The following is a 230686-nucleotide window of genomic DNA, read 5'->3' as shown; positions in this document are numbered from 1 at the left end:
AGAATCAGAACTGATAATTAACGAGCGTGGCTCGGTATACCACTTAGATGTTCATCCGGATGAACTGGCCACTGATATTATTACCGTTGGCGACCCTGACCGTGTGCAACAGGTTAGCCAGCATTTTGACCGCATTGAGTATAAACGCCAGCACCGCGAATTTGTAACCCATACCGGTTATATAGGCAGCAAACGCCTATCGGTAGTATCAACCGGCATTGGTACCGATAATATTGATATTGTGCTTAACGAGCTTGATGCCCTTGTAAATATTGATTTTGATACCCGCACAGTAAAACCGCAGCTTAAACAATTAAACATAGTGCGTGTAGGTACATCGGGCTCGCTGCAACACCACATACCGGTTGATAGCTTTTTGGTATCAACCTATGGTTTGGGTATTGATAATTTACTCAACTTTTACCAAAATACGCCCACCGCAGCCGAGCTTGCTATACTTGCTGCCTTTATTAATCAAACCCAATTGGGGGGCAACGTGGCGGCTCCTTATATTAGCCCTTGCGGCCCGGCTATGCTGCCCTACTTTAGCGAGGGCTTCCATCAGGGCATTACGGTTACCTGCCCTGGCTTTTACGGCCCACAGGGCAGGGTGTTACGCCTGCCTTTAAGCAATCCGGGGTTTATTAACAGTTTAACCCATTTTAATTTTGATGGAAACATTATTAGTAATTTTGAAATGGAAACCGCCGGGCTTTATGGTTTGGGTAAATTACTTGGCCACCAGGTTTTAAGTTTAAATGCTATTATGGCTAACCGGGTAACCGGCCAGTTTTCTAACAACGGTAAAAAAACCATGGATAAACTTATTGCTAAAACCCTACATATATTAACAAGCATTTAACAAGATATTTTTTTAACTAGTTAGGATATACATTGAAGTTTGTGGGGAATTTACTGTTGGCGTAAAGTAAACATTACTCAATTTGGGTAAATAAATCCACAACAGAACGGGTAAAAAGTGACTTTTAAGGCTTATTTGCAAGCGGTACAACTTTTGCTTTTGCAATGTCGTAAATGTTAAAAAACTAATACCTGTTATCCAACATGAAAAAAACCTTATTAATAGCCACCGCCTTTAGCATATTTGCGTTGGCTTCGTGCAAAAAAAATGAAAACTCTTCCACTACTACAACGGTAACATCGCTTAACGATGTGAAAATCCCCTCAGGGTTTAACTGGGAAAGCTCAAGAAACTTAAATGTATCTGTTGCCGTAACCGATACCCGTTTTGGAACATCAGCATATACCATATCTTTATACGATGGCAACCCTTATGCAGGTGGTAACCTTATTTCTAAGGGTGCTGCTACAGCAACTAAAGCTTTCGAAACCAAAATTTATCTGGCTACCACTATCACTCAGTTGTATGTTGTAAAAACCGCTCCTGATAATTCAACAATAGTTGAGCAAGTTGCGGCAGGCAACACCGATATAAGCCTATCAATTGGCGCTACCGATCCGGCTTATGCTATCAACTCTGCGGCAAGCAGCAAACAAGTATTGGCAACTGCACCAACCAGCCCTGATTGCAGCGGCGGTACAGCAATTACAGCCAACACCAACAACCTTAACGTTAACAGCGGCGATACTTACAGTATTACAGGCAGCAACATTACTGTTGGCTTTAGCAATGTAAACGGTGGTACAATTAAAGTTTGCGGTAAAAACGTAACCCTGCAAAACTTAAGCTTTAACGGTGCGGCTACATTAATAGTAACTACATCGGGCTCTATCAACCTATCATCAATTAACTATAATAACAGCTCGGCTGCAATACAAAATTTTGGTGTTATCAATTACTCGGGCTCTTTTCCAGATAATGGTCTTTTCGCCAATTATGGTTCGTTCACTTGCGGGGGAGATTTTAACCTAAACAGTAATGCAGGCACCTTTGTTAACAACGGCACCATGACGGTTAGCGGAAGCTTCCAGGACGGAACAAGTGCTGTAGCTACCAACAATGGTACTATGGTTGTTAGCGGTAATTTCCAACCCAATAGCAACAGTGCTTTTGTTAACAACTGTTCGTTAACGGTTGGCGCTAACTACAACCAAAGCTCGGGCGTAAAAAACTACAGCTTTATTAATGTTGCAGGCCAGTCAATTATAAACGGCGGTGCAGAGTTAGGCTTATATAATGGCGCTATGCTTAAAACAAAAGATTTTATTGTTGATGGTAGTGCTAAAGGTTATGGTTCAACCTCGCTTATTAAAATAACCGGAACAACTAATATCCGTAACTCGGGTTCGGTTGTGGCCAATGTTGAAGTATGGCAAACAAGCGGCAGCATAGATGGAACATCTGCCGGCAAAGTTAACAGCGGTGCAAGCACAACAGACCATAGCGTTTATATTGCTACTTCGGGCTGTAACAGCGAAGGCAATGGTACTGCTGCTGTATCAGACTCGGACGGTGACGGTGTACCTGATAACCTGGACGCTTACCCAACCGACCCTAAAAGAGCTTACAATGTTGCAGGTGCAACAGGTACAATAGCCTACGAAGATCAATGGCCTGTAAAAGGCGACTTTGACCTTAACGACGTGGTAATGGGTTACAACTATACCTTAGTAACCAGCGCAACAAACGTTGTAGTATCTGTAAGCGGTACGTTTACCTTATACGCAACCGGTGGTACTTACAGCAATGCTTTTGCAGTTGAGTTTCCGGTTAGCAAATCGCTTGTAAGTGGTTTAGCAGTTACAAAAGCAGGTGTTGCCGTTAGCGGTGCTGCATTTGAGGCAGGCCAAACCAACGCCGTTGTAACTTTATTTAGCAACATGCGCGAAGAAATGGCTACCTGGAATACCAGAAAAACCGAAGCCTTCACCCCTTACAAAACATACACGCTTAGCTTTAACATAGCTAACGGCCCAACATTATCAACTTTTGGACAAGACGAATACAATCCGTTTATATACAACAGTGGCCGCGGACATGAGGTACACGTAATGGGCAAAACCCCAACTACCCTGGCAGACGCAAGCCTGTTTGGCACAAACGATGATAACACAAGCGTAGCTGCAAGCCGTTACTATGTAACTAAAGCAGGCTTACCGTTTGCAATAAACATTCCGGCTGTATTTGCTTACCCATCAGAATCTATCGATATCACAAACGCTTATCCGCATATTGCAGATTGGGCAAAATCTAACGGTTCGAGCTATACCGACTGGTACAGCAACCTTACCGCAGGTTACCGTAACACAAGTAATATTTACACTCACTAATACAAACAGGTACAATGCAAAAAGCGTCTGGCTCTTAATTGAGGCAGACGCTTTTGTTTTATAGCAGGGGCAACAAAAATTAGTATATGCCTTTTTGCTTTAGCAAGGTAACTTCGTTAGGTGTTATATCTTCGATGGCGTAACCGGTGGCACCGGCAATATGTAATTCGTCGAGCGTGGCCACCAGGTTTTGGTAAACCGAATGGTTACTTGCCTTTATAATAACAAACATAGCCTTGCCGGTTGTAGCGGCTACCTGTTTATTTAAATCGATAATGGCCTGGCGGATGCCGGTTTTACCATAGTTGGTAACTTTGGGTTGTGTAAGAGGTTTCTCCGTCATGCCGAGGTATGATACCGCCTGGTTATTACTGCCGAGACAAATGGTCATGGTGCTTTTTTCCGACACGTTGATCTTACTGATGGGTTCAGTGGTATCGGGCATGGTTACACCAAACATGCGCGATTTTTGCAGGGTTGTTGTGAGAATAAAAAAGGTAATAAGCAAAAAAGCAAGATCAACCATTGCGGTAAGATCTACCCTTGTTGACACTCTGTTACGACGGTACTTACCGTTCGCTTTTCCGGTTGAGGCGGTTAATTCGGCCATGATTTTTAAAGATTTGGTTGATAATTTGGTTAATTGGCATAATTAAATGGGGTTCAATTACTTAACTACAACGTGCGCCTATATTATTTTGTTGTGGCCAATTTAAATTATACTGCATATTATATTTAGTTGGTATATTCATGCTTTTAAATTTACCTATGGCTGCAAATATTTTTCAAAGCTTTACCGATATACCTGTTAAAGAAACCATTGCAGGCTTTTATTCGCAATTTATCCATACCGAAACCAACACTATTAATTTTATTGAGATATTGGCCGGCTGCCTAGTACCATTGCACCAGCATGTACACCAGCAGTGCTCGTTTGTGTTAGAAGGGCGGTTTGAAATGACGGTTGATAACCAAACCCGAATACTTGCACCTGGCCTGTTTGCCATTATACCACCCAACGCCATTCATGGCGGTACTGCCATTACCAATTGCAAATTGATAGACCTGTTTACGCCCGTTAGGGAAGATTATAAAAACTTTTAATTACATGCCGAATAAACTAATGCCCCTTTACTACGTTTAATATATTAAATAAAACAAAACAGAAATTTAAAATGAGTAGGATATTCAAAAAAGTTGCCCTGGTTGTATTCATGAGTATAACGGCAATATCATTTCAGGGAATGGCGCAACGCCACGGTGGTGGCGGGCATAGCAGCGGGGGCGGCCACAGCAGCGGCGGCTTTGGCGGGGGTGGGCATTCGGCACGCTCGTTTAGCCCAAGGTCTTCGGGTGGTAGTTTTAACAGGCCATCGGCGCACACCAATTCGTTTAACAGGCCATCGCCTACGGTACACACCAATAGCTATAACCGCACGGCAGTACGCAGCAACGGGTTTGGCGGGCGCAGTACTTACAGGCCTGCAGGCCGCAGCTACGGCAACCATACCACAATAGTTAACCGCACTACCGTTGTTAACAGGGGCTATGTACGCGGGGGTTATTATGGCCATGCAAGCCATATTAGTTACTACCACCCATCAAGGCCGGTGTATATTTTTGGGCACCCGCACTATGGCTATTATTACCACCCTTACAGGCCTTATTACTGGGGACCAAGCTGGCACCCAATTGGCTTTTTTACCGGCGCTTTGTTAGGTGCCGCTATCGAGTTATCGTGGCATAACCACCCTTACCGTTACTATAATGGCGTTTATTACGAACCATACAATAACGGTTACAGGGTTATAGCACCACCTGTAGGTATCAGGATAAATTCGTTGCCTCCGGGATTTTCGGAAATACCGGTTGAAGGCGTTAACTATTACTATTATGGTGGTACTTTTTACCAAAATAATGGTGGCGGTTATGATGTTGTTGCAGCTCCTTTTGGTGCTGTTGTATATAACCTGCCCGATGGAGCACAGGAAGTTACCGTTAATGGTAACCGCTATATGTTTTATAACAACACCTATTACCAACCGTTTAACGACAATGGGCAAGATGCCTACGAAGTTGTTGATGTTAGGGAACACTAAAAAATTAACAGATGAGAGAAACCCCGGTGGCCGATGGCTATCGGGGTTTTTTATGTGCAATTGTTACCGGCACCTTGCTTTCAACCCACTCCTGGCCGTTTTACCGCCGTTTGCAAAACAAAACGTTTAGGGATGCTCAATATACGTACAGGTTTGGGCTTGCTATCTCCAAACTCGCCGTTGGAAGCTATAACCGTGCATTTTAAGTTTATTATTTTTTTTGGTGTTATAATTGCCGCGCTAAAGTAGCATATTTATAATTTAACCAAAACCGATACAAAATGGGTAACACCGAAATACAAAAATGGACCGTTTTAAAAGAGGAAGACGTGTCGCCGAGCCCCTGGTTTCCGCTGTTGCGGCATACTGTAAAGCTACAAAACGGCAATATTATTGACGACTACTTTTTTGCTCCACTGGGCGATGTAGTAATTTTAGTTGCCCTTACCCCCCGGCACGAGGTAATACTTGTTAAACAATACAAACACGGCCTGGGCGATATTTTGCTTGAACTGCCTGGCGGCATGCAGCAAAAGGAGAAAAGCATCATTGAATCGGCCTTGAACGAGTTGGAGGAGGAAACCGGTGTTAAGGCCACTGCCAGTCAATTAATAGCGTTAGGCAAACTGGCTAATAACGCCACTAAAACCCGACAAATTACCTACGGCTTTATTGTTTTTGATGCTGAGGTTACTACTGTACAAAAGTTGGACAGCACCGAAATGATAGACGTTATTAATGTACCCGCACCACAAGTATTGCAAATGGTTAAAGATGGGGAGATTTGGACGGTAGACAGCGTGGCCTTTATTTTAAAAGCTGCACTGCTGTACCCGGATGTGTTTGGGGTGTAAACATAAAAAACGCGCCATTGCAAGTTATAAAGCAATGACGCGTGCTAATAGAAAATCGTTGTCAAGCGTCTTTTTTAAAAAAACTTAACTGCTAAACCAATTTGCCAAACCTGGTTGTTGTATTGCGAAATATCCGACACGCCGGTGATGGCGGTGCTTTGCAAGTCGATAGTGTATCTTGCGCGCAGTTCAACATTGGGGTTTAGCTCCAAACCTACACCAACCACACCACCAATTAAGGTTTTGTTATAACCATCGGTTGCGCTGTTATACAGGGTTTGGGTTTGCGAACTGTAGCCATTTTTAAACGTGTTTTGGGTTGACAGCAAAAACGAAATTTGCGGACCGAAAACAAAGTTAAAATTGGGTATAGGCTTTACTTTTAAAAGAAACGGCACATCTATCCAGTTGGTGCGCTGGTTAAATTGCCCGGTGTTGGTTGCCGCGCTATAACCCTTGCCGGAGTATAATACTTCGGGCTCAAAGGCAAAATTGGTGTTAAAAGGTACTTCGATACCCGCGCCTGCATGGAACCCTGCAAGTGTACCGGTAGAAAAATTATAATCGTTTACATTAACAACATTAGAAACGTTTAGGCCACCAATAATATCAAACTTAACTTTGTTTTGGCTTATAGGTTGCTGGCCCTGATGCGGACGATTACGAGGATAATAACGGCGATGTTGCGCACTTACCGAACCTGCCAGTACAAGCAGGCATAATGCCGAAAAAATGATCTTTTTCATGTCTGAATCTTTAATTTGTTTTTAGCTATAGATGACACGGCAGGCTAAAGGTTTATTTGATTATTGATTTTAACAATAATTAACAATTGTATGATAATTGGGTTTGGGATAAAATGGTTAGATGTAGTTTGGTTAAGCGATTCAAAAATGCGTTATCGGCGCAAAAGGATGGCAGTTAAAAAATATATGCATACGGTTACCAACGCCCTACGCTTCAACTATCGCTCATCATGAGAATAAATCCATAATTTATCGTCATTTCAGTTTCGTAGGCGGCAAAGTTCCCCCAACAAAAAACCCTCCGGCCCGAGAGTCGAAGGGTTTAAAAAAAATATTTAGGTTAAAATTATGCCGAGCAGGTTACACAACCTTCGTCCATTGAGCAAGTTGGTCCGTCGGGTATTTCGTCTACAACGGCAACGCCGTTTTCGGGTATTACGGGTTCCATTGCTTTGCCGCCCTGGCTCTCTATGGTAAATTTAACTGCTTGCGATGCTGCCTGTGTGCGCAGGTAATACATGCCGGTTTTTAAACCTTTTTTCCAGGCGTAAAAATGCATCGATGTTAGTTTTGATGCGTTTGGCGAACTCACAAACAGGTTAAGCGATTGCGACTGGCATACGTATGCGCCGCGGTCGGCAGCCATATCAATAATGGTGCGCATTTTAATTTCCCATACGGTTTTGTATAGTTCCTTAATATCGGCAGGTATTTCGGGAATATCCTGTACCGAACCATTGGCGCTGATGATTTGGTTCTTGATGTCGTTGTTCCATAAACCTAAGTTCACCAAATCGTGCAGCAGGTATTTGTTAACTACCACAAACTCGCCGCTTAATACACGGCGGGTGTATATGTTTGATGTGTATGGCTCAAAGCACTCGTTGTTACCCAATATTTGCGATGTTGAAGCTGTAGGCATTGGCGCAACCAATAAAGAGTTACGTACACCATGGTTCATTACATCCGAACGTAAATCGTCCCAGTTCCAACGGCCACTATCCGGGGTAACGTTCCATAAATCAAACTGGAACTGCCCTTTTGATAGCGGAGAGCCTTTAAAGGTTTCGTAAGGGCCATCTTTAATTGCCAGGTCTTTTGAGGCCGTCATGGCTGCAAAATAAATGGTTTCGAATATTTCTTTATTTAACTGTTTAGCCTCGTCGCTTTCAAAAGGTAAACGCAGGCGTATAAAGGTATCGGCTAAACCTTGCACACCTAAACCTACCGGGCGGTGGCGCAGGTTTGAGTTGGCGGCCTCAACTACAGGGTAGTAGTTATGGTCGATAATTTTGTTAAGGTTTAGCGTTACCTGATATGTAACATCATACAGTTTTTGATGATCGAATACATCGGCAGTAATGTACCTCGGCAATGCTAACGATGCCAGGTTACAAACGGCCACCTCATCGGCAGCGGTATATTCAATAATTTCGGTACACAGGTTTGAACTTTTAATGGTACCCAAATTTTGTTGGTTTGATTTGCTGTTGGCAGCATCCTTATACAACAAATAGGGGGTTCCGGTTTCAACCTGGGCATCTAATATAGCAAACCAAAGCTCTTGCGCCTTTATGGTTTTGCGGGCGCGGCCCTCGGCCTCGTAACGGGTGTACAGGGTTTCAAACTCTTTACCCCAGCACTCGTGCAGGCCGGGTGCTTCGTGCGGGCAAAACAAGCTCCAGTTACCGTCTTCCTCAACTCGCTGCATAAATAAATCGCAAACCCAAAGGGCAAAAAATAAATCGCGGGCACGCATTTCTTCTTTACCGTGGTTTTTACGCAGATCTAAAAATTCAAAAATATCTGCATGCCAAGGCTCAAGGTAAATGGCAAATGCACCTTTACGCTTGCCTCCACCCTGGTCAACATAACGGGCGGTATCGTTAAACACCTTTAGCATGGGTATAATGCCATTGCTGGTGCCGTTTGTACCGCTGATGTATGAACCTGTTGCGCGCACGTTGTGGATGCTTAAACCTATACCGCCTGCACTTTGCGATATTTTGGCGGTTTGCTTTAAGGTATCGTAAATACCATCAATGCTATCGTCTTGCATGGTTAGCAAAAAGCACGACGACATTTGCGGTTTTGGAGTACCGGCATTAAACAAAGTTGGTGTAGCGTGGGTAAACCAACGCTCGCTCATTAGGTTGTAGGTTTTGATGGCACTTTCTACATCCTCTTTATGGATACCTACCGATACGCGCATAAACAAATGCTGTGGGCGTTCGGCTATTTTACCATCGATTTTTAACAGGTACGATTTTTCTAAAGTTTTAAAACCAAAGTAATCAAAACCAAAATCACGGTCGTAGATAATTGTACTGTCTAACAGTTCGGCATTGTCTTCAATAACCTTCCACACATCCTCGGCTATGAGCGAAGCCGATTTGCCGGTTTTTTTATCTACGTAAGTATAAAGGTTACGCATTGTCCCGGAGAAGGATTTGATGGTATTTTTGTGCAGGTTTGATACCGCTATACGCGAGGCCAGTAAAGCATAATCGGGGTGTTTGGTAGTTAACGAGGCTGCTGTTTCGGCGGCCAGGTTATCCAGCTCGGATGTTGTTACGCCATCGTACAAACCTTCAACTACCTTTTTTGCCACATCTATCGGGTCAACCAATTCGGGGTTTAAACTATAACATAGTTTTTCAATCCTCGCGGTTATCTTATCAAATTTTACTGTCTCTTTTTTTCCGTCGCGTTTAATTACAAACATATGGTTAGTGTTTATTGGTGAATAATAGGTGTGTGGTTAATTAACAATTATATGTGTGTATTTAGGTTCGTCTTATTGAGGCTATTTAATGCTAACGATTGAAGAGCAATTAATGCAACTAAACCGCGGGGGAAAGCAATTAAAAATCCTCGTCCATTGAAAAAGCCTGGCCCTTAACATCGCTGCTCAGTACGCCGCTTTTTTGGTAATCTCCAACACGTTTTTCAAAAAAGTTTGTTTTACCCTGCAGGGATATCATCTCCATAAAATCAAACGGGTTGGTGGCATTATATAATTTAGGGTAACCGAGTTCTTGCAACCAGCGGTCGGCAACAAACTCAATATACTGGCCCATTAGTTTGGCATTCATGCCAATCAAATTTACGGGCAGGGCATCGGTTACAAATTCTTTTTCAATTTCAACGGCATCAGATATAATACCGGTTACGGCTTCTTTTGATAGCTTGTTGCTTAACATACTGTATAATAAGCAGGCAAACTCGCAGTGCATACCTTCGTCGCGAGATATTAATTCGTTGCTAAAGGTTAAACCTGGCATAAGGCCGCGTTTTTTTAACCAAAATATAGAGCAAAAGCTACCCGAAAAGAAAATACCCTCTACAGCGGCAAAGGCCACCAGGCGCTCGGCAAATGTGCCGTTTTCAATCCATTTTAAGGCCCACTCTCCTTTTCGCTTTACGCAAGGAACGGTTTCGATGGCGTGGAAGAGGCGGTCTTTTTCAACATTATCTTTAATATAAGTATCGATAAGCAAGGCGTATGTTTCGGAATGGATATTTTCCATCATAATCTGGAAACCATAAAAGCAGCGTGCTTCGGGCAATTGCACCTCGCTCATAAAGTTAACGGCCAGGTTTTCGTTAACTATACCATCGCTGGCCGCAAAAAATGCTAATACGTGCGATATGAAATGCCTTTCGCCATCGTTCATGTTGTTCCAGTCTTTCATGTCGTCGCTCAGGTCAATTTCCTCGGCGGTCCAAAAGCTGGCTTCATGCTTTTTATACATCTCCCAAATGCGGGGATAATTAATAGGCAAAATAACAAAGCGATCTTTATTTTCTCTCAGCAGTATTTCGTTTTCCTGGTTCATATTTCCTGTAATCTCTTGTTAACTTTCTTTTCATAATACCGATGCCAACCGAAGACACCAATCCTTAGCTTTTACGGAAAAGCCTTTTTAGGGTTGTGTACCTTTCGTCGAAATTTATTCGTGTTTACGTTTAACAACGTAAGGTAAATGTGCAAATTGGATTAAGGGGCATCCGTTTAGTTATGCTTACCGCGATAGCTATTAATTACAATAGCATTCATCTGTAAATCAACTAAATATATTTAATTTGCACATCTACCACTATTTGGCGCGGCATCATCTTTACTATTATAATAAACTTATACACTATGTTTTGTACTTGTTTATTGAAATAGAAACCAAAGTTACGGAGTAATGTTTAAAGGTCATTGTCATTTTTTATACACATTTAACTAAGTTTTAAACATGGTGTTGATATATAAAACAGTAAAAACCGGGGGTTTTTTGCTATTGTTTTTAAGCTACGCTACTCAACGGCCTCCTGGTGTATTTTGGGGCCAGTTTTAACGGCATCTTAAATAAATTGTCAAAAGAAATTGTTTTGTTAACATTAGCTTAACAACCCAAGAGGGTAGCCAACCGTAAACCTGCCGAACTTAAAAAAACAGCTTATGAACTTAAAAAAAATTCTGATTTACCCTCTTGCCATGGCCATGTTACTGGTATCGTGCCAAAAGGAGGCCACGGCTCCGGTTGCCGATGAGCAGCTAAATCCATCGTTTAACATCAACAACGGCTTTGGCAACAGTTTAGCTGTTACCCAAACTTTTGACGAGGGTTTTGAAGCAGGTACCAAAACGGCTTACGCCGCAGCCGATGTTACGTTTGGCAGCGGTAGCTGGAACTTAAACAACGCGCTGGTGGGCACCAGCACTTCCGACGCAAAGGTGGGCTCGCACTCGGTACGCATTACTGCTACCGGCGTTTTAAGCATGAACTTTGATGTAAGCACGGGTGCATCAACGGTAACGGTTAAGCATGCGGTTTATGGTAGTGATGCGTCGTCAACCTGGGGGCTGTGGATGAGCGCAGACGGTGGAAGTACCTATACGCAAGTGGGCTCCACGGTTACCAGTTCATCGGCAACGCTGGCAACAGCAACCTTTACCGTAAACACAGCCGGAACGGTTCGTTTCCAGATCCGTAAGGCCACCGGTACATCAATCCGTATCAATATTGATGAATTTACCATTAACAGCTATGATAGCGGCTCGGGAGCTGGCGGTAGCGGCGGTACTACCGGCGATAACACCAATATGTTGCTGGGCAACCCCAGCGGAGCAACTACCAGCATTACAACAAGCTATAACAATTACTTATACGACCATACTTATTACATACAAAGCTATAATAAAGACAAAGGCGAACCTAACTGGACATGCTGGTATGTTGGCCCAACAAGCTTAGGATCAACAGCGCGCCAGGATGATTTTAGGGCAGATACGGGCTTACCCTCGGGATGGTATGAGGTTGGCGCATCAAGTTATTCGGGTTCGGGTTTTGACAGGGGACATAACTGCCCTTCGGCAGACCGTACCTCAACCGTGGCTGCTAACCAGGCTACCTTTTTGATGGATAACATGATACCACAGGCACCCAACAATAACCAACAAACCTGGGGTAACTTAGAAGATTATGGCCGCTCGCTGGTCACAGCCGGGAACGAAATTTATGTAATAATGGGAACTTACGGCCAAGGTGGCACAGGATCGAGCGGGACGGCAACCACTGTTGACGGCGGCCATGTTGTGGTACCTGCCCATGTTTGGAAAATTATTGTTGTAATACCTAATGGCAACGGCGATTTAAGCCGCATTACCACATCAACCCGTGTTATTGCTGTTGATACGCCCAACATCAATACTATAAACAGCGATTGGACACAGTATATTACCACTGCCAAAAGCATAGAAACAGCTACGGGTTATTCGTTTTTTACTGCGCTGCCTACTGCGGTAAAAACAGCTTTAGAAAACAAGGTTGACTCGGGATCGTAAACAATTATTTTAATACAAAAGAGCGGCTCATGTTAAATGGGTCGCTCTTTTTTTGTGAGTTAATTTAAAAAGGTGCTAATCAAAGCGAAAAACCAAGTGTATGTTATAATAACCTATGCAATCTTAAACTATAGCGGCAACTTTAGGTTAATTCCCTAATACCGTATCCGATTTTGCTGTTCAAGGCTTACTGGAGCTTTAAGGCAAAACGATTACCCTTGATGACGATCTCATTTAATAAAAAAGCCACCCTGTTTCCAAGGTGGCTTTGTGAAATGTATCAAATCTTATCTTGAACCGCTATAGACAAGGACAAGATGTGCCTGTCTGCTTGAAGCTGGCGGCGCAGCAGTAAACCAGCCAATATTCACATAAAAAGTTTTGGTGCTTGGATTATAATAATTATCCTGCGTAGTTATATTTTGAACATAAGGATTACTTGATGATGTGGTAGTGACCTTGTTTGTTGTGGGATCAACAGAAAGTTGCAATACGTCCACACCACCTACCCCAGCTCCTGTGATCCATTTTAATCCGGAATAAGAACAGGTAGTAGCACTGGTCGTAGCCAAAGATATAGTTAAACCATCTGGAAGAACACCACCTAAGGTAGTCGGAGTTTCAGCACTTCCGTCTGCGTTGAACCTGTATATTGATCCTGTATATTTATAAACACCGTCATAAGAATTCTTAATAGCGACGCTTGCTACTATAGTATCTAAACCCGCTTTTCTTGTCAATCCGCCGGTATTGCTTATCGCATAAACCACAGCATATTGTTTAGAAAGGTCTATCTTACTGCCATCGATATTAAATATAACATTCTTTGCAAAATCACCTGGAGCAAATGTAAATGTTAAACCTGTAGCGGTTGCGGCCAAACCTGGTTGCGGAGTAAGTGTATAAAGCGATGACGGCATTGCAGAATACGGCGTACTGTGTTTTGATAAATAATCCGCTGTAACATCAGTAAGCACAACCGTATTGGTTGTTTGTAAAGCATCGTTACTTGCTGCATCTCTTTGCACACTAAACATGTTCACTGCCTTAATATTTGTAAACACAGCAAAGAATTGAGGATTTAATTTAGCCTCGGTGATTCTTATATATGAAGGACCCTGGCCAGCCGCCTGATTAGGGCTATATTTATCTTTAACGCAAGCGTTTAAGAAAACCATAGCTGAGCAACCCAGCATCAGGTATTTTAAAAAATTATTTTTCATTTTATCTAATTTAAATATTTAATACAAATATTATTGATCCCACCACACTCTTGAATCTTGCTTATCACCACCGGATATAAGTGCTATAGCCGCGTTAACGCTTGCGGTGTTAGTAGTATATTCGGAAGCCGAATAAGTAAACCTGCTAACAATTGGTTTGCCAGCACCACCAGTACCTGGTTTAAGATTTAAAGGGTTTTGAGTGAAAGCACTTCCTGAACCTGCAGTTCCATCGCGGGTAGTAGATGTTAAACGGTAAATATCCCAACCCATAAAACCATCAGGGTAACTTGCCAAATATCTTTGTTTGATAATATCGGCAAAAACAGGCGCGCTGCTTATATAAGATGTAGGCACAGTTAAACCCCATTGCGCGAAGGCTTGAGTAACACCGCTTGCATATAATGTAGCCGCACTCTCGGTAGTCCAACCAATTGCTGCTGCATGTGCACGGGCCAATAGTGATTCACCCGCAGTTAAAACAAATAATGGGCTTGTAGGTGTACGTTGATCTGCACGTAAAACCAATGCAAAGCTTGGGTTTGCCGTAGTGAAAGCAACGGTACTTGTGCGATCGCCACCTGGAGGGATGCCTACGTTTGATGATATTGTACCGCCTGTTACGTTATTGGGATCATTAAAAGCACCACCGTAAATAGTTGCCCGTGTGTCATTTAAAGAGCTTAACAAATCAGTCATGGTTTTACTTTCTGCGTAATCAGTCCTACCGTCATAAAGACTAAAGAATGGATCTTTATAAGTACCGCCAGGATAAACTACTTTCATATTATCAGCGTTTGTTACAATAGAACCGCCTACGTCATTCAATGCAGCATTAAATTGAGTAGCTGCGTAATCGGTAGAAGTTGGCATCTTTTTAGATAACTGCAGCGAAATAAGCATACGTAAAGTATTTGCCATTTTTTTCCAACTGGCAACATTACCATTATAAAAAATATCTCCGCTAATTGCAGAACCGTCAAAAGAGCTAACTGCACTTGTTAGCGCAGATAACATACCTTTGTAAATATTTTGTTGAGCATCATATGCCGGCTGGGGGTATGCCAATCCTTTTAAAGCCTGGCTGTAAGGTACATCTCCCCAGGAATCGGTAATATGCCAGAAAATGTACTGTTGTAATATCAAAGCAACGTTTGAGGTATTTTTGCTTGTACCGGCATTAATAATACTTTGTAAGTCATACAATTGGGTACTATACTCGCCGGTGAAATTATATTGCGGCAACGCGTATAATGATACCGCCGGATATTGCGTTTCGGCAAAATATTGAGAATATTGCCCCCCGTTGATTGCCTCAAGCTGACTACCTGCATAATTTGCAACCGATAGCTCGGCGTTGGTTAACAACGCACCTATAATAGGTGTTGAGATGGCAGCCTGGTTATAGTTGGTATTACCAAAATCACTTAGCTTTTGGCAACCCGCAACGCTCCAAACAAGTGCCGTGGTAAGTGTATATATAAATATCTTTTTCATGTTGTTCTTTTTTTAAAATGTATTCTCTCTCCTGATAAATTATCAAAAACCTACCTTTAAGTTAAAACCAATACCCCTTGTTCCAGGTAATTGTCCAGATTCGCCCGATACAGCACTAATTTGTGACGGATCAAAATCTTTAGTTTTTGCATATAACAGCCAAAGGTCAGTTCCGGTAAGTTGGAAAGTAGCATTCTTAACGTAGCTTGCTATACCCAATTTTTTAACCGGTATGCGGTAGCTTATGCCAAGCTCACGTAATTTAATAAAGGTAAGGTCGTAAACAAATTCGTCGCCCGTTTTGCTGTTGTAATTGTTTTGATAATAATCGTAAGCAGGAACATACATATCAATTGTTGCGCCAGATGCACTAACACCGATTTGGTGAATACCACCGCCGTTACCAACCGGATCACGAACAGGGATGCCTTTATCGTTAAGTGCGGCAGTACGAGCAGTTAAACCGCTATATGAACCCCACAAATCAGACAGAGAAGAGAATTTACCACCAAACTGATAATCAATGTTTACGTTAATTGCAAAATCTTTATAAACAATAAAACTGTTTTGGATACCGCCTGTGTGCTTAGGTAAAGCACTACCAAAAGATACCGCAGGATTGTTTTGATACATACCGGCTGATGTTAAGATAGGTACACCATTTGCGTTACGCAATATACCGTTGCCATATATTTGGCCCCAGCTTTGGCCTTGCACCTGGTACAAACCTGGCAATGCACTATAAGTATTAAACCCAACAGCAATGGTTTTAATACCGTATTTGTTGCTAATCTCGTCAACATAATCATGCAACAGGTTTGAGTATGTTGCGTTTATTCTCCATTCAAAGTTTTTAATTTTAACCGGAGTACCATATAATGTAAAGTCGAGACCGTTTTTGGTGATTTTACCAAAGTTGGTTGTTATACTGGTTAGACCTGAAGCACCGTTTAAACCAACACTACCTGCAAGGTTTTCGTTACTACCGTCCCAATAAGTAGCGGTTAAACCCAACCGCTCGTTAAAGAAAGCCAAGTCGATACCTAATTCTTTTTCCTTAACGGTGTTACCAATTAAATTAGGGTCAACAATACCGTCATTTGCGGTTTGTAATAAGTTACTTACGAATTTATTAGCAGATGTAGTGTACACGCTTCCCGGGTACCTTCCAAAACCAAATGATTCTGAAGACGAACCAAACACACTGCCGTTTTGGCCCAATGCTGATGGTATTTCACCATAGCTTGCACGTAATTTACCCATGCTTAACCAGGTAGACTGGCTTTTTAATAATTCGCTAAACACGAATGAACCACCGATAGATTTTGATGTTACAAGGTTCTTAGATGGGTTTAACGTTGAATACCAATCATCACGTAATGAACCATTCAAGTACAACATATCTTTCCAGCCAATATTTGCTGTAACGAAAAGAGCATTGTATCTTTCTTTAGCTCTTGTGTTACCATAAGAAGCCGGATCAACAGAGTTTGAAATAGTAAATACGTTAGGAACGCTCAAACCATTATTGGTGTTAGCCGAATCGTCGTTATAATTCGCATTATAGAAATCGCCACCTGCGTTTGCATCTATTTTAAAATCCTTAATTTTTTTCGTGTAGTTAGTTAAGAATTCGTAGTTTTCGCGGTTTAAATATGTGGTATAATTTGCATAGTATCCTTTGTTTCTGGCTTCGTTACCTGTTGTTTGAACACCAGAGGTAGCTAAGTCGGACGAGAATTGGGTATAACCAAAAGTAGTATTTTGCATTTTACGGTAAGTACCTTTAAAGCTCAAATCGTTATTAACCTTGTAGGTTAAGGAGATGTTACCGTATAACCTATCGCGTTGGTTTACGTTTTGAACCAAATCCTGGTAGGTATAAAAGTTATACCAGTAGTTACCAGCATAAAATGCGTTGGCGTTATTTGGATCGTAAGTGTTCGGATCGGCGTGGTTCCAGCTTGCATAAGCCCCGGTTGGAGATTTTAAACCGCGCAATTCTTTCATGATACCCATATCAATATCACGGTGGAACCATTGGTTAAACGAACCTGAAGTTTGGTTGCTGTAAGCATCATTTACTAAACCGTCTTGCTTTTGGTTAACGTAATTGATGTTTGCACCTAAAATAAAGTGTTTGTTTAAATTTAAGTTGTAAGTAAGGGTCATGGTGTTCTTTCTCAAATCTGAGTTTGGAACCAAACCTTGGATGTATTGATTACCATAGCTAAACCTGATGTTATAATCATCGGTGGCTTTGCCTATAGCAATATTATTATTTAAAGTAACACCTGTGTTAAAATAATCACGTGCGTTATTTGGTTGCGGATTTAAAGTAGCCGTTTTGAAAGAGTACTGTGTACCAGGGTACCAGGCATACCAAGGGATATATTCCTGGCCAACCATTTTAGGGCCCCAACTGCTATCATCACTATAATCAGGATAATATTTGCCGCTTAATGCCTGCCATGCAGTAGGATCGCCGGCTTTCCAATTGTATTGGGTTAAATCGGGGTTGTTACCACCAGCATAAGTATTTTGATAGTTAGGCAAAATGTAAGCCATGTCCCAACGTGAACCTAAGTTTAAATCAACGTTAAGTCCATCTTTTTTCTTAGCTTTTTTCAAAGTGATAACAATAACACCGGAAGCACCTTGCGAACCGTATAAAGCACCGGCCGCGGCACCTTCTAATATTGTAGAACTCTCAATATCGTCGGGGTTAATATCATCAGAATTTGTCATGATAGTACCGTCAACAACGTAGAGTGCTGGGCTACCAGTACCAAAACCTGATGCACCACGTAAACGCACCTCAGTACCTCTGCCCAAAGCAGCCGTAGACTGGCTACGAACCTGTATACCAGCAACCTTACCAGCTAAAGCATTGTTGATATTAGCCTGGCGAACTGTATTTAAGTCGTCGCCGCTAACAACTTGTGCAGCACTGGATGCTGAACGTGAAGTTTGTTTGATACCAAACGCACCAGTTACCAAAACCTCACCTAATACTTTTGAAGAGGACTCAAGCTCGATGTTTAGTACCGCGCCTGTGATGGACTTGGTTACCGTTCCATAACCAATAAAGCTAAATTGTAGTGCTTTAACCGTTGCTGGTAAGCTAATTGAGAATTTACCGTCGGCACCAGTTACAACGCCAACATCTGTACCTACTCCTTTGATGCTAACGCCAGGCATTGGTCCGCCGTCGTCTTTAGCTGTAACCGTACCTGTTACGGTGCGATTTTGTGCAAAAATCTGCATGGAGTAAAACAGAAAGCACAAACTTACTAGTAGAAGTTTTTTCATTTCGTTAATAAATAAGATCAGTTAATAGTTAATTAATTATAAATGTAGTGTTACGTTTTCAAATTGTCAATTAAAAATTAAAAAAAATTCAATAATCGTTAAAAATATAATGTCAAGGGGGCAAAAATGACTTATAAGTCATGAAAATATTTTTAGTACTATGTATTGCATAATACAATCTAAAACATATATCTTTGTATTATGATTATAGAGAACACACAAACACAAATGCGAAAGGGAATACTTGAGTATTGTATCCTTTCTATCATATCAAAAGGCGAAACTTATGCATCGGATATTATTTCGGATTTAAAAAAATCGCAGATGCTGGTTGTTGAGGGCACTTTATACCCCTTACTTACCCGTTTAAAAAACAATGGCTTGCTCACCTATAACTGGGTTGAATCAACCTCCGGGCCGCCACGTAAATACTATGTACTCTCGGCAGAAGGGCGCATGGTGCTTGAACAACTGGATAAAACCTGGCAAGAATTATCGTTAGCAGTACAAACCGCCCTCGAAAACCGCAAATAAAAATCAACCCAAAAACTATCAGCATAAAATATCATGAATAAAACTATCATAATCAACATAAACGGCACTATTTTCCATATTGAGGAAGATGCCTACGAAGTGCTAAGAAGCTACATGACTGACGTTAAGCGACATTTTGCTAACGAAGAGGACAGCATGGAAATAACTACCGATATTGAAAACCGCATTGCCGAAATGTTTACCGAAATATTGGTACGCGAAGCAAGGCAGGTTGTTATTACTGCCGATGTAACTACAGTAATAAGCCAAATGGGTACCATAGAGGATTTTGAAACAGGTACCGACCATGCCAATGCCTCGTATACCGACCATCAAACTTTTGCAAGCAACCGCAAACTGTTCCGCGACCCGGATGATCATTTACTTGGTGGCGTATGTGCCGGTATTGCAAACTATTTTGATGTTGACGCGGTTTGGATACGCCTGGCCTTTGCCATTGCCGTTATTTTTGGCGGCACAGGTTTAATGGCCTACATTATTTTATGGATAATAGTACCAAAAGCTAATACCCGTGCCGACAAAATGGCCATGAAGGGCGAAAAGCTTGACCTAAAAGGCTTTATGCGCAATTTTGAAGAAGAGGTAAAAACCGTTCATCACTCGTTAAGCAACGCAAGCAGCAGTGCCCGCCCCTTTGTTTATAAAGTACGCGATTTTGTTACCGATTTTTTTGACCATTTTAAATACTTCTTGGGAGGCGCAGGTAAGGTAATATTAAAACTGATTGGTGTTTTGATATTGCTAACCTGCTTAGGTTTTATCATAGCCGGCTCGGTAGTATTAACTATTATTGTTGCGCAGGGGAGAGATGTTTTACACCTTTTTCCGTTTAGTATAGTTAACGACAGGTACAGCATTATTTACTTTAGTGCCTTCGCAGTGGCGGTTATCCCTTTACTATCTATTATATTGCTTACCCTACGGGTAATATTTGGCAACAAGGTTTTAGGCAAATCAACAAGTTATACCTTACTTATATTTTGGATACTGGCATTGAGCCTGCTAGGTTATTACTCATCAAAAGTTGCTGCCGATTTTAAGGAAGGCGCTGCCTTTAGCCAAACTTTAGATTTGAAAGCCCCTTTTAACAATACCTACTACCTAAAGCTCAACGATGTGAAATATTTGAGCCGGGAAGACAGTGTTCAGCTTGATATTAATTCACGTTTTAATGGAACCGTAATTTTAAACGACGAAGATGATGACGAAGTTAGCAACAGGCACGAATCGAAACCGCAAAATGTGAAGATATATATTGAACGCAGTGATGTTGCTTTCCCAACACTAACAGAAAAATTTAGTGCGCGCGGCCATACAGAGCAGGAAGCCCTGCGCAATGCCCGCAATGCATCATACTATTTCAAGCAAAAGGATACCGTATTAACTTTTGACAGGATGTTGAAAGTGCCTTTTTCTAGCTTGTGGAGAAACCAGGCGGTGGAATTGCGGTTGCGGATTCCGCAAAACTCAACATTGGTGATAGATAAAAAGCTGGAGCGCTATATTGAAAATGTATCGCTTGGTGAATGTAATGACATGAACAAACGGGACTACAACGATGCTGCTACCTTTATTATGACTAACAACGGCCTGCAATGCAAAGTAGATACCGTAGTAGTTAAAACCATACAAACCAATACTGCCCCCGACACTACCAGCGTCAACTAAAGCAGCAATGAAACAAATTATTATGATTAGCCTAAGCCTGTCCGTATTAACGGGCAGGCCTGAGCTAAATAGGTTTGCAGCCAGCAAAACCGGCCTACCTGCCGGATTGAGCACTTATTGGTTAAAAAAGACTAAGAAAGAATTGTTACGAGCCCATGTAACCGTTTCGTTGCGCAGGGCTTTAGCTAATTCGGTACAGTTTATATCTGCCGGGTTGCCTGAGAAAGTTTTCCTGTTTTAAAAAAAACTGCTTTTTGCTGTAACCTTAGCGATGGTACGTGCATCTTAGTAATATACCCTAAAAGGTTTAATTGATTTTTAAAAATCCCAATCGGCGGTTGGGGCACAAGCTAAAAACTAACGAATAACATTTAAAGGAGGCGCAAAAATTCTCTTACCGGAATTTTATTGCCCAAAAAGCAGCAACATGAAAACTTTTTACAATAAATTATTGATACTATTAGCCTTGTTAACAGTGGTGCAAACGGCAAGTACCCTGGCACAACCAGCGGTAAAACCAACGGCAAAAATTACCGGCACCGTGCTTGATAACAAAGGCGCAGCTATGCCCTTCGCTACAGTGGGTTTGTTGAAGACAAAAGACTCATCACTGGTTAAAGGCGGCATTACCAACGAAAACGGCAAATACTTTTTGGACCGCGTGAGCAAAGGCACCTATATTATACGTGTTACTGTTATGGGTTATGCAACAACCAATAGCAAAATAATTAACGTTGCCGACAATGCTACCGATATTAATGTGCCTGCTATTACTTTGGGTAACAGCAGCAAAACCCTAAAAGAAGTTAACATTACCGCGGCCAAACCTTTGATTGAACGAAAGCTGGACCGCACGGTAATGAATATAGAGAATAGCGTGTTGGCAGCAGGCAATTCGGCAATGGAAATTTTGGAGAGGGCACCCGGCGTTTCGATAGATAAGGACGATAATATTAGCTTAAAGGGCAAACAAGGCGTTACCATTATGTTAGACGGTAAATTAACCTACCTATCATCGGCCCAACTGGCAACACTGTTACGCTCTACCGATGGCAACACCATACAATCAATAGAAATTATAACCAACCCATCGGCTAAGTACGATGCAGCGGGTAACTCGGGTATCATTAATATCAAATTAAAAAAGAATAAGCAATCGGGCACAAACGGGAGTGCTACGGTAACGGGCGGTTACGGCGCTTATCCTAAAAATAATGCTTCGGTAAACCTAAACCATAAAGACGGGCCGGTAAATGTATTTGGCTCATTTAGCCACGGCGACAGGCAACGTGCTAACGACATATATCTTAACCGTATAGTTGATGGCGGCACTGCCGGCCTAACCTATTTTAACCAGCATACCTTTATGCCGCAAAAAAGTTATAATAACACTTACAGGCTTGGTGCCGATTTTGATACCAGCCCTAAAAACACACTCGGCTTTTTAGTGAGCGGCTATTTTAACGGCGAACACGACGTTAATAACAATCGTACTGTAATAGGATCAACAGCGACAAAAATTGACTCGGTACAGAACACCAATTCGGGAATGGAGCAAACCTATAACGACTTTGCTGTTAACCTTAATGATAAGTTTACCATTGATACCGCCGGGCAAGAATTATCGGTTGCGGTTGATTACTCGAAGTTTAACAATACTAACGACGCCCATTACGATAATTATTTCTTTCTGGCCGATGGTTCCACAAAAAAGCCGACTGTGTTTTTACAAAACCAATCGCCATCAAGCATACGCATCATTACATCTAACGTAGATTATACTTACCCCATCAGCAAAAAGATAAAACTGGAAACAGGCATAAAAATAAGCGATGTTAAAACCGATAACAACCTACAGGCGCAAATTAAAAAGAACGATACGTTTATAAACGATACCTCGCGTACCAATCACTTTATTTACGACGAGCAACTTGCTGCAGGGTATGTTAATTTGAGTAAAACCTATAAAAACACGTCGGTACAAATTGGTGTAAGGGCCGAGAACACGCACTCAAACGGAAACTCAATTACTCAAAACAAGGTTGTTGACCGTAATTATATCGATTTTTTTCCGAGCTTATTTGTAAACCACACCTTATCCGAAAAAAATGAGGTAGGTTTTTCATACAGCCGCCGTATTGACCGCCCCAGCTACGACGATTTAAACCCATTTTTATATTACCTTGATCAATATACCTACCAACAAGGCAACCCTTACTTAAACCCACAATATACACACTCGCTGGAGTTTAACTATACCTATAATAAAACCCTTAACGTGAGTTTAAATTACAGCCATACCAGCGATGTAATAACCGAAGTGGTTTTAACTAACGCAACAACAAAAACCACCTACCAAACCAATATGAACCTGCAAAGCCAAAATGCTTACAGTATTAATATTAACACACCTTATAACTTTACCAAATGGTGGAGCGGTAACGTAAATGTTAATACCTTTTACCTTGCATTTAAATCAAACAACCTTGACGGTTCAAACCTTAACGACGGGCAGTTAGCAACCAAAATTAAAACCACAGAGACCTTTCAGTTGAGTAAAACCTTCAGGTTTGAATTTTCGTCAAACTACGAGTCGCCGTTGACCTATGGTTTGTTTAAGATAGGTTCGAGGTATTCTTTTGACGGGGGTATGAGCAAATCATTCGCGCAAAAGAAATTCAATGTTAAACTTTCGTTGAGCGATATATTCAACACATCCGACAATGATGTGAGCAGCAATTATGGCAACAACAACTTTAGCATTCACCAAAAAAACGAGAGCCGTGTTGCCCGCTTAACCCTAACCTATAACTTCGGTAATTCGAAAATTAAAACCCGCCAGCATTCAACAGATTCGGATGAAAAGAACAGAGTAAAATCGGGAAATTAAAATAAGCAACCACAGATTACATATTAAAGCCTGTTCCAAAAAAAGGAATGGGCTTTTGCTTTACTGCCCTACCATAGTGTAGCGTTATTAAATTGCAATCCGTTTCGTTAATGATAAAGACCTTGGAACATTCCCTGTGTTTTTTCGTAAATTTGTTATACAACACTCATTAATTTACAAAATGGAACGGATTGTATTAGAAGTAGATGATACCGTGGGTAAAATTTACCAAAGTTTTAGCAAGGAGAGTAAACAGCAATTGAGCCAAACCATTAGTATGATGGTTAAGAAAATGGTAAATGATGCCACCTTTGCTGATTATGCGAAATTGTTAGATAATATAGGTGATGAAGCACTGAAAAATGGCCTTACACCCGAAGTATTGGAAGAGCTATTGGCGAATAATGATTAACTCATTTGTTATTGATACCAATAGCTTAATAAGTGCTAACCTAACGCCCAATTCTGTTAATAGGATAGCGTACGATAAAATAAGACAAATTGGGATACCCGTTTATTCGGAAGCAACTCTTACAGAATTTGTAAACCTGAGTTCGATTAATCAGAAAGCAAGAATTTGATTAGATCGATTTTGTTGGTAGGATATTGAAGGTTTTTTAGGGAGAAATGAGTAAGCGATCAATCCAGATACGATATTAACGATAAAGCTGGTAAAAGATCGGTGTCTTGAATGTTCGACCTGGCAGATGTTTTTGAGTTCATCATTAACAGTCTCTATGACCGATCTCTTGCGGAGCATGATTTTGTCGTTCATGGTCATCAGACTGTTTTTCATATTGTTACGGATATTGGTTATCAGGTGTATATCACCAACAAACAATATTTTGGTCAGCTTTTCTGATATATAGCCTTTGTCGGCAAACAGTTTGCCAAAAACGGCTTTCAGGAAAGCTTCGTTTTTAAGTGGTTCCCGGTCATCTACGTTGGCCTGGGTAATAGCGAAGTTGAGTATTTCACCCTTGTCGCTAAGGACGATATGGAGCTTAAAGCCATAAAACCAGCCCATGGTTGATTTGCCTACTTCGGCAATACCTTTAAATACCTTATTTCTTTTAATCCGTTTGGTATGGCATACCCTTATCGGTGTAGAATCAACGAACGAAATGCCAGTACATAAGCCTAAACAACAGGTTTTGAGAAAGATAGACATCGGCATGAGGACACTTTGGCTAAGTTCTACAAAGCGGTTGTAGGATACGGTGTTAGGAAATTCACGCTGCATGTGCCTTTGCAGATAGAAGATATAGAAGTGTTTAAAACACCGGAAGCCGCTTAAATGAAAAAGCATACAAATGGATATGATCTCGCTTTTAGACATGGTTGGAGGACGTTTAGATGGCTTTCCTAACAGGAATGGTTGGGTAGTGGCATCAAAGTCTTTGCAAAACTCGTCAACAATACAAAAAATATCAGTAATTTTATCGTAGTCAATCATCTGGAAATGTATTTAAATATTTGAATGTCAGATACTTAAATATACTTACATTTCCTTTGATTGACAAATTTTATTTCATTTATTAATCGAACTCAGGTTTGTAAATACACTCATTCGGCCTAAGTTTGACAAATATATCTCAATCGAGAAAAGACTCGAAGCAATAAAAGCTTTCGAGAAAAAAGGTCAACTTATATCCGTGTCGGTTAATATTGATACCTGTCGCGACCCAAAAGACAACAAGTTTTTGGAGTTAGCTGTTGAAGCCGGAGCCTTGTGTATAGTAACCGGTGACAAAGATTTATTGGTTTTACACCCATTTCAAAACATTTCTATTTTAAGTACCGCCGATTTCTTAAAGGCATTTTAAATTTTACGTTCCGGAGAAGAAAACTGCAATATCATTTACTGCCCCACCATAAACACCGCATTACTAAACAGCAATTTGCCATTTTCCCAAAAGCTGCGAAAAAGAGGGTCGTCGGTTAAATAAATTACCGAACCACGGCCCAGTGGCTGTACGCCGAACAGCAAACCTTCGTTTAGTTTTTCTCGGGTTTTTTGGCCTACAAAGCCCGATACGTATGCGCCCTTTTTAAGAGTGCCTACATTCCAACCATCATCGCCAAAAAAATCGTAAAGCTGATCGCTTAATTTTAAGGTGTAATAATACCCGGGCAAACCGAATCCTAATGGGTGGCTGCTATCAACCGATACCTTATATACCGCGCCGGGGATGCTGCTTTTAATGGCATCCCTATCGCGGGCCTCGTAAATTTTGAGGCTGGTATTTTTTTTGTCCGAATCTGGCTTATCTTCTTTCTTGCTTTCTTTTTGTTTAATGCTAAAACCCTTTTTATCAACCAATGCATTTATGGCACTTTCTAAAGCTATCAACCTGCCGCCGTCGCGTATCCAGCTTTGTAATTTATCATAAGGCAAGTTGTCGTAATTGCCGTCGGGGAAAACCGCTACATCAAAATCGCTGAGTTTAATGCGGTTCAAATCCTGCGAACGTACTATGGTGATTGGGAAGCCAATTTGCTGCTCAAACAATTGCCAAACCTCGCCCATACCTCCAGACGATACGCCATCGCCGGCAACCAGCATAATATTGGGCTTAGTGATGTATTTAATGTACGACGAACCCAGATCGGCACCTTTATCTACAAAGCCGGATACCAGCGGGGTTATATCGCGGGCAAACGTAACGGCTGCTTTTTTAACCAGATCGTCAAAATTGTTTTGCTTGTTGCCATTACGGGCAATAATGAGCGAACCGGCAGCAAATTTTTTTCCGGCAGCTTCAAAAGCCGTTTCGGAGTAGCGCACCTTAATGTTCTGTTTTAACAAGGCGGCTAAAAACTTAACATCTTCCATCGATTTCCATTCGCATACATAAGCATAAGCATTCGCTTCGGGTGCGGTTAGTTCAACACCGGCAAGAGTAACTTTCTTTTCAGCCGCAATACTTTGTTTTAGTCCGTATGTTTTTAGTCCGTAGGCATAGGGTAAGGCCCAGGCAGTAATATCATAGGTATTAGAATCGGCAATAAAGGTTTTGGGCTCAAACAGCACATTAAGCAAAACAGCTTTGGGCTGGTGGGCATCAATAACCAGATCGCTATTGGTAATGCTAAAGTTTTCGGTAACGCCCGAAAAGTAGTTATAACCCGACACCGGCCCTGCCGGGATGCCGAAGCCATAGGTGATACCATTTTTATCTAAAAGGCTTTTTAGCGAGTTTATTTTGTCCCAGTTATCGTTTTTTACCACATAGCCCTTAAACTCGCCCGGTGGGGCGTTGCGGCTATCATCATAAAACTTTTTAAATTCGGTTATCAGTCTGCTTGCGTTTGCAGATGCCATTTCAACCGTACTCAACCCGGTGGTTAGGTGGTGGGCTATCCTATCGGCAAGGGTTAGGGTGTCGCCATCGGCAGTTACTACGGCAAGGCCGCCGCGTATGCCGCCCTGCTCATACGTCATGCCGATGGAGCCGTTATATAGCGGATAAGTATCACCGTAAGATGGATAAAGCAAATCAAACTCTTCCTTGGTAAAATAAAACCAGCCATTTTTATCAAAGTATTTAGCATTGTTGCGGCCAATTTGGGTTTGAAATGCCTTTTGCCACGGCGTTATAACGCGATGGAAGGGTTCGGCGGCGGGCGCAAAATAATAGGGGGCGTTGTAGCCCTGCTCGTGGTAGTCAACATGTATCTGCGGAAGCCACTGGTTAAACAATGCTACCCGTGCCTGCGATTCTTTTTGAGTTTGCCAGGCCCAGTCGCGGTTTAAATCAAAGTAATAATGGTTAACCCTGCCACCCGGCCAGGGTTCCTGGTGCTCGCGCGATTCGGGATTAGCGTCGGGCGTGGCGCTGCGCACCGGGTTGTAAAAGTTAACAAAGCGTTCGCGCCCATCAGGGTTAAGGCATGGGTCAATCACCACAACGGTATTTTTAAGCCAGCCCTTTGTTTTTGCGTTGGCCGGATCAACCATTTCGTACAGGGTTTGCATGGCCGCCTCGCTGGAGCTGGGCTCATTACCATGAACGTTGTAACTCAACCAAACTATGGCCGGGCCATCCAAGGCGGCGGCTCCGGTTTCTATCCCGGTTAATTTGAGATTATTGTGGCGGATTTCATCTAAACGATTCACGTTTTCTGCCGAGGCTATAAAAGCGGCAATAAGTGGCCTGCCCTCGTTAGTGGTGCCGTATTGCTGTAGCTTTACATTTTTTGAAACCTGGGCTATATATTTAAAATAGTCTACAATGCGGTAATGGTTGGTAAACTGGCTGCCCAGTTGATAGCCCAGAAAATCGGACGGCGATTGTATTTTTTGCGCAAAAGCATTAACAACAAAGCAGGTTATAAATATAAAGGCGTAAAATTTTTTCATGAAATAATTATGATAGGCTAAGCTAAAAAAGAATTACCAATTTAAACTATACCCGCCCAATAAATACCGAATACGGCAAGCCAGATACCTTACTACCGTGTTTAGTATTATTTGTATTTTTACCAACACAACATTTACCATGACTACCCACCAGGCACTACATAAATATTTTGGTTATAACGAGTTTAGGCACGAGCAGGAAGCCATTATTACGCATGTTTTAAACCAACAGGATGCTATGGTGCTGATGCCTACGGGCGGAGGAAAATCTATTTGTTACCAGTTGCCGGCAGTAATGTTTGATGGGTTAACGGTTGTAATTTCGCCGTTGATTGCCTTGATGAAAGACCAGGTTGATGCATTGAATATTAACGGTATTAATGCCGCCTTTTTAAACTCGTCGCAAAACGATAATGAGCAGCGGGAAATAGTAAAACAATTAAAAGCCAACCAAATTAAGCTGCTTTACCTTGCACCGGAGCGTTTGTTTAGTTCGGAAAGCCGGTTGATTGATTTTTTGAAGACACTCAAGGTATCGCTGATAGCTATTGACGAGGCGCACTGTATATCGCACTGGGGCCATGATTTCAGGCCCGAGTATTTGATGCTGGCGGGGTTAAAAATATCGTTCCCTAATATACCCGTAATTGCCTTAACTGCCACAGCCGATAAAATAACCCGGAAGGATATACTGGATAAACTCAAGCTGAATAATCCGCGGGAGTTTGTTTCGTCGTTCGACAGGAAGAACATTAACTACCGCATATCGCCCAAAAAAAACAGCTTTAACCAGTTGCTTACTTTTTTGGATGAGCATAAGGATGATTCGGGGATTATTTATTGCTTGTCTCGGCAATCAACCGAGAATTTAGCATCGGAATTGCGGAGTCAGGGTTATTCGGCAGAGGCTTACCATGCCGGGCTGGATAAGGCCACCAAAGATAAAAACCAGGAAGCCTTTTTACGCGACGAGGTTAAAATAATTGTAGCCACCATAGCCTTTGGGATGGGCATCAATAAATCGAACGTGCGGTTTGTGGTGCATATGGATATGCCCAAAAACATTGAGGGTTATTACCAGGAAACGGGGCGCGCGGGCAGGGACGGTTTGCCAAGCAAGGCATTGCTGTTTTTTTCGTATGGTGATTTTGAAAAACTTAAAGGCTTTGCCAAGGTTGAAGGTAACGAAGAGCAAAGCAAAATAATGCTTAAAAAGCTTGATGATATAGTTACCTTTTGCCAACTGCAAACCTGCCGCCGCCAATTTTTACTACGTTACTTTGATGAGCAGGCACCCGATAATTGCGGCCAGTGCGATGTTTGCCTAAGCGAATACGAAAAAATTGATGGCACCATCATCGCACAAAAGGCATTTTCGGCAATAGCGCGGCTGGGCGAAAGTTTTGGCATGGGTTACGTAATTGATTTGCTGCGCGGATCGAAAAACGAAAAGCTGCGCGACCAGCATAAACAACTTAAAACCTATGGCATAGGTGCAGATATAAGTAAGGCCGACTGGCAGCAGTACATACGCGAGTTAATAGCCAGGGGGTACATCCGCACGGAGGGCGACCCCTACCCTGTTTTGAAACTAAACCCGATAGCTACCGATGTACTGAAAGGCTTTCAAAGGGTGCAACTTACCCAATCGCAAACGTTGCAGCAAGAACAGGTTGCCGAAGTGATGCCTTACGAGGCCGGCCTATTGCTGCAATTGAAAGACATCAGGCTAAAAATTGCTACTCGCGAAAACGTGCCTGCTTACATTATATTATCCGACGCTACCTTGCTGGAGATAGCTACTTACCTGCCTGCCGGTTTAACGGAACTGCGGCAAATATCGGGCTTTGGCGATGTTAAAATGGAGCGTTATGGCAGCGAGGTTACTGAGGCCGTGCTTGCTTATTGCAAACAATACGGGTTAACATCGCTCATGGCAAAAAAAGCACCTAAGCGCGAACGGAAGGTTAAAACAAACCGCACCAACAGTACACAAGCCGAAAGTTTAAATTTATTTAAAGCAGGCCTGTCGGTAGCCGAAATTGCTGCCGAACGGAAACTATCGCCCATGACTATAGAAGCGCATTTATGCCAGTTTGTACAAACCGGCGAACTTGACGTTTTTGAATTGGTTGAGATGGGCAAGATTGATACCATTAAAGAAGCCATAGAAAGCTACGGCCACGAACGCCTTGCCCCACTTAAAGAAGTATTAGGCGAAAATTATACCTACACCGAGATTAAGGCCGTTTTGGCATGGATGCAGCGCGAAAACGCTTAACACTCCCAGGCTATGTTTTCGGTTATTTTGCCTATACCAAACGGAACAGAATACTCGTTTTTTTCGGTTGGCTTACTTTCGTGGTTAAAACCCAGCTGGTGGCACCACTCGTGGGCCAAATGGCTGGTATAACCCGCTAACGACAGGCTGTTAAACCAATTGCGGTAGGTGTAAATATGCTGTGTATCGGGGTTGGTATAGCCCAATTGTTCAACATCACCACCGGGTAACATCTCAAGCTTTAAATCAATAGCGTTAGCCTCTGCCCCATCCGGCTGAGTTAACATGCGGTAAACATCGCTGTTAGAGTATGGTTTATCTATCCAGTTACCTAAAAACGATTTTCGGTAATGAAACCGATATAGTCCATTGGTGCTAAAGTGCAAAACACGCTCTTTAAATTTATCGCTATTAAGTATATTGTTTAGTACTTGTTGTGCGGCCTCTACTTTTTGCAGTTCGTAAGCGCTGAAGCCGTTAGCTGTAGTTATATTAATTTTTACCATGGCTGTATGTGTTAAATTAATACTTAAACCTGTTTAATACGAATTTAAACAAGCTATCTTCAAGCCGCACCTACGTTTAAGTAAGTATTTAAAAGTATTTTATAACATACTTTAATTTGTTATCATAATTTTAAAAAAGTGCACAGCAAATTAAAATTATTTCATTTTTTTAGGGGCTTAAAACTGCTTTGGTGTTTTTTGCTTTTATTGAAGCTAAATTTTTAAACTTGCATTGCAACAATTCATCAACCCATGACTACGGATCAGTTATATCAGCTTTATCTGCAATACCCTGTTATTAGTACTGACACCCGGAAGATAATACCCGGAAGCCTGTTTTTTGCCTTAAAGGGAGATAAGTTTGATGCCAACACTTTTGCACAACAAGCCCTTGAAGCCGGCGCGGCTTATGCCGTGGTAGATAATGCCCAATACGCCCTTACCGATAAATGCATACTGGTTGATGATGTATTAACAGCGTTGCAAAACCTGGCCGCGCACCACCGCAGCCAACTACATATTCCGTTTATTGGCCTCACGGGATCAAACGGAAAAACAACTACTAAAGAATTAATTAAGGCGGTACTATCGCAACATTATAAAACCTATGCCACAACGGGTAATTTAAACAATCATATTGGTGTACCGTTAACCATTTTGGGCATTGACAATACTATTGAGATGGCTGTGATAGAAATGGGTGCTAATCATCAAAAAGAAATTGAACTGCTATGCAGCATTGCGCAGCCCAATTATGGCCTCATTACCAATGTAGGCAAAGCGCACCTTGAAGGCTTTGGCGGGGCCGAAGGCGTAAAAAAAGGAAAAGGCGAATTGTACGATTACCTTAAAGCAAACAACGGAATATTATTTATTAATACCGATAGTGATGATTTGATACAAATGCAGTTACAAAGGGGTTTGGATGGCTATAATTACGGCACCCGCCCTAACATTAATTTTATACGGGGCGAACTGGTTAACACGGCACCCTACATTTCGTTAAAATGGACCCGTAACGAAACGGATGTTTACGAGGCTGGCACGCAGCTTACCGGTGTATATAATTTGCATAACATATTGGCCGCTATTTGTATAGGCTGTTATTTTAAGCTTTCGCCGGAGGAAATTTATGCGGGGATAAGCGGCTATCGGCCGCAGAACAACCGGTCGCAAATAGCTAAAACGGCAACTAACACCTTAATTTGCGATTATTACAATGCCAACCCGAGTAGCATGTTTGTTGCCATTGAAAATATTGATAAACTACCTGCCGAACATAAGGTAGCCATACTGGGCGATATGTTTGAACTGGGCGAAGAATCGGCAGCGGAGCATTTGGGTGTTGTTGCCAAAGCAATGCAGGCCGGTATTGACGAACGCATTTTTATAGGCGACGAGTTTTATAAACAAAATGGCCTGGTTGATGCCACCTTTTACCGCACCGTTGCCGAGGCACAAGCGGGCTTAAAAAATAAACCGATTAAAAACTCTACCATTTTAATTAAAGGCTCGCGCGGGATGGCTTTGGAGCGGCTGGTGGAGCTGTTTTAAATTATTGATACCAAAAACCGATTAACTATTCAAAGCCAATTCAGCAACCTCCTCGCCTACCAGGCTGCCCATTGCCACGCCCATGCCGTTGCATTTAACGGCGCAAAACACGTTGGGTTGCACCTGTTTAATTATGGGTTTAACGCCTTCGCCAAAGCCCATTATGCCGCTCCACCAATAGTCAATTTCGAAGTGCTGGTGGGGCAATATAACTTCTGTAAGATAGCTGGTGAGTTGCTGTTTTACCTTTTCGGTATGGCCAAAGTGCCAGGTTTGTTCGGCCTCAAAATCGAGGTTGCGCCCACCGCCAAATAGTACGCGGCCATCAATATTGCGGAAATAGTAATAGCCCTGGTTAAAGTGATAGGTGCCTTTAAGCTTTAAACCTGCCACTGGTTTGGTAACCAAAACCTGCCCACGGCCCGGCACTACCGCCAGTTGCGGAAACAACTGTTGCGCAAAGGCATTGGTAGCAATAATTACCTTATTGCATTTAAAGCTGCCTTGGGCGGTAAGTACCTGCATAAAATTATCACCCTCCAATACTTGGTTTACGTGGCAACTGTTTAACACCAATACGCCCAGGCTTTGCACTTTTGCAAGCAAGGTGCGCATCATTTTGCCGGTATCTATCTGGCCTTCGCTGGTGTTGTATATCATCCGGCTAACGCCTTTAAAACCGAAGGCTGCAATTTTAGCATCCGTTACTGAATAATTGTCAGTTATTCCTAATACGGGTTGTAAAATTTTATTGAGGTAGTGTAATTTTTCAATAGCGTTATTTGCTTCGCTTTCTTCTCCGTTCAAAAAAAGTTCGTAACCGCCGTGTTGCTGGTAGTTGATGTGAGCATCGCCCAGGTTTTGCCTTAGGCGTTGCAAGCCGCGCCATTTATACTGGGCAAGAGTTAAAACCTCATCTTCGGAAGCCTGTTCAAGGTATTCCAGTTGCTCTGAAACTGTGCCGAAACATGCAAAACCGGCATTTTTTGTACTGGCACCGCTGGGTAAAAAGCCCCGTTCTAACACCATTACTTTTAATTGAGGCTGTAGGGCTTTTAAATGCAACGCTGCACTTAAACCTACTATGCCGCTGCCAATAATAATTACATCGGCGGCGTGTAAAAATGCAGTTTGCTCCCAGTACGAAAATGTATTTGATGCTAACACGGTAAGTTTTGCGTTAATATTAGGAATACTTTTTGAATGTACTATAAAAATTAAAGATATGAACCACTTACTTTTTTTAATGGGATATATGAGTTACAACTCGGGATGGCTGTTGATGATAGCCATTGCGATAGTTAGCTTTTTTGTGCAGATGCGTTTTAGGAACAAGTTTAAACAATACTCGGAAATTGGCTTACTATCGGGTCTTTCGGGAAGGGAGGTTGCCGAGAAAATGTTGATTGACAACAATATTTATGATGTACAGGTGATTTCGGTAGATGGCCAACTGACCGACCATTACAACCCGGAAACTAAAACCGTTAATTTGAGTCCCGATGTTTACCATAGCCGCAGCGTTGCCGCAGCAGCCATTGCCGCACACGAATGCGGGCATGCCGTGCAACATGCAAGGGCATATAGCTGGCTCAGTTTCCGCTCGTTTATGGTGCCGGTTGTGCAAACGGCATCAACCTTAACCACCTGGACGCTGATGATAGGCGTGCTGTTGCTGGTGTTTTCGGGCAGCCCCTATGTTTTGGCCATTGGCGTTATAGCCCTGGGGCTTGTTACCGCTTTTAGCTTTATTACGCTGCCTGTTGAGTTTGATGCCAGCAACCGCGCCCTTGCTTGGCTTAATAAAAATTACACCGTAATGCGCACCCACCAGGAGCATGAGCAAGCCAAAGACGCCCTATGGTGGGCCGCCATGACGTATGTGGTTGCCGCTTTAGGCTCGTTGGCTACGTTGCTTTACTATGCATCGTTTTTGTTTAACAGGCGTAGTTAAGGTGCAATGATATTAAACAATAAAACCCGCCAGTGTGCGGGTTTTATTGTTTAATATCATCGGCAAACAGATCTCGGAAAACAGATGCTTTTATGATGGGAATATTTTTAAAAGGGTGCAGAACCAGCAGATCATTGTCTCCGCTCACGATGCAATAAGCCGAAATGTCTATAGCCAAATTAAGTAGCTTATCATCGTCGGGATCACGGCAATAAGAACCATTAGACAAGGGCTTAATAAATATGGATACATGGGCCAATCGTTCAATAATTTGGATGCGTTCTTGCTCAGAAAAGTATTTATCAAATTTCTTTCTAAACAACACCTGTTCAAATTCAGCAAATGTTTCGGTTGAGAAAACCAAAGTGCCGTTTGCGATGGCTTTTTCTAAAGCAAAAAAAGCAACAGAACCCGAAATAAGAAATGCGCTAATTAAAGTATTTGTATCAAAAATGTACAGATCAGTCTTTGCCATTTAATATGTCGTTCAACAAATCTTCGGTAAGGCCGCGTTCAGCGGCTTTGTTTTGTACCTCTTTTACAAACAGTATAAAATCGGCGTCGTTTTTTTGTTCAAATGCTTTTTTTAGCAGGTTGTTTACTGTTGCAGTAACCTGCAATTTTTTCTGCTCAGATGCATAACGCCAATTGCGTGCTATATTATCATCTACTTCTAAAACAATTCTTTCCATCACAATTGAATTACTACCTACAAATTTAACAATAAACTTTATGCTTTTATGTAAAATACAGTAAGTCAATAAACTTGTGTTTTACATAAACAGCATAAGCCATCAAATATTAGTTAACCTTAATTTCCTGCGCGGGCTTTTGAGCCTCAACGGTTTTAGGGAGCGTGATAGTAAGCACGCCGTTGCTTTGGGTTGCGCTGATGTTTTGGGCATCAACCTGGCCGTTAAGGTTGAGTACACGCTCGAAGGATTTTACCGGGAACTCTTGCCGGCTAAAGTTTGGTTCCTGGTTTTCATCAAGTGTGCGGGTTCCGCTGATGTAGAGTACATCGTCGGTTACGGATAGTTTGATGTTTTCTTTTAAAAAGCCAACTGCATATACATGCACCTCAAAGTTGGTTTCGTTATCTGTAATGTTAAGGGGCACGTTGTACTTTGGCCTTTGGAAACCGTGGTGCGCATGTGCCTGCCAAAGTGGTGTAATTTACCGTGCCCGAAATTTGCTGATGCAGGGCCGCAACCTTGTGCGCCTCTTGCTGTATGGTGTTTACTAAACATGTTGTTTTTATTTACATGAGTAGACGGCAGGGGCCGGAAATTACTTTAAATGATAGCCAATACGCGGCAGCGGGTTAAAATATCGGAATGTAGTAACCGGAAATAATAATTGTAATTTTTTTGTTTGAGGGTGTAACCTGTTTAAAAACTGTGTAGTCATAGCTTACAAATACAACGGAATTAATTAACAAAAATTAAAAATTATTTTAAATAACAAATATTATGGACACCGCAAACTTAGGCATACTTGCCGGAATTATTATTTCACTATCCACTTTCGCATTGATATTCAGCGTTTTTTATCTATACAAACGCGAAAAAATGGCTATGATTGAGCGTGGCATGGACCCCCGCATTTACAAACAACAATCGGCACCTTACCAAACCTTAAAATGGGGATTGCTTTTGATGGGTTCGGGATTGGGGTTGTTTATTGCCTTTGTACTGGACCATAAAGTATTTACCGACGACGGCCATGTTGCCCCAATTTACTTTTCGATGATAGGCCTTTTTGGTGGCCTGGGTTTACTTGCCTCCTTTTTAGTAGAGAAAAAACAAACGCTGGATAAGGAATAAATAGGTTGATGGGTGAGTTGGGTGATGGTTCATAGATCATGGTTCATAGTAAGAATATCGACCGGGTGAATTGGTTGATGGTAAGAAATCTTGCCTGGTTATCAAGGAGATCCATGATCTATGAACCATCAACTATGAACCAACAATAACCTAAACCTTCGGTATCACCGCCACTGTTAGCCTGCTGATGCAGCTCATTTTACCTTTGTCGTTATAAATTTTAATATCCCAAACGTGGGTTTTGCCGCCAATGTGTATAGGAGTACAAACAGCGGTAACCAGGCCCGATTTTACAGGTCGCAAATGGTTGGCGTTCACCTCCTGCCCAACGGCCATATACTTATCCGGATCAATTACCAACGAGGATGCTATGCTGCCTATGCTTTCGGCAAGCACCACCGAAGCGCCGCCGTGCAAAATACCATAGGGCTGGTGGGTACGCTCGTCAACCGGCATGGTGGCCTTGATGTAGTCGTCGCCAATTTCGGTAAATTCAATACCCAGTAAGGCACCTATATGGTTTTTAGGGCGGTTGTTTATTGCGACGGCATCGGCCTGGCCAAACCAAAGCCTGCTCATAAATAACGCTCTTTAATAATTTGGATGTGGTGCAGTTCGTGCCCGGCTATAATATATAACAAGGCATTTACCGTTACCCGGTTGCCGCTTGCCAGGCCAAAGCGTTGCTTTTCTTCGGCGTTGAGGGTTTTACAAAAAAAGATGTTTGCCTGCCGGGTAAGCCTAAACTCCTCTATCATATCGTCCATTTCAAAATCGTTATGGCGCGAGTTAAGCACATACTCATCCTGATCGAAACCGGGTAAAGGGGTATCGTCGTTCCGGGCAAAGCGGAGGGCGCGGTAAGCCATTATACGCTCGGTATCTATCATGTGGCCCAGCGTTTGCTTAATTGTCCACTTACCTTCGGCGTAAGCATAAGCAGCCCGCTCTGTCGTGAGCGATTTAAAAAATTGGTAAGTTTGTTGTTGCTGGTTTTGCAATATGGTTAAAATACTGCCTTCGCCAACTTTGCTAATGTAGGTTTCGTGAAAGGGAACGTAATCGCCCGGTTGTGGTTTACCCATTGCTGCGGTTTTTTAATATGATACGGAATGTGGTGCCTTTGCCTAATTCGGAGTCTTTCACAAATATCTGTCCTTCGTGGTAATTTTCTATCATTCGCTTGGTGAGCGATAGCCCCAAACCCCAGCCGCGTTTGCGCGTAGTGTAGCCGGGTTGAAACACCGTTAAAAACTTTGATTTTGCAATGCCCTTGCCCGTATCGGTAACATCAATATAAATTTGTTTTTTGGCGTTGTGTAACGATATATCTACCGTGATACTCCCGGTATTATCAATAGCGTTGATGGCATTTTTCATCAGGTTCTCCAACACCCAATCAAACAGGGGTATGTTTATGCCGGCTTTGAGGTTGGCATCGCCTTTTACTATAAAGCTTATTTTGTTGCTTACGCGAAACTTAAAGTAATTAACATAATCGTTAACAACATCGTAAACGGAATGCACTTCGAGGATGGGTTTTGAGCCGATTTTGGAGAACCTGTCGGCCACAATTTCCAGGCGTTTTACATCGTTTTCCATTTCGGCAATCAGCGGGTCGTCTTCGGCATTAAACTTATCCTTCATGAGTTCAATCCAGGCCATCAACGATGATATTGGCGTACCCAACTGGTGGGCGGTTTCTTTAGCCAAGCCTACCCAAACTTGGTTTTGTTCGGATTTTCGCGAGGAGTTAAAGGCCGTATAGGCAACCAGTAAAAAAATGGCAATTACGGTTAACTGAATGTACGGGAACACCTTTAACTGCGTTAGCAAGGGCGAATCCTGATAATAAACCAACCAGTATTCGTTACTAAAAATGGATATTTTAATGGGTTCGTGCTGGCTCTTCATGTACTCGAGCTGGGCACGGAAGTAAAGCGGATCGAACTTGATCTTCCGTTTTTTATTGCCGGGATCCTGGAGGTAGGTTTTGGTAGAATCGAGCCCGCGGGTAAATTTAATGTCGCCAATTTCGTCAACCACAATGGCGGGTACGGCAAGGCTATCGCGCACATCGGTAACAAATTTAATAAAGTCGTTATCATCTGCCGAAAATTGCTGCCTGATGCTCATTGCCCATACTTCGGCCCGGGTACGCTCGTTGCGGGCAATGCCGCGCACTAAAAAGCTGGTGTACAGTAACGAACCGCTTGCTATAATAACAGCAAAAAACAGGAGCAGGTACTTCCAGCGGCGCTTATTTTCGTACGGGTTCATCTTCATGGATAATCCAAATTAAACGAAATTATTTCGGATGTGGGAGGTTGGATTTCGGATTTATTGATTTTCTAACGATCAAAATTATATTTTACGACTTCCAAATACAATCATCGGCAATAGCTTAACTTTTTGTAAATTTGATATTATGATACGGACGATATTAAAATCTGATAAGAATAGTCTTACGCTGGAATTGCCCGATGATTTGGTTGGAAAAATGATTGAGGTTATTGCCTTCTCTGTTGAAGATGCTAAAGTATTTGAAAAAGATACTGCGCCAAAAGAAACCAGGGTTGCCATTTTAAAAGATAAATTGAAGCATTTTACTTTTAACAGCGGAGGGTATAAATTCGATCGTGACGAAGCGAACGACTATGAGTAACATTGCTATTGATACCAATATATTGCTTTATGCCCTGGATGATTTTTATCCCGAAAAGCAAAATACCGCTATCCAGATCATAGCCGACAAGCCCTTATTTTGTTCACAGACTGTTAGTGAATTCGCCAATGTATGTCTTCGCAAATGGAAATTTCCCAAATCTAAAGTTGCTGAATTGATAAAAACCTACCTTCAACAAGGAATATACGTTCCCGTAAGCGAGCAAATGATAGTGAAGGCTGCAGACATTATGAATAAGTATGATTTTCAATTATTTGACTCCATAATTATTTCATTTGCGTTGGAGTCGGGATGTTCTTTATTATATTCTGAAGATATGAATAACGGACAAATCATAGAAAAACAACTCACCATTGTAAATCCGTTTACGATTTAAGCAATTAAAATTGCTTTGGTTCATGAGCCCTCACGCCCCACCCCGAAATCGAACATACCGAAATCCGACATTAAAACGACTTAAAACCGATACCAAAAAAACTATCTTTGCGGCATGTCAAATTCAAAAGTCCGCGTGCGTTTTGCGCCGAGCCCTACCGGTGGTTTACACCTCGGTGGCGTGCGTACCGTATTATTTAACTACCTTTTTGCCAAAAAACATGGCGGCGATTTTGTGTTACGTATTGAAGATACCGACCAAAACCGCTACGTTGACGGCGCCGAACAATATATTTTAGATTGCCTTGCCTGGTGCGGCCTTACGCCCGACGAAAGCCCCGTTGCCGGTGGCCACTATGCGCCCTACCGCCAAAGCGAACGCAAGCCTATTTACCGCGAATATGCCGAACGCCTGGTTGCCCAGGGCCATGCTTATTACGCCTTTGATACCCCAGAAGAGCTTGACCATGCCCGCAAGGAGATACCAAACTTTCAGTACGGGCAGGTGTACCGCGATACTTTGCGCAATTCGCTTTCGTTAAAAACTGCCGAGGTGGAGCATTTGCTTAATGCGGGTGTCCCACACGTTATCCGCATTAAAATGCCTACCGATGAGAGTGTGCATTTTAACGATATGATACGCGGCCATGTAAGCTTTGAAACTAACCTTGTTGATGATAAGGTTTTGCTTAAAGCCGATGGTATGCCTACCTACCACCTGGCTGTAGTGGTTGACGATTATTTGATGAAAATTACCCACGCCTTTCGTGGTGAAGAGTGGCTGCCCAGCGCACCCATACATATTTTGCTTTGGCGATATTTAGGCTGGGAAGCCGATATGCCGCAATGGGCCCATTTACCATTGATATTAAAGCCCGACGGGCATGGCAAACTAAGCAAGCGCGATGGCGCGCGCCTGGGTTTCCCGGTATATGCCATGAACTGGCTGGATGCTAAAACGGGCGAACTAACGCCGGGTTTCCGCGAGCTGGGCTTTTTGCCAGAGGCTTTTTTAAACCTGCTGGCCATGCTGGGCTGGAACACGGGCGGCGAACAGGAAATTTTTACTTTGGATGAGCTGATAGCTAATTTTTCGATAGAGCGGGTGAGCAAGGCGGGTGCTAAGTTTGACTTTGAAAAGGCCAAATGGTACAATGCCGAGTGGATAAAAAGGCTGCCAGCCGAAAGCCTGAAGCTGGAAGTTAAACACGAATTAGCTATACGTGGTATTGAAGCCAATGATGATGCTTACCTTATTAAAGTGATTGAAGCGGTTAAAGACCGCTGTATTTTACTGACTGATTTTTACCACCAGTCGGGTTACTTTTTTGAAACCCCGGCGGAATACGACCTGCCGTCAGTCAAACCAAAATGGACGGACGTTAAGACGGACTTTTTTAATGTACTAACGGGCAAATATGCCGATGTGCAAACCTGGGAACCTGCCGAACTGGAGTCTGTTTTTAAAGCTTTGGTTGAAGAAAAGGCTTTAAAAATTGGCGATGTGATGCTGCCTTTCCGTATAATGCTGGTGGGTGGCAAGTTTGGTCCGCATGTGTTTGATATTGCTGCGTTGTTGGGCAAAGAGGTTGTATTGGAGAGGATTGCGATGGCGTTGGGGGTGTTTACTACTTAGTGTTATTTGTCGCTTGTAGAGAATGTTACTTTCTTTTCCGCAAAGAAAGTAACCAAAATACTGAGCGATAGCGCCCTCATTTATACCATAAAAATCAAACACACATAAATAAACTCCCGGCTGCGCCAGCTTCTGTGAAAGTTAGGGTTGTGGGGGTTGGTTAACTAAATAGAATACTATGCATGGGTTTGGCGCTCGTATAGAATGTTACTTTCTTTTTCCGCAAAAGAAAGTAACCAAAGAAAACTCTCGGCTGCGCCAGCTTCTGTGAAAGTTAGTGATGGAAGTTGGGCTTGTGCTACCCGAACCTGACGATGCCGAATTTTTGAGTTAAAGTTTGGGCTGTGAGGGCAGTTGCTTTTATATCTAATCACAGCTATGATACCGAACGGTCAACACCACGGATAGCTGTGCTGGAATTTGGTTTTTGTATCTATCCAAAAACAATCATCCCCTATCCCGGTTAATAATTTGAATTAAAACGAATTATTATGCAGTGGTTTGGCGGCAGGCAAAGCGACAATGTGGAAGATGGCAACGGTAGTGGCGGCGGTGGCCGTGGGATGATATTTGGCGGCGGTGGTATTTTAGGTATCATAGGTTTGCTGTTTTACTTGTTTACGGGTAACAACCCCGCACAGCCAAGCCAATATGGCAATAGCCCCAATGGGCAGCCAGGCAACCAAACTTACAACGGCCAAAGCGTACAACGCCGTTTTGTTGGCGTGGTGCTGGCCGGTACCGAAGATGTTTGGGACAGCCTTTTTCGCGCCGAAGGGCATACTTATACCAAACCTAAGTTATATTTATACAGCGGCAGTGTTGAGGCCGGATGCGGTTTTGCAACATCGGCCAGCGGTCCGTTTTATTGCCCGGCGGATAGTAAGGTTTATTTGGATACCGCCTTTTTTAACGAATTGCAAGATCGTTTTCATGCGCCCGGCATGGCTGCCGAAGCTTACGTGATAGCGCACGAAATTGGCCACCATGTGCAAAACCTGTTAGGAGTTTCCGCAAAAATGGACCAGGCCCGCAATCAGCTTAGTAGCAGCGAATACAATAAGCTATCGGTTAAGCTGGAACTACAGGCCGATTTTTATGCCGGCATTTGGGCGCATTACGAACAAAGCGGTGGCAATGGCATTGTTATCAACCGATCGGACATTGACTCGGTATTGATTGCCGCCCATGCCATTGGCGACGACCGCCTGCAAAAGCAAGCCACCGGCCACGTATCGCCCGATAGCTTTACCCACGGCACATCCCAACAACGCGCTTACTGGTTTAAACGCGGTTTTGATACCGGAGATTTAAGTAAAGGGAATACTTTTGCAGAGGGGGAATTGTAAGTGTTGTAATTTTTATCACTTATTTTATAAGCTTTAATAGTGTAATGATTCAAAATCAATAAAAAAAATTCGAATTATTATTCAGATGGGTATTCAGGGATAATAACTAATATTGAATATTTTTTATTGGATGGTATCGTTAATGGTATTCAAGATTGCTTGATGCCAATCAATGTAATCTCCAATTTTATGAGAAATTTTTAAAACCTCTTCTTCAGTTAAATTTCTATTTAATTCTTCCTCTGCTACTGTATAAATATCTTCAATCGTCAGCGAATAAATAATGTTCTCTCTGTCCATATGTAATAAATAATTAATGATAAAATCTATTCTTACGATGCCACAATAAAGAATTTGGATGTGGGCTACTTTCCTCCTTTTCAGGAAGAAATATTTTATTACCAGCTAATGGTCGTAATAAATCACGATCAAAAAATTTGCCGTAGTTTGCAGACATCAAATTGGCTTTTTCTGATATTGTAATTTTAAAATCATCTTGCAATGTAAACCAACCAACATCGAAAGCCCAATGATGGAGATGACAAAAGGCTATTCCATTCCAAATATCATCTTTACCTTTAAAACAATGAGGCACAATATGCGCGGCTTCTACTTCCCACAATAATGAGTTAGGAGATTGTAATTTCAATCCACAAAAAGCGCACTTATAATCGTATGCCTTAATCACAGCTTGGCGAAATCCTCGTGCTCTTATTGAATATTCTTTTGTAGTGATAAGTGTCTTTTTAGATTTGTCGAATGGGTCATAATTCTGTGGTCGCAAATTTTCATTTAGCTTTTTAATTATTTTTTCTACTTCATAAGACTTGGTAGGCAAAAGAAGCTTTTGGGCAGTTGGAATATTCAACAGATCTAAAGCTTTATTATAACCATCTTCAGTAAGCATCCATTCTCTTCGGCTGGTAAGTGCAAATGTCGACGTAGGCCGCGACACCAATTTTTCTTTTGCTAATGAGTCCGCGGCTCTAAACAAAAGCCGATGCCACAATATTGATTTTTTTATTCTATTTTCTTTTCGATATATTGTTTCTAAAAATGCTACCCTTTGATCGTCATTAAGACTAAACTCATTTGCTATTTCATCAACTATCTCTTGACCTGAACTAAATTCTTTAATTACACCATTATGCTTAAAAAGAGTCTTAAGCAAAGCATGTTCAACCTCAATTTTTGTTGGCATAACCAACTTCTTAAGCATATCACTTTCATAACTCATTTTAAATATCTAAATACAAAGCGGCACTCAAATCTATTAATTTATGCTAATATTTTTAGGCTTACAACATGGTGTTAAAAACTATTTATTGTTAATAAAAGGTAAAAGTTATAGTCGCGGATAAATGGTTGCTGCCTGATATGCATTTTGAAGAGTGGGATTGCGAATTAGACCATCCATATCACCAATTTGATTGTGTAACCTACACCGAAGAACTTGCCGATTTTTCTGTATCTTTATGTAACTGGATGACGCACATCGGAAGCCTGAAAACCGGCATTTAAAATGTCCGCATTTACCTATTATGGTGCACGCCATTGCCGCGTAGCATAAAGTTTACAAAGCAGGTTTATTTTATTGAGGGGCTTATTGCGGTTATTTTGTATTTTCACGCTGGTAACATATTTGCACATTGAAAAAACACCTTATTTCCCCCCCGCGTATTAAATTTGAGGCTGCCAAGGCTTTGGGTATCGCCACAAATGGCTTTGCTAAAAATGCCCATATATACCCCTATTTTGTTATTGCGGTTATTGTTATGCTGGTTTCGGCGTGTTCGCCTAAGGGGCCGTATGCGGTAACCAACAAGGTTTATAAGCACCAGGCCGATTCGCTTACGCAAATATTACAGGTGCAGCAGCCGGTTGCGCTTACAGATAGCGCGGGACTGGCTGTCCCGGCAGATTGGGTGGGCACGGTTAACTTCGGCATCCGCAAGCCTAATTATGTAATTATCCATTTTACCGCTCAGGATTCGCTTGGCCAAACGCTGCGCACCTTCACCGTTAAGCATACCGGCACCAGCGCCCATTATGTGGTGGCTAAAAACGGCAAGGTGGTACACATGGTTAACGATTATTTGCGCGCCAACCATGCCGGTGTGGGCAAATGGGGCAGCGTTACGGATATGAACAGCATATCGATAGGTATTGAGATTGATAATAACGGAAACGAACCTTATACCGATGCGCAGATAAACAGCTTAATTGCCTTGTTAACCCGGCTTAAAACAACTTATTTTATACCTACGGCCAATTTTATTGGTCATGAAGATTTTGCCCCCAAACGCAAGCCCGACCCGGGACCATACTTCCCCTGGAAAAAAATGGCCGAACATGGCTTTGGCTACTGGAGCGATGATATACTTGAACTGGCGCCGGAAAACTTTGACTACGTAACCGCCCTGCGCCTGATAGGCTATGATACCAGCGACTTAAACAGTGCCATTATTGCCTTTAAACGCCACTTTGTACAAACGGATATTAAGCCCAAACTTACCCAGCTTGATATGAATATTTTATACAACGTGTACCAAAAGTATTAGCCGCTAAATGAGCAAGGCTTTAAAAAACTACAGCGGCATTTTATGGTTGCTTGCCGGCATTACAGCGGGCAGCATTACCGGTATGCTGTTTAGCAAACAGGCCGAACTGCTTAAACCCATTGGCGATATATTTTTAAACCTGCTGTTTGTTGCCGTAGTTCCGCTGGTGTTTTTTTCAATAGCATCGGCCATTGCCAACTTGCGGGGTTCGCAAAAACTGAGCCGTATAGTGGGCATTATGTGCGCCGTTTTTTTGGGTACTGTGCTTGTAGCTGCTATGGTTACTATGGTGGCTATGTGGCTGTTCCCGGTGCATCAGCAAATTGCAAGGGCAGCTACCGCCGTACAAGAGGCCGAAACAAATTTCTCGGGCGACTCCATAACCCAGCTATTTACCACCGGCGAGTTTTACCAGTTGCTATCGCGCAAAAACATGCTGGCCATGATAATTTTTGCCCTGCTGATAGGCTTCGGCACCTTAAAATCGGGCGAAAAGGGTTTGGCTTTCCGCGAATTTTTAGCTTCGGGAGCAGAGGTATTTAAAAACGTTTTCGTGATTATCATGAAGCCTGCCCCTATTGGTTTAGGTGCTTACTTTGCTTACCAGGTTGCAACTTTTGGCCCCTCGTTATTTGGCAGTTATGCGCATACGCTGGGCATTGGCTATGGGGTTAGCCTGTTTTACTACGCGGTATTTTTTAGTTTATATGCCTTTATTGCAGGTGGCGTGCGCGGTGTAAAGCGGTACTGGCAAAACAACATTATCCCCTCGGCAACGGCGGTGGGTACGTGCAGCAGCATTGCTACCATACCTGCCAATTTAGATGCCGCCAAAAAAATGGGCGTTAGCGATGTGATAGCCAATATTACCATTCCGCTTGGCGGAACGCTGCATAAGGATGGTTCGGCCATATCGTCGATATTGAAAATGGCAGTTGTGTTTGCCATGTTTGGGAAAGGCTTTGATAGTCCGCAAGTAATAGTGCTGGCCCTTGGGATGACGGTGTTGGTCAGCATTGTTGAAGGCGGCATACCCAACGGCGGCTTTGTTGGCGAATTGCTGTTTATATCGGCCTACGGCCTGCCGCCCGAAGCGTTGCCACCTGCCATTGTTATTGGTACCTTTATTGACCCTGTGGCTACCCTATTGAATGCTACGGGCGATACTGTGGCTGCGATGCTGGTGAACAGGTTTGTTGATGGAGAGGCAAGAAGCGAGGGGTGAGGAGAGTCAAGAAGCGAGAATCAGGAAGCAGGATAAGGTAAAAACCGATTCGTGTCGAGGTACGAAGCAATTTCAGTACTGTAGAAAGAGCGATTTATTTCCCTTCTTTAAACGAAGTTCATTCTGAGCGACAGTCGAAGAAGGGAGCGCAGAGGCCAAAGCTGTACAGAGCGGACATGACGATTAGCTTTGAGTTGAAGACACCCGATTCGTATTTTAACCGTCATTTCACCATTATAAGCCTCGGGATGTATCGCTCGCAATGAAATGCAATTTTATCTGCCCTATTGCTTTACAAACTTAACCTGGAACATTTTGTCCCATTTTTTACCGGTGATGAACATGCGGCGGCCTTTGGCATCCCAGGCTATACCGTTTAGTACGTCGGCATTGTGGTTGCGGGTGGCAAGGGGATATAGTTTGCTTAGGTCTATCCGCTGTAAAACGGCACCGTTGCGGGGGTTTATCACTATAATGGTATCGGTTTGCCAAATGTTGGCGTATATTTTACCGTCTATGTATTCCATCTCGTTTATACTGTCAATGGCTTTGGTATCGTCGTAAACATCAATAAAACTATAGGGGCGGTAGGTATCCTTATTCAGCATAAAAATGCGGTTGGTACCGTCGTCGTTATAAATAGTTTTACCGTCAAAACATACGCCCCAGCCCTCTTTACCCCAGTTGTAGTTAAAGGTGCCTATTTGTTTAAAGGTGTTTTTGTCGTAAACAAAGCCTATGGCGGTTTTGTAGGTTAATTGCATTATTTTATCGCCCACAACGGCAATGCCCTCGCCAAAATAGGCACTATCCAGCTTAACCGATTTTAGGGTTTTGCCCGTATTCAAATCGGTTTTTAACAGGTACGATTGTTTTTCTAAACCGGTGCTTTCGTACATTGCGCCGTCAACATATTGCAGGCCCTCGGTAAACGAAGCTGTGTCGTGCGGAAACACCTTTTCCACCTGGTAGGTATACACTTCGGGTGCTTTGGCGGCGAGTAAAAGTACATTTGTCGAAATTTCCGTTGGTTTACCGTCGGCAAATACTTTGGCGGTTATCAGCTTGTTGCCCAGTTTCAACGAGTCGGTTTTAAGTTTGGCTGTTAAGGTGTCCTTGCGGGAAGTTACCCTAACGGAATCAATCAAATACTGGATAGAATCGGCCTTGATAGATGGAGGAATCACTACTTTAACAGCTATTTCGTTACCCAGTTTATAGCTTGTGCCGTCATTGGGGCTAATGCTTAACGAAGCAGTTTCGTGGGTTTTACAGGCGGCAAGTGCAACGGCTAAAAATGCAACTAAGACTATTACTCTGTTTTTCATTATTTGATTTTAAATATCGGGCGACGGCCAAAAGGCATCCTCGATGTGCTTTAACGTATAAGCATTGTTATTGTTGAACAGGATAGCAATTATATCAAACCTTGCCTCGCCCTGATGATTCATGAGGTAAATATATTCATCTGCGGCTTTAGCTAATAATTTTTGTTTACGATTGTCTACAAAATCTTCGGGTTCGCCAAAGCCGTTGCTGCTGCGGGCCTTTACTTCAATAAAAATAATGGTTTTGTTATGGTAGGCAATTAAATCAATTTCGGCTTTGCCGTGGCACCAGTTCTGGTCCATAATTTCGTAGCCTGCGGCTTCCAGGTGTGCTTTGGCCAATTGTTCGCCCAGTTGGCCCAGTTGGTTGTGCAGGGCCATTATTTGGTAATTACGATGCCTAAATAATCGGTTATGCTTTTTTCAACCTTTTTCATGTGTACAAACTGGGCAAGCAATATATCCTCATCATCGGCACTTTTGGTATCTTTAAGCTGGCTGCGTATATCGGCCAGTATTTTGCCTACCTTTTGCTTTTTGAGGTGGAATATAGCACCTAATATGGTAGCCTTCATGTCCTTCTCCTCGTCGGTTGTTGATATTTTATGCATATCGTACCAATTTGGGCTTAATACATATTGCGACATTAAAAAGGTAATAGCCAAATCGGTTATTTGCTTATCGGCGTGGTTAATGTAAAAAAGCTCTTCGGGCAGGTTACCTTTTTCTATTTCGTTATGGTACACCTGTACAAAGTGTTTGTACAGCGGCGTTTCAAATTCCACGTCGTTCAACTCGGCAATAATAAAGGGGCCAATGTAGGTGTTGGCAATACCATCCCAATTAATAATGCGGCTGCCATAGGTTACCAGCAGGCGTATAATCTCTTTTTCCTGGGTTTCGCCGCTTTGGATTGTTGCCCGGGCAACAATCGGCTCGTCAAGAAACAAGTCTTCGGGTGGTTCATCTCCCGGTTGCTCCTGCTGCTTCCTTTGTTTGTATTGCTGCTGCCCTTCTTTTTTATACCTGGCCTGCCGCATTTTGTTGAGCTCGGTATTGAGCGACCGCTCCTCTATCTGCAAAAGCATGCTGCATTCGCGGATGAACACGGCGGCCTTAATGGTATCGGGTATTTTGGCAATGCTCTCCACTACCTCGCGTATCACATCGGCACGCTTTATAGGGTCGGTACCGGCCTCTTTGAGCAGGATATTGGTTTTGTAAAGTATAAAGTCTTTTTTGTTTTGCTCTACATAGTTTTTAAAGCCGGTGCTGCCTAACAGGCGGACATATGAATCCGGGTCGTGCCCGTCGGGGAAGGAAACAACCTTTACGTTAAGGCCTTCTTCAAGTATCATATCCAATCCGCGTAAGGATGCTTTGATACCGGCTGCATCGCCATCATATAAAATGGTAACGTTTTTGGTTAAGCGGCCAATTAGCTTAATTTGTTCAACCGTTAACGACGTGCCCGATGAAGCTACCACGTTTTCGATACCGGCCTGGTGTACCGATATTACATCGGCATAACCTTCAACCAGGAAACAGTTATCCTCGTCGCGTATTGCCTTTTTGGCGAAGTTGAGGCCATAAAGCACATTGGATTTATGGTATATTTCCGACTCGGGCGAGTTTACGTATTTGGGTACGGTTTTATCGTTGTTTTTTAAGGTACGGCCACCAAAGGCAATAACCCGGCCCGTAAAGTTAAATATCGGGAACATTACCCGGCCACGGTACCTATCGTACAAGGTTCCGTTTTCACGCTTAACGGATAGGCCCGTTTCTTCTAAATATTCCTGCTGATAACCTTCTTTTAACGCCTGTGAGCTAAATGCTTCCCATTGATCGGGCGAATAGCCGAGCTCGAACTTGCGGATGGTGGCATCGGTAAAGCCGCGTTCTTTGTAATAGCTTAACGCTATGCTTTGGCCGGCTTCAGTTTCCCATAAGCTATCCTGAAAAAACTTGGAAGCATATCCGGTAACTATGAGTAAGCTTTCGCGACGGTTCTCGGCTTCGCGGTCTTCGGGAGCGTCGTTTAGTTCTTCAACCTCGATGCTGTATTTTTTGGCGAGCCATTTTAAGGCTTCGGGGTAATTAAACTTTTCGTGCTCCATTAAAAAGGTAACCGCCGAACCGCCTATGCCGGAACTAAAATCTTTAAAGATACCCTTAGCCGGAGATACCGTAAACGATGGTGTACGCTCGTTAGCAAAAGGCGAAAGACCAATGTAGTTAGCACCACGCTTTTTTAGGGCCACAAACTCGCCTATCACCTCCACAATATCGGTGGCTTCCATTATACGGTCGATGGTAGCTTTGGTTATCATTCGTTACAAAGATAGGCTAACTTAATTAAGTTAGGCATAATTGACGTGCATTAGCGTAAACGCACAATAATATTTGTTTGTTGTAGCACAATGCTGCCGTTGTGCGTATTGGCTAAAAACCAAAATATGAAAAACAGATTAATATTGTGCCTTGCCGTAGCAGCTACCATGATAATGTATGCCTGCAAAAAGACTGATGATAAAGTAATTGATACCAACTTTTACATGACGGCCTTAAACAACAACAACAGTTGGACCGCTATTCCTTTCGCAGGATTTTTAGGCGATTCCCTTTATCTGCAAGGCAGTAACAGCGAAAAGGCTATTATGATGAAAATCAAGTTCGGCAGCTTAGGTAAGTACCCGTTAACAGGCAATCAGAGCTTATATGTTACAAATATTGGTGGCGATGTGCTTTCCGTCAAATATGTACTTAGGGCCGATACGGTAAGTTCGGTTACGTTAACATCTTACGACGCAGACAAACAGATATTTGAGGGCACGTTTGATCTGAGCTTTATTCAAACCTTCCCTGTTGTTACTAATCCGGCAAAGGTAAGTTTCAGCAATGGTAAATTTAGGATACGCCGGGGTGCTTTTGAGCTATAGCTTAACGGTTCGGGGTTTCACAAAAGTAACCCCAATGCCAACCAGCACTACCACACCGCCCAATAATTCAACAAGCCCAACCTTTTCGCTTAACAGCCACCAGGCCAGTAAAGCCGTTGCCACGGTTTGCCCAAGCAAAGCTATTGATACCTGTGTTGAATCGAGATGGCTGATGGCGTAGTTAATGGTTATCCAGCCCAAAAGCTGGCATATTAAGCCGAGGGCAACAAGCATTAACCAGGTTTGGGTGCTGAAACCCCACATTACATCATGGTCTGCCCAGCAAAAAACACCAAGTAAAATAGTGGCGGCAAGCATACTGTAAAACATAAAAGTTAAGGTGTTTATGCTTGCCAAAACATTTTTACTGATGAGGATATAAATGGCATATAAAACGCTCGAAAATATGGCGTAAACTACGCCTTGCGTTAATTGCAGGTGCCATATTTTTTGTATACCTACCAGTATAACCATGCCGCAAATAGCCGTAGCGGTGCCTAACCAAAAACTTAGGCCGGGTTGCTTTTTATAAATAACGAGGCTGAGTAAACCCACCCAAACCGGGGCCAGGTTGGCTACCAGGGTTGATATAGTTGCGGTTGATTTAAGGATAGAGATATTCCAAACGGCAATATCCAGCCCGAATACTAAACCGCCAATAACCGCGATGAACAAACTTTTGCTATTAATACGCAAACTGCCTTTAAAAAAGAAGTAGGGTGCTAAAAATACCAACGCAAATAACAGCCTGTAAAACGCTGCGGGCAGGGCCGATAAGGGCACAAGCTTAACAAAGATGGGCGAAAACGCGATACAGATAATACCTGTTACGAGGCTTAATTTAGGATTCATGCGGGTAAGTTGCGGCTGCAAACTTACAATTGCTTTGCCAATGCCCAAGCATAGCGCATTAAAAATGAGCAAAAGGCGTATGCCGATACCTAAATAATTGTAATTTTACGCCTTAATAATATATAGAATATAATGAGCCAGCGTATTAAAATTAAAGCACTATTAACCGGCGAACTAACCGGGAAAGAGGTAACTGTGAAGGGATGGGTAAGGGCATTCCGTCAAAATCGTTTCATCGCTTTAAATGATGGTTCTACAAATAATAACATCCAGATTGTAGTTGATTTTGAAAATACCGACCCTGCTTTGCTTAAACGCATCACTTTTGGCTCGGCCATTAGTGTTGTGGGCGAAATGGTGCCCTCGTTAGGTTCGGGGCAAAAGGTTGAGGTTAATGCCAAAACGATAGAAATTTTGGGCGATTGTAATCCGGAAGAATTTCCGTTACAGCCTAAAAAACAGTCGCTGGAGTTTTTGCGCGAAAACGCTCACCTGCGTTTCCGTACCAGTACCTTTGGGTCTATTTTCCGCCTGCGTAATACATTGGCCTTTGCAGTGCATAAGTTTTTTAACGACAGGGGCTTTGTTTATCTGCATACGCCTATTATCACGGCATCGGATGCTGAGGGTGCGGGTGAGATGTTTAGGGTAACAACCTTTGACCCAACCAAACCCCCGTTGACTGATACCGGGGAGGTTGATTTTAAGCAAGACTTTTTTGGCAAGGCAACTAACCTCACCGTATCGGGCCAGTTAGAGGGTGAGCTTGGCGCGATGGCTCTGAGCGATATTTATACTTTCGGGCCAACGTTCCGCGCCGAAAACTCGAATACCACACGACACCTGGCTGAGTTTTGGATGATTGAGCCGGAAATGGCTTTTTACGACCTGAACGATAACATGGACCTGGCCGAAGAAATGCTGAAATACCTGATAGGGTATGCCTTAGAACATAACCGTGAGGATATTGAGTTTTTAACCCAGCGTTTGTTGGAAGAGGAAAAACAAAAACCGCAAGCAGAACGATCGGAAATGACTTTGCTGGAAAAACTACAGTTTTGTTTAGATAACGATTTTCAACGTTTAACTTATACCGAGGCTATTGAGATTTTGAAAGACTCGAACCATAACAAGAAGAAGAAATTTCAATACCTGATTGAGGGTTGGGGTGCCGATTTGCAAAGTGAGCATGAGCGTTACCTGGTTGAGAAACACTTTAAGAAACCGGTAATTTTAACCGACTATCCGAAGGACATTAAATCGTTCTACATGCGGTTAAATGAGGATGGTAAAACCGTTAGGGCTATGGATATTTTATTCCCCGGCATTGGCGAGATTATAGGCGGCTCGCAGCGCGAGGAACGTTACGACAAGCTTACCCAACGCATGGACGAAATGGGCGTACCTAAAGACGAACTGTGGTGGTATTTAGATACCCGCCGCTTTGGCGCTTGCGAACATGCGGGTTTTGGCCTGGGCTTTGAACGTTTGGTGCTTTTTGTTACCGGCATGGGCAACATCAGAGATGTGATACCTTTCCCAAGGGCACCGAAGACGGCAGAATTTTGACCGCTGAATGGTAATAGTTAAAAAGTGATTTTTTTGATTTCGCTGATATTGATGAGCGCCTTTGGTGCTCATTTTTTTTGACCGGAATTTTGGAATTAAAGAATGAACAGAATAAATTATTACTTAGATTGCTGGTGCTTAGGGTTGCTTATTTTTTATAGTGCCCTTTTAGCGAATAGACTTTAATTATTTCACCGTCTACTGCGTAAATTAAACGATGTTCCGCACTTATGCGCCTGGACCACTTTCCTGATAAACTGTGTTTTAATGGCTCAGGTTTACCGATGCCTTCAAACGGGGTTGCTTTGATAGAGCTAAGAATATTGGAAATCTTTTTCTGGATAGTTTTGTTTCCCGATTTACTCCAGAATTTCATGTCTTCCAAAGCTTCCGGCAATAAAATTACTTCCACAAATCATCAATGTTTATTTTAACACCCTTTCCTTCTTTCATATCCTGATCGCCTTTTAATATTTTGGCTACAAAAGCCGGATCATAGGGATCTTTCTCCACATCAATATTCAATGTTTTTGCCAATTCTGCAATCAGTGTTAAATGCTTTTTTTGAACGTTTTTGAGTAATAATTCCATAATATAAAAATAAGACTTATTTATTTCAAAAGAAACAGGTGATTTAAAGTAACAGCCTTTTTAACATTACCTTTATTTTTCCTTCTTATAATCCTTATGCACTATTAAAAAGCTGGCGCGTTCTTCTTTGTGGAAGGGGATATCCCAGTTGCCCTGGTAGGATATTTTGATGGGGACGAGGTTGCCGTCAACGTTATTGCATTCTATGTTCATTTGCACGTTAAAATCAACTAAAAAGTTTTTAAACTTCATGTCGATATAGCGGCCCAGTATCTGGAAGGTGCGGGTATCAAATATGGTTGTAACTTCCTTTATCATCACGTCATCGTCCTGAATGCTGGTTTTAGGTATCACGCGGAAGCGGTAAACGGGTATGGTATCTAAATAAGTACCGCGCGCAAACTGGTAAGTATAAAACTGTTTTAAATCGGGACCAAAAATTTCGGTTTTACCGCTAATGAAAGGTATACCCGGCACCCGTCGGCCGGGTGTAAACACCAGTGTTTTAAGTTTGGCCTTGTACCCCTCGTTTTTGCCGCCACCTACCGGCGAGTCTGATTTTACAAAATCGGTGTTGTAGGCGTTCATAAAAATGTAGTCGAACATTTCTACGGTGTAAAGCTCATATTTGCCGTTCTTTTTATAAACCTCGCCACTATCGCGCCTGGCCATAAACTCCATTTTATGGGTGCCCATGTTATTGCTGTGGTGTATTTTGCGGTAAATTTTGCCATTTACCTTGTTCTTTTTGTCGTAAGTAAAAACACGGTTTTCGGCGGTAAAGCTGTAATTTTTCATGTTACGGAAAGCCTGGTAAAAGCCCGTATCGCGTAACATGGCATCAATAAAATCCTGCGCATTAAGCCTGTGCGATTTGATATTAACCAGGTTAGTATCAATCATGATGCTTTTAATGGTATCGGGGTTATAGCGGTTTATCTGCTGCGCAAAAGTGGCGGCGTTAAAGCAAATGAAGATGAGTATGAGCAGATATTTTTTCATGTGTATGCTTTTCAATGTGTCATTGCGAGCGATAGCGCGGCAACCGCACATAGGCCGGGCCGCTTGCAAAACAAATATGCCTCCGTGCGATTGCTTCGTTCCTCGCAAAGACACAGTTTATTAATTACCCAACTCTTTCAAGGCTAAGTAGGCCATTAAGCCTGTGCTTAATTCCAACGCCTTTTCGTCAACATCAAAGGTTGGGGTATGTACCGATGAAGTGATGCCCCGTGCCTCGTTACGGGTGCCCAAACGATAAAAACAAGCATCGGCAACCTGGGTATAATAGGCAAAGTCTTCGGCGGCCATCCATATATCTAAATCAAGCACATTCTCCTTACCTAAATAATCTTCGGCGTGGCTGCGGGTTGAGGCAGTCAATTTCTCTTCGTTGATGAGGAATGGGTAACCATGCATAATATTAAAATCGCAACTGCCGCCCATGCTTTCGGCAATGCCTTCGGCCAGTTTTTTCATTTTTATATGGGCCTCTTTGCGCCAAACCTCGTCCATTGTGCGGAAGGTACCTTCAAGGTAAACCTCATTGGGTATAACATTGGTTGCACCGTTGGCTATTACTTTGCCAAATGATAATACCGAGGGCAGTTTAGGATCGGCACTGCGGCTTACGATGGTTTGCAGGGCCACTAAAATATGGGCGGTTATAATTACCGGATCTATATTTTGCTGGGGCTGCGCGCCGTGGCCGCCTTTGCCTTTAACGGTAACGTATATTTCGTCGGTAGAGGCCATGTATTTGCCTGCGCGGAAACCAACCTTGCCCACATCAATTAAAGGCATTACATGCTGGCCAAATACTGCCTGTGGCTTAGGGTTTTCTAACACGCCTTCTTTAATCATGAGGCTTGCGCCGCCAGGGAGCTTTTCTTCGGCAGGCTGAAAAATAAACTTTACCGTGCCGGCAAATTCGCTTTTCAATTCGGTTAATATTTTGGCGGTGCCTAATAACGATGAGGTATGCACATCGTGCCCACAAGCGTGCATCACACCTACATTGGTTGATTTATAAGGCACATCATTAGCCTCGGTTATGGGCAGGGCGTCCATATCTGCACGCAGGGCAATTACCTTGTCGGACGGTTTTCCGCCTTTAATTAAAGCCACCAGGCCCGTGTTGGCCATATGCTGGTAAGGTATGCCCAAAGCATCTAATTGTTTGGCTACAAAAGCCTGTGTTTGATGCTCATTGAATGATAACTCCGGGTTGGCGTGTATGTGCCTGCGGTTACCCACAACATCGTTAAAAATCGTTTTGGATAATTGCTGTATCTTTTCTTTAATCATTGTTTCCAATTTTAGGCAGATTGATCTTTTCGGTAATGATGAACACACTGGTGAATTGCGGGCGCACCTGCTCCAGTAATTTTGAGGCCTCTAAGCGTGTTCTAAAATCGCCGGCGCGCACCTTAAAATTGGGTTCGCTGTAAATAATATAGGTTTTAAGCTCGGGATAAAGATTGTTAAACTTTGATTGGGCGTTATAAGCATCGGTACGGTTGGAGCCCGAAAATATTTGCACCCTAAAGCCCCTGCCCGATGTTGGCGCATATACACCCACATTTGAATTGGGCATTTTACTAAGTGCCAGGCGCAAAGCAATAAGCGAATCGATACGCGGATCTTTAACTACGGTTAGCTTGCCCCTGGTTTGGGCTAAAGAAGTTACCGAAAAGAGCATAAAAAAAGCAATACCACACCCAATAGCTTTGCGGCTTAATGAGGATGTGGTATTGCTCGTTTTCATGATATGAAAGCCCCCTCTAAATCTCCCCCGGTAGGGGAGACTTTTGAATTGCGCGTTTTTACAAATTTTTGTTTCTAAAAGCCCTCCCTACCGAGGAGGGTTGGGTGGGGCTTATTACGCCACACCTACACCATGGCAGTTTTTAAACTTTTTACCACTTCCGCAAGGGCATGGGTCGTTACGGCCAATTTTTTGCTCGGCTCGTACCGGCATTTGTTTTTGCGGTTCGCGGGTATCATCAAACATATCGGGCACACCGTTGGTTTCCTGGGCAAGCTCTGGTTTTGATGTACGCATGTTACGCATATCTGTTTTTGGCTGTGGTTTAGCTTCGCGCACATCCTCTTCCTGTTGCATCGGGATGCCGCCTCTGAATAAGAAACTCACAATCTCTTTATTCACATTGGCCAGCATAGCGCGGAACAATTCAAAAGCCTCAAACTTGTAAACCAATAAAGGGTCCTTTTGTTCGTAAACGGCATTTTGTACCGATTGCTTTAACTCGTCCATTTCGCGCAGATGCTCTTTCCAGGCATCATCGATATAGGTAAGTGTAACTATCTTTTCAAACGACTTAAATACTTCAAGCCCGTGGTTCTCAATCGCTTTTTTAAGCGGCACGGCAACCTGCAAACCATGTATGCCATCGGTAAACGGAACTATGATGTTTTCAATTTCCTGGCGGTTATCGTAAACATCTTTTAGTACCGGGTACGCCTGTGCAGCTATGGCTTCGGCTTTGCGTTTGTAAAAATCAGTCACCTGCCCAAAAACCTTATCGGTTAATTTTATGGCAGATAGCGATGCAAACTCGTCTTCGGTAACGTCAATATCAACCGAGAACAGGCGTATCACTTCCAGCTTAAAGCCTTCGTAATTATTTTCGGCTTTGTATTCGCCAACCACATCGTCAGTAACATCAAAAATGGTGTTGCTCAAATCCACATCCAAACGTTCGCCAAAAAGGGCATTTTTACGTTTGGTATAAATAACTGTACGCTGCGAATTCATCACATCATCATACTCTAACAAGCGTTTACGGATGCCGAAGTTATTTTCTTCCACCTTTTTTTGCGCGCGCTCAATAGAGTTGGTTATCATGGAGTGCTGTATCACTTCGCCCTCTTCGATACCCATTTTTACCATGAGGCCAGATATACGCTCTGAACCGAATAAACGCATCAGGTTATCCTCAAGCGAAACGAAAAATTGCGACGAACCCGGATCGCCCTGCCTACCGGCACGACCACGCAACTGCCTGTCTACCCGGCGCGACTCATGGCGCTCGGTGCCCACAATGGCCAAACCGCCAACTTCTTTAACGCCTGCACCAAGTTTAATATCGGTACCACGGCCAGCCATGTTGGTTGCTATGGTTACAGTACCGTTTTTACCTGCTTCGGCAACAATGTCGGCTTCTTTTTGGTGCATTTTGGCATTCAAAACGTTGTGCTTAATGCCACGCAGTTTTAACATGCGGCTCAACAATTCGGATATTTCTACCGAAGTTGTACCCACCAGTACCGGCCTGCCTACGCGCGGCTCCAACTCGCCTGTTAAAGGGTTTGGTGCCGGGATAAGGCTGCCCTTACCATCCAACTGCGGAACAACTTTACCTGCACTATCAAATTTAGGGATGGGCTTACCATCCTTCATTTTTAAATTGCCTTCTTTATCTTTTTCGTATTGCGGCTCGTAGTGCGAATACGGGAACACTAAGGTTTGTATTTCGGCAGCTACGGCATTGTACTTTTCGCGAACGGTACGGTAAACCAAATCCTGGTAATCGCTGCGGCTGGTTGGCGTGTTGGTTGGTATTTCAACCACATCCAGTTTGTATATTTCCCAAAACTCACCTGCTTCGGTAACGGCAGTACCCGTCATACCGCAAAGTTTGTGGTACATACGGAAGTAGTTTTGCAAGGTGATGGTTGCAAAGGTTTGAGATGCATCTTCAACCTTTACGTTTTCTTTAGCCTCGATAGCCTGGTGCAAACCGTCGGAATAACGGCGGCCATCCATAATACGGCCCGTTTGCTCGTCAACAATTTTTACTTTGCCTTCGTCTAAAATGTATTCAACATCTTTTTCAAACAGGGTATAAGCCTTTAACAATTGATTGATAGAATGGATACGCTCGGACTTGATAGAGAAATCGCGCATCAAGGCGTCTTTCTTAGCTACCTTTTCTTCAATGCTCAGGGTTGATTTTTCAATTTCGGCAATTTCGGTACCAACATCGGGCATCACAAAAAAGTGCGGGTCTTCGCCCGAAGTTGTGATTAACTCGATACCTTTTTCGCTCAACTCAACCTGATTGTTTTTTTCGTCGATGATGAAAAACAGTTCGGCATCAGCTTTCGGCATTTCTTTTGCCGAATCCTGCATGTAATAGTTCTCTGTTTTTTGCAGAATGGTTTTGTGGTTACCCTCACTCAAAAATTTAATGAGTGCTTTGTTTTTAGGTAAGCCGCGGTGTGCGCGCAATAATGCCAACCCACCTGTATCTACATCTGTTTTGCCTTCGGCTATTAATTTTTTGGCTTCGTTTAGTACGCCTTGTACATAGTTTTTCTGGGTATTTACCAAACGCTCAATACGCGGTTTTAATTCGTAAAACTCATGCTCGTCTCCGCGCGGAATAGGGCCCGATATGATGAGCGGTGTACGGGCATCATCAATTAATACCGAATCCACCTCATCAACCATTGCATAATGTAATTTACGCTGCACCAATTCTTCGGGTGTGCGTGTCATATTGTCACGCAGGTAGTCAAAACCAAATTCGTTGTTGGTACCAAAAGTTATATCGGCCAGGTATGCACTGCGGCGTTCTTCGCTGTTTGGCTCGTGCCTGTCAATACAATCAACCGATAAACCGTGAAACTCGTATAAAGGGCCCATCCATTCGCTATCGCGCTTGGCCAGGTAATCGTTCACAGTTACAATATGTACGCCCTGGCCCGCAATGGCATTTAAATAGGCCGGCAGGGTAGCTACCAGCGTTTTACCCTCGCCTGTAGCCATTTCGGATATTTTACCCTGGTGCAGTACTACACCGCCCAATAATTGTACATCGTAATGTACCATGTTCCAGGTAACCTCGTTACCGGCGGCTAACCATGTATTGTGGTGAATGGCCTTGCTGCCATTAATAAGCACATTTTTTTTACGGGCGGCCAGGTTACGGTCAAACTCGGTGGCGGTAACTTCAATGGTTTTATTTTCGGTAAAGCGTTTGGCGGTTTCTTTAACCACGGCAAAAGCTTCGGGCAATATCTCCAATAAAATAACTTCCAGTGCCTTGTTGCGGTCTTTTTCCATTTTATCAATGGCACTGTACAAATCAACCTTTTGGGCAACATCCATTTCCGGGTCTTCGGCCTGCTCTTTTATCGATTGCAGTTCGGCATTAATATCGGCCAGCCCGGCGGCTATCCTTTCTTTAAAATCGAGCGTTTTGGCCCTCAATTCGTCGTTGCTTAGTGAGCCTAATTTGGCAAACTCAGCTTTAATTTTTTCAACTATAGGTTGTATTGCTTTGACATCTCTGTCACTCTTGTTACCAAAAAGCTTACTGATAAATCCCAACATGGTTTATATTTTATAATAAATTATGACTTATTCAACAATTGCGCCATAGCAATTTAAAGGCCATAATGACAGGCGAAATTACGGTTTATTTGCCGAAAAGTTAAGCGGGGAAGATTATTAGTATATTAACAGGTGTTAATTATGTGGTTGATGTTTGATTTTTTTGAATGGGTTTATATAACAAGTGGCAATTTGATTTGTAAATCATTAAATTTGAATATGGCTGAATTGAAAATTTATTTGGATGAAAAACATAATCCAAAAGTGCTTAAAGCTTTGGTAGCAGTAATTGAAGCTTTTGATTTGGACTATAAGATAGAAGAAGACAATGTGCTTAATGATGAGCAGAAGCAAGAAATATTAAGGCGCGAAAAGAAATATAAGTATGGCAAGATGAAGTTAAACACAATTGAAGAGGTTAAAAAGCATTTAAAATAGCCATACCGTTAAATGGCTGGCTGGCAATTTAATCATCTTCACTTTCCGCTTCGTCTTCATCACCTCCAAGATGTTCGTCAAAATCATCCATAAACTTATCATCGTCAAACATCAGTTCTTCAAGTTTTTCCTGCTCTGGTGTGCTGGTATCAAAACGAATGGCCCAATTATCGGGGATATCATAGCTTTTATCAAATCCACGTATCCAGTCAACAAATACGATGCGAAATTCTTCAGTTTTTTCGCGCATTAGTTGCACATAATCTTTCTCGTTAATCTTTACCATTCCGGCAAAGGATACCGCATTCATCAAATCCATTACCGCCAACTTGATGAGTACTGCATTCTGCATACGGATGGTATATAAACCGCCACCCTCGGCTCCGGCTATTTTAACCTGAATCAAGGCAGAGTGTAAAAATATCTCGCTCTTTAGGTGTTCCCTCATTTCAGATTCCTTAAGAGCATCGGCAATAACTTCGGCAAGGTCAAATATTTCCTGAGATTTGAGAAAGACAGGCAGTTTTTGGTATTTATCCAGGCGCATGAATTTTTTATTACAAAGAAAAATAAAATAGTTAAATTTGTAAGTACCGTTTATTTAGCAATAATAATGACACAACGCACTTACCGCATTTTACTCACACCCGAAGACGAGGGTGGCTTTTCTGTATCGGTACCTGCATTACCCGGATGTTTTACACAGGGTGATACCATTGATGAGGCGATAGAAATGGCAAAGGAGGCAATAAGCCTTTATATAGAAACATTGGAAGAAGAAGGCAGCACCATTCCTGATGATAGTAAAAGCCTTGAATATTCGTTGACCTTAGTGGCATAATGCGCTCTTTTACACCGAAAGAAATTATTGCTGTTCTTTTAGCCAATGGCTTTGTATTGACCCGGTCGAAAGGCAGCCATCAAATATTTGCCAATGCCGAAAAAGGGTTAAAAACAGTTGTACCTATGCATCATAAGGATTTAAAAAAAGGAACTTTGCACAGTATTTTAAAACAGGCAGATATCGATCCGGATACATTATAAACATCAAATTTTTTCTCATTAATTCTACACATTAATTCACATCTTTGCCCGTATGAATATCCTTATCATCGGTTCGGGAGGCAGGGAAAGCGCCTTTGCCTGGAAACTTTCGCAAAGCCCTAAATGCAGCAACTTATTTATTGCACCCGGTAATGCAGGCACAGGCCAGTATGGCACCAACGTAAACTTAAAGGTTACTGATTTTGAAGGTATTGGCAATTTTGCTTTGGCTAACGCCGTAGACATGGTTTTGGTTGGCCCCGAAGAACCGCTGGTTAAAGGCATTCATGATTATTTTTTGGCTGATGAGCAGCTTAAAAGCATACCCGTTATTGGTCCGCAGGCCGAGGGTGCGCAGTTGGAAGGGAGTAAAGATTTTTCTAAACAGTTTATGTTCAGGCATAACATTCCTACGGCGGCATCTCAAACTTTTACTAATGATACCTTACAGGATGGTATTAAATATTTAGCTACTGCCGGCCTGCCGGTTGTACTAAAGGCTGATGGTTTGGCAGCAGGTAAAGGTGTTTTAATTTGCCTTACTTTAGAAGAAGCCGAACTTGAACTGATTAATATGTTACAGGGCGCCAAATTTGGCGAAGCCAGTTCTAAAGTAGTAATAGAGCAATTTTTGCAAGGCATCGAATTATCGGTTTTTGTATTAACGGATGGTAACAGCTATAAAATACTACCCGAAGCTAAAGACTATAAGCGCATTGGCGAAGGCGACACGGGTTTAAATACGGGTGGCATGGGTTCTATATCGCCGGTGCATTTTGCTGCCGGAGATTTTTTAAAGAAGGTTGAAGAGCGTATTGTTATACCTACCGTTGAAGGCTTGAAAAAGGAAGGCATACCCTACAAGGGCTTTATTTTTATTGGCCTGATGAATTGCAATGGCGAACCCTACACCATTGAATACAACGCACGCATGGGCGACCCGGAAACCGAAAGCGTAATGATGCGTATTGAAAGCGACTTTGTTGATTTGCTACTTGGTGTCGCCGAGGAAAACCTGCAAACTAAAACCTTAACCATATCACCAAAAACGGCTGCCACTATTATGTGCGTTGCGGGTGGCTACCCCGGCGATTATGTTAACGGCAAGGTTATAACCGGCATTGATAACGTTCGCGATTCGATAGTTTTTCAGGCCGGTACGGCGTTGGATAATGGCGATATTAAAACCGCCGGAGGCCGCGTACTTGCAGTTACCAGTTTACAGGAAAACCTGTTTGAAGCCCTGCAACACGCCACCGCCGATGCTGCGCGTATTTATTATGACGGTGTTTATTTTAGGCGCGATATTGGGTTTGATTTGTTGTAAGGAAAAGATATTAAAATTGAGTTGAAAATTCATTCATAACGCAATAGCTGCTCATACCGGGCTTGCTAAATTTAAACACCTGTTTTACTACATGGCCAATTTTGTGGTTCTGCCGAACAAGTGATTACTTTATGATCTGCAAGAAAAAGGTGCGTTAGCAAAAAAGCTTGAAAAAAAATCTTACTATATCCCCCCTGGGACGTACATTTTTATCATCATATCACAAATATAAGATGACATGGCGGGCGGGGTCGATTAGTAGATTTTGAATTTTGTTATTGAAATAAATCTTACTTTATCCCCCCCGGCTCTAATTATCGAGTGATTGATTTTTGAGTTATTGGGGTTTGTATTATTATTGAATGCGCATAAAAAAAGGGCGATGGAGTATAATTCCAGCGCCCTTTAAAGCTTTTGGGTAAATGCTTACATTTTAAATATTTCGGCCAGTTTTTTATCCAGGTCGTCGCCTTTAAGGTTTTTAGCTATAATTTTTCCGGTGGGGTCAATGAGGTAGTTTTGAGGTATAAAACTAACCTTGTACAGGTTAGATACCTCATTTTGCCAGTATTTTAAATCCGAAACTTGCGTCCATATCAGGCCATCGTCTTTAATTGCTTTAAGCCACTTGTCTTTTTCCTCCTGCTTATCTAACGATACGCCTAAGATGGTAAAATTTTGGCCCTTATAATGATCGTAAACGCGTGCAATATGAGGGTTTTCCTGGCGGCAAGGGCCGCACCATGATGCCCAAAAATCTATCAGCAGGTACTTGCCCTTAAATGATGCTAGTTTTACCGGCACGCCATTAACATCGTTTTGGGTAAAATCGGGAGCGGGCGAGCCTATAGCTGTAACCCTTAGTTCGGCAAAAGCGCCGGCAAAGCCTTTACCAAGTTCGGTGCTTTTTATAGCCGGGGCCAATGCATTGTAATAAGTTTCGATAGATGATATATCCATGCCCGATTTAATCAGCATCTGCATCGTAGTAAGGGCGATATAGCTTTGCGAGTTATCTAAAATAAACTTCTTCAGGGCCTCTGTTTCTTCGTTTTGTAAAACCCGGTACTTGGCAGCTATAGCATCCTGGTAGGTAGGGTTAATTTGCTGCGCATCGCTTAACGACCGGTACTCTTCGCCAATTACTTTGGCCCTTGCCACAAAGGGGGCCAGCAGTTGCTTAAACTTCTTATTATCGTCGTTAAGTTTAGAGCCCGTTATCACCGCCTTTGATACCGAATCGGCAGATGTTAGTACAATGTTTGCCTTTTCAATATAAATATCAGTAGCATCAATAAAATCTTTGCTCTGGCGCAGCTGGTTTAGGTTTACACCCGTGGGGTCCATCACCACAAATGCCGATATCGGACTGGCAACAGTGCCCGAAAATTTAAATTCGCCGTTAACGATATTGGTCGAGTCGGTTACGTTTTTACCGGCCAGCTCGTAAATAAGATAAGCACGCGCCGGGGCGTTGTATGTGCCAACTTTACCTTTTATGGTATAACCATCGGGCGTTTGGGCAAATAAAAGTGCGGGCATGGCCGCTAATAGAATTAAAAATGCTTTTTTCATTTAAAGTTTATAAACAATTAATTTAAATCAGCTTTTGGTAAGTGCGCCACCACAAATCGGGCATTTCGCCAGATACGGCTATGCCATAATCTTCGTACCGGCAGGGCACCCAATGCGAGCGTTCGTTTTTTGATCCGTTACCCGGATAAGGCACCTGCATCCACCACCTGTCTGTTTTTTTGCTCTTTACAAATACAAGTTCATGCTCGTCATGCTTTAAACTCGTTTTGTATATCAAATATTGTGAGCGTGGCTGTAAAGGGAAATCTTTTTTCCGGTTATAAAAGCCATCAATAAAATACCATATCATTTGGGCAAGCAAAGTGGCTGTTTGCCCGTTATTATCATAAGCGGGGTTAAATTCGTAAAAGCCTATTGAGGTAAGCTTATCGTTAAAACCGGCATAGCGGCATATCTGGCAGGCTTCGTGGCCAAAAAAGCCGTTAGGTGTGGCATTAGCATTCGCCATAGCATCTGCCGAGCGGATGGCACCAATATCAAAACTCAGCATGGTTGCGTTACGGATGATGGGCTCAACAACCTGTATCTGTCCGCTCAATTCGCCAAGGCGGTGTACATCAAAATACAGTTTATCCATTACCCGCAAACTATCCTGACTGGCAAAATAGGTTTGGTAACCCAGGTTACTAAAGTTAAACAAGTAATTGGGCTCGTGTAAAAATATCCGGTTTAGGTATGATTGGGATGTGGTTTCGATGTTATCGTAATGGCTATCATCATTCATATCAAACCGCGAATCAACCACTACAACATCTACCTTTTGCTCCAGTGGTTCGTATGCCAGGTATTGCGCAAAGGTTAAATCTTGTCCGCCGCCAATAATAATGGGTAAAATATCTTTCTTTATCAGTTCTTTAACAACTGTTTTAAGGGCCACATAGGTATCGGTAATGTTTGCGCCCTGGCGTATATTGCCCAGGTCAACAATTTTTGTGGTATAGGCACCCTCGTTTAGTCCGTATAACCTTTCTCTAATATAGTCGGGCCCCAAGGCGCAGCCGGCATTATTGTCGGCATTGCGGTCTTCCATCACACCTATAATGGCAATATCGGGCTTGTTCTCATCCAAATCCGGAAAAACACCGGCATAGCTGGTTATCTTCACACCAAGGTGACTGGTATAATAACCCTTTTTAGGGGCCATTTTCTCCACATCAATGGGACTTAAAAAATCAACTAACGACATATACCACCAATAAATCGCTCAAATATCAACTTATTTTGCATTAAATTGCACCGTTTTTAAAAATATTGAAGGCATGGTACTGGTAACAGGCGCAACAGGTTTCCTCGGTTCGGAGTTGGCAAAGCAATTGGCGGTGGCAGGCTATAAGCTGGTTTGCATTAAACGCGCCACATCGGTAATACCGGCCATTTTAGAGCCCTATGCACCACACATTACCTGGCTTAACGCCGATATATTGGATGTTTTTGCGCTGGATGAGGCCCTGCAAGGCATTACGCAGGTTTACCATTGCGCAGCCTGGGTTTCGTTTAACCCATCGCACAAAAAACTGATGATAAAAACCAATGTTGAGGGTACGGCAAACCTGGTTAACCTTTGCAACCAATACAACATCAGGCTGTTGCATGTTAGCTCAATTGCTGCCATAGGCGAGGCTAAACCCGGCGAACTGATTACCGAAAACAACCATTTAGAAGAAACACCGCACGAAAACGGTTACGCTATTTCGAAATACGAAAGCGAAATGGAAGTTTGGCGCGGCATTGCCGAAGGTTTAAATGCTGTTATTGTGAACCCATCGTTAATTATTGGAGCCCAGGCCGGCAAAACCGGAACCGGTAAAATATTTGAAACCGTACACCAGGGCTTAAAGTATTATACAACGGGTAGCTGCGGCTTGGTTGACGTGGAAGATGTGGCCGGCAGCATGATACAGTTGATGAATACCAACATTGAGAGCCAACGCTTTATTGTTAATGCCGAAAACTGGAGCTACAAGGCTATTGTTACCGAAGCGGCTCAAAACTTTAAAGTTGCCCCGCCCCAAAAAGAGGCTAAACCTTGGCTGCTTAATGCTGCCTGGCGCCTATCGGCCTTGTGGGGCTTTTTGAGTGGCAAGCAAAAAGGTATTGATAAAATATCGGCACAGGCATCATCAAAAACATTAAACTATAGCAACACCAAGCTAACAAAAGCCATAGGCATACATTTTAAGCCCATTAGCCTTAGTATAAAACAAATTTGCAGCCAATTGATTGCAACAACTTAAAAACAAGCACCTATATTAATATAAATACCTGCGTAGTGAATCAAAATTCGCACATTCGCATAACAAGTTATTACTTTAATGAGCCAGTATTATATAATTGACTTCGATAGTACATTTACCCAGGTAGAAGCCCTGGATGAATTAGCACGTATTTCGTTAAAAGACCGCCTTGACAAAGAAAAGATATTCAGACAGATTGAAAGTCTTACCAATGCTGCTATGGAAGGACGCATGTCTTTTGCAGAAAGTTTAGATGCCCGTGTACGATTGTTACATGCCGATCAAATGCACCTGCGCCAGTTGGTTAAATTTCTAAAAAAGAAGGTTTCGGCATCGTTTTTACGCAACAAAGATTTTTTTGCCGCCAATGCAGATAAGATACTCATCGTTTCGGGCGGTTTTAAAGATTTTATTATCCCCGTAGTTACCGAATACCATATTAAAAAAGAGAATATATACGCCAACACTTTTGATTTTGACGAAGAGGGCAATATTATAGGCTACGATGCCACCAACCCCCTATCGCAAGAGGGTGGCAAGGTTACCTTATTAAAAGAACTGAACCTTAAAGGCGAGATTTTTGGTATTGGCGACGGCCATTCGGATTTTCAGTTGAAAGAATCGGGTATGGTTGATACCTTTTTTGCCTTTACCGAAAACGTTGAACGCAAAGGCGTAGTTGCTAAGGCCGATTTTGTTACACCCAGTTTTGATGAGTTTTTATACCTCAACAAAATGCCCCGGGCAATATCATATCCTAAAAACCGCATTAAATGTTTGGTTGTGGGCGATATTGGCGACGAGGCTTTAACCTGGATGCGCAAAGAAGGCTATAACATTCGCATCAGGCGCACCATAGAAGAAAAATATTTAGAAGAAGCCGGTATATTATTTTGCGACGAGGCCGAACAGCCAACCGCACAACAATTAGAAACCGCAGGCAGGTTAAAAGTTATTGGTTGTTTTGGCAAAATAAATAACAGGCGCGTTGCCGATACCGCTTGTGCCAACGGCATTATTATTTTTGACGACCCTAAACATAACCCCCGCAACCTGGAGTTTATACCCAAACGCGTTATTGATTTTATGAACGAGGGCAAAACACACATGAGCTGCAATTTCCCTGAGTTGCAACCGCCGCGTGTTAATAATGCACACCGGTTAATTCACATCCACAAAAACGTACCTGGGGTATTGGTGCAAATCAACAATATTTTTGCACAGCACAACATTAATATTGTTGGCGAGTTTTTGGTTACCAACGAGCATATTGGTTACGTTATTACCGATGTTAACAAAGGTTACGACCAGCATATTTTAACCGAATTAAAAAAGATAGAGCATACCATCCGTTTCAGGTTGCTATATTAATCGACTTTTTCTGCAGGCAAGGGTATAACCAAAACGGCAACAGGCGAATGCCTGATAATGCTTTCGGCAACGCTGCCCATCAAAAACCTGTCGAAACCGGTACGGCTATGTGTGCCTATTACTATTAAATCGGCACCAAATTGTGCGGCGCATTCAATAATGGCATCCGCTTTCGAGCCAAACTCGTTAAAGTGCGAAACGGTTAGCCCCTCGCCATATTTATTGGCAATGTCGTCCAGTAGTTTTTTAGAGAAATTTTCCTGCATGTTTACCATTTCAACATCCTCAACAGATGTTGAAAACGATGGCACCAGGGTACCCAACATACTCGTATCGTTTAAGGGGGTGCTTACTACAGGCTCAACAATATGAACCAGCCCAACCTGGGCACTAAATTTATGGGCAAGCTCAAACCCATAACGGGCGGCATTTTCGGCATATTTGCTATCATCAATACCAATCAAAATTTTTTGAAATTCCATGATGTGTGTCTTTTTTTAAACGTATTGATATAACAGTTTAAAGCTAATATGTTTTTATTAGCGTCAAATAGTTTAGGCCACTTAGGGTTTGTATTTCAATAGTTTCTCGCTAAAGTACCCTTTTGCGCTGTTATCTTTCAGTTGCGCAGTGTAAATGCCTGCCCTGCCGCTAAACAGGTAAGCTATAAAACAGGCCACAGCAAAAAACACCAGGTGCTGCCCGCCAAATAGCTCCACTCCCATTACTGTACAGGCTAATGGCGTTTTGGTAGCTCCCGAAAATACCGCAATAAAACCCAGTGCCGCAAACAAACTTACCGGGGCGTTTAACCATGTGGCCAGGGTATTGCCAAGCGTTGCACCTATGTAAAATAAAGGCGTAACCTCGCCCCCTTTAAACCCGGTGCCCAGGGTTAGTGTGGTATAAAGCAATTTCCAAAACCAGCTAAAAGTATCGGCACCACCATTATTAAAGGCCGATACAATAGTTACCGCGTGTGGGTACTCGGGCTCAACACCCAGGCTAAGGTAATCGGGCTTGCCAAGTATGCAGGTTAGGGCAATAATAATTAGGCCGCCCGTTACGGGTATCATCCAGGTATGTTTAAACAATTTTAAAAACAAGGCTTTAATACGGTGTGCCATTTGGGCGAAAGCTAAACTGGCCAAACCAAAAAACACCGATGCCAATATCACCTTAAACAACATTAAACTGGCCAGCCATACCGAAGTCGAACCCACCGGAATATCGGCAAGTGTATAGCTAATATGGTAAGCCGTGTGTTTAATGTGCCATGCCGATACCGTAATATCGCCAACAAAACCGGCAACCAGGCAAGGCAAAAAGGCATTGTATTTAATGCGGCCATTGGTTAGTACCTCAACAGCAAATATGGCCCCGGTTAGCGGTGTGCCAAATACAGCCCCAAAACCAGCCGCTATGCCAACTGTAAGCAAGGTGCGCATTCCGGGTGCATCAAGTTTAAACCAATCGGCAAACATGCGGGCTATGCTGCCGCCAATTTGCACCGCGGTACCTTCGCGCCCTGCCGAACCGCCAAATAAATGGGTTATAACCGTAGTTACTAAAATAAGCGGCCCCATACGCTTGGGCACACCTGCGCCGGGCTGGTGTATCTCGTCGATGATGAGGTTATTACCCCTTTCGGACGATTTACCGTATAACCGGTAAGCAAAATGTATTGCAATACCCGCAAGCGGCAGTAAATATAAAAGCCATGTATGTGCAAACCTATAATGAATAGCCAGGCTTAACAGCCATAAAAACAAAGCTACAGCACTGCCAATTGCCACAGATACCGGTACGGTAATTAAACAATACCAAAACAGCGTTTTAATTTTTGAAGCGAAATGAGAGATTTTTAACCCAGCCATATAATAACCTGTAAAATAAATAAATTTATTTGGCAGGCGTCATCAGCTTTGCAGCGGTTCAAATAGGTGGTACACCATCACCTTTAGTTTAGCAACACAAGTATAAGCAATAATTTTAAAACAGCTTAAGCTTATCAATAACCGGCTTTAAATAATTTTGGATATTGGTTTGGTGTACCTGCACGGTTTTAGTAATTACAAACGATTTTGCTTTCAAAGTACCGTCGAGGCTCAGGTTTCTGTCGGTATTGTTATTCATCAAACTCATTAACGACATAATGGCACCTGCATTTGCCAGCTTAATTGATGCGCCTACTTTATAATCGCCTTTTGTTTTTGCCGCTACCGTAACCGGGTAACTTTGTAACACATGGGCTATAACCTTATCGTCGAGCATTAAATCGAGGTTTGCTTCTTGTACTGTTATGGCATAACTATTTGGGTTATCAACCGGAATGGTTGCCTCCACATCAACACCGCTTAAACTTAGGTTTTTTACCGAAACATCGGTAATGGCCCCATAAGTTAAATCTTTAGGTTTGCTGCATCCCGCTAAAATTACCAAAGCGGTTATCAATATAGTGCCTTTTAATGTGTTGCCGAGTGCCTTTGTCATGCTGTATTAACGCTAAACCTGGTTATATGATTGCAAAGAAAACTAATTTATACTTATCTTTCTTTTTTACCTTTGATTTTATATGCACATCACACCCGAAATTGACGACAGGATAAAGCGGCTGCAAGAAAAATACGAAGCCATGGGACAGGATATGGCTTCGTACCTGGACGGTTTGCTTTACGCCGATTTTTTAACTTATTGGGATTATATTCACCTTGATACCCTGCTATCACTGCAAAACCCCAAAACACCGTTTCCCGACGAGGAGATATTTATTATTTACCACCAGATAACCGAACTGTATTTTAAACTTGCCCTGCACGAGTGTAAGCAAATAGTTAAACACGCAGAATTGACTCTCGGTTTTTTTGTAGCCCGCCTCAAACGCATCAACAGTTATTTTGAAGCCTTAACGCATTCCTTCGGTATTATGGTTGATGGGATGGAGAAGGAGCAGTTTCTAAAATTCAGAATGTCGCTACTTCCGGCAAGCGGTTTTCAATCGGGCCAGTACCGCATGATTGAGATATACGCTACCGATTTTATTAACCTGGTTGCTAAAGACAAACGCGAAGAGCTACAAAACGCAAGCATAGAACAGCAGTTTGAATACATCTACTGGAAATTTGGCGCCACCGAACTATCAACAGGTAAAAAAACATTAACCCTGCGCCAGTTCGAAAAAAAGTATGCCGCAACCTTTATGGCCTTAGGCAACGCCTGTGTAAACCGCAATTTTAACAGCCTGCTAACGGGCTTTAAAAACAGCGGAGCCGACACCGCAGTGCTTGAAAATGAATTGCGCCGCTTTGATACCCTGGTTAACGTAAACTGGCCATTGGCACATTATAAATCGGCAGTGCGTTACCTTAACCGCGAACCCGAAGAAATTAAGGCCACCGGCGGCACAAACTGGCAAAAGTACCTGCCTCCGCGTTTCCAGAAACGTATATTTTACCCCGAAATATGGACTACCGAACAGGTGGAAGAATGGGGCAAAAGCTGGGTTGAGAGTGTTTTGAATGAATAATATACGCTTAGCCATTGCCACATGTTATTAGAAAACTCTAAACTTTTAGATCCCGCTTTATCCATCATCCTCGTATTGGTTTTAATAGGGTTGGGCGTTTTTCTCTTTTTCATTTTAAAGCAAGCGCCAAAGGTGGCGCAAATTATAGCGGTGATTTGCATTTTATTTGCATTTTTTGCCCTATCATACGGCATAAGGGCAAGTTTAACTTTACAAGTAAGCCCTAAGGGTGTAACATTTAGCTATCCGCCTTTTACCGATGGACAAACAAGCTATTTATGGGCCAACATAAAAGAGATAAAGGTTATAAAATTTGATGCAGAAAAAGAGTTTGGCGGCTGGGGCGAAAGGCATAGCAAAAAATTCGGCAACGGATACCTATCAAAAGGAGATTTGGGCTTGTTTATAACCGACAATAAAAACGCCAGAGTAACCATTACAATTTTAGATTCGTTGAAAGCGGAAAAGATGATTAGGTTGTATTTTACTGATAACAAAAAAGATCATCAGCGTGACTCGCAGGGCAATATCAGTCTAAATTAACACACAAACTGTAGGGGATGGCAATAATCATTCGCCACTAATTAACATATCTATATTATTGAGGTTTACCATTTCAAAACAAATTCCGTAAATTGCACCTTTCTATCCTTAATATCGAAAAGGCCATGACAGAAACACTCGACATCAGCATCACCAAAAACCAAAACTCGCGTTTAGCACAAACCGATTTTGAAAACCTACCATTCGGACGCACGTTTTCCGACCACATGTTTGTGGCCGATTACGCCGATGGCGAATGGAAAGCCTTCCAGATCGTCCCTTATGGTAATATTAGCATGAGTCCGGCAATTTCGTCGCTGCATTACGGCCAGTCGTTTTTCGAAGGGTTAAAAGCCTACAAACATGTCGATGGCAAAGTATCCGTTTTTCGCCCGTACATGAATGCCGCCCGTTTCAATAAATCGGCCGAGCGTTTGTGCATGCCGCAATTGCCCGAAGATATTTTTGTACAAAGCATAGCTGCCCTGGTTGATATTGATAGTAACTGGATACCTACAAAAGCGGGCCACTCGCTATACATCCGTCCGTTTATGTTTGCTACCGACCCATTTTTGGGAGTACAGCCATCGCAAACCTACAAATACATGGTATTAGCCGGCCCGGTTGGCCCTTATTTTACCAAACCGTTAAAGGTTAAAATAGAAACTCATTTTTCGCGCTCAACCGAAGGTGGTTTTGGTTATGCCAAAGCAGCCGGAAACTATGGTGGCGCCATGCTGCCATCGCGCAAAGCGGTTGAAGAAGGTTACGACCAATTAATTTGGACAGACAGCAAAGAACACGCCTACATGGAAGAGTTAGGCGCCGCCAACGTGATGTTTATTTTAGATGGTAAACTCATTACACCATCAACCCGCGATACCATTTTAAAGGGCGTTACCCGCGATACTGTTTTACAACTGGCCCGCGATTGGGGTTACCCGGTTGAAGAACGCCGCGTTAGCGTTGCCGAAATACTGGAGGGTGCCAAAAACGGCAAACTAACCGATGCCTTTGGTGCCGGAACCGCAGCTACCATAGCCCCCATAGGCGTAATTGAACACGAAGGTAATGTTTACACCCTGCCCGACCCAACTCAGCGCGAGTTCTCCAAAAAGGTATTAAAAACCCTGGACGAAATACGCTACGGCGTAACTGCCGACCCATATGGTTGGAACTATATGGTGTAAGGTTTAAAACATCAATATTTTGAAGAGCAATGAGGTAACTTGTTGCTCTTTTTTTGTATGGTAAAAAAGAGTGTCATGCTCGTCGTCAATACTTCATCTCCGTTCTGCACAGCTACTTGTAACCCGGGCACTCAAAAACAAAAAGAAACTTATTTTGATATGCCTTGTTAAACCAATATCAAAACACCCAACCCATGAAAACTTTAACAGTCCCCGGCGATCCACATTCGGTAAGAGCCATTATGGTACCCAAAACACAAGAATTTCACGACCACGAAACCATACACGTCACCTCTACAGATGGCACTCAAACAGTAGAAAAAACAATTTTCCGCATTGTAGACGGCGGCGAAGATAATTGGGAATTGCAGTTTGAGTAAAGTTCGTTAACAACGTAGTTTCGGTACACTGAAAACGACAGTCAAACCCGCCCAGCCAGACCTCTATGTTTGCGCCAACAATGTAATGCCAATTAAAAAATCCGGCATTTCAAAAGCGTAGATGCGCACAACTACAAGGCATGAGATCCTGAAGGCAATTGAGTTTAATACAACATATTAAGAGCGATGAGGAGACTTGTGGCTCTTTTTTGTTTACAGTTACTGCTTGAACAAGAGAATGCACTCAAGAGAAAAACAATTATAATAATATCTAATAACAAATGAATGATACTATGTATATTGGTTGAATTATAACAAATTTCTAAACCTAAACTTATGGCGTTCGATGCAAAAATCTTTAGAGTATTAGTGGCTTCTCCTGGTGATGTTGGCAACGAAAGAGACGTTATCCCAGATGTCATAAATGATTGGAATGCAATAAACGCTATGATTAGTAAGGTTGTTTTGATGCCCATAAAATGGGAAACGCATTCAGCCCCACTTATGGGTGATAGGCCACAAGCTATTATAAATAAACAACTTGTTGAAGACTGCGATGTTTTAGTTGGCGTTTTTTGGACTCGAATAGGTACAAATACTGGCATTGCAGTTAGCGGAACAGTTGAAGAAATTGAACAGTTTTTGAAATTAAAGAAGCCTGTAATGTTATATTTTTCTCAATCACCCATTGAGCCGGACAAAATTGATATTACTCAATTTACTGTATTAAAAAATTTCAAAGAAAAAATGAGACTGGAAGGATTAACAGAGTCCTACAATGGTATACCTGATTTTAGACAAAAATTTACAAGGCAGTTCAGCATTAACATAAGCAACCTTATAAATAACGCACTTGAAAATAAGATTGAAGAAGCAAAACCTCAATCTCTACCGGCTAAAAATAAAAATTCAGAGGAAACTATAATTATTCCCGCCACAATAAATAGAATCGAAATAAGTAAAGAAATTTTGACTAACGAAAAGGTTGACGAATATTTACTTAAAGCGGTCCAAAGCTCAGCCAACCCAAATGGTTGGGCTCGAATTGCAGCTGTTGGATCCTATCTGCATACATATACGCCTGTTGATTATAGAGACTTTCATTTTCCTAAACTTCAGGCATTTTTAAAATCAAGAAAGTTATTTGAATTTAAAGACGAAAAAGGACATCCAATTCTAAGAGTTGTACCCAAATAGATTTTAGCCTAATTCAATTAGCCCATCCATAAGACCGCAAGCCCACCTTTAATCCATCCCCACAAAAAAGGCGACATCTTTCGATATCGCCTTTTCAAATATTAATTAAGCTTAACTTTTAAAACAACAACCTAACAGGTTCTTCTAAAAGTGCTTTTAGGGTTTGTAAAAATGCGGCGGCTGTAGCACCGTCAACTGTGCGGTGGTCGGCACTTAGGGTAACTTTCATAATGTTGCCTGGTACTACGGCACCGTTTTTAACAACCGGCACTGCCTGTATACCGCTAACAGCTAATATACACGAGTTTGGTGTGTTAATAATGGCGGTAAACTCGTCAACACCAAACATACCTAAGTTTGATATGGTGAAGGTTGAGCCTTCCATTTCGTTAGGCTGTAGTTTTTTGGCTTTGGCTTTTCCGGCAAAGTCTTTAACCTCGGCGCTAATGTGGCTTAACGATTTGCCATCGGCAAATTTAATAACCGGCACAAGCAAACCTTCGTCAACAGCAACGGCAACACCAATGTTCACATGCTCGTTATAACGAATTTTATCGCCCAACCATGCTGAGTTGATATTAGGATGCTGTTTTAAAGCAATAGCGGTAGCCTTTAAAACCAGATCGTTAAACGACACCTTAGTTGGGGCGTAGGCATTAATTTTGTTACGGGCCTCAATAGCCTGGTCCATATCTATCGACATGGTTACATAAAAATGCGGTGCAGTAAACAGGCTCTCGCTTAAACGGCGGCCAATTGCTTTACGCATTTGTGTAACAGGTTTCTCGGTAAATTTCTCAACACCCACAAACTCGGGTATTTTAACCGGTGCAGGTGCTGCTTTTGCGGCGGCAGGTGCAGCAGCTTCGGCAGCTACAGGGGCGCTTGCTGCTACAGGTTGTGCCGATGGTGTATAACCTTCAACATCCTTTTTAACAATACGGCCACCTTCGGCACTGCCTTTTATTTGGGTAAGGCTAATGCCCTTATCCTTAGCAATTTTACGCGCCAGTGGCGATGCTTTAATGCGGCTTTCGTCGGCAGTTTCGGCATCGGCTGTTGGAGCAGCGGCAGCTTCGGTTGCAGGTGCAGCTTCTTCGGCACTTGCAGCAGGTGCAGGCGCAGCATTACCAGCAGCTAATAACGGCGTAATGTCGGTACCTTCTTTACCAACAATGGCAATAATTTCGTTAACCTTGGCAGCCTGGCCTTCGGCAACGCCAATGTATAGTAGTGTGCCGGCTTCGTAGCCAACAACATCCATGGTAGCTTTATCAGTTTCAACATCGGCTAACGAGTCGTCGCTTTTAACTTTATCACCTACCTTAAAGTTCCATTTTTGAATAACACCTTCGGTCATGGTATCACTCATCAAAGGCATGCGGATAACCACAGCCGGTATTTTTGATAAGTCAACCGCCGGAGCTGCTTCTTTTTTAGCCTCCACTGGGGCGGCAGGTGCCTTATCGGCAGCCGGGGCAGTTTCGGCTTTGGGCGCGCTTGCGCCATCGGCAGCTAAGGCGGCTTTATAATCTTCGCCTTCTTTACCTAATACGGCAATAATGGTATCAACAGGTACAGCTTTACCTTCTTCAACACCCAGGTATAATAAAGTACCATCCTGAAACGATTCAAAATCCATAGTGGCTTTATCCGTTTCTATCTCGGCCAGCACATCTCCCGATTTTATTTTATCGCCAACTTTTTTATGCCATTTAGCTAATACCCCTTCGGTCATGGTATCGCTCATTTTAGGCATTTTAACTACTTCAGCCATATATTTATTTGATGAATAGTTTTATATTTTTATAAATGAACCTATAATTAGTCTCTGATGTATGGATAATCCTTTTGTACATACACATCGGTATATAACTCGGATGCCTCCGGCCAAGGCGATTCCTCAGAAAACTTAACTGATTCGTCAACTATAGCTTTAATTTTTTCGTCAATTTCTTCAAACCATTTATCGTCGGCATATTTTTCTGTTAAAATAGCTTGTTTAACGGTTTCAATAGGGTCTTTAGCTTTGTAGCTTTCAACCTCGTCTTTAGTGCGGTACTTTTGCGGATCGGACATGGAGTGCCCTTTGTAACGGTAGGTACGCATTTCTAAAAACGTTGGGCCATCACCTTTGCGTGCGCGCTCAACGGCTTCGTCCATAGCGTTGTGTACCGCAACCGGGTCCATACCGTCAACCGGCGACGATGGTATGCCGTAAGGTAAGCCTAATTTATAAATATCGGTTTGTATGGTTGTGCGCGATACCGAAGTACCCATAGCATAGCCATTGTTTTCGCAAATAAATATTACAGGCAGTTTCCACAGCGCAGCCATGTTAAAGGTTTCGGTTAATGCACCCTGGCGCACTGCACCATCGCCCATGTAGCAAAGGTTAACATTATCGCGCCCGCTGTATTTGTTGGCAAATGCAACACCGGCACCCATTGGTATCTGGCCGCCCACAATACCGTGGCCGCCATAAAAATGGTTTTCCTTATCAAACATGTGCATTGAGCCGCCTTTACCTTTTGAGCAGCCGGTGGCTTTTCCGTAAAGTTCGGCCATTACGGCGTTAGGGTGTGTGCCTTTGGCCAAAGCATGAGCATGATCGCGATAAGCTGTTATCATACTATCTTCGTGCTTAATAACCGACATGGCACCGGCTAACACCGCTTCCTGACCAATATACAGGTGGCAAAAGCCCCTTATTTTTTGCTGACCGTATAATTGACCTGCCTTTTCTTCAAACTTGCGCATTAAAAGCATTGATTCGTACCAATGCAGATAAGTGTCTTTGGTGATTGCGACTGAACTCATGTGTTAAAAAAGATCTTTAAAATTTTAAGATGCGCAAATCTAATTATATCCGCGTAAAAAGCGAAACCGCAGCCACTTTGTTTATCTTTTATTAGATTTTTTTTGGAAAAGAGATTTTTAAGACTATCTTCGACAACTGTTAACAAAAAAATTACCAAACGATGTCCGTTTGATAAGCAAAAATGTTATCAATTTTAATAATTGTTGCACTCCCCTAATACAACAAAGAGAGATTAAATGAAGAAACTGTCTATCGCACTTGCATTATTCATCAGCCTTTCAGTTGCTAATGTACAAGCTCAAACAAAATCTATACCAAACTCCGCTCCGGAAACCACTGAAGAACAGGATAAAAGCTTAGTTAAAGATTACCTTTCGCAAATAATGGGCGTAGCGCTGTCTACAACCTCAAATGTTAAACTTTTTCAATTTGTTTATGATTGGATAGGTACTCCTTACCGTTTTGGCGGATCGTCTAAAAAAGGCATCGATTGTTCAGCTTTTACTAAAGAGTTGTATAGTAAAGTGTTCAACCTCAATATCGAACGTAACTCGCGTGATATTTTTAGCATGGTTAGCCCTGTTAAAAAAGACGAACTTAAAGAAGGCGATTTAGTATTCTTTAAAATACATAGCCGCAGCATTTCGCATGTGGGCATTTACTTAGGCAATAACAAATTTGCACACGCTTCTTTAAAGGGTGTGTCTATCAATAACCTGGACGACGATTATTACAGCCGCTACTTTTATCGCGGTGGCCGTTTGTTAGACTCGTTTAAAAAAGAATTGGAAAAAGAATCTGCAACGGATTCAAAATAACTAACCAATAGTGAACCTAAATTGAAAAACCTTTCGCCCATCGGAAGGTTTTTTTTTGCCTAAAAATGAAGCGCCGCAAAATTCATATTACGCTTTTAGCACCATTGCTGTTATTTGCCTGTACCAATGAGCCCCATACCGCTGCTGTACATACCAAACCAATTGTTGTTGTAAAACCCGTTGCCCCCCAACCTACCATTGATACTACTATAGCTATTGCTGCCGTTGGCGATATGATGCTGGGCACTGCATACCCAACTGCCTATACCCTTCCGCCCGATAGTGGCAAAAGCAGCTTTAAAGCCGCCGAGAAATATATTAAAGATGCTGATGTAGCATTTGGCAACCTTGAAGGTGCTTTAGCAGATAGCGGCACGCCAATCGGAAAAAAGAAACTGAAACCCTATTCTTTCCGGATGCCGGTTAAGTATTGCAGCATTTTTAAGGCTGCCGGTTTTGATGTTTTAAGCGTAGCCAATAACCATATTGATGATTTTGGGGATAGTGGTCGCCAAAGCACCACCAATACTTTAGATAGTAATGGCATTTACTATGCGGGCTTGCAAACCCACCCATCAACCATATTTACTATAAAGGGCGTTAAATATGGCTTTTGTGCTTTTTCGCCAAACAGCCAGGTGGTATCTCTGCACGATTTTAAAAACGCTGCCGCTATTATACAAGGCTTAAAACAACAGGTTGATATTGTTATCGTATCTTTTCATGGCGGCGGCGAGGGAGCCGCCTTTGAACACGTACCCTTTAAAAAAGAAAGCTACATTGGCGAAAACCGCGGCGATGTACACGCCTTTGCCCATAACGCCATTGATGCAGGAGCCGATGTTATTTTTGGCAACGGCCCCCATGTTAGCCGCGCTATGGAACTTTATAAAAACCGGCTGATAGCTTACAGCCTTGGTAATTTTTGCACTTATAAAAGCGTAAGTGTTTCGGGCGTGTGTGGTTTGGCACCTTTATTAAAAGTTAAACTCAATAAAAAAGGCGAGTTTTTAAATGGGCAGATTATTGCATTTAAACAAACGCATGCAAACGGCCTTGAGCGCGATAGCCTTAACCGTGCCGTTACCCGTATAAAATATCTTACAGAAACCGATTTTCCGCAATCGGGCCTAAGCATTAGTGCCGATGGGGTAATTAATCGGGTTGATTAGCAGAGAGAGATTTGTCAACTTTTAAAAAGTTGACAAATCTTAATAGAGATGTTTTATGCTACGCTTCGTCTTTGGTAACACGCACAAGGCTTATCCCCGAAAAGAAAAACAAAAGGCCTATAATGGCAAAAACACTAATGCTTGTTGCCGCCGCCGAGTGGTTAATAATGGTTACACCGGCGTAAATTAAGCCAACAATGCCCAGTATAGTTAATATCGCTCCAAAAGTGCGTTTCATGTTCATAATGTGTATTTTAATTAATACCTATCAAAAAGCCAACCATTTATAAACGTTTACCTATATTCGTTAAACAAATAACCAAAACCATGATAGCAGTACCGTTAATTATCGCATTTATAGTTTTAGTATTACTCTTTTCGTCGTTTGTATCTGTACAGCAGGGCACCATTGCCGTGGTAACGGTATTTGGCAAGTATAGCCGCATTTTATCACCGGGTTTAAATTTTAAGCTCCCGCTGATAGAAATGATATCGTCGCGCATATCCATCCAAAACCGTTCGGTTGAGCTGGAGTTTCAAGCCGTAACGGTGGATCAGGCCAATGTTTACTTTAAAGCCATGTTGCTGTATTCGGTTTTAAACCAGGAAGAGGAAACTATTAAAAACGTAGCCTTTAAATTTGTTGATGAGCGTAACCTGATGCAGGCACTTGTGCGCACAGTTGAAGGCTCCATCCGCGCATTTGTGGCTACAAAACGCCAGGCCGATGTACTAATTTTAAGGCGCGACATTGTTGACCACGTAAAGGACCAGATAGACCAGATATTAGAAAGCTGGGGCTACCACCTGCAAGATTTGCAGTTGAACGATATTACCTTCGACGATGTAATTATGAAATCGATGAGCCAGGTTGTTGCATCAAACAACTTAAAGGCCGCCGCCGAAAACGAGGGCCAGGCTTTGCTCATCACCAAAACCAAGGCTGCCGAGGCCGAAGGTAACGCCATCAAAATATCTGCCGAAGCAGAACGCTCTGCCGCTCAATTACGCGGACAAGGTATAGCCCTCTTCCGCGAGGAAGTGGCCAAGGGCATGAGCGTTGCCGCGAAAGAAATGAAGGAGGCTGATATGGATACGTCGGTAATTTTATTTACCATGTGGACCGAAGCTATTAAACACTTTTCGGAAAACTCTAAAGGCAACGTTATCTTCCTCGATGGCTCTGGCGAAAACATGCAGCGCACCATGAAAGAGATGATGGCCCTAAACGTATTAAGCCAAAACAACCCAATTGGCCCAAAAGGCAATTAAAAACATATAGTCATAAAAAAACCGGAACCAATTTGATTCCGGTTTTTTTTATGACTGGTTAGTGACAGCCCTTTGAATAAACCATCACATAATTAATTGGTCTATTTGTAGTTATCGGTAATAAAATGAAGAAAAGGCTTGTTGGATTAGTTGTTACGATAGTTTCTTTTTCACCTGGTTTGCTTTCGGCGCAAACCTACCACCGGCTTACCCAGGCAGATTTTGCCGCAATCCCGGTTGCCGACAACGCTTTTGCCGCCTATACCAATTGCTATGTAAGTTACTCTTATAATCCTGTAAGGCATAATGGCAATTATATTATTGATTTTAATGTACGGGTGCAGGTTAACGCAGCAAAATCGTGGATAAGGTTTGATTTGATGAAAAACCGCGAAATGCTATCAAGCGTTTTACGGCACGAGCAGGGCCATTACAACATTGCCTACCTTATGCGTAACGAGTTGTACGCGGCTTTTACCCGCAGGCATTATACATCAAACTATCAGGCCGAAATTGTAGCCGTTTTTAAGGATATTGAAAGTAAATATCACAAAATTAACGACGACTATGAATATCAAACCCAACACATGAGCAATGTTAACAACCAGCAACAGTGGGATGCCTGGTTTAGCAAACAGTTAGATAATGCCGAATTAGCAGGTAACGCCGTTAATAATGGCGGCAAAGCATATTACCGCTACTAGCTAAACGCCCACAGGGTTTGCGTAGTAAGGCATTTATGCAGGCGCACATCGTATTCATTACTATCTTCTATCGTATCCACAGGTTCAAAAAACGATAGGCCAATAAATTGGGTGCCGGGTTTGCACTGGGCCATAAACCTATCATAAAAACCCTTTCCGTAACCTACGCGGTAGCCTTGCTTATCAAAAGCTAAAAGGGGCACAATCACCATATCTATTTCGGTTACATCAATTATAGTCCCTGCAATTGGCTCGGGGATACCAAAATCATTACTATCTATTTCAAGGTGCTCATCATCCAAAAAATGCTGCATGCTGGTTGTAGCAAAGTCAGATTTAGAAAAGGCTAACCTAATGGCAGGGTAATTTTGCTTCAACCAACTTATTATCAAAAAAGTATCAGGTTCCCTCCGTTCAAGCATCGGCAAAAATAAGTGGATGCATTTAATACCCTCCAGATCAATCTTTTCGAAATGGCCAAGCAATTTATCATTCCCCGATTGATATTCTTCCGGCGAAAGTTCCATTCGCTTACTTAGGTACAGTTTACGTAGTTGTTGTTTGCTATTCAATTTTTTAGTTTTGGTTGGCAACAAAAAAGCCCCTTTCGGGGCTTTCCATATTTAAATTATATTAATTATCCTTTAACACGCTCAACGTAGCTGCCGGTTGCGGTATCAACCTTTACCTTATCGCCAATGTTTACAAACAGGGGTACCTTAATTTCGGCACCTGTTTCAACGGTAGCACTTTTTAAAGCTCCGCTTGATGTATCACCCTTAACGGCAGGTTCGGTATAAGTAATTTCCAGCTCGGCCGAGTTGGGCATTTGGCCCATAATAGGCTCTTCGCTTTCAAAGGCCACTATTACGTTGGTGCCCTCTTTTAAAAATTTCACTGCCGGGCCAAATAAGCCTTTTGGTACGTTAAATTGGTCGTAAGTGGTGTTGTCCATTACCACCAAAGCATCGCCGTCCATATATAAAAACTGGTAGTCGTTTGTTTCAACGCGGGCAATTTCAACATCTTCATCCGTGCGGAAACGGTATTCAACCAGTTTACCGCTCTTAATGTTACGCATACGCGCCTGGTAAAAGGCACGCAGGTTGCCAGGTGTGCGGTGTATAAACTCTTCCACCTGTATCAGTTCGCCATTAAAGCGAAGTATACTTCCATTTTTTATTTCCGAAGCTTTAGACATAAAAATCCTTAAAAATTAAACCGCAAACTTAGCCACTTGAGTTGAAAATTACAAGTAACTATTTATTGGCCAAAGGCTCCCCATCGGCATTTAATTCAACAATATCATATCCCAGTTTTTGCAGGCCAGGCAAAATCCTGTCTTTATCGCCAACTACCAATATAATCATCTTATTCAAATCCAAATACTTGGCCGCCAAAGCATCAACTTCTGCTTTGGTTATACCTTGTAATACTTTGTTTTGCTCGTCGGCAAAAGTTGGCTTCAAATTATATTCCTGTATCCGGCTTAAAAAGGCAGCTTTTTGCGCATTTGTTTCGTATTTACGGGCGTCGCTTTGACTAATAGAGGCTTTGGTAAAAACCAGCTCGGCAGGTGTGATGCCTTTTTGCTGATAATTTTTAATCTCCTTGATAAACTCCACAACCGAACTATCGGTAGCACCAGCTTTAACGCCAGCCGCAGCCACAAACGATCCATCGTATTTATCGCCTGTAAAGCGCGAACTTGCACCATACGTCCAACCCTTATCTTCGCGAAGGTTTAAATTAATACGGCTGTTAAAACCACCGCCAAGGGCAAAGTCCATAATTCCGGCACGGTAAAATTCGCCAAGGGCATCATACGTCAGGTTGGTTTGGTAACCAATCCTTATTTCCGACTGGGCAGCCTTTGGCACATTAACCAGATATAGTTTAGTTTGGCTAAAAGTATTACCGGCAGCCGGTGCCGGTATATCAACCGTTTTTGTTTTCCAGCCATTTAAAAAGGCAAGTTTAGCACGGGCCTCTGCCTCGGTAATATCGCCAACCACTACCACCTCGCTAACAGATGGCGAAAAGTTGTTATCATAAAATGCCTGCACATCGGCCAGGGTAATATTGGCTACAGTTTCGGGTGTGCCCGATACTGCGTAGGTGCTTATGTTTTTAGTACCTTTTAACAACTTGTCGTAAACACTGCTGGCCACAAAAGCCGGTTGGGTTTTAGCATTTTTTAAACCCTGTATGGCTTGTTTTTTAATACGGTCGAGCGCATCTTGTGTAAATTTAGGATGCAATAAGCGCTCTTCTAAAAGTGCCATTGTTGGTGCAAGGTTTTTCTTTAACGCGGCTACGCGGAAACCCATTTCGTAATCATCTGCTGTAGCAACAATCGAACTTCCTAATTTTTGCAGTTCGGAGCTTAGTGCCTCGGCGGTATATTTTTCGGTAGCATCATTAAGCATACTTGCTGTAATTGATGGTAAACCAGCCTTCGCCGCATCTTTAGCCATTAACAAACCGCCACCTTTAATTGATAACGAAACCGATACCGTTGGTATTTCGTTATTAAAGGTGCCAATCATATCAATGCCATTGGTGGTTTTAGCCGTCCAGAAAGCCGGAGCCTTAATAACAACTGCCGGACCAGCAGGCGGTGTTTTACTACGATCGAAATTATCAACAGCCTTATTGTATTTTAAGCTGGCGTAACCGTAATCCGGCGCTTTGTAGCCCGATTTATCAATGGTGTAATTATCAGCAGCAAGGCGCATATCTTCTTTCCCCTTGGGCAATACACTTAAAATAACTGCTGGCTTACCTTTTACATATTGGTTATAAACGCGCATCACATCTTCTTTGGTAACGGCGTCAATTTCTTTCAGTTCGTTTTGTATCTGGTTGGGGTTGCCGGTTAGGGTTTGAGCTAAGGCCAGCTCAGATGCCTTGCCCGATACACTTGCCAGCCCGTTAATATATTGAGCTTCGGAACTACCTTTAATGCGTTTTAAATCCTCGTCGGATACGCCGCGGGCCTCAAAATCTTTAAACGATTGCTCTACTCCTGCTTTCATCTCTGCAAGGGTTTGCCCCGGATAAGGCACAACAGTAAGGCTTATCTCGCCCGATAGCTCGGAGTTGCGCGAGTTCATAGTAGCCTGTACTGCCTTACGCGTTTTTACCAGGTTTTGATACAATATGGAGTTGTTACCCCTGCCAATAATGGCCGCCAGGGCATCCAATGCCGCTTCGTCTTTATTATAAGCCTCAACACCGGGGTAAGTAATGCTTAATAACGGTAATTGCGCATAGTTATCGGTGTACGATACATACCTATCGGCAGTTAATACAGGCGGAGGCAAATGCATTTTTGCTGCCACGGGGCCGCGCGGTATAGGGCCAAAATATTTTTCAACCCAGGCAATGGTTTGTTTGGCGTTAATATCGCCTGCAATGGTTAGCGTGGCGTTATTGGGGTTATACCAGCGTAAAAAAAAGTTTTTTAAATCGTTAACGCCCACTTTATTTAACTCTTCAATATAACCAATGGTTAACCACGAGTACGGGTGCCCGTATGGGTAAAGGTTTTTTGATACATATTCGCTCATTAAACCGTATGGGCGGTTATCGTAATTTTGACCGCGCTCGTTTTTAACGGTTGCTCTTTGTATCTCAAATTTTTCTTGCGTAACGGCGTTCAATAAAAACCCCATCCTGTCAGATTCCAGCCAAAGCATTTTTTCTAACTGGTTGCTTGGCACGGTTTCAAAATAATTGGTACGGTCAAGGTTGGTTGAGCCATTTAGGGTTCCGCCAGCCTCGGTTATCAGCTTAAAGTGCTGCTTATCCTTTACGTGATCGGATCCCTCAAACATCATATGCTCAAAAAAGTGAGCAAAGCCCGATTTACCTATCTCTTCGCGTGCCGAACCAACGTGGTAAGTTATATCCACATGCGCTACCGGGTCCGAGTGGTCTTCGTGCAATATCAGCGTTAAGCCGTTGGGCAAAACATATTTTTCGTATGGTATTACAATTTCGTTGCCCTTGCGCGTTACTTTTTCAACAAGCTTGGCTTGCCCCAAAGTGCCCAAAGCTATAGCCGATATGCAGGTGCTTAGTAAGAGTTTTTTTATCATTATAATGCTTTTTTTATTAGAAGCTTAAAACTAATAAAATAAAATGTAGGCACGAAAAAACGGAACTCAACTTTGCTTTTTATAATTGCTGATGTTGAGGGTTTGGCTGCAAAAGCCGTATTCGTGCGGTTGGTTGGAGCAAATAATGGTTAGGCGGTTAGTGGCAAACTTTTCGGCAAGTTGCAGGTACCACTCTACGCCCTGGGCATCAAGGTTTGACGTAGGCTCATCAAGCATTAACATTTCGGTATCGGCACAAAAGGCAAGGGCAAGTTTGGTACGCTGTTTCATGCCCGACGAAAAATAGCGGAGCAATTTGTTTTTACTGGTTTGTAAACCCAGCAAGTTAACAATAGCAGCCTTATTTAAACCGTCCCGGTATTTTTTGAATTGGAAATGAAAATCAATCATTTCGTCCAGCGTAAATTCTTCAATTAATTCCTGGTAGGGGGCAGCAAAACTCAGGTGCTTGTAAACCGCTTCTATCTCAACGGGTTTATCGCCAACTAAAAAATCTATTGTTCCTGCCGACGGGGTTAAGCTGCCGGTGAGTATTTGCAGCAAAGTAGATTTACCCGAACCGTTTGGCCCCAAAATGGCATAAGCCAGGTTGTTACCAAAACTATAATTTACATCCCTGAATATCCAATCGCGGTTAAAGCGGCGGCCTATGTTTTGGAGGGAAATGGATATTGAGTTCATGGTTGATGGTTCATAGATCATGGTGAACTTTTACAATGATTTATAGAATCAGGCTATGAACTATTATCTATGAACCATGAACTAATTTACTGATTACCAAAACCCTTCATGATACCGCGGTTTGAGTTGCGGATAAAATCCAAAATCTCGTCGCGTATTTCGGTAGGTTGGCTTTCGGCTTCTATGATATCAAGCGCTTTGGTAAAATTGTGTTTTTTGATGAAGATGGTACGGTAAATATCCTGTATCTCGTTTATTTGTTGTGATGAGTACCCTCTGCGGCGCAAACCTACCGAGTTAATACCCACATATGATAGTGGCTCGCGGGCGGCCTTTACATATGGCGGCACATCTTTACGCACTAACGAACCACCGGTTACAAACGCATGCGAACCTACGTGGCAAAACTGGTGTATGGCAACCATACCCGCCAGTACCACATAATCGTCAATAGTAACGTGGCCGGCCAGTGTGGTGTTGTTGCTAAAAATGCAATTATTACCAACAATACAATCGTGCCCAATGTGGCAATAAGCCATAATGAGGCAGTTGTTGCCAATTACGGTTTTCCAACGGTCTTTTGTTCCGCGGTTAATGGTTACGCATTCGCGGATGGTTGTATTATCGCCAATTTCAACGGTAGTTTCTTCACCTGCAAATTTCAAATCCTGCGGAATGCCCGATATTACTGCTCCCGGAAAAATACGGCAGTTTTTACCAATGCGTGCGCCGTTCATAATAGATACGTTGGGCCCTATCCAGGTGCCTTCGCCAATTACAACGTCTTTATCAATAGTTACAAAAGGTTCAATAACCACATTGCCGGCTATTTTTGCTTGTGGGTGTATATACGCCAGTGGTTGGATCATGCCTCTAAACCTTTAACTTTTACAATTTGCGCCATTAATTCGGCTTCAACAACAATACGCTCGCCTACCATTCCAATACCTTTCATCTGCGCAATACCACGCCGAATTGGTTGAAGTAAATTGCAATAAAATATCAGGGTATCGCCCGGTACTACTTTGCTTTTAAAACGAGCATTCTCTATCTTTAAGAACAAGGTAAGATAATTTTCCGGATCGGGCACCGTATTGAGTACTAAAATACCGCCGGTTTGCACCATAGCCTCAATTTGCAAAACACCCGGAAATATTGGCGAACCCGGAAAGTGCCCCATAAACAAATCTTCGTTCATGGTAACATTCTTTAAACCAACAACATGCGTTTTTGAAAGCTCCAGTATTTTATCAACCATTAAAAACGGCCAGCGGTGTGGCAGCATATTCATTATCTGCACGGTATCGTAAACCGGCTTGGCGTTGGGGTCGTAAACTTTAAAGTGTTTGCGGCTGCGTTCCTTTTTAATAATGGCTTTTATTTTTTTAGCAAAGGCAACATTGGCAGCGTGGCCAGGCCTTGCAGCCATAATATGGCCCTTAATTGGCACACCAACCAGTGCTAAATCGCCTATCATATCTAAAAGCTTATGGCGGGCAGGCTCGTTTTGGTGGCGTAGTTCAATATTATTTAATATACCTTGCGGGGCAACGTCAATATCTTCGCGGTTAAACAATTTAGCCAGGTGGTCTAATTCGCCGGGGCTAACATGCTTGTCAACCACAACTATGGCATTGTTAAGGTCGCCGCCTTTAATCAGGTCGTGCTTTAACAGCATTTCCAGTTCGTGCAAAAAGCAAAAAGTACGGCTCGATGCTATTTCTTTTTTAAACTCGGCAATGGTTGATATACTGGCATGCTGGCTGCCCAACACCGGCGAGTTATAATCAACCATGCAAGTGAAGCGGTAATCGTCAAGCGGCATGGCCACCATTTCCACCTTACGGTCTGGTTCCGAGTAATGTATGTTATCTGTAATATGGTAATACTCCCGGTCGGCGTCCTGCTCCATAAAGCCCGACTCCAGTATGGCATTAACAAACAAAATTGAACTGCCGTCCATTATCGGCGTTTCGGGCCCGTCAAGGTCAATCAAAACATTGTCTATCTCTAAACCAACAAGCGCAGCCAGCACATGTTCTATCGTGCTTACGCTGGCGCCATTTTGAGTAATTGTTGTTCCGCGCGATGTATCGGTAACATTATCAACATCGGCTTCAATTATCGGCGAACCTTCCAGATCAACCCTTCTAAATTTATAACCATGGTTTTCGGCGGCTGGCCTAAAAGTCATTGTAACTCTTTCGCCGGTGTGTAAGCCCGTGCCCGATACCGAAACCTCGGTCATTATAGTTCTTTGTTTCGCATTCATACTATCTGTAATTGCAAGCAGCTTAATTTATTTAGATTCAGTGCGTAATTCAGCAATTATTTTTTCTAATTCAATAATTCTTTTTTCTAAGTCGGGCAGACGCGTTAACACCACCTGCGACCGCATATGATCTGTATAAGCAGATGCCGGAGCACCGGCCCATTTTTTTCCTGCAATATCAATTGAGCGGCTTATGCCCGATTTTGCCTGTATTTGTGTACCCTTAGCTATGCTGATGTGCCCCACAATACCTACCTGGCCGCCAATAATGCAATTTTCGCCAATTTTTGAACTGCCCGAAATCCCGCTTTGCGCCGCAACCACGGTATCGGCACCTATTTCAACATTATGTGCTATTTGTATCAGGTTATCCAACTTTACACCTCTGCGAATGATGGTTGAGCCCAGCGTAGCCCTGTCGATAGTGGTGTTTGAGCCAACTTCTACGTCGTCTTCCAGTATTACGTTACCTATCTGGCTTATTTTGGTGTAGCTACCGTTGGCATTAGGTGCAAAGCCAAAACCATCGCCACCAATAATTGTACCCGAGTGTATAATTACGCGGTTGCCAATAAGGCAGTCGAAATAAATTTTTACACCTGCATACAACGTAACATTATCGCCAATAACAACCCCATCCGCAATATAGGTATTAGGGAATATTTTACAATTATCACCAATTTTAACATCGGGGCCTATATAGGCAAATGCTCCAATATACGCGTTTTCACCAATTTTTGCTGATGGATGTATAAAGCTTGGCTGCTCAATACCGGTTTTATTTAATTTAATGGTATTGTATTTTTCTAGCAAAATGGTAAAGGCACTGTAAGCATTCTCAACCCTTACCAGGGTTGCTTTTACTTCTTCGCTCAGCACCAAATCGTTATTAACAATAACTACCGATGCATTGGTGGTATATAAATACTGCTCGTATTTAGGGTTCGCCAAAAAAGACAGGGAACCGTAACCTGCATCCTCTATCTTGGCCAGTTGATTAACCGACACATTGGGGTCACCCTCTACGGTGCCATTAAGCATAAAACTTATTTGCTGTGCGGTAAATTGCATCGGACAAATTTAAACGTTAAAATTAAAGCAACAAATTATTATCAAATGGTCTATTACGTTTTATAATAAGCCTTTGATACAACATAATACATATTTTTTTACGGTTTTGGCCAATGCTTCTAAATTAGAATTATCACTGGCCGTTGTAATATCCTGCACGCTACCATCTTTCATCAATATACGTATATTACCATCACCTATTTTATAAGCCTTATTTGTTATACTATCTGTAAAAACAAAATACGAGGCTTCATCCTCGGTTATGCCATACTTTTCGATAGCGTTTGCAACCAACTCATTTATTACGCTTACAGTTGGCGGTACGCTGCTTATCTCAACATGATATAAATTTCGTGTGATAAGGTTTTTGCAAAGCATTGATAATATAAAGTCATCATGCGTTGCCCATACCTTAATGGCCGACATAATATCGGTATCATCAAGGCTTGCAAAGGTATCTAAATCATTGTTACTATTTACAAAAGCGTTGATAGTAATATTGTTTGTTAAAAAATATTTGAGCGCGGGGGTTGCAAACAGGTTTTCGCCCTCTAATGATAGCTCGCGGCTACGTTCCAGTATTTTGCCCAGCATCAGCTCGGCGGCTATAACGGTTTTATGCAAATAAACCTGCCAGTACATTAAACGCCTGGCAACCAAAAACTTCTCGATAGAATAGATACCTTTTTCTTCAACAACCACATGGTCGTCTCTAACGTCAAGCATTTTAATTATCCTGTCAAAACTAATCACCCCTTCGGAGACGCCGGTAAAAAAGCTATCCCTTGTCAGGTAGTCCATCCTATCCATATCCAGTTGGCTTGAAACTAACTGGTGCAAAAATTTTTTATGATAGGTGCCATTAAAAACATCAATTGCCATGTTAAGCCGGCCATCAAACAATTCGTTTAGCCTGTCCATCAAAACCGACGATATGTCTTCGTGCGATATACCCTCAACAATGGTTTGTTCCAGCGCGTGCGAAAAAGGGCCGTGGCCAATATCGTGCAGTAAAATAGCAATGGTAACAGCTTCCTCTTCTTGGGGCGTTATATCTTGCCCCTTATTGCAAAGGGTTTCTATAGTTAAGCTCATGAGGTGCATGGCACCTAAAGCATGGTGAAAACGCGTATGCAGCGCACCGGGGTAAACCAAGTGCGTCATTCCCAATTGTTTGATGTAGCGCAACCGCTGAAAGTACGGATGCTCTATCAAATCAAATATCAGTTCGGACGGAATATTGATAAATCCGTATACCGGATCGTTTATAATTTTCTTTTTATTCAACGTTTGTTATATGGTACAAAAATGTTAAATTATGGTTAAATGCGGCATTTTATTTTAGTTAATTTTTGTTAATACTAGGTATATGTGAGCAACAAAAGCTATGTTTATGGGTTAATACTCAATATACAAAATTTACCATGCAAGATACCACCATTTTATGGGCCGACGACGAAATTGATCTGCTAAAACCACATATTCTTTTTTTAACCGAAAAAGGTTACAAAGTAACAACAGTAACCAACGGTAATGATGCTGTTGACATGTTTAAGAGCCAATATTTCGATCTGGTTTTTTTAGATGAGAATATGCCCGGCTTAACCGGATTAGAAACCCTGGCCAAAATAAAAAATATAAATGTAGAGGTTCCTATTGTTCTGATCACTAAAAACGAGGAAGAATATTTAATGGAAGATGCCATTGGCTCAAAAATAGACGATTACCTTATTAAGCCTGTTAACCCGCGGCAAATATTGCTTACCATTAAAAAGTTTACCGAGAACAAGCGCCTTGTTACCGAAAAAACCACAATGGCCTATCAGCAAGATTTTAGGCAACTCGGCATGACCTTAAATGACAATTTAAGCCACCAGGAATGGGTTGATGTTTATAAAAAATTAATTTACTGGGAGCTTGAACTGGGGCAATTGCAAGATGCCGGAATGCACGAGATATTAACGCTGCAAAAAGCCGAAGCCAACGTGCAGTTTTCAAAATTTGTTGAAAAAAACTACATCGATTGGATTAAAAACCCGGATACTGCGCCAATTATTTCTCCGCAATTGTTTAAAAAGAAGGTGTACCCGCAACTGGAAAGCAATGTGCCCGTATTTTTTATCCTGATAGATAATTTACGGTACGACCAATACCGCATGATACACCCTATTATAGCCGAATATTTTAGGTTAGAAGAAGAAGACACCTATTTTAGTATACTGCCTACAGCTACGCAATACGCCCGTAACGCCATATTTTCGGGCTTAATGCCTTTAGACATGGAAAAACGCTATCCCCAAATGTGGCAAAACGACGAGGACGAAGGCGGAAAAAACTTATTTGAGGCCGATTTTGTTGGCGACCAGATTAAACGTGTGCTTCGTAAAGAATGCAAATATTCGTATACCAAAATATTAAACATTGATGAGGGCCGCGCGCTTAACGAGAGTGTGAGCAACCTGATGAAGAACGATTTGAACGTAGTAGTTTACAACTTTGTTGATATGCTATCGCACGCCCGTACCGATATGCAAATGATACGCGAATTGGCCAGCGACGATGCAGCTTACCGCTCTTTAACCATATCGTGGTTTGAGCATTCGCCCTTGTACGAGCTTTTAAAGTTTTTATCCCAAAAACAGGTAAAAGTTATCATCACTACCGACCATGGCACCATAAGGGTTAAAAACCCAAGCAAAATTATTGGCGACCGTAACACCAACACCAACCTGCGTTACAAACAGGGCAAAAACTTAAATTTTAACCCTAAAGAGGTTTTCCATATCCGCAACCCGCACGATGCGATGTTGCCTAAACTACACGTTAGCTCAAGTTTTGTATTTGCCAAGGTTGATAACTACTTTGTTTACCCAAACAACTACAACCACTTTGTTAACTTTTATAACGAAACCTTTCAGCACGGCGGCATATCGTTAGAGGAGATGATTATCCCTATTGCAACCTACGGGCCTAAGTAAAACATCAATAAAAATCCCGTTTTATGAATGGGATTTTTTTATTTAAATTTGGTTATGGTATTAGTATTGAATAAAGACACCGATATACAAAGCCTGAAAAAAATACTGGCCGAACGTAAACCTAAAAAAAAGTTTGATGCAAAGAAATTTTCCGGCGCGTTAAAAACAGATGAGGATGGATTAAAAGTTCAGCAGCAACTTCGCGATGAATGGAGATGAAACATTTTTAGATACAAATACCTGTATCTATTTTCTTAACGGTGACCCGGTATTAGCCAATTTTTTACAAGACCGGCAAATTTACATCTCAATTATAACAGAAATAGAATTGTTTGCTTTTCATGGCAACACCCCATCGGCAATTGAAATTTTAAATGATTTTATTGATTCGGTTACAGTATTAGATATAAATAAGGAAATAAAAGCCTTCACTATAGAATTGAGAAAAACATACAAGTTAAAGATACCCGATGCAATAATTGCGGCATCTGCTTTGGCCTTTTCTTTACCAATTATTACCGCCGATAAAGGATTTAAAAAAATTGCTGGTTTAGATTTGGTTTTATACGAAATAAAATCTGAGCAATGATTATCGAAGTTAACTCCATTGACTATTTACCACAAGCCGCCGCTAAAATCATCTCGCAGGCTGCTAACTCCAAAATTTTTTTGTTTAACGGCGAGATGGGTGCCGGTAAAACCACCCTTATTAAAGCATTATGCAAAGTTTTGGGTGTTAATGATAATGTAACCAGCCCTACATTTTCTATCGTAAACGAATACAAAATACCGGCCGGCAAAATTTATCATTTTGATTTTTACCGTTTAAAAAATCAAACCGAAGCACTTGATATGGGTTGCGAAGAATACTTTTACTCGGGCGATTATTGCTTTATAGAATGGCCCGCTATGATACCCGATCTTATTCCGGATAAATATATTGATATTAATATTAAAGTATTGCCAGATGATACAAGGGAAATATACCTCAACACAAGCCTTTAATATATTTATCTTTTTGCGTACCTTCATCAACCGGATATTAGAGAAATATGAGTTCAGGGATTTTAACTGGTTTTTCCGACATCGCAAAGCAGGCCATGATGCAGCCGCAGGAGTCGATGCTCGAAGTAAAGAATAAAAAAAACAAACTTTATATTGGCATTCCCCGCGAAGTATCGTTTCAGGAAAACCGTATTGCGCTAACACCACTTTCGGTAGCCTTGCTTGTTAATAACGGGCACGAGGTTATCTTAGAAAGCAATGCCGGTAAAGCCGCCAATTTTTTAGATAAAGATTATAGCGAACAGGGCGCACAGATAGTTTACGACACCAAATCTGTTTACGAAGCCGATATCATCATCAAAATAGCACCGCCTACTCCCGATGAGATTGGGATGATGAAACCTCACCAAACGCTGATTTCGACCCTGCAGATTTCTACCTTAAAGCCCGAATACATACAGGCCCTTCAGCAAAAAAAAATAACAGCCCTTTGTTTTGAAGATTTGTTAGACGAAGGCGGCACCCTAACCGTAGTAAGAGCCATGAGCGAAATTGTGGGCGCAACCTCAATTTTAATTGCAGCCGAATATTTAAGTAATGTTTTTGAAGGTAAGGGGCTTATGCTTGGCGGTATAACCGGCGTACCCCCTACCGAAATTGTTATTTTAGGTGCAGGCACCGTAGGCGAATACGCAGCCCGCACTGCCATATCATTAGGTGCCCAGGTTAAGGTTTTTGATCCGTCTATTTACAAACTGCGCCGTTTACAAACCAATATAGGCAGCAGGGTATTTACATCGGTAGTGCAACCCATTGTGCTCGAAAAGGCAATAACTACCTGCGATGTAGCCATTGGCGCCATGCGCGCCCAAACCGGCCGCAGCCCTTGCATTGTAACCGAGGCTACCGTTAGCCGGATGAAACCCAACTCGGTTATAATTGATGTAAGTATTGATCAGGGAGGGTGTTTTGAAACCTCCGAAGTTACCAACCACACCAATCCGGTTTTCCGCAAATACGATGTGATACATTATTGCGTACCCAACATAGCATCGCGCGTGGCGCGCACGGCTACCTACGCCTTAACTAATATATTCGCCCCAATTTTATTGGACATTGGCGAGCAGGGCGGCCTTAAAAATGTAATTTGGCAAAACACAGGCGTGCGCAACGCGGTGTACATTTACCAGGGGCACCTCACCAACAAGCATATTGGCGATAGGTTTAATATGCCCTGTAAAGATCTGGACCTGCTTATTGTTTCCAACCGCTAACTATTTATATGATAAAAAATGCGGCACAGTATTGCTTAGTTATGCTATTATTTACCGGCATTTACACCAATGCCGGGGCGCAAAACTATCGCGATTCGTTGCATATTGCCGATAAAGCAATGTACCTGCAACAAATAAAGCTCAACCCTAACAAGGCCTTGGTCGAAATTATAAAATACATTCCCGGCATACATCTCGATATACGCTACGCTACAAGCAATAATTTTATGCACCAGCGCATGTATAACCAGGCGCGTGCTTTTACACGGCTACCCGTTGTTAAGGCCCTCAAAGCTGTTGAAAACGATTTAAAGGCAAAAGGCCTGGGCCTTAAAATTTATGATGCCTATCGCCCTTATGCAGTAACCGAAAAGTTTTATATAAAGGCCAGCGATAAAAACTTTGTTGCCGACCCTAAAAAGGGATCGAGGCATAACCGCGGATGTGCCGTTGATTTAAGCCTGATAGATATTAAAACAGGCATTGAACTGCCTATGCCAACACCTTTTGATAGCTTTAGCGCAACTGCTGCTTCAGATTATAACGAGCTACCGGCGCAGGTTATTCAAAACCGCGAATTGCTAAAAACAACTATGCAAAGCCACGGTTTTAAAGTACTTGATAACGAATGGTGGCACTTTGATTTTATAGGTTGGCAAAATTTTGAGCTACTTGATGTTCCGTTCCAACAGCTATAACGTTCAACTCTATATTTAAGGCATCAAAATTGCTAAAGTGTTAGCGCAGCCTGTTTTGGGCATGTTATAAAAAACAAAATAGGTAAAAATTGAACAAGTGAGTTATTTATGAATTTTTCTTTAAAAAAAGCACTACTATCTGGATGGCGTGTAACATTGGCAACGTTTAATGGTTTTTTAGACGACCGTGGTTTAAAACTGAGTGCCTCACTCGCTTATTATACCGTTTTTTCGCTGGCCCCTTTAATGATGCTGCTTGTTTTTGTATTGAGCTTATACTTTGGCCATGATGCCTTTGAAGGTAAAATATATCCCGAATTGAAAGGCTTTGTTGGCCCCGATGCAGCCACCCAAATACAATCTATCGTAAAAAGTGTACAATTAGGTAAATCGGCAGTGGCTATAATTATTGGAGTGGTAACCTTAATAATTGGCGCAACCGGTATTTTTATGGAAATTCAGGATTCGCTTAATATCATTTGGAGGGTAAAGGCAAAGCCCAAACGCGGCTGGGTTAAAATGATAACCAACCGTTTACTTTCGTTCTCGCTGGTTATTGCTTTAGGGTTTTTACTCTTAGTATCATTAATTGTAAACGGGTTGCTGGCCGCCCTTAGTGATAAGTTGAGCCATTACCTAAGCCATTTCGAAATTGTATTTTACGTTATCAATACCGCAGTAACCTTTATTGTTATTGCCGCGCTGTTCGGCATTATATTTAAGTACCTGCCCGATGTTAAAATACGCTGGCGCGATGTACGCACCGGGGCCGTATTTACTGCCTTGTTGTTTATGCTGGGCAAATATTTAATTGGCCTGTACATTGGCACCATGAAAATTAGCTCCACCTATGGTGCCGCGGGTTCTATCATCATCATTTTTGTATGGATATACTATACATCGGCACTGTTATACTTAGGCGCCGAGTTTACCCAGGTTTATGCCGAATTTACCGGCTGTAAAATTGAACCTGCAGACTACGCTGTGGCTATTGAACAAAAGGAGATTGAAAGAGACGTATCAACGCTTCCGCTTCAAAATCCGGGGTTAAAGCGGTGATAAACGCAGGGCAATTTTGTTAATAGTTTTCATGAATATAGGTTATTATCCTTACCATCTCATCTCGTATTTCGCGTGTGGGGCGCGTAAAGTTATTGTTCATAAAGGCAAAAGCCAGCCTTTTGCCTTTACGGGTAACCAGGTAGCCGCTTTGGTTGTGGTTATTAGCTAACGAGCCTGTTTTTGCCCAAACAAAGGCTTTGCCATTGTCGGTTTTATACGCGTTTTTTATTGTGCCCACCACGCCGCCGGCAGGCATTAGGCTATGCAGCAGGTTTTCGTCTTTTACCTCCGCCGCTATTTTTTGCAGCAGGGCTATCATATCTCGCGGTGTAAACAAATCTTTACGGGATAGGCCCGAACCATCCACCCATTGGGGCTTATCGGGCAAATCATTCAGATAATGATTGATGGAATAATTAATGACCGAATCGGGACTCAAGGTTTTAAACCGGGTTGACGAGCATACCAGCAATAGCTGCTCGGCAATAAAGTTATCGCTCGGTTGCAGCATCCTTCTGTAAACCGTATCGGCCTGGGCGTTGTAAATCGTTCGGGCTGCTGTTGGCATAGGCAGGTTAACCTCGGTTATCTCTCGCTTCAGGGTATCCTTTAACAAAGCCAGTTGCAAAGCTGTTGATACCTTCCAGGGTATCTCTGCCCGATACCTTTTGGGGATGCGCATTGCCGGGTATACAAAATCGTTATTCAAAATATTGCGTTGCACACGGAACACGTTTAATTTTAAAGTACTATCGCACTTTAGCAGGGGTTGTAAGTATGTTGGCTTTATCTTGAGGGTGCCGTCGGCATCGGCATAAACTACAGCAACGTTATCTTCAACAGGCAACTCATTTATTTCTGCTTGATAATAATCATTGTAATCGCCGTATGGCCATCCGTTACCATAAAAATCGCCGGTATAACTACCAGAAGAAAAATAGAGTTTAGCCGGGCTATTCTTCAATAAATTAAAAGCATTAACACCCTTTAGGTCGGTGTGTAAAAAAGACGGATCTCCGGTTGCCCAAAATATCAACGAATCATTCCGGTTAACATATTTTAAGGCTGGTATGGAGTCGCTAAGCATTTTAAGGCAGGTATAAAAAGTATAAAGCTTGGTATTTGATGCGGGAGTGAAATATTTATCAGCATTTAACTGGTATACCATTTTTTGGGCATCCATATCATACAAAGCAAAGCCCGTAAAATGGTCGTTCACTATAGCCGAATGTTTAAATATTTGCCTCAGCTTGCCTTTACGCAAGCCGGGGCTGCAACTGTATTGCGTTGCAATTAAAACAATTGCGCCAAGCAGCCCCATTAATCTGTATCTCGTTTTTACCATATACATTTTATTATTTACAATATAAACCCCATAAATTTTAAACACATAAGCTAATAATTATGTGTAAATTTATACTACCAATTTTAAACATCTTGAATAGCTGCTTATTAGCTAAAGTAAAAAAAACGGGGTTTTTATTCTGTTTGTTATGCCTTTTTATTTTGCAGGCCCGGGGGCAGGCTTATTTTAAGGTTGATAGCGATATTAAAAGCGCGTCGTTCCCTTTTCAATTAATACGTAATATGGTTGTTGTTCATGTTAAAATAAACAATAAGGGGCCATATAATTTTGTATTAGATTCGGGAGTGGGCCTCATGATTATTACCGACCCAACTTTAATTGATTCGCTAAATATCAAAAACAAACGTTCGATACTGGTAACCGGCATGGGCGAAGGTAAAGATTTTGAAGCCTATGTTGCCCCTTCCCTCAAAGTTACCCTACCCGGTATAACGGGTAACAATCTATCGGCAGCCGTATTAAAGGAAGACAACTTTGGCCTATCAAACTATGCCGGAATGCCTATTCATGGCCTTTTAGGGTACGAGTTTTTTAGTGCCTTTACCGTGCGGGTGAACTTTAGCGATAGTACCATTACTGCCGGGCCGCCAAAATATATGCGTGTATTTAGGCGGGGCACTAAATTACCCATCACCATTGAAGAGCACAGGCCGTATATTAGTATTAAGGTAAAATTACGCAGCGATAATGCTGCGAAGAATAATAAACTACTTGTTGACCTGGGTGCTGGGCATGCCCTATCGCTCGAGAATTTAATTGAGCAAAACCAGGGTTTGCCCGATAGGTTTATTGCCTCAAATTTGGGCATTAGCCTTACCGGGCCAGTGCGTGGGTTTTTGAGCCGGATAAACGAGGTTGAACTGGGTAAATACAAAATACCAAACGTAATAACTTCGTTCCCCGAATACGATACCGTTAAAAACAACCTTATAACAGTAACCAGAGACGGTAACCTAGGGATTAATTTGCTGAAAAAATTTAACCTTATTTTTGATTACCAAAATGGATGGCTCTATTTAAAGCCCAACGTTTTTTATAACGACCCCATTGAACAAGACATGACGGGGATAGAATACTATGCCGATGGTGCCGATTTTAAGCACATCATTATCAGCGAGGTTGAAAATGGCTCGGGCGCAGCAGATATTGGCCTGCAAAAAGGGGATGAAATAACACGAATTAATTTTAAGCCCGTTTCAAAACTATCTTTAGACGAAATTGACACTCTCTTTAAATCTAAAGACAACAAATCTATCTTACTGGATGTTACCCGCGATAAACAACACGAAAGAGTTATACTTGTGCTAAAACGGCGCATTTAAAATAACTGTGTGTTATTAACGCAGTTCGCTCAGGTTTTCGTAAAAAGCGCTCTGCAAGTCAAGCAACGATCGTACTTTCACCTTCTCCCCATAGGTATCAAAGCAAACAAACTCCGATTTATCCGACGAATCGGCCTTGCGCTGTTCAATAAAATTAAAGGTTTTAAAAAAGTAATGGTCAACCGTTAAGTTGTCTTTTTTAATGGTATTAGTGGAGTTTAGCCTAAATCCCACTTTCCTGGTCCAGTCGTGTATTCTGGAGCGAAGGGTGCTGCGCAAATTAGCCATAGGTTAACGTTTTTATAATATAACGAAACCGTTAAGTTTATGTTTCAATAAATTTACAATTCAATTAAGCACAAATGTTGATAAAATGCACCAAAAAATATTTTTTAGGTTTATTTTATTAGCCAATTAGGGTAAAAAACAGCATTTTCGCCCCTCTTTCTATAAATATGTAACAATCATATGATTTATAACCAATTATCATAAAGAAAGTGAACTTTTGTAGCAATAAAATGTCTGTACTGCATAAGTAAATATTTAAACAAAAAAACAGCGCACAGCATCCTATAAAAAATTATGAAAAAGCAACTTTTACTCTTTATTTTTTTGTTAGCATTTGCCTTTGAGGGCTATTCGCAAACCGGGCGACAGGTACATGGCATCGTGGCCGATTCATCGGGCGTAACCATACCGGGTGTGGTAGTAAAGCTCAAAGCCGGTGTTGATAGTGCCGTTGTTACCACCAATATAGATGGCGTATTTACGTTTAATGCCGTAACGGCCAAACAATTTTCGCTAACTTTTTTATCAATCGGTTTCCAGGGACTAAAACGCAATTTCACGTTTGATAACGGTACCGTACCTGCCAATATTGGCATGATTAAAATGAAAACGGAAAGCAAAATGCTAACCACCGTACAAATTACCGATGTAAATGCCATTAAGATAAAAGAAGATACTACCGAATATAAAGCCAGCGCCTACCCTGTAAGGGCTAATGCAAGCACTGAGGAGTTAGTTAAAAAATTGCCGGGTGTTGATGTAGATGCCAACGGTAACGTAACCGCCGAAGGTAAACAGGTTACCAAAGTGCGTATAAACGGAAAGGATTTTTTTGGCGGTGACGTGCAAACAGCTACCAAAAATTTGCCTGCCGACGTGATTGAAAGTATCCAAATGATTGATGACTACGGCGACCAAGCCAACTTAACAGGCATTAAATCGGGCGAGGCCACCAAAGTAATGAACATTGTTATCCGGAAGGATAAAAATTACGGCTACTCCGTTTCGGGTACGGCTGGTGATGGCCGCGATGCCATTCCCGCACCTCAAAGTGCATCAAATCGTTATACTTTTTCTACAAACTCTTTCGAATTCCGTGGCGACCAACAAATTGCCTTACTTGGTAGCATCAACAATAACAACACCAATACTTTCAACTTTGGTGGTGGTGGCGGAGGAGGTGGCGGCTTTGGTGGCGGTGGCGGAGGAGGCCGTGGTAACGGCGGCCGTGGTGGTGGTGGCGGTGCAGCATCAGCCAGTACTACAGCTTCAACATCCAACGGTATTACAGATGCCAAGTCTATCGGTTTAAACTATCGCGACCAATGGGGTAAAACACTCTCGGTGTATGGAAGCTATAGTTTTTCTGATAATTCTGTCAATACTATCAGCTCAACCTTGCAAAAAAACAACACCATCCAGACTGTAAAAAATCCTGATGGAACCACTACGCTTCTTCCTATTACCATCAATAACAATCAAAACAGTAAAGAAACCGACGGCGTATTAAACCATCGTATCACCTGGAATATGGAGTGGAAACCGGATACCGTTAATTATCTTAAAATTACACCCACTTATTCTTATGGTAGCACCACAACTAATGCATACGATTTAAATGCATTTTCGAGAAATGATGCAACTTACCAAAATTACTACACCAATACATTAGGTAACAGCAATACAAACAGCATTGGCGGTACCGTATTATACAATCACCGGTTTAATGGCCATGGCCGCAACTTTAGCATTACAGCAAATGGCAGCAGTTCTCCAAATTTTTCTTATCAAAATCCGGTGAGTGTTTATTTAACCGGCAACCCCAATGCACCACAAAATCAGTTTGTAACTGTAGATAGCCATACAAATAGTTTCGGTACTCAATTATCATACATTGAGCCTTTAAGTAAGGTTTCGTTTTTAGAAGGTTCGTACACTTACAGCTATGCGCATACTACTAACGATAAAGAGGTTGATACCCTAACGTATAAAAGTTTAAACATACCTGTAGTACCTAATGTTACTAACTTTTACGATGCCTTAAGCAACAACTATAATTACTCGTTCATCACTAACCGCTTTGCGGTAAACTACCGTTTAATAGAGCCGAAGTACAATTTTACACTTGGTTTAGGTGTGCAGCCTTCGCAGTTGAAAGGTGTGTCGCCAGCATCTGGTAGTATTGCAGGCTCAACAACAACAGTAACGGTTACTAATTTTAGCCCAACCTTGCGTTATGTTTATAACTTTTCGCGCACACAAGCCTTCACTTTAAACTATAACGGATCAAGCAGTCAACCTACTTATTCGCAATTAAACCCAAGGCTTGATATATCAAACGCTTCTTATCCTATCCAGGGTAACCCAAATTTGAGGCCATCGTTCACAAACAATGTATCGTTACGCTACAACCAGTTTAGCTTTGCCTCGGGCGACTTATTGTTTACCAATCTTCAGTTTAGCCAGGTAGATAATTATATCGCTCAAAACAGCACCACTTATCCAAGGGTATACGCACCCGATAAGAGATTAAACAACGCCATATTAATAACCTATGCAAATACCAGCGGATACTATACTGGTAACGGTTTTATTACTTATGCTAAACCCTGGAATAAACGTAAATACACATTAATATTGAACGGTGGTATATCATATGTAAACAACATCTCGTACATCAGTAACGTTGATTCGGTTACTTATGCCACTACAACCAATCAAAATACTGCTAAATCACTCACCTTTACACCGGGTGTACGTTTCAGGCTTGATATTACCGATGTGATAGATGCACAGGCTTCTGCAAGCTACGGTATCACCAAAACAAACAACACACTGGCAAGTGCGCCTTACAGCGATTACCGCACAACCGTATTAGGCGTAAACGGTAAAAACTATTTTTGGAAAGACTGGACTTTAAGCTACGACTATAGCAAAACGATATACGATGGTTACAGTGGTAATGTTACTAACCCTAACATATTAACTACTTATGTTGAGCGCCGCTTCCTGAAAAACAATGCTGCAACTATACGCGGTACTGTGTACGATGTATTTAACGAAAATACCGGTTATACCAATACCACATCGGGCTCACAAACCACTACAACAAATGTTAACCGTTTAGGCCGTTACTTCTTACTAACATTTACTCTTCGCCTTCAAAAATTTGCGGGTAAGGCTCCAAGTTCACCTGATATGCCGGGCGGTGGCCGTATGCGCAGGGATGGTGGCCAGGGTGGCCCTCCTCCGGGAGGTGGCGGCTTTGGTGGCCCGGGCGGCGGACCGCAATAAAGCGCAGCTTATATAAAAACGTTAAGCCTTTTCAACTGTGACTAAAAACATGTTGAAAAGGCTTTTTTTATTTCCCGTAGTATAAGCAATTGGCATACGGCGAGCATGCGAGGGCAATTTTTAATACAGCTCCTTGTGATAATCTTTAGCTATCCTGCCAGCTTATTCGGTAAGCATGGCAACTATCATTTCGGTTGATAGTTTTTCCTGCACACCGGTTTGCATGTTTTTTAAGGTGAGCAGACCGCTTTCCATTTCGTCGCTTCCAATTACAACCACGTAGGGTATCAGTTTAGCATTGGCATAGTCGAGCTGTTTTTTTATTTTGGCTCCTGCCGGGTAAAGCTCCGCCCTCACATCGCGGCTGCGCAATTCTTGCAAAAAGGGCAGGGCGTAGGTTTCGCCATGCTTATCAAAACAGCATATTAACAACTGCGTGGTTTGCCCGGCTGCATCGGGGAAAAGTTTTAACTCTTCAAGCACATCATATATGCGGTCGGCACCAAAAGAAATACCTGCCCCTGTTAAGCCTTTTAAGCCAAACATTCCGGTTAAATCGTCATACCGGCCACCGCCGCCTATGCTGCCCATAGCGGCTTCGTTGGTTTTCACCTCAAATATTGCTCCGGTATAATAGTTTAATCCCCTTGCAAGGGTTATATCCAGTTCAATTGTGGCTTTAATCAAGTTAAAGCTATCCAGGTAGTTAAAAATAGTTTCAATCTCGTCGCAACCTTTTAGCCCAATTTCCGATTGCTTTAAGGCTTCGCGCAGGCTGGCCAGTTTTTCCTGGTTATTGCCTTCCAGTAAAATAACTGGCTTTAGTTTGTCAATATCGGCATCGGTAAAACCTTTTTGGTTTAACTCTTTAATTACACCATCCAAACCAATTTTATCCAGCTTATCAATAGCAACGGTTAGGTCAATAATCTGGTCGGGCTTATCAATAACCTCGGCAATGCCCGATAATATTTTGCGGTTGTTTATCTTAATTGTAAAATCCTTTAAACCGAGGGTGCTTAAAGCTTCATCGTATATCAAAACAAATTCGGCCTCGTTGAGTAATGAATCCGAACCTACCACATCGGCATCGCACTGATAAAACTCGCGGTAACGGCCTTTTTGGGGACGGTCGGCACGCCAAACCGGTTGCACCTGGAAACGCTTGAAAGGCATCGTTATCTCGTTTTGGTGCATTACCACATAGCGGGCGAAGGGAACGGTGAGATCGTAGCGGAGGGCTTTTTCAGACGTAGTATTTATTAATTTTGAATTAACTTTCCTATAAAGAGAAAAAGCAGGTTGAGCATCGTTAGCTTTTTTAAATAATTCAGGAAAAGATTTAGCTTTAACATTCTTCCACGTTGCTTTCCTTTCTTCCTCTAACTCTTCATTGTCGAAATTTAAAGGATATTCTAAATCCAGTTTTATATCTCGCTTTTCAAGATATTTTAACAACTCCTCAAAGCTTATTAAAAGAGGCTGGTCTATCAAATCCCCACTATTCAATATCTTAAATATCAACTTATCCCCTTCATCTCCATACTTACCCATCAAGGTAGACAGGTTTTCCATAGCCGGGGTTTCTATTTGCTGATAGCCGTATTTACGGAACACGCTTTTAATGGTATCAAAAATATAGTTGCGCTTCACCATTTCGGTGGGCGAAAAGTCGCGGGTGCCTCTCGGGGTTGATGGTTTATTAACTGCCATGCGGCAAAGGTAAAAATTTGACCGGATTTGAAGGGCACATGGGTAAATATGGGTATGTTATTAAGTTAAGGCACTAGCTCGCAGAGGCGCGAAGGTTTTGTTCTATTTTCTTTGCTTAATGCTTGGCTTTGCGTGATATAAGAATATTTTGCTACCCGCATTTTTTCCAGTTGTGCAATTTTTATACATTTGAAATGATATGATAATTGCACAATCTACCCGCCTAACCATTCGCCACTTTGCTCCTGAGGAAGAGGGGGTGTTTATCGAAATATTATCGGACAAGCGCCTTACCGACTATTTGCCCAAACGCACACCTGATGATAACCGCATTATTTTTAGCGACACGCTAAAGGATTATCAAAACGGAAACAGGTTTACCCGATGGGCTATATTTAACAATGCCGACGATGAGTTTATTGGCTTCGCGATGTTAAAGGCCACCGAAGGCGAACCCGAAAAAGCCGAAATGGGTTATGTGATACACCACAAATTTAAAGGCCAGGGTATTGCCACCGAAGTTGCCGAGGCTTTATTAAACTACGGTTTTAACGAACAACACCTCAGCCAAATTTTTGCCGTTACCGATCAGGCCAACATAGCCTCGCAGCGCGTACTGCTAAAAGCCGGATTTAAGCAGGGCGATAATATACTGCGCAATGATGCCTGGCTATCGTATTTTAGCATCAAAGGCGAAGATTGGCTTAGCACGAAAAGCTAAACCAATTTGGCTTGCAGTTCTTTCATCAAAACCATACAACCCTGTTCAACCATTTTAAATACGGGTGCAAATTGCTCATCGTTATGGTATGGGTCGGGTACGTCTTTATCGCCCAACAAAAGCCTTACCTTTTTACGGTCGTCATTGTTGCGGGCTAAAGCTAATACATCGCGTTTGTTGTTTTTGTCCATTACAATAATGTGGTCAAACTCATCAAAATCGGTCACGCTAAACTGCCTGCAAATTTGCTTGCTAATGTCAACACCATGTAGCTTTGCTTCACGTACAGACCGCCGGTCGGGGCCCTGCCCGATATGCCAGTCACCCGTACCTGCCGAATCAACCTGCCAACCCAGGCCTTGTTGTTCAACCAAATTATCCATAATGCCATGCGCCAACGGCGATCGGCATATATTGCCCAGGCAAACCATTAATATTTTCATTTAGGCTCCTCTAAATTTAAAAGTCGTTTTCTAAAGCCCTCCCTACCGGGGAGGGTTGGGTGGGGCTCCTTACAAAGGCTTCTCCACGCAGGGCACTCTTTTAACCAACCTAAGCTTAACCGGAATGGTGCTGCTGAAAGATAACAACGCCAATGCCGAATCGCTTTTTGAGCTTATCTTAAAATCCTCTACATAGGCCCCAAACCTAAAACAACCGCCTTCTTTTTTCAAGCTAAAATCCGGGTTGCAAAAAAAGCCTTTCAGGTGTAAAGTATCGCTTTGCTGCTCATAAGTACCCTTGGCATATTCCATCCAATGGCCGCTGTTCATGCAGGTATCGGCACCATAATTTACTTTGCTATTTGATGCTATACTCACGTAAAACGAATCGCAGGTGAACCTAAAATTGTGTAATTCGTAACTAACCAACAGCTTCTGCCGCTCTACCGAATCCTGCTTCCATTCGCCCTGTAAAAAATCGCTGCCCTTGCGCTGGTAATTGGGGTTGAAAGAGCAGGAATTAAGAAGCAGGAGGCAAGAGACAAGAAGCCAGAAGCTAAAAGCTATTGAGGTGGAAGTTAAATGGCGAAAGCTGAATGATCTGTGCATATAAAACAAAAAAGCCCTCTCCAAAGGAGAGGGTTTGGGTGAGGCAATTATTTTAAACCGCCAATCATTTCTTCGGGTTTAACCCACTCGTCAAACTGCTCGTTGGTTAGCAAGCCCAGGCCAACTGCACTTTGGCGTAACGAAAGATTTTCTTTCAGCGCCTTTTTGGCAATTTTGGCGGCGTTTTCGTAACCTATATGTGGGTTTAATGCTGTAACCAGCATCAACGAATTTTCAAGGTGTTTTTTGATGCCATCGTAGTTGGGCGTAATGCCTTTAGCACAATGATCGTTAAAGGAAACGCACGCATCGCCAATTAGCCTGGCCGACTGTAAAAAGTTGGCGGCCATTAACGGCTTAAATACATTCAGTTCGTAATGGCCGTTTGAGCCGCCTATCGAGATGGCTACATCGTTACCCATAACCTGCGCCGCAACCATAGTAACGGCTTCGTTTTGAGTAGGATTAACCTTGCCCGGCATAATTGACGAGCCTGGCTCGTTATCCGGAATATGGATCTCTCCAATACCCGACCGTGGGCCCGAAGCCAGCATCCTGATGTCGTTAGCAATTTTCATTAACGATACTGCTATTTGTTTCAGCGCGCCGTGTGTTTCAACTATAGCATCGTGAGCGGCCAGGGCTTCAAACTTGTTTTCCGCCGTGCGGAAGGGCAGGTTTGTAAATTTGGCAATATATTCGGCAACCTTAACATCATATCCCTTTGGGGTATTAATGCCGGTGCCAACTGCTGTACCGCCCAAAGCTAATTCGCTTAGGTGATCCAGCGTGTTTCGTAAAGCTTTTAAGCCGTGCGTTAATTGCGATACATAGCCCGAAAACTCCTGGCCCAAAGTTAACGGTGTAGCATCCATTAAATGGGTACGGCCAATTTTAACTACGCTTTTAAACTCTTCAACTTTGGCCTGCAATGTATCGCGCAGTTTTTCAACACCCGGAATGGTTACATCAATAACCATTTTGTAAGCCGCAATGTGCATAGCGGTTGGGTAAGTATCGTTTGATGATTGCGATTTGTTTACATCATCATTAGGGTGGATAAAGGTTTTACCTTCGCCCAGTTTATTGCCTGCCAAAACGTGTGCACGGTTGGCAATAACCTCGTTCAAATTCATGTTAGATTGCGTGCCCGAACCGGTTTGCCATATCACTAACGGAAATTCACCAGCCAGTCCGCCAGCTAAAATTTCGTCGCAAACGGCAGCTATCTGGTCGCGTTTTTCGGCAGGTAATACGCCGCAATCGGTGTTGGTATAAGCAGCAGCTTTTTTTAAATAAGCAAAAGCGGCAATAATTTCCTTCGGCATCGAAGCTTCCGGACCAATTTTAAAATTGTTGCGTGAGCGCTCGGTTTGTGCGCCCCAGTATTTATCGGCAGGTACCTGTACCTCGCCCATGGTGTCGTGTTCGGTTCTGAAACTCATGGTGTTAAATTTGGGCCAAATATAGGGGGATTTTAGGTAAAATACTTCAAAACGGAACATTTGAAGTATTTTTTATATTTGCATAAACTGACTTCACCTCCATGAAAAAGCTCTACGCTCTTTTAATCCTTTGTATCGCCATATCAATCGCCCAAGCGCAGCAAACGCCATTTGAGGTTCACGCCGATAAAAACTATACCGCCACTTATGCCGAGATTATCAACTACTATCAAAAACTGGTAAAGGGTAAAAACGAGGTTAAACTATTCAATTACGGTACTACTGATGTGGGCAAGCCATTAATGCTGATTGTGCTTTCGCACGATAAGGTTTTTGATCCGGCACAGGCCCGTAAACTCAACAAAACAGTTATCCTGGTTAACAACGGCATTCACCCCGGCGAACCGGAGGGTATTGATGCCAGTATGATGCTGGTGCGCGATTTGCTTAAAAACCATAATATGCCCAAAAACCTGGTGATATGCATTGTTGCCGTTTATAACATTGATGGCTGCCTTAACCGGGGCGTATCTCGCGTAAGCCAAAACGGACCGGTGGCTTACGGCTTCCGCGGCAATTACCGAAACCTGGATTTGAACCGCGATTTTATTAAAGCCGATAGCCGCAATGCCCTGGCTTTTATGCAAATATTAAACACCTGGCAGCCACAGGTATTTTTGGATAACCACACCAGCGACGGTGCCGATTACCAATACGTAATGACGCTTATTGAAACGCAAAAAGACAAGCAAAACCCCATACTGGCTAAATATACAACCAACACCTTAACGCCCGAGTTATACAGGCGCATGAAAATAAGCGGCTACGAAATGACGCCCTATGTTGAAGAAATTAAAGGCACTCCCGATTCGGGCATTGTAGCTTTTATAGAAACACCGCGCTTTTCAACCGGCTTTGCCGTGCAGCATAACATCATTAGTTACATTACCGAAACGCACATGCTTAAAGCCTACGCACCCCGCGTTTATAGCACTTATGCTTTTATGCAAAACCTGTTTAACATTTGCAATCGGGATGCTGCGCTTATCCGCAGCTTAAAACAGCAAGCTGATGAGCAGGTTAAGCAACAAAAAACCTTCGCCCTCAACTGGCGATTAGACCAAACAACTTATGATACCATTACCTTTAAAGGTTTTGAAGCCGGCCACAAACCCAGCGATATTAGCGGCCTGCCCCGTTTATATTACGACCGCACTAAGCCCTTCACCAAAACCATTAAATATTTTAACAATTACAAAGTTACCGCCACGGCAGATAAGCCGGTGGCCTACATCATTCCGCAAGCCTGGGGTAAAATAATCGATCTGTTCCATCTCAATAACGTTGCCATGAAACGGCTTGTGCACGACACCACGCTTAACCTGCAAATGTATTACCTCGGCGATATGCGTACCCCTACACGCCCTTACGAGGGCCATTACCTGCACAGCAATGTACAGCTTAAACCAACAAACATGCCGGTAAAATTTTTCTCCGGCGATTACGTAGTTTATACCAACCAAGCCATTAACCGCTATATTGTTGAAACTTTGGAACCACAAGGCGTTGATTCCTTCTTCGCCTGGAATTTTTTCGATTCGGTTTTAGGTGGCAAGGAACATTATTCCGACTATGTTTTTGAAGATTTTGCAGCCAACATGCTCAAGCAAGACCCCGCATTAAAACAAAAACTGGAAGATGCCAAAGCCAAAGACCCGGCTCTTGCCAAAAGTGCCGGTCAGCAATTGGAGTTTATATACAACAATTCGCAATACGCCGAGAAAACTTATATGAGATACCCGGTAGGACGGTTGATGACTGAGGAGAAGTTGGACTTGAAGTAGGGCGTGCCAGTCAAGCTTTGACAACTTCACAAAGTTGTCAAAGCTAAACCAGCGTTCCAATCTACCCCATCCCCTCCAAGTCTTTACCGGCCTGCCAGGTAATTACCTTCTTGCGCTTATCAACCTCAGTGGTTACATCGTGGTCAAAAACGCTGTCGGTAACAGCTACCGATTTATCTTTGTCCTTGTCGGCAAAATGCACGTCGGCTTCTTCTATCCGCGAAAGCGCCACATCGTACGATCCTTTTGGCGACATCAATTTTACCAGTACCGGTAAACACTCAAACAAAATAAACAGGTAGGCTATAAAACTTTGTGCCAGGTAGGTATCAATATCTTTTGTTCCGTTGTCCCTAAACATTAACTGGCCTAGTGCCCAATTACGGTCGGCAAAGCCGGCAACGTTGGCAAGGCTATCAAGCTGATGTTCCGAAAATAGTTTTACATTATTTAGCCCGTCAAACTCCTTTCGTTGGTTAAGGTAGCCGTCCATTTTATCCAAATTGCCCTGCACTATCTTCAAACGGTCTTGCTTTTCCTGCAAAACTCCCTCCTTTTGCTTGGCGTATGTGCCATAACCTTTTAAGCCCGATGTTTGGTTGCTTTTATCGCCAAAAACTTCCTGGTTCAACTGGTAGCGCGAGCGGTTAATATCTTTAGTGAGCGAATCGCGCTCCTTTTTCATTTCGCTGTTTTTGTTCAACTCCTGGCTGTATTTTTCGTTGTAGGCTTTTTGCAGGGTATCAACCTTGCTACGTTGCCCGTTTAGGTACGATGTTTTGAGCTTTTGGCGAATTTCCTTATCAAAAATTTTAAGCTCCAGCGGGCGCGATATTACTACCCCTATCATTATAGCCAGCAATATGCGGGGCGATGCCTGCAAAAGCTGCTGGTTGGTTGTACCTTTTTTGTTAATACTGCCAACTATGTAGCGGTCCATATTAAAAATGGCCAGCCCCCATATCATCCCGAAAAGGATGGCAAATGCAACAGCAAAGTCGCTCCCGCTAAAAACAAAATACATAGCATACCCCCCGGAGAGCGAAGCAAACAATGCGGTAAAAAATATAGTGGCCCCTATACCCACATATTTATTATGCTCAATAGGATATTTTTTTAGGGTTTCCTGGTGCGCACCCGAGCAAAACCAAAAGAAACGTGTTATTTTTTTCATCAATAAAGTAGCAAACAAATGTAACCGATAATTAAACGCTCGCAGGGGTTTATTGTTACAACTTCAATTGAAATAGCTGCGCCTGTTTTATATGATAAAATGAATAACTTTGCTTTATAAAATTTAAAACATGAAAGAAATAAGTGTACTTGAACTTAAAGAAAAAATAGATAATAACGAAGATTTCCAACTGATTGATGTTCGCGAAGATTTTGAATACGAAATGTCAAACCTGGGCGGTTTACTTATTCCGTTAGCAGGAATTTTGATCGAGTCCGAAAAAATTGCTAAAGACAAACCCGTTGTTGTACAATGCCGCAGCGGCAAGCGCAGTGCCGTAGCCATAATGCAACTGGAGCAAAAAGGCTTTACCAACCTGTACAACCTAAAAGGCGGCATTTTGGCATGGGCCGACGAGATTGACCCTACTATGGAGGTTTATTAGCATGTGGGGCAAAATACTTTTAAACGTGCTATACAATATCTGCATATTTTTATGTGCCATATTTGTGTACTACAGCATAAAAAACCACAATTGGGCCTACGTATTGGGCGGCGTATTTTTGGGCGTTATGGTGCTTATTTTCAAATTGCGGCTGGTTAAAGACATTCGTAACCAGCAGAAAAATTTGTAATTTCAGCAAAAAAACAATATCATGTTTATAGCTATTATTGGCATTATTATACTCATTGCGGGTATGGTAATCAAACACAGCCCATCTCCCAATAGCCACTACTCGGGCATTATTACCATTGCGGGTGTGGTAGTGGTGGTATTGGGCTTATTCAGTTCGTCGGTTAAAGTAATTGATAAAGGCACAATTGGCGTACAATCCTTCTTCGGCAAAGTACAACCCGATGTTTTAGAAGCTGGTTTACACATCATTGACCCGGTTGTTGATGTTACGGTTTTTGACGCCAAAACACAAAACTATACTATGAGTGCCCAAACCGACGAGGGTCAGAAAAAAGGTGACGACGCCATCAAAGTGCTATCGTCGGACGGTTTGGAGGTTACAATCGATATTACAGTACTTTATCGTTTAATTCCGAGCAAAACTCCATATCTATTGCAAAATATTGGTGCCGATTACATTGATAACATAGTTCGCCCGGTATCGCGTACAGCTATTTTAACTAACGCCGTTAACTACGAGGCTGTAGAACTTTACTCAACAAAAAGGGGAGAATTTCAAGCGAAAATACAGCAGAATATTGGCGCGAGCCTTGCCAAAAACGGCATGGAACTGCAATCAATTTTATTGCGTAATATCTCTCTCCCGGCATCGGTAAAAGCCAGCATCGAGTCTAAAATCAACGCCGAACAAGACGCCCAAAAGATGCAATTTGTACTCCAAAAAGAAAAACAAGAAGCCGAACGCAAACGCGTAGAAGCACAGGGTATTGCCGATTATCAAAAGATACTTTCAACCGGCCTATCCGATAAGCAATTGCAATACGAAACCATAAAGGCTCAAAAAGAAATTGCCCTATCGCCAAACGCCAAAGTAATTATACTGGGCAACGGCAAAGGCGCACCAATTATATTAGGGAAAGATTAATCCCCGTTAATCCCAAAGAGTGAGACGGCGGTTAGGCGCAAACGTTGAGCCTGTGCGATTCCCTCCCCACGGGAGGGTGCAGGGAGGGGTTTATGCGAGATCAAGGTGAATAAACCCCTCCCTGCCACTTCACAACCTAACGCACCCCTCCCCGAGGAGGGAATAAGTTGGGCTAATACTTTGTGGAAACGAATTTAAATAGTTCACCATTGCGGCAGGGTTTTTAACCCAAGCCCGGCATCATCACTTAAAACCCATTTGCCATGTTCAAACCCGGGCATGGCATACGGGTTATTGGTGGTTAAAAAGGGGCCATCAACATCGGCCCAATCGCATAATGGGGCAAGGCTGGCAGCGGCTAACGTTGCGCAACTGGTTTCGCTCATGCAACCAATCATGGTTTTAAGGCCAAGTTTTTTTGCCAGCAATAGCATCTGGTGAGCCTCATACATCCCTGCCGATTTCATTAGCTTTACGTTAATACCGTTGTAAACGCCATACGCCTTAGTTACATCGGCCAAACGCTGCACGCTCTCATCGCCAATTATGGGTATGGGGCTGCGTTCGCTTAACCAGGCATTACTTTCAATATCGGTTTTTATAATGGGTTGCTCTATTAGTTGTACACCGTGCTCGTGCAGCCAATAGGTCATGTCAAGGCTTTGTTGCAGGTCGGTCCAACCCTGGTTGGCGTCTACATATAGCGGTACATTGGTTACTGTGCGTATGGTTTCAATTAGTTCCTTATCGCTATCGCGGCCAAGCTTAACTTTAATTACTTTAAAGCCTTGTGCCTCTTTTAATTTTTTCAAAACCATTTCGGGCGTATCAATACCAATGGTGAAGGATGTTACCGGCATGCTTGCCGGTTCGCTGTCAAATAAATGCCAACAGGGCTGGTTTAAAAGCTTGCCATTTAAATCGTGCAGGGCAATATCAATAGCGGCCTTAATTGCTGGTTGGCCAGCCTCAAGCCCGTCTAAATAGCTGTTAATAAAAGCAAAATCAAACGGGTACGTAAATTTTGCAACATCCACTTTCCGTAAAAAAGCAGCAGCGCTTTGGTGGCTTTCGCCCATATATGGCACCATTGATGCCTCACCATAGCCGGTATAACCCTCGTACTCTAGTTGTACAAGCATAATTGGGGTTGATGTTCGCGAAAACTTAGCTATCGTGAATGCATGTTTCAGTTCAAGCTCAAAAGGTTGGTAAGTCAGCTTCATGTTAAATTCAAATCTAAAAATTTGTAATCAAGAATCAACCTTATCTTTGCATCAATGTCAGCACAATTATATCAACCGTTCGAGAGTTTTAACTTCAGCAATAACAAATGCTTCCTTACGGGAGAAAAGCTACAATCAACCGAAGAAAAAATACAGGTTTTCCCGGCATGGCTCATGAACCGGTATAACCTGCACGACCAGCCTTTTAAATTGCTCGACGAAAGTATGGCTACCTACAAGGATTTGAAAATACCTTGTGCTGCCCATGTTAACGAGCAATACCTTGAGCCACTTGAAGCCGAAGTTGCACAAGCTTTTGATGCTGGTTTTGAAGGCATGAAAGCCATTAGCGAATTAAAGCTTTTCCAATGGGCAGGCAAGCTGCTTTACGGCATCATTTTTAACGAGATACAGGTAGCCATCCGCCAATCGCACAGCCAGGGCGATGAGTTTAACATTTCGCAATCCATCATCCACAAATTTAGCAACCTGCACATGATGTTGCAGAGCTTAAATAAGCCTTTGGTATTTGAAGAGTTTAAACCCTTTAGCCTGTTTTTATTCAAGGTAAACAATCCCGAAAATGAGTTTGCTTACCGCGATGAAATCAATACGCTTACATTTTCTATCCGTTTAAAAGATTTTGGCCTCATTATATCCTTGCAGGACAACGGCGCCAACCGAAATTACCACAGGCAGCTATTAGAAAAAATAGAAGGGCAAACCCTCCACCCTATCCAGTTTGAGGAGTTTTGCGGCAGGATATTTTACTCGGCCTATTTATTTAACCGCCTGCCCGAGTACAATATTTTGCCGGTTGGCAACCAAATTTACATAGAGGCTATGAGCCTAAAGGGCATGAGCGCCAAACCCCTGTTTGACGACTGGCTGGGCAAAACCTACGGGCAAGTACTGGAAAACTTTTGGAAACGCTGGGGTTTCCTGCTATTCGAGATCATCAAAAACCCCGAACACCCGATGACTTTTTTGCTGGATGATGAAGGGGAATTTATCCCGGCAGAAAAAATTGATTTAGGACTTTAATGCATCCCGGCTCTTATTGAATCAATAAAGCCTGTCAAAACCACCGGATATAACACAATGGTGATAATAATACCGCATAGTGCACCATAAAAATGCGCATCGTGATTAATATTACCAATTCCTTTTCGCGAAGCGTACACGCAATAAATTAGGTACAAAGCACCAAATACAATTGCCGGCAGTTCTAAAAACGGAATAAATATTAACCCCAAACTCATCATTGGTTTAAATAAAATAAAGCTAAAAACCACTGCACTTATAGCACCCGAAGCACCTAAGCTGTTATACCAATAATCGTCTTTATGCTTTAAAACTGTTGGGATATCGCTTACAATTAAACTTACTATGTACAGCAATGCAAACTGCCAATGGCCTATTCTAACTTCAAGGTTAAGAGCAAATAATTGGAACGAGTACATATTAAAAAACAGGTGCATCCAATCTTTGTGTATAAAACCGCTGGTTATTAAAGTATATACCCGGGAGCCGCGCGCTATGCTATACGGCTGCAAAATAGACTTACTGTATAACTCGTCGTTATAAAAAGCAAGTAAACTAATTAAAATAGTAGCCGCAAATATGGCTGAAGCTACCGGTGCATACTGAATATAAAATAAAATTTGATCCACTAAGTATTGATAATTATCTACCGCAATAATAAAGGTTTTTTAACCTACAAGTGCTTTTATCTTATAATGTTCCAAAAAAAATCCCCGTCTCCAAATTGGAACGGGGATTTTTATGAGAGGTAAGATTAAAGAGACAGGAAAAGCGTTCTCGTTTTGCTTCCTGCATCTTAATTGTTGCAATCTATAATGCCTACCAGAAAACTGTATATAAAACAGTTAAAATAGCACAAATTAATACCGAACCGATGGCAAAGCCAGGGGTAACTTTAAACATTTTGGTATCAACTTCAAGAGCGTTAACACGTAAGCCCTTGCTGTTTTCTATCATACTGATGATGTACATACCTACAACGCTGATGATGAACACAAAGCCCATTCTATCAAAAAACGGTATTTCGTATGCACCGTTGTTGGCATAATTTTTTGCGTAAAAGCCGTAAGGTGTCAAAAAGCTCAAATCGGCAAACCTTGGTAAAAATTTAAATACCACCGATAACAAGAAACCGCCAACGGTAGCAAACAACGCCGCGTTTGAGGTTGCCTTTTTCCAGAAGAAGCCTAATAAGAACATGGCCAATATACCCGGCGAGAAAAAGCCGGTATACTCCTGGATGTAGTTAAAGCCTTGTTTACCTTCGCCCATCAAAGCCTCACCCAAAACGTAAGCCAATATTACACCTAATACCATAGCCACCGCTACAGATATTTTACCCAGGTTAACCAATTTCTTTTCGGAAGCTTCGGGGTTAATGGCTTTTTTATAAATATCCAGTGTAAATATTGTTGCAATACTGTTAACCTTGCCCGCAAGCGAGGCAACAATAGCCGCTGTTAAAGCCGCAAATGCCAAACCTTTCATGCCGATAGGCAACAGGTTCAATAACGACGGATATGCCTTGTTAACATCGGTTATGCCGCTGTGTGTAAGCATACCGGCAGCATCTGCTGTATGGAACATGCCTCGTTGGTACAATACATAAGCTGCTATACCTGGTATAACCACAATAACCGGCATCAGCAATTTTAAAAATGCTGCAAATAAAATACCGCTACGCGCAGTTTTTAAATCGGCACCTAATGCACGTTGGGTAATGTATTGGTTACAGCCCCAGTAATTAAGGTTGGTAATCCACATACCGCCTATTAAAACACTCAGCCCCGGAAGGTCAACATAATTATGATTGTCTTTTTCAAATATCATGTGGAAGTGGTCGCTCGCCTGTACAGTAATTTGCTTTAAACCACTAAACATTCCGCCCACACTTGAATGGCCGTTAGGATTGCTCACCAGGTTCAATGCAATGTACGACGCAACAAGGCCACCTAAAATTAAGAAGAATACCTGTATCACGTCGGTATAACCAATAACCTTCATACCGCCAAGTGCAATAATTACCGAAAATACAGCAAGTAAAATAATACAAATGCCTATAGAAAACTCCGGAGCTATACCGTGGATGGCAATAGCACCCAGGTATAAAATTGAAAGCAAGTTTACTACAATGTATAAAAACAGCCAAAACACAGCCATAATCATGGCTACTGTACCATTATACCGCTGATGTAAAAATTGCGGCATGGTGTATATCTTGTTTTTTAAATAAACGGGAATAAAAAACACTGCCACAATTACCAGGGTTAAGGCAGCCATCCATTCGTAGGTAGAAATTGCCAAACCCATTTTAAAACCAGAACCACTCATGCCGATAAACTGTTCAGCCGAGATGTTTGATGCAATTAGGGATGTGCCTATAGCCCACCATGTTAAAGAGCCTTCAGCTAAAAAATAATCGTTTGAGGTAGCATTAACGTTCTTCTTACGTTGGTATACCCACCAGCCATAGGTGGCTACAACAACAAAGTAAAAAGCGAATACCATGTAGTCGCCGAACTGGAGTGTTTTCATTTTTGATGTTTAGGTTTAAAAAAAGGTTCTTCTCATACACAACTATAGTGTACAGATTACAATTATAAATTAAATAAAATTGTTAATCAAGTTTTCAAGATATTCTTGTTTACCACTAATTGTAGCCGGTTCGCCATTGTTGGCTGCATAGTCGCGTAAATCTTCTAAACTCACCTTTCCATCCTCAAAATCTTTACCTATACCGCTATCAAATGATGCATAACGTTCGGTACGGATTTTCTTGTAATCAGATTTTTGCAGAATGTTATCAGCAATGATAAGCGCCCTTGCAAAAATATCCATACCGCCAACATGCGCGTGGAACAAATCGGCCGGATCGGTTGAGTTACGGCGTATCTTGGCATCAAAGTTAACACCGCCGCCTTGCAAACCTGTGCCATCTAAAATAACCAGCATAGCTTCTACAATCTCGGTAATGTTGTTCGGGAACTGATCGGTATCCCAGCCATTTTGGTAATCTCCGCGGTTAGCATCAATCGAGCCTAACAAACCGGCATCGGTAGCAACCTGTAATTCATGCTGAAAAGTATGGCCAGCTAAGGTAGCGTGGTTAACTTCCAGGTTCAGTTTAAAATCGTTCAATAAATCGTACTGGCGTAAAAAACCAATTACCGTAGCCGAATCATAATCATACTGATGTTTTGATGGCTCGCAAGGTTTCGGTTCGATAAAGAAAGTACCTTTAAAGCCTTGTTTGCGGGCATAATCTTTAGCGGCATGTAAAAATTTGGCAAAGTGCTCCTGCTCGCGTTTCATGTTGGTGTTCAGCAAAGTCATGTAACCTTCGCGGCCACCCCAAAACACATAGTTCTCGCCGCCTAAAGCAATAGTTGCATCAATTGCAGCTTTTACCTGTGCGCCACCGTGTGCCAATACCTGAAAATCTGGATTGGTTGATGCACCATTCATATATCTGCGGTGCGAAAACAGGTTAGCTGTTCCCCAAAGCAATTTTACACCGCTATCGGCTTGTTTTTGTTTGGCATACTCAACCAAAGCTTGTAAACGGCGTTCGTTTTCAACCACGTCGTTGCCATAATCAACCACATCCACATCATGGAAGCAGTAAAACGGAAGGTTCATTTTGGTTAAAAATTCAAACGCTGCATCCATTTTATCTTTGGCGCGTTCAACCGCATCGCCCTTGGCATCCCACGGAAACAGGTGTGTTGGCCCACCAAACGGATCGGCACCGCTACCCACAAACGAGTGCCAGTAAGCACCCGCAAAGCGTAAATGATCTTTCAGTGTTTTACCACCAACCACACGGCTTTCGTCGTACCAACGAAACGCCAGCGGGTTATCTGTTTGCGGCCCTTCAAACTTAATTTGGCCTATACCTTTAAAAAACTCCTTTTCACCTAAAACGATGTTTGCCATGATGTATTTGTTATTTTGTTACTATGTTATTACGTTATTTATCTTGTTGCGTCATTGCTAGGTACAAAGCAATCTCTATACTACACAGAGCAAACTTTTATGGCAGCTCTGTCTATGTAAAGATTGCTTAGCACCTCGCAATTGCGCTTTAATTATTTGCTAATTGTTTATCAAGCAAGCCTTTCCACTCCTCATATATCGGCTCATAGCCTTTAACCGATGGTTCAATCAGTTGCAAAGGCTTCATGTTGCTAAAGGCTTCTTGCGGGGTAGTGTAAATGCCGCTACCTATGCCTGCTCCTAATGCAGCACCAATACTGCCATCGTTTTGATAAAGTTCTACCGGCACGCCTGTTGCATTTACAAAGGCTTCGGTAAACAGGTCGCTTAAAAACAGGTTGGCTTTACCCGCTCTAATAATGCTCGGGTTCATGCCGTTGCCGCGCATAATATCTAACCCGTAACGGAAGGAAAATGCAATACCCTCTTGCACGGCCCTAAAAATATGAGCCCGTGTATGCAGGTTAAGGTCGATGTTTTGAAAATGCACGCCTACCAGTTTATTGTTGAGCATACGCTCGGCACCGTTACCAAAGGGCAATATGCGCAAACCATCGCTACCCAGCTTTATGCTGCGCGCTTCGGTATTCATTTGCTGATAGGTGGTATCGGCCCCAAATATGGTTTTTGTCCACCGGTTTAAACTACCTGTACCATTAATACAAAGCAACACACCCAGGCGTTTTTGCTCTTCGGTATGGTTAACGTGCGCAAAGGTGTTCACGCGCGATTCTTTATCATAAGCCAAAACATCGCTCACACCATATATAACGCCCGATGTACCGGCCGTTGCAGCAACCTCACCGGGGTTCAAAACATTTAGTGACAGTGCGTTATTGGGCTGGTCACCGGCTTTGTAGGCTACGGGTATGCCTGCCTTTAAATGCAAGGCATCGGCAATTTCTTTTTTAAGGTGCCCATGGTCGGCAAAAACAGGCTTAATAGTTGCAAATAAGCTTTCGCTGAAACCAAAATAGTTTAATATTTCGTGAGACAACCGATTGCAGGCAAAATCATAAAATATGCCTTCAGATAATGCAGAGGCCGATGTTGTTATTTCGCCGGTTAGCTTCATGGCAATAAAATCGCCGGGTAGCATAATTTTATCCGTTTTGGCATAAATTTCGGGTTCATTGGCCTTAACCCAGGCCAGTTTTGACGCCGTAAAATTACCGGGCGAATTAAGCAGATGGCCTAAACACTCCTCGTGCCCTATTTTATCAAAGGCTTCGTTTCCAATTTCTACGGCGCGGCTATCGCACCATATAATACTATCGCGCAAGCTATTTTGATCCTTATCAACCAAAACGAGGCCGTGCATTTGGTAGGCTATACCTATTGCACTAATATCCTGCGGATTATAGGTGTTGTTTTTTTGAGTCAGCAAAATTGCGTTTTGCACATGCTGCCACCACATTTCGGGCGATTGCTCGGCCCAACCGGGTTGTTTAGATGTAATGGCCGACTCCGTATCCGGATATTGTGCCGATGCGATACAAGTTTGCAAAGTTGCATCAACAACAGATACTTTAATAGACGATGTTCCAATATCAATACCCAGAAGTAACATTAAACGCTGTATTAGTTTATAAAAGGTTAAAGCCCGATCGTATTTTTAACACGATGCAGTAAAATTATAGAATATTTTTGAAAATGCAACCGATTGTAATTTTTATTATTCAATTATAACTTCGGTTTAATTTATACCTTGCGGTGTGATAGTTTATCCATTATAATGAAGAACAAAGAAATTACCATTTACGACATAGCAAAGGCTCTCGATATTTCGCCCGCAACGGTAAGCCGCGGCCTTCGCGATCATCCGGCTATTAACCGTAAAACCAAGAAGAAGATAATGGATATAGCAAAGGAAATGGGCTACCGCTCAAACACCTTTGCAAGTAGTTTACGTTTAAAACGCACCAATACCATTGGCGTAATTGTACACCGTTTAGATAGTTATTTTGTGGCTATGGTGTTGGCCGGCATGGAAAAGGTTGCCAGCGAATCGGGATATAACCTCATCATCAGCCAATCGTTAGAGAGTATGGCTAAAGAGGTTGCCAACGCTAACACCATGTTTAACAGCCGCGTTGATGGTTTAATGGTTTCGCTGGCCTATGATACCGAAGATGTTAGCCACTTTGACCCTTTTATAACTAAGGGCATACCGCTATTGTTTTTTGATAGGGTTTACAAACACAAAAACTGCCCAACGGTGGTGATTGATAACTTCAAATCGGCCTACGAAATAACAACCCACCTGATAAAACAAGGTTGCAAACGCATTGCCCACGTTACCGGAGATTTAAAACGAAACGTTTATGCCGACAGGTTTGAGGGCTATAAAAAGGCGTTAGAAGATAACGGCCTTGTATATAGCGATGAGTTGCTTATCATCAATTACCTTAACGAGCACATAGGGCACAATGTAGACGCTGCACAACAGTTATTAAATATGAACCCACGCCCCGACGGTGTTTTTATTACCAACGATGCCTTTGCTGCTTATTGCATGCGCGAACTCAGGCTTGCCGGTGTAGCTGTTCCGCAGGATATTGCAGTTGCGGGTTTTAATAACGACCCGATTTCTGAATTGGTTGACCCCAACTTAACCACCATTAATTATCCGAGTTACGAGATGGGCGAGGTTGCTGCAAAAACGCTTATTAACCATTTAAAAGGCGAATCGAACATGTTGCTTACCGATTCTATCGTGCTAAAATCAGAACTTATTATCCGCGAGTCGTCTTTAAAGAAGGGGCTCCTATAAACCAGTACTTTAATAGCACAATCAATTCATCTATTTTTATAAATTTGCCGCCACTAATATTCTACCTATTTGGTAGTTTTTAGGTAAATATTTGGCTTGTGCCATAAATTATTGGGGCTTGTTTTATAATCTAAAGTATTAAAATGTTAACAGTAGAAAAAATTGGTGGCACATCCATGAGTGCTTTACAGGATGTGATTAACAATATTATTTTGTTTCGCCGCAGTGGCGACGAATTGTATAACCGCATATTTGTAGTGTCGGCATTTTCGGGCGTAACCAATTTACTGCTCGAAAATAAAAAAACCGGCGAACCGGGTGTTTACCACCGCATTGTTAAATATCAGGATTTTCATCATGCGCTTGATGAACTGGTGCTTGCCTTGCAAGCCATCAATAAAAAATACGAATCGCTGGGCCTTGACCTGGTGATAGCCGATAAGTTTATTGAGCAGCGCATTCACGATGCCCGCCATTACCTTGATAACCTGGCCAACATACTGGCATCCGGCTATGTAAGTAAAGAAGGCATTTTGCAAGCCGCCCGCGAAATTTTAGCTTCAATCGGCGAAACCCACTCGGCTTTTGTATTTACCAATATTTTGCAAAGCATGGGCATTAACGCTACGCTGGTTGATTTGAGCGGATTTCACGATCATAAATCGTACACCATCGATCAGCGCATTAAGCACACCTTTAGCGAAATTGATTTTACCAAAACCATCTGTATTGTTACCGGCTACGCCAAAGGTACCGAAGGTATTATGCGCGAGTTTGACCGCGGCTACTCCGAAGTTACTTTTTGCAAAATAGCCGTTGCCGTAAAACCTGCCGAAGCCATTATTCACAAAGAATATCACCTATGCTCGGCAGATCCGGTTTTGGTTGGAATCCACAACTGCGTGCCGGTAGGTTTCACCAACTATGATGTTGCCGATCAACTGGCCGACGTGGGTATGGAAGCTATCCACCCTAAAGCGTCGAAACCGTTGGAGATTAACAACATTAACCTGCGCATTAAAAACACCTTTGAGCCCGAGCATCCGGGTACCTTAATAACTAAAGATTATATATGCCCGCACAAACGTGTTGAGGTAATTACCGGCACCACCAAATTGGTGATGATTGATATTTACGACCCCTTAATGGTAGGCAACGTAGGTACCGATTTCCACATTATGCAGGTATTTTACAACCTTGGCGTTAGCTACAACTTTAAGGCCACCAGCGCAAACAGCATTTCGATAGTGATATGGGAAAAAGACTTTCATAAAAAGCTGATACAAGAGCTTGAAGAAAAATTTGAAAAAGTATCGGTAGAGAAAATGGCTATGGTTTGCCTTATCGGTTCTAATATGGATCAGGTGGGGTTACTGGCAAAATCTGCCGGAGCATTGGCAACAAAAAATATAGATATTAAAAGCGCAGGGTTTGCCTTGCGCAAAGTAAACATTCAGTTTTTGGTGGCCCGCGAAGATTTTGACGAAGCCATTATTGCCCTAAACGCAGCCATGGCCTAACAACACTACCAAACCAGCTTATACCCCACTCCGCGAATATTTATAATTTGAACCGAAGGATCGGCCTTTAAATGTTTGCGGAGTTTGGTAATAAATACATCAAGGCTGCGGGCGTTAAAAAAGTTATCGTCGCCCCAAAGTTCGGTTAACAACTTTTGGCGGGTAAGTGTTTCTTGCTGGTGCTCGCACAATATTTTAAGCACCTCGCTTTCGCGCGCTGTAAGTTGGTGCGTGCTCATCCCCTGTTCAATAATATTACGGTTAGGTTTAAAAACAAAACTGCCTATTGCAATAGTTTCGTTTTTATCGCGCTTTATTGTTTTGGGGTTACTCAATAGCCTGTCTTTACTTAGCAAAACCTTAATGCGCACAATGAGCTCTTCAACACTAAAGGGCTTTTTTAAATAGTCGTTTCCGCCGGTTTCAAAACCCATAACCACATCTTTTGGCTGCGAACGAGCCGTTAAAAATATAATAGGCGTTACCCTATCGCTTTCCCTTATTTTCTTTGCCACTTCAAAACCGTCCATTTTAGGCATCATTACATCTAGCACCAAAACATCGGCTTTGTAGGTGGCAAACTTTTTAAGCGCCTGCTCGCCATCGGCGCAAAGCACAACTTCAAAATTACGCTCCTCCAAACTTTCGCGCACTATATGCGCCAGTGCCGTTTCGTCTTCGGCCATTAATACTTTTATCTTATCCATTAATTACAGGTAAGGTAATTATAAATTCGCTGCCCGCCCCAATATTACTTTTTACTTTAATGTTACCGCCATGCGCCTCAACAATATATTTTACATAGCTTAAACCCAGGCCTGTACCTTTTACATTATGTACATTGCCTGTTGGCACCCTATAAAACTTATCAAACACGTGTGTTATATGCTCGGCAGAAATCCCAATCCCGTTATCCTTAACCGAAAACACAATACTATCACCTTGCTTATAAACCATTATTGCAACATCAACACTGTTGCCTGCATATTTAATAGCATTATCAACCAAGTTTAAAACCACACTATTGAGATGCAGTTTATCGGCATTGAGTGTTTGCACGCCACTTTGGTTAACATAACCCATGTTAACCTGTTTAGTGGTTTTTACCTGTTCGGATAAAATAATTCCTTCCAGCATCGCGTCTATGTTAACCGGCTCAATATGCAGGTCAATATCCCTGTTTTCAAAAGCGGCAACATTAAGCACTTTAGTAACCAACTGGTTTAAACGCTCCAGTTGCTCGCGCGATGTTTGCAGGTAACGTTGTGTTTTAACCGGATCGTTCAACGCATTAAAGTTTTGCAGGCCCTCAATAGCAACAGCAATAGTGGCTATTGGGGTTTTCAACTCATGCGTCATGTTATTTATAAAATCATCCTTTAGTTCGGCAAGCTTTTTTTGTTCAACAATGGTGCGCACCACATAGGTAAAACACAAGCCGGTGAGCAAAATAAGCAATATCGAAAGGGTTAAATTTAGCATCATGCCCCTCATTACTGCGTATTGCGGCGTTTTAAAAAATGCCTTAGTATAGCGCGTGTCGATAGTTAAAATATTGGGAGTTAAAAAATCAAAGCCGTGATACCGATACGGAAACTGGGTAGTTTCACTGTACCAGGTGTTAAACGTTTTAGCGGTATTTTTTTTGCCGGAGATATTTAGCGTAAACGGCGCATCAATATTTGCCTTTTCAAGCTCCCTTTTTAAATACCTGTAAATTTTAATGCTATCTGCCTTCGGGTAATTTGGCGGCATATTCTTATCTCGTTGTTCTTTAAACATCTGATTAAAATTTATCCGCGGTGCAATTGCGATTGGGGCTGTTAATGCTGATGGTTTTCGTAGCACCTCGGCCTCTATCTGTGTTTGTTTAGCTTTTTTTTGCTCCATAAATTTCATATGCTCACCAAGCAGCAGGCTTGCTGTTTTAGTAAATGAACTATCGCTTATTCGCCTTGGCGTAATATTGCGCAAACGGAACAATTCCTTCATCTTATTTTGAAAAACAGTATCCCTAATAGTTTTGGTAAAAGGATTGGGATTCTGTTTCGCAAGTTCTTCTTGCTGCTTATGCAGCACGGCCGTATCAGGTGCCACTTTGTATAAATCGCCACCCGGCCGTAGCCTTTTCATAACAGCGTCCATATCTGCCATTTGCATGGCCCAGGTAATATGATATAAGAGGTTTGGCACATAAAATGATGTTTCGGCAAGTAATGCAGGGATGCTCTCTTTCCCGGTAAAATTTATTTTGCGTTTATAATAATCAAGGTTAAGTTTCCTGATGGTGAATGGGTCATTCACCATCATCAGCGATCTTTGCGACTGATGTGCTATCCTGATATCATAGTACACGTTACTTGGGTCGGGCGCTTTAGTGGTATCTATCCTGATTAAATAATCAGGCGACGATAGTTTTTTTGTAATTACCACGCGTATCGAATCAAAATAATCTTTCTTACAGTGGTCCATTGCCCGCAGCATTGCACTGTCAATATCGGCATCAAATTGCCGTTTATTTACATGATAGGCATTTACCGTCCAATATCCCTGAAAAACAATTATCCCAATTAACGATAGTGTTATCAATGTAAAAGCTATGCCGAGTTTACGTTTCATTTATTTTTTATAATGGTAAATGTAAAAAACCGCCATCCAACAATTGCATTTGTTAACTATCGTTAACATAAAATAACTTTATACCGCCTTTTAAATATACATTACTTTAGTTAACATTAACTTAACACAGGGGAGTTATCTTTGCCACTCAATAACAATATAAAAGCCTATGTCGCTTAATAGTATATTCCAGTATTTTGTCCCTAAAGACAGAAAAGTGTTTTTTCCGTTATTTGAACAGGCTGCTAATAACGTTGTTGCTATTGCAACTATTTTGGTTGAAACCGTAAACTCTAACAACCCAGCTACCCGAGATGACCTTTATAAACAGATAGATAAGCTGGAAAACGTTGGCGACGAGCTAACACACCAGATATATATTGAACTGGGTAAAAACTTTATAACCCCGTTTGACAGGGAAGATATACATGCACTAGCCACCGCTATTGATGATGTTGCCGATAACATACAAGGTGCCGCAAACCGCATGAACCTGTATAGCATTGACGATTTTACCGTACCCATAAAAAAGCTTGCCGATTTAATTTTACAAGCCAGCATTGATATGGAAAAGGCAGTTAGGGAACTAAAGGACCTAAAAAATGTGCGCAATATAGCCGACTCGTGCATACGCATTAACAGTGTTGAAAACCAGGCCGATTATGTGTTTGACCGCGCCGTTGCCGACTTGTTTCTGTACGAAAAGGACGCTATAAAGCTGATTAAATATAAAGAGATTTTAGCTACGCTTGAAAACGCAACAGATATGTGCGAAGATGCAGCTAATGTAATGGAAACAATTTTAGTTAAAAACGCATAAGCCATATATGACCTTACTGGTTGTTGTTATCGCCTTAGCCATTATTTTCGATTTTATTAACGGTTTTCACGATGCCGCTAATTCAATAGCTACTGTTGTTTCTACAAAAGTGCTATCGCCTTTAATGGCTGTACTTTGGGCCGCAGCATTTAATTTTTTGGCCTACTTTGCTATTAAAGACCACCATGTGGCTAACACGGTTGCAAAAACCGTTTTTGAGCAATTTATAACCCTGCATGTTATTTTGGCCGGTTTAATTGCCGCCATTACCTGGAATTTAATTACCTGGTGGTTTGGCATTCCGTCAAGCTCGTCGCACACACTAATTGGTGGTTTTGCCGGCGCCGGAATGACTAATGCTATGTTTAAGGGCTTTAATGCCTTTTCGGCTGTTGACCCTGAACCTATTATAAAAATTGTGGCTTTTATATTTTTGGCTCCCGTTATAGGCAGCATAATAGGTTATTTAATTAACGTTGCCATTTTGCATTTATGTAAAAATGCCCGCCCATCTAAAGCCGAAACCTGGTTTAAACGTTTGCAATTGGTATCGTCGGGCGCGTTAAGCTTTGCACATGGCGGTAACGACGCGCAAAAGGTTATGGGCATTATTTATGTATCGCTTATTTCGGCAGGTGTGTTGCACAAAACAGATACCATGCCCGAGTGGATACCCTTAGCCTGTTACTCGGCAATAGCTTTAGGTACTATGAGTGGTGGTTGGAAAATTGTTAAAACAATGGGCACCAAAATAACCAAGATAACCCCGCTTGAAGGTGTTAGTGCCGAAACCGCCGGTGCCCTCACGCTATTTGTTACCGAAAGATTTGGTATCCCGGTTTCAACAACACATACCCTTACGGGATCAATTATTGGCGTTGGTTTAACTAAACGCATTTCGGCAGTGCGCTGGGGCGTAACCATCAACCTTATTTGGGCCTGGATTATTACTATACCTATTTCGGCATTAATTGCCGGTATTGTATTCGCATTAGTTCGGTCGCTGTAAACAAAGTTGTATATTTGGTTTTATCAAAGCAAAATCAATTCATACTCAACCATGAAGGTAATCCGTACCCTTATAATAACAATAAGCTTAGTAGCATTTATTGGCCAGGAGGCTTCGGCCCAGTTTTTTAAATCAATTCTTGATAAAGTCGCCGGCAAATCAGCCAGTACCCCAACTACTACTACCGCAACTACCACAACAACTACCGGCACATCGGTTTTGGCACCAAGCACGCTTGAAATTGGTACGGCATTAAAGCAAGCCCTTGAACAGGGCACCACAAAAAGCTCCGATCAGCTTTCGACTTTAAATGGTTTTTTTGGAAATGCCGCCGTAAAAATATTATTTCCGCCCGAAGCCCAAAAGGTTGAAAAAACACTGCGTTCGCTGGGCTTAAACCAACTTTGCGATAACGTAATACTATCCCTTAACCGTGCCGCCGAAGATGCTGCAGGCCAGGCCAAACCCATATTTATTAGCGCCGTTAAACAAATGACACTGCAAGATGTAACCAACATTTTGTTAGGTAGTAATGATGCCGCCACACAATACTTTAAACGTACAACAACGGCATCGTTAACAGCTGCCTTTAAACCTATCACCAAAAAAAGTTTAGATAAAGTGGGCGCAACACGTTACTACGGCGATGTAGCAACCCGATATAATAAAATACCCTTTGCCGGCAAAGTAAACCCCGATATAAGCGATTATGTAACCCAAAAGGCTATTGACGGCTTATTTTTGCAAATTGCTTTAGAAGAATTAAATATTCGGCAAAATTTAGCGGCACGTACCACGCCTGTGTTGCAAAAAGTTTTTTCGTTTGCCAGTCAAAACATGTTGGGTAACTAAAACTTCTTATTTAAAAAGTATCAGCAACTGCCCTTTTTCAACTTTATCTGTAGGTTGTATCTTAATGGTTTTTACGGTGGCGTCTGCTGGGGCTTTAATAATGTTTTCCATCTTCATGGCTTCCAGCACAAAAAGGTTATCGCCTTTTTTAACCTCGTCGCCTTCACTAACCAATACTTTTAATACCAGGCCGGGCATTGGGGCCTTAATATCGCTAATTTTATTGCTGTTTAGGTTAGCCATGCCCAGTTGCTCTAACAGGGCATCAAACTGGTCTTTAGCTTTTAGCACATAAATATTGCCGTTTACTTTTATAGTAGCTGTTTTTTCGGCATGCTCAAGACTAACTACCTCTACATTGTACGATTGTTGGTTATGCAGCACATGGTAGCTATTGGTACCATGTTTAACCATGTCGGCCAAAAACGCTTCCCCGTTCAGGTTTAAATTGTCGTTTTGCAATTGAAGCTCGTGCTCAAATTTATCGTTTACCTTTATTTTAAACATACAGCTATTGGGTTAAAACGTATTGAATTAAATTGGCTCCCATTTTAAGCGCTTTTAAGCGCGATTCTTGCGTATCGCTAGGGTATGTGCCATAGTCTTCCCAGCCATTGCCTAAATCGCACTCATAGGTATAAAAGCAAACCAGTTTGCCTTTATACAACAGGCCGAAACCCTGGGCACGTTTACCATCGTGTTCGTGTATTTTAGGCAAACCATTAGGGAAATCAAATTTTTGATGATAAATGGGATGATTTGCAGGCAGCTCAACAAAGTCCAGTTCGGGGAAAACCCGCTTCATTTGCACACGTATAAATTGGTCGAGGCCGTAATTATCATCAATGTGCAAAAAGCCGCCGCCTATTAAATATTTACGCAGGTTTTTTACCTCCGCATCCGAAAATATAACATTGCCGTGCCCGGTTAAAAATATAAAAGGATAATTAAACAACTCGGCACTGCCCAGTTCAACCACTTCATCTTGCTGTTGGAAATTAGTTTTTAGGTTTTCATTGCAAAACTTAATCAGGTTTGGCAACGCAGTACGGTCGCCATACCAATCGCCGCCGCCACTATATTTCACTTTGGCCATTTTGTATGTTGGCTCGTTAAAGCTACTTAACAGCAACAGGCAACATAAGGGTAAAATGGCAATTAGCTTCTTCATTTAACGGTTTAAAAAATTGACTTCGAAACAAGCTTCCAAAGCAGCCGTCTCTGTTCTTAAACGGCTATTCCCTAAAGTTATTGGTTCAAATCCGTTTTGCAAAGCATCTTCAATTTCTTTTGGTGTAAAATCGCCCTCGGGGCCAATCAATATTAAATAATTGCCGTTTGGTTTAATAGCATCCTTCAATTGCAGTTTGTGGCCGGGTTCGCAATGCGCAATAAATTTTTGCCCGTTAAAGGGTTGCGTTACCAGTTTTTGAAACGGCGTTATCTCATTCAATTGAGGATGGTAAGCTTTAAGCGATTGCTTAATGGCCGAGGTAATAATCTTGTTCAGCCGCTCTGCCTTGGCTTCCTTCCGTTCGGAGCGCGCGCAATTGAGCAGCGATATTTCATCGATGCCTATTTCGGTAGCTTTTTCTAAAAACCACTCCAGGCGTTCAATATTTTTAGTGGGTGCTACCGCTATGTGCAGGTAATGGTTCCGCTTTTCAAATTCGCTTTGTAGCGACAATAATTTAAGGGCAACCTTTTTAGGATGGGCATCAATTATTTCGGCTTCGTATAAACCACCAAGGCCATCTATCAAATTAACGTGGTCGGCAAGCTGCAAGCGCAATACCCTGATGCAGTGTTTGCTCTCCTCCTCGCTTAAATAATATATTGGCGAATCGGTAATATCGGGCGTATAAAAAAGCTGCATAAGGGCGAGTGTTTAATGCAGGTCAACGGCATCATCTTCGTTAATCAGCATCTCTAATTTTACCGACTCAATGTTCTGATCGGATTTTTTGAGTACCGTAATGTTGTAGCCGTTAGCCTCTTTTTGTTCGCCAACCTCGGGTATCTTACCAAAAATATCTCCCAACCATCCGGATACCGTATCATAATCGCCATCTTCGGGCAAATCATGTGGTAAATGGCTGTTCACATCGTAAATAGGTGCAAGCGCGTTAACTACAAATTCGCGTTCGTTTACTTTTTCTACAATCGGCTTTTCTTCGTCGTATTCATCTTGTATCTCGCCAACCAGTTCTTCAACAATGTCTTCCAGGGTAACCATGCCTGCCGTACCGCCAAACTCGTCCAACACAATTGCTATCTGGATGCGCTTTTGTTGCAGCTCGGCCATCAGGTCGTTTATCTTTTTAGTTTCGGGTATAAAGTATGGCTTCCTTACAATGTCTTTCAAAACTATTTCCTGGTTGCGGGCCAACAGGGCCAAAATATCTTTGGCATGCACCACGCCCACAATTTTATCAATTACGTCATCGTAAACCGGCATACGCGAGTAGCCCTCAGTAATAATGCTCTCTATTAACTCTTCTTTTGAACAGCCCAGGTCAACACCCGATATCTTGGTTCGGGGCACCATTATATTCTTCACCACGCGTTCGTTAAAGTCAAACACGTTCTGGATCAACTCATGCTCGTTCGAATCCAATGCCCCGGTTTCCTTGCCCTGTTCAAGCAGGTATTGCAGCTCTTCCGAACTATGGTGTGCCTCTCCGCCCGGTATGGTGCTTATACCCAACAGCTTTAATATAAAATTAGCCAAGGTATTCAGCGCCCATATTGCAGGTTTAAAAACCACAAAAAATATTCGTAATGGAACTGAGATGGCTAACACAGTTCGCACTGATCGCTGTATAGCAAGCGACTTAGGTGCCAGTTCGCCAAACACGATATGAAAGATGGTAATGAGCGAAAAAGCGGTAATATGGCTTATGGTGATTATTGTTTTAGAAGTAACAACCATGCCCAATGCCGAAAAGGCATTTAGCATAATGGACGATACCACGCCCTCGCCAACCACACCTAATGCCAGTGATGCTATGGTAATACCCAATTGCGTAGCAGCAAGGTACCCATCTAAATTGTGCAATATACCGCGGGCAACCTTAGCTACAGCACTCCCGGTTTTTGCCTGCAATTCTATTTGCGAGCCGCGCACCCTCACCATTGCAAATTCGGCCGCTACAAAAAAACCGTTAAGAGCAACTAAAGCCAGTGTGGCAAATATAAAAAAACCGTTTATATGAAGATCTGGTTGCTCCATTCAGTTATTGATGATTTGGAAATGTGGACTTATAAAGGTCCATTGCTTCGGTTATAACCTTGTAGGCATAACGCTGTCCCATTAAGTGTTCAATGGTAACGTTTTTACCCTCAAGCTTCTTATAATCCTGAAAAAAGCGGACAATCTCTTTCATTGCGTGCGGCGGCAACTCAGTTAGCTCGTTAATGTAATTAACCGACATGTCGTTTTTAGCAACCGCAATAATCTTATCGTCTTGCTCGCCGTTATCAACCATGTGCATTACCCCAATAACCTGGGCTTCTATAATTGACATCGGATAAACATCAACCGAGCATAACACCAATATATCTAGAGGATCCTTATCATCACAATACGTTTGTGGGATAAAGCCGTAATTAGCCGGATACATTACTGATGAAAATAATACCCTATCTAACTTTAACAAGCCAGAGTCTTTGTCAATTTCATATTTAGCCTTCGATCCTTTAGGGATTTCAATGATAGCATTAACAATGTTAGGGATATTATCACCTGGAGATACCTGGTGCCAAGGGTGTTGTGTACTCATGTTTTGTTGTGTAATGTTTTATATGTTATCTTCTTCGTTATTAGTTTTTACAAGCCTGTTTTTAAAAAAAGCAAAAATAAGCGGTATTGTTGTTATTACTATTAAACCAATTACAATATAATGTAAATAATTTTTTAATTGCGGATATTTTATTCCTAAGTAATAGCCTGATAATGTAAGCGTTGTAACCCATGCCACGCTACCTATCAGGTTATACAAGCTAAATTTTTTAAAATCAACCCTTACAACCCCGGCAAAAATGGGTGCGAACGTTCTGATGATCGGAAAAAACCGCCCCAAAACCAGTGCCATTCCGCCGTGTTTGTTGTAAAAACTTTCGGCAATTTGAACGTACCGCTTTTTAAAAAAAAACGAATCGTCTTTACTAAACAAAATATGCCCCGTTCGGTAACCAAACCAGTACCCAACGTAATTGCCTAAAAAGCCCGACACAATTAAGCTGCCAACCAATAAATAAACAGGAATATCAAGTAAACCGGTGGCACATAACAGGCCTGCCAAAAACAAAAGATAATCGCCCGGCAAAAAGAAACCAAAAAACAAACCTGTTTCGGCAAAAACCACAACAAGTAACAAGTAAAAGCCGCCCTGACTGATTATAGTCTGAGCGTCAGTTAATTTTTGCAGGTGTTCCCAGAAACTTTCCATTCAGATACCAGTAAAATTACAAATATTAAATCAATTTGTATTACTGATAAATATTAATTTAAGCTTGGAATGAAAACTGGATAAATGCCTATTAAAATGGTTAACAACGCCGAAAAGCCCAATACAAAAGTAAAATATGCCGGAACAGCAACTTCGGTACGCTCGGCAGAGTAAAAATACATGGCTACAATAACGCGGAAATAATAGTATATGCTGATAATAGCATTTATTACAGCAACGATAACAAGGCCTATTTGAAATTGCGACAGCGCGCTTGAGAACATGAAGAACTTACCAATAAAACCCGCCGTTAACGGGATACCCGCGAGCGATAGCATAGCTACAGTTAAAACCAGCGCCAGGAACGGGTTCTTTTTTGCCAGCCCGTTAAAGCTATCAAAACTATCACTTCCGGCTTGCTGCTGAACCAGTATTAACACCGCAAATGCTATTATTGATGCAATTGAATAAGCCGTAGCATAAACAAATACAGCATTTGGCGAGTTAACCCCTAACGCCACTATAGCAAACAGCATATAACCCGCATGTGATATGCTGGAGAATGCCAGCATGCGTTTAAAGCTTTGCTGGTAAAGTGCTGTTATGTTACCCACAAACAAGGTGAGTATGGTAATGATAAGAAGTGTTGGTATCCATAAATCGGATACTGAATTAAAGCAGGTGGCAAACAAACGTAAAAACGCAGCAAACCCGGCGGTTTTAACCACGGTTGACATAAAGGCTGTTATTAACGTTGGCGAACCTTCGTAAACATCGGGCGTCCAAAAATGGAATGGTGCGGCACCAACTTTAAAACATAGGCCCACTATAATTAACAATATACCGCTAAAAAACAAGGCATCTACCGGGCGCGAATGCATAATTGCCCAGTCGCGTATTACAGTGAGATCGAACGAGCCTGTTGAGCCATAAATTAAGGTGATGCCAAAAAGCAAAAAACCTGTTGAAAAGGCACCCATTAAAAAATATTTAAGGGCGGCTTCGTTTGATGCAAAATCGCGCTTTTTTATACCTGCCAAAATGTACAAACTAACCGACATAATTTCGATACCGATAAACAACATGGTTAAGTTGTGGTACGATAGCATTACAATGATACCTGCCAGTGCAAACAAAATAACAGCGTAGTATTCGGCCACATGATCGCTAATGCGTTCAAAGTAATCTTTAGAAAGCAGAAGTATCAATATGGTTGAAGCTATTGTGATAACCGAGAATGCAATAGCATAGTTATCAAACAACATCATCCCACTAAAAATGGGTTGGGTTTTTGGCCCCCATTCGGCAACCGCACAGCCTAATGCTGCAAGCAGGCCAATTATTGTAACCGGCAGTAATGCCTTTGTTGCTTTGTATAAACCAAGGTACAGAATAACAATTGGTAAAACAGAAATGATTATTAGCGTATTCATGGTTTACTTAACTATTAAAATTTTTTGGTTAACCTGATCTATTAAATTGGTAACACTTGCCTCCGAGATATGTAATATCCATTGAGGATACACACCTATCACAATAATGAGTGCGCAAATTATACCCAATGCTGCCTTTTCCGATCCGGCTATATCTGTAAAAACTAAGGTAATTGCGTTTGTTTCGCCTTGCATTACTTTTTTGTACATCCTCAGCATGTAAACTGCGCCTAATATAATGGTTACCCCGGCAACAGCACTAAGCCAAATACTATATTGCGATACACCGTTGAGCAACAAAAATTCACCTACAAAACCATTGGTTAGCGGCAGGGCAACAGTGCCCAGCACAATAATTAAAAAAGCTATGGCAAAGCGGGGGGCAACTTTTGCTATGCCACCCAGTTGGTTTATATCGCGGGTGTTTAAACGGCTGCTAACTATATCCATAATAAAAAACAGCCCTACCACATTTATACCGTGGTTTAACATTTGTATCATGGCGCCTTGTACACCTTGCACATTCCAGGCAAAAATACCGGCGGCTATTAAGCCAACGTGGGCTATTGATGAGTAGGCTATTAAACGCTTACCATCTTTTTGGTTAAATGCTATAAGCGAAGCATAGATGATGCCGATAACGCATAAAACAATTACCAACGGCACCCATTTATCAAAACCAAGTGGCGATATTGGTATCAGCCAGCGGATAACGCCATAAATACCCATTTTTAGCATAATGCCCGATAGCATCATAGTACCAGGAGTTGGCGATTCGGTATAAGTATCGGGCTGCCAGGTATGGAACGGAAAAACAGGCATCTTGATAGCAAATGCTAAAAAGAAAGCCCAAAACACTAGCGATTGCTTTGGCAGATCTAAATTAAGCGCATAAAACGCTTGCAGATCAAAAGTTTTACCGGGTGTTTGCAGGTACAGGTAAATTAAACCCAGCAACATAAACAACGAACCGGCAAACGTGTAAATGAAAAATTTTAAGGTAATGCGTACCCTATCGGCACCGCCCCACAAAGCACAAATAAAATAAATAGGGATAAGTGCTGCTTCCCAGCCTACATAAAACAAAAAGCCATCTAAAGCTGTAAACACAACCAGCAAGCCGGTTTGCATAAACAGGATAAGGGCATATAAAGCAGGCTTGGTATTTTGTTGCTTAAACGTTGTAAGTATAATTAAAGGCACAAGCAGGGTGGTTAATAAAACCATTATCATGCTAATACCATCAACCCCTGCTTTAAAATGAATACCGTAACTGGCTATCCAGGGGTAATTAACCGCAAATTGGGTTGTAGCATCGGGTACAAATTTGGTAAGCATGATAATTGCCACTGCCAGTTCGGCTACGGCAAATAACAGTGCTACTGTTTTAGCCGCTCCGTTTTTAAATAACAACGTTGCAAGCGCACCCAGTATTGGCAAAAAAAGTAAAAGAATAACCATCATTTAATATTTGTAAATGCCCTTTTTAAAATCCAAATAAATTGTAAACCAACACGGCAATAACGCCAATTACCATCATAAATATGTAAAAGCCCACGTTACCGCTTTGCAGTAAGCGCAGTTTTTTACTTGTTGCCATGGTACCGCCGCCTAAACCGTTTACTAAACCATCAATACCTAAAAGCTCTACCACTTTGTAGAAAAATACCGATAATGCATCCAGCGGTTTGCGTATTATAGTATCATACAATTCGTCAACATAAAATTTATTGTATGATAGGTTTGTTAGTGCCGGGCGCTCTTCTGTATCAGCAACCGGAATGTTTTGGTTATTGCGGTATTTAGACCAAGCATATAACCAGGCTATAACGGCACCGGCTACAGATATGCCCATTAATGTATATTCGGCCGAAGCTGATAAATTGCTAGCTGATATCTCAAGTAAGGCTGTTGATTTTTCGAGCACAGGTGCTAAAAAGCCTTGCAACCAATGGTGGCCAGGGATACCGATGAACCCGCCTATTGATGAAAGAATAGCCAGGATAATTAAAGGAATAGTCATCGAAGCAGGCGACTCGTGGATGTGATGTTCCTGTTCTTCGGTGCCTCTAAAGGTGCCAAAAAAGGTGAGGTACATCATCCTGAACATATAGAACGAGGTACACATTGCAGTTAAAACACCTACTACCCAAATTATAGGATTATGTTCGTAAGCATGCGCTAAAATTTCGTCTTTAGAGAAAAAACCCGCAAATGGTGGTATGCCCGATATGGCGAGGGTACCAATCATCATCACCAAAAAGGTTATTGGTAACTTTTTACGCAAGCCGCCCATTTTACGCATATCCTGCTCGCCACTTACCGCGTGGATTACCGAACCAGCGCCCAAAAACAAAAGGGCTTTAAAAAATGCATGTGTTAATACGTGGAAAAACGAACCTGTATAAGCACCAACGCCTAAGCCCAAAAACATATAACCCAGTTGCGATACCGTTGAGTAAGCCAATACCTTTTTGATATCTGTTTGGGTTAGTGCTATTAGTGCTGCAAACGCGGCGGTTGTTATACCTATAATAGCTATGATGTGCATAGTTACAGGCGACATGGTGAACAATATGTTTGAGCGCGCTATCATATAGATACCCGCCGTTACCATTGTGGCCGCATGTATAAGTGCCGATACCGGTGTTGGGCCAGCCATAGCATCGGGCAGCCAGGTAAATAAAGGTATTTGTGCCGATTTGCCTGTTGCGCCAATAAACAGCATAATGGTTATTAGCACCAATGCGCTATCGCCGGTATGCATTTTGGCAGCTTTGTCAAATACGTCGGCATAGCTAACGCTTCCAAAAACACGGTAAATAACAAATACGCCTAATAAAAAGCCTAAATCGCCAATGCGGTTCATTACAAATGCTTTTTTGGCGGCATCAGCGTATGATGGGTTTGAGAACCAGAAACCGATGAGCAGGTATGAGCATAAGCCAACCCCTTCCCAACCGATAAACATAATTACATAGTTTGATCCTAAAACCAACAGCAACATAAAAAACACAAACAGGTTGAGGTAGGCAAAAAACTTACAAAAACCGGCGTCATCGTGCATGTAGCCTATAGAATATAAATGGATAAGGAAACCTACACCAGTTATAATAAGCAGCATGATTGAACTCAACTGATCTACCAGAAACGCGAATGGTATATCAAGATAACCAACTTTAATCCAGCTGAACAGGTTAACGTTAATTGCCTGCCCTGTTGAGTTGATTTGTAAAAAGGCCAGCAAGCTTACCACAAATGCCAGCAAAACTACGGTACTGCCTATAAAGCCAATAACACCCTTCGAAAGTGCATTTCGGCCCAGTCCGGTAATTATAAAACCAATTAATGGTAATATTGGAATAAGCCAGATGTAATTATTTATCATTTATATAGTATCTATATTCCTTATTTTCTTAGTTCGTTTTCTCTCTTGCTTCTTTCCCGTTACCACTTTAACCGGTTGAGCACATTAATATCCAACGAATTGGTATTACGGTACACCATAACAATAATGGCAAGGCCAATAGCTACCTCGGCGGCGGCAAGGGCCATAATAAAAAACACAAAAACCTGCCCCATTGGATCGTTATGGTAAACCGAAAAAACGGCCAATAGTAAGTTTACCGAGTTCAGCATCAATTCAACCGACATAAATATCACTATCGCATTTCTGCGGATAAGTACGCCCATTACCCCTATCGAAAAAATGACAGAGCACAATATAATGTAATGGTTAAGCGGAATAGATTGTATATTTTGAGTTAAGGTTTCCATATCAGGCGTTTGATTTATCTTTAGTGGCCAACAAAACCGCACCCACCATAGCCGAAAATAGCAACAGCGACGATACCTCAAATGGCAATAAAAATTGGTTAAACAATATTTTACCCAGGTTTTTTACTAAGCCCAAATTAGTATTTGTTAACGTTACAGCGGCACTTGTTGGGGTTGCTATTTTAAGCGATGCTACAATAGTAATTAGCAAACAGCAGCCACCAATAATAGCAGCAAATTTTACAAACGTTGTTTTTACGGGTTCGCTGTCTTTATTCAAATTGAGCAGCATCAGCACAAATAAAAACAACACCATAATGGCACCCATATAAACAATAAAGTTTACAATGGCCAAAAATTGCGCGTTTAATAAAATGTAGTGAATGGTAAACGTAAAAAACGTTAAAATTAAATACAGCACGCTGTGAACCGGGTTTTTTGAGAAAATAACCAGCAGCGCAAACAGTACCGACAAAAATGCTATGAAGTAAAATAAACTCATTTTATAATTTCAAAAATACCCTTGTCGTTTTTAAAGGACGCGCAAAGGTATAAAACTTCCTTATTGATTTAATGGCGCCTCTACTAATTTGTCTTTACCGTAAATAAAGTCTTTACGTAAATAGTTTGATGGTACAATGTCGCCATCAAGGTAAATAGCCTCTTTAGGGCAAGCTTCTTCGCACAATCCACAAAAAATGCAACGCAGCATATTTATTTCGTAAACGGCGGCATATTTTTCTTCCCTATATAGTTTCTCTTCACCTTTTTGGCGTTCGGCAGCTATCATGGTAATCGCTTCTGCCGGGCACGATAAAGCGCAGAGGCCGCACGCTGTGCAACGTTCGCGCCCTTCTTCGTCGCGCTTAAGCGAGTGCATACCCCTAAAGTTTTCCGAAAACTCTCTTTTTACCTCAGGATAACTAATAGTTACCGGTTTCCTGAAAAAGTGCTTGCCCGTAATACGCAAACCACTCAATATAGCAGGCAAATAAGCGCGCTCCCAAAAATTGAGCGGCTTTGATGCTACTAACTTTCGTCTACTGGTTAATGATTCCATTTTTTAATATCCAAAATGTCTTAAAACGGTACTAACAACTCCTGTTAATACAATATTTGCTATAGCTAACGGGATAAGTATCTTCCAACCCAGATCCATCAATTGATCGTACCGGAAACGCGGGATAGTCCAGCGAACCCACATAAAGAAGAAGATAAAACACAATATTTTTCCGAACAGAATTACGAAACCCAATAACGGTCCCCACGTTGGGCCTAAAAGGTTGTTCATAAAATCCATGCCGGGATAGTTATAACCGCCCCAGTATAAGGTTGCCATTACTGCCGATGAGATAAACATATTGATATACTCAGCAAAAAGGTAAAAACCTAATTTCATTGATGAGTATTCGGTATGGTAACCGCCAACCAGTTCCGTTTCGCACTCAGGCAAGTCAAACGGTGTACGGTTAGTTTCTGCGAAAGCGCAAATAATAAATATCAGGAAGCCTAAAGGCTGTTTTATTATATTCCAGTGCCAGCCATGCTGTTGTTCGGCAATTTCTTTCAGGCTCAATGTTCCGGTTAACATCAATAATGCTATGATGGATAAGCCCATCGCAATTTCGTAACTGATGTTTTGCGAAGCCGCGCGGATGGCACCCAACAAAGAGTATTTGTTGTTTGATGCCCAGCCACCTATCATTACGCCGTATACACCTAACGATACTACGCCGAAAATGTATAAAACACCAACGTTAATATCGGTAACCTGTAAATCTATCACATGGCCGGCAATGGTAATTTGCTGCCCCCACGGGATAACTGCCGAGCCTATACAAGCTGTTAAAATGGCCAGCGACGGCCCTACTATAAATAAAAATGCATTGGCATGGGTAGGGATTATCTCCTCCTTCATAAACATTTTCATCCCATCGGCCAAAGGCTGTAGCATACCAAACGGACCGGCGCGGTTAGGGCCAATACGATCCTGGAAAAAGGCGGCTATTTTACGCTCGGCATAAGTAGAATACATGGCAACAACCAAACTAATGGCAAATATGATGCCTACCAGTATAAATTTTTGCCCAACAAATCCAATAAAAGCTAACTCCATTATAAGCGTGTATTTCGTTCAAATTGTTCCTGGTTCGCTTCAATTAAAACCGGGTTATTTTTAACCACCGGAAGCGGGTGCAGTGTATCGTAATGATTAGAGCTGATAACCGAATGATTGCTGATTTTGCGCGGGCCTTCAATTACCCAATCGGCAGTTTTCTTTTTATCAAAGCGGCAGGTATTGCAAATAAATTCTTCAACCTCGCCATAAACATCTTTACGGGCGGTTACGCGTAAAACGTCTTCGCCTTTATACCACAGGGTTACTTTACCGTTACACTTTTCGTGATCGCAATCGCGGTGTGCATCTACCGGTTTAGTAAACCAAACACGGTTTTTAAAACGGAAGGTTCTGTCGGTTAAAGCACCCACCGGGCAAACATCAATTACGTTTCCGGAGAAATCGTTATCAACGGCTGCTTTGATGTAGGTAGATATTTCGGAATGATCACCGCGGTTTAAAATACCATGTATACGATGGTCGGTTATCTGGTCGGCAGTAAACACACAACGGTAGCAAAGTATGCAGCGTGTCATGTGTAATTGTATTTTATCGCCAATGTCAATTCTTTCAAATGTACGGCGGTCAAATTCGTAACGGGTTTTAGCGGCACCGTGTTCAAAACCCAAATCTTGCAGGTGGCATTCACCGGCCTGATCGCAAACAGGGCAATCCAGCGGGTGGTTAATCAACAGCATTTCAACAATACCCTTACGCGCCTCAATAACCTCCGGCGAAGTAATGTTTTGCACCTCCATGCCATCCATAACCGTAGTACGGCATGATGCTACCAGTTTAGGCATAGGGCGCGGGTCTTTTTCAGAACCTTTGCTAACTTTAACCAAACAGGTACGGCATTTGCCACCACTGCCTTCTAACTTAGAATAGTAGCACATAGCAGGCGGAACAATTTCGCCACCAATAACACGCGCTGCGTTAAGGATGGTTGTTCCAGCTTCTACTTCTACACTAATTCCGTCTATTGTTACTTTCATTTTAATTCAAAAGTCAAAATTAAAAATTAAAAAATCACATGTTGAGATTGATAACAATTGAAGCGATGATCTTTGATAATTCGTCAGCCTCGGTAATTAACTCAACTATTTTGTCTTTTCCGACATTTACAATATTGGTGTCTCTTATCAAACAAAGCCAATATTTGGTTTCGTTTGCAGATTTTAGAGCTATCGTATAGAAATTTCTAAAATCCTTTTTTGAACTACCCGCTTTCCCTTCAACAACATTAGCTCCTATAGAAGTTGCACTTCTTAAATGCTGATCCATTATGGAAAAGTGTATTCTTTCGTATTTCAGTGATGATATAAACAGAACCATTTCCTTGGAGAAGTGGTAACATCTGTGTTTGATGTCGAACGGTTTTTCACTCACTTAGTACTTACTCTTCACTTATATATTTCTAAAACCCATTAATAAGACAAGCCTATTTTTGAATTTTGACTTTTTAATTTTTACTTACACAGCTGCCGGGGCAGGTTCTGGTTTTGGAAGCGGATCGGCATAATGTGCCAGTCCAAAATTCCTTGTTGTAGCTTCTGCGCCATTGGTTACGTGCCATTCAAACTCATCGCGGAAATGGCGTATTGCACTCGCAACCGGCCATGCTGCTGCATCACCCAACGGGCAAATGGTATTACCTTCTATTTTTTTAGAAACGTCAACCAATAAATCCATGTCGCTCATTTTACCGTGACCGTATTCTAGGCGATGTAAAACCTTTTCCATCCAGCCGGTACCTTCGCGGCAAGGCGAACATTGGCCGCAACTTTCGTGATGGTAAAAACGGGCGAAGTTCCAGGTGTTACGCACAATGCATTGGTCTTCGTCAAAAGCGATAAAACCGCCCGAGCCCATCATGGTGCCTGTAGCAAAACCGCCTTCAGATAACGATTCGTAACTCATTAAGCGGCCTTCGCCTGTAGCCGTTTTAAGAAACAGATTAGCCGGAAGAATTGGAACGGACGAACCACCCGCAACAACCGCCTTTAAACGTTTGCCATTGGCAATGCCACCGCAATATTCCGGAGAATATAAAAACTCTTCAACGGGTAAACCTAAATTAATTTCGTAAACACCGGGTTTAGCAACGTTACCACCTGCCGATATTAGCTTGGTACCTGTGCTACGGCCTATACCAACCTTGGCATATTCTTCGCCGCCCTCGTTAATAATGGGTACTACTGCCGCTATCGATTCAACATTGTTTACAACCGTTGGGCAACCATACAAACCAGCAATTGCCGGGAATGGCGGTTTAATGCGCGGGTTACCGCGTTTACCTTCTAACGACTCTAACAAAGCAGTTTCTTCGCCGCAAATGTAGGCGCCACCACCTGGCTGAACGTAAAGTTCCAGGTCGTAACCGGTACCTAATATGTTTTTTCCTAAAAATCCTTTGTTTTTTGCTTCAGCGATGGCTCTCTCCAAAATGCGGATTTGAGGCATCATCTCGCCGCGAACGTAGATGTATGATGTTTTTGCGCCCAAAGCATAACTGGCAACTATCATTCCCTCAATTAATAAGTGAGGGATGTGGGTCATCAGGTAACGATCTTTAAAAGTGCCGGGTTCGCTTTCGTCGGCATTACAAACCAAGTAACGTGCAACACCTTCGGGTTTAGCCAAAAAGCTCCACTTCATCCCCGTAGGGAAACCCGCACCACCGCGGCCACGTAAACCCGATTTTTTAACCTCCTCAACTACTTCATCGGGAGTTAAGGTTTTCAGGGCTTTCTCAACAGCAGCATAGCCGCCTTTTGAGCGGTAAACATCAAATGTATTGATGCCCGGTACGTTTATATGTTCTAATAGTAATTTACGAGCCATGTTTCGATCGGTAAAATTAGTTTTTAGCCTGAGCCGTTAAATCAGCAACCAGCTTATCCACCTTTTCGGGCGTTAAGTTTTCGTAAAAAGTATATTCAGGACTAATCTGTAAAACAGGGCCAAAACCGCAGGCGGCAAGGCACTCCACTCCGCGCCAGCTAAACAAGCCGTCGGCAGTTACTTCACCTTCTTTTACGCCTAACTTCTGTTCAATATAGTCCATTATTTTTTCGGCACCAACCAGGCAGCATGGCCCGGTGCGGCAAACCTCCAAAAAGTATTTCCCTTGTGGTTTAAGCAGGTACATGCTGTAAAAAGTGGCCACCTCAAAAACCTCAACATGCTGTATGTTCAAATAGTCGGCAACTTTCTCCATTGCTGCGGGGCTAACCCAGCCAAATTCGGCCTGTACCAAATGCAATATAGGCAGCAAGCCCGATTTTTGCTTTCCTTCCGGATAACGGCTCACTACATCGTCAAATTTAGCTATCAACTCCGCCGAAAACTCTATCGGGGCAATTTGCAGGTTTTCAACTCTAAGCATCTAATTCTCCGGCTATAACGTTTAAACTACTCATGTTAATAATCGCATCTGATAATACCATACCGCGGCTCATTGGCGCATACATTTGGTAATTGATAAAGCTTGGCCGGCGGAAATGCAAACGGTAAGGCGAACGACCTCCATCATTAACCAAATAAAAACCTAATTCGCCATTGGCACCTTCTACAGCATGGTAAACCTCGGTTTTAGGGGTATCTATTTCGCCCATCACTATTTTAAAGTGATAAATTAAGGCTTCCATGTTATTGTAAACCTCTTCTTTTGGAGGCAAATAAAACTCCGGCACGTCGGCGTGGAAGATAGACGAATCTTCTTTCTCCAATTTATTCATGGCCTGTTCTATGAGGCGCAAGCTTTGCCACATCTCCTCGTTACGTACTAAAAACCGGCTATAAACATCGCCATTTTCGCCAACAGGTACCTCAAAATCAAAATCCTGGTACGAGCTGTATGGCTCCTGGGCACGCACATCATAATCAACACCGGCAGCGCGCAAAAGCGGGCCGCTCCAGCTATAGCTCAATGCGGCTTCGGCAGTAACTGCTGCTACATTTTTTGTACGGTCAACAAATATGCGGTTGCGGTTAAATAACGATTCGAACTCGCGTAATACCGGTGGAAAGTTTTTTAGAAAACTTTTGATCTTATCAAACGCGATTTGGTTAAAGTTACGTTCAAAACCACCTATGCGCCCAATGTTAGTTGTTAAGCGCGAACCGCAAATTTCTTCGTAAATTTCGTAAACATGCTCGCGCCACTGCATCATGTACAAAAAGCCAGTAAAGGCTCCGGTATCAACGCCTAAAACGCCGTTGCATACAATATGATCGGTTATACGGGCAAGCTCCATTATAATTATACGCATGTAGTCAACCCGCTTTGGCATTTCAATGCCCAGCATTTTTTCAACCGTCATGTGCCAGCCCATATTGTTTATGGGCGATGAGCAGTAGTTAAGCCTATCGGTTAACGGAGTAATTTGATAGAAAGGCCTGTGTTCGGCAATTTTTTCAAAAGCCCGGTGTATATATCCAATGGTTGATACTCCGCTTACAATCCTTTCGCCATCCAACTGCAATACATTTTGAAATACGCCATGTGTTGCAGGGTGTGTTGGCCCGAGGTTTAAAGTCGAGAGTTCACTTTGTGGGTCGTTATCTGTTATTAAAAGATGATTTTGCATTCTTTACTGAATATATTTATCTTCCGAAGAAGTAATCTTTTTTATCAATACGATTGGGATCTTCCAGCGGAAACTCTTTCCTCATCGGGAAAACCGTCATATCGTCAACATTTAAAATTCTGCGCAAATCGGGGTGCCCGTCAAATATAATTCCGAAGAAATCGTATGTTTCACGCTCCATCCAGTTAGCACCCTCCCATAGGTTTGATGCCGTTGGGATATGCACATCAGCAGCAGCCAAAAACACTTTTAACCTAACGCGAATGCCATTTACCAAACTATGCACATGGTACACAACTGCAAATGGCTTCTCCAATTCGGGATAATGTATGGCGGTAATATCTGTTAAATGGATAAACTGTAGTTCGGCTTTTAAGTAGCCCAGTACTTCAAGCAACTGTTCGCGGCTGGTTTCAAGGGTTAATAAGCCATAAGGCTGCGTAATGTTATTAAGCGCACCCTCAAACTTTGAAGTTAATTTTTGAAGAAGGTCTTCGGCTGATAACTTACTCATTATTGAATTCCGTATTTAGCTAACAACTCCTGGTATTTAGGATCTTCCCTGCGGCGACCCGATTCTGTTTGTACCAGTTTTTGAATATTCATAAAACCATCTATAATAGCTTCGGGGCGGGGCGGGCATCCGGGAACGTAAACATCTACCGGGATAATTTCATCGATGCCTTGCAGTACCGAGTAAGTATCAAATATACCACCGCTTGATGCGCAGGCACCTACAGCCATTACCCAACGGGGCTCGGCCATTTGTAAATACACCTGGCGAAGTACCGGGGCCATTTTTTTTGCTATGGTGCCCATAACCATTAACAGATCGGCCTGACGCGGCGAAAAGCTTAAACGCTCGGCTCCAAATCTCGACAGATCGTAATGCGAACCCATGGTGGCCATAAACTCGATACCACAGCACGACGTTGCGAAAGGCAACGGCCATAATGAGTATGAACGTGCCATTCCCACCGCTTTATCAAGCGATGTAGCAAAAAATCCAGAACCTTCTATTCCTGGTGGAGCTTCAACAATTTGTATATCACTCATATATTTACAAATACAAAACACATCCTTAAAATCAGGATGTGTACAAAATTATAAATTTAAATTTTCAATAGTGTTTTTTTCACACTAACGGCGGTATTTGGAATCGTTCTAATTAATCCCAGTCTAAGGCTTTTTTCTTCAGGATATAAATAAAGCCTAATAGCAATGTTCCCATAAAAATAAACATCTCTATCATGCCCTGGTTACCCAGCTCTTTAAAGTTTACAGCCCAGGGGTACATAAAAATAACTTCCACATCAAACAGCACAAAGAGAATAGCTACCAGGAAGTATTTAATAGATATGGGGGTACGCGCGTTACCGATAACCTCGATACCCGATTCAAAAGTGGATAACTTATCGCTTGTAACACGCTTAGGGCCCAATTTGTGGGTTGCAAACATGGTTACTACAACAAAGCCAAGGGCCACTATCATTTGGAATATGATGGGCAAATAATTAACCGGTAAACTATGTAATTCCATGGCTCAAATATAGAGTGAAGATATTAAATAAAAAAGCCCCTTTGTAAGGGGCTTTTTTATTTTATTTGCCTTTGGCAGGTGTACCAGCCTTGCGGGCCAGGTAGGCAATAACTTGTTTATTTGTTGGGTCCAGATCTTTTGCTTTACCCCAATATTCATCTGCTTTGGTTGCATCCTTTGCGGCGAACTCATAGTAGCTTCCCAAGTAAGCATATGCGCCAACGAGGTCTTTTTTATTAGCGTCGCTAAGTGGTGTTTTTGTGGAAATTAATTCAACAAATTTTTCGTAGTACGGTTTAGCATAGCCTTTATAGTTTTTCTCTCTATCAGTTTCGCGTTCATCAGCAATATAAGCTCTGAATAATACCGCCGGAGCGTATGGATTAGTAGCCGTTTTCTGTATAACATAACTAAAAGCTGAGTCCGCTTTTGTTAATAACGCGCTATCGGGCTTTACTGTTTTATCTTTAAGATTTGCCGCTGATTGTTTCTCGAACGCATAGTAATAAGCGCTACCTTGATAATAGTGATCGGTAAGTTTTACTTTATGAGCAGTAGCAATAAACTTGTCGTAAACAAGAGCCGCTTCCTGGTACCTATGTTGTTTGAAATATAAGTTGCTGGCAATTTCGCTATACAAATCAGATTGAGTGCTATCCAAATCTATCGCCTTTTGTATAGATAAAACACCGATCGAATCGGCTCCGGTTTTAATTTGCAAACGACCTAAATAAAGGTAATCAACAGGTAATATACGTTTTGGATCTGCTTCCTTAATAAATTTATTAATTGCCGTTAAACCAGCAGGGAAGTTATTGTTTTCGTAACCAGCTATACCTAAATAACGATATACCCGTAAGTTAGAATTATTTAATTTGGCCAAATCATTTGCCTCGGTTTCTAAGGCTTTAAAATCACCGGCACTAATCAAAAAGTCGGCGTAGCGCATGCGCGATTCAAGCGATCTATCGGTTAAATCAAGATATTTTTTATAGTAATCGGCACCTTCTTTTCTTTTAGCGACAGTAACCTTTGGATCAAGAGCGGCTTGCTTTAAATCACTTTCGGCCATTTCGCGATAAGCAGGTCCAAAATTAGGGTCCTTAGTTAAGGCATCCTGAAACAATTTATTGGCATCCTCAAAATTATTTGCTTGTTTCCATAACACACCAATATTAACCATTAATACAGGCGAATTAGGATCGAGCGATGTTGCCTGGCTATAGTTTTCGTAAGCGTGGCTGTTATCACTTTCGGTGCGGTAAGCATCACCAAGTGTTGTCCACAACTCAGGGTCCTTAACGGCGTCTTTACTAATAGTTTTGGCCTTCTCTAAAATAGCTATGGCCTCTTTATCCATATAAGGTTTAAGCAAATATGCTTTAGCTATATAAACGTATGGTTTGGTGTCTTTACCAGCCAACGTCAAAGCTTTATCAAAATTTGCTTTGGCTGATGCCTCGTTTTTGTCCATACGGTCAATAATACCCAAACCCACTACGTTGAGTGCCGATTTTGGATTTACAGATATGCCCCTTGTAAAAGCGGCACGGGCCGAATCGGCGTAATCCTGTTTAAGATACACTTCACCCAGATAAAAAAAGTTTTCATCCTTGGTTGCCTGAGTAACAGTCAGGTTTTTCAACATTGATTTTGCCTTTTGATATTGTTCGGCGTCAATGGCTTTTTTGGCGTCGGCTAAACTCTGCGCAAAAACCGATGAACCCATAAATACCATGCCTACGACAACGGCAGATGCTTTATTTATTACTTTCATGGTTAATTAGATATTACAATTTTTAATTATTTACTAAAACTCACTTCACGGGTAGGTATCGAATCGGGCAAAAGTCCTGATCTTAGTACAATACGCTGCCCACTTTCACCCAAAACAAACGATGCAAATCCCGTACCTAAACCTGGCCTACCTGTATTATTAATTATATACAAGCTTCGTACCAAAGGGTATTGGCGCATTGCCAACGTACCTTGGTCTGGTTTAAAATAGCTATTGGGATAATCTTTATTACCCTCATCTTTAACACCAACTATTTTAATTTTGTTAACCATTGGCGCATAAGCCTTATCGGGCTCAAGCAGCCAGCTATAGCTTATAAAACCCACAGCGTGCTGGTGTTCACTCACATATTTTATAACATCAACGTTTGTTTTTAACGCGTAAATGTTTTTTTGTTCAAATTTATCGTTTCCGGAGAAGCTCCTCAGGTACCTTATTAAGCTTGAGTTGGCATTATCAAAAACAATATTCTTATCAGTACCAACCTTTCCGTTCAGCATGTTTTTTATTTCGCCCACCGTTGTTAACGTATCGTTTGATGATTGATTAACGATTAAGGTTACCGCATCGTATGCAAAACAATTAATTTCGGGGTAAAGTGCCCGCTGCTTAAACATTTTTACCTCCTGCGGGGTTACACTGCGTGCTAATATAGCAACTCTTACGCTATCGTTTAAAAACAGCCTCAAGGCATCGTTTTCCGATTTATATATTATCTCGGGCTTTGCTTCTTTGTTAAGCGACTTAAATACATAAAGCTCCTGATCTAAAATTGGGGCCAACGATTCATCGGCTACAAAACTCGCTTTGCCAATGGTATAGCTATCATCTACATTAAACTTTTTATCTTTTTGCTTGCATGCCATAAAGCATGTAAACACCGTAAAAACTAAAAATATGAAAGCTATATTATTCTTCTTCATTTTTTTCTTTTCGCAACAGCCTGGCAAAACGTATAATACCGTAAATAATTATTACGCCGCCAAAAGCAAATCTTTGTGTTTGGCTTAGGCCAAACCTATCCCAAAAAATAAGCATCGACCCTAATACCAAAAAACAAATAAAAGCCGCCCCTCCTAAAATAAGCAGAAATCGCCTGTTGAGCGATTTCTGCTTTTTATTATTCTGTAACATCGTTTGTATTATTCGGCCAAACTAAAGTTTACCGGTACAGTGTATTGTACACGTACTGGCTTACCGTTTTGAATACCGGGTTTCCAGTGCGGCGAAATTTTAAGTACCCTTATAGCCTCATCGCCCAAGCCGCTGCCCGGGTCGCGAAGTATTTTAAGGTCTGTTAAACTGCCATCGCGTTCAACAACAAACTGAACGAATACACGACCAGTAACGTTGTTTTCTTTAGCTACTGCCGGGTAACGGATGTGGTCTTGCAAAAATTTACCGAATGCTGCTTCGCCACCTGGAAAAGCTGGTTGAATTTCCACAGCATTAAATATTTTATCGCCATCACCGGCCTCGGTTACGGCTGTAATATCAGCATTACCTACAGGCTCATCAATACGAACCTGAGCATTAGGGTCGCCTTTTTGCTCCTTTTGGCCCGGATCTGCCACTTCCAATTGCTTTTCAGTAGGCGGATCTTTTTCGCGCACCTCATTATCCGGCTTTACTACCGGAGGAGGAAATTTCACCTGGTCAACCTTTGGTTTAGCCGGCTCCTTTGGTGGCGGCGGTGGTGGTTTGGTTTGATCAATAGGTGGAGGCGACATAAGCACAACGTCGGTTAATTTAACCTTCTCGTCGGCCTTTGGAATAAAGCCCTTAATTATGTTGATAATGGTTGGCAAACCGAGCAGAAAGATAAATGCAACCGAAGCTATGATAAGCGCCCTATTGGTTGTTTTAGGGTTTTGCTTTCTAAGTTCGTACGCACCATACGCCTGGTTGCGGCCTTTAAAAACAACATCAAGCCATTCCGGATTAAAAATATCTAATTTTGATCCTAACATTTTTAGACTTTTAATGTTTTATTTAACGTTTAATTAATTTTTTTATTGCTTAGTAAATTTTGTTGTTCTTCAACTCATTTACTTCAACAGGAGTAATATCAACAATAGCATGAATATCTATTTTGGTAATATTTAACTCGTCAAGTGCTGCTACCAGGTTTTCGTATGTTGATTTATCACTCGGTTTAATTAAAACAATCATCGGCTGGCCACCGTGTGATGCTCTAACTTTTTCAGAGTTTTCAATTAACGCTTTGCGTAAACCGTCTTTACCGTAGTTATCTACTGTACCAGGCGTTTTACCTGGTTCGCCAACAAACCATTCCAGTTTGTTGTTTGAACCTAAAAGCACTGTCATGGTTCTGGATGCAGCAACAGGTAATTCAGTTTTATTCTCATCCTTATCTGGCATAGCCAAATCCATCGCTTTAGGTTTGTTAAGCGTTGTGGACAGGATGAAAAAGGTAATTAACAAAAATGCCAAATCCACCATTGCGGTCATATCCACGCGTGTTGACGACTTTTTGGACCTTACCTTACCGCCTTTATGTTTCCCTCCGCCGGAGGAGTCTAATTCTGCCATTTTCTTATTATTGAGCCGCTCCTTTTTGAGCTGTAATTAAACTAAACTTATTTACTTTTTGCTTTTGCAAAATTTGTATCACCCTTCCAATAGTTGGGTACTCCTGCTTGCTATCACCTTTTATAGTTAAACGCAAATCTTTACTAAACAACGCCCTATCGGCCAAACGCGCCTGGCGTATCCAGTTAAACAATTCGTTACTAACAGAATCGGTTGGAATACCCGGTTGAGGAAATGCTTTCATTTTGCTGGGCTCTGTATTTAAATAAGCCTTTAACTGGCTCATGGGCACACCAAATGTTGGCAGGGTTATAAACGTTGCCTTCTCCTGCGGGGTAAAGGTTGTATTATATAACCTCCCCATTTCTTCCAGCATGGTTTCGCGTATTTTAACGCCTTCTACACCAAAAAAAACTTTGCTGCCACCAATTGTAAGGGTACCGATATTATCTTCGGGCAATACAACAGTTTTGGTATAAGCCGGTATCGCCACAGGAACGGGATCTTCCTGTTTAAATTTGGCCGTCATAATGAAAAAGGTGAGTAACAAAAACGCAACGTCGCACATGGCCGTCATATCGGTTACGGTACTTTTTCTTGCTATTTTAACTCTGGGCATATTTTTATTTTAAATAAACATCAATTAAATCAGCATTATATTGCTGTTAACTAAACTTAATGCTGTTTTAACAAAAAATCAACTAAGTGATTTTTTAAAAACGGCTTATCTGTTTGCGTTTTTGTGTGAAGCGGCAAACGTTTGAACGATGCTGAAACCAGTTTCGTCAATAGCATAAGTTAATTTATCAATTTTTGATGTAAAGATGTTATACATTACAATTGATATAGCTGATGTACTGATACCTAAGAAGGTATTGATCAAAGCTTCGGAAATGTGTGAAGAAAGTTCGGATGCATTTGGAGCACCTGCTGCACCCATTGTACGGAATGCACCAATCATACCCAATACTGTACCTAACAAACCCATTAAAGTACCGATAGAAACCAAAGTAGCAATGATAGTTAAGTTTTGCTCTAACATTGGCATTTCTAAAGAAGTTGCTTCTTCAATATCTTTTTGGATAGCAAGAGTTTTTTGGTCAACGTCCATGTTTGGCTCTGCTTCCATTTCGCGGTATTTTTTCAAGCCCGATTTGATAACGTTTGCTACCGAACCTTTTTGTTTGTCGCACTCAGCACTTGCTGCGTCAACGTTACCTGCATTTAAAAATGCCTGTACTTTTTTAACAAAAGAATCGATACTACCAGTACCAGATGCACGGCCTATAACAACAAGTCTTTCGATAGAGAAAGTAACTGTCATTAACAAGCAGCTCATGATGATAGGTACAATGTATCCACCTTTGTGAACCAGACCGAATACGTCTGTTGCGTCTGCCGCTTGGTCGCCGCCTTTGTAGTGACTTGCGTCGCCAAGGAAGAAATAATATACCAGGATAGATATCAATATACAAATAGGTATTGCAAGAGATGAAAACATGCTCGATGCACTTGAGCTTTCTTTTTTAACGGTAGTTGGTTTTGGTGCGTTTGCCATTACTTTAAATTTTAATTTTAGTTTTAGTTGTTATAAATGTAAGTCAATTTAATGTGCTGTTTAAATCCGAATAGCAAATTTATAATATAAATGCATTAAAAAAACACTTTTTGCTATTCTTTATAATTAATTAACGTTAATCGTTGTTTATCTTTAATTGGTGAAATAAAAACGTTTATAAATAAAAAAATTGTCTTACATCCAGACAATTTTTTACAATAGAAACCAATTTTTTTTACAATCACAAGCACAAACGTTAAAAAAATTGTAACTAAAAAGATACCCGGGCGTCTAAGGCCTGTTTTGCGGCTTTTTATCCGCCGGCTTTTTTTGCTTTATAGCCCTCTGTGTGTAACAACAACACTATCTTATCCCTAAAATCGCCTTGGATGAGTATCTCACCATCTTTTACCGAACCCCCAACGCCGCATTTGGTTTTTAGCTTTTTTCCTAAAACCTCCAGGTCATCGGCAGTGCCTGTAAAGCCGCTGATACGGGAAACTGTTTTACCGCCACCTTTACGATCAAGGTAAACTTTTAAATTTTGTTGCTGAGGGGGCAAGGTTTCGGATACCTGGCCGGCATCGTACTGATACTGAAAATCGGGATCGGTAGAGTACATCACACCCGAAATATTTTTGCTTTTTTTTGACATGCTGTTACAGGTTAACCTCGTAATCTTTCCCTACTATCACATTTAACGACTCGGGTATGGTAATTATTTCGGTATCTATACCCATAATTTGCGGTTCTCCATCTAAATGTACCGCACCCGCTAACTGGCGTTTAACCTTAATATGCCGGCCACGTATAATTTCAACAAACTTTGAGCTTTCTGATGTTTTGGTTAGCATTCGCAGGCCCATTTCGGGCAACCTATACACCGGGAAGGGTTTAATAATGCAAACATCTATCAGCCCGTCGTGCAGTGATGCCTTAGGCGACACGTGCGCATTGTTACCATATTGCGACGAATTAGCAAAACTTAACATAAATGCTTCTCTGTCGTAATCTTTACCATCAATAGTTATACGGTAGTTTTGCGCCTTATAATTAGATATTTCCTGTACCGACGACTTGAAGTAAGCCCGGAAACCACGTGTTTTACCATGCGAAAAAACTTCGCTGATGTGGGCATCAAAACCCATTCCGGCCATATTAAAAAACCACTGGTTGTTTATTTTGCCCGCATCAATAGTTTCTGTGCGGCCAATGTTGAGGGTTTTTATGGCGCTTACCGGGTCCATCGGTATCTTTAAAAACCTTGCCAGCCCGTTGCCCGAGCCAAAAGGCAAAATACCTAATACAGTATTACTACCGGCAATAGCCGACGCCGTTTCATTAACCGTACCATCGCCACCAACGGCAACTATAATATCAAAAGCTTTAGCGGCATCTTTAGATAGTTGCGAAATGGGCGTTTCTTTTGTACTAAATATAATTTCGTGGTCAAACACCTCGCTGTCCAGGTGTTCATTAATCAAGTGCGGAACCTTATCCTTCGTTTTATTACCCGAAACCGGGTTTATAATAAATAATGCTTTCTTTTTCAAATATTGTATTGCTTTGGGCTATCAAAAGTACTTGTATTTTCGACTTTTATAAAATTGTTTTAACTTCGCCGAACGAAAGTGGACTGATTTGAAAACGTTCTGGTTAACAGAACCCGGATTGCAACCACGTAAAAAAGTGCTAAACCCGCTTCTTTTTTTACTTCCAATCCTATTCAGCAGCCGTTTTTTCGTGTTTATAAAATTTTTTTGAAAAATTTATGTCATATCTATTTACTTCAGAATCGGTATCGGAAGGACACCCGGACAAGGTTGCCGACCAAATATCGGATGCATTAATTGACAATTTTCTGGCATTTGACCCGGAATCGAAAGTTGCCTGCGAAACGTTAGTTACCACAGGGCAGGTTATTTTGGCTGGCGAGGTTAAATCAAAAACCTATCTCGACGTGCAAAAAATAGCGCGCGATGTAATTAATAAAATAGGCTATACCAAGGCCGAATATATGTTTGACGGAAGTTCGTGCGGTGTGCTATCGGCTATTCATGAGCAATCGCCGGATATTAACCAGGGCGTTGACCGTAAAAGTAAAGAAGAGCAGGGAGCTGGCGACCAGGGTATGATGTTTGGATATGCCACCATTGAAACCGATAATTATATGCCCCTGGCACTGGATATTGCCCACGCTATTTTAATTACCCTTGCCGAAATTCGCCGCGAAAACAGCGAGGTAAAATATTTGAGGCCGGATGCAAAATCGCAGGTAACGTTGGAGTATGATGATAACAACCAACCGGTACGTATTGACGCTATTGTGGTTTCGACCCAGCATGATGATTTTGGCGAAGAGCCTGTAATGCTTGAGCAAATACGTAAAGACATTATTAACATTTTAGTTCCGCGTGTAAAAAGCAAGTACCCTAAATACGGCCACTTTTTTAACGACGATATTAAATACCATATTAACCCAACCGGCAAATTTGTTATTGGCGGTCCGCACGGCGATACCGGTTTAACAGGCCGTAAAATAATTGTTGATACCTATGGTGGCAAAGGCGCACATGGTGGCGGTGCCTTTTCGGGAAAAGACCCATCTAAGGTGGATAGATCGGCAGCATATGCAACCCGCCACATTGCTAAAAACCTGGTTGCCGCTGGTGTATGCAGCGAGGTGCTGGTACAGGTATCATACGCTATTGGTGTTGCACAGCCAATGGGTATTTACATAAACACATACGGCACAGCTAAGGTTAACCTTACCGATGGCGAAATTGCCCGAAAGGTTGAAACCATTTTTAACATGACGCCTTACGCTATTGAAACCCGCCTTAAATTGCGCAACCCCATTTATTCGGAAACGGCTGCTTACGGGCACTTTGGCAGGCCGCACCAAATAGTAAACAAAACATTTACCCTGCCCGATGGCACAGCCAAAACTATGGAGGTTGAATTGTTTACCTGGGAAAAGCTGGATTATGTTGATAAAGTTAAAACAGCATTTAGCATTTAAAATACTATCGGCCTCCTTTAACGGAGGCTTTTTTGTTGTACAAGCGTATTTTATTTGCAACAAATTGTAAACGCAATTAAATTTCCCAGCAAAATATAAACATGCATAACACCGAAACCAATCCCTGGAAAATAACTTCCGAAAAAGCTATATATGATAACCCCTGGATAAATTTAACCGAGTACCAGGTTATTAACCCAGCGGGCAACCCGGGTATTTATGGTAAGGTGCATTTTAAAAACCTAGCTATTGGCGTTGTACCCTTGGATGATGACTTGAATACTTATCTGGTTGGGCAGTACCGTTTCCCTTTAGAACAATACAGCTGGGAAATACCCGAAGGCGGCGGCCCACATGCCGAACACGCTTTGGATGCCGCCAAGCGCGAGTTATTGGAAGAAACGGGGCTAATGGCCAATAAATGGACCGAGTTGCAACGCATGCACCTATCAAACTCCGTGAGCGACGAATTAAGCATTGTTTATTTAGCACAGGGCCTTACCCAACACCAGGCCGAACCCGAAGAAACTGAGCAACTTGTTATTAAAAAAGTACCTTTTGAGCAGGTATATCAAATGGTATGCAACGGCCAGATAACCGACTCGATGACGGTTGCCGCAGTGCTTAAAATAAAGATAATGCTGCTGCAAAATAACTTGCTTTAATTTATCCGCCGTAAATACTAATTTTGCGCCGATGCATAAGTTTTTTGGATACATACTAACACCTTTATATTATCTCTTCTTTTGGTTTTGGCTGGGGATATTTCACCCTACCCAATGGCTGGCTTATAATATAGGTGGTTATAAAGCCCATAAGGCTGTGGTTGATTTGATGAACTTTTTTTTGGTAGCCACTTGTTATTTATTGGGCAACCGGGTAACGTTCACCAATAATCAAACCCTGCCAACTGATAGGCCCATCGTATTTTTATCAAACCACCAAAGCATGTATGATATTCCGCCAATTATTTGGTTTCTGCGTAAGCATCATGCAAAATTTATTTCAAAAATTGAATTAACTAAGGGTATACCGTCAATATCCTATAACCTGCGTAAAGGCGGCGGCGCTAATATCGACCGTAAAGACGGTAAACAATCTATTATAGAAATTGTAAAACTGGCCGAACGGATGAAAGAAAACAACTGGTCGGCGGTGATATTCCCGGAAGGAACGCGGGCAAAAGACGGCAGGGCCAAAAATTTTCAGGTGGGCGGGGTAGCCACTATTCTTAAAAAATGTCCCAATGCACTGCTTGTACCCCTGGCAATTGATAATTCGTGGCGCATGGTGCAATACGGCTTTTTCCCTTTAAGTGCATTTGAACATATTACCCTAAAAGTGTTACCACCCATAGAGCCAGGAAACAAACCCTACGAGCAACTGGTGTTAGAGGCCGAAACAAGCATAAAAAAAGCACTGGGCCAGGCCTAAAATTAACCACTGGTATAATGATTGCTATACAGGCGTAAAATTACTGTATAAAAATTATGCTATCATCTAAAAATATTGTTTTTGCTGTACTGGCCACGGCAGGCCTTTTTATATTATTAACGTTTGCAAGCTGTAAAAAGAAGGTTCGATCGGATATTGGAAAGGCCTTTTTTGCAAAAACCCAAAACAAGGTTTTTAAAGATATTACTCCCGAAGGCTTTGCTATAGTATTAAAAAAAGCACTAACCGACCCAAATACCAAACTTAGCAACCCTAAAATAATTGAGGCTTATTATGATAGCCACGATTATGACCCGGTTTTGTTAACCAGCAATTTAAGCAATGATAACCTTAGGCTTTTAGTTGATTACCTGGGCAAGGCAAACGAGCATGGCCTGGATCCTAAAATGTTCCAAACTGAAAAAATAAAGTTGTTGCTGGCTAAATTTTACGATAAAAAAGCCATTAAAACTACCGATGAGGCTTATACCGATATGGCTCAACTGGAATTAAGTATAGCTAATTCGCTTATCAATTACTCCAACGCGCTGCAATTTGGCGTGATGAACCCCAGGCGCATTTATGCTAATTATTACACGGTAACTAAACGGCCAGATAGTTTAAGCATGAGCCGCGTTTTTGAATTAAAAAATTTAAAAACTTTTTTAGATAGCATTCAGCCAAAAAACCCGCAATACCTTACTTTACAAAAAGCACTGGTTAGTAACGTAGTTGTACCTGGCCAAACCAAAGAAGAAACACAGCGCACCCTATTAGTTAACCTTGAACGCTTGCGCTGGAAAAACAAACCAACCGAGGCGCGATACGCCATAGTAAACATTCCGGATTTTCAGTTAGATTTGATGGAGAACGGCAAATCAACACTCAACATGAAGGTTTGTGTTGGCCAGGGCCGCAATGGTAACCATACCGATAACCTGGTTGAGTATGACGACAGTGATAAAATAGACAGACCTTTTCAGCGCGAAACCCCGCAGCTAAACAGCTTAATATACGTTGCCGAGGTAAACCCGATATGGAACATTCCGCAAAGCATTGCAAACAAAGAAATTATTGTTGAAGCCGCTAAAGACCGCTATTATTTATCAAACAAAAACATTAACGTTTATAAAAACGGTGCTATTGTTAACGACCCCGAAACAATTAAATGGGCCTCGATTTCGGAAAAAGAACGTAGCCAATACTCTTTTAAACAACAGCCCGGCGCCGATAACTCGCTGGGAAAAGTAAAGTTTTTATTTAACAACAAAAGCAGTGTTTACCTGCACGATACTCCAGCCAAAGATGCCTTTAAAAAACCAATGAGAGCCGTTAGCCACGGATGCGTGCGGCTTGAAAAACCGCTTGATTTTGCACATGCCCTTTTTGGCGACGGCGAAAAGTATAATACCATAGCTAAACTAATGGGCGAAGATAATAGCAAACCCACCAGTTTATACCTCAATAAAAAAGTACCGGTTTATATAACCTATGTTACCTGCTGGGCTGACGCCGGCGGAACACTACAATTTAGGAAAGATATTTACGGTTTAGATATTGTGTTATATGCACACCTGCAAAAGTTTTTGGCACCCGTATAACAGGTTGCTATAACATTGCGTTTGCCGACGATGCACTATCATTATCCTGAAAAGCTATTCGCACAGCCATATCGGGGTTTAAATATTTTGAGCTGTAGCTACCATCGTTCCCGTTTATAAATAAGAGGTTTTTGCCTTTAATGGTATCGATGATTTTGTTGGCTAGCAGAGGAGAAACAGCCGGGCAACCCTGGCTGCGCCCAAGGCGGCCTAACTCTTTAATAGAAGCTTCGCAAACGTAGGGCGCGGCGTGTAAAACAATGTCGCGTTCGTTTGCGCGGTCGTTAAAGCCTTCGTCCATGCCGTTTAGCTTTAATGAGCGGCCGTGTTTGCCCATATAAACCTTATCGGTTACATAAAAACCGATGCTGCTTTCAAACGAATCAACATTGTTAGAAAAATGAGATGCTACATCGGCTCCGCTGTTTTGGCCGTGTGCAACCCAGGTATTTAACAACAATTTTTGCTTTTGCAGATCAATTATCCACATGCGCTTTGTGCAGCTTGATTTAGCCAAATCAACTATGGTTATAATACAACTGTTAGAAGTAATTTTATCGGCCAATTTAAGGTTATAATATCCGGTTATTGCTTTTTTAAGTACGGCAACATCTAAACCGCTATTTTGCAAAGCGCAGGTTTGATAAATGTTATCAACATAGTGGTTAAATAACCGGCTGGCTAATGAAACACTGGAGTTTTCGGTTGAATCTTTTAATGAAAAACTATTGGGGGTGTAAACAGGGCTGTTCAGCGTAAGCGACACCGCAAAAAACGCACAAGGAATCCATAAAAAAGATTTAATCATACTTAAATTGGTTTTAAATTAATTAGTTATATCTATTGCTTTATACGTGTCGTGTTGGCAAATGTTGCTTTTGATTATCCAACTTTAAATCAAAGAGAAATATACAACACCCGAACGAAATTTATTTAACCAACATTTAATAAACGACCATTTAACAAGAATATTATGTATTGCTTGCTGCACAAAAAAACCGGGGTTAAAACCCCGGCTCCTGTTCAAATATTTAAGCCTAAAATTTATAGGCTAAAGTTGTTAAAAACTGTGTTGGCGGTATAGGTGTAACGCTATAGTTATCGTGTATTAAGTAATTCATGGTATTGGTAACGTTGGTTACGCTTGCCAATAACGATAGTTTTTTATAGGTATAACCAGCAGACAGATCAAGAGTTGCAAAACCGCCTACTGGCAGCAAACGGTTATATTTTTGTGTTTGCCCAACAGTGTTGTTATAACCCGCGTACCTAAAGCCGGTATAAAATGCAGAGGCTCCTAATTTAAAGCCTTTTAGTTGGCCGCCGCTAAACTTATAAAATATTGAGCCATTTGCCGTATTGGAAGGATTAATAACGATTGGTTCGCCCTCCAGGTTTGAGCCCTTTAAACCAGTTGTGTTAGAAAAAAAGGCATGGTTATAAGCATAACCTGTAATAAAATACAGGTTTTTAGATATGTTGCCTGATATGTCAATCTCTACACCGTTGCTTGTTGTTTGGCCACTAAACTTTTTTAGGGCTGTATTTGTATTTTCAATAGGGCCGTCAACTGTTGTGTATGGGGATTGAACTGCAAGATTTTGATTAATTATTTTGTACACGCTAATATTTGCCGACAATTTATCATCAAAAAATTTGTTTTTAATACCAGCCTCATATTGGTCAACAACAGACGGAGTCATGGCTTGTCCGGTTGCAACATTAGTGCCTGTATTAATTACAAAATTGTTAGTATAGCCTGCATAAATAGATGTTGTTGCAACAGGCTCATATATCAAAGCTATTTTTGGCGAAAAGGCCCCATCAACCTTATTTGCTGCCGAACCCCTGTAATCTACAGCTCTGGCGTAGCTTGTTACATATGTGGCTACGGTTTTTTGTACCGAGTACCGCAAGCCGGCCAGTATTTTAAATTTATCGGTAAGGCTTATCAAGTCTTGAATATAATATCCAAAACGGTATGATGGTGCTTTAGTTAAAGCAGTATCGGTAGTATTAGGCATATCGGTGCGAGCGGTGTATTTGTTTAAATCAATTATATTTATTACATCGTAAACATTTGCTGCGCCATTAATGGTACTCAAACCTTGTATAGTATAGGTATTAGTTAAATTAGTAACTTTTGCAAAATCGGTACCAACCAATAGTTGGTGAGTTATACCACCTGTTTTAAATGTTCCGTTTAAATTTAGCTGCGCAGTGTAATTATTTTCGGTGGTATTAGCACGTGCTAACCCCCTGTTCCAATCGCCATTGGCAGCCACGTTGTTAGGCAAGCCAGAACCATACGAATCAATTTTAGTTCCCTGGCTTGAGGTAATAAAGTTTAAACGCCAGGCATCTGCCAATTGGTGGTTTACCGTTAACGTGCCCGAATACTGGTCCATGTGGCTGTATGCCCATGAGGTATTGATAAACTGCGACCGTGGAACCGTGGAATTTATAGCCTGGCCTAAATTAAGCGAGCCTACGCCCCAATCGGGAGTTAAGTTAGATTTTAAATAATCGCCGGATAATATGATGGTGGTTTTTTCGCCAGCTTTGTATAATAGCGATGGGTTTACATAAAAACGTTCGGTTTTTACATTATCGCGGTAGCTGCCATCATTTTCGTAAGTACTAACTACTCTAAATGCCAGGTTTTTGCTTATCGGGCCATAAACATCAACCGCTGGTTTGTACATATTGTAACTGCCATAGCGCATTGATACTTCGCCGCCGTTTTCAAACTTTGGCTTTTTTGTTACCATGTTGATAATCACACCGCCCGAAACATTGCCATACAATAAGGCCGAACTCCCCTTTAACACTTCGATAGATTCCAGGGTACTTGCTTCGGGAAAACCGGCGGTATTGGTGAGCACGCCATCTTTAAATATACTGCCCGAGCCACCACCTATGCCTATACTGTAGCCGCGTGCGGTAAAGGTTTCGCCCACGCCGCCGCGGGTTTGGGTAAGTGTAACCCCGCTTACATTTCTAACTGCATCTCCAAGGCGGTTAATTTGCTGGTCTTCTATTACTTTATTAGTTACCACGCCCGAGCTTTGTGGTAAATCCATAGGGCTAATATCTGCCTTGCCTAATGCTGTAGGTGTAGTATTTATGGTTTTACCCGAATTAATATTTATTTCACTCAACTCGGTTGCGCTTTGCGCCAGGGTAAAGTTAAGCTCGGCCACCTGCCCCGCGTTAACAGTTACCTGTTGTTGCTGTTGGCTATGGCCCACATGGCTTAATACAATTGTGTAATTACCTACAGGCAGGTTTTTAAATGCATACGTTCCCTTTTCTGTAGTAGCGGTTTGCTTGTGAGCTTCCTTTATTTTTACGGTAACATAAGCAGCGGGTTTACCGTCGCTGGTTAAAACCGTGCCTTTTATTGATCCATTACCCGGTTGGGCGGCGGCGACCAGGCAGCATAAGCTACAAAAAATAAATATTGCTGTTTTGAGCTGGTGATAGAAGTTTTTCATTTTATTTATTTAGACTAATTATAAACAGCCGCAAAGGAAATAAAAATACCGCCCTCTTGCAATTTTATTTGTAATTAGTCTAAATAAGCTAAATGTTTTTGGCGTCTATAATTTTGAAGAACTGGTCGCGATAGGTATCGCCAACAGGTATTACCTTATCCTTAATCCAAATGCGGCTGCGTTCAATACTATCTATCTTATTTAGCGCCACTATGTATGATTTGTGAACCCTGATGAAATGCTTTTCGGGTAAAGCATCTTCCATCTTCTTCATAATCTGCAGGGTTATAATGCGCTCTGTTGGGGTAAATATGGATATATAGTCTTTAAGGCCTTCTATAAAAAGAATATCGTGCAGATAAACCTTTTGTATTTTGTGCTCTGTTTTAACAAAAATAAAGTCGCTTAATAAATCCTGCTGCGCGGGTTCGGGGGCGGGGGCTGCAACGGCAGTTGAGGGCCTAATAATACCTTGCGCCTTTTGTGCCGACTTATAAAACCGATCAAAAGCTATCGGTTTTAAAAGGTAATCAACAACATCAAGTTCATAGCCTTCTAACGCATATTGCGAATAGGCAGTAGTTAATATTACTTTCGCCTTTCCGTTGGCAATTTTTAAAAACTGTATACCGGTTAGTTCGGGCATTTGCACATCCAAAAAAACCAAATCAACCAGGCCGTTTTGCACAAATGACAATGCCTCGATGGGGTTTGTTGTTGATTTAACAAGGCTTAAAAATGGCACCTTGCTAATATAATCTTCCAATATATGTAAGGCCAAAGGCTCATCGTCAACTACCAAACATCGTATCATGGCTATAAATTTAAGGATAATTCGCTGGTATAAGTATCGGCACCGTCGTCAATTTTCATTTGGTACTTGCCGGGGTATAATAAATCGAGCCTGCGTTTCACGTTGTTAAGGCCAATACCTCCTGCCCAATCTTTATTAAATTGATGCTTTTTATTTTCCATTTTAAAATAAAGATGCTCTGGTTCAATATCCATAACAATGCGTATGGGGCTTTGGGGATCGTTGGCAACGCCATGTTTAAAGGCGTTTTCTATAAACGAAATCAGCAATAGTGGTACTATACGCTGGTGGCTGATAAGCCCGTTTATCTCAAAATCAACAAAAGCTTTGTTAGCGTAACGTATCTTTTGCAAATCGATATAGTTTTGCAGGTATTGCAGTTCTTTAGCCAAATCAACCTTGTTATCGTTACACTCGTAAAGCATATAACGCATAATTTCGGATAGTTTTAAAATGGCTTCGGGCGTAGTTTCTGATCGTTGATAAGCCAGCGAATAAATGCTGTTAAGCGAGTTAAACAAAAAGTGCGGGTTAATTTGCGATTTAAGAAAAGCCAGTTCGGCACTCAAACGCTGGTTTTCCAGATCGCGCTGAATGCGCTCGTTCAAAAACCAGTCTAAGGTAAATTTAAGTACCGTGCTTAAAAACACAAATATTAAACTGGTAAAAAAAGCACTTATGTAGTACGAAGTAAAACTAATTACCCCATGCATATTACCCCGCACCAGCACATACTGCTTAAAAAACAGCGCCAGGCCATACTTAATAAAACCAATTAGCAGTATAAAAATAAATAGGGTAAGGTTGTACTTTAAATACTTTTTACGGTTTAAAAACAGCGGTATAAATAACAAAAAGTTAACATAAAACAGCCCAATGTTAATAAACCCGTACAGTACAAAAATAACCAACAAGCCTTCGATACTTATTTTGGTATTGTTGTGCGTAATTAAGCCAAAAAAGCACACCATACACACCCAAAAAAACACGTGCCAAAATATTTGCCATCCTTTTTTCATTTATCGCTCGCTCACTTTCATCGCATCTAATGTAAAATAAATAACTATAATACTAACTGTATTTAGATGTACGCCGCATTTTTACCGATGAACCGGATTTGATTGCCGATTAATTAAATTAGGCTGTATTTACCCGTTCATCTATAATTACTGGCTGTTGGTCTAATTGATTTTAGCAGGTTAAACTATTGCTATTCATTTGTGTCATCAAATCAATCAAACAATATCTGCCATGAAAAAGTTAATCAACAACACAAACCCATTTATGTTACTACTTGTACCTATACTATTTGTAATGGTTATGGGCGTAAGCTACCAGATAGAAAAAAAGGGATCGGAGCTTGAAAAAGCTGCAAACGTTGCATATAACGGAAAACAGGCCACTTCTTTGTTTAATAAAAGTGTAACTTTGTTTAAGGCGGTATGTTCCGTAGCAAAACAAAGAGAATGGTAATTAATACCGACCAGCTTTCGTTCCACTTTGGTAGCCAGCAGGTTGTAAAATCTGTATCGTTGCAAGTGCCCGAAGGCAGCATTTATGGTTTTTTGGGGCCAAATGGCGCCGGTAAAACAACAACCATTAAGCTACTGCTTAATTTGCTGCATGCTGATAATGGCACTATTAAACTATTTGACAAAGACATACTCACTCACCGGATAGAAATACTATCGCAAATAGGCTCGTTAATTGAGCAGCCTGCTATTTATAGTCACCTTTCGGGAAGAGAAAACCTTCGCAACCGTGCCTTGCTATTGCAGGTACCCGCCGCCCGGGTTGACGAGATGCTCGAGCTTGTACGCTTAAAACAAGCAGCAAATAAAAAAGCGGGGCAATACTCATTGGGCATGAAACAACGCCTGGGTATAGCCCTGGCCCTGTTATCGGACCCCAAACTTATTATTTTAGACGAACCCACCAACGGCCTCGACCCTAACGGCATTATAGAAATACGGCAATTGCTGATGCGCCTGGTGCAAGAGCAAGGCAAAACCGTTTTTGTATCGAGCCATTTACTGGCCGAAATTGAACGTATGGCAACCCACGTTGGTATTATAAACCACGGCCAGCTTGTTTTTCAGGGTACTATTGAGGACTTGCAGGGTTTAAGCAAGCCCCTTGTGCATATTGAGTTAAGCGATAGTGCCGATGCGGCCAATTTGCTAACCCGCAGTGGCTTTACTATTAACGACGTTCAGGAGGGTAACATTTTTGTCCCCTATACATCAAAGGAAGAAACTGGACGCATAAACGCTTTACTTAACCAAAATGGCCACGTAGTATATGCCATTGGCAAAGTGCAAAAAGATCTAGAAAATTTATTTTTATCAATTACCCAAAACACCTGATGATGAAAGGATATATATTATCGGTACGCTCGGAGTTTTATAAGAGCCGCAAAACATTGGGTTTTTGGTGTTCAATTATACTGCCGTTTTTAATTTGCCTGCTCATGTTTGTTGCTTTTTTAACACATAGCGAAAAAATGGCAAAGCTACCTGCACAAATTTTATGGGTATCATACGCCAATGTTATATTTGGTGTAATGGGCAAACTGTTGCTCCCAATTTACATCATCATTATAGGATATTCGGTAAATAGCATAGAGCACCGTGCCGATACCTGGAAAAGTTTGTTTTCGTTACCCATATCAAAGTGGGCCGTTTATGCGGCTAAATACACGTATGCAGTATTTTTGGTTTTTATGTGTTTAATGCTGTTTTACCTGTTTACCATTGGTGGTGGTAATTTACTGGGCGCATTAAAACCAGAACTCAAGTTTTTCGAATTCCACATGGAGGGCTTTTTGGCGCTCATTTATTTAAAATTGTTTCTGGCTTCGCTGGGTATATTATCGGTACAGTTTTTATTGAGCTTAATATGGGCCGATTTTATAAAACCTATGGGCATTGGTTTTTTAGGAACCATTACCGGTTGGATATTGGTTGGCTTTAACTGGGAATACAGTTATTGGATACCCTATGCACACCCTGTACTTACAACAAACAGCATTTTTACATTCAATAAAAAGCCCGTGGCACCTGGGCCGCTGGTACTTAGTGTAGACATGTTTACTAAAGAGGTTTTTGTAAGCCTTGCACTGGCCGCTGTTTTTTTTATTTTGGGCTTTTTTGTGGTACAAAAAAAGAGCGTAAAATAACCTGGCTTTCCCTTTATAGCTTGTTAACCATAGCTTCGTAAAGTTTATCAATTTCAATAGGCTTGCGTAAAAAACCGTCGAAGTAGGGCATATACTCTTCTTTATGCTCGGCAGTAATATCGGCAGTTAAAGCAAATATGGGTGTATAACAATTGTGCCCTGCTCCGCAGCGTATGTTTTTGGTGGCTTCAAAACCATCCATCTCGGGCATGTGTATGTCCATCAAAATAAAATCGTAACCTTTTGCGTTGGCTTTTTCAACAGCTTTCAAGCCGTCGTTTGCATGCTCTGCCTTCATTTTCCAATTCGATAGCAATTTCATGGCTACCATGGCATTTATCATATTGTCTTCGGCCAGCAACACCGTTTTGTTTTGCAACAAGTCCGATCTTGTAATTGGAGCCTTAACCTGAGATTTAGCGCATTTTAAGCTAAGGTCGAAATAAAAAACCGAGCCCTCACCTACCGTGCTCAGTACCTCTACGGTGCTATTATGCAGGGCAACCAATTTTTTAACAATAGCCAAACCCAAGCCCGAGCCCCCCTGTTTGCGGGTAGTTATTGATTTTGGCTGAGAAAAACTTTCGAAAATAGATTGGAGATGATTGCCGGCAATACCCGTACCGGTATCAATAATTTTAAAGCGTAGCTGATGGTATTCGTCCGCCGATGAGCCGGTTTTTTCTACCTGCATGTTTACACTGCCCGCATCGGTAAATTTAATAGCGTTTGTTAAAAGGTTACCAATAATTTGTGAAAACTTAGTTTCGTCCATTTCGTACGATTCGGAAACGCCACTATCTATATTTAATAAAAGTTGCAGGCCCTTCTCTTTTGCAAGGTTTTCGTAGGTACGCTTAATATTTTCCAGTAGTTGGCAAAAGTTTGTTGGCCGCAGTTCCAGAGAGGCTTTTCCGTTTTCAAGCTTGGTGAAATCCAAAATGTCGTTAATAATAAGCAGCAGGTTATTTGCAGCAAATTTTAATGAATCAACAAATTGCTTCTCCTTTTTACCTACTTTATCGCCCAATAGTGCTGCTATGGTTATAACTGCATTGAGCGGTGTACGTATTTCGTGGCTCATGGTTGATAAAAACTCCTGCTTAACCAAGGCCTGCTGCTCGGCTTTGTCTTTTTCGGCAATAATATCAGCCTTTTCTAATTGCAGCCTCGCCTCAAGCTCCAACGTCTCCATTTTAGATAGCAGCTCATAATTTTCAATAACCTTTAAGGTTTGTGTATTAATTGCCGCTTCCTTTTGTTGCAAGTAACGCTCCAAATATTTTAATGCCTGTACCGGGTTATTTTCCTTTTTAAATATCTGGTAAAAAAGAAAATTACACTTAAACTTTATAATAACAATATTATACTTTTCGCTTAAATCATACCCCTTCTTTAAAACAATTTTGGCTTTATCAAACGCGCCCATTTGTACATACATACTGGCAAATTTTTGATATGCCATACCCAGGCCAAGCCTTTCGCCCATTTCCTGGTGTATCGTTATTGCTTTTTCAAAATCTGCCTCGGCTTTATCATACTTCTTTTTGTAGCTATATACCTTAGCCCGGCCGTACAACGAAAACGCTAAACCCCGGAGGTCGCCGGTTTGGTTTTTCATTAAAATAGCGCGTTCTATTAGTTCAAGCGCCTTTTCGGGTTCGTCCTTTTTTAAATAAACGCCAGAAAGCGGATTATAAGCATTTGATTCCAGGCTAATGTCAATTGCTTTTTTGGAAGATTCTATAGAATCCTCGTATGATTTAATGGCGTTTTTTTGATCGCCAAAGTACTCATAAATAGTACCTAACGATTTTTCTACACGGGCCTGGTTGTGGTAGTCGTTAAATTTGCGGTAGGTGCCCAGGCAGTCTATCAAATAAACTAAACCAAGGTGAAAATTATCGGTTTTATAGTAAACCCCGGCTATATTATATTTGGCATCGGCTATACCCTTTTCGTCGTTAAGCTCTTCAAAGTATTTAATAGCCTGCTCAGACATCGCCATCGAGCTTTCATATTCGCCCTGTATCATGGCATATAATGCCAATTGCGACAGGCTTTTGCCAATAAAAATATTGTTTTTTGTTTTTTTACTTAAAGCCAAAGCCTCATTAGCAAGCTTTTTGCTTTGGTTTAAATCGCTCGTTCGGTAAGCGTACGCCTTATCGAGCAGCAAAACAATTTGCTCATTATTCTCATCTGCGATGACGTCCATTAATTTCAAATTATTTTATCGGGTTTAGTAAGGCCGGATAGTTAATTGGAACAACAAATATTATTAATTGTTTCAATAGCCCAAATCCAAACTTACAAAACTTTTATTTAAATATATATTTACGTAAATAAAGTACCTGCGTATTTTTTTAACTGTGTTTTTTTTAAAAAATGTTGATATTTAAAATACATGAATCGTATTGACCGCTTATCGGCTATTTTGATCCAACTACAATCGCGCAGGATTACCAAGGCACAGGATGTGGCCGACAGGTTTAACATTAGCTTACGTACCGTTTACCGGGATATAAAAGCACTTGAGGAAGCAGGCATCCCAATTATTGGTGAAGCCGGCATAGGCTATTCCATAATGGACGGCTACCGCCTGCCACCCGTTATGTTTACCCGCGAAGAGGCAATAGCCTTTTTAACTGCCGAAAAAATGGTGGAGCGGTTAACGGATGCGGCAAACAGCGCAAATTACCGCTCGGCTATGTACAAAATAAAGGCTGTACTGCGCAGCACCGAGAAGGATTTGTTAGAAAACATGGATACCCATATTGAGGTTTTAAAAGGAAAGCATAAAGCCGACGAAAAACCACAATTAGACCTTATACAACCTATATTAAAAAGTATTACGGCAGGTGTTGTAGTATCGCTCAAATATTTTTCTAACTACAGGCAGCAACAAACCCAACGTATGGTTGAGCCGGTTGGAGTATTTTACCTGGAGGGCTACTGGCACCTGATTGCTTTTTGCAGAATGCGAAACGATTACCGCGATTTTAGGTTAGACCGTGTGCTTGCTATTACTTTAACCGATGATGTATTTAAACAAAAGCACCCGCCTTTAAAAGAGCACCTGCAAAAAACATATCAAAACAATAATTTACAGGAAGTAATTATACGCGTTGATAAACGCGCCGTGCCTTATTTAACCGAGCAAAAATATTATAGTGGCTATGTATCTGAGCGGCAGGTTGGCGATGAGGTGGAAATGATTTTCCTGACCGGAGCGTTAGAGGGTTTTGCACGGTGGTATATGATGTATGGCGATATGGCAACTATTATTAAACCGGATGAATTGATTGAACGCGTTAAAGCCATAACCTGTAAAACAGCCGAAAAATTATCTATATCCGATGGTTTTCTGCTGACATAGGGTTGTCATAACGGGGTGTTTACTTTGCGGGGTAAACAAAAACAAACCATTATGGCAATCATTCAAATGTTATTAAAAGAAATGGACCAGGAGGCCCAAACAACCCGCAAAATGCTAAACCGCATTCCGGACGATAAATACCAGTGGCAACCGCATGTTAAAAGCATGACTATTGCGCAACTATCAAACCATATTGCCGAACTGCCAACCTGGATAACCTTAGTATTAAACACTACCGAACTTGATTTTGCAACCGCGCCTTATAAGCCAACCCATGTTGCCAATACGGCAGAGTTGATGGAATTATTAGAAAAATCGTTAGCAGACGGAAGAGCAAGCCTTGAAAAAGCCACCGACGCCGATTTGGAGCCTACCTGGACATTGCGGAACGGGAATGAAATATACAGCGTATCAACCAAAGGCGAAATGATAAGGACAACGTTTTCGCAAATAGTGCATCACCGTGCGCAATTGGGCGTGTTTTTACGCTTGCTAAATATACCTATACCTGGCAGCTACGGCCCAAGTGCCGATGATATGAGTTTTTAATACAACCTGCTAAACATTATTGTAAGGAAAAAACAATTTAAATACAGAGCGTAGTTTAAAAACCAGTGCTTTAATTGATTGCCTTACAATAATGTTGCTTTTATTGTTGCGCTAAATACCGTTTAACCAATATTTTTGGGAGCCCACATCCCAACCGTACCCCGCAATGCATTTGCAAACCTTACCAATAAATTGGGGTAAATAAATTTACTATTTTGAATATGCTACGATAACGTATTGCGCAGTTTATAACACGCCTGCCCATTGGTTATATGTTTAAATTCGTCTTTTAATTTGGCCACGCGTTGTTTGTAAAAAACACTGCGATAGGGCTTTACCTCATCCAGTAATTCCATAACTTCTTTGGCCCAATCTTTTAACTCAATCATCTTATTTTCGTTATTTGCCTTTTCCATCATTGGTATATTTTGAATACAATTTTACTAAAATTTTTAGTAAAATATAAAATAAATTTTTACTTTTGATGGTATATTGAACACTGGCTGTTATACATATAAAAATAACGCTACCGACCTTCAACTTTACAACCCGTTTAAAAACATGCATACCAACCTACAGCAACTTTATGGCAATATTGATATTTACCTGTTTGACCAATTACTTAAAGGCACTTACAACAATTGCAAAACCATAATAGATGTTGGTTGCGGCGGGGGCCGCAACATGGTTTACTTTTTGCAAAACGGATATGATGTTTATGGTGTTGACCCTAACCCGGAGGCTATTGATGCGGTTAAAAATTTATCGTTACAACTGGCACCGAAAAACCCCGCCGAAAACTTTAAAATTGCGCCCGCCGAAAATTTGCCATTTGATGATGATTTTTTTGACCTCGCTGTTTGCAACGCTCTATTACATTTTGCTAACGACCAGGCCCATTTTGATGCCATGCTGCGCTCGGTTTGGCGGGTAATTAAACCCGGCGGTTTTTTGTTTGCCCGTTTAGCATCAGATATTGGCATTGAAACGCTGGTGCGCGATATTGGCAACAGCAGGTATTTACTGCCCGATGAATCTGAAAGGTTTTTGGTAAACCAGCAAACCCTGTTACGCTATACCCATGATTTGAACGGGCAACTACACGAACCCATTAAAACAACCAACGTACAAAACCAACGCTGCATGACTACCTGGTGCCTACGTAAACTTTAGGCAAGGCAACCCTTCGCATTTTTTTTACAGCTATTGCGGTAATATTAAATTCGGTAGTGGCAGTTGTATTTCCGGTATCCCTGGTTTTTTATATTTAATGGTTAAACACGCCCGGTTGTATTATTAAGTTGGCATTCATTTTTTTATTTCTAAAATAATTTTAGCGTGCTTGTTATATTTATAGCAATATATTGCGGCGCTTTTATGCGGATAATATAACAGCTTATGGGCACCACCACGATACTGATTGAGGATATTGAAAACATTGAATGGGTTAATGCCGACAACAACACTTTTAACTTAACAACCTACAACGATGTTTGGCGCATCTTTATCAGTTCAGTAATATCGCAAATGGAGCGTTTTTGGAGTTTGCTCTCTGCCCATGAACGCGAAAGGGCTAACCGCTACTACCGCGAGGCAGATAAACAACGGTTTATAATAAGCCGCGCCGTGCTTAGGGTGCTACTTGGGAAATACCTTAATGCCGATCCGTCGCTGCTCTCGTTTAAAGAAGGCCCAAACAAAAAGCCTTATCTTAATGGTAATGCAACTATTCATTTTAACGTATCACATTCGGACGATTGTATTTTGGTGGCCATTTCGGAAACAGAAATAGGTGTGGATGTTGAGCAATTAGACGTTAATGTACACTATACCGATATTATGGATATTAGTTTCGGCCCGGCCGAGATTGCACATGTAAAGCAATCGGCAATGCCACTACACTCCTTTTACACTTTATGGACACGCAAAGAAGCCTTGCTTAAAGCCACCGCAAAAGGGATTGACGACGATATAAAACAAGTGCCCGGCCTTACGGGATTACACTTTGTTGATAATAAAATAATTGGCTCTGCAAATACATCTTTAGTTAAAAGTTTTAACGCTGGCGATACCTACATGGGTAGCGTTGCCATTGTAACAAAAAATTGCCGCTTCCTAAACCACAGTAAAGGTTTTTTGTTTTAATATTCGTTAAAAAAAGATTATTATTGTAACTATATAAATTACTCTGCGTATAAGCGATAAAACTATTACCCATGCAGATCTCTTTAGTCCCCTCAAAACCAAAATGCAAAACCTGTGGCAGGGATTTTGAATCGAGGGTAAAACGGAGTTTTTTTGTAAAAAAAGTTTTGTTTTTTCTGCCTTTTAAAAAATACAAGTGCAGCTCGTGCCGCAAACAAGTTTATGTACTCTCCCCAAAAGTAAAAACCGAAAAACAGGCTATAAAAAGTTTTTAACTGGTTTTTATTTCCCTGTATGGGTTGGGTGCATTAAACTAACCATCCAATAAAAAAACAAATAACTCTTTGGGGCCATGTGCGCCTAAAACTAATGTTTTCTCAATATCGGCAGTACGGCTGGGGCCGGTTATGTTTGATATCATAGAAGGTAATGCATTACCATACTTGTTTTTAATAAGCGCAAAACCATCTTTAAGGTCCATCACCAACTGCGATGTATAGGCCAGCACAATATGTACATTAGGATAAATGCTTAACCTGCGCCCGGCACTATTACCGTTTGACACCAATATACTACCATTGCGAGCAATCAAAGCCTCGCACAAGGTAAAACCAACTTCGGCTTGTTCAAAATCTTTGTCGGTTTCAAAAAACGGGTATTCGTATTGTTTTAAAATATTTTGCAACGGGCTTTCCCAACAGTAAACCTTTCGCCATTTTCGTTCTTCGGCCAGGTTTAACAGGTTTTCTATAAACTGCATTTCGTCTTCACAAAAAACAAACTGGCCTGCTACTGCACTAAAGGCTTCGGCAAACACAACTTCGGGTATTTCGGCGGCAGGGGCGTATAGCGGCTGGTCTTCAAAGGCCGGGTACGGGTTATCGCGCCTTTCTAATAATGCCTTACGTATCTTTTTTAGCAGCTTCTCTTTGCTGGTTGTAATGTCCTTCATGTATAAACAAACCCTCTATGTACTTAGCACAAAAACAAATATGAGTAAAAATAGCGTAGTTAGCTTTATAACAGTAAAAAAACTTGCTTGCAAACAAAAAGCCACCATGAAAACACGGTGGCTTTAAAAATTTATTATGGATATTTTAACCTATATCACCTGCCATATTATCTTTTGACGGATCGAGCAGCGTATCCGGAATGGCATTGTTATCAACCGTTGCTGCAACAACTGTTTCGCCGTTTACAAACTTATCATAAGTGGTGCGTCCCTCAAACGGGCGCTTGCCTAATAAATCTTCCAGGTCGCTTTGAAACAGCACTTCTTTTTCTAACAATTTAGCGGCAACTTTTTCTAAGCCTTCGCGATGTTCGTTTATCAGTGTTTTTGTTTTTGCGTAAACAAGTTCTACCAGGGCACGCACTTCCGAGTCAATTAATTCGGCAGTGGTATCCGAGTATGGTTTGTTAAACTGGTTTTCGCCATGCGGATCGTAGAACGATAGATTACCTACCTTTTCGTTCATACCATAAATTTTAACCATGCCGTATGCAAGGCGGGTAATACGTTCCAAATCACTTAGGGCTCCGGTTGTTATTTTACCAAAAACAATATCTTCGGCAACACGGCCACCCATTGATAATATCATATCATCCATCAACTCCTCTTTGGCAACCAAAAACCGCTCGTTAGGTAAATACTGTGCATAACCTAAAGCGGCAACACCACGCGGAACAATTGATACCTTAACTAAAGGGTCGGTGTGCTCTAAAAACCAGCCTGCAATTGCGTGGCCAGCTTCGTGATAAGCAACAACACGTTTTTCTTCGGGCGAAATTAAAGTGTTTTTCTTTTCTAAACCACCAATTACCCTGTCAATAGCATCCTGAAAATCTTGCATATCAACGGCCTCTTTGTCTTTACGGGCGGCTATTAAAGCGGCTTCGTTACAAACGTTAGCTATTTCGGCACCGGCAAAACCAGGTGTTTGTGCCGATAGCTTTTTGGCATCAACATCTGGCGCGGTTTTAACCGGCGCTAAGTGAACTTTAAATATTTGTTCGCGTCCGTTCAAATCGGGTTTATCAATAGATATTTGCCTGTCAAAACGTCCGGGACGTAACAGTGCCGAGTCTAACACGTCAGGGCGGTTGGTAGCTGCCAGAATGATAATTCCCGAATCGGTACCAAAACCATCCATCTCAACCAATAACTGGTTAAGGGTGTTTTCGCGCTCATCGTTACCGCCAACCATATTGTTTTTACCACGGGCGCGGCCAATGGCATCAATTTCATCGATAAATATAATACATGGGGCTTTGTCTTTCGCCTGGCGGAACAAATCGCGAACGCGCGATGCACCTACGCCAACAAACATTTCAACAAAATCGGAACCGGATAGCGAGAAGAAAGGTACATGAGCCTCGCCGGCAACAGCCTTGGCCAGTAATGTTTTACCAGTACCCGGCGAACCTACCAGCAGCGCTCCTTTTGGTATTTTACCACCCAGGTTGGTGTATTTTTTAGGATTCTTGAGGAAATCAACAATTTCCATTACCTCATATTTAGCTTCTTCAAGACCTGCAACATCGTTAAACGTTACCGATACCTGCGCTTCTTTATCAAACAGGGTAGCTTTTGATTTACCGATGTTAAATATCTGCCCGCCCGGGCCACCGCCCGAACCGCCCGACATGCGGCGCATGATAAATATCCACATACCGGCAAAGAGTACCAGCATAATTACAGTTTGCACTAACCAGCTCGACCAGATGCTATCGTTAGAATCAAAAGTAAGCGAGACCTTTTGGTTGGCTGCAAAATCCTTCTGTGCATTGTTTAACGATTGCTTTAAACTATCAAACGACGCATCCGAAAAAATATATTGCGGCGTAGCTGTTGGGGTAAGGGCAAAATTGGCCTTATCCTGCAAATCATTGTATTCGGGTTTTTTAAGGCTGTCTTTCTTAATATAAACTTCGGCAATAACTAAATCACTGCTTTTGTAGGCCACAACACGTTCAACATCGTGCTGGTCTAACATGCGGGTTTCAAAACGTTGCCACGTTATTTGTTTTCCGGTACCGCCTTTTAATAAAAGCGAACCTGCCAGCAGTGCAAATACCACCACCGCATAAAGCCACATAATGTTAAACTTTGGGGCTTTTGAATTTATTTTTTTATTTGGATTCCTCCGGATTGGAGGTTTTTCGGATTTACTTTCTTTCATGTTCGTTATAAGCTCAACTTGCGTTTAATTGTAATTGCAATAAATTTTTGTTATGTTGATTAAGCGCTTTTATAATATTTTATTTCTGCATCTCCCCACAGGTCTTCTACACCGTAATACTCTCTTTTGTCGGTTCTAAAAATGTGAATCACAACATCAAAATAGTCCAGCAAAATCCACTCGCCATGTTCTAACCCCTCTTTGTGTCGCGGTTCTTGCTTGGTAGCCTTGTAAATCTCATCTTCAACGCTGTTGGCAATTGCTTTAACCTGTGTGGCCGAATCGGCATGACATATTACAAAATAGTCGGTTACTGAACTATGGATGTTTCTAAGATCTAACCGGATAATGTCATTCCCCTTTTTTTCTTGTATGCCAAATACGGCTAATTCAGAAATGTAGGATGATTCTTTGATTGCTTTGTTTTTTGCCATTAAAAAGATTTAGTTTTGGACCTATTGATTAATATTTGTTTTGACATTGCAAAATAACACATTTTCAGGATTATTTGTTGGACAAAATTTGGTTTCGCTAACCGAGGTTGATTCAACTAACAATTTCCTTAAACAATCATTGGCAAATTCCACGCCATTAATAGAAGGCACAGTCATTATGGCAGAGAGCCAGTATGCCGGGCGGGGCCAGCGGCAAAACCAATGGCATAGCCAACCCGGAAAAAACCTCACATTCAGTATTTTGTTAAAGCCAACTTTTTTGCCACTTAACAGGCAATTTAATTTAAACGTTGCTATAAGTGTGGGTATTATAAAAGCCATTGAAAAAGTTCTGGGCCCAAATGCTAAAATTAAATGGCCAAACGATATTTATTTTGGCAGCAACAAATTAGGTGGCGTTTTAATTGAAAACATGGTGCAAGGCAGTCAAATAAAAAACGCTATTGTTGGCATAGGCATTAATGTTAACCAAACCATTTTTGAGGATGGCGCGGCCAATGCCATATCTGTAAAACAGATATTACATAAAGATTATGAATTAAAAGCATTATTAGCAGAAATTTGTAACGAGGTTGAGGTTGCATATTTAATGTTACGGTCGGAAAATTTTGAGCCTTTGCAAGCGTTTTATTTGCAAAAGCTATACTGGCTAAACGAGTTAAGGCCCTTTGCGGCCAATGGTATAACCTTTAATGGCATAATTAAAGATGTAAACCCAAACGGCCTGCTATGTATAGAAACTAATAACGAATTAATACAATACAATTTTAAAGAGATTGAATTTTTGAACAAACCAACACCAAAATAAAATGAAGAAACTACTTTTAATATTAGCCGTATTACTTGCAAACCAGTTGCATGCCCAAATACTAACACCGGTTAAATGGAGCTATGCGGCAAAAAAAACCAGTGCTACCGAAGCCGTTGTTTTAATTAGGGCTACTATAGATGAAGGCTGGCACATTTACTCGCAAACGGTAAAAGATGGTGGGCCGGTTAAAACTTCATTCACGTTCCCGGCAGCTAAAGGCTACACCGTTGTTGGCAAAACTATTGAACCCAAACCTATTACCAGGTTTGAAAAAGCCTTTGAAATGAATGTTAGCTATTTTGAAACCTCGGTTACCTTTCAACAAAAAGTTAAACTTAAAAAAGCAGGCCCTGCCACTATTAAAGGTAAACTGGAATATATGACTTGTAACGACCAGAAATGTTTGCCTCCCGAAGATCTGGATTTTAGTGTTGACGTTAAATAATTTAAAACAATTAATATATATATATTCCGCCTTATTGTAATGAAAAGTAAATTACCGGTTACCACCCTGTTTTTAATAGTTTTATTGTTTTTTAGTGCCCCTTTACCTGCCGCTGCACAAAGCAAAGCGGCCGATACCGTATCAACCGCGGATGTGCAGTTTACTAGTATACCAACCGCGGCCGATAGTATGGCCGCAAAAAAAGAAGCGGCAAAAAAAAATATTGCAGCAGCCTCAAAAAAACAAACAATTAGCACCGCTGCTACAAAAACAGATGCCCCACGCTCGTTATGGGCTATTTTTTTGGCGGGCTTTATAGGCGGCTTTGCTGCTTTAATTATGCCTTGTATTTTCCCGATGATACCGCTTACGGTGAGCTTTTTTTTAAAGCGGGGCGGAACGCGTAATAAAGGTATTACGCAAGCCATTATATATGGCCTTTCTATTATTTTAATTTACGTGTTTCTGGGGTTGGTAATTGCCGCGTTTTTTGGCTCTGCTTCGCTAAATGCCTTAGCTACAAACGGTATATTTAATTTCTTTTTCTTTATACTATTATTGGTATTCGGCGCTTCGTTTTTAGGTGCTTTCGAAATATCGTTACCGTCGTCGCTAGCCAACAAATTAGACGAAAATTCGGATAAGGGTGGTTTGAGCGGACTGTTTTTTATGGCTGCTACACTGGCAGTAGTATCTTTTAGCTGTACCGGACCCATAATTGGAACAGTACTGGTTGATGCAGCCATTAAAGGCGAACGGATAGGGCCCGCCATAGCTATGTTTGGTTTTTCGCTGGCTTTAGCTATTCCGTTTACTTTATTCGCCATATTTCCATCGTTATTAAAATCAATGCCAAAATCTGGCGGTTGGTTAAACAGTGTAAAAGTTGTGTTAGGGTTTTTGGAACTTGCGTTTTCGGTAAAGTTTTTATCGAATGTTGATTTGGCTTACCACTGGAATTGGTTTGACAGAGAAATATTTTTATCCCTATGGATTGTGATAGGCTTTTTAGGCGGCATGTACCTTATTGGTAAATTAAAATTTGCCCACGATAGCGATCTGCCTTTTATTTCGGTATCGCGTATATTTCTATCCATCATCACCTTTGCCTTTGTTTTATATATGATACCGGGTATGTGGGGCGCGCCGTTAAAATTTATTAGCGCATACTTACCGCCGCCGGCTACTCAGGATTTTAACTTGTATAATTTACAACTCAGCAGCGGCTCGGCCACAAAAGTTGCCGATGTAAGCAGCGTTGGAGCAAAAAAATATGAAGATATATTTAAACGCGGCAAGGTTGCCGGTTTAGAAGGATGGTATGATTACGACCAGGCCCTAAAAGTATCTAAACTGGTTAAAAAACCCGTTTTGTTAGATTTTACAGGCTGGAATTGTGTAAATTGCCGTAAAATGGAAAACAATGTTTGGAGCAACCCCGATGTGTTGAAGCGTTTGCAGAATGATTTTGTAATGGTTGAACTTTATGTTGACGATAAAACAGAGCTTGATAAAAATGAGCAATTTATTTCTTCATATAGTGGTAAAAAAATTACAACTTTGGGCGCAAAATGGAGTGACCTGCAAGCCTCGAGGTTTAATTCTAACTCACAACCTGACTATGTGATATTAGATAGCAACGGAAACCTGTTTGCAGACAAAGATGGCAATACAATAGTTAAGCCACAGGGTGCAAATTATGATCCGGCTGAGTACGCTAAATTTTTAGATAGCGGAATAACCGAATACAAAAAAAACAATGGCTCAAATTAAAAATATAGGTGTTTTTACATCGGGTGGCGATGCTCCCGGCATGAATGCTGCCATAAGGGCAGTTGTACGTACTGCTTTGTACTATGATTTGCAGGTAACGGGCATTCGCCGGGGCTACGAGGGAATGATTAAAGGCGAAATGATACCGATGGATAGAAAGTCGGTATCAAATATCATTCAGCGTGGTGGTACCATCCTAAAAACTGCCCGTAGTGATGAGTTTCGCACGCCCGAAGGCCGTCAAAAAGCATATAACCAATTAAAAGCAAACGGTGTTGATGCCCTTGTGGGTATTGGCGGCGACGGTACTTTTACCGGCGCGCGTATTTTTAGCCAGGAGTTTGATATACCCATTGTTGGTTTGCCCGGCACCATTGATAACGATTTACAGGGAACCGATTTTACTATTGGTTACGATACGGCCATCAATACTGTTATTGATGCCGTTGATAAAATAAGAGATACGGCAGAATCGCACGACAGGTTATTTATTGTTGAAGTTATGGGCCGCGATTCGGGTTTAATTGCCCTGCGTACCGGTATAGCTTCGGGCGCAGAAGCTATACTGATACCCGAAACAAAAACAAACGAAAGTGCTTTGTTTGAAAGGTTAGAACGCGGTAGGAAAGATAAATCGTCGAAAATTGTGATTGTGGCCGAAGCCGAAGAAGCCGGTGGAGCTTTTGAGATAGCCCGGCAGGTTAAAGAAAAATATCCTAATTATGATACCCGGGTATCAATACTTGGCCATATACAACGTGGCGGCAGGCCAAGTTGTATGGATAGGGTACTTGCAAGCCGTGTAGGTGTTGCCGCTGTTGAAGCTTTACTAAACGGCCAACGTGGCGAACTAATAGGCGTAGTAAATAACGAAATAGCCTATACCCCGTTTGAACATGCTATTAAACACTATGTGGAGATAAACCCCAATTTGTTAAAAATTGTAGAAATTTTATCGCTGTAAGTATTAACGGGCGGCGGCTTCTTTATCTCTTTCTTCTTCAAAAAGCACACGTTCGGTTACATCGGTAGCAATAATTATACGGCACGATGTGTGGTTATATTTAATCTCGTGGCCGGTAATTTCGGCATAAATAATGTCGCCGCTTTTATTTTGGTGCCGCCATATTCCTGCCGCATTATTACCCCTTAGTTTATTTTTGGTAATGCCTTTTCTAAAAATGTATTCGTTAAATGCGGCCAAATCTAATTTAGGGCGCACATCCCTTATGGTCATGTTCAAAAACTCGGCATGGCTATAACCGTAATGGCCTATAGCGGCCTGGTTAACTTTAATAATACGTAATGATGGTATTTCGTATATCCACATCGGGCTTTTGTTTTTTTCAAACAAAACGCTAAAATCGCCCAGGGCTTTCTCTAAATGATATTTTACTGCCTTTTGGTCGCTTACATCTTTAATTACCGAAAGTACAACCTCATGGTTGCTGCCCTCTTCAATAAAACAGGTGCGTTTTTCAAAAAGCCACTTAGTTTCGCCGTCAATATTAATGCGGTAATAAAGTTCAACCCAATTATTGGGTGTTAAGCTTTCAATAACCTTTAAAACATGTTCTTTATCTTCGGCTAGTATCCTTTTTTGCAAAAAATTAACATCGGCAGATACCTCATCGGTGCTTAGGCCCAAAACCTGCTGTGCATTGGGCCCAATAAAAACATACTGCTGCAAGGCCGGGTTATAGGCCCACGCAAAATCGTTTAGTGCATACAGTAGTTTATTAAGCATTAGGACGCTTTTCTGAAAATGCTAATTTACGCATTTACAAAAATATTAGTCTATAAAACAAGGTTTTAAATAAAAGTTTTTTATTATAACTTTTTTGTTAACTTTGCAGCCCCGCAGATAGTACTCCGGGGCATATGTTGAATACATAAAAAATTAAAAATGGCAACTAAAATCAGACTGCAAAGACACGGTAAAAAAGGAAAACCTTTTTATTACATCGTGGTGGCGGATTCCCGTGCTCCAAGAGACGGTCGTTTCATCGAGCGTTTAGGATCTTATAATCCTAACACAAACCCGGCAACTATTGACATTAATTTCGACAAAACTCTTGATTGGGTTAACACAGGTGCACAACCAACTGATACCTGCCGTGCAATATTGTCGTACAAAGGCGTTTTATACAAAAAACATTTACAAGGTGGTGTAGCTAAAGGCGCATTAACCGAAGAACAAGCAAACGAAAAATTTGCTGCCTGGGTAGATCAAAAAGACGGAAAAATTACCGGTAAAAAAGACACCTTATCTACAGCTAAAGAAGAAGCTAAAAAAGCTGCTTTAATTGCTGAAGCTAAAAAGAAAGAAGACAAAGCTGCTGCTATTGCCGCTAAAAATGCACCTCCCGTTGAAGAAGTTGCAGAAGAAGCCCCTGCTGCCGACGAAGCAACAGAAGAAGGCGCAGAATAAATTATTTTTAAATTACACAGGTATAGCGAAGGCGTTGGTTAACAACTCTTCGCTATACTTTTTTAAAGGCATACCGAAATATGAAGATAGAAGATTGCTTCCGCATTGGCACCGTTACCAAAACCCGCGGTTTAAAGGGCGAGTTGCAGGCTTTTATTGATTTTGGAGAACCCGAAAAATTAACGTTTGATGCGTTGTTTATCCAATCGGGTGGGAAACTGATACCCTACTTTGTGGAGTCGTTTAAGATGCCGCAAAAAAATATAGCCTTTATTTACCTGGAAGATGTTGACCATATTGACAAAGCTACCCCGCTTGCCAAAAAAGACATTTACCTGCCAAACAAACTAAAACCCGTTAAAGACGAAAACGATTTTACCCTGCGCGACCTGATGGGCTTTACCGCCATAGATGAGGATGAAGGCACATTGGGAACCATTATTGAGATTCAGGAACTTCCACAGCAATTGATAGCCACCGTGGTTTATAAAAACCGTGAAATTTTGTTCCCGCTAAGTGAAGGCATTATTACCGGTATTGACGAGGTTAAGGGTATTGTGTATGTTGATTTGCCCGAAGGTTTACTGGATATTTATTTGGAGTAGAAATAATTTGTCAAATATACTTGACAAAAGTAAAATTTGTTTTACATTTGGTCAACTAATTTTGACAATCATGAAATCTCGCTTTTTATTTCCAGGTTATTGCAGGTATATCGGTTACTTATTGGGTATACCTGGTTTTGTTTTAGGCTATTTTGTTTTATATCAAAACTACGAAATCCCCGGCTTTGTGCTTCGGTTGCGCGCAACAGATACTTTGTTTCTAAAGGCCCTAGAAAACTTCACCAATGAACTCGCTTTAACTCTTGTAATTGTTGGTTTACTCCTCGTTGCTTTTTCGAAGGTAAAACAAGAGGATGAGCTAACCGGAAAAATAAGACTCAATGCATTGTACTGGGCTATACTGGTCAATTATGGTTTCTATTTATTGTTCACCATATTGATGTTTGTTCCGAGTTCTAATCAACATTCAGGTTTTGGATTTTTTGATAACTATTTGGATTTTACCATATACAACCTATTTGTGCCGTTGTTAATTTTTATATTACGGTTCTATTATTTGCTCTATCAAAACAAAAACGAGTATAACATTAAAGCCGTCCGCTACCTTACCAATAAACCATATCGCTTTATTGGCAAGTGGTTATCTATAATTATTATATGTTTCCTAATCGTTAACCGTGTATTTCCATTAAAAGTTAATTTTCTGGAATCTACTTTTATCGTACTTCCGATAAGCTTGTTGATTTGGGCATACTCAAAAGAAAAAACCGAAGACGAATACATTAACGCCACAAGGCTCGAGGCCATGCAAGTTGCAGTTTATGTAAACTATGTTATACTGCTGGTATCAAACATACTTTTTTATAGTTCCGATTTCTTAGAGATACAACTGCTAAACCTGATAACTATTCCGCTCATTTTTATTGTATGGTTTCAATACAAATTGCATAGTACAAATAACGAATCCCATTTAAAAAAAACAACTACCTTAGCCTTATAAGTTATGAAACAACCGTTTTTATTCCCCTATTGGTTTATCTTTTATAACAAACGAGCATTGAAGGAGTATGTTAAGTTATGAAAAATTCACTCCGCGTTGACCGTGCCATAATAAACATAACCCAAGCTGAACTTGCCGAGTTAATTGGTGTTTCGCGCCAAACCATTAACACTATAGAAAGCAATAAATATGTGCCGTCAACGGTATTAGCCCTAAAAATTGCCCGCGTATTTAAAAAACCGGTAGAAGAAATATTTATGCTGGATGATAATGATTAAACGGTTTTAACAATTCCTTTGTCAATAAAATCAGGTTTTCAGCAATGCTCATCATCCCTAACTGGATTACCAACTGTATTAGTGTAGAGGATGTGCATGCCGTTTTTAACCGCGCCGTTGCTGCGGGTCCCAAATTAAAACGCTGGTTACTGGTTTTGAATATGGCTGCCGCGAGGGCGACCTAATAGACGTTACCGCCATAGATGAGGCCGCCCCGTAGTTTATAAAAACCGTGAAATTTTGTTCCCGCTAAGCGAAGGCATTATTACCGGGATTGACGAGGTTAAGGGTATTGTGTATGTTGATTTGCCCGAAGGGTTGCTCGATATTTATTTGGAGTAATGGTTTGGTACCATATAAATAGTATCTGAAGACATATCTCGCGAAGCTAAAATATATCCATATTTATAAAAAGCAAGCTTAAGCACTGGACATCCGAAAAGCCCGCCAGAAGCAGCATGTATCTCAAAGCTACCATTTGAATCAGTGTACTCCCCCTGTTGGTCTCCAACTTTATGGACATTCACACTATCTATTGGTTTTCCAGTCTTCTTGTTAATAACAACTCCTTTTTTTTGCTGAATGCAATCACCACATGAGGAGAACGCAATTGAAATAAATAAAACATAAAGTATAGTTTTAAGCATTATTAAATATAAAGGTTTCACTTGCAATTTATAGCTTGTTTACGATGCCTTATATTTTTGCTTTTTGGCTGCCGCGAGGGCAACCTGATAGCCCCCCTTTGGCCATGTTTGAACGAAAGTTATAATCCCAAAAGCTGTCAGCATCTTTGGTTCTTGAGTCTTGGCTCTTGATTCTAAAGCCCTATCTTTGCAGCATGCGTTTTGATATCATTACCGTTTTGCCGGGTTTGTTGGAGAGCCCCTTTGCACATTCTATTTTGCAGCGTGCCCAAAAAAAGGGCATTGCCCAAATACATGTGCATAACCTGCGCGATTACAGCTCCCAAAAACAAAAAAGTGTTGACGATTACCCCTACGGCGGCGGCAGCGGCATGGTAATGACCATTGAACCCTTTGCCAAATGTATTGACGCCCTGAAAGCAGAACGCGATTACGACGAGGTGATATTTATGAGCCCGGACGGGGAAACGCTTAACCAAAAAATTGCTAACCAGTTATCAATCAAACAAAACATTATTATACTTTGCGGACACTATAAAGGTATTGACCAGCGCATCCGCGATATTTTTGTTACCCGCGAAATATCTGTTGGCGATTATGTTCTTTCGGGAGGCGAGTTGCCTGCGGCTATTGTTGTTGATGCCGTTGTAAGGTTAATACCCGGAGTACTGAGCGATGAAACATCGGCCCTGAGCGATTCTTTCCAGGATGACATGCTGGATGCACCGGTATACACGCGCCCTGCCGACTGGAACGGCCACAAGGTGCCCGATATTTTATTAAGCGGCAACACACCCGCCGTTGAGCAATGGCGCTTTGAGCAAGCCTTAGAACGCACCAAACAACGCCGGCCCGATTTACTGAAGTGATGGATAAGTTGCAGGTTATAAAAACCTTAACAGGGTTACATCATTTACTCTACCCAATAAACCGCCCCTGGTTTGTTATTGGCACAACAAGTTTAATGCTTACCGGTTACCCTGTTGAGCCCAACGATATTGATATACTAACCGATAAACAAACCGCCGAAGCCATAGATGCCATACTTAACTCATTTAAAGTGCCGGTTGAGTTAAAAGACGAAGGCAAATTCCGCTCCGCTTTTAGCCGTTATTTGATGAGTGGCGTAAGTGTAGAGCTGATGGGCAATTTACAGGTAGCAACCGCCGGGGGCTAGGTTAATGTATTACCGTTAATTACGGAGGTTGTGCCTATTACGCTGGAGGGCCTGGTATTTAACATTCCATCAAAAGCCAACCAGGTAAAAATTTACAACTTATTTGGCAGGGCGAAAGATAATGCTGCGTTAACCTTGCTTGAGCAACAATAGGGTTCCATAAATTTGTTAGTTAAATTGCAAATGTGGAAAATTTTAAAATACTCTTTTTTAAACAAAAAATTATCCCTATACTTGCAATCCGATTTTTACGGGTTAAAAATCGACTTTAAAGGCTAAAAATCATGGATTTAGTAAAATTTGTTGAAGAACAATCAATAGAAAAAAAGGTATATCCTACATTCAAATCAGGCGATACCATTAGTGTACACTATAAAATCAGAGAAGGTAACAAGGAACGTATCCAGGTTTACCAAGGTGTTGTTATACAACGTAACAGCAATGGCAGTACCGAAACATTTACCGTACGTAAAGTATCAAACGGTATTGGTGTTGAGCGTATTTTCCCTATCAACTCGCCAAACATTGATAAAATTGAATTGAACAGCCAAGGTAAAGTACGTCGTGCCAAATTATATTACCTGCGCGAACTTACAGGTAAGGCTGCACGTATCAAATCAAAAAGAGTTTAATTATTCTACAATAATAAAGGCCTTCCTGTTTACAGGGAGGTTTTTTTGTTTGTACCTATTGCGGATAAAAAATGCCGGTGTGGTTTTACAATAACTTATGAATTTTAACTTCCTGGATAAAATAATTTGGAGCAATACCATTAAAGGCTACCTGCTTTTTGCGGGTATACTTTTGTTGTGCGTTTTGTTTAAAAAGTTGTTTTCGCGGCTGTTAAGCCGTGTTTTGCTGCTGCTGTTTGGCCGGTTTGGTAAAGAACTTAATGCCACCATTTTTATAGACCTGCTGGTTAAGCCTATTGAGTTTTTTGTGAGCCTCTGGCTTGTTTACCTGGCAGTAAATCAGCTCGATTTTCCGTTAAACGAGGTCATCTACAAACGCAAAGCATTAATTGATAATGTTGAGGTACACAGCAACATTACCTTGATACAGGTTGTTGATAAACTTTTTTTACTGCTGATAATTATATCGCTGTTTTGGATAGCCTTGCGTATTATTGATTTTATAGCTTATGTGTTTGCCCACCGGGCATCGTTAACAGAGCATAAGGAAAGCGACCAGATTGTGCCTTTTGTGAAAGAACTGGTTAAAATAACTACAGGTACCATTGCTTTTTTTGTTGTACTGGGTTATGTTTTCGAGATCAATGTATTAACGCTGATAACCGGGCTTGGTATAGGTGGTATTGCCATTGCGCTGGCAGCTAAAGAAAGTTTAGAAAACTTATTAGGCTCGTTTACAATATTTGTTGATAAACCCTTTGTACTGGGCGATTTTGTTAAAGTTAACGGCGTTGAAGGCACTATTGAAAAGGTAGGCTTTAGAAGCACCCGCATACGTACAGCCGAAAAAAGCGTGGTAACCATGCCTAATAAAAAAATGATTGATACCGCGCTCGAAAACATGAGCGTGCGCAATTACCGCCGCGTTAAGTTTGATGTGGGCTTAACCTACAATACCCCTATTGCCGATATTAAGAACATTGCCGATAAAATTACAAGCTATATTAATGCTCATTCAAAAACCAGCGATGACGGTATTGTAACCTTCGAAAATTTTGGCTCATCATCATTGGATTTGCAGGTTTTGTATTATATTGAAATGATGGATTACAACTGGTACCTTAAAATAAAAGAGGAGATCAATTTTAAAATAATAGAGATAGTGCAACAAAGCGCGGGCGATTTTGCCTTCCCTACCCAAACGGTTATCCATCAAAACCAAACGCCTTTGGCATAATAACCAAAAACATGAAATACTTAATGATGATATTGGGTTTATTATTTATAAATTCGGTTGTAAAGGCACAAACAGAACAAACCATTACAGATCTGGAAGTAGAAAATAAAAAATGCCTGGATAAGGGTCAAGCTATGCTGGGTTGCGAACAAAAATTTTACGGCCAGTTAGATAGTGTTTTAAACGTAGCCTATAAAAATTTGCGCGCTGGCCTAAACCCTACCGAAAAACTGGCTTTAAAAGCAGACCAGTTAAAATGGCTCGCATTAAGAGATAAGGCTTTTGCCGATAGAAAAGGGGCTTTTGCAAGTTCGGCGCAAGATGACAGGATGATTGCCTATGCCGAAATGAATAGTATTGTAAAGGCCCGGGTTAGGTTATTGATAAAAAGGATCAGCATAAATGTGGCAAAGGCATTACCAAATAGGGCACAATGTGTTGAGAAAGAAAGTAAACCTAATGAAAACGGTGATGTTACCATTACCCGCACCTGCACTTATCAAAATTACAGGTCGGTTTCTATAGGCGAGCCTGATTATAAGGGCCGCACTTTTTGGTCGTCTAAAGTATATCTTAAACAAAACGGTGTTTTTGTAAAGGTAACCAACGCTGCCTTTTTTAATCAGAATGGTGATAAGTTGCTGGCTATGTTGAATAAGACCTTCAATGAAGATTTTATGAAAGCCCGGGCCGAAGAAACCGACCCGGATTCGAAAGCCTGTTATGGCGATAAAACCAAGCTTGATTGGTTTAAACCCTAACTCCGCTAATTTAGGTAGTCTATGTCAATAGATTTAAAGAGGTCTTTTGTCTTTTTTGTTATTTCGGATCTTACCCAGGTGTTTCGGATTTTAGTTTGGTAGATGCTTTTTGATATTTCTACTATGTCCTTTGGTGCATATTTTGAAAGTTTGTTTGCTGTTTTTAGTCGTGTATACAACCTGTAGTATGCGATCATGGCTATAAAATTTGCCATTAACCATCCTTCCAGCACATATCGGTTCTGCATGTAGGTTTTGTCTGCAAGCAGGAAGTGCTTGTAGGCGTCAAACATGACTTCTATTTCATTGCGCTGTTTGTAGGTTTCATATAACATTTGTGCGGACACCGCTTCAGGCAGGTGATTCGTGAGTGTAAGTGTTCCAAAACGGTCAACCCGTTCAAAGAAATCAACTTCTTTATACTTATCAGGATGTGTTTGAGTACGGGTAAGGAAATCAGCTTCTTCTTCTACTCTAAGGCGCTCGTCAAGGTAAGTAGTTAGCATCAGTCCTTCTTTTTCATATTCATAATACCAGACCACCCTCTTCTGATAGGTGAAATAATTCTTTATACCTTTTTTAAAATTGGCTTGCTGTAGCGGTTCATAATCTATGAGATTATTATTTCTGTATAGTGGGATAATGAAATGAATGGAGGCAGTTTTGAGGTCAGCGACGTTTTTCTTGCTGTAAAATCCCTTGTCGGCAATGAAAACCACATCTTTGATATTTAGTTCGTCTACACATATCTTCATCGATGTAACGTCAGTAATATTCCCATTGATAAGTCTATAATACACCGGTTGTTGCATTTGTGCAGAAAAAATGTACATCAGGCGTATTTGTGGATCATAGCTATGCTGTGGATTATAACCCATTGCGTTGACTGAAAGATGTTCTGAAAGGGATGGTATGTGCGTAGAATCAATCATTACAAATTTATCCTGCATAGCTTCCCTTACCCCTAATCTGCCTTTCATCCAGCCCAGCAATAGTTCTCTGTTTTCTCCTACATATTTCAATGCAGCTGTAATTGCTTTGTCATCAAGACCTTTTGTGACCCAGTTCAGAGAACAGTAGTCATGTGCATGTTGAAACGGCATACGCTTTATTGGGTGCTGATAAGCAAAACGCATCATTGCTACTGTCAATAATGTTTGACTAACAGGCTCTGGGAAGAGTGTAAGTAAACTGGGAAGATCCTCAGCAAGCAAAGACGTAAAGAGATTATACAATCCGTATGTTTTGATATCTACTACCGGCAGGCTGTTGCCTTTATCTTTTATTAGTTTTTTATCCGACGGGACAAAGCCCTCCTTCTCGGTGATTTTACCAAGAAGTTCCAGGGTTATTTTATCCGTCCGCTTTTTTTCAGAATTATAACGATACTCAACAGCGTACTTGTAAAATGTACCCTTGATAAGCCTGATCTCTGTTTTTGGCTCTTTAAATTTTTGAATCCAGGAAGGTAACGACATAGACAACCTAATTAGGTAGCCCAAAATAAACAAAAAAAGGAACAATCAAGCGTTGTTCCACTATATTTTTCAAAATAGACGGGGTAATTATGCGGAGTTAGGGGTTAAATGGGAAGATATTAACATCGAATTAAAAGATGATTCTCTGGTTTTCAATATATATTACGGTCTTGGCAGTGCTTGTTTACCGCAAGATATGGGCGGCACGTCCTTAAGCATGGCAAGCTTAAAACCATACTTAAGGCCATAAAAAAAGCGCCGCAATAAAACATTACGACGCTTTAACTATAATCATTTTTTTTATCCTTTTCCGCCTAATCCTAAAAAACCTTTTCTCTTTTTCTTGGCTGTGGTATCAACTATACCACGCGCTTTATTGATAGAATCTTTTTTAGCTTGTTCGGCTTTTTGTTTCTTTTTAAAGAAGCCTTTGAGTAAGAAATTGCTTTGAGCGGCTTTTAAATCCTCATTTAAAGTGCCTGTGGTACGTTTAACAGATGTCATGGTGTTTTTAGCCTCATTTACAGTATGTTCCATATCTTTAGCCATTTTATCGTTGTTTAACAAACGGCCTATGCTGCCCTTACCACTATTAATTTTGCCAACAATTTCAGACATATCGCCGGACAGAATGCCCAGGTTATCAACAATTTTAGTTGCTTTGGCAACCAACTTATCGGTATCAAAGGGCGGTATGGTGCGCAATTCTTGTTCGGCATTGGCCGCTTCGGTAGTAGTTGCGCCGCCAGGTGCAATGGTTACCAGCTTATCGCCAATAAAACCATCGGTACCTATTGATAAACGCGCGTCTTTTTTAACAAATTTTTGAAAATTGGTGTTTATCGTTAAATCAACCCTTACAGATGTATCGGTAAGTATTTCAATACTTTCAACAACGCCTACGTTAATACCTGCCAGGCGCACATTATTGCCAACCTGCAGGCCGCCTACGTTTTTAAATATACCGTGTACGCGATAAGTGGAGCTAAACAAGTTTTTTTGGCTGCCTATTAAAAATACGGCGGCAAATAATATCAATATACCAATAGCTGTAAATATGCCTATTTTGAGCTTTTGTCCGGTGGTGGTTTTCATGTTGTTTATTTAAAAAATGATCTTACAAATTCTGATTCCGATTTTGCCAACTCTTCATACGTGCCCTCGGCAACATATGCTCCATCCTGTAACACCAGAATCCTATCGGCGGTTATCTGTGCACACTCCATATCATGGGTAATAATGATGGACGATGTTTTATATTTTTTCTGCATTTCCAGTATCAGTTCACTTATTTCTCTGGATGTAATAGGGTCAAGGCCTGTGGTAGGCTCGTCATAAAGCATAATTTCGGGCTTTACAATTAAGGTACGGGCCAAACCAATACGTTTACGCATACCTCCCGAAAGGTCGGATGGCATTTTATCTATCGCATCGGCCAAACCTACCGATTGCAGTACATCGTTAACACCCTTATCCAGTTCAGCCTGGTCGTGCTGCTTTAATACCCTAATCAGTGGAAATTCCAGGTTGTCGCGCACACTCATCGAATCGTATAGCGCGCCACTTTGAAACAAGAAACCTACTTTAACACGCAATTCCTTTAGTTCCTTGTCGTCCATATCCGACACTTCCTGGCCAAAAACCTTGCATTCACCTTCGTCCTGGGTTAATAAACCCACAATACATTTTATGGTTACCGATTTGCCTGAACCCGACCGGCCCAAAACAACAAGGTTTTCGCCCCGTTTTAAGCTGAGATTAATGTTGGTTAACACATCTTTAGAACCAAAACTCTTTTTAAGGTTTTTAATTTCAACCACAATTTCGTTAGCATTGGCTTTCGGGGCTTCCTTCTCCGATGTTTCTTCGGGCTGTATATCTATTTTTGCTTCCTTTTCCATTGCTTAATAAAAAAATAATTGGGTAATCTGCACAGCTACAACATCTAAAAAGAATATCCATAACGAAGCACTTACCACAGCCGAATTTGCCGCTATACCCACACTCTCGGTACCACGGTTTGAGTTAAAACCTTTATAGCAACCTATAAAACCTACAGCAAAACCAAAAAATACAGTTTTAACCACAGCAGGCAACAAATCGCTAAAATTAACCGAGCTAACGCATTTGTTAAAATAAAGCTGCCAACTGGCGTGGTCGGCAAAATGCACGGCTAAAAAGCCTCCAAAAAGGCCTAAAACATCTCCCATAAGGGTTAATATGGGTATCATAATGGTGGTGGCCAGTATACGCGTAACCACAAGGTATTGCATAGGGTTTGCACCCGATACTTCCATGGCATCAATTTGCTCGGTAACCTTCATACTGCCCAGCTCGGCGCCTATGCCCGATGATATTTTACCTGCACAAATAATGGCTGTAATTACCGGCCCTATCTCGCGCACTATAGATACGCAAACCATATAAGGCAGCATACTGGCTGCCCCAAACTTCACCAACGTAGGGCGCGATTGCAGGGTGAGTACTACCCCCATAATAAAGGATGTAATGCCTACAAGGGTGATTGAACGGTATCCTATCTCGTAACACTGGCGAACAAACTCAGACCATTCAAAACCTCCTGTAAAAAGATTACGAAAAAAACCTTTGAAAAAAGTAGCCTGTTCGCCCACCTCCTCCAGCCATTTTTTCCAACCTGTTAATTCCTGCTCTGCCATGTTTTATTAATTATTATTGTTACAACAAATAAGTTTTGCATTGTTTTGTGTATATTAAAAAATAGTTAACAACTATCTAATTCATTGATAGTTTTAAAAGTTTATACGGTAAATGATAAGACTGAGACCTTAAACATATTTTTGCGGGTTTTGTTTACCAATGGTATATGGTTTTTAACAAACTATGGCATTGTAGTTACATGCCAGCACTTTAGGAAGTTCAGCTCTATTTAAAATTCCGTACTTTTGCAGGAAATTTTTTAACATCGATTTTGAAAAAAGCTATCATAGTTGGAGCGAGCGGACTGGTTGGTAATGAATTGCTACATCTTTTATTACAATCATCTGATTATCAAGAAATTATGATTTTGGTAAGGAAGGAAATGCCTTTATCTCACCCAAAGCTTTTACAACTTATTGTTGATTTTGACAACTTAGATAACTGGGAAACGGCAATTACCGGGCACGCCCTATTTTGCTGCCTGGGTACTACGTTGAAAAAAACACCCGATTTAACACAATACCGAAAAATTGACCATGATTACCCTTTGCAATTGGCTCAAATAGCTTTTGGCAACAAGGTAAAGCAATATCATTTGGTTTCGGCACTTGGTGCAAACGTCAAATCAAAAAGCTTTTATACCAGGCTTAAAGGCGAAACCGAACGTGATATAGAAAAGGTGCCGTTAAAGGCTATACATATTTACAGGCCATCGTTATTAACAGGCAACAGAAGAGAGGATAGGCTTTTAGAACGTATTGCAATAGCAGCAATGAAATTTATAAACCCTTTATTAACAGGTGGTTTACAAAAATATAAAAGTATAGCAGCCGCAACTGTGGCACGGGCTATGCTCAATCAATCATTAAAAACCGAGGCTGGTATATTTATCCATCCTTCAGATAAAATAAAACAATTAGCGTGAGTACTTACATTTCAGCAGAGAACCTTGGCCATTCGTTTAACGATACCTGGTTATTCCGTCAGTTAACATTTGGCATTAACCGTGGCCGCAGGGTAGCCCTTGTGGGCGCAAACGGCGCAGGCAAATCAACACTTTTAAAATTATTGGCCGGTAAATTTTTGCCTGTAGAGGGCAAAGTTGTGCGCAGTAAAGAGCTAAAGCTTGGCTACCTTGAGCAAGACCCTCAATTTGTAAAGGGCGCTACCATAAGCGACTTTATTTTCCAGGCAGATAACGTTCAACAACAGTTAATACGTCGGTATGAAGAGTTGTTAGAAGATGAACCCGATAATTACGAAGCTATTGAAAAAGTTACCGAAGAGATAAGCAACCTGGAGGCCTGGGAATATGAGCATAACATTAAAACAATTTTGGGACGCTTAGATATTCACCACCTGGAACAAAAGATAGAAACGCTATCGGGAGGGCAAAAAAAGCGTTTGGCTTTAGCGCAACTACTTATTGCCGACCCGGAAATTTATGTTTTGGATGAGCCTACCAACCATTTGGATATTGATACTATTGAATGGCTTGAAAGCTTATTAACCGAAGGCAACAAAACCATATTGTTGGTTACGCACGATAGATACTTTTTGGATAACGTTTGCAACGAGATTATTGAGATTGACCGTGGTAAGATTAATAACTACTCGGGTAGCTATTTGTATTATTTAGAAAAGAAAGCCGAGCAGGAAGCTGCAGATGCTGCACAGTTTTCTAAAAACAAAAACTTGTTACGTAAAGAGCTGGATTGGATGCGCAGACAGCCACAGGCGCGTGGTACAAAATCAAAAGCGCGGATTGACGCCTTTTACGACCTGGAAGAAAAAACTAAAGATGGCGGACCTAAAGAAAAAGTACAGTTAAGTACCAAAACCGCCCGCCAGGGAAATAAAATATTAGAGATAGACAACATTAGTATTGGCTTTAACGGTAATGAGTTAATTAGCAACTTTAGCTATACCTTTAAAAAAGGCGACCGCATTGGTTTAGCCGGAAAGAACGGTACGGGCAAATCAACCTATCTTAACTTAATAACCGGTGCCTTACAACCCGATAAAGGCACCATTGATAAAGGCGATACTACGGTGATGGGTTATTTCCACCAAAGCGGTATTACTTTTAAAGGCACCGAGCGCGTTATTGACGTTGTTACCGATGTTGCCGAGTACATAACGATGGCCGATGGTAAAACCATTACAGCATCAAACCTGCTTACGCAGTTTCTGTTCCCTCCTGCCAAGCAATACGGTTTAATATCAAAACTGAGTGGTGGCGAGAAAAAGCGCTTGCAGTTGATGCACATCCTGATGAAGAACCCAAACTTTTTGATTCTGGATGAGCCCACCAACGATTTGGACATTGATACCCTTAACGTACTTGAGGAGTTTTTAATATCTTATCCGGGTGTATTGATATTGGTAACTCACGATAGGTATTTGCTGGATAAATTAACCGACCAGTTATTTATTTTAGAAGGCAATGGCAAGGTGTTAATTTATAACGGCAATTACTCTTCATACAGAAGTGACGTAGAAGAAATGAAAGCAGAAGCAAAACGTGCTGCTAAAAATCCCGCTTCAAAAAAAACTGAAGAACCTGCTGTAAAAAAAAGCAAACTGGCTTTTAAGGAGCAACAAGAACTACTATCATTAGAAAAAGATATAGCGCACCTTGAACAAGAAATAAGGAACTTTACCGTTCAATTAAACTCGGGTATTACAAACCACGAGGAGCTTGCTTACCTGGCCGATAAAATTCAAGACATGAATGATACCCTGGACGAGAAAACCTTCCGCTGGTTAGAGCTAAATGAATTAAACGAAACGGCATGAAAACATCTGATATAATAGCAACCGTTGGCGTTATCATTTTATTAGTGGGTTTCTTTTTAAACCTCAATAAAAGGATAGCATCCGATAGTAAGTTTTATATCTGGTGCAATATAATTGGTGCAGGAATGAATTGCTATGCATCCTACCTTATTAGTTTTTATCCGTTTTTGATACTTGAAGCTATCTGGACAGCAGTGGCAGCAGCGTCGTTATTTAAGAATGTTCCACGTGGAACATTAAACGAATAAGACACAACCAATCAATGTTCCACGTGGAACATTGATTGAATAATTATTTAACTTATTAAAATGTTCCACGTGGAACATGCAATAAAAGATGTTTAAAAAATATAATGTTATTGTAGTTGGTGCGGGCCATGCCGGTTGCGAAGCAGCGGCGGCAGCGGCAAACCTGGGATCGAGCGTATTGCTTGTTACCATGAACATGGGCACCATTGCACAAATGAGCTGTAACCCCGCTATGGGCGGCGTTGCAAAAGGGCAAATTGTGCGGGAGATTGACGCCTTAGGTGGATATTCGGGCATAATATCCGATAAAACAAGTATCCAATTCAGGATGCTTAACTTAAGTAAAGGCCCCGCCATGTGGAGCCCACGCACCCAAAACGACAGGATGCGATTTGCCGAAGAATGGCGTTTAGCATTAGAAAGAACACCAAATGTTGACCTATTTCAGGATATGGTGAGTTCGCTTTTAATTAAAGGCAATACCGTTTGCGGTGTTAAAACTGCCTTAGGGATAGAGATAGAAAGCGATGCAGTAGTACTTACCAACGGTACTTTTTTAAATGGAGTAATACATATTGGCGAGAAAAAGTTTGGTGGAGGCCGTACTGCCGAACGGGCAGCAACAGGTTTAACAGAGCAATTGGTTACCCTGGGGTTTGATGCTGGCCGAATGAAAACGGGTACGCCGCCAAGGGTGGATGGCCGATCGTTAAACTATTCGTTGATGGAAGAACAGTGGGGCGATGAAAAGCGCGGACGTTTTTCGTACACGGATGTTAAGCTAATGGACAAACAACGCTGCTGCTGGATTACCTATACTAACGGCAAAGTACACGAAACACTGAAGGAAGGCTTTGAAAAATCGCCTATGTTTACCGGCCGTATTAAAGGATTAGGCCCGAGATATTGCCCATCTATTGAAGACAAAATTAACCGTTTTGCCGAACGCGACAGGCATCAAATATTTGTAGAACCCGAAGGAGCGCATACTGTAGAAATTTATGTTAACGGTTTTTCTACATCGTTACCTGAGGATATACAGTACAAAGCCCTTACACAAATACCGGGCTTTGAAAACGTAAAAATGTTTAGACCCGGTTACGCTATAGAATACGACTACTTCCCCCCTATTCAATTAGGTTTAACTTTAGAAACTAAATTAATATCAAACCTGTTTTTTGCGGGGCAAATAAACGGCACAACCGGGTACGAAGAAGCAGCATCGCAAGGCTTAATTGCAGGTATAAACGCACACCAAAAAGTGCACGATAAGCATGAACTGATTATGAAAAGATCAGAATCGTACATCGGTGTTTTGATTGATGACCTGGTTACGAAGGGAACTGAAGAGCCTTACCGCATGTTTACATCGAGAGCTGAACACCGCTTATTGTTAAGACAAGACAATGCCGACATCCGGCTGAGCCCAATTGGGTTTGAATTGGGTTTGATAAGCCAGGAAAGACTGGACAAGGTAAACAGGAAAATTGCCGACTCGGACACGATAGTAAATTTTGTAAGGAATAAATCTATCGACGCAGTAGATGTAAATTCGCTTTTGGAAGAGTTAGGTACAAGCCCGCTAAACCAAAATGTAAAGATGGTAAGCTTAATAGGCAGACCACAAGTTGGCTTTAACGACCTAAGAAAAGTTGACCAATCGTTAAACGATATACTCGCTAATTACGATAATGAAACCGTTGAACAGGCCGAGATTAAAATAAAATATGAGAGCTATTTTGAAAAAGAAATGGACATTGTTAACCGCATGAAAAAAATGGAAGACAAAGAAATCAATCCCGAATTCAATTATCATCAATTGGTGTCGCTGTCAAAAGAGGCACGCGAAAAATTAATGCGCATCAAACCTCGCACTTTAGGGCAAGCTTCACGCATTTCGGGTGTGTCGCCGTCGGATATTTCGGTTTTGATGGTTCACGTGAGCAGATAGCTGTTTAAATATTTGATTTTCAATGTTTTATAAAATATTGTATTAGAGCCAATATTTTAAAATTTTAATACCGTTATTTATCAAAACATAAAAGTGTCTTATAAAGCCTAAAAATGACCTTTAACGCAAAACGCAATTTAATTTTACAAAATTTACTACTCATTATAGCCATTTTTGTGGCTTTTGGCTGTGCTAACATTCAACGACCACTTGGCGGACCCCGAGACAAGACTCCGCCCAAATTATTGAAGGCTACACCGGCAAACTCAACCCGTAACTTCAATGCTAAAATTATTCAACTAGATTTTGATGAATATTTTAAGTTGAACAGCATTTACCAAGAAATCACCATTAGTCCGGATGTGGCCAAAGCACCTGAATATAGTGTGCGGCAAAAAAGTTTAATCATAAAACTTAAAGACACACTTGAAAAAAATACCACCTATGTAATAAACTTTGGTAAAGCTATTGCCGATGTAAACGAAGGAAACGTTTTAAAAAATTTCACTTATGTTTTTTCAACCGGTTCGCATATCGATTCGTTAACGGTTTCGGGAGTTGTGGTTAACCCGCTTTCTCAAACTAAAGAAAAAGATGTTACCGTGATGCTTATCCCGCTCAAACTCGATTCGGTTTATTACCGTAAAAAGAAACCGGCAATTTATGCAACTACCGATACAGCCGGCAATTTTAAAATGAGTAACCTGCATACCGGCGACTATAAAATTTATGCATTAAAGGAAACCAACAATAATAAAATTTATGATGCCGATGATGAGCTGATAGGCTTTACTAAAAACATCATTCATTTAAATAGAGATACGGCAAATATCCGCCTTCAAATTTTTAAACAAATGCCCGATAAACTTAGGCCGCTAGAACGACGGATAGATGCTGATGGTAAATTGTTTTTTACTTTTAATAAAGGCATACCAAACCCGGGCGTAAAAATACAGGACCCAGACCTGGACGCGCAAAAGATTGTTGAATTTGGACGTAATGCCGATACGGCGACGATTTATTTAAAAACGATGAAGTTTGATTCGATCAAGGTTTCATTTTTAAACAATGGCAAACCACTGGATACAATAACGCTGCGCCGAAGCCAAAGAGATACCTACAAACGAAAAATATCGCTTGAGTATAATACACCAAACGATAAATTAAAACCCGGTGCCGATTTAATGGTTAAAGCTAACTACCCTATTGCATCAATTGATAAAGGGCGTATAACTTTAACAGAAGATTCGGTAGAAGTTAACGAAACCGATTTTAATTTAATACCGAACGAAACCGATTCGAAGAAATTTATAATCAAGTACAAATGGCGGCCAAATAAAACTTACAGCCTTGCATTTAACGAGGGAACCTTCGCTGATATTTATGGTGATAAAAACTCGCGCTTGCCTAAAAAATTTGAATTGGATAAACCCGAAAATTATAGCAAGCTAATTTTAAATGTTACGGTGCCTGATACCGGACATTATGTTGTGCAGTTACTAAATACTTCGGACGTTGAGATACGCAGCGATGTAATCACCAAAAGCGAAAAGTTAGTTTACAATAATTATTACACAACTAAATATCACATTAAAGTTATATACGATACCAACCACAATGGTAAGTGGGACACTGGAAGCGTTAAACTAAAAACTCAGCCCGAAAACATATGGCTATCTAAAAAGGAAGTTAGTTTAAGGGCCAATTGGGATATTACCGAAGATGTTGTGATACCTAAAGAAACTAAATCTCCTTAAACCAACTGGAATACATAATGTAGTTATTAGGCAATCGCATTAACATTTCGCGCTGCTCACTGGTTATTGGTTTTATTTTTTTTGCGGGCGTACCTGCATATATATAACCTGACTCGCATATGGTGTTTTCTAACACAACAGAACCAGCGCCAATGATAACGAATTCCTGAACATCGGCATGATCCATCACTATGGCACCCATGCCAACCAGTACGTTATTGTGCAGCTTACAGCCATGTACTAATGCGTTATGGCCGATAGATACATTATCGCCAATGGTTGTAGCAGCGCGCAGGTAAGTGGCGTGTATAACAGCGCCATCCTGAATGTTGGTGTTATTGCCTATGGTGATGGTATTAACATCGCCACGTATAACGGCGTTAAACCAAACAGAGCAGTTATGGCCCATAATAACATCGCCAACTATGGTAGCATTTGGAGCAATAAAGCAATCGTTGCCAAAAATTGGGCTTTTATCTTTTACAGGAAGTATTACTGGCATTGTTCTTTTAAATTTTATACTTTAGTATCACCAAACGCGGGAATAGCTCAGTTGGTAGAGCATCAGTTTCCCAAACTGAAGGCCGCGGGTTCGAATCCCGTTTCCCGCTCTCTTTACCACAATACTTTTAAACCGGCAGATGTATATTGTTTAATTATAGCATCGTTAGAAATAAAAGTATAATTATTTATAATTGCCTGCCAAATCAACATTCTATCGAATGGATCTTTATGATAACCTGGAATAAGATTATTATAAGATGCGGCGACTTCAGCATCCAATGAAACGGTGAGAAAGCCCATTTCCTTAACCAAATCTGGCAACTGCTGCGGCAATACACCGTTTAATTTTAACTTGCCAAAAGAATGTTTCATTGATATTTCCCAAAAACTAATAGAACTCACAATAACTGAATTATTGTTATCCTCAAGCTTTGCTATCACGTTTTTGGGTAATTTACTTATATCTGTAATTACCCAAATTAATACATGAGTATCAATTAGATAATTCATAGTCCTAAGAACTCCTCTTCGGTCATTTCCCAATCGTCCATAAATATTGCGGTAGCTTTGCCTTCTAATATACCCAACTTACGCTTTGGTTTAGAATCGGTTAAATTTGGCTGAAAGTATCCAATAACCTCTTTTCGTTTACCATAGGTTACTTCTATCTGCTCACCTGCTTTAACTTGTTCAATAACATCAGAAAAATGTGCTTTGAACTCGCCAACTGTCATACTTTTCATAATACTTTATCCTTTAATCAAATATAAATTTTATTTGACAAGTTGTCAAGAAAAATTATCTCAGCACCGTATCTTCAACTACCGGTAAATGTTCTGGATAATCGGTAGTATAATGTAATCCTCTGCTCTCTTTACGCATCATGGCCGATTTTATTACAATATAGGATACCTGTATTAAATTACGCAGTTCGCAAAGCTTAACCGATAGCTTTGTTTTTTTGTAGAAATCTTCGGTTTCTTCGTATAATAAACCTAAACGACGCATGGCCCGTTCCAAACGAAAATCGGACCGCACGATGCCAACATAATCGTTCATAACCTTTTGCATTTCGCGGATGTTATGGGTAACTAATATATCCTCGTTTAAAAGTTGTACACCTTTTTCGTCCCAATCCGGGATGTTTTCGGGAATCAGGTTACTTTCAAACTGTTTGATGGCATTCTCGTAAATGCGATGCGCAAACACCAAAGCTTCTAATAAAGAATTGGAAGCCAAACGGTTAGCACCGTGCAAACCCGTAGATGAACATTCGCCGCAAGCGTATAAGCGCAAAATAGACGATTTGCCAACCTCATCAACCATCACCCCGCCACACATGTAATGGCAAGCGGGCGAAACAGGTATCATGTCTTTAGTCATGTCGATGCCAATATCAAGGCACTTGGCATATATGTTGGGGAAGTGTGCCAATATATCAGCCTTGCTACGATGGCGAATATCGAGATAAACAAAATCTTCGCCAGATTTTTTCAATTCGGAGTCGATAGCTCGGGCCACGATATCGCGCGGAGCAAGTGATTTTCGTGCATCATATTCCTGCATAAACTCCTCGCCATTGCGGCGTTTTAACACACCTCCAAAACCACGAACTGCCTCGGATATCAGGAACGAAGGATATTCGCCAGGATTATGTAAAGCCGTGGGGTGAAACTGAATAAACTCCATGTTCCGAACCTTTCCTTTAGCCCGGTATACCATAGCAACACCATCGCCGGTTGCTATAGTTGGGTTTGTTGTAATACTGTAGATATGCCCTGCGCCACCAGAAGCCATTACGGTTACCTTTGATAATATTTTTTCGACAGCATTGGTATTGGTGTTAAATGCGTAGATACCATACGCTGTAATATCGGCAGATGATTTGTCCACAAATTGCCCCAGGTGATGCTGGGTTATTAAATCAACAGCAAAATAATGCGTAAGTATTTCTATATTAGGGTTTTGGTGTATTTGTTCGAGCAGGGCACGTTCAATTTCGAAGCCAGTTATATCTTTATAGTGTAGCACCCTAAACTCCGAGTGGCCGCCTTCTTTAGCCAGGTCATAATAACCTTTATTTGTTTTGTCAAAATTGGTTCCGTAATCAATAATTTCCTGAATACGTTCCGGGCCTTCCTTAACTACTATTTCAACAACATCCCTGTCGCACAAACCATCGCCGGCTATTAAAGTGTCTTCAATGTGTTTTTCAAACGAATCCTCTTTTTTATCCACAACTACTGCAACACCACCCTGGGCGTATTTGGTGTTAGATTCATCTTCGTTACTCTTTGTAACTATCAGTACCTTACCATGTTTTGCAGCTTTAAGTGCGAAACTTAAACCGGCAATTCCCGAACCAATAACTAAGAAATCAACACTCCTGGTCATATAAAATCAATAAAATGTATAAAAATAAGTAATGTGTTAATAACCCTTATAAAGATGTTAATTTTGTGTCGGTAAAAAATCAATAAATAGTAAAATAGTTAATAAGTGGCCAAAATCAATAACTGGTAGAAAACTTGTGGTTGAATTATGAGCTTTTTAAACAGGGTAATTAACATTTTTAAACACAAGAAATAATTAACATAAAAGTTTTTGATTATTTATTTGCCAAATAAAATGTTCAGATAATCAAACAGATAAAATACATTTTATATTAATAAAATGTTAATAAATAATTACAAACAACTTTTTAGCAAATTTTAGAAACAACTTTCCAACAAAACTAACACACTAATAAACTATAGTATATTTATTTAAAAACTAATTGTAATTTATTGTAACGTTGATAATGGGTACATTTGAAGAAATGAAAACAGTGGGTTTTATAGACGAAGAAATAGATGTGACGCTTAACCTGTTTGAGGAAATAGAGAAGTTAAAAAAAGAAAAAAATGCTGTTGTTTTAGCTCACTATTACCAGGAACCTGATATACAGGATATTGCCGATTATATTGGAGATAGCCTTGGCCTATCGCAACAGGCGGCAAAAACCGACGCCGACATTATTGTTTTTGCCGGCGTGCATTTTATGGCCGAAACAGCAAAAATACTTTCGCCAAACAAAAAGGTTTTACTGCCCGATTTAAAGGCAGGATGCTCGTTAGCTGATAGTTGCCCGCCGCACCTGTTTAAAAAGTTTAAGGAACAATACCCAAACCATTTGGTTATCACCTATGTAAACTGCACAGCCGAATTAAAGGCTTTAAGCGATATAGTTTGCACATCGAGCAACGCGGTACAAATTGTGGAAAGCTTGCCTAAGGAGCAAAAGATAATATTTGGCCCTGATAAAAACCTGGGTGCCTATGTGGCTAAAAAAACGGGGCGCGACTTGGTTTTATGGAACGGCGCCTGCATGGTACACGAAATATTTTCGAGAGAAAAGATAACCAAGCTAAAATCGAGATACCCGGATGCTAAGCTTTTGGCTCACCCGGAATGTGAGGATGTGATTTTGGAAATGGCTGATTACATAGGCTCTACAACCGGTTTGTTAAAGTACAGCACCAACAGCACGGCTAAAGAATTTATAGTTGCTACGGAATCGGGCATTATGCATCAGATGCAAAAAGATAATCCGTTAAAAACTTTTATACCTGCACCACCAAATAACAATTGCGCTTGTAACGATTGCCCGCACATGAAACGTAATACATTGGAAAAGCTTTACCTGTGCATGAAAAATGAATCGCCGGAGATTTTTGTTCCGATGGATATTATTGAAAGGGCGGTGAAACCAATTGAACGGATGCTTGAAATATCAGCACAATTGGGACTGTAACCGTTGATTTCGAATGATTTTTTTGATTTCGCTGATTTTTTGATTTGCGAAATATATAATTTAATACACAATATCAGTTTGATTTAATCAACGAAATCATACTAATCACATTTTAAAATCAACGGTATATGTAACCGCTGATTTCGAATATTTTTTTTGATTTCGCTGATTTTTTGATTTGCGAAATATATAATTTAATACACAAGATCAGTTTGATTTAATCAACGAAATCATACTAATCACATTTTAAAATCAACGGTATATGTAACCGCTGATTTCGAATATTTTTTTTGATTTCGCTGATTTTTTGATTTGCGAAATATATAATTTAATACACAAGATCAGTTTGATTTAATCAACGAAATCATACTAATCACATTTTAAAATCAACGGTATATGTTTGATAATAAGGAAAAAACAGAGATAGCACATTTAGGCGAATTTGGTTTGATAGACCATTTAACCAAAAATATTAAACTAACGCAGCCAACTACCCTAAAGGGAGCAGGTGATGATGCGGCTGTTTTAGATTTTAAGGATAAAAAAGTACTGATATCTACAGATATGTTGCTGGAAGGCATCCATTTTGATTTATCGTACTGCCCGCTAAAGCATTTGGGTTATAAAGCTATACAGGTAAACCTGAGCGATATTTACGCCATGAACGGTACGGCAACACAGGTAACGGTTTCTTTAGGATTTTCGAGCAAGTTTCCGTTAGAGGCTGTGGAAGAATTGTATGACGGGATGCTGCTTGCCTGCGAAAAGTATAAAATTGATTTAATTGGCGGTGATACCACATCATCAAAACAGGGTTTGGTAATTAGTGTAACTAGTATTGGCTATGCCGATGAAAAGGACATTGTTTACCGTAACACGGCCCAGGAAGGTGATTTGCTTTGCGTATCGGGCGATTTGGGTGGTGCTTATACCGGCCTGCAATTGTTAGAACGCGAAAAATTAATTTATCTGGAAAATCCGAATATTCAGCCGGATTTGGAAGGTAAGGATTATATTATTGAGCGCCAGTTAAAGCCCGAAGCACGCTGGGATATTGTTGAATTATTGCGCGATGTTAATGTGGTGCCTACTTCCATGATAGATGTATCCGATGGTTTGGCATCCGAGGTATTGCATATTTGTAAACAAAGCAACAAAGGTTGTAACCTTTATGAAGAAAAAATACCTATTGACCCGATGACCTTTGATACAGCCCGTGAGTTTAACCTTGACCCCACAGTTTGCGCATTAAGTGGTGGTGAAGATTATGAATTGCTTTTCACTATTAAACAGGCCGATTACGATAAAATTAAATTTAACAGTGATATTAGTGTAATTGGCCACATTACCGAAGTTTCGGCAGGTTGCAACCTGATTACTAAGAGCGGTAATTCGCATGAGTTAAAGGCGCAGGGTTGGAATGCTTTTAAGGGTTAATACCCAGCAATTTATCTAACTGTTTACACTCGCGTTTTTTTAGTAGTTGTATGGTGATGGGTACGTTTATTAAGGGTCTGTCGTGGCTGTCTTTAGGGAGTGCGGCTATTAAATCAACCATATCAATGCCCAATACTACTTCTCCAAAAACGGTGTAAGCGTTATCTAATTGTGGCGTTCCGCCAACGGTACGGTAAACAGAGCGGTGTGAAGCGGGTATTTTATGACCTTTTAAGCGCCCGGCTTCCAACTTGTCCATTTCGGCATCGGTGTAACGTTTGCCTTCTACAATATAAAATTGTGTGCTGGCGGAAGCCTTTTTGGGGTTAACATCATCGCTTTCGCGGGCTGCCGCCAATACTCCGCGTTTATGATAAAGGCTATCATTAAATTCGGCATCAACGGTATATTTTAAGCCGCCATTGCCTAACTCTATACCAGGTTTGGCATTTTTTGAATCGATATCGCCGCCCTGTATCATGAAATTTTGGATAATACGGTGAAACAGCGTACTATCTAAAACTTTACTTTTTATAAGTTTAATAAAATTATCGCGGTGTTTTGGTGTTTCGTTGTATAAGCGGATAATGCACTGCCCGTAGCTGGTTTTTATACGTACATATTGGTTTTTTGGCGCTTTGGCAAATATGCACGAAAATGTAAATAAGGCAAGGACGAGGGTAAAAAACTTCTTCATGAAAATGAAGTTATAAAACTTCGTCGAAATAATCAATTATGAGCGATTTGATTATCATTTCTTGCTCAAGCAGGGTGTAATTTGGTATAGCGGTTACAACTTTCCAATGCGGCCATCCGTCCTGGTCTAAGCCTTCCAACTCGTAAAAGCCTAACTTGCTAAATAATTTGCAGTTGGCTATGTGCATCAACTCTTCCTTCTGCCGTTTCGAAAATTTTTTGGGCCCCTGGCCCAATTCTTGCACGCCGATTAAAAATAGCATAACCTTAATATCCGGTATATCGGTATCAAAATCTTGGGCAATGCGGTTTTGGAGTTCGGTCCATTTTATATTTACTTCGGCAGGCTTCATTTGGCAAATATACTTTAATGTAGGTGCATCTGTTTGTAAAACTAATGCCATCATTTTTTAAAATCACAATAATGTTACTTCGGTGAGCAAACACTAAAAATGAAATTTAAAAATAAATGTTATGTTTGTTGCTAATGTTGCAGTAAATGTGGTTTTTAGTTAAAAATAACAACCCAAGTTAAGTAATTGTAGCATATTATGCGGTTTTAAACGTTAGCAGCGTTATAAATGAATAGAAATAAAAATCATATCCGTTTTGCCTGGCTGGTGTTAGTCTGCTTTATAGCGGGGCAAACTATGGTTTATTCGCACCAGCATTTTAACCGTTACAGGTCGTCATCTGTAAATTCGGTAAAAGTTCCTCAACCCGCGCAAACCGTTACCGATAGCTGTAGTATATGCGATATGATGCACCATACGCAAATGGCTATTTTGGGTACATCGGTATTAAACCCGGTTGTTACCATTTGCGAAACTATTTATACCAAGCAGCACAATTACAAAGGCATCGCGTTAATTCTTTCGGCGGGCCGCTCCCCTCCCACTGCCTAATACTGTAAAATTTTATTGTATTTAATTTTCGTCGGCTTTTTATTCGCGACGAATGAGGCTTTTTATTCAATTCAACATGTTATCATGAAATTTAAAATATTTATTAGTTCGCTAATTTGCGCGTTTGTATATACAACGGTATCAGCCAAAATATTAACAGATCCTCCGGAAAGTGGTACTTTAACCGGCATAGTAACCGATAAAACAGATGGTTCGCCATTAATTGGCGTAACGGTAACCATTCCCGATTTAAAAAACGGTACTACTACCAATAATGATGGAAAATATATTTTAAACCACGTACCCAAGGGTATATTTTTGGTACAGGTACGTTATATAGGTTATGCAACCATTAACCAAAAGGTTGATTTTACTAAAACTACCACGCTTAATTTCCAGATGCAAATGTCGTCAATCGAAACGGGGGAAGTAGTAATTACCGGCGTGGCAAGGGCTACGGAATTAAAAAAGAGCCCTATACCCATAGTGGCTGTAAGTAAGCAAGCGCTTGACGAACATGCCGGCGCAGGTAACGTGATAGATCAGATTGCCAATTTACCAGGTGTGAGTGCCGTAACCACCGGGCCAAATGTTTCTAAACCGTTTATTCATGGTTTGGGATATAACCGGGTTATTACATCGGTAGACGGCATTAGGCAGGAAGGCCAGCAATGGGGAGATGAACATGGTGTAGAAGTTGACCAAAACGCGGTTGACCGGATAGAAGTAATAAAAGGCCCCGCCAGTTTAACCTACGGTTCGGACGCTATTGGCGGGGTTGTGAACATGATTTCGCCTGCTCCGGTTGCCGAAGGAAAAATTTTAGGATCGGTACAAGGGTTGTATGGTACAAACAATGGTTTGTATAACGGATCGTTCAGGCTGCAAGGAAACCAAAATGGTTTGGTTTGGGGCACGGTGGTATCGGCAAAGGGCGCCAAAGATTATCAAAATCAGCATGATGGCAGGGTTTATAATACCGCTTACCAGGAAAAAGATGCAAGGGTAATGTTAGGCCTAAATAAATCGTGGGGATACTCGTACTTTAATGCTTCTGTTTTTGATGATAAGCAGGAAATTCCGGATGGCAGCCGCGATTCTATTTCACGCCAGTTTACTAAACAAGTAACCGAAGACGATTCTTACAGGCCCATCGTATCTTCGTCCGAATTGAATTCTTATAGCATTTCGCCATTGTATCAGCGGGTGCAATTGTATCGTATTTACAATAACAGCAGCTTTATTTTTGGCGATAATAACAGTTTAAATGTAAACCTTGGTTATCAAAAAAGTCACCGCCGCGAGTTTACGCACCCTACAGCTACCGATGTACCGGGCTTAAATTTAAACCTTGATACTTATACTTACGATGTGAAGTATAATTTTACGTTCGCGCATGACTATGAATCGTCGTTCGGTTTAAATGGTATGTATCAAAAAAATACGCTGGGCGCAGGTACCGATTTCCCGATACCTAATTACCACCAATTTGACATCGGGCCGTTCTTTTTTATTAAAAAGAGTTTTGGAAAACTGGATGTATCAACTGGCGGCAGGTTTGATAGCCGGTCGTTTACCGGCGAGGCAGCTTATGTTGATAACACCAATCCAACCTTTCCGTCGCTTTACACGGGCAGCAACCCAACCACAGCACCTAACGTTGATAAGCAGTTTGATGCTTTAAGCAAAACCTTTACAGGTTTTTCGGGAAGTTTTGGAGCAACCTACAACGTATCAAACCAGTTTTTAATAAAGGGTAATATAGCACGTGGCTTTAGAGCACCAAGTATTGCCGAACTTTCGGCTAATGGTGCCGACCCCGGCTCGCAGATTTACCATACCGGTAACAAAAACTTTGTGCCCGAGTTTAGCTTACAGGAAGATATTGGTGCTTTTTTAACCCTGCCCGAAGTTACCGCCAGTGCCGAGCTTTTTAACAATGATATATCAAACTATATATTTCAGGAGCAATTGTTAAACCCCGACGGTTCGCCGGTAATTACCAATGGCTATAATACCTTTAGCTATGTACAAAGCAAAGCCCAAATTTACGGCGGCGAATTAAATTTAGATATTCACCCGGTAAAATGGCTGCACTTTCAAAACGCCATGAGTTTAACTTACGGCCAAAACAAAGGCACGGGTGGTACTGTGCCCGATAGCTTAAAATATTTACCGTTTATACCGCCATTGCACACCCATAGCGAGTTGCGCGGAAATTTTGATAAGGGTTTTGGCGTGTTTAAAAAGGTATATGCTTTTGTAGGTTTTGACCATTTTAGTGCCCAAAACCACTTTTTCGCGGCATATGGTACCGAAACGTATACAGCCGGATATAACCTGTTAAGCGCAGGTATTGGCAGCAATATTGTAAATGCCGCGGGAAAAAAAGTAGTGGAACTGTTTTTAGAAGGTACCAACCTGGCCAATGTTAATTATCAATCGAACATGAGTAGGTTAAAATATTTTGACAACCCCAACGGCGCCGGACCAGGTGTAGCTCCGGGTATTTTTAACATGGGCCGCAACATTAGCTTTAAAGTTGTAGTACCGTTTGATTTGTAGCCCCCTAACCCCCTGAAGGGGGAACTTTATTGATTTCGGATCTTGGAATTTCGATTTCGGATTTTTTGAATCAATGTATTTAAAATAAAACAAGAAACCCGGCCATCGAGCCGGGTTTCTTGTTTTAACATACTTCCTTTAAATTATTTTGCTTCGTTTAGCTTTATTTGGGTTGTTTCGGTAATAACAATTTCGGGTTTGCCTTTGTAATCAATTATGGTTCCGGTAACGGTTACTGCTTTGCCTTTAAAGGTATCTTCGGGATTGCCGGTAAATTTTTTGCGGTCGTCGCCTTTAATTAAAAGCACAAGTGTTTCGTTAGGGTGCGCGCCGCCAATGTCCAACAGGGTTAAGCCCGGGCCGGCTAAAAATTTACCGCCGTATATTTTATCGTTAATGGTAACGCTTTCGCCGATGTGTTTAGCAGCGTCTTTAGCGTCAATAGTGGTTTGGGCATAAGTTTTTACCGAGGCAAAACCTATTAATAATATAAATGCTAATTTTTTCATGAGGTGCTACTGATATGTGTTTAACATAAAGTAACAGCATTTACGGCAAAACACCTAATAATTGAGCGTAATATGTTGGTGATAAACTAAACAAGTTATCCAAACAGGCTTAGCCAATGCAAACGGTAACGTTGATAAAAGAGGTGTTAATTGTATTTAACCCACAAAAAGTTAGCTAAAAATTTCACCTTCCCGCGCCGATGGATAAGTTGATTTGCTGTGAAATTTGAGGCTTTAGGCGTATTGCTAATTGGCTTTTGCCATGTTATATAAATCCAGTATCTTTCCGGCTAACAGTCAATTTAAAAAATTTGTGTTAGTTAAAACATTTGGCAGCGCCGTTTACGGCATAGAGGCTACCACCATTACCGTTGAAGTTAATATTGCTGCCGGCACCAAATATTTTATAGTTGGCCTGCCAGACAATGCAATAAAGGAAAGCTATTTCCGGATAGAATCGGTACTTAAAAACTGTAATTACCGTATGCCTCGCCAGCAAATTGTGGTGAATATGGCTCCGGCGGATATACGCAAGGAAGGTTCGGCTTACGACCTCACCATTGCCACAGGTATTATGGCGGCATCAAACCAAATTGAACCGCAGGAACTCGACAAGTATATTATTATGGGCGAACTTTCGCTTGATGGCGGTTTGCAACCTATTAAGGGTGCCTTGCCTATTGCCATACAGGCCCGCAAAGAGGGCTTTAAAGGTTTTATACTCCCCAAGCAAAATGCCCGCGAAGCCGCCATTGTTACCGATCTTGAAGTTTACGGCGCACAAAGTATTACCGATGTTGTTGGCTTTTTTAATGGCACAATTGATTTAAAACGCGAGATAGTAAACACCCGCGAAGAGTTTTACAATAGCATTAACAATTACGATAGTGATTTTAGCGAAGTACGCGGCCAGGAAAATATTAAACGTGCGTTAGAAATTGCGGCCGCAGGCGGCCATAATGTGATATTGATAGGGCCACCCGGGGCAGGTAAAACCATGCTGGCACGCAGGCTGCCATCAATATTACCGCCGTTGAGTTTGCAGGAATCGTTAGAGACGACTAAAATACACTCGGTTGCGGGGAAACTTGCTGCTACCGATGCCTTGGTTACCGTGAGGCCCTTCCGCTCTCCGCACCATACTATTAGCGATGTGGCTTTGGTTGGCGGCGGCACCAACCCGCAGCCCGGCGAAATTTCGCTGGCGCATAACGGTGTTTTGTTTTTGGATGAATTGCCCGAGTTTAAACGTACCGTGCTGGAAGTAATGCGCCAACCTTTGGAAGAACGCAGGGTTACCATTTCGCGCGCCAGGTTATCGGTTGATTATCCATCGAGTTTTATGCTGATAGCCAGCATGAACCCCTGCCCTTGCGGCTATTACAATCATCCCGAAAAGGAGTGTATTTGTCCGCCGGGTGTAGTGCAAAAGTATTTGAGCAAAATTTCGGGTCCGTTGTTAGACAGGATAGACCTGCATGTGGAAGTTACGCCGGTTAATTTTACCGAACTATCGTCAGACAGGGCCGCCGAAAAAAGCGGCGACATTCGCGAACGCGTAATACAGGCCCGCGAAATACAAATAGCCCGTTTTGGTAAACAACCCGGCATGCACAGCAATGCGCAAATGAGCACCCAAATGGTGCGCGAACTATGCAAAATTGATAACGCCGGACAACTATTGCTGAAAAAAGCAATGGAAAAACTTGGCCTAAGTGCCCGGGCCTACGACCGTATTTTAAAGGTGTCGCGTACTATTGCCGATTTAGCCGGGAGCGAAAATATTGGAATGGAGCATTTAGCCGAGGCAATACACTACCGAAGTTTGGACAGGGAAAATTGGGCGGGATGAAGGTTAAAAACACATAACAGCATAGAAAAGTAATTAGTAGATGATACGAAGTGAGAGAATACAAAATCCCGCAAAGATTGACCGTGATTTTATAGATAGGCTTTTGAAAACCGGGTATAAGGTGATAGTTCAATTCTCGGACAGATTATATACGGATAAAATTCTCGAAGAACTAAATGAGCTTTGTTTGAAATATGATGAAAATTTCAATATTCGCTTTTATGGGCATCATTCAAATTCTTTTGATTGCAGTATAGTTGACAAAATACCATTTGTGAAGTCACTTAATGTTGATTGTATAACTAATGCACAACATATAGAAGCCCTAACCAAACCGCTTCATTTAAAGCAATTTTGGCTTGGAGTTTATGAATTGAAAGACACTGAAATATTACAGGCAGATAATTTTAAAAAACTTACAAGCTTAGGAATAGCAGACACTAAGACGAAGGCTCTAAATCTTAAATATCTCTCAGACTTTAAAAATCTAACCTCCTTATTAATTGCCAAACATACAAAGAACATAGATGCGGTTGGAGAATTAAAAGGACTGACGAATTTGAATTTGAACTCTATTTCAAAAGTTCCGTTAAATTTTGTTAACAATCTTAAACAACTTAAAAGGTTAAGAATACTTCTTGGTGGCCGGGATAATATAAACGAGATACATAATAATGCAATTGAGCAATTAGAGTTAATATGGATACGCGGTTTAAATGAGCTGAATAATTTAGACCGTTTTTCGAAACTTAAATCATTGCATATTGAGGATCAAATTCGGTTGAGCCGCCTTGATTTTGATAACGTGATTAACGAGTTGACAGACATTAAGATACTTAATTGTAAAACTTTTTCAGCTGTTACCGGGCTGGAAAAGTTGCCAGCTTTAAGTCACATGAGGATTTATGGAACAGCTATCGATTTTGAAAGTTTTGTAAAGCAGGAATTTCCTAAATCATTAGAAATATTGGCTTTCTATACAGGGAAAAAAATTGACAAAGAAATAAAATTAAGGCTTGAAACAATGGGTTACGTGGATGGAATGGGAAACAATAGCTAATTATTACTTTGCACTGTTACTTGCATTTAATGTGCTATTTTTAACACACGTTATTAAAATAAACCGAAAACCACAAACAGTTTTATATTACAAAATTAACTTAACCGAAATCAGTTTTAAATTGAGTTATTAACTCATGTTTTAGGCAGTGATGTATTTAACAGGAAACATCACAGTTTTCTATTAGCATTATTATAGCGATGGATTATCAAAGCAAGCGTTTGGCAAATATCATCAAGATCAATCCGGAAGACGGGCCGGATATTAAGGAGCTGAAGGATTATCTCACACAAGGCAGTTTTGAAATTGAGATTGAACTTTAAGCAAACGTGAACAGTTTTAATAAATATCCCCGGTTAGCGTATGCCATCTGCATTATCGGCACCATTGTGCTCGGGCTGTTATCCCGCAAGGTAACTATTGTTCCGCTTTGGGTTGGCGATGTTTTGTGGGCAACAATGGTGTTTTATATGGTGAGGTTTATTTTTATCAATTGGCCGCTAAACAAAGTAATTATTGCCAGTTTGCTGTTTTGCTATGCAATTGAGTTTAGTCAGCTTTACCAGGCCGGGTGGATAAACCACATCCGGCAAACGCTGTTTGGCAAACTGGTTTTGGGTTCAACATTTTTGTGGGGAGATACGCTATCGTACACAGTGGGCGTTGCTATTGGCGTTTTGAGCGTTCGCAAAGTATAAGCCAGTGCATTGCTGCTTATAAGTTGTTAAGTATTGCACCTACGGCGCAAAAAGAATGGTGCATTGTTAATCTACCGAGCTATTACACCTAACGGTGCAGCTGTTGAGGCACGATCAAAGTTTGCCAGGAAAGCAAATTAAACCGGCGCTTTTATCTTTTCCATTGCACCTACGGCGCAAAAGAGAATGGTGTATTGTTGTTTTACCAGGCTATTGCACCTAACGGTGCAGCTATTGAGACACAATTAGGGTTTGCCCAAAAAGCAAATTAAACCAGCACTTTTATATTTCTCCATTTCGCTTACGGCGCAAAAAAAGAATTGTTTATTGTTAATCTACCGGGCTATTGCACCTAACGGTGCAGCTATTGGGGCACAATTAGGGTTTACCAAAAAGTAAATTGAACAGGCACTTTTATATGTCTTCATTTTCTTCGAAGCCCTATTTTAGAACGGGAAACGGTATTAATAATGTTCGGGAAATTTTATCTATCTTTTGGCATATTTTAATTGCAAAAAAATGAGTACCGAACCTATTATACAGATCCGTAACCTATCCAAATCATACGGCTCTAAAACAGTATTAAAACACCTCACCCTCGATATTTTCCCCGGCCAGGTAATTGGTTATATAGGCCCAAATGGCGCGGGTAAATCAACAACGGTAAAAATTTTAACCGGCCTAATTCCCGATTTTGAGGGCCAGGTAACTATAAATGGCCTTAACATGGCGCAAAACCCGCAGGAGATAAAACGCCTGATTGGTTATGTACCCGAAAATGCCGAAATATACGAGGTGCTTACGCCAATGGAATACCTTGATTTTATTGGCAAGCTATACAACATGGAAGAGGCCGTAGTTACCGAGCGTGCACAAAAACTGCTTGGCGCCTTTGGTTTAGGCTCTAACCTTAACGACCGGATGGATACCTTTAGCAAGGGGATGAAACAAAAGGTGCTGTTAATTTCGGGCATTATACATAACCCGCAAATTATAGTGCTGGATGAGCCGCTATCGGGATTGGATGCTAACGCGGTTATTACGGTGAAGGAACTGATTGTGCGCTTATCGCAGGAAGGCAAGACTATATTTTACTGTTCGCACATGATGGACGTGGTTGAAAAGGTGTCGGACAGGATATTGCTGATTAATAAAGGCGAAATTATTGCCGATGGCACATTTGAATCGCTCAAGCAAAACCATAGCGATACGCTGGAGCAGATTTTTGCCAAGTTAACCGGTCGCGATACATCGAGCCATGAAACGGATGCTATTATGAACGCTTTTGATTAACCGGCCATGATAGATAAGATATTTTTATGGGTAATAGGGCTATTTAACGGGGTTTTTGAACGATCGGGAATTAATACCGTGCAGCTTAACCTGATACTGAAAACCAAATTACTGATAGACGAACGCCGCCCCAAGGGCATGTTTGTTGGCAAGCGCAAAACCGAGCAGGCCGCAAAAGTTACCACAGCAACATCATGGGGAACCATACTGGTTACCATGCTGATGGGCGCATTTTACGGTGTGCTGCTGTTTGTTTTTAAGGCGCCAATGCTGGGCGAAGCTGCTTACTTTTTGTTTTTTATGGTGCTGATGTCGCTTACGCTGATAACCGATTTTACCAACGTGTTAATTGATGTGCGCGACCAGTATATTATTATGCCGAGGCCGGTTAACGACCGCACGGTTTCTATGGCGCGCATACTGCACATTACTATTTATGTAATGCGGCTTGCTTTGCTGCAAGGCATACCGGGGATGATAATGGTTGGCTTTATTGACGGTGTGGCTGCCGTACCCTTGTTTTTTTTACAGATAATTGAGGCAACCATGTTTACCATATTTATGGTGAATATGGTATATATGCTGCTCATGCGTTCGGTTAGTCCGCAGCGTGTTAAGGATATTGTGAGCTACTTTCAGATAGGGTTTTCTATCATCATCTTCGCAATTTTTAGGATGCCACGGCTTTTTGATATGAAAAGCATTGCCGACATGACTTTGCTTAACCACGCCTGGGCATGGTTTTTACCACCGGTTTGGATAGCCGCTTTAAACGAAGCTTTAATCCATTTTGCGCGGGCAAATTATACAGTTTTTGCTATGGCGACAATTGGTGTTATTGTGCCGTTTTTAAGTATCTGGATTGTGGCCAGGGTGCTGGCTCCGGGCTTTAACCGCACTTTGGCTATCATGGCCTCTTCGGACGGGAACGGTGTTTCTGTTCAACCAAAGGGCGTAAAGAAAGTTGGGTTTATTGATAAGATAGCTAACAGGCTTGCGCCCGATCCGATAGAGAATGCGGGTTTCCGGATAACGTGGAAACTGGCTGCCCGTACCCGCGAATTTAAAATGAAGGTTTACCCATCATTTGCCTATGTACCGGTTTACTTTGTTTACATTGTGCTCAATTTTAAGGGAGATAGTTTTGCCGATGGGTACCAGCAACTTAAAAATAGCAGCAGCTATATATTTTTGCTGTACATGTGTACGTTTGTACTATCGCTCATATTGCAAAACATTGCACAGGCCGATAAATATAAACCAGCCTGGGTTTATTATGCATTGCCTATTGAAAAACCGGGCAAAATTTTGGCGGGCATGTACAAGGCCATAATATCGTTGTATTTTTTGCCTTACTATATTATTTTAAGTGCTATAGCCGTGGCCGTTTGGGGTCCCGCTATTTTGAACGATATTTTGCTGGCATTTTTTTTAAACCAGGCTTATGGTATTATACTGGCACTGTTTTTAGTTAAAGGCCTTCCTTTTTCGAGGCCGGTTTTGGCCAAACGCGCCGGGGGTAAGGGGTTTATTTCGTTGTTTATATTGCTGTTTGCGGCTGTGCTTGGCTTTGGCCATTATTTACTGGCCCGGTGGGAAATAGTGATTTGGATAGCCGTGCCCATAGCGGCATTGGCAAACTGGCTAATGTTTAACTACTACCGCAAACAAACCTGGGAAGATATTGAAATTGGAGAAATGGAATAAATTATGGAAAACGTAAAACCAACATCGCAGCCATTTAGGGCGCTACAGTTTGTACATGGTGCGCTATGTGCCGGTGCTATTTTATTTTTGGCATTTACAATGGTGCTAAACGGCAAAAAAGGCCATACCGAAATTACGCATACCGACCAATATGTGCTTTATATAGCTATAGCACTGGCATTAACAATGCCGTTTTTGAGTTACATGATTTTTTTTAACAAGGTTGCTAAAATTGATAAAGCCGCACCATTAAGCGAACGAATAACCAGATATACATCGGCTTGTATTGTTAGGTATGCTACTTTACAGGGTGTTGCTTTATTTAACCTGGCCACCTGGTTTGCAACAAAAAACCTGATACTGGCCGCAGTGGGCGGAGCTATTATTTTATTTTTGATTGTTTTGCGGCCAGTTAAGAGAAAAGTAATGGCTGATTTGCAAATAAATTATCCCGACACGCTGGAGTGATAAAAAACAAAGCTGCCCTGTTTTAAAAAGGCAGCTTTGTTTTTTATGCTGATTTAAAAGACGCTGTATAAATTAGATATGAATAAACATATCTGATTTTGGACGGCGTACCTTTTGAAGTTGTGCATAATGATCGTCGTGGGCGCGGAAGCCTATGGTGGCTATTACCGATGACGTTAGTCCTTTTTCTTTAAGGCCCAGTATCTCATCAAATTTGCCGGCTAAAAAGCCTTCCATTGGGCAGGCATCAATACCTATAGCTGCGGCGGCGCTTAATAAAAAACCTAAGCCAATGTAGGCTTGTTTATGAGCCCAAACAATTTTTTCGTCTTCGCTGCGGCTATTAACTGCGTTTAAAACCATTTGCTCAAAACCACCCAAGTGTTCGCGGCCAATTTCACGTGTTTTGGCAATTAAATCAATATATTTTTCGCCAAATTCTTCGTCCATGTTAGTTTCGGCTGCAAAAACAATCAGTTGCGACGCCTCGGTTATTTGTTGCTGACCGAAAGCGGCTTCGCGTAATTTTTCGCGGGTGTCGGCATCTTCAATAACCAAAACGCGGTATTGCTGTAACCCAAGGCTTGATGGTGCTAACTGTATGGCCGTTAATAGATCATCTAATTGTTCGGCACTTAATTTTTTAGTGTGATCAAATTTTTTGGTGGCATATCGCCAGTTCAGGTTTTTTAAAAGTGACATTTTGGTTGTTTTTTAATTAGCACCAAAAATATGTGTTGAAACATTAAACGTTGTCACCTTTTTGTAATACTAAAACAAACCCTTTTCTTCCAGCTTTTTACGGGCTTCTTTCTCTTTTCGTTTTTGCTCGCGCCGTTCCTGGCGAAGTTCTTTTTTAGTTTTGGTTACGGTATCTGCCGGGCTTTCTTTTTTGTGCGTAGTATCTTTTTTCCCGAAGAGGCGCTGAAAAAAGTTGGGCTTTTTTTCGGGTTGTACCACAGTGGGGATTGGCACAGCATCATTGTCATCTTCGTCCTGGTTTAGCATTTTAGCTATAGCGGCGGTATCTGTTGTTACCCTTTGGCGCAGGGCAGCTTTTAGCCTCACATCAAAAAAGCCATAGCCGCTGCTATCGCGCTGGGTATAACCGGCGATAGACATCATGTTGCCTAACGAATTAAAGTAACCCTGCAAACTGCTGCGCAACTCGCCATCGGGCTCAAAATAATACAGGCCCGATTTGGGTTTGGGCACAATGCTTGCCAGGTATATGCTTTCGCCCAGGTTTAGCTCGGCAGGTGTTTTACCAAAATAGTAACGCGAGGCTTCGCCAATGCCATACACGTTGCGCGCCCATTCGATAATATTAAAATAAACTTCGAGCATGCGCTGTTTGGATATGATGTGCGTGTTTTCTATCATCCAAACAATAAGCGTTTCTTCAATTTTGCGAACCATTGTTTTTTGGCGGCTTAAAAAAGCATTTTTTACCAACTGCATTGATATGGTGCTGCCGCCGCGCTTAAATTTCTTCATTTTAAAATCAACCGCGATAGATTTGCGCAAGGCTTCTTCAACAAAGCCATTGTGTTTAAAAAAGGTAGGGTCTTCGGCGGTCATCACGGCATGTTGCAGATAGGGCGAAATTTGCGAAAGCGGCGTGTAATTGGGGTTGTTAGGGCTAATATCGCGCGGAGGCATGGCTTGGCCTTTTTCGTAAGGCGTGTAAACAAAGGGTCCGTTTAGTTTCCCCAAATCGGTGCGGCCGTATTTAACTACGCTAAAATGATCTTGCTTCAGGCTCGAATCAAACTGCACATCGTCGGGCTTTGAAGTATCGAGGTAGAAATTAAGATTGTACGATAATTTACCGGCAACCTGTATCCCATCGAGGGCATCAAAAGTACCTTGCGGGAAAGAGTTAAACAGTTTTTGTGCATCAAGGTAATCGGTACGCAGTTTAAGCTCATAAACCTTAACCGGTTTTAAGGTGTATTTGATGTATGGGTTGGCCGTAACATCTTTAATATGAATTGCCGACGAACTATCAATGGAAACATAATTTTGACCAATGAATATATTGGCATCTATTGAGCCATTGGGCACAATAATATTGTTAGATGCTATTTTGGGATGGTTAATTACTAAATTATTTACAGCCCAGGAGCCATAAATGCGGGTTTCACCATCGCTGCGCTCAACGCGTTTTAGTTGGGTGCTTATGGTATCGAAACTCAATTTCAAACCATATCTTTTGGCAACAAAGGGCACTTCAACTTTTTTGTTATCTGCGTAAAGCTTAACATCAATGTATTTATCGGAAGGGCGCATTTTGCCTGTGAAGTGTAGGGTTGATTCGCCGTTGTTAATTATAATGGTTGATGTTAAGTTACCATTTTTAATAAGCGCGCTTTTGGCCTGTACGTTAACGTTTATACTATCGGAGTGAAACCGCACATTGAAGTTTTTAAGATCGAGCTCATCCGGAATTTTATACAATACCTGGTTGATGAGGTTGTTGGCTACGATAGATATATCGCCGGAGCTGGTGGCAGTGGTATCTTTTTTCTTTTTAAATAAAAAGTCGAAATTTTTAACGCCATTTACATTGCTCAGGTTAAGGATGCCGTTATCTAACTTTACCGAAGCCAGTTTAATGTTGCCAACCAGCAAGGGCCAAATTTTTACGCCAACTTCAAAATCGGTTATTTTTAATAAGCTATCGCGGTTTTGCGGCACTACCGTTATTTGCGAAAGGGCAACGGTAGCCAGGCCCACAAAACGGGCCGAACCTATTTTTACATCTAAATTATATTCGCTTTTTGCTTTTGCAGTAGCTTTGCTAATTACCGATTGGAGCAGTTTTTCGCGCTTATTAAAGGCTATAATGCCCGCAATTAACACGAGAATAAACAAACAAAATAGTACAATACCGGCAATGCGGATAAATTTGGGGTTTAGGCGGCGCATCTATAAATTTTAACCAAAACTAATAATCTTATCTTTACAACGGTTTCCTGCCGTTTAATTTATTGTAACAAACTACGGCACAAGCTGTTTTATATTTATTGTATTTAAAAAAATGATAATAACCACAGAACAAGTACTTACCGCCCTTGGCCACGTTGAAGAGCCAGATTTAAAAAAAGACCTGGTAACCCTTAACATGATTGAGGACATACGTATTGATGGCCATAAGGTAAGCTTTTCGGTAATATTAACTACGCCGGCCTGCCCCTTAAAAGCCATGATTGAAAACGCCTGCCGCAACGCCATATTGCATTTTATAAGCAAAGAGGCCGAGGTGAGCATTAACATGACATCGCGAGTGACAACCCAAAGCAACAATAGTTTGCCGGGTATTAAAAATATTATTGCTGTAGCATCGGGCAAGGGCGGCGTGGGTAAATCAACCGTGGCGGCTAACCTGGCATTGGGTTTGGCTAAAACGGGTGCAAAGGTTGGCTTAATTGATGCCGATATTTACGGCCCATCGGTACCTATTATGTTTGGCCTGGAAGGTGCAAAGCCGAGGGCAACGCAGGAAAATGGTAAAACACGGATTGAGCCTATTGAAAAGTATGGTATTAAACTATTATCGATAGGGTTTTTTACCGACCCGGATCAACCCGTGCCGTGGCGCGGGCCAATGGTATCAACCGCGGTAAAGCAATTGTTTAATGATGCCGATTGGGGCGAACTGGATTATTTGGTTGTTGACCTGCCACCGGGTACCGGTGATATACACATTACCATTACCCAGGGTTTCCCGATAGCGGGAGCGTTAATAGTTACCACCCCGCAAAACGTAGCACTTGCCGATGCCCGCAAAGGCGTTGGTATGTTTATGATGCCGGCCATTAACGTGCCGATACTGGGCGTAATTGAAAACATGAGCTACTTTGTACCTGCCGAATTGCCGGATAATAAATATTATATTTTTGGCCAGGGCGGCGGACAAAAACTGGCTTCGCAAATTGGCGCCCCGTTTTTAGGGCAAATACCGTTGGTGAAGGGCATTACCGAATCGGGCGATGGAGGAAGGCCGCTGATACTGGATGAGGCAAACCCCATGTCGGCAGCGTTTATTGACCTGGCCGAGCGTGTTGCGCAGCAGGTTTCTATTGTAAATGCCAGGGCACCGCAAAGCGCACATATACAATAAATTATTTATCTTTACAGTAAATATTACACAAATGACATTGTTAGAAAAGGTGGAAGCGGCTTTAGATACTATTCGTCCGTATTTGGAGACAGACGGGGGGAACGTTTCTATTGAAGAGATTACGGAAGAGGGTGTAGTAAAATTGAAGTTACTGGGCTCGTGCGAATCGTGCCCGATGAGCATCATGACGCTGAAAGCGGGTATTGAGCAAGCCATTAAAAAAGCCGTGCCCGAAATTACTGCCGTAGAAGCTATTAACCTTACAGACATTGACGACCCACATGCTGTGTTGCCCGAAAATTTGCGATAAAGTTAAAGTGTGTTAAATGTTACAAATTTAAATATACTATTGGCCCAAAATTTGCGTAATTAGTATATTAATTAGTTTAAACATTTTACCAAATTGGTACATATAAAACAAAAGGGGTTTGAAATGAAGCGTTTGATCTTCATATTATTAACTGTATTTACAGCATCGGCCTTTGCCCAGCAAAAGGGCGAGCGCCCATTGGTGCAATTTACCGGTGTGGTGCTAAGTGCCGATAGTAGCACGGTTATACCGTATGCAACGGTTACCAATGTATCGGCCAAAAATGTGGTTAACCTGGCCAACTACAAAGGCTACTTTTCGTTTGTGGCGCACGAGTTGGATACCCTGCGTTTTACATCAATAGGTTATGCATCAACATTGGTTGTGATACCCGCCAATGTGAAAGATAAAAGTTATACGTTACAGGTAAAACTTAACGGAAAATCTATAAACCTGCCTGTTGTACACGTGTTCCCATGGGCCACTACCGATGAGTTTAGGAAAGATTTTGTGACCATGAAAATTGCTGATGACGACCTTGAAATTGCACGTAAAAATTTAAGCGGCAAATCAATAGCATCATTAACCCACTCGTTACCGCGCGACAGCAAGGAGATACAAACAGCCTGGGCACAAAACGAGCATAACGATATAGTTAACCAACACTCGTATGTTAACCCGTTGTATAACCCGTTTGCCTGGGGAGCTTTAATAAAAGAAATTACCGAGGGTAACAAAAGCCGCGGCGTAAGCGATAGTAATTAACGGCCTTTTTTAACGGCGGGAAATTTCATGCGGTAATCAACCTTTATCTCTCCTTTAGAAATATCTGTAAGCCTTTTTTGAATTAAGCGTTTGCGCAACGGGCTCAGCTTATCGGTAAACAGTTTGCCTTCAATATGGTCGTACTCGTGCTGTATAACGCGGGCGGCCAGGCCTGTAAAGGTTTCTTCGTGGTGCTTAAAGTTTTCGTCGTAGTATGATAAGCGCACTTCGGGTTTGCGGTAAACATCTTCCCTAATTTCGGGTATGCTGAGGCAGCCTTCGTTAAAGGGCCATTCTTCGCCGGTTTCTTCCAGTATTTGGGCGTTAATAAACGCTTTCTTAAAATCTTTAAGTTGGGGTTCGTCGTCATCAAACGGCGATGCGTCGATAACAAAAAGCCGCATAGACAGGCCCACCTGCGGAGCTGCTAAACCTACGCCACGGGCAGCGTACATAGTTTCGAACATGTTTTCAACCAGTTCCTTGATATGCGGATATTCGACTGGATCAATATTCGTGGCTACTCTTCTTAAAACCGGATCGCCGTATGCTATGATAGGATATTTCATTGCTGCAAAAGTAATAGTTTAATCATTAGGCTCAAATAGCAATGTTGTCATGCTATTGCTATCAAATATTTCGTTGGCAATGGTTTGCATTTCTTCGGCAGTAACGGCATTAATTTTAGCGAATATCTGGTCGAGAGTATCAATACGGTTAAAATCCAACAGGCTTTTGGCCATCGCAATAATGAGGCCTATGCGGTTTTCTTCGCCCAGGGCAATTTGCCCAATAAACTTGGTTTTAGCCTGATGCAATTGCAGGGTACCGAGTTTTTGATCGCGGAGTTTTTTAAGTTCTTTGTGAATTAAACGGATGGCGCGGTCGGCCTTTTCGGTGTCGGTACCAAAGTAAATGGTGAACAGGCCGGTATCCGAAAACGGGATGTAATTGGATTCGATACTGTAAGCAATACCATATTTTTCGCGAATTTGGAGGTTAAGGCGCGAACTCATGCCAATGCCCCCCAAAATATTGTTAAGCAACAACAAACCATTTTTTTGCGGACTGGATGCCGCATAAGCCTGGCTGCCAATAACCCCATGTGTTTGCGAAATTGGTTTAAAAAATCTTACAATTTCCCCCCCTGTGGTTTGTGGCTTCGCCCGGTTTTTGGTGGCTGTGTTGGCTTTAATATGCCCGAAGTACTTATCGGCAAGCTTAATTAGCTTTTTAAAATCGTACTCGCCCAATACGGCGAAAACCATTTGGTGGGTGTTGTAGTTTTGGGCTATAAAATGGGCAATATCCTGCTTGTCCAATAAACTAACCGAAGCTGCGGTGCCTAAAATATTGCGGCCAAGGGTATGATTGGCAAAAAGTAGGTCCTCAAAATCGTCCTGTATGGCTTCGTCGGGCTGGTCAAGGTACGATGATATTTCGTCCAGTATTACGCCTTTTTCCTTCACCAGTTCCTCTTCGGGAAAGGTGGAGTGGAAAACAATGTCTTCGGTTAAATCAATGGCGCGTTCCAGGTGCTGTTTTAAAAACGAGGCGTGTATGCAGGTGTACTCTTTTGTGGTGTAAGCATTTAGGTCGGCCCCTACCAGTTCAAGGTGGTTTAATATTTGGTTTGTGCTGCGGCGTTTGGTGGCTTTAAACAGCAAATGCTCAATAAAATGTGCCAAGCCATCTTTACCGGGAGCCTCGTCTCGGGCGCCTGCGTTAACCAAAAAACAGCAATGTGCAATTGACGATACCGTGTGTTTGTATAAAAGCCTGATGCCGTTTGGCAGCGTATAAACCTGATGATCCATTAGCCGGTAAAGATAATGATTATTTGGGCGTTAGTTTTTAGCTATACACAAAGCTATTTGTTAATTTAGCTACATGATAATTCACGTAGCCGACCTCAGCTTTAAAAAAATGATAGATTACGATGCTATCAACACTCGTTGCCAGCAAATTGGTGCCGAACTTACCCTGGAATATGAAGCCTGTAACCCCATATTTATTGGTGTATTGAACGGCAGCTTTATGTTTATAGCCGAACTGATGAAATATGTTGACATACCTGCGCAGGTTGCCTTTATGAAGCTATCATCGTACGCGGGAGGGCTGGAGAGCAAACGCGTAATAACCGATGAGTTTGACCTGAGCGTAAACATTGAAGACCGCGACGTTATATTGGTTGAAGATATTGTAGACACCGGCAATACGCTGCGGTATTTAATTGATAAAATACAAACCCGCAAGCCAAAATCTGTTAGTACCTGCACGCTGCTTTACAAACCCGATGCCGTTGAACTTGAAATACCCGAGTTGAAGCATGTTGGCTTTGAAATAGAAAATAAGTTTGTGGTAGGTTTTGGGCTTGATTATAAAGAACTGGGACGCAATTTGAAGGATATTTATCAGTTGGTGTTGTGATGCGCTTACAGGCGGGGTTTTTACGGGAATAGAAAGTAAGCCAAATGCCAAAAGCCGTTATAACAAAATGAAAAGGGCTATTATTATGTTAGTGATAGTTTTGGCCATTGCCGAACTAATAGCATTAGCTACGGGTTTTTGTCTAATTGTCCCAATATCTAAAGTAAATCCCAAACCTGTTTCTAAAACAGAGGATGCTCGTACTATAGCCGCATTTAAAGGTTTTGATTTTACAAAAGATAACTGGGCTGCATACGTTGCTATTGCCCCCGACGATTTTGCAACCCTAAACCCGCAATTGCCCAAAATATGGGCATTGAAAACCACAAACCGGCATGTGTTGCAACAGATGCAAAGAACGTGGCTATTTACCGCCAACGGCGAAGCCGATGTTGCTACCGTAACCAGTACATTTTATTTGTTAAGAAACCACAAACTGGTTTACCAAACCGGTATTGTATTAGACAGCACAATTACAGCTTTGCAAAACAGTGTTTATGGCGAAATGATGCCCGTTGATAAAAACGAAATGGTTGCCAGTGTTAAGCAATTTAAAAGGGTGTATTGGCCGATAGTTGTATTTTAGACTAACACTTGACTGTTATCTGAACCATTTCGGAAATTATAGATCATTTGCTCAATTTGGGTGTTCACGTACTCGTTCGAGTGCGTCCGGCCTGCCTCAATATCTGCTAACCCGGCATTAATTCCTTCGAGTTGCGTCTCAGAAAGAATATGGTTTTCATTCGCGATATGGTGTTTTAAATCCATGCAGTTTAAAAAGAGGGTATATCAAAACATGCGTTTACTCTGTGACCTTCGTGTTCCTGTCTCTGGGCTTCCCGGTGGTTAATTTAATCACAAAGTACACTGAGGTTTTACCCAGAGGAAACAAAGATTTTTATCAGCTCAATTTACAAAATATTTATTGATATTAAATGTTTGTTTAAACCCCTACCGGTTCGGCCATTTCTTCTAATATGGCAACGGCTTCGTCAATTCCGCGTACATTTTCAATACTGATGCGGAGGGTGCTTTTTACTTCCTTCATGTTGCAGCGGCGCGGGTTGGCCTGCATAAAGTTGAGCACCTGCCTAAATTGAGCGGTTTCAAAATAAGGAGATTGCTGGTTGGTTATAAAGTAGCCGCGCAGCACATTTTTTTTAATGGACAGTTTTTCGAAACCAATGGCTTTGCCTAACCATTGCAGGCGCATGGTGTTCAGTAAGTCGTGTACCTGTGGTGGTACGGGGCCAAACCTGTCGTGCAGTTGCTGGGCAAAGGCTGCCAGTTCGGTTTCGTTTTCCAGTTTGCTTAGTTCGGTATATAGGTTGTAGCGTTCGGGTATGCTGGTTACATACTCGTCGGGTATTAATATTTCCAGGTCGGTATCTATTTGGGTAAACGATACAAAGGGCCTTGGTTTATCATCAAACAAGCCTTTAAATTCGTCGTCTTTAAGTTCCTGTATGGCTTCGTCTAATATCTTGTGGTACATTTCAAAGCCAATTTCGGCAATAAAGCCGCTTTGCTCGGCACCTAACAGGTTTCCGCTTCCGCGAATGTCAAGGTCGCGCATGGCAACGTTAAAGCCGCTGCCCAAATCGCTAAACTCTTCAATGGCACTCAATCGTTTACGCGCCTCGGATGTTAGGGTTGACAATGGCGGACTCAATAAATAACAGTATGCTTTTTTATTACTACGACCCACGCGGCCACGCATTTGATGCAGATCGCTCAAACCAAACATGTGGGCATAGTTAATGATGATGGTGTTGGCGTTGGGTATATCTAAACCGGCCTCAATAATGGTGGTTGCAACCAGCACGTCGTAATCGTTGTTCACAAACTTGAGCATAACGTCTTCCAGGTCATCACCCTCAAGCTGGCCGTGGGCAATGCCAATGCGGGCCTTGGGTACAAGCTTTTTTATCATGCCGCCCAGTTGCGGCAAATCGGCAACGCGGTTATGGATAAAAAACAGCTGCCCGTTGCGGTCTATCTCAAATTCAACAGCCTCCTTAATCAGCTTATCGTTAAAAACGTGTAGTTCGGTAACAACGGGTTGGCGGTTGGGCGGCGGTGTTGATATGATGGATAGATCGCGCGCGCCCATTAACGAAAAATGCAAAGTACGCGGAATTGGCGTTGCGGTTAAGGTTAGGGTATCTACGTTAATGCGCATGGCCTTTAGCTTCTCTTTGGTTGATACGCCAAATTTTTGTTCCTCGTCAATAATCATCAAGCCGAGGTCCTTAAACTTTACGTCTTTACTTACCAGGCGGTGCGTGCCAATTATAATATCCAGTTTGCCATCGGCCAGGTTTTGCAGGGTATCTTTAATTTGCTTGCTGGTTTTAAAGCGGTTTACGTAATCAATATTGCAGGGGAAGCCCTTTAGGCGTTCGGTAAAGGTTTTGTAGTGCTGGGCGGCTAAAATGGTTGTTGGTACCAGTACGGCTACCTGTTTGCTATCGGCAACGGCTTTAAAGGCGGCGCGTATGGCAACTTCGGTTTTACCAAAGCCAACATCGCCGCAAATCAACCTATCCATAGGGTGGGGCGATTCCATGTCCTTCTTAAAGTCGATGGTGGCTTTTTCCTGGTCGGGCGTGTCTTCGTATATAAACGATGCTTCCAGTTCTGTTTGCAAATAGCTATCGGGCGAAAAGGCGTTGCCGCTTTGTGCCTTGCGCACGGCGTAAAGCTTAATCAGATCGCGCGCTATGTCTTTAACTTTTTTTTTTGTTGTTTTCTTGAGCTTTTCCCAGGTATCGGTGCCCAATTTGTTCATTTTGGGTACAGTACCTTCCTTGCCGCTGTATTTGGATATGCGGTTAAGCGAGTTAATGTTAACATACAGCAAATCGTTATCGGCATAAAGCAAGCGTATCATTTCCTGCATTTTGCCGCCAACTTCAACTTTTTCTAAACCGGCGTATTTGCCTATACCGTGGTCGATATGGGTAATGTAATCGCCGGGTTTTAGTTCGCGCAGCTCTTTAAGCGTAATGGCCTGCGAGCGCTGGTAACCTTTTTTAAGTTTGTATTTATAATAGCGATCAAATATCTGATGATCGGTATAGCATGCAATTTTTTGGGCATGATCTATAAATCCTTCGCGGATGGAAATGTTTACCGGGGTAAATTTGATGGTTTTATCCAGATCTTCAAAAATGGCATATAGCCGCTCCAGCTGCCGGCTCGAATCGGTAAAAATGCAGTTTTCTACTTTTTCGGCCTCGTTGTTTTTAAAGTTGTGGATAAGCAGACTAAAATCTTTATTAAAGGATGGCTGCGGGCGTATATCAAATTGGATGCTGCTGGTTGGGGTATAAAAAAACTGCTTCCCAAACTCAATCAGGGAAAAATCATGTAGCTGGTCGGCTATCATTTTTTCGTCGGTGAAAGCAAATTTAGGGTCTATCCAATCGGGGTTGGCATTTTTTTCTTCAGCCGAAAGGGCCTTCCATAAAGCCGTTGCTTTTTTAAAGCCGGTTTGAACAATATCCAGCGTAAACTGCACATCGCGTATCCAAATCTGGGTTGATGGGTCTATATATTCTAAGAGCGATATATTACTCTCGGTTAAAAATTTTGATTGTACGTTGGGTACTATGGTGATGGTTTTTACCTGCTCAACAGATAGCTGGCTTTCTATTTCAAAGGTGCGTATCGACTCGATAAAATCGCCAAAAAACTCAACCCGGTAAGGCAAATCATGCGAGAAGGAAAAGATATCAACAATGCCGCCGCGAATGGAGAACTGGCCCGGCGAATAAACAAAATCTACCCGCTCAAAGTCGTACTCAATTAAAAATTCGTTAATAAAATCGAGGCCCAGTTTATTGCCTACAGCAATTTCGAGTGTGTTTTTTTCGAGAGAGGCGCGATCTATTACCTTTTCGGCGAGGGCCTCAGGGTAGGTAACAATCAGTTGGCCATATTCCGATGTATGGTTCAGTTCGTTCAATACTTCGGCGCGGGCCAAAACATTGCTGCTATCGGGCTGGGTAAACTCAAACGGTTTGCGGTATGATGATGGAAAGAGCAAAATCTCTTTATCAAGTAAGCTTTCCAGATCCGACTGGAAGTAGCCCGCCTCTTCCCTATCGGGAAGGATAAAAAGCATATGGCTATGCTTTAAAAAATACAAAGCTATCGCCATTGCCGCATCGCTCGATCCGACTAACCCGCGGAGTTGTATCCTTGGGTTTTTTGCACCATTGAGTGCTGTAGCCAACGTCTGTATCCGTTCGTCAGCCTTATATCGCTCTAAAATTTCACGGATATTCAAAACGCTGCAAATATAATTAAAAAAGCTGTTTGGGGTACGAAGATAATTTTTGGGTTTATGTTGGCATTTGCAAACAAAACGCCGCAATTGGTATTATATACCAATAGTTGAACCATATAATATTTATTTATGAAAAATGCAATTATCAGCGGTGCCATTATAGGTGTGCTTAGTGGGCTTTGGATATTTATAATGCACTGGAGTGGAGTAACAACCGGGCCGCAGCACGATTTAAAGCCTATTGAATATACATCGGGCTTAATTCCGCTATTGGGGCTTTTCTTTGGTGTACGCAATTACCGCGAAAACTACCTTGGCGGCGAAATGAGCTTTTTTGAAGGACTTATTGAAAGTTTTAAAATATTACTTGCAGGTGGCGTAATAGCTGTTACTGCCGCCATTTTGTATATCAATTATGTAAATGCAGGTACTCTTGCCGATTTTTCCGGCCAAATGTTCGGGGCTTTATTATTGGGTTTGCTGTTCTCGCTTGGCGTATCTTTATTGCTGATGAACAAAAACAAAGCCATTTAAGATATGAGTGCCCGGAGTGTTTAAATCCGGGCATAATTGGCCTATCCCAACATTTCAATTATTTTATCGGTAGTATCAGCCTCTCCTATCCTCGGGAAAATTATTTTGATGCTGTTATCGTGTGCCTCGGCAACCATATCCGTCATGGCATCTGTTGCAAATGTGATGTTGTAGCCACGCTCACTTGCTGCGCGGGCCGTGCCTTCAACACCAATACTGGTTGCTATTCCGGCTAAAACGATGCCTGTAATATCCCGTTTTTTTAATTCCTCGTCAATAGCGGTTTCGTAAAAAGCATTCCAGGTATGTTTGGTGATAAAAATATCAGTTGCTTCGGTTTTAATCTCGTCGGCAATTTCGAGCCAGTTTTCCGGAGGCGTAAATGCGCCCTGTTTAGAATCCTTACGGGATTTGGTCCATTTTGCATTGCCCGTATTAACGTTTACTACAACAATAGGCTGCCCGGCTTTACGAAAGGCCTCAACCAATTTAGCCGCGTTAGCTAAAACGCCGGCTACGGGGTGTGCCAGCGGAAGTGCTATTATACCTTTTTGCAGGTCGATTAGCACTAAAGCTGTGTTTTTGTCTAATGAAGTTACCATGTTTTTTTGTTTTTATTGAGATGAATTTTTTATTGCAGAGCCGTTACCGGAGGCTGTTCCATTAGCGGCGTTTGTTTTTTGTTGAGTTTGGCTTTCTTTAAAAAGCGAAGGTGTACTAAGCCTATCAGCAAGGCAATGCCGCCTTCGGCAAGCATGGTATTTTGCACGCCTATCCATTGCGATACCCCGCCAATAATAAGGCCACCTAAAGGCTGCATACCAAAAAAGGCCATTGCGTAAAAGCTGATAACGCGGCCTCGCATTTCGGGCGCAACGGTGGTTTGTATCAGCGTGTTACTGATGGTTATTTGCGACATCATACCGAAGCCGCTAAAGGTTGCAAATACAAGGGCGAGGTAATAATAGGTTTCGTGCGAAAACAAAGCCAGGCCCGCGCCAAATATCAACGTGTTAATGGCGAGTATCTTTTTAAGGTTCATGCCCGGTTTCAGCGAAGCCAAAAACATTGCCCCCGAAAATGCGCCCAACCCTATAACGCTATCAATAACCCCGAAAGTTGATGCCGTGCCGTGAAAAATATCTTTAGCATAAACCGGTATTAACGTGCTGTAAGGCAAAACAAACAAACTGATAGCTGCCAGCATAATTAATATAAAGCTGATTGACGGCGTATTTTTGATATACACAAAGCCTTCTTTTAATTCGCCGAAAACATTTTTGGTGTGCGGCTTTTTAACATAGGCCGGCAGGCGCATCATCAAAATAGAACCTATTACGGCAATAAAGCTTATAGCGTTTAAACCAAAGCAAACATCATCGCCTAATTTTTCGATAATAATACCCGCTATACCGGGGCCAATAAGGCGCGATAGGTTTACCATAGACGAATTGAGCGCGAGGGCATTCGGCAAATCTGCCTTATCATCAACCATTTCGTACACTAACGATTGCCGGGCAGGTACATCAAAGGCGTTTATTAAACCCAGTATAGCACTCAGCGTGATAATTTCCCAAACGGAATAATGTTTAAAAAATACCAGTGCTGTTATTAAAATGGCCTGTGCCATTGATGCTACCTGGGTTGCCAGTAAAAGGCGGTAACGGTTGTACCTATCGGCAGCAACGCCACCAATGAACGAGAATAAAAACGAGGGGAACATGCTTGCAAAAAGCGTAACCCCCAGCATAAATTTAGAATGTGTTAGCTCGTATATAACCCAGCTTACGGCGGTTTTTTGCATCCAGGTGCCAATGAGCGATATTGATTGCCCGGCAAAATACAACCTGTAGTTGCGGCTGCGGAAGGCATTGAAGGTATTTATAGTCATGGTAGTACTTGTTTAGTTCCCGGTTAACCGGGATTCATCGTCAATCAAAATCAACCAAACGGGTTAGTGGTGCTATCGCTTTGCTTAGCAGTTCGCGCTCGTCGCTGGTAAAATGTTCTGTTAAAACTTTGTTTAGCCATTCTTCCTTTTCGCTGCGCGATTTGAAAAGCAAATTTTGCCCGGCATCAGACAGTGAGATCAAAACTTTGCGTTTATCGGTTTGGGAAGGTGTTTTGGTAATCAGCCCCAGCTCAAACAAATGATTTAAAATTTGCGACATAGATTGCGTGGTTATCTTTTCCATAAGGGCCAGTTTGCTTGCCAGCACCGTTCCGTTTTGGTTGATGGAAGCAATGGTTGATCGCTCGGTTAACGAAAGCTTTTCGGCCCAAACCGATTTTCGGCGCATTGTTTTGGTAAGGCGTGCAATTACCGTTCGTAATTCGGAAGCTAAAGCCAGGTTTTGTTCGTTCATTTTATTTGCAAGCTAAACTTGTAAGTTTACCTTGCAAAAATACGCCCGTTTATAATTGTTTTCGTCATTTTAAAGTATAAAAATCGGGGCAAAAAAAATGGTTGAAATATCTGCCGATACTACAACCATTACCTGTTATGAAAAAACAAATCAACCAATCATCAATTAGGGGAAAGAGGATTTTTATTGAACGTATAATATATAGTTCAAACCCAATGCCAATTAGCAAATATGGCGTTAAATGAGTATCAGGCAATGCAGTATAAAGCCCTGATTATCAATTTGGGGAAATTTG

At 41.6% G+C, this 230686-nt stretch carries 230 protein-coding genes, 1 tRNA gene and 1 riboswitch (1 of these 232 only partly in view); of the genes, 110 read left to right on the top strand and 121 right to left on the bottom strand.

Annotated elements, in window-relative coordinates:
- Positions 1-862 carry the 3' portion of a nucleoside phosphorylase gene (locus BDD43_RS07450; protein WP_121197089.1) on the top strand. The gene continues 17 nt to the left of window position 1, outside the view, so 862 of the gene's 879 nt are visible here — the last part of the coding sequence; the start codon falls outside the window, past its left edge; the stop codon is at positions 860-862.
- Positions 863-1065: 203 nt separating this feature from the next.
- Positions 1066-3252: an LruC domain-containing protein gene (locus BDD43_RS07445; RefSeq protein WP_121197088.1), complete on the top strand. Its 2187-nt coding sequence runs from the start codon at positions 1066-1068 to the stop codon at positions 3250-3252.
- Positions 3253-3331: 79 nt separating this feature from the next.
- On the opposite strand, the gene BDD43_RS07440 is transcribed toward BDD43_RS07445, so the two are convergent.
- On the bottom strand, positions 3332-3862 hold the full coding sequence (locus BDD43_RS07440; RefSeq protein WP_121197087.1) for an ExbD/TolR family protein: 531 nt from the start codon (positions 3860-3862) through the stop codon (positions 3332-3334).
- A 158-nt stretch (positions 3863-4020) separates the two neighbouring features.
- Between BDD43_RS07440 and BDD43_RS07435 the strand changes: the two genes are divergently transcribed.
- The 4 genes from BDD43_RS07435 (at position 4021) to BDD43_RS07420 (ending at position 6205) form a co-directional block, all read left to right on the top strand.
- Positions 4021-4356, top strand: coding sequence for a cupin domain-containing protein (locus tag BDD43_RS07435; RefSeq protein WP_162847001.1), 336 nt, complete (start codon positions 4021-4023; stop codon positions 4354-4356).
- A gap of 71 nt (positions 4357-4427) precedes the next feature.
- A complete protein-coding gene (locus BDD43_RS07430; RefSeq protein WP_121197085.1) occupies positions 4428-5351 on the top strand; it encodes a DUF6515 family protein in 924 nt (307 codons plus the stop codon).
- Positions 5352-5362: 11 nt separating this feature from the next.
- Positions 5363-5557, top strand: a complete 195-nt coding sequence (locus tag BDD43_RS07425; RefSeq protein ID WP_147425589.1) for a hypothetical protein — start codon at positions 5363-5365, stop codon at positions 5555-5557.
- Positions 5558-5632: 75 nt separating this feature from the next.
- Positions 5633-6205 carry an NUDIX hydrolase gene (locus tag BDD43_RS07420; RefSeq protein WP_121197083.1) on the top strand — a complete coding sequence of 191 codons (573 nt, stop codon included), beginning with the start codon at positions 5633-5635 and terminating at the stop codon, positions 6203-6205.
- 74 nt (positions 6206-6279) lie between these two features.
- Here BDD43_RS07420 and BDD43_RS07415 read toward each other — a convergent pair whose 3' ends face one another.
- The 3 genes from BDD43_RS07415 to BDD43_RS07405 form a co-directional block, all read right to left on the bottom strand.
- On the bottom strand, positions 6280-6951 hold the full coding sequence (locus tag BDD43_RS07415) for a porin family protein (protein ID WP_121197082.1): 672 nt from the start codon (positions 6949-6951) through the stop codon (positions 6280-6282).
- A gap of 346 nt (positions 6952-7297) precedes the next feature.
- Positions 7298-9676, bottom strand: coding sequence for a ribonucleoside-diphosphate reductase subunit alpha (locus BDD43_RS07410; RefSeq protein WP_121197081.1), 2379 nt, complete (start codon positions 9674-9676; stop codon positions 7298-7300).
- 139 nt (positions 9677-9815) lie between these two features.
- Positions 9816-10790, bottom strand: coding sequence for a ribonucleoside-diphosphate reductase small subunit (locus BDD43_RS07405; protein ID WP_121197080.1), 975 nt, complete (start codon positions 10788-10790; stop codon positions 9816-9818).
- Positions 10791-11401: 611 nt separating this feature from the next.
- On the opposite strand from BDD43_RS07405, the gene BDD43_RS07400 reads away from it, so the two are divergent.
- Entirely contained in the window at positions 11402-12787 is a 1386-nt protein-coding gene (locus tag BDD43_RS07400; RefSeq protein WP_121197079.1) for a DNA/RNA non-specific endonuclease, read from the top strand.
- Between the two features lie 287 nt (positions 12788-13074).
- Here the strand turns inward: BDD43_RS07400 and BDD43_RS07395 are convergent, their stop codons facing one another.
- The 3 genes from BDD43_RS07395 to BDD43_RS07385 are packed head-to-tail and all read right to left on the bottom strand — an operon-like array spanning position 13075 to position 18819.
- The gene (locus BDD43_RS07395; protein ID WP_121197078.1) at positions 13075-14010 is read right to left on the bottom strand and encodes a hypothetical protein; all 936 of its coding nucleotides are present in this window, start codon (positions 14008-14010) and stop codon (positions 13075-13077) included.
- A 30-nt stretch (positions 14011-14040) separates the two neighbouring features.
- On the bottom strand, positions 14041-15507 hold the full coding sequence (locus BDD43_RS07390) for a SusD/RagB family nutrient-binding outer membrane lipoprotein (RefSeq protein ID WP_121197077.1): 1467 nt from the start codon (positions 15505-15507) through the stop codon (positions 14041-14043).
- A 42-nt stretch (positions 15508-15549) separates the two neighbouring features.
- Entirely contained in the window at positions 15550-18819 is a 3270-nt protein-coding gene (locus BDD43_RS07385) for a SusC/RagA family TonB-linked outer membrane protein (protein WP_121197076.1), read from the bottom strand.
- A gap of 201 nt (positions 18820-19020) precedes the next feature.
- On the opposite strand from BDD43_RS07385, the gene BDD43_RS07380 reads away from it, so the two are divergent.
- From BDD43_RS07380 to BDD43_RS07360, 5 genes are all read left to right on the top strand, one after another.
- On the top strand, positions 19021-19353 hold the full coding sequence (locus BDD43_RS07380; RefSeq protein WP_121197075.1) for a PadR family transcriptional regulator: 333 nt from the start codon (positions 19021-19023) through the stop codon (positions 19351-19353).
- A gap of 33 nt (positions 19354-19386) precedes the next feature.
- A complete protein-coding gene (locus BDD43_RS07375; protein ID WP_121197074.1) occupies positions 19387-21042 on the top strand; it encodes a PspC domain-containing protein in 1656 nt (551 codons plus the stop codon).
- Positions 21043-21049: 7 nt separating this feature from the next.
- Complete coding sequence (locus BDD43_RS07370) at positions 21050-21283, top strand: hypothetical protein (RefSeq protein ID WP_147425588.1); 234 nt, start codon at positions 21050-21052, stop codon at positions 21281-21283.
- A 186-nt stretch (positions 21284-21469) separates the two neighbouring features.
- Positions 21470-23932 (top strand): outer membrane beta-barrel family protein, encoded by a 2463-nt coding sequence (locus BDD43_RS07365; RefSeq protein WP_121197072.1) that lies wholly within the window; start codon positions 21470-21472, stop codon positions 23930-23932.
- 181 nt (positions 23933-24113) lie between these two features.
- Positions 24114-24344 carry a hypothetical protein gene (locus BDD43_RS07360; protein ID WP_121197071.1) on the top strand — a complete coding sequence of 77 codons (231 nt, stop codon included), beginning with the start codon at positions 24114-24116 and terminating at the stop codon, positions 24342-24344.
- A gap of 150 nt (positions 24345-24494) precedes the next feature.
- On the opposite strand, the gene BDD43_RS07355 is transcribed toward BDD43_RS07360, so the two are convergent.
- Complete coding sequence (locus BDD43_RS07355; protein WP_121197070.1) at positions 24495-25388, bottom strand: IS982 family transposase; 894 nt, start codon at positions 25386-25388, stop codon at positions 24495-24497.
- A 67-nt stretch (positions 25389-25455) separates the two neighbouring features.
- Between BDD43_RS07355 and BDD43_RS07350 the strand changes: the two genes are divergently transcribed.
- Positions 25456-25758 carry a putative toxin-antitoxin system toxin component, PIN family gene (locus tag BDD43_RS07350; protein ID WP_121197069.1) on the top strand — a complete coding sequence of 101 codons (303 nt, stop codon included), beginning with the start codon at positions 25456-25458 and terminating at the stop codon, positions 25756-25758.
- A gap of 35 nt (positions 25759-25793) precedes the next feature.
- On the opposite strand, the gene BDD43_RS07345 is transcribed toward BDD43_RS07350, so the two are convergent.
- Positions 25794-28295 carry a M14 family metallopeptidase gene (locus tag BDD43_RS07345; protein ID WP_121197068.1) on the bottom strand — a complete coding sequence of 834 codons (2502 nt, stop codon included), beginning with the start codon at positions 28293-28295 and terminating at the stop codon, positions 25794-25796.
- A gap of 139 nt (positions 28296-28434) precedes the next feature.
- On the opposite strand from BDD43_RS07345, the gene recQ reads away from it, so the two are divergent.
- A complete protein-coding gene (recQ, locus tag BDD43_RS07340) occupies positions 28435-30576 on the top strand; it encodes a DNA helicase RecQ (RefSeq protein WP_121197067.1) in 2142 nt (713 codons plus the stop codon).
- Here the strand turns inward: recQ and BDD43_RS07335 are convergent.
- A complete protein-coding gene (locus BDD43_RS07335; protein ID WP_121197066.1) occupies positions 30573-31082 on the bottom strand; it encodes a hypothetical protein in 510 nt (169 codons plus the stop codon). The two genes, recQ and BDD43_RS07335, sit on opposite strands and share 4 nt — an antisense overlap.
- Positions 31083-31334: 252 nt before the next feature.
- Between BDD43_RS07335 and BDD43_RS07330 the strand changes: the two genes are divergently transcribed.
- Positions 31335-32636 carry a UDP-N-acetylmuramoyl-tripeptide--D-alanyl-D-alanine ligase gene (locus BDD43_RS07330; protein WP_121197065.1) on the top strand — a complete coding sequence of 434 codons (1302 nt, stop codon included), beginning with the start codon at positions 31335-31337 and terminating at the stop codon, positions 32634-32636.
- Between the two features lie 21 nt (positions 32637-32657).
- Here the strand turns inward: BDD43_RS07330 and BDD43_RS07325 are convergent, their stop codons facing one another.
- Positions 32658-33803, bottom strand: a complete 1146-nt coding sequence (locus BDD43_RS07325) for an NAD(P)/FAD-dependent oxidoreductase (RefSeq protein ID WP_121197064.1) — start codon at positions 33801-33803, stop codon at positions 32658-32660.
- Positions 33804-33861: 58 nt separating this feature from the next.
- Here BDD43_RS07325 and BDD43_RS07320 point away from each other — a divergent pair, with 58 nt between their 5' ends.
- Positions 33862-34590, top strand: a complete 729-nt coding sequence (locus tag BDD43_RS07320; RefSeq protein WP_121197063.1) for a zinc metallopeptidase — start codon at positions 33862-33864, stop codon at positions 34588-34590.
- 43 nt (positions 34591-34633) lie between these two features.
- On the opposite strand, the gene BDD43_RS07315 is transcribed toward BDD43_RS07320, so the two are convergent.
- The 3 genes from BDD43_RS07315 to BDD43_RS07305 all read right to left on the bottom strand — a co-directional run bounded on the left by BDD43_RS07315 (position 34634) and on the right by BDD43_RS07305 (position 35709).
- Entirely contained in the window at positions 34634-35065 is a 432-nt protein-coding gene (locus tag BDD43_RS07315) for a putative toxin-antitoxin system toxin component, PIN family (protein ID WP_121197062.1), read from the bottom strand.
- The gene (locus BDD43_RS07310) at positions 35052-35282 is read right to left on the bottom strand and encodes a hypothetical protein (protein WP_147425587.1); all 231 of its coding nucleotides are present in this window, start codon (positions 35280-35282) and stop codon (positions 35052-35054) included. The genes BDD43_RS07315 and BDD43_RS07310 overlap by 14 nt, the downstream gene beginning before the upstream one ends.
- Before the next feature lie 109 nt (positions 35283-35391).
- The gene (locus BDD43_RS07305) at positions 35392-35709 is read right to left on the bottom strand and encodes an Hsp20/alpha crystallin family protein (protein ID WP_162847000.1); all 318 of its coding nucleotides are present in this window, start codon (positions 35707-35709) and stop codon (positions 35392-35394) included.
- Between the two features lie 353 nt (positions 35710-36062).
- Here BDD43_RS07305 and BDD43_RS07300 point away from each other — a divergent pair, with 353 nt between their 5' ends.
- Positions 36063-36416, top strand: coding sequence for a DUF6249 domain-containing protein (locus BDD43_RS07300; protein ID WP_121197059.1), 354 nt, complete (start codon positions 36063-36065; stop codon positions 36414-36416).
- Positions 36417-36566: 150 nt separating this feature from the next.
- Here BDD43_RS07300 and BDD43_RS07295 read toward each other — a convergent pair whose 3' ends face one another.
- The 3 genes from BDD43_RS07295 to BDD43_RS07285 are packed head-to-tail and all read right to left on the bottom strand — an operon-like array spanning position 36567 to position 38696.
- A complete protein-coding gene (locus BDD43_RS07295; RefSeq protein WP_121197058.1) occupies positions 36567-36995 on the bottom strand; it encodes a hotdog fold thioesterase in 429 nt (142 codons plus the stop codon).
- Positions 36992-37501 carry a DinB family protein gene (locus BDD43_RS07290; protein WP_121197057.1) on the bottom strand — a complete coding sequence of 170 codons (510 nt, stop codon included), beginning with the start codon at positions 37499-37501 and terminating at the stop codon, positions 36992-36994. Before BDD43_RS07290 ends, BDD43_RS07295 begins: the two co-directional genes overlap by 4 nt.
- Entirely contained in the window at positions 37494-38696 is a 1203-nt protein-coding gene (locus BDD43_RS07285) for a sensor histidine kinase (protein ID WP_121197056.1), read from the bottom strand. Before BDD43_RS07285 ends, BDD43_RS07290 begins: the two co-directional genes overlap by 8 nt.
- Before the next feature lie 148 nt (positions 38697-38844).
- Between BDD43_RS07285 and BDD43_RS07280 the strand changes: the two genes are divergently transcribed.
- The 4 genes from BDD43_RS07280 to ypfJ all read left to right on the top strand — a co-directional run bounded on the left by BDD43_RS07280 (position 38845) and on the right by ypfJ (position 42462).
- A complete protein-coding gene (locus tag BDD43_RS07280) occupies positions 38845-39081 on the top strand; it encodes a hypothetical protein (RefSeq protein ID WP_121197055.1) in 237 nt (78 codons plus the stop codon).
- Positions 39074-39478, top strand: a complete 405-nt coding sequence (locus BDD43_RS07275) for a PIN domain-containing protein (protein WP_121197054.1) — start codon at positions 39074-39076, stop codon at positions 39476-39478. The genes BDD43_RS07280 and BDD43_RS07275 overlap by 8 nt, the downstream gene beginning before the upstream one ends.
- Before the next feature lie 114 nt (positions 39479-39592).
- The gene (gene gltX, locus BDD43_RS07270) at positions 39593-41113 is read left to right on the top strand and encodes a glutamate--tRNA ligase (protein ID WP_121197053.1); all 1521 of its coding nucleotides are present in this window, start codon (positions 39593-39595) and stop codon (positions 41111-41113) included.
- A 491-nt stretch (positions 41114-41604) separates the two neighbouring features.
- Positions 41605-42462 carry a KPN_02809 family neutral zinc metallopeptidase gene (gene ypfJ, locus BDD43_RS07265; RefSeq protein ID WP_121197052.1) on the top strand — a complete coding sequence of 286 codons (858 nt, stop codon included), beginning with the start codon at positions 41605-41607 and terminating at the stop codon, positions 42460-42462.
- A 123-nt stretch (positions 42463-42585) separates the two neighbouring features.
- Here ypfJ and BDD43_RS29940 read toward each other — a convergent pair whose 3' ends face one another.
- Both BDD43_RS29940 and BDD43_RS07260 read right to left on the bottom strand, forming a co-directional pair.
- Positions 42586-42762, bottom strand: coding sequence for a hypothetical protein (locus tag BDD43_RS29940; protein ID WP_162846999.1), 177 nt, complete (start codon positions 42760-42762; stop codon positions 42586-42588).
- 13 nt (positions 42763-42775) lie between these two features.
- Positions 42776-43699, bottom strand: coding sequence for an HNH endonuclease (locus tag BDD43_RS07260; protein WP_121197051.1), 924 nt, complete (start codon positions 43697-43699; stop codon positions 42776-42778).
- 140 nt (positions 43700-43839) lie between these two features.
- Between BDD43_RS07260 and BDD43_RS29935 the strand changes: the two genes are divergently transcribed.
- The 3 genes from BDD43_RS29935 to BDD43_RS07250 all read left to right on the top strand — a co-directional run bounded on the left by BDD43_RS29935 (position 43840) and on the right by BDD43_RS07250 (position 46248).
- On the top strand, positions 43840-43983 hold the full coding sequence (locus BDD43_RS29935) for a hypothetical protein (protein ID WP_162846998.1): 144 nt from the start codon (positions 43840-43842) through the stop codon (positions 43981-43983).
- A 254-nt stretch (positions 43984-44237) separates the two neighbouring features.
- Positions 44238-45023, top strand: coding sequence for an N-acetylmuramoyl-L-alanine amidase (locus BDD43_RS07255; protein WP_121201912.1), 786 nt, complete (start codon positions 44238-44240; stop codon positions 45021-45023).
- A gap of 7 nt (positions 45024-45030) precedes the next feature.
- A complete protein-coding gene (locus tag BDD43_RS07250; RefSeq protein WP_121197050.1) occupies positions 45031-46248 on the top strand; it encodes a dicarboxylate/amino acid:cation symporter in 1218 nt (405 codons plus the stop codon).
- Between the two features lie 284 nt (positions 46249-46532).
- On the opposite strand, the gene BDD43_RS07245 is transcribed toward BDD43_RS07250, so the two are convergent.
- The 3 genes from BDD43_RS07245 to dnaG are packed head-to-tail and all read right to left on the bottom strand — an operon-like array spanning position 46533 to position 49909.
- Positions 46533-47576, bottom strand: a complete 1044-nt coding sequence (locus BDD43_RS07245; protein WP_121197049.1) for a glutaminyl-peptide cyclotransferase — start codon at positions 47574-47576, stop codon at positions 46533-46535.
- 9 nt (positions 47577-47585) lie between these two features.
- Entirely contained in the window at positions 47586-47957 is a 372-nt protein-coding gene (locus BDD43_RS07240) for a YraN family protein (protein WP_121197048.1), read from the bottom strand.
- Positions 47957-49909: a DNA primase gene (gene dnaG, locus BDD43_RS07235; RefSeq protein ID WP_121197047.1), complete on the bottom strand. Its 1953-nt coding sequence runs from the start codon at positions 49907-49909 to the stop codon at positions 47957-47959. Before dnaG ends, BDD43_RS07240 begins: the two co-directional genes overlap by 1 nt.
- A 126-nt stretch (positions 49910-50035) precedes the next feature.
- On the opposite strand from dnaG, the gene BDD43_RS07230 reads away from it, so the two are divergent.
- Complete coding sequence (locus BDD43_RS07230) at positions 50036-50518, top strand: DUF6252 family protein (protein ID WP_147425586.1); 483 nt, start codon at positions 50036-50038, stop codon at positions 50516-50518.
- Here the strand turns inward: BDD43_RS07230 and BDD43_RS07225 are convergent.
- Positions 50513-51370: a DMT family transporter gene (locus BDD43_RS07225; protein ID WP_147425585.1), complete on the bottom strand. Its 858-nt coding sequence runs from the start codon at positions 51368-51370 to the stop codon at positions 50513-50515. The two genes, BDD43_RS07230 and BDD43_RS07225, sit on opposite strands and share 6 nt — an antisense overlap.
- Before the next feature lie 132 nt (positions 51371-51502).
- Between BDD43_RS07225 and asnS the strand changes: the two genes are divergently transcribed.
- Positions 51503-52939 carry an asparagine--tRNA ligase gene (asnS, locus tag BDD43_RS07220; RefSeq protein ID WP_121197044.1) on the top strand — a complete coding sequence of 479 codons (1437 nt, stop codon included), beginning with the start codon at positions 51503-51505 and terminating at the stop codon, positions 52937-52939.
- A 148-nt stretch (positions 52940-53087) separates the two neighbouring features.
- Here the strand turns inward: asnS and BDD43_RS07215 are convergent, their stop codons facing one another.
- The 6 genes from BDD43_RS07215 to BDD43_RS07190 form a co-directional block, all read right to left on the bottom strand.
- Complete coding sequence (locus BDD43_RS07215) at positions 53088-53351, bottom strand: Txe/YoeB family addiction module toxin (RefSeq protein WP_121197043.1); 264 nt, start codon at positions 53349-53351, stop codon at positions 53088-53090.
- The gene (locus BDD43_RS07210) at positions 53342-53530 is read right to left on the bottom strand and encodes a DUF2683 family protein (protein WP_121197042.1); all 189 of its coding nucleotides are present in this window, start codon (positions 53528-53530) and stop codon (positions 53342-53344) included. Before BDD43_RS07210 ends, BDD43_RS07215 begins: the two co-directional genes overlap by 10 nt.
- A gap of 72 nt (positions 53531-53602) precedes the next feature.
- Positions 53603-54532, bottom strand: coding sequence for a hypothetical protein (locus tag BDD43_RS07205; RefSeq protein WP_121201911.1), 930 nt, complete (start codon positions 54530-54532; stop codon positions 53603-53605).
- Positions 54533-54652: 120 nt separating this feature from the next.
- Complete coding sequence (locus BDD43_RS07200; protein ID WP_121197041.1) at positions 54653-55837, bottom strand: M20 metallopeptidase family protein; 1185 nt, start codon at positions 55835-55837, stop codon at positions 54653-54655.
- Complete coding sequence (locus tag BDD43_RS07195; RefSeq protein ID WP_121197040.1) at positions 55830-56297, bottom strand: SPOR domain-containing protein; 468 nt, start codon at positions 56295-56297, stop codon at positions 55830-55832. The genes BDD43_RS07200 and BDD43_RS07195 overlap by 8 nt, the downstream gene beginning before the upstream one ends.
- 114 nt (positions 56298-56411) lie before the next feature.
- On the bottom strand, positions 56412-59891 hold the full coding sequence (locus tag BDD43_RS07190) for a preprotein translocase subunit SecA (protein WP_121197039.1): 3480 nt from the start codon (positions 59889-59891) through the stop codon (positions 56412-56414).
- Positions 59892-60110: 219 nt separating this feature from the next.
- Here BDD43_RS07190 and BDD43_RS07185 point away from each other — a divergent pair, with 219 nt between their 5' ends.
- The gene (locus BDD43_RS07185; protein ID WP_147425584.1) at positions 60111-60329 is read left to right on the top strand and encodes a hypothetical protein; all 219 of its coding nucleotides are present in this window, start codon (positions 60111-60113) and stop codon (positions 60327-60329) included.
- Between the two features lie 28 nt (positions 60330-60357).
- Here BDD43_RS07185 and BDD43_RS07180 read toward each other — a convergent pair whose 3' ends face one another.
- Positions 60358-60876: a hypothetical protein gene (locus tag BDD43_RS07180; RefSeq protein ID WP_121197037.1), complete on the bottom strand. Its 519-nt coding sequence runs from the start codon at positions 60874-60876 to the stop codon at positions 60358-60360.
- 66 nt (positions 60877-60942) lie between these two features.
- Here BDD43_RS07180 and BDD43_RS07175 point away from each other — a divergent pair, with 66 nt between their 5' ends.
- Genes BDD43_RS07175 through purD form a run of 3 tightly spaced genes read left to right on the top strand, consistent with a single transcriptional unit; the run spans position 60943 to position 62700 of the window.
- Positions 60943-61170, top strand: coding sequence for a type II toxin-antitoxin system HicB family antitoxin (locus BDD43_RS07175; RefSeq protein WP_121201910.1), 228 nt, complete (start codon positions 60943-60945; stop codon positions 61168-61170).
- Positions 61170-61373, top strand: a complete 204-nt coding sequence (locus BDD43_RS07170; protein ID WP_121197036.1) for a type II toxin-antitoxin system HicA family toxin — start codon at positions 61170-61172, stop codon at positions 61371-61373. The genes BDD43_RS07175 and BDD43_RS07170 overlap by 1 nt, the downstream gene beginning before the upstream one ends.
- A gap of 52 nt (positions 61374-61425) precedes the next feature.
- Complete coding sequence (gene purD / locus BDD43_RS07165; RefSeq protein ID WP_121197035.1) at positions 61426-62700, top strand: phosphoribosylamine--glycine ligase; 1275 nt, start codon at positions 61426-61428, stop codon at positions 62698-62700.
- Between the two features lie 426 nt (positions 62701-63126).
- Here purD and BDD43_RS07160 read toward each other — a convergent pair whose 3' ends face one another.
- Positions 63127-64275, bottom strand: coding sequence for a TlpA disulfide reductase family protein (locus tag BDD43_RS07160; RefSeq protein ID WP_121197034.1), 1149 nt, complete (start codon positions 64273-64275; stop codon positions 63127-63129).
- A 22-nt stretch (positions 64276-64297) separates the two neighbouring features.
- On the bottom strand, positions 64298-65482 hold the full coding sequence (locus BDD43_RS07155) for a formimidoylglutamase (protein WP_121197033.1): 1185 nt from the start codon (positions 65480-65482) through the stop codon (positions 64298-64300).
- Positions 65483-65555: 73 nt separating this feature from the next.
- On the opposite strand from BDD43_RS07155, the gene BDD43_RS07150 reads away from it, so the two are divergent.
- Both BDD43_RS07150 and BDD43_RS07145 read left to right on the top strand, forming a co-directional pair.
- Positions 65556-66530 carry an NAD-dependent epimerase/dehydratase family protein gene (locus tag BDD43_RS07150; RefSeq protein ID WP_121197032.1) on the top strand — a complete coding sequence of 325 codons (975 nt, stop codon included), beginning with the start codon at positions 65556-65558 and terminating at the stop codon, positions 66528-66530.
- A 78-nt stretch (positions 66531-66608) separates the two neighbouring features.
- Positions 66609-67901, top strand: a complete 1293-nt coding sequence (locus BDD43_RS07145; RefSeq protein WP_121197031.1) for an HAD-IB family phosphatase — start codon at positions 66609-66611, stop codon at positions 67899-67901.
- Here the strand turns inward: BDD43_RS07145 and BDD43_RS07140 are convergent.
- From BDD43_RS07140 to BDD43_RS07130, 3 genes are all read right to left on the bottom strand, one after another.
- The gene (locus BDD43_RS07140) at positions 67898-68383 is read right to left on the bottom strand and encodes a universal stress protein (RefSeq protein ID WP_121197030.1); all 486 of its coding nucleotides are present in this window, start codon (positions 68381-68383) and stop codon (positions 67898-67900) included. The two genes, BDD43_RS07145 and BDD43_RS07140, sit on opposite strands and share 4 nt — an antisense overlap.
- Before the next feature lie 81 nt (positions 68384-68464).
- The gene (locus tag BDD43_RS07135) at positions 68465-69778 is read right to left on the bottom strand and encodes a voltage-gated chloride channel family protein (protein WP_121197029.1); all 1314 of its coding nucleotides are present in this window, start codon (positions 69776-69778) and stop codon (positions 68465-68467) included.
- A 26-nt stretch (positions 69779-69804) separates the two neighbouring features.
- Positions 69805-69869, bottom strand: a riboswitch (Fluoride riboswitch).
- Between the two features lie 24 nt (positions 69870-69893).
- Positions 69894-70394 (bottom strand): LEA type 2 family protein, encoded by a 501-nt coding sequence (locus BDD43_RS07130; RefSeq protein ID WP_121197028.1) that lies wholly within the window; start codon positions 70392-70394, stop codon positions 69894-69896.
- An 82-nt stretch (positions 70395-70476) separates the two neighbouring features.
- Here BDD43_RS07130 and BDD43_RS07125 point away from each other — a divergent pair, with 82 nt between their 5' ends.
- The 5 genes from BDD43_RS07125 to BDD43_RS07105 all read left to right on the top strand — a co-directional run bounded on the left by BDD43_RS07125 (position 70477) and on the right by BDD43_RS07105 (position 74737).
- On the top strand, positions 70477-71427 hold the full coding sequence (locus tag BDD43_RS07125) for a tryptophan 2,3-dioxygenase family protein (RefSeq protein WP_121197027.1): 951 nt from the start codon (positions 70477-70479) through the stop codon (positions 71425-71427).
- 21 nt (positions 71428-71448) lie between these two features.
- A complete protein-coding gene (locus tag BDD43_RS07120) occupies positions 71449-71970 on the top strand; it encodes a hypothetical protein (RefSeq protein ID WP_121197026.1) in 522 nt (173 codons plus the stop codon).
- 125 nt (positions 71971-72095) lie between these two features.
- Entirely contained in the window at positions 72096-73160 is a 1065-nt protein-coding gene (locus BDD43_RS07115; RefSeq protein ID WP_121197025.1) for a branched-chain amino acid aminotransferase, read from the top strand.
- Positions 73161-73354: 194 nt separating this feature from the next.
- On the top strand, positions 73355-73540 hold the full coding sequence (locus BDD43_RS07110; RefSeq protein ID WP_147425583.1) for a hypothetical protein: 186 nt from the start codon (positions 73355-73357) through the stop codon (positions 73538-73540).
- A 336-nt stretch (positions 73541-73876) separates the two neighbouring features.
- The gene (locus BDD43_RS07105) at positions 73877-74737 is read left to right on the top strand and encodes an OST-HTH/LOTUS domain-containing protein (RefSeq protein ID WP_121197023.1); all 861 of its coding nucleotides are present in this window, start codon (positions 73877-73879) and stop codon (positions 74735-74737) included.
- 118 nt (positions 74738-74855) lie between these two features.
- On the opposite strand, the gene BDD43_RS07100 is transcribed toward BDD43_RS07105, so the two are convergent.
- Both BDD43_RS07100 and pdhA read right to left on the bottom strand, forming a co-directional pair.
- The gene (locus tag BDD43_RS07100) at positions 74856-76514 is read right to left on the bottom strand and encodes a pyruvate dehydrogenase complex dihydrolipoamide acetyltransferase (RefSeq protein WP_121197022.1); all 1659 of its coding nucleotides are present in this window, start codon (positions 76512-76514) and stop codon (positions 74856-74858) included.
- A 47-nt stretch (positions 76515-76561) separates the two neighbouring features.
- Positions 76562-77557 carry a pyruvate dehydrogenase (acetyl-transferring) E1 component subunit alpha gene (gene pdhA, locus BDD43_RS07095; protein ID WP_121197021.1) on the bottom strand — a complete coding sequence of 332 codons (996 nt, stop codon included), beginning with the start codon at positions 77555-77557 and terminating at the stop codon, positions 76562-76564.
- Between the two features lie 237 nt (positions 77558-77794).
- Here pdhA and BDD43_RS07090 point away from each other — a divergent pair, with 237 nt between their 5' ends.
- Positions 77795-78376: a C40 family peptidase gene (locus BDD43_RS07090; RefSeq protein ID WP_121197020.1), complete on the top strand. Its 582-nt coding sequence runs from the start codon at positions 77795-77797 to the stop codon at positions 78374-78376.
- Positions 78377-78441: 65 nt separating this feature from the next.
- Positions 78442-79548: a CapA family protein gene (locus tag BDD43_RS07085; RefSeq protein WP_121197019.1), complete on the top strand. Its 1107-nt coding sequence runs from the start codon at positions 78442-78444 to the stop codon at positions 79546-79548.
- Between the two features lie 58 nt (positions 79549-79606).
- Here BDD43_RS07085 and BDD43_RS07080 read toward each other — a convergent pair whose 3' ends face one another.
- Positions 79607-79786, bottom strand: coding sequence for a hypothetical protein (locus BDD43_RS07080; RefSeq protein ID WP_246001488.1), 180 nt, complete (start codon positions 79784-79786; stop codon positions 79607-79609).
- Positions 79787-79875: 89 nt separating this feature from the next.
- Between BDD43_RS07080 and BDD43_RS07075 the strand changes: the two genes are divergently transcribed.
- Positions 79876-80820 (top strand): SPFH domain-containing protein, encoded by a 945-nt coding sequence (locus BDD43_RS07075; protein ID WP_121197017.1) that lies wholly within the window; start codon positions 79876-79878, stop codon positions 80818-80820.
- A 125-nt stretch (positions 80821-80945) separates the two neighbouring features.
- Positions 80946-81524: a DUF922 domain-containing protein gene (locus BDD43_RS07070; RefSeq protein ID WP_121197016.1), complete on the top strand. Its 579-nt coding sequence runs from the start codon at positions 80946-80948 to the stop codon at positions 81522-81524.
- On the opposite strand, the gene BDD43_RS07065 is transcribed toward BDD43_RS07070, so the two are convergent.
- The 8 genes from BDD43_RS07065 to BDD43_RS07030 all read right to left on the bottom strand — a co-directional run bounded on the left by BDD43_RS07065 (position 81521) and on the right by BDD43_RS07030 (position 90959).
- The gene (locus BDD43_RS07065) at positions 81521-82096 is read right to left on the bottom strand and encodes a 5-formyltetrahydrofolate cyclo-ligase (protein WP_246001486.1); all 576 of its coding nucleotides are present in this window, start codon (positions 82094-82096) and stop codon (positions 81521-81523) included. The genes BDD43_RS07070 and BDD43_RS07065 overlap by 4 nt on opposite strands.
- A 65-nt stretch (positions 82097-82161) precedes the next feature.
- A complete protein-coding gene (gene efp / locus BDD43_RS07060; RefSeq protein WP_121197015.1) occupies positions 82162-82725 on the bottom strand; it encodes an elongation factor P in 564 nt (187 codons plus the stop codon).
- A 58-nt stretch (positions 82726-82783) separates the two neighbouring features.
- Positions 82784-85627, bottom strand: a complete 2844-nt coding sequence (locus BDD43_RS07055) for a M16 family metallopeptidase (RefSeq protein ID WP_121197014.1) — start codon at positions 85625-85627, stop codon at positions 82784-82786.
- Positions 85628-85693: 66 nt separating this feature from the next.
- Positions 85694-86320 (bottom strand): ABC transporter ATP-binding protein, encoded by a 627-nt coding sequence (locus BDD43_RS07050; protein ID WP_162847205.1) that lies wholly within the window; start codon positions 86318-86320, stop codon positions 85694-85696.
- Between the two features lie 95 nt (positions 86321-86415).
- On the bottom strand, positions 86416-87198 hold the full coding sequence (lpxA, locus tag BDD43_RS07045; protein WP_121197013.1) for an acyl-ACP--UDP-N-acetylglucosamine O-acyltransferase: 783 nt from the start codon (positions 87196-87198) through the stop codon (positions 86416-86418).
- Positions 87195-88601, bottom strand: coding sequence for a bifunctional UDP-3-O-[3-hydroxymyristoyl] N-acetylglucosamine deacetylase/3-hydroxyacyl-ACP dehydratase (locus tag BDD43_RS07040; protein ID WP_121197012.1), 1407 nt, complete (start codon positions 88599-88601; stop codon positions 87195-87197). Before BDD43_RS07040 ends, lpxA begins: the two co-directional genes overlap by 4 nt.
- Before the next feature lie 27 nt (positions 88602-88628).
- Positions 88629-89672: a UDP-3-O-(3-hydroxymyristoyl)glucosamine N-acyltransferase gene (gene lpxD / locus BDD43_RS07035; RefSeq protein WP_121197011.1), complete on the bottom strand. Its 1044-nt coding sequence runs from the start codon at positions 89670-89672 to the stop codon at positions 88629-88631.
- 60 nt (positions 89673-89732) lie between these two features.
- Positions 89733-90959, bottom strand: a complete 1227-nt coding sequence (locus BDD43_RS07030; protein WP_121197010.1) for an HD domain-containing protein — start codon at positions 90957-90959, stop codon at positions 89733-89735.
- Positions 90960-91096: 137 nt separating this feature from the next.
- On the opposite strand from BDD43_RS07030, the gene porX reads away from it, so the two are divergent.
- The 7 genes from porX (at position 91097) to BDD43_RS06995 (ending at position 96686) form a co-directional block, all read left to right on the top strand.
- Positions 91097-92650: a T9SS response regulator signal transducer PorX gene (porX, locus tag BDD43_RS07025; RefSeq protein ID WP_121197009.1), complete on the top strand. Its 1554-nt coding sequence runs from the start codon at positions 91097-91099 to the stop codon at positions 92648-92650.
- Positions 92651-92704: 54 nt separating this feature from the next.
- A complete protein-coding gene (locus BDD43_RS29930) occupies positions 92705-92869 on the top strand; it encodes a hypothetical protein (protein WP_162846997.1) in 165 nt (54 codons plus the stop codon).
- The gene (locus tag BDD43_RS07015) at positions 92856-93239 is read left to right on the top strand and encodes a type II toxin-antitoxin system VapC family toxin (RefSeq protein WP_121197007.1); all 384 of its coding nucleotides are present in this window, start codon (positions 92856-92858) and stop codon (positions 93237-93239) included. The genes BDD43_RS29930 and BDD43_RS07015 overlap by 14 nt, the downstream gene beginning before the upstream one ends.
- Positions 93236-93655, top strand: a complete 420-nt coding sequence (gene tsaE, locus BDD43_RS07010; protein ID WP_121197006.1) for a tRNA (adenosine(37)-N6)-threonylcarbamoyltransferase complex ATPase subunit type 1 TsaE — start codon at positions 93236-93238, stop codon at positions 93653-93655. Before BDD43_RS07015 ends, tsaE begins: the two co-directional genes overlap by 4 nt.
- Before the next feature lie 47 nt (positions 93656-93702).
- Positions 93703-94929, top strand: coding sequence for an alanine dehydrogenase (locus BDD43_RS07005; RefSeq protein WP_121197005.1), 1227 nt, complete (start codon positions 93703-93705; stop codon positions 94927-94929).
- A 41-nt stretch (positions 94930-94970) separates the two neighbouring features.
- Positions 94971-95627: a M15 family metallopeptidase gene (locus tag BDD43_RS07000; RefSeq protein ID WP_162846996.1), complete on the top strand. Its 657-nt coding sequence runs from the start codon at positions 94971-94973 to the stop codon at positions 95625-95627.
- A gap of 108 nt (positions 95628-95735) precedes the next feature.
- The gene (locus BDD43_RS06995; protein ID WP_121197003.1) at positions 95736-96686 is read left to right on the top strand and encodes a YihY/virulence factor BrkB family protein; all 951 of its coding nucleotides are present in this window, start codon (positions 95736-95738) and stop codon (positions 96684-96686) included.
- A gap of 19 nt (positions 96687-96705) precedes the next feature.
- On the opposite strand, the gene BDD43_RS06990 is transcribed toward BDD43_RS06995, so the two are convergent.
- The gene (locus tag BDD43_RS06990; RefSeq protein ID WP_121201907.1) at positions 96706-98034 is read right to left on the bottom strand and encodes a D-alanyl-D-alanine carboxypeptidase; all 1329 of its coding nucleotides are present in this window, start codon (positions 98032-98034) and stop codon (positions 96706-96708) included.
- Between the two features lie 92 nt (positions 98035-98126).
- Between BDD43_RS06990 and BDD43_RS06985 the strand changes: the two genes are divergently transcribed.
- Entirely contained in the window at positions 98127-99377 is a 1251-nt protein-coding gene (locus BDD43_RS06985) for an aspartyl protease family protein (protein WP_162846995.1), read from the top strand.
- Positions 99378-99392: 15 nt separating this feature from the next.
- Here the strand turns inward: BDD43_RS06985 and BDD43_RS06980 are convergent, their stop codons facing one another.
- The gene (locus BDD43_RS06980) at positions 99393-99665 is read right to left on the bottom strand and encodes a hypothetical protein (protein ID WP_121197001.1); all 273 of its coding nucleotides are present in this window, start codon (positions 99663-99665) and stop codon (positions 99393-99395) included.
- A 294-nt stretch (positions 99666-99959) separates the two neighbouring features.
- Here BDD43_RS06980 and BDD43_RS06975 point away from each other — a divergent pair, with 294 nt between their 5' ends.
- Positions 99960-102959, top strand: a complete 3000-nt coding sequence (locus tag BDD43_RS06975; protein ID WP_121197000.1) for a TonB-dependent receptor — start codon at positions 99960-99962, stop codon at positions 102957-102959.
- A 162-nt stretch (positions 102960-103121) separates the two neighbouring features.
- Here the strand turns inward: BDD43_RS06975 and hisS are convergent, their stop codons facing one another.
- A complete protein-coding gene (gene hisS / locus BDD43_RS06970) occupies positions 103122-104672 on the bottom strand; it encodes a histidine--tRNA ligase (RefSeq protein ID WP_121196999.1) in 1551 nt (516 codons plus the stop codon).
- Positions 104673-104871: 199 nt separating this feature from the next.
- On the opposite strand from hisS, the gene BDD43_RS06965 reads away from it, so the two are divergent.
- Positions 104872-105393 (top strand): GNAT family N-acetyltransferase, encoded by a 522-nt coding sequence (locus tag BDD43_RS06965; protein ID WP_121196998.1) that lies wholly within the window; start codon positions 104872-104874, stop codon positions 105391-105393.
- On the opposite strand, the gene BDD43_RS06960 is transcribed toward BDD43_RS06965, so the two are convergent.
- From BDD43_RS06960 to fumC, 3 genes are all read right to left on the bottom strand, one after another.
- Positions 105390-105836 carry a low molecular weight protein-tyrosine-phosphatase gene (locus BDD43_RS06960; protein WP_121196997.1) on the bottom strand — a complete coding sequence of 149 codons (447 nt, stop codon included), beginning with the start codon at positions 105834-105836 and terminating at the stop codon, positions 105390-105392. The genes BDD43_RS06965 and BDD43_RS06960 overlap by 4 nt on opposite strands.
- A gap of 69 nt (positions 105837-105905) precedes the next feature.
- Entirely contained in the window at positions 105906-106445 is a 540-nt protein-coding gene (locus BDD43_RS06955; protein ID WP_121196996.1) for a fumarate hydratase, read from the bottom strand.
- A gap of 47 nt (positions 106446-106492) precedes the next feature.
- Positions 106493-107890 (bottom strand): class II fumarate hydratase, encoded by a 1398-nt coding sequence (gene fumC, locus BDD43_RS06950; protein ID WP_121201906.1) that lies wholly within the window; start codon positions 107888-107890, stop codon positions 106493-106495.
- A gap of 101 nt (positions 107891-107991) precedes the next feature.
- Between fumC and BDD43_RS06945 the strand changes: the two genes are divergently transcribed.
- Positions 107992-109734: a M14 family zinc carboxypeptidase gene (locus BDD43_RS06945; RefSeq protein ID WP_121196995.1), complete on the top strand. Its 1743-nt coding sequence runs from the start codon at positions 107992-107994 to the stop codon at positions 109732-109734.
- Positions 109735-109795: 61 nt separating this feature from the next.
- On the opposite strand, the gene BDD43_RS06940 is transcribed toward BDD43_RS06945, so the two are convergent.
- Positions 109796-110908 carry a DUF4407 domain-containing protein gene (locus tag BDD43_RS06940; protein ID WP_121196994.1) on the bottom strand — a complete coding sequence of 371 codons (1113 nt, stop codon included), beginning with the start codon at positions 110906-110908 and terminating at the stop codon, positions 109796-109798.
- A 130-nt stretch (positions 110909-111038) separates the two neighbouring features.
- Here BDD43_RS06940 and BDD43_RS06935 point away from each other — a divergent pair, with 130 nt between their 5' ends.
- Genes BDD43_RS06935 through BDD43_RS06925 form a run of 3 tightly spaced genes read left to right on the top strand, consistent with a single transcriptional unit; the run spans position 111039 to position 112470 of the window.
- The gene (locus BDD43_RS06935) at positions 111039-111353 is read left to right on the top strand and encodes a rhodanese-like domain-containing protein (protein WP_121196993.1); all 315 of its coding nucleotides are present in this window, start codon (positions 111039-111041) and stop codon (positions 111351-111353) included.
- Position 111354: 1 nt separating this feature from the next.
- Complete coding sequence (locus tag BDD43_RS31040) at positions 111355-111543, top strand: DUF6358 family protein (protein ID WP_121196992.1); 189 nt, start codon at positions 111355-111357, stop codon at positions 111541-111543.
- 21 nt (positions 111544-111564) lie between these two features.
- The gene (locus BDD43_RS06925) at positions 111565-112470 is read left to right on the top strand and encodes a prohibitin family protein (protein WP_121196991.1); all 906 of its coding nucleotides are present in this window, start codon (positions 111565-111567) and stop codon (positions 112468-112470) included.
- A gap of 203 nt (positions 112471-112673) precedes the next feature.
- Here BDD43_RS06925 and BDD43_RS06920 read toward each other — a convergent pair whose 3' ends face one another.
- Entirely contained in the window at positions 112674-113696 is a 1023-nt protein-coding gene (locus BDD43_RS06920; protein ID WP_121196990.1) for a dipeptide epimerase, read from the bottom strand.
- 54 nt (positions 113697-113750) lie between these two features.
- On the opposite strand from BDD43_RS06920, the gene BDD43_RS06915 reads away from it, so the two are divergent.
- The gene (locus tag BDD43_RS06915) at positions 113751-114740 is read left to right on the top strand and encodes a hypothetical protein (RefSeq protein WP_121196989.1); all 990 of its coding nucleotides are present in this window, start codon (positions 113751-113753) and stop codon (positions 114738-114740) included.
- Here BDD43_RS06915 and BDD43_RS06910 read toward each other — a convergent pair.
- The 4 genes from BDD43_RS06910 to BDD43_RS06895 all read right to left on the bottom strand — a co-directional run bounded on the left by BDD43_RS06910 (position 114737) and on the right by BDD43_RS06895 (position 120306).
- Positions 114737-115369: a rhomboid family intramembrane serine protease gene (locus BDD43_RS06910; RefSeq protein WP_317128756.1), complete on the bottom strand. Its 633-nt coding sequence runs from the start codon at positions 115367-115369 to the stop codon at positions 114737-114739. The genes BDD43_RS06915 and BDD43_RS06910 overlap by 4 nt on opposite strands.
- A gap of 190 nt (positions 115370-115559) precedes the next feature.
- Positions 115560-117275, bottom strand: a complete 1716-nt coding sequence (locus BDD43_RS06905) for a sodium/sugar symporter (protein ID WP_121196988.1) — start codon at positions 117273-117275, stop codon at positions 115560-115562.
- Between the two features lie 69 nt (positions 117276-117344).
- Positions 117345-118676 carry a xylose isomerase gene (gene xylA / locus BDD43_RS06900; protein ID WP_121196987.1) on the bottom strand — a complete coding sequence of 444 codons (1332 nt, stop codon included), beginning with the start codon at positions 118674-118676 and terminating at the stop codon, positions 117345-117347.
- 148 nt (positions 118677-118824) lie between these two features.
- Positions 118825-120306, bottom strand: a complete 1482-nt coding sequence (locus BDD43_RS06895; RefSeq protein ID WP_121196986.1) for a xylulokinase — start codon at positions 120304-120306, stop codon at positions 118825-118827.
- Between the two features lie 165 nt (positions 120307-120471).
- Here BDD43_RS06895 and BDD43_RS06890 point away from each other — a divergent pair, with 165 nt between their 5' ends.
- Positions 120472-121509 (top strand): LacI family DNA-binding transcriptional regulator, encoded by a 1038-nt coding sequence (locus tag BDD43_RS06890; RefSeq protein ID WP_121196985.1) that lies wholly within the window; start codon positions 120472-120474, stop codon positions 121507-121509.
- 143 nt (positions 121510-121652) lie between these two features.
- Entirely contained in the window at positions 121653-123029 is a 1377-nt protein-coding gene (locus BDD43_RS06885) for an aspartate kinase (protein WP_121196984.1), read from the top strand.
- Positions 123030-123034: 5 nt separating this feature from the next.
- On the opposite strand, the gene BDD43_RS06880 is transcribed toward BDD43_RS06885, so the two are convergent.
- Together BDD43_RS06880 and BDD43_RS06875 are read right to left on the bottom strand one after the other, a co-directional pair.
- Positions 123035-123736, bottom strand: coding sequence for a response regulator transcription factor (locus BDD43_RS06880; protein WP_121196983.1), 702 nt, complete (start codon positions 123734-123736; stop codon positions 123035-123037).
- Positions 123729-125648 carry a sensor histidine kinase gene (locus tag BDD43_RS06875; protein ID WP_121196982.1) on the bottom strand — a complete coding sequence of 640 codons (1920 nt, stop codon included), beginning with the start codon at positions 125646-125648 and terminating at the stop codon, positions 123729-123731. Before BDD43_RS06875 ends, BDD43_RS06880 begins: the two co-directional genes overlap by 8 nt.
- 169 nt (positions 125649-125817) lie before the next feature.
- On the opposite strand from BDD43_RS06875, the gene BDD43_RS06870 reads away from it, so the two are divergent.
- Genes BDD43_RS06870 through BDD43_RS06860 form a run of 3 tightly spaced genes read left to right on the top strand, consistent with a single transcriptional unit; the run spans position 125818 to position 128329 of the window.
- Entirely contained in the window at positions 125818-126468 is a 651-nt protein-coding gene (locus BDD43_RS06870) for a DUF47 domain-containing protein (RefSeq protein WP_121196981.1), read from the top strand.
- A gap of 7 nt (positions 126469-126475) precedes the next feature.
- On the top strand, positions 126476-127477 hold the full coding sequence (locus BDD43_RS06865) for an inorganic phosphate transporter (RefSeq protein ID WP_121196980.1): 1002 nt from the start codon (positions 126476-126478) through the stop codon (positions 127475-127477).
- 51 nt (positions 127478-127528) lie between these two features.
- Positions 127529-128329, top strand: a complete 801-nt coding sequence (locus tag BDD43_RS06860) for a DUF4197 domain-containing protein (protein WP_121196979.1) — start codon at positions 127529-127531, stop codon at positions 128327-128329.
- Between the two features lie 6 nt (positions 128330-128335).
- Here BDD43_RS06860 and BDD43_RS06855 read toward each other — a convergent pair whose 3' ends face one another.
- From BDD43_RS06855 to BDD43_RS06710, 30 genes are all read right to left on the bottom strand, one after another.
- The gene (locus BDD43_RS06855) at positions 128336-128836 is read right to left on the bottom strand and encodes an acetyl-CoA carboxylase biotin carboxyl carrier protein subunit (RefSeq protein WP_121196978.1); all 501 of its coding nucleotides are present in this window, start codon (positions 128834-128836) and stop codon (positions 128336-128338) included.
- A 4-nt stretch (positions 128837-128840) separates the two neighbouring features.
- A complete protein-coding gene (locus tag BDD43_RS06850) occupies positions 128841-129500 on the bottom strand; it encodes a DUF4159 domain-containing protein (RefSeq protein ID WP_121196977.1) in 660 nt (219 codons plus the stop codon).
- A complete protein-coding gene (locus BDD43_RS06845; protein WP_121196976.1) occupies positions 129501-130205 on the bottom strand; it encodes a 16S rRNA (uracil(1498)-N(3))-methyltransferase in 705 nt (234 codons plus the stop codon).
- A gap of 12 nt (positions 130206-130217) precedes the next feature.
- Positions 130218-131561, bottom strand: a complete 1344-nt coding sequence (locus BDD43_RS06840; RefSeq protein ID WP_121196975.1) for a hemolysin family protein — start codon at positions 131559-131561, stop codon at positions 130218-130220.
- Positions 131562-131565: 4 nt separating this feature from the next.
- The gene (locus tag BDD43_RS06835) at positions 131566-132111 is read right to left on the bottom strand and encodes an inorganic diphosphatase (RefSeq protein WP_121196974.1); all 546 of its coding nucleotides are present in this window, start codon (positions 132109-132111) and stop codon (positions 131566-131568) included.
- Positions 132112-132129: 18 nt separating this feature from the next.
- Positions 132130-132780 (bottom strand): DedA family protein, encoded by a 651-nt coding sequence (locus BDD43_RS06830; RefSeq protein ID WP_121196973.1) that lies wholly within the window; start codon positions 132778-132780, stop codon positions 132130-132132.
- A 53-nt stretch (positions 132781-132833) separates the two neighbouring features.
- A complete protein-coding gene (locus BDD43_RS06825; protein ID WP_121196972.1) occupies positions 132834-134213 on the bottom strand; it encodes an NADH-quinone oxidoreductase subunit N in 1380 nt (459 codons plus the stop codon).
- Between the two features lie 3 nt (positions 134214-134216).
- Complete coding sequence (locus BDD43_RS06820) at positions 134217-135677, bottom strand: complex I subunit 4 family protein (protein WP_121196971.1); 1461 nt, start codon at positions 135675-135677, stop codon at positions 134217-134219.
- Positions 135678-135699: 22 nt separating this feature from the next.
- Entirely contained in the window at positions 135700-137601 is a 1902-nt protein-coding gene (gene nuoL / locus BDD43_RS06815; protein WP_394339623.1) for an NADH-quinone oxidoreductase subunit L, read from the bottom strand.
- Between the two features lie 59 nt (positions 137602-137660).
- Positions 137661-137990: an NADH-quinone oxidoreductase subunit NuoK gene (nuoK, locus tag BDD43_RS06810; RefSeq protein ID WP_121196970.1), complete on the bottom strand. Its 330-nt coding sequence runs from the start codon at positions 137988-137990 to the stop codon at positions 137661-137663.
- 1 nt (position 137991) lies between these two features.
- Positions 137992-138492 carry an NADH-quinone oxidoreductase subunit J family protein gene (locus BDD43_RS06805; protein ID WP_121196969.1) on the bottom strand — a complete coding sequence of 167 codons (501 nt, stop codon included), beginning with the start codon at positions 138490-138492 and terminating at the stop codon, positions 137992-137994.
- Positions 138493-138552: 60 nt separating this feature from the next.
- Positions 138553-139050, bottom strand: a complete 498-nt coding sequence (locus BDD43_RS06800) for a NuoI/complex I 23 kDa subunit family protein (RefSeq protein ID WP_121196968.1) — start codon at positions 139048-139050, stop codon at positions 138553-138555.
- Positions 139051-139053: 3 nt separating this feature from the next.
- Complete coding sequence (gene nuoH, locus BDD43_RS06795) at positions 139054-140106, bottom strand: NADH-quinone oxidoreductase subunit NuoH (RefSeq protein ID WP_121196967.1); 1053 nt, start codon at positions 140104-140106, stop codon at positions 139054-139056.
- Entirely contained in the window at positions 140106-141104 is a 999-nt protein-coding gene (locus BDD43_RS06790; protein ID WP_121196966.1) for a 2Fe-2S iron-sulfur cluster-binding protein, read from the bottom strand. The genes nuoH and BDD43_RS06790 overlap by 1 nt, the downstream gene beginning before the upstream one ends.
- Positions 141105-141138: 34 nt before the next feature.
- Positions 141139-141498: a four helix bundle protein gene (locus tag BDD43_RS06785; RefSeq protein WP_262707404.1), complete on the bottom strand. Its 360-nt coding sequence runs from the start codon at positions 141496-141498 to the stop codon at positions 141139-141141.
- A gap of 84 nt (positions 141499-141582) precedes the next feature.
- Positions 141583-142953, bottom strand: a complete 1371-nt coding sequence (nuoF, locus tag BDD43_RS06780; RefSeq protein WP_121196964.1) for an NADH-quinone oxidoreductase subunit NuoF — start codon at positions 142951-142953, stop codon at positions 141583-141585.
- A gap of 16 nt (positions 142954-142969) precedes the next feature.
- A complete protein-coding gene (locus tag BDD43_RS06775; protein ID WP_121196963.1) occupies positions 142970-143497 on the bottom strand; it encodes an NADH-quinone oxidoreductase subunit NuoE family protein in 528 nt (175 codons plus the stop codon).
- On the bottom strand, positions 143490-144701 hold the full coding sequence (locus tag BDD43_RS06770) for an NADH-quinone oxidoreductase subunit D (RefSeq protein WP_121196962.1): 1212 nt from the start codon (positions 144699-144701) through the stop codon (positions 143490-143492). Before BDD43_RS06770 ends, BDD43_RS06775 begins: the two co-directional genes overlap by 8 nt.
- 16 nt (positions 144702-144717) lie before the next feature.
- Positions 144718-145215 (bottom strand): NADH-quinone oxidoreductase subunit C, encoded by a 498-nt coding sequence (locus BDD43_RS06765; protein WP_121196961.1) that lies wholly within the window; start codon positions 145213-145215, stop codon positions 144718-144720.
- The gene (locus BDD43_RS06760) at positions 145215-145757 is read right to left on the bottom strand and encodes an NADH-quinone oxidoreductase subunit B (protein ID WP_121196960.1); all 543 of its coding nucleotides are present in this window, start codon (positions 145755-145757) and stop codon (positions 145215-145217) included. Before BDD43_RS06760 ends, BDD43_RS06765 begins: the two co-directional genes overlap by 1 nt.
- 112 nt (positions 145758-145869) lie before the next feature.
- Entirely contained in the window at positions 145870-146241 is a 372-nt protein-coding gene (locus BDD43_RS06755) for an NADH-quinone oxidoreductase subunit A (protein ID WP_121196959.1), read from the bottom strand.
- 61 nt (positions 146242-146302) lie between these two features.
- Complete coding sequence (locus BDD43_RS06750) at positions 146303-148018, bottom strand: tetratricopeptide repeat protein (RefSeq protein ID WP_121196958.1); 1716 nt, start codon at positions 148016-148018, stop codon at positions 146303-146305.
- 26 nt (positions 148019-148044) lie between these two features.
- Positions 148045-148905, bottom strand: coding sequence for a PstS family phosphate ABC transporter substrate-binding protein (locus tag BDD43_RS06745; RefSeq protein ID WP_162846994.1), 861 nt, complete (start codon positions 148903-148905; stop codon positions 148045-148047).
- Positions 148906-148948: 43 nt separating this feature from the next.
- The gene (locus BDD43_RS06740; RefSeq protein WP_121196956.1) at positions 148949-149173 is read right to left on the bottom strand and encodes a hypothetical protein; all 225 of its coding nucleotides are present in this window, start codon (positions 149171-149173) and stop codon (positions 148949-148951) included.
- Between the two features lie 8 nt (positions 149174-149181).
- Positions 149182-150009, bottom strand: a complete 828-nt coding sequence (locus tag BDD43_RS06735; RefSeq protein WP_121196955.1) for an energy transducer TonB — start codon at positions 150007-150009, stop codon at positions 149182-149184.
- Between the two features lie 49 nt (positions 150010-150058).
- Positions 150059-150592 (bottom strand): ExbD/TolR family protein, encoded by a 534-nt coding sequence (locus BDD43_RS06730; RefSeq protein WP_121196954.1) that lies wholly within the window; start codon positions 150590-150592, stop codon positions 150059-150061.
- 7 nt (positions 150593-150599) lie between these two features.
- Positions 150600-151211, bottom strand: a complete 612-nt coding sequence (locus BDD43_RS06725; protein ID WP_121196953.1) for a biopolymer transporter ExbD — start codon at positions 151209-151211, stop codon at positions 150600-150602.
- A gap of 105 nt (positions 151212-151316) precedes the next feature.
- The gene (locus BDD43_RS06720; protein WP_121196952.1) at positions 151317-152150 is read right to left on the bottom strand and encodes a MotA/TolQ/ExbB proton channel family protein; all 834 of its coding nucleotides are present in this window, start codon (positions 152148-152150) and stop codon (positions 151317-151319) included.
- Positions 152151-152463: 313 nt separating this feature from the next.
- Positions 152464-152805, bottom strand: coding sequence for a translation initiation factor (locus BDD43_RS06715; RefSeq protein WP_121196951.1), 342 nt, complete (start codon positions 152803-152805; stop codon positions 152464-152466).
- Between the two features lie 4 nt (positions 152806-152809).
- Positions 152810-153703 carry a diacylglycerol/lipid kinase family protein gene (locus BDD43_RS06710; RefSeq protein WP_121196950.1) on the bottom strand — a complete coding sequence of 298 codons (894 nt, stop codon included), beginning with the start codon at positions 153701-153703 and terminating at the stop codon, positions 152810-152812.
- A 218-nt stretch (positions 153704-153921) separates the two neighbouring features.
- Here BDD43_RS06710 and metK point away from each other — a divergent pair, with 218 nt between their 5' ends.
- The 4 genes from metK to BDD43_RS06690 all read left to right on the top strand — a co-directional run bounded on the left by metK (position 153922) and on the right by BDD43_RS06690 (position 158207).
- Entirely contained in the window at positions 153922-155172 is a 1251-nt protein-coding gene (gene metK, locus BDD43_RS06705; protein WP_121196949.1) for a methionine adenosyltransferase, read from the top strand.
- 101 nt (positions 155173-155273) lie between these two features.
- On the top strand, positions 155274-155837 hold the full coding sequence (locus tag BDD43_RS06700) for an NUDIX domain-containing protein (RefSeq protein ID WP_121196948.1): 564 nt from the start codon (positions 155274-155276) through the stop codon (positions 155835-155837).
- Between the two features lie 31 nt (positions 155838-155868).
- The gene (locus BDD43_RS06695) at positions 155869-156606 is read left to right on the top strand and encodes a lysophospholipid acyltransferase family protein (protein ID WP_121196947.1); all 738 of its coding nucleotides are present in this window, start codon (positions 155869-155871) and stop codon (positions 156604-156606) included.
- Between the two features lie 56 nt (positions 156607-156662).
- Positions 156663-158207, top strand: a complete 1545-nt coding sequence (locus BDD43_RS06690) for a L,D-transpeptidase scaffold domain-containing protein (protein ID WP_121196946.1) — start codon at positions 156663-156665, stop codon at positions 158205-158207.
- 7 nt (positions 158208-158214) lie between these two features.
- Here the strand turns inward: BDD43_RS06690 and BDD43_RS06685 are convergent, their stop codons facing one another.
- The 4 genes from BDD43_RS06685 to BDD43_RS06670 all read right to left on the bottom strand — a co-directional run bounded on the left by BDD43_RS06685 (position 158215) and on the right by BDD43_RS06670 (position 163537).
- A complete protein-coding gene (locus BDD43_RS06685; protein ID WP_121196945.1) occupies positions 158215-159015 on the bottom strand; it encodes a murein L,D-transpeptidase catalytic domain family protein in 801 nt (266 codons plus the stop codon).
- Between the two features lie 229 nt (positions 159016-159244).
- Complete coding sequence (locus BDD43_RS06680; protein ID WP_121196944.1) at positions 159245-161704, bottom strand: TonB-dependent receptor; 2460 nt, start codon at positions 161702-161704, stop codon at positions 159245-159247.
- 88 nt (positions 161705-161792) lie between these two features.
- Positions 161793-162518, bottom strand: a complete 726-nt coding sequence (locus BDD43_RS06675) for a LytR/AlgR family response regulator transcription factor (RefSeq protein ID WP_121196943.1) — start codon at positions 162516-162518, stop codon at positions 161793-161795.
- A gap of 2 nt (positions 162519-162520) precedes the next feature.
- Positions 162521-163537 carry a sensor histidine kinase gene (locus BDD43_RS06670; RefSeq protein WP_121196942.1) on the bottom strand — a complete coding sequence of 339 codons (1017 nt, stop codon included), beginning with the start codon at positions 163535-163537 and terminating at the stop codon, positions 162521-162523.
- A 232-nt stretch (positions 163538-163769) separates the two neighbouring features.
- On the opposite strand from BDD43_RS06670, the gene BDD43_RS06665 reads away from it, so the two are divergent.
- Genes BDD43_RS06665 through BDD43_RS06655 form a run of 3 tightly spaced genes read left to right on the top strand, consistent with a single transcriptional unit; the run spans position 163770 to position 165696 of the window.
- Positions 163770-163991, top strand: a complete 222-nt coding sequence (locus tag BDD43_RS06665; protein ID WP_121196941.1) for a hypothetical protein — start codon at positions 163770-163772, stop codon at positions 163989-163991.
- Positions 163985-164884 carry an ABC transporter ATP-binding protein gene (locus BDD43_RS06660; protein WP_121196940.1) on the top strand — a complete coding sequence of 300 codons (900 nt, stop codon included), beginning with the start codon at positions 163985-163987 and terminating at the stop codon, positions 164882-164884. The genes BDD43_RS06665 and BDD43_RS06660 overlap by 7 nt, the downstream gene beginning before the upstream one ends.
- The gene (locus BDD43_RS06655; RefSeq protein WP_121196939.1) at positions 164884-165696 is read left to right on the top strand and encodes an ABC transporter permease; all 813 of its coding nucleotides are present in this window, start codon (positions 164884-164886) and stop codon (positions 165694-165696) included. The genes BDD43_RS06660 and BDD43_RS06655 overlap by 1 nt, the downstream gene beginning before the upstream one ends.
- A 13-nt stretch (positions 165697-165709) precedes the next feature.
- On the opposite strand, the gene BDD43_RS06650 is transcribed toward BDD43_RS06655, so the two are convergent.
- Entirely contained in the window at positions 165710-167914 is a 2205-nt protein-coding gene (locus BDD43_RS06650) for a tetratricopeptide repeat-containing hybrid sensor histidine kinase/response regulator (RefSeq protein WP_121196938.1), read from the bottom strand.
- 189 nt (positions 167915-168103) lie between these two features.
- On the opposite strand from BDD43_RS06650, the gene BDD43_RS06645 reads away from it, so the two are divergent.
- Both BDD43_RS06645 and BDD43_RS06640 read left to right on the top strand, forming a co-directional pair.
- Entirely contained in the window at positions 168104-169075 is a 972-nt protein-coding gene (locus BDD43_RS06645; protein ID WP_121196937.1) for a helix-turn-helix transcriptional regulator, read from the top strand.
- Between the two features lie 51 nt (positions 169076-169126).
- The gene (locus tag BDD43_RS06640; protein ID WP_121196936.1) at positions 169127-169624 is read left to right on the top strand and encodes a DinB family protein; all 498 of its coding nucleotides are present in this window, start codon (positions 169127-169129) and stop codon (positions 169622-169624) included.
- A 224-nt stretch (positions 169625-169848) separates the two neighbouring features.
- On the opposite strand, the gene BDD43_RS06635 is transcribed toward BDD43_RS06640, so the two are convergent.
- Positions 169849-170043, bottom strand: coding sequence for a hypothetical protein (locus BDD43_RS06635; RefSeq protein WP_147425582.1), 195 nt, complete (start codon positions 170041-170043; stop codon positions 169849-169851).
- A gap of 142 nt (positions 170044-170185) precedes the next feature.
- Here BDD43_RS06635 and BDD43_RS06630 point away from each other — a divergent pair, with 142 nt between their 5' ends.
- Both BDD43_RS06630 and BDD43_RS06625 read left to right on the top strand, forming a co-directional pair.
- Positions 170186-170797 carry a class I SAM-dependent methyltransferase gene (locus tag BDD43_RS06630; RefSeq protein ID WP_121196934.1) on the top strand — a complete coding sequence of 204 codons (612 nt, stop codon included), beginning with the start codon at positions 170186-170188 and terminating at the stop codon, positions 170795-170797.
- Positions 170798-171022: 225 nt separating this feature from the next.
- Positions 171023-171769 (top strand): 4'-phosphopantetheinyl transferase family protein, encoded by a 747-nt coding sequence (locus tag BDD43_RS06625; RefSeq protein ID WP_121196933.1) that lies wholly within the window; start codon positions 171023-171025, stop codon positions 171767-171769.
- 313 nt (positions 171770-172082) lie between these two features.
- Here BDD43_RS06625 and BDD43_RS06615 read toward each other — a convergent pair whose 3' ends face one another.
- From BDD43_RS06615 to rsfS, 3 genes are all read right to left on the bottom strand, one after another.
- Positions 172083-172721, bottom strand: coding sequence for a LutC/YkgG family protein (locus tag BDD43_RS06615; RefSeq protein WP_121196931.1), 639 nt, complete (start codon positions 172719-172721; stop codon positions 172083-172085).
- Positions 172722-172866: 145 nt separating this feature from the next.
- The gene (ftsH, locus tag BDD43_RS06610; RefSeq protein WP_121196930.1) at positions 172867-174951 is read right to left on the bottom strand and encodes an ATP-dependent zinc metalloprotease FtsH; all 2085 of its coding nucleotides are present in this window, start codon (positions 174949-174951) and stop codon (positions 172867-172869) included.
- 59 nt (positions 174952-175010) lie between these two features.
- On the bottom strand, positions 175011-175385 hold the full coding sequence (gene rsfS, locus BDD43_RS06605; RefSeq protein ID WP_121196929.1) for a ribosome silencing factor: 375 nt from the start codon (positions 175383-175385) through the stop codon (positions 175011-175013).
- Positions 175386-175431: 46 nt separating this feature from the next.
- On the opposite strand from rsfS, the gene BDD43_RS06600 reads away from it, so the two are divergent.
- The 4 genes from BDD43_RS06600 to pfkA are packed head-to-tail and all read left to right on the top strand — an operon-like array spanning position 175432 to position 179399.
- The gene (locus tag BDD43_RS06600) at positions 175432-176214 is read left to right on the top strand and encodes a biotin--[acetyl-CoA-carboxylase] ligase (protein WP_246001484.1); all 783 of its coding nucleotides are present in this window, start codon (positions 175432-175434) and stop codon (positions 176212-176214) included.
- A gap of 1 nt (position 176215) precedes the next feature.
- A complete protein-coding gene (locus BDD43_RS06595) occupies positions 176216-176662 on the top strand; it encodes a protein-disulfide reductase DsbD N-terminal domain-containing protein (RefSeq protein WP_121196927.1) in 447 nt (148 codons plus the stop codon).
- A gap of 39 nt (positions 176663-176701) precedes the next feature.
- Positions 176702-178435: a protein-disulfide reductase DsbD family protein gene (locus BDD43_RS06590; protein ID WP_121196926.1), complete on the top strand. Its 1734-nt coding sequence runs from the start codon at positions 176702-176704 to the stop codon at positions 178433-178435.
- Positions 178422-179399, top strand: coding sequence for a 6-phosphofructokinase (gene pfkA / locus BDD43_RS06585; RefSeq protein ID WP_121196925.1), 978 nt, complete (start codon positions 178422-178424; stop codon positions 179397-179399). Before BDD43_RS06590 ends, pfkA begins: the two co-directional genes overlap by 14 nt.
- A gap of 3 nt (positions 179400-179402) precedes the next feature.
- Here the strand turns inward: pfkA and BDD43_RS06580 are convergent, their stop codons facing one another.
- The gene (locus BDD43_RS06580) at positions 179403-180182 is read right to left on the bottom strand and encodes a PAS domain-containing protein (protein WP_121196924.1); all 780 of its coding nucleotides are present in this window, start codon (positions 180180-180182) and stop codon (positions 179403-179405) included.
- Between the two features lie 159 nt (positions 180183-180341).
- Here BDD43_RS06580 and BDD43_RS06575 point away from each other — a divergent pair, with 159 nt between their 5' ends.
- The 5 genes from BDD43_RS06575 (at position 180342) to BDD43_RS29925 (ending at position 182895) form a co-directional block, all read left to right on the top strand.
- Positions 180342-180866, top strand: a complete 525-nt coding sequence (locus BDD43_RS06575) for a 30S ribosomal protein S16 (RefSeq protein ID WP_121196923.1) — start codon at positions 180342-180344, stop codon at positions 180864-180866.
- Between the two features lie 80 nt (positions 180867-180946).
- The gene (gene rimM, locus BDD43_RS06570; RefSeq protein ID WP_121196922.1) at positions 180947-181471 is read left to right on the top strand and encodes a ribosome maturation factor RimM; all 525 of its coding nucleotides are present in this window, start codon (positions 180947-180949) and stop codon (positions 181469-181471) included.
- A gap of 70 nt (positions 181472-181541) precedes the next feature.
- The gene (locus BDD43_RS06565; protein WP_121196921.1) at positions 181542-182432 is read left to right on the top strand and encodes a hypothetical protein; all 891 of its coding nucleotides are present in this window, start codon (positions 181542-181544) and stop codon (positions 182430-182432) included.
- Between the two features lie 77 nt (positions 182433-182509).
- Positions 182510-182710 carry a helix-turn-helix transcriptional regulator gene (locus BDD43_RS06560; RefSeq protein WP_121196920.1) on the top strand — a complete coding sequence of 67 codons (201 nt, stop codon included), beginning with the start codon at positions 182510-182512 and terminating at the stop codon, positions 182708-182710.
- A gap of 44 nt (positions 182711-182754) precedes the next feature.
- Positions 182755-182895 carry a hypothetical protein gene (locus tag BDD43_RS29925; RefSeq protein WP_162846993.1) on the top strand — a complete coding sequence of 47 codons (141 nt, stop codon included), beginning with the start codon at positions 182755-182757 and terminating at the stop codon, positions 182893-182895.
- A gap of 144 nt (positions 182896-183039) precedes the next feature.
- Here the strand turns inward: BDD43_RS29925 and BDD43_RS06555 are convergent, their stop codons facing one another.
- Positions 183040-183357 carry a carboxypeptidase-like regulatory domain-containing protein gene (locus BDD43_RS06555; RefSeq protein WP_121196919.1) on the bottom strand — a complete coding sequence of 106 codons (318 nt, stop codon included), beginning with the start codon at positions 183355-183357 and terminating at the stop codon, positions 183040-183042.
- Between the two features lie 194 nt (positions 183358-183551).
- Here BDD43_RS06555 and trmD point away from each other — a divergent pair, with 194 nt between their 5' ends.
- From trmD to BDD43_RS06530, 6 genes are all read left to right on the top strand, one after another.
- A complete protein-coding gene (gene trmD, locus BDD43_RS06550) occupies positions 183552-184226 on the top strand; it encodes a tRNA (guanosine(37)-N1)-methyltransferase TrmD (protein ID WP_121196918.1) in 675 nt (224 codons plus the stop codon).
- The gene (locus tag BDD43_RS06545; RefSeq protein WP_121196917.1) at positions 184226-184534 is read left to right on the top strand and encodes a nucleotidyltransferase domain-containing protein; all 309 of its coding nucleotides are present in this window, start codon (positions 184226-184228) and stop codon (positions 184532-184534) included. The genes trmD and BDD43_RS06545 overlap by 1 nt, the downstream gene beginning before the upstream one ends.
- A gap of 30 nt (positions 184535-184564) precedes the next feature.
- Positions 184565-184687 (top strand): hypothetical protein, encoded by a 123-nt coding sequence (locus BDD43_RS30775; protein ID WP_262707403.1) that lies wholly within the window; start codon positions 184565-184567, stop codon positions 184685-184687.
- A 131-nt stretch (positions 184688-184818) separates the two neighbouring features.
- A complete protein-coding gene (rplS, locus tag BDD43_RS06540; protein WP_121196916.1) occupies positions 184819-185166 on the top strand; it encodes a 50S ribosomal protein L19 in 348 nt (115 codons plus the stop codon).
- A gap of 97 nt (positions 185167-185263) precedes the next feature.
- Positions 185264-186403, top strand: coding sequence for a mechanosensitive ion channel family protein (locus BDD43_RS06535; RefSeq protein WP_121196915.1), 1140 nt, complete (start codon positions 185264-185266; stop codon positions 186401-186403).
- 11 nt (positions 186404-186414) lie between these two features.
- Positions 186415-187164, top strand: coding sequence for a lysozyme inhibitor LprI family protein (locus BDD43_RS06530; protein WP_121196914.1), 750 nt, complete (start codon positions 186415-186417; stop codon positions 187162-187164).
- Between the two features lie 5 nt (positions 187165-187169).
- On the opposite strand, the gene BDD43_RS06525 is transcribed toward BDD43_RS06530, so the two are convergent.
- The 4 genes from BDD43_RS06525 to BDD43_RS06510 form a co-directional block, all read right to left on the bottom strand.
- On the bottom strand, positions 187170-188642 hold the full coding sequence (locus BDD43_RS06525) for a transposase (protein ID WP_121195838.1): 1473 nt from the start codon (positions 188640-188642) through the stop codon (positions 187170-187172).
- Positions 188643-188942: 300 nt separating this feature from the next.
- Positions 188943-189737, bottom strand: a complete 795-nt coding sequence (locus BDD43_RS06520) for an MlaD family protein (RefSeq protein ID WP_121196913.1) — start codon at positions 189735-189737, stop codon at positions 188943-188945.
- A 5-nt stretch (positions 189738-189742) separates the two neighbouring features.
- Positions 189743-190543 carry an ABC transporter ATP-binding protein gene (locus tag BDD43_RS06515; RefSeq protein ID WP_121196912.1) on the bottom strand — a complete coding sequence of 267 codons (801 nt, stop codon included), beginning with the start codon at positions 190541-190543 and terminating at the stop codon, positions 189743-189745.
- A 3-nt stretch (positions 190544-190546) separates the two neighbouring features.
- Entirely contained in the window at positions 190547-191320 is a 774-nt protein-coding gene (locus BDD43_RS06510) for an MlaE family ABC transporter permease (protein WP_211339662.1), read from the bottom strand.
- 272 nt (positions 191321-191592) lie between these two features.
- Here BDD43_RS06510 and BDD43_RS06505 point away from each other — a divergent pair, with 272 nt between their 5' ends.
- The 5 genes from BDD43_RS06505 (at position 191593) to BDD43_RS06485 (ending at position 198076) form a co-directional block, all read left to right on the top strand.
- Positions 191593-192246: a Rossmann-fold NAD(P)-binding domain-containing protein gene (locus BDD43_RS06505; protein WP_246001482.1), complete on the top strand. Its 654-nt coding sequence runs from the start codon at positions 191593-191595 to the stop codon at positions 192244-192246.
- On the top strand, positions 192243-194120 hold the full coding sequence (locus tag BDD43_RS06500; protein WP_121196910.1) for an ABC-F family ATP-binding cassette domain-containing protein: 1878 nt from the start codon (positions 192243-192245) through the stop codon (positions 194118-194120). Before BDD43_RS06505 ends, BDD43_RS06500 begins: the two co-directional genes overlap by 4 nt.
- Positions 194117-194368 (top strand): CBU_0592 family membrane protein, encoded by a 252-nt coding sequence (locus BDD43_RS06495; protein ID WP_121196909.1) that lies wholly within the window; start codon positions 194117-194119, stop codon positions 194366-194368. Before BDD43_RS06500 ends, BDD43_RS06495 begins: the two co-directional genes overlap by 4 nt.
- Positions 194369-194456: 88 nt before the next feature.
- Positions 194457-196319, top strand: coding sequence for a tRNA uridine-5-carboxymethylaminomethyl(34) synthesis enzyme MnmG (gene mnmG / locus BDD43_RS06490; protein WP_121196908.1), 1863 nt, complete (start codon positions 194457-194459; stop codon positions 196317-196319).
- Positions 196320-196432: 113 nt separating this feature from the next.
- On the top strand, positions 196433-198076 hold the full coding sequence (locus BDD43_RS06485; protein ID WP_121196907.1) for an Ig-like domain-containing protein: 1644 nt from the start codon (positions 196433-196435) through the stop codon (positions 198074-198076).
- On the opposite strand, the gene BDD43_RS06480 is transcribed toward BDD43_RS06485, so the two are convergent.
- Positions 198063-198578: a gamma carbonic anhydrase family protein gene (locus BDD43_RS06480; protein WP_121196906.1), complete on the bottom strand. Its 516-nt coding sequence runs from the start codon at positions 198576-198578 to the stop codon at positions 198063-198065. The two genes, BDD43_RS06485 and BDD43_RS06480, sit on opposite strands and share 14 nt — an antisense overlap.
- Before the next feature lie 36 nt (positions 198579-198614).
- Between BDD43_RS06480 and BDD43_RS06475 the strand changes: the two genes are divergently transcribed.
- Positions 198615-198687: transfer RNA gene (locus BDD43_RS06475), tRNA-Gly, on the top strand.
- Between the two features lie 4 nt (positions 198688-198691).
- Here BDD43_RS06475 and BDD43_RS06470 read toward each other — a convergent pair.
- From BDD43_RS06470 to nadB, 3 genes are read right to left on the bottom strand one after another with little or no spacing between them, the layout of a single operon-like run.
- Positions 198692-199090 (bottom strand): type II toxin-antitoxin system VapC family toxin, encoded by a 399-nt coding sequence (locus BDD43_RS06470; RefSeq protein WP_121196905.1) that lies wholly within the window; start codon positions 199088-199090, stop codon positions 198692-198694.
- Positions 199087-199323: a type II toxin-antitoxin system Phd/YefM family antitoxin gene (locus BDD43_RS06465; protein ID WP_246001480.1), complete on the bottom strand. Its 237-nt coding sequence runs from the start codon at positions 199321-199323 to the stop codon at positions 199087-199089. The genes BDD43_RS06470 and BDD43_RS06465 overlap by 4 nt, the downstream gene beginning before the upstream one ends.
- A gap of 55 nt (positions 199324-199378) precedes the next feature.
- Entirely contained in the window at positions 199379-200974 is a 1596-nt protein-coding gene (nadB, locus tag BDD43_RS06460) for an L-aspartate oxidase (protein ID WP_121196904.1), read from the bottom strand.
- 406 nt (positions 200975-201380) lie between these two features.
- Between nadB and nadA the strand changes: the two genes are divergently transcribed.
- Both nadA and thiL read left to right on the top strand, forming a co-directional pair.
- The gene (nadA, locus tag BDD43_RS06455; protein WP_211339661.1) at positions 201381-202373 is read left to right on the top strand and encodes a quinolinate synthase NadA; all 993 of its coding nucleotides are present in this window, start codon (positions 201381-201383) and stop codon (positions 202371-202373) included.
- A 396-nt stretch (positions 202374-202769) separates the two neighbouring features.
- Positions 202770-203810, top strand: a complete 1041-nt coding sequence (gene thiL, locus BDD43_RS06450) for a thiamine-phosphate kinase (RefSeq protein WP_121196903.1) — start codon at positions 202770-202772, stop codon at positions 203808-203810.
- Here thiL and BDD43_RS06445 read toward each other — a convergent pair.
- Both BDD43_RS06445 and BDD43_RS06440 read right to left on the bottom strand, forming a co-directional pair.
- Entirely contained in the window at positions 203800-204507 is a 708-nt protein-coding gene (locus tag BDD43_RS06445) for a peptidylprolyl isomerase (protein ID WP_121196902.1), read from the bottom strand. The two genes, thiL and BDD43_RS06445, sit on opposite strands and share 11 nt — an antisense overlap.
- Before the next feature lie 10 nt (positions 204508-204517).
- The gene (locus tag BDD43_RS06440) at positions 204518-204859 is read right to left on the bottom strand and encodes a hypothetical protein (RefSeq protein ID WP_121201900.1); all 342 of its coding nucleotides are present in this window, start codon (positions 204857-204859) and stop codon (positions 204518-204520) included.
- Between the two features lie 228 nt (positions 204860-205087).
- Here BDD43_RS06440 and BDD43_RS06435 point away from each other — a divergent pair, with 228 nt between their 5' ends.
- Complete coding sequence (locus BDD43_RS06435; protein WP_121196901.1) at positions 205088-205411, top strand: hypothetical protein; 324 nt, start codon at positions 205088-205090, stop codon at positions 205409-205411.
- Positions 205412-205495: 84 nt separating this feature from the next.
- A complete protein-coding gene (locus BDD43_RS30770; protein WP_121196900.1) occupies positions 205496-207976 on the top strand; it encodes a TonB-dependent receptor in 2481 nt (826 codons plus the stop codon).
- 143 nt (positions 207977-208119) lie between these two features.
- Here BDD43_RS30770 and BDD43_RS06425 read toward each other — a convergent pair whose 3' ends face one another.
- Positions 208120-208485, bottom strand: a complete 366-nt coding sequence (locus BDD43_RS06425; RefSeq protein WP_121196899.1) for a hypothetical protein — start codon at positions 208483-208485, stop codon at positions 208120-208122.
- Between the two features lie 313 nt (positions 208486-208798).
- Between BDD43_RS06425 and BDD43_RS06420 the strand changes: the two genes are divergently transcribed.
- From BDD43_RS06420 to BDD43_RS06395, 7 genes are all read left to right on the top strand, one after another.
- A complete protein-coding gene (locus BDD43_RS06420; protein ID WP_121201899.1) occupies positions 208799-210337 on the top strand; it encodes a YifB family Mg chelatase-like AAA ATPase in 1539 nt (512 codons plus the stop codon).
- Between the two features lie 40 nt (positions 210338-210377).
- Positions 210378-211397, top strand: coding sequence for a hypothetical protein (locus BDD43_RS06415; RefSeq protein ID WP_121196898.1), 1020 nt, complete (start codon positions 210378-210380; stop codon positions 211395-211397).
- Between the two features lie 200 nt (positions 211398-211597).
- A complete protein-coding gene (locus BDD43_RS30765; RefSeq protein WP_262707402.1) occupies positions 211598-211720 on the top strand; it encodes a hypothetical protein in 123 nt (40 codons plus the stop codon).
- Between the two features lie 6 nt (positions 211721-211726).
- Complete coding sequence (locus BDD43_RS06410; protein WP_121196897.1) at positions 211727-212095, top strand: ribosomal maturation YjgA family protein; 369 nt, start codon at positions 211727-211729, stop codon at positions 212093-212095.
- A 519-nt stretch (positions 212096-212614) separates the two neighbouring features.
- On the top strand, positions 212615-213388 hold the full coding sequence (locus BDD43_RS06405) for an ABC transporter ATP-binding protein (protein WP_121196896.1): 774 nt from the start codon (positions 212615-212617) through the stop codon (positions 213386-213388).
- 6 nt (positions 213389-213394) lie between these two features.
- A complete protein-coding gene (locus tag BDD43_RS06400) occupies positions 213395-215095 on the top strand; it encodes a hypothetical protein (RefSeq protein WP_121196895.1) in 1701 nt (566 codons plus the stop codon).
- 3 nt (positions 215096-215098) lie between these two features.
- Entirely contained in the window at positions 215099-215563 is a 465-nt protein-coding gene (locus BDD43_RS06395; RefSeq protein WP_121196894.1) for a hypothetical protein, read from the top strand.
- 72 nt (positions 215564-215635) lie between these two features.
- On the opposite strand, the gene BDD43_RS06390 is transcribed toward BDD43_RS06395, so the two are convergent.
- Together BDD43_RS06390 and BDD43_RS06385 are read right to left on the bottom strand one after the other, a co-directional pair.
- The gene (locus BDD43_RS06390; RefSeq protein WP_121196893.1) at positions 215636-216265 is read right to left on the bottom strand and encodes an NAD(P)H-dependent oxidoreductase; all 630 of its coding nucleotides are present in this window, start codon (positions 216263-216265) and stop codon (positions 215636-215638) included.
- Positions 216266-216334: 69 nt separating this feature from the next.
- Positions 216335-218494, bottom strand: coding sequence for a transglycosylase domain-containing protein (locus BDD43_RS06385; RefSeq protein ID WP_121196892.1), 2160 nt, complete (start codon positions 218492-218494; stop codon positions 216335-216337).
- 112 nt (positions 218495-218606) lie between these two features.
- Between BDD43_RS06385 and BDD43_RS06380 the strand changes: the two genes are divergently transcribed.
- The 3 genes from BDD43_RS06380 to BDD43_RS06370 all read left to right on the top strand — a co-directional run bounded on the left by BDD43_RS06380 (position 218607) and on the right by BDD43_RS06370 (position 220764).
- Positions 218607-219689: an Mrp/NBP35 family ATP-binding protein gene (locus tag BDD43_RS06380; protein WP_211339660.1), complete on the top strand. Its 1083-nt coding sequence runs from the start codon at positions 218607-218609 to the stop codon at positions 219687-219689.
- A gap of 31 nt (positions 219690-219720) precedes the next feature.
- The gene (locus BDD43_RS06375; RefSeq protein ID WP_121196891.1) at positions 219721-219999 is read left to right on the top strand and encodes a NifU family protein; all 279 of its coding nucleotides are present in this window, start codon (positions 219721-219723) and stop codon (positions 219997-219999) included.
- A 123-nt stretch (positions 220000-220122) separates the two neighbouring features.
- On the top strand, positions 220123-220764 hold the full coding sequence (locus tag BDD43_RS06370) for a peptidase associated/transthyretin-like domain-containing protein (RefSeq protein ID WP_121196890.1): 642 nt from the start codon (positions 220123-220125) through the stop codon (positions 220762-220764).
- On the opposite strand, the gene def is transcribed toward BDD43_RS06370, so the two are convergent.
- Both def and BDD43_RS06360 read right to left on the bottom strand, forming a co-directional pair.
- Positions 220761-221333 (bottom strand): peptide deformylase, encoded by a 573-nt coding sequence (gene def, locus BDD43_RS06365; protein WP_121196889.1) that lies wholly within the window; start codon positions 221331-221333, stop codon positions 220761-220763. The two genes, BDD43_RS06370 and def, sit on opposite strands and share 4 nt — an antisense overlap.
- A gap of 18 nt (positions 221334-221351) precedes the next feature.
- Positions 221352-222581 carry a M16 family metallopeptidase gene (locus BDD43_RS06360; RefSeq protein ID WP_121196888.1) on the bottom strand — a complete coding sequence of 410 codons (1230 nt, stop codon included), beginning with the start codon at positions 222579-222581 and terminating at the stop codon, positions 221352-221354.
- Between the two features lie 73 nt (positions 222582-222654).
- Between BDD43_RS06360 and hpt the strand changes: the two genes are divergently transcribed.
- Entirely contained in the window at positions 222655-223194 is a 540-nt protein-coding gene (gene hpt, locus BDD43_RS06355) for a hypoxanthine phosphoribosyltransferase (RefSeq protein ID WP_121196887.1), read from the top strand.
- 67 nt (positions 223195-223261) lie between these two features.
- Positions 223262-223780 carry a hypothetical protein gene (locus BDD43_RS06350; protein ID WP_121196886.1) on the top strand — a complete coding sequence of 173 codons (519 nt, stop codon included), beginning with the start codon at positions 223262-223264 and terminating at the stop codon, positions 223778-223780.
- Here BDD43_RS06350 and BDD43_RS06345 read toward each other — a convergent pair.
- Positions 223777-223965 (bottom strand): hypothetical protein, encoded by a 189-nt coding sequence (locus tag BDD43_RS06345; RefSeq protein WP_121196885.1) that lies wholly within the window; start codon positions 223963-223965, stop codon positions 223777-223779. The two genes, BDD43_RS06350 and BDD43_RS06345, sit on opposite strands and share 4 nt — an antisense overlap.
- Positions 223966-224140: 175 nt before the next feature.
- A complete protein-coding gene (gene mfd, locus BDD43_RS06340; RefSeq protein WP_121196884.1) occupies positions 224141-227491 on the bottom strand; it encodes a transcription-repair coupling factor in 3351 nt (1116 codons plus the stop codon).
- 129 nt (positions 227492-227620) lie between these two features.
- On the opposite strand from mfd, the gene BDD43_RS06335 reads away from it, so the two are divergent.
- Entirely contained in the window at positions 227621-228025 is a 405-nt protein-coding gene (locus tag BDD43_RS06335) for a DUF4199 domain-containing protein (protein ID WP_121196883.1), read from the top strand.
- Between the two features lie 41 nt (positions 228026-228066).
- On the opposite strand, the gene BDD43_RS06330 is transcribed toward BDD43_RS06335, so the two are convergent.
- From BDD43_RS06330 to BDD43_RS06320, 3 genes are read right to left on the bottom strand one after another with little or no spacing between them, the layout of a single operon-like run.
- Positions 228067-228627 carry an isochorismatase family protein gene (locus BDD43_RS06330; RefSeq protein WP_121196882.1) on the bottom strand — a complete coding sequence of 187 codons (561 nt, stop codon included), beginning with the start codon at positions 228625-228627 and terminating at the stop codon, positions 228067-228069.
- 29 nt (positions 228628-228656) lie between these two features.
- Entirely contained in the window at positions 228657-229916 is a 1260-nt protein-coding gene (locus tag BDD43_RS06325; protein WP_121196881.1) for an MFS transporter, read from the bottom strand.
- A 40-nt stretch (positions 229917-229956) separates the two neighbouring features.
- Positions 229957-230391 carry a MarR family winged helix-turn-helix transcriptional regulator gene (locus BDD43_RS06320; protein WP_121196880.1) on the bottom strand — a complete coding sequence of 145 codons (435 nt, stop codon included), beginning with the start codon at positions 230389-230391 and terminating at the stop codon, positions 229957-229959.
- Positions 230392-230686 lie beyond the last annotated feature (295 nt).

This window comes from Mucilaginibacter gracilis (genome assembly GCF_003633615.1).
GTDB classification, from domain to species: domain Bacteria; phylum Bacteroidota; class Bacteroidia; order Sphingobacteriales; family Sphingobacteriaceae; genus Mucilaginibacter; species Mucilaginibacter gracilis.
This window is presented reverse-complemented; position numbering and strand designations above follow the sequence as displayed.

Bases quoted from the DNA above. Each gene is read 5' to 3' on its own strand.
- BDD43_RS06510 (WP_211339662.1), bottom strand. From the start codon at position 191,320: ATGGCAGAGCAGGAATTAACAGGTTGGAAAAAATGGCTGGAGGAGGTG.
- BDD43_RS07250 (WP_121197050.1), top strand. From the start codon at position 45,031: ATGAGCAAGGCTTTAAAAAACTACAGCGGCATTTTATGGTTGCTTGCC.
- BDD43_RS06820 (WP_121196971.1), bottom strand. From the start codon at position 135,677: ATGATGGTTATTCTTTTACTTTTTTTGCCAATACTGGGTGCGCTTGCA.
- BDD43_RS07430 (WP_121197085.1), top strand. From the start codon at position 4,428: ATGAGTAGGATATTCAAAAAAGTTGCCCTGGTTGTATTCATGAGTATA.
- BDD43_RS06975 (WP_121197000.1), top strand. From the start codon at position 99,960: ATGAAAAAGCAACTTTTACTCTTTATTTTTTTGTTAGCATTTGCCTTT.
- BDD43_RS07395 (WP_121197078.1), bottom strand. From the start codon at position 14,010: ATGAAAAATAATTTTTTAAAATACCTGATGCTGGGTTGCTCAGCTATG.
- BDD43_RS07230 (WP_147425586.1), top strand. From the start codon at position 50,036: ATGAAAAACAGATTAATATTGTGCCTTGCCGTAGCAGCTACCATGATA.
- recQ (WP_121197067.1), top strand. From the start codon at position 28,435: ATGACTACCCACCAGGCACTACATAAATATTTTGGTTATAACGAGTTT.
- BDD43_RS06520 (WP_121196913.1), bottom strand. From the start codon at position 189,737: ATGAAAACCACCACCGGACAAAAGCTCAAAATAGGCATATTTACAGCT.
- BDD43_RS07180 (WP_121197037.1), bottom strand. From the start codon at position 60,876: ATGCGCCTGGATAAATACCAAAAACTGCCTGTCTTTCTCAAATCTCAG.
- dnaG (WP_121197047.1), bottom strand. From the start codon at position 49,909: ATGATAACCAAAGCTACCATCGACCGTATAATGGAAGCCACCGATATT.
- BDD43_RS07140 (WP_121197030.1), bottom strand. From the start codon at position 68,383: ATGGAATTTCAAAAAATTTTGATTGGTATTGATGATAGCAAATATGCC.
- BDD43_RS06595 (WP_121196927.1), top strand. From the start codon at position 176,216: ATGAAGAAACTACTTTTAATATTAGCCGTATTACTTGCAAACCAGTTG.
- BDD43_RS06700 (WP_121196948.1), top strand. From the start codon at position 155,274: ATGCATAACACCGAAACCAATCCCTGGAAAATAACTTCCGAAAAAGCT.
- BDD43_RS06470 (WP_121196905.1), bottom strand. From the start codon at position 199,090: ATGAATTATCTAATTGATACTCATGTATTAATTTGGGTAATTACAGAT.
- BDD43_RS06565 (WP_121196921.1), top strand. From the start codon at position 181,542: ATGAAATCTCGCTTTTTATTTCCAGGTTATTGCAGGTATATCGGTTAC.
- BDD43_RS07315 (WP_121197062.1), bottom strand. From the start codon at position 35,065: ATGGCAAAGACTGATCTGTACATTTTTGATACAAATACTTTAATTAGC.
- BDD43_RS07285 (WP_121197056.1), bottom strand. From the start codon at position 38,696: ATGAACCCGTACGAAAATAAGCGCCGCTGGAAGTACCTGCTCCTGTTT.
- BDD43_RS07075 (WP_121197017.1), top strand. From the start codon at position 79,876: ATGATAGCAGTACCGTTAATTATCGCATTTATAGTTTTAGTATTACTC.
- BDD43_RS06645 (WP_121196937.1), top strand. From the start codon at position 168,104: ATGAATCGTATTGACCGCTTATCGGCTATTTTGATCCAACTACAATCG.
- BDD43_RS30770 (WP_121196900.1), top strand. From the start codon at position 205,496: ATGAAATTTAAAATATTTATTAGTTCGCTAATTTGCGCGTTTGTATAT.
- BDD43_RS07130 (WP_121197028.1), bottom strand. From the start codon at position 70,394: ATGACAAAGGCACTCGGCAACACATTAAAAGGCACTATATTGATAACC.
- BDD43_RS06590 (WP_121196926.1), top strand. From the start codon at position 176,702: ATGAAAAGTAAATTACCGGTTACCACCCTGTTTTTAATAGTTTTATTG.
- BDD43_RS29935 (WP_162846998.1), top strand. From the start codon at position 43,840: ATGCATTTTGAAGAGTGGGATTGCGAATTAGACCATCCATATCACCAA.
- BDD43_RS06865 (WP_121196980.1), top strand. From the start codon at position 126,476: ATGACCTTACTGGTTGTTGTTATCGCCTTAGCCATTATTTTCGATTTT.
- BDD43_RS06755 (WP_121196959.1), bottom strand. From the start codon at position 146,241: ATGGAATTACATAGTTTACCGGTTAATTATTTGCCCATCATATTCCAA.
- BDD43_RS06495 (WP_121196909.1), top strand. From the start codon at position 194,117: ATGAAAACATCTGATATAATAGCAACCGTTGGCGTTATCATTTTATTA.
- BDD43_RS06630 (WP_121196934.1), top strand. From the start codon at position 170,186: ATGCATACCAACCTACAGCAACTTTATGGCAATATTGATATTTACCTG.
- BDD43_RS06615 (WP_121196931.1), bottom strand. From the start codon at position 172,721: ATGAAGGACATTACAACCAGCAAAGAGAAGCTGCTAAAAAAGATACGT.
- BDD43_RS06765 (WP_121196961.1), bottom strand. From the start codon at position 145,215: ATGAGTAAGTTATCAGCCGAAGACCTTCTTCAAAAATTAACTTCAAAG.
- BDD43_RS06375 (WP_121196891.1), top strand. From the start codon at position 219,721: ATGACATTGTTAGAAAAGGTGGAAGCGGCTTTAGATACTATTCGTCCG.
- BDD43_RS06530 (WP_121196914.1), top strand. From the start codon at position 186,415: ATGAAATACTTAATGATGATATTGGGTTTATTATTTATAAATTCGGTT.
- BDD43_RS07385 (WP_121197076.1), bottom strand. From the start codon at position 18,819: ATGAAAAAACTTCTACTAGTAAGTTTGTGCTTTCTGTTTTACTCCATG.
- BDD43_RS06800 (WP_121196968.1), bottom strand. From the start codon at position 139,050: ATGGAATCATTAACCAGTAGACGAAAGTTAGTAGCATCAAAGCCGCTC.
- BDD43_RS06445 (WP_121196902.1), bottom strand. From the start codon at position 204,507: ATGAAGAAGTTTTTTACCCTCGTCCTTGCCTTATTTACATTTTCGTGC.
- BDD43_RS06690 (WP_121196946.1), top strand. From the start codon at position 156,663: ATGCTATCATCTAAAAATATTGTTTTTGCTGTACTGGCCACGGCAGGC.
- ftsH (WP_121196930.1), bottom strand. From the start codon at position 174,951: ATGAAAGAAAGTAAATCCGAAAAACCTCCAATCCGGAGGAATCCAAAT.
- BDD43_RS06725 (WP_121196953.1), bottom strand. From the start codon at position 151,211: ATGCCCAGAGTTAAAATAGCAAGAAAAAGTACCGTAACCGATATGACG.
- thiL (WP_121196903.1), top strand. From the start codon at position 202,770: ATGTTTGATAATAAGGAAAAAACAGAGATAGCACATTTAGGCGAATTT.
- BDD43_RS06665 (WP_121196941.1), top strand. From the start codon at position 163,770: ATGAAAAAGTTAATCAACAACACAAACCCATTTATGTTACTACTTGTA.
- BDD43_RS06670 (WP_121196942.1), bottom strand. From the start codon at position 163,537: ATGAAAAAAGGATGGCAAATATTTTGGCACGTGTTTTTTTGGGTGTGT.
- BDD43_RS06415 (WP_121196898.1), top strand. From the start codon at position 210,378: ATGATACGAAGTGAGAGAATACAAAATCCCGCAAAGATTGACCGTGAT.
- metK (WP_121196949.1), top strand. From the start codon at position 153,922: ATGTCATATCTATTTACTTCAGAATCGGTATCGGAAGGACACCCGGAC.
- BDD43_RS07155 (WP_121197033.1), bottom strand. From the start codon at position 65,482: ATGTCGTTAGTTGATTTTTTAAGTCCCATTGATGTGGAGAAAATGGCC.
- BDD43_RS06655 (WP_121196939.1), top strand. From the start codon at position 164,884: ATGATGAAAGGATATATATTATCGGTACGCTCGGAGTTTTATAAGAGC.
- BDD43_RS06945 (WP_121196995.1), top strand. From the start codon at position 107,992: ATGAAAAAGCTCTACGCTCTTTTAATCCTTTGTATCGCCATATCAATC.
- rimM (WP_121196922.1), top strand. From the start codon at position 180,947: ATGAAGATAGAAGATTGCTTCCGCATTGGCACCGTTACCAAAACCCGC.
- BDD43_RS06330 (WP_121196882.1), bottom strand. From the start codon at position 228,627: ATGGTAACTTCATTAGACAAAAACACAGCTTTAGTGCTAATCGACCTG.
- BDD43_RS07190 (WP_121197039.1), bottom strand. From the start codon at position 59,891: ATGTTGGGATTTATCAGTAAGCTTTTTGGTAACAAGAGTGACAGAGAT.
- BDD43_RS07205 (WP_121201911.1), bottom strand. From the start codon at position 54,532: ATGAAAAAATATCTGCTCATACTCATCTTCATTTGCTTTAACGCCGCC.
- BDD43_RS07085 (WP_121197019.1), top strand. From the start codon at position 78,442: ATGAAGCGCCGCAAAATTCATATTACGCTTTTAGCACCATTGCTGTTA.
- BDD43_RS06625 (WP_121196933.1), top strand. From the start codon at position 171,023: ATGGGCACCACCACGATACTGATTGAGGATATTGAAAACATTGAATGG.
- BDD43_RS07100 (WP_121197022.1), bottom strand. From the start codon at position 76,514: ATGGCTGAAGTAGTTAAAATGCCTAAAATGAGCGATACCATGACCGAA.
- BDD43_RS07375 (WP_121197074.1), top strand. From the start codon at position 19,387: ATGAATAAAACTATCATAATCAACATAAACGGCACTATTTTCCATATT.
- porX (WP_121197009.1), top strand. From the start codon at position 91,097: ATGCAAGATACCACCATTTTATGGGCCGACGACGAAATTGATCTGCTA.
- BDD43_RS06560 (WP_121196920.1), top strand. From the start codon at position 182,510: ATGAAAAATTCACTCCGCGTTGACCGTGCCATAATAAACATAACCCAA.
- BDD43_RS06720 (WP_121196952.1), bottom strand. From the start codon at position 152,150: ATGGCAAACGCACCAAAACCAACTACCGTTAAAAAAGAAAGCTCAAGT.
- BDD43_RS07355 (WP_121197070.1), bottom strand. From the start codon at position 25,388: ATGATTGACTACGATAAAATTACTGATATTTTTTGTATTGTTGACGAG.
- efp (WP_121197015.1), bottom strand. From the start codon at position 82,725: ATGTCTAAAGCTTCGGAAATAAAAAATGGAAGTATACTTCGCTTTAAT.
- BDD43_RS06890 (WP_121196985.1), top strand. From the start codon at position 120,472: ATGAAGAACAAAGAAATTACCATTTACGACATAGCAAAGGCTCTCGAT.
- BDD43_RS06695 (WP_121196947.1), top strand. From the start codon at position 155,869: ATGCATAAGTTTTTTGGATACATACTAACACCTTTATATTATCTCTTC.
- BDD43_RS06895 (WP_121196986.1), bottom strand. From the start codon at position 120,306: ATGTTACTTCTGGGTATTGATATTGGAACATCGTCTATTAAAGTATCT.
- BDD43_RS06360 (WP_121196888.1), bottom strand. From the start codon at position 222,581: ATGGATCATCAGGTTTATACGCTGCCAAACGGCATCAGGCTTTTATAC.
- BDD43_RS07255 (WP_121201912.1), top strand. From the start codon at position 44,238: ATGCTGGTTTCGGCGTGTTCGCCTAAGGGGCCGTATGCGGTAACCAAC.
- BDD43_RS06385 (WP_121196892.1), bottom strand. From the start codon at position 218,494: ATGCGCCGCCTAAACCCCAAATTTATCCGCATTGCCGGTATTGTACTA.
- nuoF (WP_121196964.1), bottom strand. From the start codon at position 142,953: ATGGCTCGTAAATTACTATTAGAACATATAAACGTACCGGGCATCAAT.
- BDD43_RS06730 (WP_121196954.1), bottom strand. From the start codon at position 150,592: ATGGCAGAATTAGACTCCTCCGGCGGAGGGAAACATAAAGGCGGTAAG.
- BDD43_RS07440 (WP_121197087.1), bottom strand. From the start codon at position 3,862: ATGGCCGAATTAACCGCCTCAACCGGAAAAGCGAACGGTAAGTACCGT.
- BDD43_RS06535 (WP_121196915.1), top strand. From the start codon at position 185,264: ATGAATTTTAACTTCCTGGATAAAATAATTTGGAGCAATACCATTAAA.
- BDD43_RS07090 (WP_121197020.1), top strand. From the start codon at position 77,795: ATGAAGAAACTGTCTATCGCACTTGCATTATTCATCAGCCTTTCAGTT.
- BDD43_RS06840 (WP_121196975.1), bottom strand. From the start codon at position 131,561: ATGGAGCAACCAGATCTTCATATAAACGGTTTTTTTATATTTGCCACA.
- BDD43_RS07435 (WP_162847001.1), top strand. From the start codon at position 4,021: ATGGCTGCAAATATTTTTCAAAGCTTTACCGATATACCTGTTAAAGAA.
- xylA (WP_121196987.1), bottom strand. From the start codon at position 118,676: ATGGCAAACATCGTTTTAGGTGAAAAGGAGTTTTTTAAAGGTATAGGC.
- BDD43_RS06775 (WP_121196963.1), bottom strand. From the start codon at position 143,497: ATGCTTAGAGTTGAAAACCTGCAAATTGCCCCGATAGAGTTTTCGGCG.
- BDD43_RS07110 (WP_147425583.1), top strand. From the start codon at position 73,355: ATGAAAACTTTAACAGTCCCCGGCGATCCACATTCGGTAAGAGCCATT.
- BDD43_RS07345 (WP_121197068.1), bottom strand. From the start codon at position 28,295: ATGAAAAAATTTTACGCCTTTATATTTATAACCTGCTTTGTTGTTAAT.
- BDD43_RS06885 (WP_121196984.1), top strand. From the start codon at position 121,653: ATGTTAACAGTAGAAAAAATTGGTGGCACATCCATGAGTGCTTTACAG.
- BDD43_RS30765 (WP_262707402.1), top strand. From the start codon at position 211,598: ATGGATTATCAAAGCAAGCGTTTGGCAAATATCATCAAGATCAATCCG.
- BDD43_RS07420 (WP_121197083.1), top strand. From the start codon at position 5,633: ATGGGTAACACCGAAATACAAAAATGGACCGTTTTAAAAGAGGAAGAC.
- BDD43_RS07280 (WP_121197055.1), top strand. From the start codon at position 38,845: ATGATACGGACGATATTAAAATCTGATAAGAATAGTCTTACGCTGGAA.
- nuoL (WP_394339623.1), bottom strand. From the start codon at position 137,601: ATGATAAATAATTACATCTGGCTTATTCCAATATTACCATTAATTGGT.
- BDD43_RS07445 (WP_121197088.1), top strand. From the start codon at position 1,066: ATGAAAAAAACCTTATTAATAGCCACCGCCTTTAGCATATTTGCGTTG.
- BDD43_RS06960 (WP_121196997.1), bottom strand. From the start codon at position 105,836: ATGAAAATATTAATGGTTTGCCTGGGCAATATATGCCGATCGCCGTTG.
- BDD43_RS06880 (WP_121196983.1), bottom strand. From the start codon at position 123,736: ATGGATAAGATAAAAGTATTAATGGCCGAAGACGAAACGGCACTGGCG.
- BDD43_RS07260 (WP_121197051.1), bottom strand. From the start codon at position 43,699: ATGAGTTATGAAAGTGATATGCTTAAGAAGTTGGTTATGCCAACAAAA.
- BDD43_RS06675 (WP_121196943.1), bottom strand. From the start codon at position 162,518: ATGATACGATGTTTGGTAGTTGACGATGAGCCTTTGGCCTTACATATA.
- BDD43_RS07310 (WP_147425587.1), bottom strand. From the start codon at position 35,282: ATGGAAAGAATTGTTTTAGAAGTAGATGATAATATAGCACGCAATTGG.
- fumC (WP_121201906.1), bottom strand. From the start codon at position 107,890: ATGAGTTTCAGAACCGAACACGACACCATGGGCGAGGTACAGGTACCT.
- BDD43_RS06760 (WP_121196960.1), bottom strand. From the start codon at position 145,757: ATGAGTGATATACAAATTGTTGAAGCTCCACCAGGAATAGAAGGTTCT.
- BDD43_RS07300 (WP_121197059.1), top strand. From the start codon at position 36,063: ATGGACACCGCAAACTTAGGCATACTTGCCGGAATTATTATTTCACTA.
- BDD43_RS07240 (WP_121197048.1), bottom strand. From the start codon at position 47,957: ATGGCCCTGCACAACCAACTGGGCCAACTGGGCGAACAATTGGCCAAA.
- rplS (WP_121196916.1), top strand. From the start codon at position 184,819: ATGGATTTAGTAAAATTTGTTGAAGAACAATCAATAGAAAAAAAGGTA.
- nuoK (WP_121196970.1), bottom strand. From the start codon at position 137,990: ATGGAAACCTTAACTCAAAATATACAATCTATTCCGCTTAACCATTAC.
- BDD43_RS06440 (WP_121201900.1), bottom strand. From the start codon at position 204,859: ATGAAGCCTGCCGAAGTAAATATAAAATGGACCGAACTCCAAAACCGC.
- purD (WP_121197035.1), top strand. From the start codon at position 61,426: ATGAATATCCTTATCATCGGTTCGGGAGGCAGGGAAAGCGCCTTTGCC.
- BDD43_RS07275 (WP_121197054.1), top strand. From the start codon at position 39,074: ATGAGTAACATTGCTATTGATACCAATATATTGCTTTATGCCCTGGAT.
- BDD43_RS06990 (WP_121201907.1), bottom strand. From the start codon at position 98,034: ATGGTAAAAACGAGATACAGATTAATGGGGCTGCTTGGCGCAATTGTT.
- BDD43_RS07105 (WP_121197023.1), top strand. From the start codon at position 73,877: ATGGCGTTCGATGCAAAAATCTTTAGAGTATTAGTGGCTTCTCCTGGT.
- BDD43_RS06480 (WP_121196906.1), bottom strand. From the start codon at position 198,578: ATGCCAGTAATACTTCCTGTAAAAGATAAAAGCCCAATTTTTGGCAAC.
- BDD43_RS06680 (WP_121196944.1), bottom strand. From the start codon at position 161,704: ATGAAAAACTTCTATCACCAGCTCAAAACAGCAATATTTATTTTTTGT.
- BDD43_RS06805 (WP_121196969.1), bottom strand. From the start codon at position 138,492: ATGAGTTTATTTTACTTCATAGCATTTTTGTCGGTACTGTTTGCGCTG.
- BDD43_RS06870 (WP_121196981.1), top strand. From the start codon at position 125,818: ATGTCGCTTAATAGTATATTCCAGTATTTTGTCCCTAAAGACAGAAAA.
- BDD43_RS06390 (WP_121196893.1), bottom strand. From the start codon at position 216,265: ATGTCACTTTTAAAAAACCTGAACTGGCGATATGCCACCAAAAAATTT.
- BDD43_RS07330 (WP_121197065.1), top strand. From the start codon at position 31,335: ATGACTACGGATCAGTTATATCAGCTTTATCTGCAATACCCTGTTATT.
- BDD43_RS07115 (WP_121197025.1), top strand. From the start codon at position 72,096: ATGACAGAAACACTCGACATCAGCATCACCAAAAACCAAAACTCGCGT.
- BDD43_RS06320 (WP_121196880.1), bottom strand. From the start codon at position 230,391: ATGAACGAACAAAACCTGGCTTTAGCTTCCGAATTACGAACGGTAATT.
- BDD43_RS06935 (WP_121196993.1), top strand. From the start codon at position 111,039: ATGAAAGAAATAAGTGTACTTGAACTTAAAGAAAAAATAGATAATAAC.
- BDD43_RS06745 (WP_162846994.1), bottom strand. From the start codon at position 148,905: ATGGCATGCAAGCAAAAAGATAAAAAGTTTAATGTAGATGATAGCTAT.
- BDD43_RS06825 (WP_121196972.1), bottom strand. From the start codon at position 134,213: ATGAATACGCTAATAATCATTTCTGTTTTACCAATTGTTATTCTGTAC.
- BDD43_RS07400 (WP_121197079.1), top strand. From the start codon at position 11,402: ATGAACTTAAAAAAAATTCTGATTTACCCTCTTGCCATGGCCATGTTA.
- BDD43_RS06835 (WP_121196974.1), bottom strand. From the start codon at position 132,111: ATGAGTACACAACACCCTTGGCACCAGGTATCTCCAGGTGATAATATC.
- BDD43_RS07390 (WP_121197077.1), bottom strand. From the start codon at position 15,507: ATGAAAAAGATATTTATATATACACTTACCACGGCACTTGTTTGGAGC.
- BDD43_RS07360 (WP_121197071.1), top strand. From the start codon at position 24,114: ATGGAACGGATTGTATTAGAAGTAGATGATACCGTGGGTAAAATTTAC.
- trmD (WP_121196918.1), top strand. From the start codon at position 183,552: ATGCGTTTTGATATCATTACCGTTTTGCCGGGTTTGTTGGAGAGCCCC.
- BDD43_RS07120 (WP_121197026.1), top strand. From the start codon at position 71,449: ATGTTATTAGAAAACTCTAAACTTTTAGATCCCGCTTTATCCATCATC.
- BDD43_RS07170 (WP_121197036.1), top strand. From the start codon at position 61,170: ATGCGCTCTTTTACACCGAAAGAAATTATTGCTGTTCTTTTAGCCAAT.
- def (WP_121196889.1), bottom strand. From the start codon at position 221,333: ATGAAATATCCTATCATAGCATACGGCGATCCGGTTTTAAGAAGAGTA.
- ypfJ (WP_121197052.1), top strand. From the start codon at position 41,605: ATGCAGTGGTTTGGCGGCAGGCAAAGCGACAATGTGGAAGATGGCAAC.
- nadA (WP_211339661.1), top strand. From the start codon at position 201,381: ATGGGTACATTTGAAGAAATGAAAACAGTGGGTTTTATAGACGAAGAA.
- BDD43_RS07365 (WP_121197072.1), top strand. From the start codon at position 21,470: ATGAAAACTTTTTACAATAAATTATTGATACTATTAGCCTTGTTAACA.
- rsfS (WP_121196929.1), bottom strand. From the start codon at position 175,385: ATGGCAAAAAACAAAGCAATCAAAGAATCATCCTACATTTCTGAATTA.
- BDD43_RS06380 (WP_211339660.1), top strand. From the start codon at position 218,607: ATGATAATAACCACAGAACAAGTACTTACCGCCCTTGGCCACGTTGAA.
- pfkA (WP_121196925.1), top strand. From the start codon at position 178,422: ATGGCTCAAATTAAAAATATAGGTGTTTTTACATCGGGTGGCGATGCT.
- BDD43_RS06485 (WP_121196907.1), top strand. From the start codon at position 196,433: ATGACCTTTAACGCAAAACGCAATTTAATTTTACAAAATTTACTACTC.
- BDD43_RS06830 (WP_121196973.1), bottom strand. From the start codon at position 132,780: ATGGAAAGTTTCTGGGAACACCTGCAAAAATTAACTGACGCTCAGACT.
- BDD43_RS07150 (WP_121197032.1), top strand. From the start codon at position 65,556: ATGGTACTGGTAACAGGCGCAACAGGTTTCCTCGGTTCGGAGTTGGCA.
- BDD43_RS06515 (WP_121196912.1), bottom strand. From the start codon at position 190,543: ATGGAAAAGGAAGCAAAAATAGATATACAGCCCGAAGAAACATCGGAG.
- BDD43_RS07175 (WP_121201910.1), top strand. From the start codon at position 60,943: ATGACACAACGCACTTACCGCATTTTACTCACACCCGAAGACGAGGGT.
- BDD43_RS06580 (WP_121196924.1), bottom strand. From the start codon at position 180,182: ATGCTTAATAAACTACTGTATGCACTAAACGATTTTGCGTGGGCCTAT.
- BDD43_RS29930 (WP_162846997.1), top strand. From the start codon at position 92,705: ATGGTATTAGTATTGAATAAAGACACCGATATACAAAGCCTGAAAAAA.
- BDD43_RS07405 (WP_121197080.1), bottom strand. From the start codon at position 10,790: ATGAACCAGGAAAACGAAATACTGCTGAGAGAAAATAAAGATCGCTTT.
- BDD43_RS07145 (WP_121197031.1), top strand. From the start codon at position 66,609: ATGAGCCAGTATTATATAATTGACTTCGATAGTACATTTACCCAGGTA.
- BDD43_RS06465 (WP_246001480.1), bottom strand. From the start codon at position 199,323: ATGAAAAGTATGACAGTTGGCGAGTTCAAAGCACATTTTTCTGATGTT.
- BDD43_RS07125 (WP_121197027.1), top strand. From the start codon at position 70,477: ATGCACATCACACCCGAAATTGACGACAGGATAAAGCGGCTGCAAGAA.
- BDD43_RS06925 (WP_121196991.1), top strand. From the start codon at position 111,565: ATGTTTATAGCTATTATTGGCATTATTATACTCATTGCGGGTATGGTA.
- BDD43_RS06370 (WP_121196890.1), top strand. From the start codon at position 220,123: ATGAAGCGTTTGATCTTCATATTATTAACTGTATTTACAGCATCGGCC.
- BDD43_RS06965 (WP_121196998.1), top strand. From the start codon at position 104,872: ATGATAATTGCACAATCTACCCGCCTAACCATTCGCCACTTTGCTCCT.
- BDD43_RS06980 (WP_121197001.1), bottom strand. From the start codon at position 99,665: ATGGCTAATTTGCGCAGCACCCTTCGCTCCAGAATACACGACTGGACC.
- BDD43_RS31040 (WP_121196992.1), top strand. From the start codon at position 111,355: ATGTGGGGCAAAATACTTTTAAACGTGCTATACAATATCTGCATATTT.
- BDD43_RS06735 (WP_121196955.1), bottom strand. From the start codon at position 150,009: ATGTTAGGATCAAAATTAGATATTTTTAATCCGGAATGGCTTGATGTT.
- BDD43_RS06335 (WP_121196883.1), top strand. From the start codon at position 227,621: ATGAAAAATGCAATTATCAGCGGTGCCATTATAGGTGTGCTTAGTGGG.
- BDD43_RS06345 (WP_121196885.1), bottom strand. From the start codon at position 223,965: ATGGATTTAAAACACCATATCGCGAATGAAAACCATATTCTTTCTGAG.
- BDD43_RS06855 (WP_121196978.1), bottom strand. From the start codon at position 128,836: ATGTTTAAAATAAAGGTAAACGATAAATTTGAGCACGAGCTTCAATTG.
- BDD43_RS06920 (WP_121196990.1), bottom strand. From the start codon at position 113,696: ATGAAGCTGACTTACCAACCTTTTGAGCTTGAACTGAAACATGCATTC.
- BDD43_RS06750 (WP_121196958.1), bottom strand. From the start codon at position 148,018: ATGAAAGTAATAAATAAAGCATCTGCCGTTGTCGTAGGCATGGTATTT.
- BDD43_RS06845 (WP_121196976.1), bottom strand. From the start codon at position 130,205: ATGCAGCTTTTTTATACGCCCGATATTACCGATTCGCCAATATATTAT.
- lpxA (WP_121197013.1), bottom strand. From the start codon at position 87,198: ATGATCCAACCACTGGCGTATATACACCCACAAGCAAAAATAGCCGGC.
- BDD43_RS06715 (WP_121196951.1), bottom strand. From the start codon at position 152,805: ATGTCAAAAAAAAGCAAAAATATTTCGGGTGTGATGTACTCTACCGAT.
- BDD43_RS06635 (WP_147425582.1), bottom strand. From the start codon at position 170,043: ATGATGGAAAAGGCAAATAACGAAAATAAGATGATTGAGTTAAAAGAT.
- nuoH (WP_121196967.1), bottom strand. From the start codon at position 140,106: ATGGAGTTAGCTTTTATTGGATTTGTTGGGCAAAAATTTATACTGGTA.
- BDD43_RS06770 (WP_121196962.1), bottom strand. From the start codon at position 144,701: ATGCAAAATCATCTTTTAATAACAGATAACGACCCACAAAGTGAACTC.
- BDD43_RS07290 (WP_121197057.1), bottom strand. From the start codon at position 37,501: ATGGGTAAACCACAACCGGGCGATTACGTTCCCTTTCACGAAACCTAC.
- BDD43_RS06425 (WP_121196899.1), bottom strand. From the start codon at position 208,485: ATGAAAAAATTAGCATTTATATTATTAATAGGTTTTGCCTCGGTAAAA.
- BDD43_RS07415 (WP_121197082.1), bottom strand. From the start codon at position 6,951: ATGAAAAAGATCATTTTTTCGGCATTATGCCTGCTTGTACTGGCAGGT.
- BDD43_RS07295 (WP_121197058.1), bottom strand. From the start codon at position 36,995: ATGAGCAGGCTTTGGTTTGGCCAGGCCGATGCCGTCGCAATAAACAAC.
- BDD43_RS07210 (WP_121197042.1), bottom strand. From the start codon at position 53,530: ATGGAATTATTACTCAAAAACGTTCAAAAAAAGCATTTAACACTGATT.
- BDD43_RS07040 (WP_121197012.1), bottom strand. From the start codon at position 88,601: ATGAATGCGAAACAAAGAACTATAATGACCGAGGTTTCGGTATCGGGC.
- BDD43_RS06400 (WP_121196895.1), top strand. From the start codon at position 213,395: ATGATAGATAAGATATTTTTATGGGTAATAGGGCTATTTAACGGGGTT.
- BDD43_RS06905 (WP_121196988.1), bottom strand. From the start codon at position 117,275: ATGAAAACACTCCAGTTCGGCGACTACATGGTATTCGCTTTTTACTTT.
- BDD43_RS07080 (WP_246001488.1), bottom strand. From the start codon at position 79,786: ATGAAACGCACTTTTGGAGCGATATTAACTATACTGGGCATTGTTGGC.
- BDD43_RS06875 (WP_121196982.1), bottom strand. From the start codon at position 125,648: ATGAAACGTAAACTCGGCATAGCTTTTACATTGATAACACTATCGTTA.
- BDD43_RS06350 (WP_121196886.1), top strand. From the start codon at position 223,262: ATGAAAAGGGCTATTATTATGTTAGTGATAGTTTTGGCCATTGCCGAA.
- BDD43_RS07000 (WP_162846996.1), top strand. From the start codon at position 94,971: ATGCTATTATTTACCGGCATTTACACCAATGCCGGGGCGCAAAACTAT.
- BDD43_RS06740 (WP_121196956.1), bottom strand. From the start codon at position 149,173: ATGTTACAGAATAATAAAAAGCAGAAATCGCTCAACAGGCGATTTCTG.
- BDD43_RS06685 (WP_121196945.1), bottom strand. From the start codon at position 159,015: ATGATTAAATCTTTTTTATGGATTCCTTGTGCGTTTTTTGCGGTGTCG.
- BDD43_RS07370 (WP_147425588.1), top strand. From the start codon at position 21,050: ATGAAACAAATTATTATGATTAGCCTAAGCCTGTCCGTATTAACGGGC.
- BDD43_RS06660 (WP_121196940.1), top strand. From the start codon at position 163,985: ATGGTAATTAATACCGACCAGCTTTCGTTCCACTTTGGTAGCCAGCAG.
- BDD43_RS06555 (WP_121196919.1), bottom strand. From the start codon at position 183,357: ATGCTTAAAACTATACTTTATGTTTTATTTATTTCAATTGCGTTCTCC.
- BDD43_RS07160 (WP_121197034.1), bottom strand. From the start codon at position 64,275: ATGAAAAAAGCATTTTTAATTCTATTAGCGGCCATGCCCGCACTTTTA.
- BDD43_RS06790 (WP_121196966.1), bottom strand. From the start codon at position 141,104: ATGAAAGTAACAATAGACGGAATTAGTGTAGAAGTAGAAGCTGGAACA.
- BDD43_RS07005 (WP_121197005.1), top strand. From the start codon at position 93,703: ATGAGTTCAGGGATTTTAACTGGTTTTTCCGACATCGCAAAGCAGGCC.
- BDD43_RS07070 (WP_121197016.1), top strand. From the start codon at position 80,946: ATGAAGAAAAGGCTTGTTGGATTAGTTGTTACGATAGTTTCTTTTTCA.
- pdhA (WP_121197021.1), bottom strand. From the start codon at position 77,557: ATGAGTTCAGTCGCAATCACCAAAGACACTTATCTGCATTGGTACGAA.
- BDD43_RS06955 (WP_121196996.1), bottom strand. From the start codon at position 106,445: ATGCACAGATCATTCAGCTTTCGCCATTTAACTTCCACCTCAATAGCT.
- BDD43_RS06545 (WP_121196917.1), top strand. From the start codon at position 184,226: ATGGATAAGTTGCAGGTTATAAAAACCTTAACAGGGTTACATCATTTA.
- BDD43_RS07410 (WP_121197081.1), bottom strand. From the start codon at position 9,676: ATGTTTGTAATTAAACGCGACGGAAAAAAAGAGACAGTAAAATTTGAT.
- BDD43_RS06395 (WP_121196894.1), top strand. From the start codon at position 215,099: ATGGAAAACGTAAAACCAACATCGCAGCCATTTAGGGCGCTACAGTTT.
- nadB (WP_121196904.1), bottom strand. From the start codon at position 200,974: ATGACCAGGAGTGTTGATTTCTTAGTTATTGGTTCGGGAATTGCCGGT.
- BDD43_RS07320 (WP_121197063.1), top strand. From the start codon at position 33,862: ATGAACCACTTACTTTTTTTAATGGGATATATGAGTTACAACTCGGGA.
- BDD43_RS06525 (WP_121195838.1), bottom strand. From the start codon at position 188,642: ATGTCGTTACCTTCCTGGATTCAAAAATTTAAAGAGCCAAAAACAGAG.
- BDD43_RS06575 (WP_121196923.1), top strand. From the start codon at position 180,342: ATGGCAACTAAAATCAGACTGCAAAGACACGGTAAAAAAGGAAAACCT.
- BDD43_RS07425 (WP_147425589.1), top strand. From the start codon at position 5,363: ATGAGAGAAACCCCGGTGGCCGATGGCTATCGGGGTTTTTTATGTGCA.
- BDD43_RS29925 (WP_162846993.1), top strand. From the start codon at position 182,755: ATGCTCATCATCCCTAACTGGATTACCAACTGTATTAGTGTAGAGGAT.
- BDD43_RS07015 (WP_121197007.1), top strand. From the start codon at position 92,856: ATGAATGGAGATGAAACATTTTTAGATACAAATACCTGTATCTATTTT.
- BDD43_RS06860 (WP_121196979.1), top strand. From the start codon at position 127,529: ATGAAGGTAATCCGTACCCTTATAATAACAATAAGCTTAGTAGCATTT.
- asnS (WP_121197044.1), top strand. From the start codon at position 51,503: ATGAGCCAGCGTATTAAAATTAAAGCACTATTAACCGGCGAACTAACC.
- mnmG (WP_121196908.1), top strand. From the start codon at position 194,457: ATGTTTAAAAAATATAATGTTATTGTAGTTGGTGCGGGCCATGCCGGT.
- BDD43_RS06405 (WP_121196896.1), top strand. From the start codon at position 212,615: ATGAGTACCGAACCTATTATACAGATCCGTAACCTATCCAAATCATAC.
- hisS (WP_121196999.1), bottom strand. From the start codon at position 104,672: ATGGCAGTTAATAAACCATCAACCCCGAGAGGCACCCGCGACTTTTCG.
- BDD43_RS06435 (WP_121196901.1), top strand. From the start codon at position 205,088: ATGAATAGAAATAAAAATCATATCCGTTTTGCCTGGCTGGTGTTAGTC.
- BDD43_RS07245 (WP_121197049.1), bottom strand. From the start codon at position 47,576: ATGAAAAACAGAGTAATAGTCTTAGTTGCATTTTTAGCCGTTGCACTT.
- BDD43_RS06850 (WP_121196977.1), bottom strand. From the start codon at position 129,500: ATGAAGAAGCTAATTGCCATTTTACCCTTATGTTGCCTGTTGCTGTTA.
- BDD43_RS06915 (WP_121196989.1), top strand. From the start codon at position 113,751: ATGTCAGCACAATTATATCAACCGTTCGAGAGTTTTAACTTCAGCAAT.
- tsaE (WP_121197006.1), top strand. From the start codon at position 93,236: ATGATTATCGAAGTTAACTCCATTGACTATTTACCACAAGCCGCCGCT.
- BDD43_RS06640 (WP_121196936.1), top strand. From the start codon at position 169,127: ATGGCAATCATTCAAATGTTATTAAAAGAAATGGACCAGGAGGCCCAA.
- BDD43_RS07055 (WP_121197014.1), bottom strand. From the start codon at position 85,627: ATGATAAAAAAACTCTTACTAAGCACCTGCATATCGGCTATAGCTTTG.
- BDD43_RS06650 (WP_121196938.1), bottom strand. From the start codon at position 167,914: ATGGACGTCATCGCAGATGAGAATAATGAGCAAATTGTTTTGCTGCTC.
- BDD43_RS06325 (WP_121196881.1), bottom strand. From the start codon at position 229,916: ATGACTATAAATACCTTCAATGCCTTCCGCAGCCGCAACTACAGGTTG.
- hpt (WP_121196887.1), top strand. From the start codon at position 222,655: ATGATAATTCACGTAGCCGACCTCAGCTTTAAAAAAATGATAGATTAC.
- BDD43_RS07380 (WP_121197075.1), top strand. From the start codon at position 19,021: ATGATTATAGAGAACACACAAACACAAATGCGAAAGGGAATACTTGAG.
- BDD43_RS07195 (WP_121197040.1), bottom strand. From the start codon at position 56,297: ATGAAAACGAGCAATACCACATCCTCATTAAGCCGCAAAGCTATTGGG.
- BDD43_RS06995 (WP_121197003.1), top strand. From the start codon at position 95,736: ATGAATTTTTCTTTAAAAAAAGCACTACTATCTGGATGGCGTGTAACA.
- BDD43_RS07200 (WP_121197041.1), bottom strand. From the start codon at position 55,837: ATGATTAAAGAAAAGATACAGCAATTATCCAAAACGATTTTTAACGAT.
- BDD43_RS29940 (WP_162846999.1), bottom strand. From the start codon at position 42,762: ATGGACAGAGAGAACATTATTTATTCGCTGACGATTGAAGATATTTAT.
- gltX (WP_121197053.1), top strand. From the start codon at position 39,593: ATGTCAAATTCAAAAGTCCGCGTGCGTTTTGCGCCGAGCCCTACCGGT.
- BDD43_RS06940 (WP_121196994.1), bottom strand. From the start codon at position 110,908: ATGAAAAAAATAACACGTTTCTTTTGGTTTTGCTCGGGTGCGCACCAG.
- BDD43_RS07185 (WP_147425584.1), top strand. From the start codon at position 60,111: ATGGCTGAATTGAAAATTTATTTGGATGAAAAACATAATCCAAAAGTG.
- lpxD (WP_121197011.1), bottom strand. From the start codon at position 89,672: ATGCAATTTACCGCACAGCAAATAAGTTTTATGCTTAATGGCACCGTA.
- BDD43_RS07135 (WP_121197029.1), bottom strand. From the start codon at position 69,778: ATGGCTGGGTTAAAAATCTCTCATTTCGCTTCAAAAATTAAAACGCTG.
- BDD43_RS07225 (WP_147425585.1), bottom strand. From the start codon at position 51,370: ATGAATCCTAAATTAAGCCTCGTAACAGGTATTATCTGTATCGCGTTT.
- BDD43_RS07335 (WP_121197066.1), bottom strand. From the start codon at position 31,082: ATGGTAAAAATTAATATAACTACAGCTAACGGCTTCAGCGCTTACGAA.